General features: G+C 68.0%; 207 protein-coding genes, 7 tRNA genes and 2 pseudogenes. 105 read left to right on the top strand and 111 right to left on the bottom strand.

All coding sequences use genetic code 11. The features are described 5' to 3' along the window. The first annotated feature begins 737 nt into the window (after nucleotides 1–737). Nucleotides 738–2,459 carry a Cdc6/Cdc18 family protein gene (locus ACNTAO_RS08615; RefSeq protein WP_435161577.1) on the top strand — a complete coding sequence of 574 codons (1,722 nt, stop codon included), beginning with the start codon at nucleotides 738–740 and terminating at the stop codon, nucleotides 2,457–2,459. Nucleotides 2,460–2,500: 41 nt separating this feature from the next. Here ACNTAO_RS08615 and ACNTAO_RS08610 read toward each other — a convergent pair whose 3' ends face one another. The 9 genes from ACNTAO_RS08610 to ACNTAO_RS08570 form a co-directional block, all read right to left on the bottom strand. Further along, a complete protein-coding gene (locus ACNTAO_RS08610) occupies nucleotides 2,501–3,616 on the bottom strand; it encodes a S24/S26 family peptidase (RefSeq protein WP_435161576.1) in 1,116 nt (371 codons plus the stop codon). Between the two features lie 54 nt (nucleotides 3,617–3,670). Continuing rightward, nucleotides 3,671–3,961, bottom strand: a complete 291-nt coding sequence (locus tag ACNTAO_RS08605; RefSeq protein WP_435161575.1) for a DUF5808 domain-containing protein — start codon at nucleotides 3,959–3,961, stop codon at nucleotides 3,671–3,673. An 86-nt stretch (nucleotides 3,962–4,047) separates the two neighbouring features. Beyond that, on the bottom strand, nucleotides 4,048–5,898 hold the full coding sequence (locus ACNTAO_RS08600) for a bifunctional N(6)-L-threonylcarbamoyladenine synthase/serine/threonine protein kinase (RefSeq protein WP_435161574.1): 1,851 nt from the start codon (nucleotides 5,896–5,898) through the stop codon (nucleotides 4,048–4,050). A gap of 10 nt (nucleotides 5,899–5,908) precedes the next feature. Beyond that, complete coding sequence (locus tag ACNTAO_RS08595) at nucleotides 5,909–6,196, bottom strand: 30S ribosomal protein S24e (protein WP_435161573.1); 288 nt, start codon at nucleotides 6,194–6,196, stop codon at nucleotides 5,909–5,911. A gap of 123 nt (nucleotides 6,197–6,319) precedes the next feature. Beyond that, entirely contained in the window at nucleotides 6,320–6,991 is a 672-nt protein-coding gene (locus ACNTAO_RS08590) for a GTP-dependent dephospho-CoA kinase family protein (protein WP_435161572.1), read from the bottom strand. Between the two features lie 51 nt (nucleotides 6,992–7,042). Beyond that, entirely contained in the window at nucleotides 7,043–7,240 is a 198-nt protein-coding gene (spt4, locus tag ACNTAO_RS08585; RefSeq protein WP_435161571.1) for a transcription elongation factor subunit Spt4, read from the bottom strand. Further along, complete coding sequence (locus tag ACNTAO_RS08580) at nucleotides 7,240–7,821, bottom strand: DNA-directed RNA polymerase (RefSeq protein WP_435161570.1); 582 nt, start codon at nucleotides 7,819–7,821, stop codon at nucleotides 7,240–7,242. Before ACNTAO_RS08580 ends, spt4 begins: the two co-directional genes overlap by 1 nt. 98 nt (nucleotides 7,822–7,919) lie before the next feature. Continuing rightward, nucleotides 7,920–8,267: a type II toxin-antitoxin system VapC family toxin gene (locus ACNTAO_RS08575; RefSeq protein ID WP_435161601.1), complete on the bottom strand. Its 348-nt coding sequence runs from the start codon at nucleotides 8,265–8,267 to the stop codon at nucleotides 7,920–7,922. A 97-nt stretch (nucleotides 8,268–8,364) separates the two neighbouring features. Continuing rightward, nucleotides 8,365–9,609, bottom strand: a complete 1,245-nt coding sequence (locus ACNTAO_RS08570; RefSeq protein WP_435161569.1) for a translation initiation factor IF-2 subunit gamma — start codon at nucleotides 9,607–9,609, stop codon at nucleotides 8,365–8,367. Between the two features lie 143 nt (nucleotides 9,610–9,752). Here ACNTAO_RS08570 and ACNTAO_RS08565 point away from each other — a divergent pair, with 143 nt between their 5' ends. The 7 genes from ACNTAO_RS08565 to ACNTAO_RS08535 all read left to right on the top strand — a co-directional run bounded on the left by ACNTAO_RS08565 (nucleotide 9,753) and on the right by ACNTAO_RS08535 (nucleotide 16,495). Beyond that, nucleotides 9,753–10,217, top strand: coding sequence for a DUF5810 domain-containing protein (locus tag ACNTAO_RS08565; protein WP_435161568.1), 465 nt, complete (start codon nucleotides 9,753–9,755; stop codon nucleotides 10,215–10,217). 67 nt (nucleotides 10,218–10,284) lie between these two features. Then, nucleotides 10,285–10,725 carry a DUF5809 family protein gene (locus ACNTAO_RS08560; RefSeq protein WP_435161567.1) on the top strand — a complete coding sequence of 147 codons (441 nt, stop codon included), beginning with the start codon at nucleotides 10,285–10,287 and terminating at the stop codon, nucleotides 10,723–10,725. Between the two features lie 65 nt (nucleotides 10,726–10,790). Next, nucleotides 10,791–11,894, top strand: a complete 1,104-nt coding sequence (locus tag ACNTAO_RS08555; RefSeq protein ID WP_435161566.1) for a DoxX family protein — start codon at nucleotides 10,791–10,793, stop codon at nucleotides 11,892–11,894. Nucleotides 11,895–11,981: 87 nt separating this feature from the next. Beyond that, entirely contained in the window at nucleotides 11,982–13,271 is a 1,290-nt protein-coding gene (locus ACNTAO_RS08550; RefSeq protein ID WP_435161565.1) for a phosphoglucose isomerase-related protein, read from the top strand. A 138-nt stretch (nucleotides 13,272–13,409) separates the two neighbouring features. Continuing rightward, entirely contained in the window at nucleotides 13,410–14,984 is a 1,575-nt protein-coding gene (locus ACNTAO_RS08545) for a methyl-accepting chemotaxis protein (protein ID WP_435161564.1), read from the top strand. Next, nucleotides 14,981–15,706 carry a bacteriorhodopsin gene (locus ACNTAO_RS08540; protein WP_435161563.1) on the top strand — a complete coding sequence of 242 codons (726 nt, stop codon included), beginning with the start codon at nucleotides 14,981–14,983 and terminating at the stop codon, nucleotides 15,704–15,706. Before ACNTAO_RS08545 ends, ACNTAO_RS08540 begins: the two co-directional genes overlap by 4 nt. Before the next feature lie 60 nt (nucleotides 15,707–15,766). Further along, nucleotides 15,767–16,495: a CPBP family intramembrane glutamic endopeptidase gene (locus tag ACNTAO_RS08535; protein ID WP_435161562.1), complete on the top strand. Its 729-nt coding sequence runs from the start codon at nucleotides 15,767–15,769 to the stop codon at nucleotides 16,493–16,495. Between the two features lie 20 nt (nucleotides 16,496–16,515). On the opposite strand, the gene ACNTAO_RS08530 is transcribed toward ACNTAO_RS08535, so the two are convergent. Next, complete coding sequence (locus ACNTAO_RS08530; RefSeq protein ID WP_435161561.1) at nucleotides 16,516–17,847, bottom strand: DNA double-strand break repair nuclease NurA; 1,332 nt, start codon at nucleotides 17,845–17,847, stop codon at nucleotides 16,516–16,518. Between the two features lie 133 nt (nucleotides 17,848–17,980). On the opposite strand from ACNTAO_RS08530, the gene ACNTAO_RS08525 reads away from it, so the two are divergent. After that, nucleotides 17,981–19,945, top strand: a complete 1,965-nt coding sequence (locus ACNTAO_RS08525) for a methyl-accepting chemotaxis protein (protein WP_435161559.1) — start codon at nucleotides 17,981–17,983, stop codon at nucleotides 19,943–19,945. Nucleotides 19,946–20,012: 67 nt separating this feature from the next. On the opposite strand, the gene ACNTAO_RS08520 is transcribed toward ACNTAO_RS08525, so the two are convergent. From ACNTAO_RS08520 to ACNTAO_RS08510, 3 genes are all read right to left on the bottom strand, one after another. After that, complete coding sequence (locus ACNTAO_RS08520) at nucleotides 20,013–20,396, bottom strand: DUF7993 family protein (RefSeq protein WP_435161558.1); 384 nt, start codon at nucleotides 20,394–20,396, stop codon at nucleotides 20,013–20,015. Further along, nucleotides 20,396–20,848 (bottom strand): DUF2240 family protein, encoded by a 453-nt coding sequence (locus tag ACNTAO_RS08515; RefSeq protein ID WP_435161557.1) that lies wholly within the window; start codon nucleotides 20,846–20,848, stop codon nucleotides 20,396–20,398. The genes ACNTAO_RS08520 and ACNTAO_RS08515 overlap by 1 nt, the downstream gene beginning before the upstream one ends. An 86-nt stretch (nucleotides 20,849–20,934) precedes the next feature. Next, nucleotides 20,935–21,633 carry a TOBE domain-containing protein gene (locus tag ACNTAO_RS08510; RefSeq protein WP_435161556.1) on the bottom strand — a complete coding sequence of 233 codons (699 nt, stop codon included), beginning with the start codon at nucleotides 21,631–21,633 and terminating at the stop codon, nucleotides 20,935–20,937. Between the two features lie 105 nt (nucleotides 21,634–21,738). Here ACNTAO_RS08510 and ACNTAO_RS08505 point away from each other — a divergent pair, with 105 nt between their 5' ends. Further along, nucleotides 21,739–22,113: a helix-turn-helix domain-containing protein gene (locus ACNTAO_RS08505; RefSeq protein ID WP_435161555.1), complete on the top strand. Its 375-nt coding sequence runs from the start codon at nucleotides 21,739–21,741 to the stop codon at nucleotides 22,111–22,113. Between the two features lie 363 nt (nucleotides 22,114–22,476). On the opposite strand, the gene ACNTAO_RS08500 is transcribed toward ACNTAO_RS08505, so the two are convergent. Beyond that, entirely contained in the window at nucleotides 22,477–23,067 is a 591-nt protein-coding gene (locus ACNTAO_RS08500) for an IMP cyclohydrolase (RefSeq protein WP_435161554.1), read from the bottom strand. 192 nt (nucleotides 23,068–23,259) lie between these two features. Between ACNTAO_RS08500 and ACNTAO_RS08495 the strand changes: the two genes are divergently transcribed. Further along, nucleotides 23,260–23,332 (top strand) — tRNA-Gln (locus ACNTAO_RS08495). Nucleotides 23,333–23,445: 113 nt separating this feature from the next. Here ACNTAO_RS08495 and cgi121 read toward each other — a convergent pair. From cgi121 to ACNTAO_RS08480, 3 genes are read right to left on the bottom strand one after another with little or no spacing between them, the layout of a single operon-like run. Then, nucleotides 23,446–24,021, bottom strand: coding sequence for a KEOPS complex subunit Cgi121 (gene cgi121 / locus ACNTAO_RS08490; protein ID WP_435161553.1), 576 nt, complete (start codon nucleotides 24,019–24,021; stop codon nucleotides 23,446–23,448). Next, the gene (locus tag ACNTAO_RS08485) at nucleotides 24,018–26,462 is read right to left on the bottom strand and encodes an ATP-dependent DNA helicase (RefSeq protein WP_435161552.1); all 2,445 of its coding nucleotides are present in this window, start codon (nucleotides 26,460–26,462) and stop codon (nucleotides 24,018–24,020) included. The genes cgi121 and ACNTAO_RS08485 overlap by 4 nt, the downstream gene beginning before the upstream one ends. 53 nt (nucleotides 26,463–26,515) lie before the next feature. Further along, nucleotides 26,516–26,770 (bottom strand): DUF7967 family protein, encoded by a 255-nt coding sequence (locus ACNTAO_RS08480; RefSeq protein WP_435161551.1) that lies wholly within the window; start codon nucleotides 26,768–26,770, stop codon nucleotides 26,516–26,518. Nucleotides 26,771–26,874: 104 nt separating this feature from the next. Here ACNTAO_RS08480 and ACNTAO_RS08475 point away from each other — a divergent pair, with 104 nt between their 5' ends. Further along, the gene (locus ACNTAO_RS08475; protein ID WP_435161550.1) at nucleotides 26,875–27,117 is read left to right on the top strand and encodes a ferredoxin; all 243 of its coding nucleotides are present in this window, start codon (nucleotides 26,875–26,877) and stop codon (nucleotides 27,115–27,117) included. 18 nt (nucleotides 27,118–27,135) lie between these two features. Here ACNTAO_RS08475 and hemB read toward each other — a convergent pair whose 3' ends face one another. The 3 genes from hemB to ACNTAO_RS08460 form a co-directional block, all read right to left on the bottom strand. Further along, nucleotides 27,136–28,116 (bottom strand): porphobilinogen synthase, encoded by a 981-nt coding sequence (gene hemB, locus ACNTAO_RS08470; protein WP_435161549.1) that lies wholly within the window; start codon nucleotides 28,114–28,116, stop codon nucleotides 27,136–27,138. 67 nt (nucleotides 28,117–28,183) lie between these two features. Then, complete coding sequence (locus ACNTAO_RS08465) at nucleotides 28,184–28,348, bottom strand: DUF6757 family protein (RefSeq protein WP_435161548.1); 165 nt, start codon at nucleotides 28,346–28,348, stop codon at nucleotides 28,184–28,186. 93 nt (nucleotides 28,349–28,441) lie between these two features. After that, on the bottom strand, nucleotides 28,442–29,275 hold the full coding sequence (locus ACNTAO_RS08460; protein WP_435161547.1) for a PHP domain-containing protein: 834 nt from the start codon (nucleotides 29,273–29,275) through the stop codon (nucleotides 28,442–28,444). A 186-nt stretch (nucleotides 29,276–29,461) separates the two neighbouring features. Between ACNTAO_RS08460 and ACNTAO_RS08455 the strand changes: the two genes are divergently transcribed. Continuing rightward, the gene (locus ACNTAO_RS08455) at nucleotides 29,462–29,743 is read left to right on the top strand and encodes a DUF5789 family protein (RefSeq protein ID WP_435161546.1); all 282 of its coding nucleotides are present in this window, start codon (nucleotides 29,462–29,464) and stop codon (nucleotides 29,741–29,743) included. 65 nt (nucleotides 29,744–29,808) lie between these two features. Here the strand turns inward: ACNTAO_RS08455 and ACNTAO_RS08450 are convergent, their stop codons facing one another. After that, on the bottom strand, nucleotides 29,809–30,855 hold the full coding sequence (locus ACNTAO_RS08450) for a DUF5784 family protein (protein WP_435161545.1): 1,047 nt from the start codon (nucleotides 30,853–30,855) through the stop codon (nucleotides 29,809–29,811). Between the two features lie 147 nt (nucleotides 30,856–31,002). Here ACNTAO_RS08450 and ACNTAO_RS08445 point away from each other — a divergent pair, with 147 nt between their 5' ends. Beyond that, a complete protein-coding gene (locus ACNTAO_RS08445) occupies nucleotides 31,003–31,170 on the top strand; it encodes a DUF5786 family protein (protein WP_435161600.1) in 168 nt (55 codons plus the stop codon). A gap of 27 nt (nucleotides 31,171–31,197) precedes the next feature. Here ACNTAO_RS08445 and ACNTAO_RS08440 read toward each other — a convergent pair whose 3' ends face one another. Both ACNTAO_RS08440 and ACNTAO_RS08435 read right to left on the bottom strand, forming a co-directional pair. Further along, complete coding sequence (locus ACNTAO_RS08440) at nucleotides 31,198–31,872, bottom strand: DUF7530 family protein (RefSeq protein WP_435161544.1); 675 nt, start codon at nucleotides 31,870–31,872, stop codon at nucleotides 31,198–31,200. Next, nucleotides 31,869–32,927, bottom strand: a complete 1,059-nt coding sequence (locus tag ACNTAO_RS08435; protein ID WP_435161599.1) for an NAD(P)H-binding protein — start codon at nucleotides 32,925–32,927, stop codon at nucleotides 31,869–31,871. Before ACNTAO_RS08435 ends, ACNTAO_RS08440 begins: the two co-directional genes overlap by 4 nt. A 113-nt stretch (nucleotides 32,928–33,040) precedes the next feature. Here ACNTAO_RS08435 and ACNTAO_RS08430 point away from each other — a divergent pair, with 113 nt between their 5' ends. The 4 genes from ACNTAO_RS08430 (at nucleotide 33,041) to ACNTAO_RS08415 (ending at nucleotide 35,841) form a co-directional block, all read left to right on the top strand. Next, on the top strand, nucleotides 33,041–33,958 hold the full coding sequence (locus tag ACNTAO_RS08430) for an MBL fold metallo-hydrolase (RefSeq protein ID WP_435161543.1): 918 nt from the start codon (nucleotides 33,041–33,043) through the stop codon (nucleotides 33,956–33,958). An 86-nt stretch (nucleotides 33,959–34,044) separates the two neighbouring features. Continuing rightward, complete coding sequence (gene pspAB / locus ACNTAO_RS08425; protein ID WP_435161542.1) at nucleotides 34,045–34,650, top strand: PspA-associated protein PspAB; 606 nt, start codon at nucleotides 34,045–34,047, stop codon at nucleotides 34,648–34,650. A 3-nt stretch (nucleotides 34,651–34,653) separates the two neighbouring features. Continuing rightward, nucleotides 34,654–35,187 (top strand): hypothetical protein, encoded by a 534-nt coding sequence (locus ACNTAO_RS08420; RefSeq protein ID WP_435161541.1) that lies wholly within the window; start codon nucleotides 34,654–34,656, stop codon nucleotides 35,185–35,187. Nucleotides 35,188–35,211: 24 nt separating this feature from the next. After that, the gene (locus ACNTAO_RS08415; RefSeq protein ID WP_435161540.1) at nucleotides 35,212–35,841 is read left to right on the top strand and encodes an IMPACT family protein; all 630 of its coding nucleotides are present in this window, start codon (nucleotides 35,212–35,214) and stop codon (nucleotides 35,839–35,841) included. A gap of 568 nt (nucleotides 35,842–36,409) precedes the next feature. Here ACNTAO_RS08415 and thrC read toward each other — a convergent pair. From thrC to ACNTAO_RS08395, 4 genes are all read right to left on the bottom strand, one after another. Next, nucleotides 36,410–37,693, bottom strand: coding sequence for a threonine synthase (gene thrC / locus ACNTAO_RS08410; protein WP_435161539.1), 1,284 nt, complete (start codon nucleotides 37,691–37,693; stop codon nucleotides 36,410–36,412). A 166-nt stretch (nucleotides 37,694–37,859) separates the two neighbouring features. Continuing rightward, entirely contained in the window at nucleotides 37,860–38,075 is a 216-nt protein-coding gene (locus ACNTAO_RS08405; RefSeq protein WP_435161538.1) for a DUF7569 family protein, read from the bottom strand. A 91-nt stretch (nucleotides 38,076–38,166) separates the two neighbouring features. Continuing rightward, entirely contained in the window at nucleotides 38,167–38,844 is a 678-nt protein-coding gene (gene upp, locus ACNTAO_RS08400; protein ID WP_435161537.1) for a uracil phosphoribosyltransferase, read from the bottom strand. A 127-nt stretch (nucleotides 38,845–38,971) separates the two neighbouring features. Continuing rightward, on the bottom strand, nucleotides 38,972–39,187 hold the full coding sequence (locus ACNTAO_RS08395; protein WP_435161536.1) for a DUF8107 family protein: 216 nt from the start codon (nucleotides 39,185–39,187) through the stop codon (nucleotides 38,972–38,974). Nucleotides 39,188–39,247: 60 nt separating this feature from the next. On the opposite strand from ACNTAO_RS08395, the gene ACNTAO_RS08390 reads away from it, so the two are divergent. Next, nucleotides 39,248–39,574 carry a hypothetical protein gene (locus ACNTAO_RS08390; protein ID WP_435161535.1) on the top strand — a complete coding sequence of 109 codons (327 nt, stop codon included), beginning with the start codon at nucleotides 39,248–39,250 and terminating at the stop codon, nucleotides 39,572–39,574. A gap of 591 nt (nucleotides 39,575–40,165) precedes the next feature. Then, the gene (hisA, locus tag ACNTAO_RS08385) at nucleotides 40,166–40,906 is read left to right on the top strand and encodes a 1-(5-phosphoribosyl)-5-[(5-phosphoribosylamino)methylideneamino]imidazole-4-carboxamide isomerase (RefSeq protein ID WP_435161534.1); all 741 of its coding nucleotides are present in this window, start codon (nucleotides 40,166–40,168) and stop codon (nucleotides 40,904–40,906) included. Between the two features lie 52 nt (nucleotides 40,907–40,958). On the opposite strand, the gene ACNTAO_RS08380 is transcribed toward hisA, so the two are convergent. Together ACNTAO_RS08380 and ACNTAO_RS08375 are read right to left on the bottom strand one after the other, a co-directional pair. Beyond that, the gene (locus tag ACNTAO_RS08380) at nucleotides 40,959–41,705 is read right to left on the bottom strand and encodes a universal stress protein (protein ID WP_435161533.1); all 747 of its coding nucleotides are present in this window, start codon (nucleotides 41,703–41,705) and stop codon (nucleotides 40,959–40,961) included. Next, nucleotides 41,702–43,150 (bottom strand): APC family permease, encoded by a 1,449-nt coding sequence (locus ACNTAO_RS08375; RefSeq protein WP_435161532.1) that lies wholly within the window; start codon nucleotides 43,148–43,150, stop codon nucleotides 41,702–41,704. Before ACNTAO_RS08375 ends, ACNTAO_RS08380 begins: the two co-directional genes overlap by 4 nt. 85 nt (nucleotides 43,151–43,235) lie before the next feature. On the opposite strand from ACNTAO_RS08375, the gene hisB reads away from it, so the two are divergent. The 3 genes and pseudogenes from hisB to ACNTAO_RS08360 all read left to right on the top strand — a co-directional run bounded on the left by hisB (nucleotide 43,236) and on the right by ACNTAO_RS08360 (nucleotide 46,713). Next, the gene (gene hisB, locus ACNTAO_RS08370; protein ID WP_435161531.1) at nucleotides 43,236–43,832 is read left to right on the top strand and encodes an imidazoleglycerol-phosphate dehydratase HisB; all 597 of its coding nucleotides are present in this window, start codon (nucleotides 43,236–43,238) and stop codon (nucleotides 43,830–43,832) included. Nucleotides 43,833–43,952: 120 nt separating this feature from the next. Then, nucleotides 43,953–44,841 (top strand): annotated as a pseudogene (locus ACNTAO_RS08365) (YkgJ family cysteine cluster protein). An 81-nt stretch (nucleotides 44,842–44,922) separates the two neighbouring features. Next, the gene (locus ACNTAO_RS08360) at nucleotides 44,923–46,713 is read left to right on the top strand and encodes an L-aspartate oxidase (protein WP_435161530.1); all 1,791 of its coding nucleotides are present in this window, start codon (nucleotides 44,923–44,925) and stop codon (nucleotides 46,711–46,713) included. A 30-nt stretch (nucleotides 46,714–46,743) separates the two neighbouring features. Here the strand turns inward: ACNTAO_RS08360 and ACNTAO_RS08355 are convergent, their stop codons facing one another. The 4 genes from ACNTAO_RS08355 to serB are packed head-to-tail and all read right to left on the bottom strand — an operon-like array spanning nucleotide 46,744 to nucleotide 49,733. After that, nucleotides 46,744–47,010 (bottom strand): DUF7861 family protein, encoded by a 267-nt coding sequence (locus ACNTAO_RS08355; protein ID WP_435161529.1) that lies wholly within the window; start codon nucleotides 47,008–47,010, stop codon nucleotides 46,744–46,746. Between the two features lie 41 nt (nucleotides 47,011–47,051). Beyond that, nucleotides 47,052–48,176 (bottom strand): Brp/Blh family beta-carotene 15,15'-dioxygenase, encoded by a 1,125-nt coding sequence (locus ACNTAO_RS08350; protein WP_435161528.1) that lies wholly within the window; start codon nucleotides 48,174–48,176, stop codon nucleotides 47,052–47,054. After that, entirely contained in the window at nucleotides 48,169–49,026 is an 858-nt protein-coding gene (locus tag ACNTAO_RS08345) for a lycopene cyclase domain-containing protein (RefSeq protein ID WP_435161527.1), read from the bottom strand. The genes ACNTAO_RS08350 and ACNTAO_RS08345 overlap by 8 nt, the downstream gene beginning before the upstream one ends. A gap of 59 nt (nucleotides 49,027–49,085) precedes the next feature. Continuing rightward, a complete protein-coding gene (serB, locus tag ACNTAO_RS08340) occupies nucleotides 49,086–49,733 on the bottom strand; it encodes a phosphoserine phosphatase SerB (protein ID WP_435161526.1) in 648 nt (215 codons plus the stop codon). A gap of 86 nt (nucleotides 49,734–49,819) precedes the next feature. On the opposite strand from serB, the gene ACNTAO_RS08335 reads away from it, so the two are divergent. Beyond that, nucleotides 49,820–50,395 carry a 2'-5' RNA ligase family protein gene (locus tag ACNTAO_RS08335; protein WP_435161525.1) on the top strand — a complete coding sequence of 192 codons (576 nt, stop codon included), beginning with the start codon at nucleotides 49,820–49,822 and terminating at the stop codon, nucleotides 50,393–50,395. A 36-nt stretch (nucleotides 50,396–50,431) separates the two neighbouring features. Here ACNTAO_RS08335 and ACNTAO_RS08330 read toward each other — a convergent pair whose 3' ends face one another. From ACNTAO_RS08330 to ACNTAO_RS08320, 3 genes are read right to left on the bottom strand one after another with little or no spacing between them, the layout of a single operon-like run. Beyond that, complete coding sequence (locus ACNTAO_RS08330) at nucleotides 50,432–50,617, bottom strand: hypothetical protein (RefSeq protein WP_435161524.1); 186 nt, start codon at nucleotides 50,615–50,617, stop codon at nucleotides 50,432–50,434. Nucleotides 50,618–50,620: 3 nt separating this feature from the next. After that, the gene (locus tag ACNTAO_RS08325) at nucleotides 50,621–52,015 is read right to left on the bottom strand and encodes a cytochrome P450 (RefSeq protein WP_435161523.1); all 1,395 of its coding nucleotides are present in this window, start codon (nucleotides 52,013–52,015) and stop codon (nucleotides 50,621–50,623) included. 50 nt (nucleotides 52,016–52,065) lie between these two features. Continuing rightward, nucleotides 52,066–53,742 (bottom strand): methyl-accepting chemotaxis protein, encoded by a 1,677-nt coding sequence (locus ACNTAO_RS08320; RefSeq protein WP_435161522.1) that lies wholly within the window; start codon nucleotides 53,740–53,742, stop codon nucleotides 52,066–52,068. Nucleotides 53,743–53,888: 146 nt separating this feature from the next. On the opposite strand from ACNTAO_RS08320, the gene ACNTAO_RS08315 reads away from it, so the two are divergent. Next, entirely contained in the window at nucleotides 53,889–55,673 is a 1,785-nt protein-coding gene (locus tag ACNTAO_RS08315) for an excinuclease ABC subunit C (RefSeq protein ID WP_435161521.1), read from the top strand. 124 nt (nucleotides 55,674–55,797) lie between these two features. Here ACNTAO_RS08315 and ahbB read toward each other — a convergent pair whose 3' ends face one another. Then, entirely contained in the window at nucleotides 55,798–56,862 is a 1,065-nt protein-coding gene (gene ahbB / locus ACNTAO_RS08310; RefSeq protein ID WP_435161520.1) for a siroheme decarboxylase subunit beta, read from the bottom strand. A gap of 885 nt (nucleotides 56,863–57,747) precedes the next feature. Here ahbB and ACNTAO_RS08305 point away from each other — a divergent pair. Continuing rightward, on the top strand, nucleotides 57,748–57,987 hold the full coding sequence (locus tag ACNTAO_RS08305) for a hypothetical protein (RefSeq protein WP_435161519.1): 240 nt from the start codon (nucleotides 57,748–57,750) through the stop codon (nucleotides 57,985–57,987). 36 nt (nucleotides 57,988–58,023) lie between these two features. Here ACNTAO_RS08305 and ACNTAO_RS08300 read toward each other — a convergent pair whose 3' ends face one another. After that, the gene (locus ACNTAO_RS08300; RefSeq protein WP_435161518.1) at nucleotides 58,024–59,301 is read right to left on the bottom strand and encodes a CobW family GTP-binding protein; all 1,278 of its coding nucleotides are present in this window, start codon (nucleotides 59,299–59,301) and stop codon (nucleotides 58,024–58,026) included. A gap of 131 nt (nucleotides 59,302–59,432) precedes the next feature. Between ACNTAO_RS08300 and ACNTAO_RS08295 the strand changes: the two genes are divergently transcribed. The 4 genes from ACNTAO_RS08295 (at nucleotide 59,433) to ACNTAO_RS08280 (ending at nucleotide 63,070) form a co-directional block, all read left to right on the top strand. Then, nucleotides 59,433–59,633 carry a hypothetical protein gene (locus tag ACNTAO_RS08295; protein WP_435161517.1) on the top strand — a complete coding sequence of 67 codons (201 nt, stop codon included), beginning with the start codon at nucleotides 59,433–59,435 and terminating at the stop codon, nucleotides 59,631–59,633. 90 nt (nucleotides 59,634–59,723) lie between these two features. Next, nucleotides 59,724–60,020 carry a DUF7990 family protein gene (locus ACNTAO_RS08290; RefSeq protein ID WP_435161516.1) on the top strand — a complete coding sequence of 99 codons (297 nt, stop codon included), beginning with the start codon at nucleotides 59,724–59,726 and terminating at the stop codon, nucleotides 60,018–60,020. Then, complete coding sequence (locus tag ACNTAO_RS08285; RefSeq protein ID WP_435161515.1) at nucleotides 60,020–60,991, top strand: ArsA family ATPase; 972 nt, start codon at nucleotides 60,020–60,022, stop codon at nucleotides 60,989–60,991. The genes ACNTAO_RS08290 and ACNTAO_RS08285 overlap by 1 nt, the downstream gene beginning before the upstream one ends. A 234-nt stretch (nucleotides 60,992–61,225) precedes the next feature. Beyond that, complete coding sequence (locus tag ACNTAO_RS08280; protein WP_435161514.1) at nucleotides 61,226–63,070, top strand: carbon starvation CstA family protein; 1,845 nt, start codon at nucleotides 61,226–61,228, stop codon at nucleotides 63,068–63,070. A gap of 99 nt (nucleotides 63,071–63,169) precedes the next feature. Here ACNTAO_RS08280 and ACNTAO_RS08275 read toward each other — a convergent pair whose 3' ends face one another. Further along, nucleotides 63,170–63,826 carry a DUF8052 family protein gene (locus ACNTAO_RS08275; protein WP_435161513.1) on the bottom strand — a complete coding sequence of 219 codons (657 nt, stop codon included), beginning with the start codon at nucleotides 63,824–63,826 and terminating at the stop codon, nucleotides 63,170–63,172. Then, on the bottom strand, nucleotides 63,819–64,220 hold the full coding sequence (locus tag ACNTAO_RS08270) for a cupin domain-containing protein (RefSeq protein WP_435161512.1): 402 nt from the start codon (nucleotides 64,218–64,220) through the stop codon (nucleotides 63,819–63,821). Before ACNTAO_RS08270 ends, ACNTAO_RS08275 begins: the two co-directional genes overlap by 8 nt. A gap of 102 nt (nucleotides 64,221–64,322) precedes the next feature. Between ACNTAO_RS08270 and ACNTAO_RS08265 the strand changes: the two genes are divergently transcribed. The 9 genes from ACNTAO_RS08265 to ACNTAO_RS08225 all read left to right on the top strand — a co-directional run bounded on the left by ACNTAO_RS08265 (nucleotide 64,323) and on the right by ACNTAO_RS08225 (nucleotide 73,975). Next, complete coding sequence (locus ACNTAO_RS08265; RefSeq protein WP_435161511.1) at nucleotides 64,323–64,538, top strand: DUF8007 family protein; 216 nt, start codon at nucleotides 64,323–64,325, stop codon at nucleotides 64,536–64,538. Between the two features lie 61 nt (nucleotides 64,539–64,599). Next, nucleotides 64,600–65,286, top strand: a complete 687-nt coding sequence (locus tag ACNTAO_RS08260; RefSeq protein ID WP_435161510.1) for a DUF5828 family protein — start codon at nucleotides 64,600–64,602, stop codon at nucleotides 65,284–65,286. Nucleotides 65,287–65,389: 103 nt separating this feature from the next. Continuing rightward, nucleotides 65,390–67,153: a DUF7408 domain-containing protein gene (locus ACNTAO_RS08255; RefSeq protein ID WP_435161509.1), complete on the top strand. Its 1,764-nt coding sequence runs from the start codon at nucleotides 65,390–65,392 to the stop codon at nucleotides 67,151–67,153. Then, nucleotides 67,150–69,558, top strand: a complete 2,409-nt coding sequence (locus ACNTAO_RS08250) for a VWA domain-containing protein (protein WP_435161508.1) — start codon at nucleotides 67,150–67,152, stop codon at nucleotides 69,556–69,558. Before ACNTAO_RS08255 ends, ACNTAO_RS08250 begins: the two co-directional genes overlap by 4 nt. 17 nt (nucleotides 69,559–69,575) lie before the next feature. Beyond that, a complete protein-coding gene (locus ACNTAO_RS08245) occupies nucleotides 69,576–70,133 on the top strand; it encodes a hypothetical protein (RefSeq protein WP_435161507.1) in 558 nt (185 codons plus the stop codon). A gap of 20 nt (nucleotides 70,134–70,153) precedes the next feature. Beyond that, nucleotides 70,154–71,095 (top strand): DUF7502 family protein, encoded by a 942-nt coding sequence (locus tag ACNTAO_RS08240; RefSeq protein WP_435161506.1) that lies wholly within the window; start codon nucleotides 70,154–70,156, stop codon nucleotides 71,093–71,095. Nucleotides 71,096–71,122: 27 nt separating this feature from the next. Further along, nucleotides 71,123–72,079: an AAA family ATPase gene (locus ACNTAO_RS08235; protein WP_435161505.1), complete on the top strand. Its 957-nt coding sequence runs from the start codon at nucleotides 71,123–71,125 to the stop codon at nucleotides 72,077–72,079. A gap of 3 nt (nucleotides 72,080–72,082) precedes the next feature. Next, a complete protein-coding gene (locus ACNTAO_RS08230) occupies nucleotides 72,083–72,934 on the top strand; it encodes a DUF58 domain-containing protein (RefSeq protein WP_435161504.1) in 852 nt (283 codons plus the stop codon). 54 nt (nucleotides 72,935–72,988) lie between these two features. After that, nucleotides 72,989–73,975 (top strand): NOG1 family protein, encoded by a 987-nt coding sequence (locus ACNTAO_RS08225; RefSeq protein WP_435161503.1) that lies wholly within the window; start codon nucleotides 72,989–72,991, stop codon nucleotides 73,973–73,975. A gap of 20 nt (nucleotides 73,976–73,995) precedes the next feature. Here the strand turns inward: ACNTAO_RS08225 and ACNTAO_RS08220 are convergent, their stop codons facing one another. Beyond that, nucleotides 73,996–75,882 (bottom strand): formate/nitrite transporter family protein, encoded by a 1,887-nt coding sequence (locus ACNTAO_RS08220; protein WP_435161502.1) that lies wholly within the window; start codon nucleotides 75,880–75,882, stop codon nucleotides 73,996–73,998. Continuing rightward, nucleotides 75,879–77,291 carry a TIGR00341 family protein gene (locus ACNTAO_RS08215; protein ID WP_435161501.1) on the bottom strand — a complete coding sequence of 471 codons (1,413 nt, stop codon included), beginning with the start codon at nucleotides 77,289–77,291 and terminating at the stop codon, nucleotides 75,879–75,881. The genes ACNTAO_RS08220 and ACNTAO_RS08215 overlap by 4 nt, the downstream gene beginning before the upstream one ends. A 125-nt stretch (nucleotides 77,292–77,416) precedes the next feature. Here ACNTAO_RS08215 and ACNTAO_RS08210 point away from each other — a divergent pair, with 125 nt between their 5' ends. Both ACNTAO_RS08210 and ACNTAO_RS08205 read left to right on the top strand, forming a co-directional pair. Next, a complete protein-coding gene (locus ACNTAO_RS08210; RefSeq protein ID WP_435161500.1) occupies nucleotides 77,417–77,668 on the top strand; it encodes a DUF8006 family protein in 252 nt (83 codons plus the stop codon). 132 nt (nucleotides 77,669–77,800) lie between these two features. After that, nucleotides 77,801–78,682 (top strand): homoserine kinase, encoded by an 882-nt coding sequence (locus ACNTAO_RS08205; RefSeq protein WP_435161499.1) that lies wholly within the window; start codon nucleotides 77,801–77,803, stop codon nucleotides 78,680–78,682. An 18-nt stretch (nucleotides 78,683–78,700) separates the two neighbouring features. Here ACNTAO_RS08205 and ACNTAO_RS08200 read toward each other — a convergent pair whose 3' ends face one another. The 3 genes from ACNTAO_RS08200 to ACNTAO_RS08190 form a co-directional block, all read right to left on the bottom strand. After that, complete coding sequence (locus tag ACNTAO_RS08200) at nucleotides 78,701–79,321, bottom strand: histidine phosphatase family protein (RefSeq protein ID WP_435161498.1); 621 nt, start codon at nucleotides 79,319–79,321, stop codon at nucleotides 78,701–78,703. A gap of 22 nt (nucleotides 79,322–79,343) precedes the next feature. Further along, complete coding sequence (pdxS, locus tag ACNTAO_RS08195; RefSeq protein ID WP_435161497.1) at nucleotides 79,344–80,252, bottom strand: pyridoxal 5'-phosphate synthase lyase subunit PdxS; 909 nt, start codon at nucleotides 80,250–80,252, stop codon at nucleotides 79,344–79,346. 156 nt (nucleotides 80,253–80,408) lie between these two features. Then, nucleotides 80,409–80,954 (bottom strand): J domain-containing protein, encoded by a 546-nt coding sequence (locus ACNTAO_RS08190; RefSeq protein WP_435161496.1) that lies wholly within the window; start codon nucleotides 80,952–80,954, stop codon nucleotides 80,409–80,411. Between the two features lie 169 nt (nucleotides 80,955–81,123). On the opposite strand from ACNTAO_RS08190, the gene mutS (ACNTAO_RS08185) reads away from it, so the two are divergent. The 3 genes from mutS (ACNTAO_RS08185) to ACNTAO_RS08175 are packed head-to-tail and all read left to right on the top strand — an operon-like array spanning nucleotide 81,124 to nucleotide 87,462. Beyond that, nucleotides 81,124–84,018: a DNA mismatch repair protein MutS gene (gene mutS / locus ACNTAO_RS08185; protein ID WP_435161495.1), complete on the top strand. Its 2,895-nt coding sequence runs from the start codon at nucleotides 81,124–81,126 to the stop codon at nucleotides 84,016–84,018. Then, nucleotides 84,008–85,798, top strand: coding sequence for a DNA mismatch repair endonuclease MutL (mutL, locus tag ACNTAO_RS08180; protein WP_435161494.1), 1,791 nt, complete (start codon nucleotides 84,008–84,010; stop codon nucleotides 85,796–85,798). Before mutS (ACNTAO_RS08185) ends, mutL begins: the two co-directional genes overlap by 11 nt. Before the next feature lie 59 nt (nucleotides 85,799–85,857). After that, on the top strand, nucleotides 85,858–87,462 hold the full coding sequence (locus tag ACNTAO_RS08175; RefSeq protein ID WP_435161493.1) for a DNA-directed DNA polymerase II small subunit: 1,605 nt from the start codon (nucleotides 85,858–85,860) through the stop codon (nucleotides 87,460–87,462). A gap of 769 nt (nucleotides 87,463–88,231) precedes the next feature. Here ACNTAO_RS08175 and ACNTAO_RS08170 read toward each other — a convergent pair. The 5 genes from ACNTAO_RS08170 to ACNTAO_RS08150 form a co-directional block, all read right to left on the bottom strand. Next, nucleotides 88,232–88,489, bottom strand: a complete 258-nt coding sequence (locus ACNTAO_RS08170; protein WP_435161492.1) for a DUF7561 family protein — start codon at nucleotides 88,487–88,489, stop codon at nucleotides 88,232–88,234. Between the two features lie 23 nt (nucleotides 88,490–88,512). Further along, nucleotides 88,513–89,712 carry an ABC transporter ATP-binding protein gene (locus ACNTAO_RS08165; RefSeq protein ID WP_435161598.1) on the bottom strand — a complete coding sequence of 400 codons (1,200 nt, stop codon included), beginning with the start codon at nucleotides 89,710–89,712 and terminating at the stop codon, nucleotides 88,513–88,515. A 118-nt stretch (nucleotides 89,713–89,830) separates the two neighbouring features. After that, the gene (locus ACNTAO_RS08160; protein ID WP_435161491.1) at nucleotides 89,831–91,618 is read right to left on the bottom strand and encodes an ABC transporter permease; all 1,788 of its coding nucleotides are present in this window, start codon (nucleotides 91,616–91,618) and stop codon (nucleotides 89,831–89,833) included. 10 nt (nucleotides 91,619–91,628) lie between these two features. Next, nucleotides 91,629–92,870: a thiamine ABC transporter substrate-binding protein gene (locus tag ACNTAO_RS08155; RefSeq protein WP_435161490.1), complete on the bottom strand. Its 1,242-nt coding sequence runs from the start codon at nucleotides 92,868–92,870 to the stop codon at nucleotides 91,629–91,631. A 648-nt stretch (nucleotides 92,871–93,518) separates the two neighbouring features. Next, nucleotides 93,519–93,800, bottom strand: coding sequence for a hypothetical protein (locus ACNTAO_RS08150; RefSeq protein WP_435161489.1), 282 nt, complete (start codon nucleotides 93,798–93,800; stop codon nucleotides 93,519–93,521). Nucleotides 93,801–94,102: 302 nt separating this feature from the next. Between ACNTAO_RS08150 and ACNTAO_RS08145 the strand changes: the two genes are divergently transcribed. Next, entirely contained in the window at nucleotides 94,103–95,215 is a 1,113-nt protein-coding gene (locus ACNTAO_RS08145) for a pyridoxal-phosphate-dependent aminotransferase family protein (RefSeq protein ID WP_435161488.1), read from the top strand. A gap of 49 nt (nucleotides 95,216–95,264) precedes the next feature. Here the strand turns inward: ACNTAO_RS08145 and ACNTAO_RS08140 are convergent, their stop codons facing one another. From ACNTAO_RS08140 to ACNTAO_RS08130, 3 genes are all read right to left on the bottom strand, one after another. Then, entirely contained in the window at nucleotides 95,265–95,966 is a 702-nt protein-coding gene (locus tag ACNTAO_RS08140; RefSeq protein WP_435161487.1) for a TMEM165/GDT1 family protein, read from the bottom strand. Between the two features lie 107 nt (nucleotides 95,967–96,073). Then, nucleotides 96,074–96,373: a DUF424 domain-containing protein gene (locus ACNTAO_RS08135; RefSeq protein ID WP_435161486.1), complete on the bottom strand. Its 300-nt coding sequence runs from the start codon at nucleotides 96,371–96,373 to the stop codon at nucleotides 96,074–96,076. Continuing rightward, a complete protein-coding gene (locus ACNTAO_RS08130; protein ID WP_435161485.1) occupies nucleotides 96,373–97,209 on the bottom strand; it encodes a tetratricopeptide repeat protein in 837 nt (278 codons plus the stop codon). The genes ACNTAO_RS08135 and ACNTAO_RS08130 overlap by 1 nt, the downstream gene beginning before the upstream one ends. A gap of 118 nt (nucleotides 97,210–97,327) precedes the next feature. On the opposite strand from ACNTAO_RS08130, the gene ACNTAO_RS08125 reads away from it, so the two are divergent. From ACNTAO_RS08125 to ACNTAO_RS08110, 4 genes are all read left to right on the top strand, one after another. Beyond that, on the top strand, nucleotides 97,328–98,341 hold the full coding sequence (locus ACNTAO_RS08125; protein WP_435161484.1) for a S49 family peptidase: 1,014 nt from the start codon (nucleotides 97,328–97,330) through the stop codon (nucleotides 98,339–98,341). Continuing rightward, nucleotides 98,338–99,426 carry a DUF4350 domain-containing protein gene (locus ACNTAO_RS08120; protein ID WP_435161483.1) on the top strand — a complete coding sequence of 363 codons (1,089 nt, stop codon included), beginning with the start codon at nucleotides 98,338–98,340 and terminating at the stop codon, nucleotides 99,424–99,426. The genes ACNTAO_RS08125 and ACNTAO_RS08120 overlap by 4 nt, the downstream gene beginning before the upstream one ends. Nucleotides 99,427–99,613: 187 nt before the next feature. Beyond that, entirely contained in the window at nucleotides 99,614–101,218 is a 1,605-nt protein-coding gene (gene serA / locus ACNTAO_RS08115; RefSeq protein ID WP_435161482.1) for a phosphoglycerate dehydrogenase, read from the top strand. A gap of 559 nt (nucleotides 101,219–101,777) precedes the next feature. Then, nucleotides 101,778–102,572, top strand: a complete 795-nt coding sequence (locus ACNTAO_RS08110) for an MBL fold metallo-hydrolase (RefSeq protein ID WP_435161481.1) — start codon at nucleotides 101,778–101,780, stop codon at nucleotides 102,570–102,572. A gap of 585 nt (nucleotides 102,573–103,157) precedes the next feature. On the opposite strand, the gene ACNTAO_RS08105 is transcribed toward ACNTAO_RS08110, so the two are convergent. Continuing rightward, on the bottom strand, nucleotides 103,158–103,316 hold the full coding sequence (locus ACNTAO_RS08105) for a DUF7317 family protein (RefSeq protein WP_435161480.1): 159 nt from the start codon (nucleotides 103,314–103,316) through the stop codon (nucleotides 103,158–103,160). 218 nt (nucleotides 103,317–103,534) lie between these two features. On the opposite strand from ACNTAO_RS08105, the gene ACNTAO_RS08100 reads away from it, so the two are divergent. Then, complete coding sequence (locus ACNTAO_RS08100; protein ID WP_435161479.1) at nucleotides 103,535–104,617, top strand: anthranilate phosphoribosyltransferase; 1,083 nt, start codon at nucleotides 103,535–103,537, stop codon at nucleotides 104,615–104,617. A 65-nt stretch (nucleotides 104,618–104,682) separates the two neighbouring features. On the opposite strand, the gene ACNTAO_RS08095 is transcribed toward ACNTAO_RS08100, so the two are convergent. The 3 genes from ACNTAO_RS08095 to ACNTAO_RS08085 form a co-directional block, all read right to left on the bottom strand. Continuing rightward, on the bottom strand, nucleotides 104,683–105,516 hold the full coding sequence (locus ACNTAO_RS08095; RefSeq protein ID WP_435161478.1) for an NAD+ synthase: 834 nt from the start codon (nucleotides 105,514–105,516) through the stop codon (nucleotides 104,683–104,685). Nucleotides 105,517–105,632: 116 nt separating this feature from the next. Further along, complete coding sequence (locus ACNTAO_RS08090) at nucleotides 105,633–106,274, bottom strand: NUDIX hydrolase (protein ID WP_435161477.1); 642 nt, start codon at nucleotides 106,272–106,274, stop codon at nucleotides 105,633–105,635. Further along, complete coding sequence (locus tag ACNTAO_RS08085; protein ID WP_435161476.1) at nucleotides 106,271–106,660, bottom strand: hypothetical protein; 390 nt, start codon at nucleotides 106,658–106,660, stop codon at nucleotides 106,271–106,273. Before ACNTAO_RS08085 ends, ACNTAO_RS08090 begins: the two co-directional genes overlap by 4 nt. Before the next feature lie 77 nt (nucleotides 106,661–106,737). Here ACNTAO_RS08085 and ACNTAO_RS08080 point away from each other — a divergent pair, with 77 nt between their 5' ends. The 3 genes from ACNTAO_RS08080 (at nucleotide 106,738) to ACNTAO_RS08070 (ending at nucleotide 108,738) form a co-directional block, all read left to right on the top strand. After that, on the top strand, nucleotides 106,738–107,691 hold the full coding sequence (locus ACNTAO_RS08080; protein WP_435161475.1) for a DUF5787 family protein: 954 nt from the start codon (nucleotides 106,738–106,740) through the stop codon (nucleotides 107,689–107,691). A 71-nt stretch (nucleotides 107,692–107,762) separates the two neighbouring features. Further along, entirely contained in the window at nucleotides 107,763–108,167 is a 405-nt protein-coding gene (locus tag ACNTAO_RS08075) for a CBS domain-containing protein (RefSeq protein ID WP_435161474.1), read from the top strand. Between the two features lie 196 nt (nucleotides 108,168–108,363). Beyond that, nucleotides 108,364–108,738, top strand: a complete 375-nt coding sequence (locus ACNTAO_RS08070; protein WP_435161473.1) for a tautomerase family protein — start codon at nucleotides 108,364–108,366, stop codon at nucleotides 108,736–108,738. Nucleotides 108,739–108,772: 34 nt separating this feature from the next. Here the strand turns inward: ACNTAO_RS08070 and ACNTAO_RS08065 are convergent, their stop codons facing one another. Beyond that, on the bottom strand, nucleotides 108,773–109,246 hold the full coding sequence (locus ACNTAO_RS08065; RefSeq protein ID WP_435161472.1) for a deoxyuridine 5'-triphosphate nucleotidohydrolase: 474 nt from the start codon (nucleotides 109,244–109,246) through the stop codon (nucleotides 108,773–108,775). A gap of 119 nt (nucleotides 109,247–109,365) precedes the next feature. Between ACNTAO_RS08065 and ACNTAO_RS08060 the strand changes: the two genes are divergently transcribed. Further along, entirely contained in the window at nucleotides 109,366–111,345 is a 1,980-nt protein-coding gene (locus ACNTAO_RS08060; protein WP_435161471.1) for an aconitate hydratase, read from the top strand. Between the two features lie 137 nt (nucleotides 111,346–111,482). Here ACNTAO_RS08060 and ACNTAO_RS08055 read toward each other — a convergent pair whose 3' ends face one another. The 8 genes from ACNTAO_RS08055 to ACNTAO_RS08020 form a co-directional block, all read right to left on the bottom strand. Next, nucleotides 111,483–112,124 (bottom strand): 30S ribosomal protein S7, encoded by a 642-nt coding sequence (locus ACNTAO_RS08055; protein WP_435161470.1) that lies wholly within the window; start codon nucleotides 112,122–112,124, stop codon nucleotides 111,483–111,485. Continuing rightward, entirely contained in the window at nucleotides 112,121–112,549 is a 429-nt protein-coding gene (locus ACNTAO_RS08050) for a 30S ribosomal protein S12 (protein WP_156587671.1), read from the bottom strand. Before ACNTAO_RS08050 ends, ACNTAO_RS08055 begins: the two co-directional genes overlap by 4 nt. Before the next feature lie 169 nt (nucleotides 112,550–112,718). Then, nucleotides 112,719–113,138, bottom strand: a complete 420-nt coding sequence (locus ACNTAO_RS08045; protein ID WP_435161469.1) for a NusA-like transcription termination signal-binding factor — start codon at nucleotides 113,136–113,138, stop codon at nucleotides 112,719–112,721. After that, nucleotides 113,138–115,822, bottom strand: a complete 2,685-nt coding sequence (locus ACNTAO_RS08040) for a DNA-directed RNA polymerase subunit A'' (RefSeq protein ID WP_435161468.1) — start codon at nucleotides 115,820–115,822, stop codon at nucleotides 113,138–113,140. The genes ACNTAO_RS08045 and ACNTAO_RS08040 overlap by 1 nt, the downstream gene beginning before the upstream one ends. After that, on the bottom strand, nucleotides 115,815–118,748 hold the full coding sequence (locus tag ACNTAO_RS08035; protein WP_435161467.1) for a DNA-directed RNA polymerase subunit A': 2,934 nt from the start codon (nucleotides 118,746–118,748) through the stop codon (nucleotides 115,815–115,817). The genes ACNTAO_RS08040 and ACNTAO_RS08035 overlap by 8 nt, the downstream gene beginning before the upstream one ends. Beyond that, nucleotides 118,749–120,578: a DNA-directed RNA polymerase subunit B gene (rpoB, locus tag ACNTAO_RS08030; RefSeq protein ID WP_435161466.1), complete on the bottom strand. Its 1,830-nt coding sequence runs from the start codon at nucleotides 120,576–120,578 to the stop codon at nucleotides 118,749–118,751. Between the two features lies 1 nt (nucleotide 120,579). After that, nucleotides 120,580–122,145, bottom strand: coding sequence for a DNA-directed RNA polymerase subunit B'' (locus ACNTAO_RS08025; RefSeq protein ID WP_435161465.1), 1,566 nt, complete (start codon nucleotides 122,143–122,145; stop codon nucleotides 120,580–120,582). Beyond that, nucleotides 122,142–122,372, bottom strand: a complete 231-nt coding sequence (locus ACNTAO_RS08020) for a DNA-directed RNA polymerase subunit H (protein WP_435161464.1) — start codon at nucleotides 122,370–122,372, stop codon at nucleotides 122,142–122,144. The genes ACNTAO_RS08025 and ACNTAO_RS08020 overlap by 4 nt, the downstream gene beginning before the upstream one ends. Nucleotides 122,373–122,594: 222 nt before the next feature. Between ACNTAO_RS08020 and ACNTAO_RS08015 the strand changes: the two genes are divergently transcribed. Further along, a tRNA-Asp gene (locus ACNTAO_RS08015) sits at nucleotides 122,595–122,667 on the top strand. A gap of 27 nt (nucleotides 122,668–122,694) precedes the next feature. Further along, nucleotides 122,695–122,767: transfer RNA gene (locus ACNTAO_RS08010), tRNA-Asp, on the top strand. Nucleotides 122,768–123,094: 327 nt separating this feature from the next. Here ACNTAO_RS08010 and ACNTAO_RS08005 read toward each other — a convergent pair. The 3 genes from ACNTAO_RS08005 to ACNTAO_RS07995 all read right to left on the bottom strand — a co-directional run bounded on the left by ACNTAO_RS08005 (nucleotide 123,095) and on the right by ACNTAO_RS07995 (nucleotide 126,194). Further along, nucleotides 123,095–124,099, bottom strand: a complete 1,005-nt coding sequence (locus ACNTAO_RS08005; RefSeq protein ID WP_435161463.1) for a histone deacetylase family protein — start codon at nucleotides 124,097–124,099, stop codon at nucleotides 123,095–123,097. Next, nucleotides 124,100–124,531: a histone gene (locus ACNTAO_RS08000; protein WP_435161462.1), complete on the bottom strand. Its 432-nt coding sequence runs from the start codon at nucleotides 124,529–124,531 to the stop codon at nucleotides 124,100–124,102. 193 nt (nucleotides 124,532–124,724) lie between these two features. Continuing rightward, nucleotides 124,725–126,194, bottom strand: coding sequence for a single-stranded DNA binding protein (locus ACNTAO_RS07995; RefSeq protein ID WP_435161461.1), 1,470 nt, complete (start codon nucleotides 126,192–126,194; stop codon nucleotides 124,725–124,727). Between the two features lie 270 nt (nucleotides 126,195–126,464). Between ACNTAO_RS07995 and ACNTAO_RS07990 the strand changes: the two genes are divergently transcribed. The 6 genes from ACNTAO_RS07990 (at nucleotide 126,465) to ACNTAO_RS07965 (ending at nucleotide 129,163) form a co-directional block, all read left to right on the top strand. After that, nucleotides 126,465–126,537 (top strand) — tRNA-Arg (locus ACNTAO_RS07990). Between the two features lie 157 nt (nucleotides 126,538–126,694). Then, a complete protein-coding gene (locus ACNTAO_RS07985) occupies nucleotides 126,695–126,907 on the top strand; it encodes a hypothetical protein (protein WP_435161460.1) in 213 nt (70 codons plus the stop codon). Beyond that, nucleotides 126,904–127,116, top strand: a complete 213-nt coding sequence (locus ACNTAO_RS07980) for a hypothetical protein (protein WP_435161459.1) — start codon at nucleotides 126,904–126,906, stop codon at nucleotides 127,114–127,116. Before ACNTAO_RS07985 ends, ACNTAO_RS07980 begins: the two co-directional genes overlap by 4 nt. A 548-nt stretch (nucleotides 127,117–127,664) precedes the next feature. Then, entirely contained in the window at nucleotides 127,665–128,111 is a 447-nt protein-coding gene (locus ACNTAO_RS07975; RefSeq protein ID WP_435161458.1) for a DUF7344 domain-containing protein, read from the top strand. Then, on the top strand, nucleotides 128,095–128,448 hold the full coding sequence (locus ACNTAO_RS07970) for a HalOD1 output domain-containing protein (RefSeq protein ID WP_435161457.1): 354 nt from the start codon (nucleotides 128,095–128,097) through the stop codon (nucleotides 128,446–128,448). Before ACNTAO_RS07975 ends, ACNTAO_RS07970 begins: the two co-directional genes overlap by 17 nt. Nucleotides 128,449–128,521: 73 nt before the next feature. Further along, on the top strand, nucleotides 128,522–129,163 hold the full coding sequence (locus ACNTAO_RS07965; protein ID WP_435161456.1) for a DUF309 domain-containing protein: 642 nt from the start codon (nucleotides 128,522–128,524) through the stop codon (nucleotides 129,161–129,163). Nucleotides 129,164–129,190: 27 nt separating this feature from the next. Here ACNTAO_RS07965 and azf read toward each other — a convergent pair whose 3' ends face one another. From azf to ACNTAO_RS07940, 5 genes are all read right to left on the bottom strand, one after another. Continuing rightward, the gene (gene azf, locus ACNTAO_RS07960) at nucleotides 129,191–130,021 is read right to left on the bottom strand and encodes an NAD-dependent glucose-6-phosphate dehydrogenase Azf (RefSeq protein ID WP_435161455.1); all 831 of its coding nucleotides are present in this window, start codon (nucleotides 130,019–130,021) and stop codon (nucleotides 129,191–129,193) included. A 120-nt stretch (nucleotides 130,022–130,141) separates the two neighbouring features. Further along, a complete protein-coding gene (locus tag ACNTAO_RS07955; RefSeq protein ID WP_435161454.1) occupies nucleotides 130,142–130,495 on the bottom strand; it encodes a cell division protein SepF in 354 nt (117 codons plus the stop codon). A 76-nt stretch (nucleotides 130,496–130,571) separates the two neighbouring features. Next, on the bottom strand, nucleotides 130,572–133,433 hold the full coding sequence (gene mutS / locus ACNTAO_RS07950; RefSeq protein WP_435161453.1) for a DNA mismatch repair protein MutS: 2,862 nt from the start codon (nucleotides 133,431–133,433) through the stop codon (nucleotides 130,572–130,574). Nucleotides 133,434–133,512: 79 nt separating this feature from the next. Continuing rightward, the gene (thiD, locus tag ACNTAO_RS07945; protein ID WP_435161452.1) at nucleotides 133,513–134,484 is read right to left on the bottom strand and encodes a bifunctional hydroxymethylpyrimidine kinase/phosphomethylpyrimidine kinase; all 972 of its coding nucleotides are present in this window, start codon (nucleotides 134,482–134,484) and stop codon (nucleotides 133,513–133,515) included. Nucleotides 134,485–134,532: 48 nt separating this feature from the next. Continuing rightward, nucleotides 134,533–134,835 carry a DUF7091 family protein gene (locus tag ACNTAO_RS07940; protein WP_435161451.1) on the bottom strand — a complete coding sequence of 101 codons (303 nt, stop codon included), beginning with the start codon at nucleotides 134,833–134,835 and terminating at the stop codon, nucleotides 134,533–134,535. Nucleotides 134,836–135,067: 232 nt separating this feature from the next. On the opposite strand from ACNTAO_RS07940, the gene ACNTAO_RS07935 reads away from it, so the two are divergent. The 14 genes from ACNTAO_RS07935 to ACNTAO_RS07870 all read left to right on the top strand — a co-directional run bounded on the left by ACNTAO_RS07935 (nucleotide 135,068) and on the right by ACNTAO_RS07870 (nucleotide 147,863). After that, on the top strand, nucleotides 135,068–135,994 hold the full coding sequence (locus ACNTAO_RS07935) for a replication factor A (protein WP_435161450.1): 927 nt from the start codon (nucleotides 135,068–135,070) through the stop codon (nucleotides 135,992–135,994). 1 nt (nucleotide 135,995) lies between these two features. Then, nucleotides 135,996–136,625, top strand: a complete 630-nt coding sequence (locus ACNTAO_RS07930) for an RPA family protein (RefSeq protein WP_435161449.1) — start codon at nucleotides 135,996–135,998, stop codon at nucleotides 136,623–136,625. Nucleotides 136,626–136,756: 131 nt separating this feature from the next. Next, nucleotides 136,757–137,218, top strand: coding sequence for a DUF8146 domain-containing protein (locus ACNTAO_RS07925; RefSeq protein WP_435161448.1), 462 nt, complete (start codon nucleotides 136,757–136,759; stop codon nucleotides 137,216–137,218). A 105-nt stretch (nucleotides 137,219–137,323) separates the two neighbouring features. Beyond that, nucleotides 137,324–139,432: a transketolase C-terminal domain-containing protein gene (locus tag ACNTAO_RS07920; RefSeq protein WP_435161447.1), complete on the top strand. Its 2,109-nt coding sequence runs from the start codon at nucleotides 137,324–137,326 to the stop codon at nucleotides 139,430–139,432. Beyond that, entirely contained in the window at nucleotides 139,429–141,036 is a 1,608-nt protein-coding gene (locus ACNTAO_RS07915; RefSeq protein WP_435161446.1) for a 2-oxo acid dehydrogenase subunit E2, read from the top strand. The genes ACNTAO_RS07920 and ACNTAO_RS07915 overlap by 4 nt, the downstream gene beginning before the upstream one ends. Further along, on the top strand, nucleotides 141,033–142,463 hold the full coding sequence (gene lpdA / locus ACNTAO_RS07910; RefSeq protein WP_435161445.1) for a dihydrolipoyl dehydrogenase: 1,431 nt from the start codon (nucleotides 141,033–141,035) through the stop codon (nucleotides 142,461–142,463). Before ACNTAO_RS07915 ends, lpdA begins: the two co-directional genes overlap by 4 nt. A 221-nt stretch (nucleotides 142,464–142,684) precedes the next feature. Further along, a complete protein-coding gene (gene tnpA / locus ACNTAO_RS07905) occupies nucleotides 142,685–143,074 on the top strand; it encodes an IS200/IS605 family transposase (RefSeq protein ID WP_435161444.1) in 390 nt (129 codons plus the stop codon). A 2-nt stretch (nucleotides 143,075–143,076) separates the two neighbouring features. Beyond that, complete coding sequence (locus tag ACNTAO_RS07900; protein WP_435161443.1) at nucleotides 143,077–144,249, top strand: RNA-guided endonuclease TnpB family protein; 1,173 nt, start codon at nucleotides 143,077–143,079, stop codon at nucleotides 144,247–144,249. 198 nt (nucleotides 144,250–144,447) lie between these two features. Then, on the top strand, nucleotides 144,448–144,771 hold the full coding sequence (locus tag ACNTAO_RS07895) for a DUF5783 family protein (protein WP_435161442.1): 324 nt from the start codon (nucleotides 144,448–144,450) through the stop codon (nucleotides 144,769–144,771). A 52-nt stretch (nucleotides 144,772–144,823) separates the two neighbouring features. Continuing rightward, a complete protein-coding gene (locus ACNTAO_RS07890) occupies nucleotides 144,824–145,186 on the top strand; it encodes a NifU family protein (protein WP_435161441.1) in 363 nt (120 codons plus the stop codon). 620 nt (nucleotides 145,187–145,806) lie between these two features. Next, entirely contained in the window at nucleotides 145,807–146,190 is a 384-nt protein-coding gene (locus ACNTAO_RS07885) for an ArsR/SmtB family transcription factor (protein WP_435161440.1), read from the top strand. Then, nucleotides 146,187–146,465 carry a DUF7521 family protein gene (locus ACNTAO_RS07880; RefSeq protein WP_435161439.1) on the top strand — a complete coding sequence of 93 codons (279 nt, stop codon included), beginning with the start codon at nucleotides 146,187–146,189 and terminating at the stop codon, nucleotides 146,463–146,465. The genes ACNTAO_RS07885 and ACNTAO_RS07880 overlap by 4 nt, the downstream gene beginning before the upstream one ends. A 54-nt stretch (nucleotides 146,466–146,519) precedes the next feature. After that, nucleotides 146,520–147,224, top strand: a complete 705-nt coding sequence (locus ACNTAO_RS07875; RefSeq protein ID WP_435161438.1) for a helix-turn-helix domain-containing protein — start codon at nucleotides 146,520–146,522, stop codon at nucleotides 147,222–147,224. Between the two features lie 72 nt (nucleotides 147,225–147,296). Then, a complete protein-coding gene (locus ACNTAO_RS07870) occupies nucleotides 147,297–147,863 on the top strand; it encodes a DUF1684 domain-containing protein (protein WP_435161437.1) in 567 nt (188 codons plus the stop codon). Between the two features lie 9 nt (nucleotides 147,864–147,872). On the opposite strand, the gene ACNTAO_RS07865 is transcribed toward ACNTAO_RS07870, so the two are convergent. The 10 genes from ACNTAO_RS07865 to ACNTAO_RS07820 form a co-directional block, all read right to left on the bottom strand. Beyond that, the gene (locus tag ACNTAO_RS07865) at nucleotides 147,873–148,751 is read right to left on the bottom strand and encodes an HpcH/HpaI aldolase family protein (RefSeq protein WP_435161436.1); all 879 of its coding nucleotides are present in this window, start codon (nucleotides 148,749–148,751) and stop codon (nucleotides 147,873–147,875) included. A 98-nt stretch (nucleotides 148,752–148,849) separates the two neighbouring features. Further along, entirely contained in the window at nucleotides 148,850–149,116 is a 267-nt protein-coding gene (locus ACNTAO_RS07860) for an elongation factor 1-beta (RefSeq protein ID WP_435161435.1), read from the bottom strand. A 1-nt stretch (nucleotide 149,117) separates the two neighbouring features. Further along, the gene (locus ACNTAO_RS07855) at nucleotides 149,118–149,297 is read right to left on the bottom strand and encodes an HVO_2753 family zinc finger protein (RefSeq protein WP_435161434.1); all 180 of its coding nucleotides are present in this window, start codon (nucleotides 149,295–149,297) and stop codon (nucleotides 149,118–149,120) included. A gap of 91 nt (nucleotides 149,298–149,388) precedes the next feature. Continuing rightward, entirely contained in the window at nucleotides 149,389–150,621 is a 1,233-nt protein-coding gene (locus ACNTAO_RS07850) for a tripartite tricarboxylate transporter permease (RefSeq protein ID WP_435161433.1), read from the bottom strand. Between the two features lie 169 nt (nucleotides 150,622–150,790). Next, nucleotides 150,791–150,985, bottom strand: coding sequence for a 30S ribosomal protein S17e (locus ACNTAO_RS07845; RefSeq protein ID WP_435161432.1), 195 nt, complete (start codon nucleotides 150,983–150,985; stop codon nucleotides 150,791–150,793). Between the two features lie 65 nt (nucleotides 150,986–151,050). Beyond that, a complete protein-coding gene (locus ACNTAO_RS07840; RefSeq protein WP_435161431.1) occupies nucleotides 151,051–151,749 on the bottom strand; it encodes a DUF447 domain-containing protein in 699 nt (232 codons plus the stop codon). Beyond that, the gene (locus tag ACNTAO_RS07835) at nucleotides 151,746–152,783 is read right to left on the bottom strand and encodes a triphosphoribosyl-dephospho-CoA synthase (protein ID WP_435161430.1); all 1,038 of its coding nucleotides are present in this window, start codon (nucleotides 152,781–152,783) and stop codon (nucleotides 151,746–151,748) included. The genes ACNTAO_RS07840 and ACNTAO_RS07835 overlap by 4 nt, the downstream gene beginning before the upstream one ends. Beyond that, nucleotides 152,780–153,625: a beta/alpha barrel domain-containing protein gene (locus ACNTAO_RS07830; RefSeq protein WP_435161429.1), complete on the bottom strand. Its 846-nt coding sequence runs from the start codon at nucleotides 153,623–153,625 to the stop codon at nucleotides 152,780–152,782. Before ACNTAO_RS07830 ends, ACNTAO_RS07835 begins: the two co-directional genes overlap by 4 nt. Beyond that, nucleotides 153,622–154,617 (bottom strand): 2-phospho-L-lactate transferase, encoded by a 996-nt coding sequence (gene cofD / locus ACNTAO_RS07825; protein WP_435161428.1) that lies wholly within the window; start codon nucleotides 154,615–154,617, stop codon nucleotides 153,622–153,624. Before cofD ends, ACNTAO_RS07830 begins: the two co-directional genes overlap by 4 nt. A 57-nt stretch (nucleotides 154,618–154,674) precedes the next feature. Continuing rightward, nucleotides 154,675–155,595 carry an isoaspartyl peptidase/L-asparaginase gene (locus ACNTAO_RS07820; protein WP_435161427.1) on the bottom strand — a complete coding sequence of 307 codons (921 nt, stop codon included), beginning with the start codon at nucleotides 155,593–155,595 and terminating at the stop codon, nucleotides 154,675–154,677. A 270-nt stretch (nucleotides 155,596–155,865) separates the two neighbouring features. Between ACNTAO_RS07820 and icd the strand changes: the two genes are divergently transcribed. Further along, complete coding sequence (gene icd, locus ACNTAO_RS07815) at nucleotides 155,866–157,128, top strand: isocitrate dehydrogenase (NADP(+)) (protein WP_435161426.1); 1,263 nt, start codon at nucleotides 155,866–155,868, stop codon at nucleotides 157,126–157,128. A 108-nt stretch (nucleotides 157,129–157,236) separates the two neighbouring features. After that, entirely contained in the window at nucleotides 157,237–158,508 is a 1,272-nt protein-coding gene (locus ACNTAO_RS07810; RefSeq protein WP_435161425.1) for an amidohydrolase, read from the top strand. Between the two features lie 54 nt (nucleotides 158,509–158,562). On the opposite strand, the gene lrp is transcribed toward ACNTAO_RS07810, so the two are convergent. Further along, entirely contained in the window at nucleotides 158,563–159,021 is a 459-nt protein-coding gene (gene lrp / locus ACNTAO_RS07805; protein WP_435161424.1) for an HTH-type transcriptional regulator Lrp, read from the bottom strand. A 126-nt stretch (nucleotides 159,022–159,147) separates the two neighbouring features. Here lrp and glnA point away from each other — a divergent pair, with 126 nt between their 5' ends. Next, complete coding sequence (gene glnA, locus ACNTAO_RS07800) at nucleotides 159,148–160,515, top strand: type I glutamate--ammonia ligase (RefSeq protein ID WP_435161423.1); 1,368 nt, start codon at nucleotides 159,148–159,150, stop codon at nucleotides 160,513–160,515. Between the two features lie 751 nt (nucleotides 160,516–161,266). Here the strand turns inward: glnA and ACNTAO_RS07795 are convergent. The 8 genes from ACNTAO_RS07795 to ACNTAO_RS07760 all read right to left on the bottom strand — a co-directional run bounded on the left by ACNTAO_RS07795 (nucleotide 161,267) and on the right by ACNTAO_RS07760 (nucleotide 166,200). Next, nucleotides 161,267–161,340, bottom strand: a tRNA-Lys gene (locus ACNTAO_RS07795). A gap of 61 nt (nucleotides 161,341–161,401) precedes the next feature. Then, on the bottom strand, nucleotides 161,402–162,067 hold the full coding sequence (locus ACNTAO_RS07790) for a DUF7119 family protein (RefSeq protein WP_435161422.1): 666 nt from the start codon (nucleotides 162,065–162,067) through the stop codon (nucleotides 161,402–161,404). Nucleotides 162,068–162,225: 158 nt separating this feature from the next. Then, nucleotides 162,226–162,603 (bottom strand): DUF7126 family protein, encoded by a 378-nt coding sequence (locus ACNTAO_RS07785; RefSeq protein WP_435161421.1) that lies wholly within the window; start codon nucleotides 162,601–162,603, stop codon nucleotides 162,226–162,228. Nucleotides 162,604–162,625: 22 nt separating this feature from the next. Beyond that, on the bottom strand, nucleotides 162,626–163,543 hold the full coding sequence (gene guaA / locus ACNTAO_RS07780; RefSeq protein WP_435161420.1) for a glutamine-hydrolyzing GMP synthase: 918 nt from the start codon (nucleotides 163,541–163,543) through the stop codon (nucleotides 162,626–162,628). Next, nucleotides 163,544–165,199: a CTP synthase gene (pyrG, locus tag ACNTAO_RS07775; RefSeq protein WP_435161419.1), complete on the bottom strand. Its 1,656-nt coding sequence runs from the start codon at nucleotides 165,197–165,199 to the stop codon at nucleotides 163,544–163,546. Nucleotides 165,200–165,354: 155 nt separating this feature from the next. Beyond that, nucleotides 165,355–165,528 (bottom strand): DUF8106 domain-containing protein, encoded by a 174-nt coding sequence (locus ACNTAO_RS07770; RefSeq protein WP_435161418.1) that lies wholly within the window; start codon nucleotides 165,526–165,528, stop codon nucleotides 165,355–165,357. Nucleotides 165,529–165,722: 194 nt separating this feature from the next. Next, nucleotides 165,723–165,806, bottom strand: a tRNA-Leu gene (locus ACNTAO_RS07765). A 64-nt stretch (nucleotides 165,807–165,870) separates the two neighbouring features. Beyond that, the gene (locus ACNTAO_RS07760) at nucleotides 165,871–166,200 is read right to left on the bottom strand and encodes a hypothetical protein (RefSeq protein WP_435161417.1); all 330 of its coding nucleotides are present in this window, start codon (nucleotides 166,198–166,200) and stop codon (nucleotides 165,871–165,873) included. Between the two features lie 124 nt (nucleotides 166,201–166,324). Between ACNTAO_RS07760 and ACNTAO_RS07755 the strand changes: the two genes are divergently transcribed. Beyond that, nucleotides 166,325–166,816 carry a DUF309 domain-containing protein gene (locus ACNTAO_RS07755; RefSeq protein ID WP_435161416.1) on the top strand — a complete coding sequence of 164 codons (492 nt, stop codon included), beginning with the start codon at nucleotides 166,325–166,327 and terminating at the stop codon, nucleotides 166,814–166,816. Nucleotides 166,817–166,840: 24 nt separating this feature from the next. Here the strand turns inward: ACNTAO_RS07755 and pepF are convergent, their stop codons facing one another. Continuing rightward, nucleotides 166,841–168,640, bottom strand: coding sequence for an oligoendopeptidase F (gene pepF, locus ACNTAO_RS07750; protein ID WP_435161415.1), 1,800 nt, complete (start codon nucleotides 168,638–168,640; stop codon nucleotides 166,841–166,843). 24 nt (nucleotides 168,641–168,664) lie between these two features. After that, a complete protein-coding gene (gene rimI, locus ACNTAO_RS07745; RefSeq protein WP_435161414.1) occupies nucleotides 168,665–169,153 on the bottom strand; it encodes a ribosomal protein S18-alanine N-acetyltransferase in 489 nt (162 codons plus the stop codon). 163 nt (nucleotides 169,154–169,316) lie between these two features. Here rimI and ACNTAO_RS07740 point away from each other — a divergent pair, with 163 nt between their 5' ends. Both ACNTAO_RS07740 and ACNTAO_RS07735 read left to right on the top strand, forming a co-directional pair. Next, on the top strand, nucleotides 169,317–169,940 hold the full coding sequence (locus ACNTAO_RS07740) for a TetR/AcrR family transcriptional regulator (RefSeq protein ID WP_435161413.1): 624 nt from the start codon (nucleotides 169,317–169,319) through the stop codon (nucleotides 169,938–169,940). Between the two features lie 53 nt (nucleotides 169,941–169,993). Continuing rightward, a tRNA-Arg gene (locus tag ACNTAO_RS07735) sits at nucleotides 169,994–170,066 on the top strand. A 587-nt stretch (nucleotides 170,067–170,653) separates the two neighbouring features. Here the strand turns inward: ACNTAO_RS07735 and ACNTAO_RS07730 are convergent. The 4 genes from ACNTAO_RS07730 to ACNTAO_RS07715 form a co-directional block, all read right to left on the bottom strand. Then, nucleotides 170,654–172,045 (bottom strand): ATP-binding protein, encoded by a 1,392-nt coding sequence (locus ACNTAO_RS07730; protein WP_435161412.1) that lies wholly within the window; start codon nucleotides 172,043–172,045, stop codon nucleotides 170,654–170,656. A gap of 687 nt (nucleotides 172,046–172,732) precedes the next feature. Beyond that, nucleotides 172,733–174,091, bottom strand: coding sequence for a protein-tyrosine phosphatase family protein (locus ACNTAO_RS07725; RefSeq protein WP_435161411.1), 1,359 nt, complete (start codon nucleotides 174,089–174,091; stop codon nucleotides 172,733–172,735). Beyond that, nucleotides 174,088–176,703 carry an AAA family ATPase gene (locus ACNTAO_RS07720; RefSeq protein ID WP_435161410.1) on the bottom strand — a complete coding sequence of 872 codons (2,616 nt, stop codon included), beginning with the start codon at nucleotides 176,701–176,703 and terminating at the stop codon, nucleotides 174,088–174,090. The genes ACNTAO_RS07725 and ACNTAO_RS07720 overlap by 4 nt, the downstream gene beginning before the upstream one ends. Nucleotides 176,704–177,582: 879 nt before the next feature. Beyond that, nucleotides 177,583–177,852 (bottom strand): hypothetical protein, encoded by a 270-nt coding sequence (locus tag ACNTAO_RS07715; RefSeq protein WP_435161409.1) that lies wholly within the window; start codon nucleotides 177,850–177,852, stop codon nucleotides 177,583–177,585. 490 nt (nucleotides 177,853–178,342) lie between these two features. Between ACNTAO_RS07715 and ACNTAO_RS07710 the strand changes: the two genes are divergently transcribed. After that, nucleotides 178,343–178,492, top strand: coding sequence for a DUF7557 family protein (locus tag ACNTAO_RS07710; RefSeq protein ID WP_435161408.1), 150 nt, complete (start codon nucleotides 178,343–178,345; stop codon nucleotides 178,490–178,492). Here ACNTAO_RS07710 and ACNTAO_RS07705 read toward each other — a convergent pair. After that, nucleotides 178,480–178,935: an arsenate-mycothiol transferase ArsC gene (locus ACNTAO_RS07705; protein WP_435161407.1), complete on the bottom strand. Its 456-nt coding sequence runs from the start codon at nucleotides 178,933–178,935 to the stop codon at nucleotides 178,480–178,482. The genes ACNTAO_RS07710 and ACNTAO_RS07705 overlap by 13 nt on opposite strands. A 187-nt stretch (nucleotides 178,936–179,122) precedes the next feature. On the opposite strand from ACNTAO_RS07705, the gene ACNTAO_RS07700 reads away from it, so the two are divergent. After that, complete coding sequence (locus tag ACNTAO_RS07700) at nucleotides 179,123–179,620, top strand: Lrp/AsnC family transcriptional regulator (protein ID WP_435161406.1); 498 nt, start codon at nucleotides 179,123–179,125, stop codon at nucleotides 179,618–179,620. Between the two features lie 10 nt (nucleotides 179,621–179,630). On the opposite strand, the gene ACNTAO_RS07695 is transcribed toward ACNTAO_RS07700, so the two are convergent. Then, on the bottom strand, nucleotides 179,631–180,647 hold the full coding sequence (locus tag ACNTAO_RS07695; protein ID WP_435161405.1) for an amidohydrolase family protein: 1,017 nt from the start codon (nucleotides 180,645–180,647) through the stop codon (nucleotides 179,631–179,633). A 257-nt stretch (nucleotides 180,648–180,904) separates the two neighbouring features. On the opposite strand from ACNTAO_RS07695, the gene ACNTAO_RS07690 reads away from it, so the two are divergent. From ACNTAO_RS07690 to polC, 4 genes are read left to right on the top strand one after another with little or no spacing between them, the layout of a single operon-like run. Next, nucleotides 180,905–182,389, top strand: coding sequence for a proton-conducting transporter transmembrane domain-containing protein (locus ACNTAO_RS07690; RefSeq protein ID WP_435161404.1), 1,485 nt, complete (start codon nucleotides 180,905–180,907; stop codon nucleotides 182,387–182,389). Then, the gene (locus tag ACNTAO_RS07685; protein ID WP_435161403.1) at nucleotides 182,379–184,964 is read left to right on the top strand and encodes a DUF2309 domain-containing protein; all 2,586 of its coding nucleotides are present in this window, start codon (nucleotides 182,379–182,381) and stop codon (nucleotides 184,962–184,964) included. The genes ACNTAO_RS07690 and ACNTAO_RS07685 overlap by 11 nt, the downstream gene beginning before the upstream one ends. Before the next feature lie 33 nt (nucleotides 184,965–184,997). Then, entirely contained in the window at nucleotides 184,998–185,417 is a 420-nt protein-coding gene (locus tag ACNTAO_RS07680; RefSeq protein WP_435161402.1) for a PPC domain-containing DNA-binding protein, read from the top strand. A 40-nt stretch (nucleotides 185,418–185,457) separates the two neighbouring features. Next, entirely contained in the window at nucleotides 185,458–191,172 is a 5,715-nt protein-coding gene (gene polC, locus ACNTAO_RS07675; protein WP_435161401.1) for a DNA polymerase II large subunit, read from the top strand. A 374-nt stretch (nucleotides 191,173–191,546) separates the two neighbouring features. On the opposite strand, the gene ACNTAO_RS07670 is transcribed toward polC, so the two are convergent. Beyond that, nucleotides 191,547–192,188, bottom strand: coding sequence for a bifunctional 4-hydroxy-2-oxoglutarate aldolase/2-dehydro-3-deoxy-phosphogluconate aldolase (locus ACNTAO_RS07670; RefSeq protein ID WP_435161400.1), 642 nt, complete (start codon nucleotides 192,186–192,188; stop codon nucleotides 191,547–191,549). Nucleotides 192,189–192,361: 173 nt separating this feature from the next. Between ACNTAO_RS07670 and ACNTAO_RS07665 the strand changes: the two genes are divergently transcribed. The 5 genes from ACNTAO_RS07665 (at nucleotide 192,362) to rpsJ (ending at nucleotide 198,112) form a co-directional block, all read left to right on the top strand. Further along, entirely contained in the window at nucleotides 192,362–194,551 is a 2,190-nt protein-coding gene (locus tag ACNTAO_RS07665; protein WP_435161399.1) for an elongation factor EF-2, read from the top strand. Nucleotides 194,552–194,748: 197 nt separating this feature from the next. Further along, nucleotides 194,749–195,339, top strand: a complete 591-nt coding sequence (locus ACNTAO_RS07660; RefSeq protein WP_435161398.1) for an amino acid-binding protein — start codon at nucleotides 194,749–194,751, stop codon at nucleotides 195,337–195,339. Beyond that, on the top strand, nucleotides 195,336–196,316 hold the full coding sequence (locus ACNTAO_RS07655) for a homoserine dehydrogenase (protein WP_435161397.1): 981 nt from the start codon (nucleotides 195,336–195,338) through the stop codon (nucleotides 196,314–196,316). The genes ACNTAO_RS07660 and ACNTAO_RS07655 overlap by 4 nt, the downstream gene beginning before the upstream one ends. Nucleotides 196,317–196,534: 218 nt before the next feature. Next, on the top strand, nucleotides 196,535–197,800 hold the full coding sequence (gene tuf, locus ACNTAO_RS07650) for a translation elongation factor EF-1 subunit alpha (RefSeq protein WP_435161396.1): 1,266 nt from the start codon (nucleotides 196,535–196,537) through the stop codon (nucleotides 197,798–197,800). 3 nt (nucleotides 197,801–197,803) lie between these two features. After that, a complete protein-coding gene (gene rpsJ, locus ACNTAO_RS07645) occupies nucleotides 197,804–198,112 on the top strand; it encodes a 30S ribosomal protein S10 (RefSeq protein ID WP_004048854.1) in 309 nt (102 codons plus the stop codon). Between the two features lie 40 nt (nucleotides 198,113–198,152). On the opposite strand, the gene ACNTAO_RS07640 is transcribed toward rpsJ, so the two are convergent. Further along, a complete protein-coding gene (locus tag ACNTAO_RS07640; protein WP_435161395.1) occupies nucleotides 198,153–198,707 on the bottom strand; it encodes a rhomboid family intramembrane serine protease in 555 nt (184 codons plus the stop codon). Nucleotides 198,708–198,825: 118 nt separating this feature from the next. Here ACNTAO_RS07640 and ACNTAO_RS07635 point away from each other — a divergent pair, with 118 nt between their 5' ends. The 4 genes from ACNTAO_RS07635 to ACNTAO_RS07620 are packed head-to-tail and all read left to right on the top strand — an operon-like array spanning nucleotide 198,826 to nucleotide 204,593. Further along, nucleotides 198,826–199,962, top strand: coding sequence for a lysylphosphatidylglycerol synthase transmembrane domain-containing protein (locus tag ACNTAO_RS07635; protein ID WP_435161394.1), 1,137 nt, complete (start codon nucleotides 198,826–198,828; stop codon nucleotides 199,960–199,962). A 24-nt stretch (nucleotides 199,963–199,986) separates the two neighbouring features. Then, complete coding sequence (locus ACNTAO_RS07630; RefSeq protein WP_435161393.1) at nucleotides 199,987–201,219, top strand: alpha-1 4-glucan-protein synthase; 1,233 nt, start codon at nucleotides 199,987–199,989, stop codon at nucleotides 201,217–201,219. A 38-nt stretch (nucleotides 201,220–201,257) separates the two neighbouring features. Further along, on the top strand, nucleotides 201,258–202,388 hold the full coding sequence (locus tag ACNTAO_RS07625; RefSeq protein WP_435161392.1) for an extracellular solute-binding protein: 1,131 nt from the start codon (nucleotides 201,258–201,260) through the stop codon (nucleotides 202,386–202,388). A 21-nt stretch (nucleotides 202,389–202,409) separates the two neighbouring features. Next, nucleotides 202,410–204,593, top strand: a complete 2,184-nt coding sequence (locus ACNTAO_RS07620) for an ArnT family glycosyltransferase (RefSeq protein ID WP_435161391.1) — start codon at nucleotides 202,410–202,412, stop codon at nucleotides 204,591–204,593. Nucleotides 204,594–204,623: 30 nt separating this feature from the next. On the opposite strand, the gene ACNTAO_RS07615 is transcribed toward ACNTAO_RS07620, so the two are convergent. From ACNTAO_RS07615 to ACNTAO_RS07605, 3 genes are read right to left on the bottom strand one after another with little or no spacing between them, the layout of a single operon-like run. After that, entirely contained in the window at nucleotides 204,624–205,445 is an 822-nt protein-coding gene (locus ACNTAO_RS07615; RefSeq protein WP_496923240.1) for a dolichyl-phosphate hexose transferase, read from the bottom strand. Between the two features lie 54 nt (nucleotides 205,446–205,499). Then, the gene (locus ACNTAO_RS07610) at nucleotides 205,500–207,137 is read right to left on the bottom strand and encodes a GMC family oxidoreductase (protein WP_435161390.1); all 1,638 of its coding nucleotides are present in this window, start codon (nucleotides 207,135–207,137) and stop codon (nucleotides 205,500–205,502) included. Further along, nucleotides 207,134–207,658: a gluconate 2-dehydrogenase subunit 3 family protein gene (locus tag ACNTAO_RS07605; protein WP_435161389.1), complete on the bottom strand. Its 525-nt coding sequence runs from the start codon at nucleotides 207,656–207,658 to the stop codon at nucleotides 207,134–207,136. The genes ACNTAO_RS07610 and ACNTAO_RS07605 overlap by 4 nt, the downstream gene beginning before the upstream one ends. Nucleotides 207,659–207,766: 108 nt before the next feature. On the opposite strand from ACNTAO_RS07605, the gene ACNTAO_RS07600 reads away from it, so the two are divergent. The 4 genes from ACNTAO_RS07600 to ACNTAO_RS07585 all read left to right on the top strand — a co-directional run bounded on the left by ACNTAO_RS07600 (nucleotide 207,767) and on the right by ACNTAO_RS07585 (nucleotide 213,417). Further along, complete coding sequence (locus ACNTAO_RS07600) at nucleotides 207,767–209,377, top strand: ABC transporter permease (protein WP_435161388.1); 1,611 nt, start codon at nucleotides 207,767–207,769, stop codon at nucleotides 209,375–209,377. A 70-nt stretch (nucleotides 209,378–209,447) separates the two neighbouring features. Then, nucleotides 209,448–210,380: an NAD-dependent epimerase/dehydratase family protein gene (locus tag ACNTAO_RS07595; protein WP_435161387.1), complete on the top strand. Its 933-nt coding sequence runs from the start codon at nucleotides 209,448–209,450 to the stop codon at nucleotides 210,378–210,380. A gap of 254 nt (nucleotides 210,381–210,634) precedes the next feature. Next, entirely contained in the window at nucleotides 210,635–212,416 is a 1,782-nt protein-coding gene (gene argS / locus ACNTAO_RS07590; RefSeq protein ID WP_435161386.1) for an arginine--tRNA ligase, read from the top strand. Between the two features lie 230 nt (nucleotides 212,417–212,646). Beyond that, nucleotides 212,647–213,417 carry a topoisomerase DNA-binding C4 zinc finger domain-containing protein gene (locus ACNTAO_RS07585; RefSeq protein ID WP_435161385.1) on the top strand — a complete coding sequence of 257 codons (771 nt, stop codon included), beginning with the start codon at nucleotides 212,647–212,649 and terminating at the stop codon, nucleotides 213,415–213,417. 9 nt (nucleotides 213,418–213,426) lie between these two features. Here ACNTAO_RS07585 and ACNTAO_RS07580 read toward each other — a convergent pair whose 3' ends face one another. Both ACNTAO_RS07580 and ACNTAO_RS07575 read right to left on the bottom strand, forming a co-directional pair. Further along, on the bottom strand, nucleotides 213,427–214,413 hold the full coding sequence (locus ACNTAO_RS07580; RefSeq protein WP_435161384.1) for a tyrosine--tRNA ligase: 987 nt from the start codon (nucleotides 214,411–214,413) through the stop codon (nucleotides 213,427–213,429). A 54-nt stretch (nucleotides 214,414–214,467) separates the two neighbouring features. After that, a complete protein-coding gene (locus ACNTAO_RS07575) occupies nucleotides 214,468–216,513 on the bottom strand; it encodes a DUF460 domain-containing protein (protein WP_435161383.1) in 2,046 nt (681 codons plus the stop codon). 117 nt (nucleotides 216,514–216,630) lie between these two features. On the opposite strand from ACNTAO_RS07575, the gene rio1 reads away from it, so the two are divergent. The 3 genes from rio1 to thsA all read left to right on the top strand — a co-directional run bounded on the left by rio1 (nucleotide 216,631) and on the right by thsA (nucleotide 220,036). Beyond that, a complete protein-coding gene (rio1, locus tag ACNTAO_RS07570; protein ID WP_435161382.1) occupies nucleotides 216,631–217,596 on the top strand; it encodes a serine/threonine-protein kinase Rio1 in 966 nt (321 codons plus the stop codon). Nucleotides 217,597–217,621: 25 nt separating this feature from the next. Continuing rightward, nucleotides 217,622–218,164, top strand: a complete 543-nt coding sequence (locus ACNTAO_RS07565) for a KH domain-containing protein (RefSeq protein ID WP_435161381.1) — start codon at nucleotides 217,622–217,624, stop codon at nucleotides 218,162–218,164. A gap of 219 nt (nucleotides 218,165–218,383) precedes the next feature. Next, nucleotides 218,384–220,036 (top strand): thermosome subunit alpha, encoded by a 1,653-nt coding sequence (thsA, locus tag ACNTAO_RS07560; protein ID WP_435161596.1) that lies wholly within the window; start codon nucleotides 218,384–218,386, stop codon nucleotides 220,034–220,036. 172 nt (nucleotides 220,037–220,208) lie between these two features. Here the strand turns inward: thsA and ACNTAO_RS07555 are convergent, their stop codons facing one another. From ACNTAO_RS07555 to ACNTAO_RS07545, 3 genes and pseudogenes are all read right to left on the bottom strand, one after another. Next, the gene (locus ACNTAO_RS07555; protein ID WP_435161380.1) at nucleotides 220,209–221,162 is read right to left on the bottom strand and encodes a phosphatase PAP2 family protein; all 954 of its coding nucleotides are present in this window, start codon (nucleotides 221,160–221,162) and stop codon (nucleotides 220,209–220,211) included. 5 nt (nucleotides 221,163–221,167) lie between these two features. Then, a pseudogene (locus tag ACNTAO_RS07550) lies at nucleotides 221,168–221,641 on the bottom strand (YihY/virulence factor BrkB family protein); the annotation flags it as partial. Between the two features lie 111 nt (nucleotides 221,642–221,752). Continuing rightward, entirely contained in the window at nucleotides 221,753–222,883 is a 1,131-nt protein-coding gene (locus ACNTAO_RS07545) for a tRNA (guanine(26)-N(2))-dimethyltransferase (protein WP_435161379.1), read from the bottom strand. Nucleotides 222,884–222,993: 110 nt separating this feature from the next. Between ACNTAO_RS07545 and ACNTAO_RS07540 the strand changes: the two genes are divergently transcribed. Then, complete coding sequence (locus tag ACNTAO_RS07540) at nucleotides 222,994–224,673, top strand: histidine kinase N-terminal 7TM domain-containing protein (protein ID WP_435161378.1); 1,680 nt, start codon at nucleotides 222,994–222,996, stop codon at nucleotides 224,671–224,673. Nucleotides 224,674–224,796: the final 123 nt, after the last annotated feature.

Genomic DNA, 224,796 nt, shown 5'->3' with positions numbered 1-224,796 from the left:
CTGTTACACAGTGTATTATATAAAGATGCCGCTTTAATATACGCCCGTCTACCCTCCCCCCACCCCTTCACTCGTTCCACTCGAAACGAAGGGGTGGGGGGGAGGGAGGTACCGGCAGCCATGCGTCCACCTCCTGCCGCCACGAGTCAGCCGTGACAAGCCGACGACAGCCAATCAATGACAGCCAGTTGACGATAGGCAGTCGACGGTAGCCAGTCGACGACGAGCAGTCGGCACCGCAGCAACGGTAAGCAGGGATCGTCGCTCGAGGTGGGGACGCGTCGAGTCACGTCCGTCGGGTCGAGTCAGCCGTATCGCCTCACCACCTCGTCGCCACCGCTGTCCTTCGTCGACACCGAACTCCGTCTTTCACACTGCCGTCAAGACATCGTCGCGTGTACCATGGGCGAGCATCGTCGCGTGTGCGATGGACGAGCCAGAGTAGAGTGAGTACCTGAAATAACCGGTCGCCGAACGGCATACGAGAGAGCAACGCTTTTGTATCCCGTGTTCATCTGGTTCGACTGCATCAACTGGACGTGACACACGTGACGCGTCCATCCACGGCGGTGGTTTCGCCGACGCTCGCCGCTAACGTACGAAGGCGACGGCGCGTTCCACCTGAAACAGGGGGGTTCGGCACGTCGATTCCCCCGGTGGGTCCGTCGATTTACCGGTACCCGGCACCGGTCACACGACGCCGGCTGGGGACGACACGGCAGCAGGAGTGGTCGACAATGGACGAAGGGGAACACGCACCGAACGGGACCGATCCGGGAGACGCCGACGAGTCACCAGTTCTCGACACGGACCCGGTGGCTCCCGGTGCGGACGACCAAATACCACGAGACGACGCTGTGGACGCCTCGGACTCGAACGCCTCAGACTCGAACGCCTCGGACTCGAACGCGTCGACCGACCCGACGGGGGTCGATTCGACTGGAACCGAGGGTTCGGCCACCGAACCGACCGACACGGCCGTCACCACCGACTCCGAGGACGGGGTCGAGGCACGGAGCCGCGACCGATCGTCGCCTGGCGTCGACTTCGACGGCGTCGTCCTCGACGACGAAGACAACCAGGGGCTGTTCGACGATCTCCTCGCCGGTGAGCCGATATTCGAGAACAAGGAGGTACTCCGTCCGTCGTACACCCCACACGAGCTCCCGCACCGGACCGACCAGATCAATCGCATGGCGACGATCTTGGTGTCCGCGCTCCGCGGTGAGACCCCGTCGAACATCCTTATATACGGAAAGACGGGCACCGGTAAGACCGCCTCTGCGAAGTTCGTCTCTCAGGAGCTCGAATCGACGTCGAAGAAGTACGACGTTCCCTGTGAGGTCGAGTACATCAACTGCGAGGTCACCGACACGCAGTACCGGGTACTCGCGCAGCTCGCGAACACGTTCATCGAAAAGAACCAGGCCGTCATCGACCGACGACTCGACCGACTGCGCGAGCTGGCCTCGAGCGCCTCCGACGACCCCACCGCTCTCGAATCAACGCGGTTCGCGAGCCCAGAAGAGCTCACGGCCACCATCAAGCAGCTCGAAGCCGACGCCGAAGAGATGGAGCCGGTCCCGATGACCGGGTGGCCGACCGACCGCGTCTACACGACGTTCTTCGATGCGGTCGACTACCACGAGCGGGTGGTCGTGATCATGCTCGACGAGATAGACAAGCTCGTCGAAAAGAGCGGCGACGACACCCTCTATAACCTCTCACGGATGAACTCGGAGCTCGACAACTCCCGGATCTCTATCATGGGAATCTCGAACGACCTGAAGTTCACCGACTTTCTGGACCCTCGAGTCAAATCAAGCCTCGGCGAAGAAGAGATCGTCTTTCCACCGTACGACGCGAACCAACTTCGCGACATCCTCCAACACCGTGCCGACATCTCGTTCAAGACCGACGCGCTCACCGACGACGTCATTCCGCTCTGTGCGGCGTTCGCCGCGCAAGAACACGGCGACGCCCGGCGCGCACTCGACCTCCTCCGGACCGCCGGGGAACTCGCAGAGCGTTCCCAAGCGGAGGTCGTCGCCGAATCACACGTTCGACAGGCACAGGACAAGATCGAACTCGACCGCGTCGTCGAGGTCGTCCGCACGCTCCCGACACAGAGTAAGATCGTCCTCTTTGCGGTGATCCTCCTGGAGAAAAACGGCGTTCACAACATCAACACCGGCGAGGTGTTCAACATCTACAAACGGCTCTGTGAGGAGATCGACGCCGACGTGCTCACCCAGCGACGCGTGACGGACCTGATCAGCGAACTCGACATGCTCGGGATCGTCAACGCGGTCGTCGTCTCGAAGGGGCGGTACGGCCGCACCAAAGAGATGGGACTGTCGGTGCCGATAGAAGAGACGGAAGCGGTGCTCCTCTCCGACTCTAGACTCGGCGACATCGAGAACGCCCAGCCGTTCGTGCAGGCTCGATTCGACAACTGAGCCGGACAGCCGCCGGCGCCGGACGGTGCTCGATGCGGCAGTCACCCGACGCTCGATGCGAGACTCACGGCCGACCCGTCAGCGATGGCTCGCGCACTCCGGTTTGCGACTGGCCTCGACGTCGGCGTTCGCGTCGCGAGGTCGACGGACGCGTTCTCCCACCACGTCGAGCCCGCCGGTCCGAACGAACGCGTCGTCTCGACCGTCGCACGCGTTCTGACCCTCGCTGGCGTATCGGTCGAATCGGCACCCGGTGTCCGAAGGCTACTCCCGACCACCGCGTCGAGCGCCTCCCTCGGCTCGACCTTCCCGGTCGTTACCAGCCGGACGTACCCGAGGTAGGGGACGCGCGCCCGGGCGACGCCCGTCACCCACTCGGTGGCCACGGGTTCGGCGAGACCGCTCGCCTGGTCGTAGGCCCCGTTGTTATCGCCTAGCGTGATGAATCCGCTCCGTGGTGCCGGACAGTTTCGTAGCTCGTCGCAGTCGTCTGCGGTGTGGTACCGGTCGTCAGCTCTCTCGTACCAGTTCTCGCCCGCCTCGACGTGGAACATCGCACGGTGGATGATCGGTGACCCGGCGCGGCCGGGTGGCTGGTATATCACCACCGACCCGTGTTCGCCGAAGCTCCGATACTCGACCGCCTCACCCTCGGCTGCGGTGACGACGCCGACGTCGTTGGTCGCCGCGTCCGGCGACAGCCGCCCGGGCTCGGTAACGAACACGAGGTCACCGACCTGCATGTTCGGCTCCATGCTGCCGGACTCGACGGCGACCATCGGTGGCCACACACCACTCACCGCGAACAACAACGCACCGATCGTGAGCACGATGACGAGACTCGACACCACCTCACGGGCCCACATGTACGGCCCTGCCATGTCGTGTCGAAGTCTGTAGAGCGCCCCCCGCGCGTTCTCTTCACGTGCCTCGTCTGGAGCCGTGGTACCCGCTCGCCGAAGCGCCGCCCGTACCTCCGCTGGCGTCTCGGCTTCCGACGTGAGTTCTCCGTCCGCCTCGGTGTCACCCGCGTCACTGCCCTGGTCGGCATCTGCGTCCCAGTCGTCGGCGTCCCGGTCGTCGGCGTCCCGGTCGTCGGCCGTCACATCTGCGCGGCTCTCGCTCTCGCTTGGCGACGGCCGATCGTCGGGGTCCATCGTGCCGACGTTGGCGACTTCCGCAAATAAGCGTCCGGGTGTGCTGCCGCCGACTCAGTCGTCGACGACGACCTCGACGGGGCCGTCGTCGTCCGCTTCGGCCGTCTCGTCTGACGTGTTGAACACGCCACCGTCTGCCTGTTGGGCGTACAGGCCGGCGGCCACGGCGACGACCACCCACGAGCGCCAGTTGGCGAGGTTCAGCGTGTAACCAATACCGAACGGCTTCTGGACTAACATTCCCTCGTCTGGCTGCCAGTACGCCGAGAGCAACCGGCCGAGACTCGGCCGCTCAAAGTTGTACGGGATGCCGAGCACCTCTCCGGACGACGGTTTTTCTTCCATACTCGATAGTTGTGCGCCGGGGCTAATAAATCGTGTCGACGGACCGACGACAGGTCGTCTCGTCTCCGTCACGCCCACGACACCGGTCAGCGGTATCGTCCTCGACTGCGAACCGACTCGAGCCGGTCGAGGACGCCCTCGTCTCCGGTCTCGACGTATCCGGCCTCGAACGCCGATACGAGCGGGTCTGGGTCGGACACGGTCCCCTCCAGTGACCCCTCGAAGACGTGGAGGTCCATCGCGTGGTCTTCGACGTGGCCGCTGTAGTACCCGAGCCCGAAGTCGATGAGAAACGGGTCGCGTGTAGCGATCTCGTCGTGAGCGTCGTCGCTACTCACTCGACCGTCGCGCTCGCGTGCCCGGTCGACCCTGACGTTCCGCGTCGTCGGGTCGCCGTGGACGATTCCCGCGTCGTGAAGCCGGCCGAGGTACCGACCCACCGCCTCGACGTGTGCTCGCGCGCCGGCCGAACGGTCTCCGTCGAGCGCGACCGCGAGGTCTCGGCTCCCCACGTACTGAAACGTGATCGTCGACTCGGGCACGTCGACGTCGTACACCAGCGGAGTCGCGACGCCGAGCCGCCGCGCTTCACTCGTCAGCCGCGCCTCAATCACCGTTCGGTCCCGGCGGAGCGTCTGATCGAGCGACGGGTGCCGATACGACTTCGTGACCCGCTGTTTCACTACGAGCGGACCGTCGACGAAGTCGTCGACGAGGCGTCCGGTCACGCCGTCGTTTCCGCCGGCCACGGCCGTCTCGTCTCCGTCCACGCCGGCACCGTCAGCCGGTGCCTCTGTGATCCGCACCACCGCCTCGGCCCCTCGGTAGGCCGTCCCCCAACTCGCCGCGTCCCGATCGGTCGTCGTCGACGCGTCCCGACCACCCGTCGCCCCCTCGTCGACCCGCGTCACCGACGACTCGTCGCCGCGCCACGTCACCGGCACTTGGTCTGGTCGGAAGTTCGGGTCGACCGTCGAATCTGCGATCGGAAGCGTGTCCCCGGCGCGGTACATCTTCGCGCCGAGCACCGCGATCATCCCCGCGTTGTCCCGAAGAAACCGCGGATCCGGAGCGTGCCAGGCCACACCGCGTGCGGCACACATCTCGGCCACCATCTCGCGCAGCCTCGCGTTCTGTCCGACGCCTCCGCCGATCACTAACTCGTCGGCACCGGTCAACGAGAGCGCCCGCTCCGTCACCTCGGTGAGCATCGCGAAGACGTGCTCTTGGAGCGCGAAACAGATCGACTCGACCGGCTCACCGTCGTCGTACGCGTCGTTCGCGGCCGAACTGATCCCCGAAAACGAGAAGTCCATCCCCTTGACGACGTACGGCAACTCGTACAGGGTGGTCGCCGACAGTCCTCCAGCCGCGTCGACCGCCTCCAGTGCGGCCCGTTCGACCTTTGGGCCACCCGGGTGCTGCCACCCGACGTGTCGGGTGAACTTATCAATCGCGTTCCCGACTCCCGCGTCCATCGTCTCGCCCAACACTCGATAGCGCCCGTCGTGGTAGCCGAGCAGGTGGGCGTTCGCGCCGGAGGCGTTCAGACACACCGGGTTCTCGAAGCCCGACTCGTGCCGCCCGATCTCGAGGTGTGCGACCATGTGGTTGACACCGACGAGCGGTACGTCCAACCGACCGGCGAGCGCCCGGGCAGCCGTGGCGACCGTCCGGAGACACGGACCCAAGCCGGGACCGCGCGAGAACGCGACCGCGTCGATCGCGGTCGAACCGTCCGCCGCCTCGGCGACGTCGAGGACGTCACCGACGACCGTCGGAATCGCCTCGGCCATGTGCTCTGCGGCCTCGCGCGGGTGAATGCCGCCGCTCTCTGGAACGTACGGGTCAGACTCGATACGAACGGTGTCGGTTTCGGTATCGTAGAGCGCGGCGCTCGCACACCACGCGGTCCCTTCGATACCGAGAATACGCATTCGATCCGGCTTACTCGTCGTCGCCGATCTTGTTCCGTTCTAGCATGTACTCCTGTTCGACGTCCTTCGCGTGTGTCGGCGACTCGTACACCTTCGCGTAGCCCACGGTCTTTCGCATGCCGAACTTGGTGTTCAGCTCGTGTACGACGACCTCTTCTGAGCCCTTGTCGAGCTTCGCGGCGAGCGAGTCGCGGACGGAGAGCCGAGACGGGGTCGCCTCGTCGTGGACCGTCTCGAATCTGATGTCCGTGCGGTGCAACATGGGATTCTCCTCTTCGGAGATGATGTCGACGTCCATGGTTCAGTTACGTGTACTACCTCTCGAACGCTGTAAAAGCATTTCGAAGCGGGTACCACGCGCTGCACCCGTCGATTTCGTCGACGCACACCCCTTCGCTTCGAGTGGAGATCTACCGGTGAATCACTCGTCGGTCGATGCGTTCTCGTCGGTCGATGCGTGCTCGTCGGTCGCTCCGCCCTCCGCTACCGCAGTGACTCCGAGTATCGACTCGGCGGCGGCCGCGTCTCCCTCGAGTCGTCCGAAGAGCTCTTTGGCCGCCCGACGGTTCTCCGGCGTCACGGCGACCCTGACGATCCCCGCTCCCGGCTGTCCGTAGACGACTGTCGCGCCGGTTCGAGCCGTGAGGATCGCCGGCAGCGTCGCGAGGTCCTCCTCGCCGTCGACGCGAATCGTCACCGGCTCGTCGTCGTCGAGCGCCTCGGTGAGCGCCGTGAGGAGTGCGCCGGTGAGTGCCCCTGGCGGATTCGCGGCCTCGATCACCCGCTCGTCGCCTGCGTCGACGACCGCCTTGACCGTCGACCGGACCGGAGTTCGCTCCGTGTAGCCGTCGACGACGGCGACGTCCGGTCGGTGTCCGGCCGCCGACAGGTGGTACGTCACGACGTCTCCAACCGCGACGAGCGGGGCGTCCGGCGCATCGTATCGATCTCGCGTTCGCGCTGCGGCCGCGGCCACCGCGTCCGGGTCGGTCGTCACCGGTCCCATCGGCGTCTTGAACGCGTCTCGTGCGTCTGCCGGCAGGCTCACGACCACATCGGCTCCGTCGGCTGGTTGCTCGGTGTCGTCGTCCATCGGGATATCGCGTTCGGGTGTCGGTCGAAGTGTCGTCCGGCTGTTTCCGTCTCAGCGAACCTTCAGCGCGTACGATCCGGGCTTCGAGACGTTCATTTCCTCGGCGATCTGGCTTTCTTCGGGGTCCGCGATGACGACGTAGCCGGCCCAGTCTTCGGTCAGCGCAGAGGAGCCGCAGTGGTCACACGTTTGTGCGTCCGGGTCGTTGACGTAGTGACACTCACGACACGCGAGCCGGTCGCCGGCCATCAGTCACCCTCCCCGGCCGTGCCGGCTTCGGCCCGACGGCGGCGGTCGCTCTCGAGCCACTCGTGTTTGCCGAGTCCGGGCTGTTTCGCGGTGAGCCCGATCTTCGAGTCGCGTGGGTTGCGTTCGTCGACGCTCTTCGTGACGATACGCACCCGAACGGCGTCTTCGACGCCGAGACTCTTGTCCGAGTCCGACGACGCGAGCTGCTGGTTCGCCCCGTCGAAGGTGAGGTACTCGTCTGTGATCTGTGAGACGTGTAACAGCCCGTCGACGGGTCCGATCCCGACGAACGCGCCGAACTCGACCGTCTCGACGACGGTCCCGTCGACGACCTCCTGCATGTCCGGGTCGAAGGTGAGCGCGTCGAACTCGGCCTCGTAGTAGACGCCCGGACGGTTGTGAAGCACCGCCCCCTCGCCGATGTCGTGGACCTCGATGACGCTCACGACGCTGCCGACGTCTTCGTCCATTCGTCCTTCCAGCTTGTCCTGTAGCAGGGCTTTCACCCGCTCGTCGGTGACGTCCGCCAGGTGCTCCGGCGGGACCTCGACCGTGTCCTTGAGTCGTACTCGCTTGTACATGTGCGTGGGTTTGTGTCTGTGTCGCGTTCTGTGTTCGTCCCGTCCTCGGTTCCTCGCCGCCCGCAGTCGGGTGGCTCCGACCGTTCCGGCCGGCGTCGCTACGGGTCCGTTACGGTGAGCGTCTCGCGCCCCCGTAAACAGAGTACCGGTGTGTCCGCGTCGAGCACCCGCCGAACCAGTTCCCTGTCGGCCGTCGCGACGTAGTCGACGTCGCCGGCCGCCGCCAGCTCGACGAGCGCGTCGTCGGCGTACGTTCCGCCGGTGTCGAGTCGTCGAGCCCGTGCCGCCAGGTCTCTCCCGACGCTCGCCGCGGTCGCCGCCGCACCGCTTCCCCCCTCGAGCCGGTCGAGCTCTCGCAGGACCGACGACGGGACGACCGGGTCGACGGCCCCGAGGACCCGATCGAGCTCCTCGAAGGGGCGAAGGTTCGCCTCGACCGGCGCCATGAGGACGCTCGTGTCGAGGGCCACCGTCGGACGCTCGGAACGGCCGGCCGAGTCGTCGGGAGTCACGTCGGTTCGCTCGGACGCCGGCTCGGACACGTCAGGAGAGCGTCCCGACGCCGATCAGTCGCCATCGCGCGCCGACTCGCCGGTTGATGGCTATCTGAGCGCCTGACTCGGCACACACCGGCCGCTTGAGCCGCACCTCGCACTCGTCGTCTCGCGCGCTCGTCACGGCTCCGATGGTCGTCGCGGTGCCGACGGTCAACATCAGCGGCTCGCCGGTCGATATCTCCTCGATGTCGCTCTCGCCGCTCTCGTCGTCTTCGTTCCCGACGACGCGCTCTAAGAGATCTACCTCCATCTCGAACTCGTGTCGGGTCGGCGGGAGCGTGCCGGGGTCGCCGGCGACCTGACCGGCGAGCGCGTCGCCTTTGGTCAGACTCGGATCGAGCCCCGTTCCGACGCCGAGGAGCCCGCCAGGTCGGGCGGACTCGACCTGTTCGGAGCCCGCCTGCAGCGACCGAACCGACGTCTCGAGCGGCTGCCACTCGGTCTGTCCCTCGGACTCGACTTCGCGCCCGGGGCGGATCTCGAGGCCGTCGCCCACGGACAGCTCGCCTCGGACGAGCGAGCCGCCGACGACGCCGCCGTTGAGCTCTGCGGCGGTCGCGCCCGGACGGTTGATGTCGAACGACCGAGCCGCGAACATTCGAGCGTCGTCGGACGGATCGCGGTCGGGCGTCGGGATCTCCGCCTCGATGGCCTCGATGAGGAGGTCGAGGTTGACCCCCTGGCCGGCCGAGACGGGAACTATCGGTGCACCCGCTGCGACCGTCCCCTCGACGAACGACTGTATCTGTTCGTAGTTGTCGACGGCGCGGTCGCGGTCGACGAGGTCGACCTTGTTCTGTGCGATGACGATGTTCTCGATTCCGATGAGATCGAGCGCCATCAGGTGCTCTTCGGTCTGTGCCTGGGGGACGTCTTCGGTCGCGCTCACGACGAGTACCGCGCCGTCCATGATCGACGCGCCAGAGAGCATCGTCGCCATCAGCGTCTCGTGGCCGGGAGCATCGACGAACGAGACGGTTCGGAGCGGCTCGCTCTCCGTGCCGTCGGGGCACGTCTCGTCGGTCGTGTAACACGCGGGCGCGTCGACGTCCGGACAGCGGCGGAACGTCGCGTCCGCGTACCCGAGCCGAATCGAGATCCCGCGTTTCATTTCCTCGCTGTGCTGGTCGGTCCACGAGCCGGACAACGCCTGGACGAGCGTCGTCTTCCCGTGGTCGACGTGACCGACGAGACCGATGTTCACCTCCGGTTGTGTGTTGGCTTGGGTCACTGTGGTTCCTCCTAACGGAGCAGTCTTACCCGAAATTTCGCCCCGTGCGACTGATAAAGTTGCTGTTACGGCGGCGACACCCGAGCGCGGACGGCCGCGGCTCCGACGCGTCTTTGTCCGTCCGCGCCGAACCCGCGTTCGTCATGGGATACGCGTGTCCGGTGTGTTCGATTCCACAGCGTGACGGTGAACACCTCGCACATCACCTCGCGTTCACCGCGATGATACACGCCGACGACCACGAGGCGTGGCTCGACGAGCACGCTCCCGGCTGGGGAGGTCGGACCCCCGAGGCGCTCGCCGAGGCGGTCGTCGACCACGCCGAGCCGGCCGAGTACCACGAGGTGTTCGAAGACACGGTCGATCGAGGCCGACCGGCCGTCGACGCCGGGACGGAGCATGCGGACCACGCCCACGACGATCCACGCGCTCACCGTGGGCGTCGCGGTGCCGGTATGGATGTGCCCGATCCGGAAACGGCGGCTGTCCTCGACGAGGCACGCGAGCTGACCCGGCAGATGCGCGCCGACGACGCGAGCGACGTCGAGAAGACGCCCGATACCGACGACCGCGGGGACACGACAGACGCCGTGCACGACGAGCCGTAGCGAGCGGGCAGCAGGCAGACCCCGGCTCGAACCGAACGCCCTTGTCGCTCGGCCGACTGCGACCGGTATGGAGACGAGAGGCGTGTTCGCCCCGGAGACCGCACACGCGGCCGCGACGCGATACGAACAGCTCGGTCCGACCGCCAGGGTCGTGGTCCGCGAGACGGCGAAGGCGATGTCGTTCGACGCCGACGAGTACGACGAGCGGGTCACCGGCGCGGTCGTCGAAACCGCCCGGGACGCGACGTTCGCAGAGCTGCTCGTCGTCCACCTCGCCGACCGCGACGCGTTCGACGCGTGGCTCGCCGACAGCGAGTTCGGTGACGCCGACGTCGTCCGACTCGGGTCCGCCAACGTCGACCGCGTCGCCTGGCACCCCGTCCCGTTCGCCGACACCGTGATCGCGACGACGTACCAGGACCGACCGACCGCGGCCGCGAGCACCCTCCGGCGAGCCGCGTTCGGCCGGGTGTACCGCGACGCGCTTGCCGAGGCCGACGCGAATTGAGCCGCGGTGCGGTCGGCAGTTGCACGTGACGGCAGTGTTAGGTACGTGGAGCGACTCGTACTCCTATGCGCGGCCGACGCACACTCGGCGGCTGGTTCGCAGCGATCGTGGTGGCCCTCGCGGTCGCGACACGGTCGGCGACTGCCCACGTTGACTACGTCACCGAAGACGCCGGTGAGCCACAGAACGCCATCGCGTTCCTCACCGAGGTGCTCTCGGTGCCGTTCAACGCCGCCCTCTTCGTCGGGGGCGGACTCGCCGTCACCGCGGGTGTCGCCGGGTACCTTTGGGTTCGCCCGACGATCCGGGACGTCGTCGTCCTCAGAGAGAAGCTCGCCGGCTACGGCGACCTCATCCCGTGGATGCTCCGGCTCGCTATCGGGCTCCCGCTCGTCGGTGCCGGCTTCCAGGGGTACCTGTTCGCACCGACGCTCACGTTCGACCCGGCGACGAATCCCGCGCTCCGAGTGTTGTTCATCGGTCTCGGCTTCTTCACGCTCTTCGGGCTCGCGACGCGCATCGTCTCGACGGTCGGGATCGCCGCGTTCGCGTGGGTCCTCCTCACGGTCGACCCCGGCGTCGTCATCGCGATGGAGTACGTGCCGGTCTTTCTCGCGTTGGTCGTCCTCGGCGGGGGCCGACCGAGCGCGGACGACATGCTGCTCGCGGTCGCGAGCACGCGAGACACGTACTACGGCCGCATCGACCCCGTGCACCACCTGAAGGCGTTCCTCGACGAGACGCTCGCGCCGTTCCGGCGCTACGTTCCTGTCGTCCTCCGCGTCGGGATGGGCGTCACGTTCGTCTACCTCGGGCTGATCGAGAAGCTCGCCGACCCCGGGCGTGGTCTGCTCGTCGTCGAAAAGTACGACCTGACCGCGGTCGTCCCGGTCGACCCCGGCCTCTGGGTCGTCGGGGCCGGCGTGACGGAGATCGCCGTCGGTCTGGCGCTGGTCGCGGGCTTTTTCACCCGCGGGGCGGCCGCGGTCTCGTTCGTCCTCTTCACCACGACGTTGTTCGGCCTGCCAGACGACCCGGTGTTGGCACACGTCGCGCTGTTCGGCATCGCCTCGGCGGTGTTCACCCTGGGTGCCGGTCCGCTCTCGTTCGACCGCTGGTTCGGTCGCCCCGCGCTCGACGCCGACGAACAGGCCATCCCGGCCGACTGATTGGCGTCGAGCCAGCACCGTCGGTTCGGGTCCGCCCCCGCCGCGACACCACCGCACGTTTAGTCCCTGCCGGCCGGAGTGGCTGGCATGGACGTCGACATCGGCAACGCGCTCGGCACCCAGCCGGGACTCACCGAAGCGACCCTCGACCGCCTCGACGATCGCGTCGCGGCCGTCCACGAGACCATCACGGCCGGCATGGCCGACGAGGCGTTCGGGTACGCCTCGTTGTGCCTGCCGGAGACCGCCGACCCGGACGCGATTCGAACCGCGGTCGACCGATTCGACGACCCGTCGGCCGTCCTCACGGTCGGCATCGGCGGCAGTGCGCTCGGGGCGGCGACGCTGGCAGACGCGCTCGATAGCGACGTCGAGGCACACTTCCTCGACAACGTGGACCCCGCACACGTCGAGGCGGTGGCCGGTGAGCTTCCCCTCGCCGAGACGGTCGTCGTCGTCGTCTCGCGGTCCGGGACCACCGCGGAGACGCTCGCGAACTTCCTCGTCGTCCGCGAGCGGATGGACGCTTCCGGCGTCGACTGGACCGACCAAACGCTCGTCATAACGGGCACGGACGGGAATCTCCGCCGGCTCGCCGAGACACACGGCCTCCCCGCACTCGACGTCCCGACCGGCGTTCCGGGTCGGTTCTCCGTCCTCTCGTCGGTTGGACTCGCCGTCGCGGCGATCCAGGGTCACGACGTCGAGGCGGTGCTTGCGGGCGGTCGCGACGGGATGGACGCGCTCGCCGGCTCGCTTCGTGAGTCCCCGGCGTACGCCTACGGTGCGACGACGTACGCGCTCGCGGCCCGCGGCGCACGGACGAACGCCGTGATGCCGTACGCGGAGTCGCTGGAGACGTTCGCCGAGTGGTTCGCCCAGCTGTGGGCCGAGAGCCTCGGAAAGGACGGACTCGGGCAGACCCCGGCGCGCGCGCTCGGCGCGACGGACCAGCACTCGCAGCTCCAGCTGTACCGTGCCGGCCCGCCGGACAAACTCGTCACGCTCGTCCGGCCGACCGAGCGCGCCGTCGTCCCGATCCCAGAGACGGAGCTCGACGGACTCTCGTACCTCGGCGGCTCCTCGCTCGGCGCGCTCCTCGACGCGGAGTTCGAGGCGACGGAGGCGAGCCTCGCCGCCGCAGCCGTGCCGAACGTCCGGGTCGAGATCGACCGCGTCGACGAGCGCGCACTCGGCGAGCTGTTGTTCGGCATGGAGGCTGCCTGTGTCCTCTACGGCGAACTCGCGGGCGTCTCGACGTTCACCCAGCCGGCCGTCGAGTGGGGGAAGCGAGCGGCGCGTGGCCTGCTCGGCGGCGGCGACTTCCCCGAAGCCGAGGCGGTCGCAGACAAGCGGGAGTTCCGGGTCGAATCGTAGCACTCGTCGCCCGGAGCCGCCCGTGAGCGCGGCGGCGCAGGCGTCTGACCGCGACCGACGCGGCTCGATGAGGCCGCAGCTATCTCGATTGATACTTAGACCCATACTGGTATATGATAGCGTGTAGCTCGACTCGGTATGTTCGACAGCGTCCGTACCCAGTACCGTGTCAAGATCGCCATCGGCTACGCCGCGACGTGGGGGCTCGTCGCGACCGTCGGGCTCGTGACTGGTGAGGCCGTCGCGACGGTTCTCGCGGCGGCCGTCGGCCTCCTCGCGCTCGGCTCGATCACGGGGACCGCGACGGCCGCGTCGGTACGACAGCTCGCGCAGGCGAGCGACGCCGTCGCCGACGGCGAACTCGACGAGCCCGTCCGGTCACCACGGGTCGACGAGATCGGCCGACTCTACGGCTCGATAGACGAGATGCGCCGGTCGCTCGCCGACCGTATCGAGACGGTCTCGACGCTCTCCGACGAGTATCGAGCGACCGCGGCGGACTACGAGGCGGTCGCCGCCGAACACGAGGAGACCGCGACGGCGTACCGACAGATCGCCGAGTCGTACAGCGACGTGATGAACAGCGCCGCGGCCGGTGACCTCACGGTCCGGGTCGACGTCAACGAGGAGTACGAGGCGATGGCCACCATCGGTCGCGCGTTCAACGAGACCGTCACCAGACTCGAAGCCGCGCTCGCCGAGGTGGCCGGGTTCGCCGGCGACGTCACCGACGGCCGTGACGCGATGCACGACTCGGTGACGTCGATCGCCGCTGAGACCGCACGCGTCGACACACTCGCGGCGGAGACGACGGCGGCCGCACGGGAGCAGCGCGAACGGGTCGAGACCGCAATCGCCGAGATGGACGACCTCGCGGCGACCGCAGAGGAGGTGGCCGCGACGACCGAAGACATCGCGAGCCGGGCGGAGACGACCGCCGAGATGGGGACGCACGCACACGAGGCGGCCGAGTCCGTGGCGTCGATGATGGACGACGCACACGACGACATGACCGAGGCGGTCGCGACGATCGACGTGCTCACAGAGCGGACCGAGGCCGTCACGGAGGTGGTCGACATCATTCGCGAGATCTCCCGACAGACGAACCTCCTCGCGCTCAACGCGAGCATCGAGGCTGCGAACGCCACCGACGGCGCCGGCTCAGACGGCTTCGCGGTCGTCGCAGACGAGGTCAAATCACTCGCCGAAGAGACCCGCGAACAGGCGGACGTCATCGAACACCTGATCGAGAAACTGAACCGAGAGACCGAAGACGCCGCCGCCGCGGTCCGCGAGACGAGCGAGACCGTCGACGCGAGCACAGACACGATCGCCGAGACGGCCGCCCAACTCGACGCGATCGCCGACCACACGGAGGCCGTCGAAGCCAGCGTCACGGAGATCAGTCGTGCTACCGACGACCAGGCGCAGTCGACGGAACGCGTCTCTGCGACGCTGAACGCCGTCGGCGACACCAGCACACAAACCGTCGAGACGACCACCGACGTCCGTGCGGCCGTCGACACCCAGCAGACGGCGGTCGGCGGCCTGGAAAGCGACATCGAACGGTTCGGTGAGCGGGCTACGGGCCTCGCCGAGTCGCTCGACCGATTCGCGATCGCCGCCGACGGTCGACGCTCACACCAGGGGCCCGAGGCGGTGACCGCCGTCGGCGGTGAACCCGGGCGCACCGACGGGGGTGCGTCCCGATGACACCGACGACGGCCGCGTACGCGATCGGTACCGTCGGTATGCTGGTCGGAGTCGGCATCGTCTTCCGACTGCGTGCTGTCACCGACGCCTCTTCGAGGGCCGGTGCGTTCGGCTATCTGTTCGTCATCCCCGGCGCTGCGGCGGTCATGTACGCGCTAATGGCCGCAGACGTCGCCACTATCGTCGTCGACGGCGTGCGCGTTCCCGCGCTGCGGTACGTCGACTGGCTCCTCACGACCCCCGTGCTCGTCGGCTACGTCGCGTACACCGCGGGTGCGTCGCGACGAACCACGCTCGCCGTCGTCGTCGTCGACGTGCTGATGATCGGCTTCGGCGTCGCGGCCGTCCTCACCGGCGGACTCGTCCGACTCGGGGCGTTCGCCGTCTCGTCTGCGTGTTATCTCGGCCTTCTCTGGGTCCTGTACGGTCGGCTCTCAGTCGTCGCGGCCACGGTCTCGCCCGAGCGACGACGGTTGTACGAGCTCCTCCGTAACCACGTCGGACTCCTGTGGCTGGTGTACCCGGTGATGTGGGCCGCCGGTCCGCTCGGCGTCGGACTCGTCTCGATGCTCTCGCTCTCGATCATGATCACCTACGTGGACGTGGTCGCGAAGGTCCCCTACGTCTACTTCGTGTACCAACACCGCCACGCGTTCGCCGCGAACGCGGCCGACACACACGGGACGGCCACGGACTCCGTGGCGTCCACGCCTGCGGACTGAGCCGGTGACGCACCGCCCGACTCCGGAGCGCCTAACATCCCGTGGCGCCTACGACCGTCGATGTCCGACGACGCTCCCGGATCGGCACCTCGGCTCGCTCGCCTCCTGAGCGCGATCGTCGCCGTCCTTTTGGCGCTTTTCGCTGCGAGCGCGGTGACCGCTCCGCTCGTCGCACTCGCGGTTCGTGCCGGTCTCGTTGCTCCCGACACCACCGCCTGGCAGCTGCTCCGGACCGTGGTGCAGTTCGCGAGCTTTCTCGCGGCCGCGCTCGGCTACCTCGCGCTCACCGACCAGTGGGACCTCCTCCGGTACTCGCGTCCCACGCTCCGCGAGGGCAGCGTCGTCGTCGTCGCCGCCGCGGGACTGTTGACGCTCCAGTACGGGTCGTTGTTCGTGCTCTCTCGTGTGGGGCTCACGACGGGGCAGAACCAGGCGGTCGTCCCCGCCGGTGACCCCGTCACCTACTACCTCGCGATGGTCCTCGTCTCGTTTCTGGTCGTCGGTCCCGTTGAAGAGGTGTTGTTCCGCGGCGTCGTGCAGGGCGGTCTCCGGCGGGCGTTCGCCGCGGCTCCCTCGATCCTCGTCGCCGGCGGGCTGTTCGGCGTGATCCACCTCGTCGGGGTACAGGGAACTGGCGCGGAACGGTGGGCCTACGTCGCGATCGCCGCCGGCCTCGGCTGTGTCCTCGGCTACCTCTACGAGCGCACGGAGAACCTACTCGTCCCCGGACTTGCACACGGCGCGTACAACGCGACCATCTACGCGTTGTTGCTCGCCGACGCGCTCTGAGCCCGACTCCAGGACCCGCGTCAGTAGTCGGCTTTGCCCCACCGTCGATCGTCGTAGGTCGCCTGCTGATCGCTGTCGAACCGTTCTTCGAACTTCCGACGCAGCGCTGCCTTCTCCGTGGCGCTGATTCGCGCGAGTGCGTCCGCCTTCTTGACGGCCGCCGGCGGCCCTCGGGTCGTCGCCACCTCGGCGAGGACCTGCCGGGTCAGCCGGTCCCGGGTCGCCTCCTCGCGGGTGAACGCGTACGGCGCCTCGAGTTTGTACGTCACGTCGGTCCGGGGATCGTAGAGGATCATGAACGTCGGCTCGTACAGTATCGGGTCGAGCTCGCGGTCGATCCCGAGCGCGTCTCCGCGCTCGGCCATCGTTCCGTCCGGTCCGCCGCGACTGTGGAACCAGGTGGTGAACGTGAGCTCGTCGTCGATCCGGTCACCGCTCGCGGACCGTCCGGACTCGTCTCTTCGGTTCCCCGACCCGCTTCCTCCGCTCGCTCGGCTGCCCGCGCCGTCTGCCGACCCATCTCCTGCATCGCGACGCTCCAGGAGCCGCGTGAACAGCGCGGTGTCGTCCGGCCACGGCGACTCCACGCCCTTCCGGCCGAGCGCGCGGACGATGGTTCGACTCGTCGGGTTCTTCACGAAGCCGGCGAGGGGAACGTCCCGCTCGACGAACCGCTCGACCAGCCGGACGTACGTCTCTGCGACCGCCCGTGGCTTCGCCTCCCGGGCGAGCTCGCCGAGCGCTGGATCCCGGTCCTCCCAGGTGAACAGCTCTTTCGGGTACACGGGCCCGTCGAGCAGGAGCAGCTCGTCGACCCAGTCGGCGTGGTCGAGCGCGTGCGTCCCCTCGGCGAGGTACAGCGCCAGCGCGTGGACGACCCCTTCTGCGTACCGGTTGACCCGCGGCGCGTGGAGCACCCGCTGGCGAGTGTGGCCGTCGTCGCGCCGGCGCCACTCGTCGTCGAAGCTGGCGGTCGAGTCGCCGGCGTGGACCGTCGCGACGATGGTCCGGTCGCGGTGAAGCCCGAGGTCGGTCGGCGTCGCGGCCATCGCGGCGTGTGCCACGTCGACGACGAGCCCGTTCTTGAACGTCGTCGGATTGATCGTCCCCGAGTCGAGCCCGTGAACCGTCTCGAACGGCCGCTCGGCGAGCGCGACGTCGTCGATCGACGCTCGTCGACGCTCGTGCGGGCCGACGGGCTCGATCACTACGCGTCCGTCGCGGCGGAGCGACGGCAGCCACTCCTCCCAGATCCGCTCGGCGAGTCCCTCGTGGTCCGTCGTGTCCACGTCGCCGGCGATCCCGTACGCGAGCCGCGCGATGTTCTCGACGTGGATCGGATCGAGCGTCACGACCGGGTCGTGGGCCGGGAGCAATATATACCGGTCGCCCCTCGACGCACCCGTCGCCGGTCGCTCGACACACCAGTATCAGCACCGATACTTGGAGCCGAACGTTCTTGTGTCGTGTGTCTGGACGACACCCATGGTCGAGTCAGCCACCGAACCGCCCACGAACGACGCCGGCCCGTCGGCGACGTCACGCTCGCCCGCCGGTCTCGGCGAGACGCTCCGCGAGATCGTCCAGTACATCCCCGACGGGACGTCGATGCCCCGCGAGATGTGGCGTCGCCGCCACCGAAACATCCTGTTCCTCGTCGTCGCACAGACCCCGTTCCTGCTCGGACTCGGGCTCTACGAGGGTACAGAGTCCGTGCTTACCGGTGCGGCGATCCCCGCTACGCCTCGCTGGATGCTCGCCGGCTTCCTCGCGTTGATCCTCACGACCGCGGCGCTGGCCACCCGCTCGTGGTTCCCCCGGCGGGTGCGGACCGTGATCGCCGCGTTCAGTGCGATGACGGTATCGATGGCGCTGGTGAAGCTCTCTGGCGGCTACATCGAGGCGCACTTTCACTTCTTCGTCTTCGTCGCCGTGCTCGCGCTCTACGAGGACTGGCTGCCGTTCGCCGTCGGCATGGGGTACGTCGCGGTCGGCCACGGCCTGTTCAGTCTGATCGACTCGAGTCTCGTGTACAACCACCCGGCGGCGATCGCCAATCCGATCGTCTGGGGCGGCATCCACGCGACGTTCATCACTGGACTCGCGCTCGCGTTGACGGTCAACTGGTACTCGATAGAGAAGTCGCGTGAGGAGGTCGACCGCCAGCTCGACCGCGTCTCCGAACAGCGCGCCGAACGCGAGGCGGTCGAGGAGGCGAGAGCCGAGCTCGAAGCCGAGAAGGCCGACGTGGAGGCGCGACGCGAAGAGGTCGAGCGCCTCAACCACCACCTCGAAGCGACCGCCGAGGCGTACCGCACACAGATGCGAGCGGCCGCAGACGGCGACCTCACCGTCAGACTCGACGCCGAAAGCGAGAGCGAGGCGATGACACAGATCGCCGCCGCGTTCAACGAGATGATGGCCGACATCGAGTCCGCGATGGGAGAGATACAGACGTTCGCTCACGAGGTGGCCGACGCCGCAGAACAGACGACCACGAGCGTCGACACGGTGTCGTCGTTGAGCGACGACCTCGGCGGCTCGGTCGACGCGATCGCCGAGGGGGCCGACGAACAACGCGAGATGCTCGAACGCGTCTCGGGCGAGATGAACACCCTCTCGGCGGCCATCGAGGAGGTCGCCTCCTCGACGGAGACCGTCGCCGACGCCGCAGAGCAGACGGCGACGATCGCCGACACGGGCGAATCCACCGCCCGCGACGCGATAGCCCGCGTCCGCGAGTCGCAGTCGGCCATCGAATCGAGCGCCGAAAAGGTGAAACAGCTCGACGACCAGATGGAGGCGATCGGTGAGATCGTCGACCTCATCGCCGACATCGCCGGACAGACGAACCTCCTCGCGCTCAACGCGACCATCGAGGCGGCCAGGGCCGAGGGTCGCACGGGTAGCGGCGCGAGCAGCGGGTTCGCCGTCGTCGCCGACGAGGTGAAGGGGCTCGCCGAGGAGACGGCCGACGCCGCCGACGAGATCGAAGCGATGATAGACGGCGTCCAGTCGCAAACCGAAGACACCGTCGCCGAGGTTCGGACCGCCTCCGAACACATGGACGCGGGCTCCTCGGCGCTCGAAGACGCCGTCGACGCCTTCTCGCAGGTGGCCGAGAACGCGGCCGAGACCGACGCCGGCGTCCGGGAGATCAGCGACGCGACCGACGACCAGGCGGCGAGCACCGAGGAGACGGTCGCGATGGCCGAAGAGGCGTCCACGATCAGCCGCACGACCGCTTCCACGGCTGCGGACGCCTCCACTGCGGCGACGGAACAACAGACCGCGACCGACGAGGCGGCCACGCAGGCCAGCACGCTCACCGAACACGCCGAGCGCCTCCAACGACTCATCCGTGCCTTCGAGGTGAGCGACGGCTCGACAGCGTCGGGGACTGCCGGCCCGTCTGCGCCTGCGCTCGGCGACGGCGGCCGACCGAACTGAGCGAGCGACAGCCACACACGGGCCGTCCGTCGCATCCACTCGCTCTCGAGCGGCCGCGCGCCCCGCCTCAATCGGTCGAGTCCGCGTTCACGGCCGCTCGGAGCGCCGGCAACACCCGCTTCACTGCGGCGCCGTCCTCGAGAAACACCAGCGTTCGTGGCGACGCACCGCCGGCGGGTCGCACCCGGAGGCCCGCCTCGTCCGCGGCTGTGGCGACCGCGTCGATGGCGGTGCGGAACTCGAGTCTGACACGGTCCGGCTGGACGTACGCGTCGGCGACCGGCTCGTCTCCCCGGACGATCCGGTAGGCCAGTGCGCCGTCGAGGGTCGGCTCCACGTCGGCGTCGGCGTCGGTCACGGCGAGCGTCTCGAGCCGCCCCCGATCGCCGGTCACCTCGGAGGCGAGCAGTTGTGCGATTCGGACGCCGTCGCGCAGTCGATCGACGACCATCACGCCTCCGGCCCGAGCGTCTCGCGCACGGCCTCCGCGAGGTGATCGACGCGCGCGTCGCGTCGCTTCGCGTAGAGCACGGCCGCCGCCTCGATGGTGACCGCGAGCGCCTGCTGTCGCTCGTTTATCGCTGCGACGGCGGTTTGTTTGTCCACGCCCGTCGCGACCGCGGCCTCGAGTGCGGTCTCGAACGCCGACTGCTCGCGCAGCACGTCCTCGTCCGGCTCGAACCCCTCCGGAATCACCACCGCGTCGGGGTCGAACTGCGCGACGAGGTCGCCGTCGGTCTCGACGACGAGACCGCGACCGGCCGCCACGTCGACGAGTCGCTTCGCCTGGTCCGGGGAGAACCACTCGCGCTCGAGCGACAGCGCGACGACGAACGCTCCCTCACCGAGCCGGTCCGTCGCGTGCCAGTTGAACGGGGCCGCGACGGTGGCCTCGAGACTCATGTCCCATCCGGCTCGGCGATCGGTGTAAACGTACCGAAGCGAGCCGGGCGACGCGCGGGGCACACGCCTCCGCTCGCCGGCAGCGGTCAACCGACCGCGTTCGCGACGAGCCGCGTCGCGGTCGCCTTCCACGAGAGCCACACGTCGGCGTCGACTTCCAGGGCCAGTCGACGGGCGCTCTCGTCGGTAACGAGCGCGCGTATCGTCGCGCCGTCGACGGCGACCCGGACCGTGTGGACGGTCTCGCCGCGGTCGATCCCGGCGACTCGACCACGGCGACGGTTGCGCGCGCTCGTTTCGTCGGGCGTGTCGCCGTCTACCGGCCGCACCGTCACCGCGTCCGCGCCGATCCGAACCTGCACTCGGTCGTCGACGGCGAGCCCGTCGTGGCGTCCCCACACCGTCCCGACGCCGGTGTCGACCGCGGCGAGCTCGCCGTCGACGGTCCCGACGACGCCGTCGACCACGGTCTCGGGGACGCCGGCCGTGGCGGCGACCGCGGCCGACAGTCGGTCGTAGCGGCCGAGCAGCGTCCGGCCCGTTTCGGTCAGCCTACTGCCCCCGCCACCGCGTCCACCCCGCTGCCGTTCGACGAGCTCGCTGAACCCTTCTTCGAGCCGCTCGATCCGGCGGAGCGCCCGCGCTCGAGAGCGCCCGAGCGTCTCGGCGGCCCGTGCGACCGAGCCCGTCTCTTCGATCGCTTCGAGCAGCGCGGCGTCGTCGGACCCGAACTCGACCTCGCCCGCGACGAGCGTGGCACGGCCCCGTCCGGTGGGTTCACTCATCGCCCGCAGGTTCACGCGACGCGGGCATAGTTCCTCTGACCGCTCGGCCATCGCCTCGACGCGATGGCTCGAAACGGTTAATGACGCGACTCCCGACCTCTCTACATGACCGACCCGACCATCGAAGACCTCGTGGGTGACGTCTCCCCGTCGTTCGGGCACGTCCTCTCGTGTGTGTTCGGGGTCCAAGACCACGAGAGCCGGACGTACCTCACGCTCACAGCGCACCCGGACAGCACCGTCGCCGAACTCGCCGACGTGCTCGACCGCGACCGTTCGAACGTGAACCGGTCGCTCTCGACGCTTCGAGAGAAGGGACTCGCCGAGCGCCGTCGACGCCTCCTCGACGACGGCGGCTACGTCTACCAGTACACCGCGATACCGATCCCCGAGGCGAAGACCCGGCTCCACGACGCGCTCGACGAGTGGGTCGCCGGCGTCCACGACGCCATCGAGGCGTTCGACCCGGCCGACCGGTGAGCAGGCTCGTTCCGACGCGCGTGTGTCAGTGATTGTGTATCCAACACGGCTTCGTGACACCCGGACACCACTTGGGTCACACCCTCCCCAGCCGATTCTATATGTTCGTGGAAGTGGCTGTGTGAACAAGACGCCGCCGCAACCTCCGGACACCAGTTACAGCCACACCCTCCCCAGCCGATTCTATATGTTCGTGGAAGTGGCTGTGTGAACAAGACGCCGCCGCAACCTCCGGACACCAGTTGGGCCACACCCTCCCCAGCCGATTCGCTCGTCGCCCACGGGCGACTCGCTCATCCCTCGCACGCGCTCGCAAGCCCGCCTCCGGCGTGCTCGCGAGGCGCGCGCCACCCTACGCGTATGTCAGTTGTCGTTATCGACCGCGAGCGAGACGCCGTCGCTGTCGACGGTTGCGCCTGCCGCACAGACGGGGTGCTCGAAGTCGGCTCCGAGCACCTCGCTCGCGGCGGCCGCCGCGTCGCTCGCGGCCAGGTCGTACCGCGCCGGCGCGTCGGCCTCGTACGTCGCGACCATGGTCGGCTCGTCGACCGCCTCAACGAGCAGGGCGTCGCGTCTGACGGTCCCGATAGTCGCGGTTTCGGCGCGGACGACGCCGGCCACGCGCGGGGTGTCGTAGTCGTCCTTCTCGAAGTCGAGCGCCAGCAACGGGGTCGCGAGCGCGTCTCGATCCGGGTATCCCCGCTCGATCTTCTCTGCGATCGGGTCCACGTGTGAGCCGTTGCCGAGGACCGTGACCGGCTCGCCGGTTGGCGACGAGACGGCGCGAACGCAGTTGTACGAGACGTACGGATTGTCGGTCGTCGGCGCGTCCGGCGTCGGTTCGACGGTCAGGGTCTCGTCGCGCTCGTCGACCCGTCGGTTCGGAAACGACCGAGACGAGACTCGATACGCGCCGATGCCCGGCCCGACGACGACGAACCGTCCGATGTACATACACGTCCCTGGTCATCGAACCGGCTAAAACACGTCGATCGATCCACGACTGAGTCGACTCTCGCCGCCGACCCCAGGGCGGTGACGGTCCGGCGTCTCTCTGTGGGGCCTCCGTTCGTGTGTCACGGCTTCACGCAGGGCGCGGCGACGCGCAACGCTTACAAACTCGCGCGGTGTATCTGATGTGTAGGCAGTCCATTGGGGTAGCGGCCAATCCTGAAGCCTTCTGGGGGCTTCGACCCTGGTTCGAATCCAGGATGGACTACTCTCTCGTGGTCGTTCGGTGACCTGCCGGTCAATCCGAAGAACCACGCTCCATTTCTGGTGGAAGCGTTCATAGCCGCCATCTGGCGGTTTCCATCCGAAATAAGGGGGTGATCACTTCTCGACGTCGAGCAACGCCACCCGCTCACGGACGAGCGCCGGCAGGTCGCCCGCGGCCGCTTCAAGCTCGTCGTCTGTGACCTCGTAGTACGACCGCACGGCCGCCTCGTCGAAGGTCCCGAGCACGTGCGACGACTCACAGCGTCGTTCGACCGCCGCCACGGCCGCTTCGAGGGACGCTCCCGGCCGGTCCGCTCCAGGCACGTCACCGAAGTCGGCGACGACGAACCCCACCCGCCGCTCCCCTGGTTCGACGCCGAGTTCGAGCGCCCGATCGATCTGTCGCCGACCGGCCGCGTACAACAGCACCTCCACCGCCGGGTCGCGTGCGACCGCCTCACCGCGTGCGATCGCCCGCGCGGCCAGTCGTGTCGCGAGTCGGAGGTGGTCACCGTCGACGACTCGGTCGGCGTCGACCGCCTGCACGACTGCGCCGGTCTCCGACCCGATCGCCTCGAGTTCGGCGAGGAACGCGTCGAGGTCCTCGATTACGACCCGGCCTTCGGCGATCCGCGTCTCAGGCGCGACCCACCCGTCTGGCGCGCCGACCGCCGGGACCTCCCGGGTCACCCGAAATCACCCAAGCTGGCCTGTCCGTCGCCGTCACCGTCGCCGCTCCCGGCGGTCGCCGCCGCGGCCGCGGTGTGGTCGGCGTCGACGTCGTCCATCGACGGGTCCTCTCGCCCGGCGTGTTCGAGCACCCGTTCTGCGGTTCGCACACGGCCGCGAAGCGCCCCGAGCACCACGCTCTTGTCGGCCTCTCGGAGGTCGGCTCGCGTCTCGATTCCCGCCTCGAAGAGCCGCCTGGCACGCTTCCGCCCGACGGTGCGGACGCCGGCGAGATCGAGCAACTGCTCGCGGACGCCGTACTCGACCCGCTTGCGGGCGCGTCGAACCGCGAGCACGGCATCGCCGTCTATGGCGTCGACGTCGGCGGCGAGCGTCTCGGCGGCGCGCAACAACCACTCGGCGGTCTCGACTTTTCCACGGATGTCGCCCGGACCGACGCCGTACCGCTCGGCGATCCGGTCTTCGTCCACCTCTTCGGCCCAGTCTTCGAGCAATCGCCCCGTCTTGAGCGCCGCGAGCCAGTCTTCGAACCGAACGTCCTCGTACTCCGAGGGTGTCGACCCGATCAGTTCGGCCTCACGCTCGTAACACACCTCGGTGTACCGCTCGCGGTCACCCGACTTGAGGTACAGCTCGTAGGCGTCCGGCGTCCGGCTCACGAGGTGATACAGCCCGAGCGCAGAGATACCGACGGCTGGGACGCGTTCGCCGACCGCCGCGCCATCGCCGCCCGTCTCGCCGTCGTCGCTCGCGTCGTCGACCCGGCTGTACGTTCCGAAGCCGGGCGCCTCGTCCGCTGCCGGCGTGCCGGATCGTTCGTACGCGCCCGAGTCGCCGCCGTCGTCGCTCGCACAGGCCTCTCGGAGTCCGTCGAGGAGCGTCGCGGCACTCATCGGGTCGACGTAGAGCCGAGAGACGGTGTGACCGATCCCCGTCGCGGCGAGCGTCTCGGTCCCGTTCGAGCGGTCGCGTTCGAGGAAGTCGTTCGCCTCGAGGTACTCGAGTACGGCGTCAGTCACCGACGTAAGCCGCCGCTCGTCGTCGGTCTGGGTGGCGTAGAGGGTGTTGTCGAGGAACTCGAGGAGTCCCCGTCGCGTGGAGGCGAACCCGGAGGCGACGGTCGCGAGCACGTGCGTCCGGAGCGCGGGCTCGGCGGCGAGCTTCGACCGCACGGGCTCTGGCTCTGCCCAGACGTACCGCTCGAACAGCTCCTGTTTCGTGTCGGCGTCGTTCGCGAGTAACACCGCCTCGCCGTACGGATCGAGCCCTGGCCGACCGGCGCGTCCGCACATCTGGTGGACCTCGAGCACGTCGAGCGGCTTCATCCCGCCGAACTCGCCGTCGTACCGTCGCCAGTCGCGGACCACCACCCGACGTGCCGGGGTGTTGACGCCGGCGGCGAGCGTCGGCGTCGCCGAGACGGCCTTGATCAGCCGGTCGCGAAACGCGTCCTCGATCGCTGCCCGGTTCGGCGCAGAGAGCCCCGCGTGGTGGAACGCCGCCCCTCGCTCGACGACGTCGGCGAGGTCGCTCGCGGTGTCGGCGTCGGAGGCCTCCCGGACCGTCTCGGCCAGCTCGCGAAGCCGGTCGCGCTCGTCGGCCGTCAGCCGCTCGCGGGTCACCTCGGCCAGCGTCCGGGCGGCCGACTCGGCGTTTCGACGCGAGTTGACGAACACGAGCGAGGAGCCGCCGCGTCCGTCCGCTTCGGTGTCGAGCGCGTCCGCGACGAGTCGCGCGGTCGCGTCCTCGCCGCGGTCGACGCACACCTCCTGTGTACTTCCGTCGTCGAAGTCGATCGCGTTGCCGTAGTGAACGCCCGTGCGGAGCGCTATTGGGCGCCAGTCAGACTCGACGAGCGCCGCGTCGAGCCAGTCGGCGATGGTCGCTGCGTTGCCGACGGTCGCCGACAACGCGACCGTCTGTAGGGTCGGATTCACGCGACGGAGCTTCGCGAGGGTGACCTCGAGCGTCGGTCCACGGTTCCCGTCGTCGACGAGGTGGACCTCGTCGCTCACCACACAGGACAGATCGTCGATCCACGCCGCCCCGTTGCGTATCAGCGAATCGACCTTCTCGCTCGTGGCGACGACGATGTCGCGGCTCGCGAGCCACTCGCCGTCGGAGCTGTAGTTTCCCGTCGACACGCCGACGGTGACGCCGTGATCCTCCCAGCGTTCGAACTCGGCCTTCTTCTCGCTGGCGAGCGCACGAAGCGGCACGATGTACAGCGCCATGCCGCCGCGTTCGACCGCCGACAGCATCGCGAGCTCGGCGATGAGGGTCTTCCCGGAGGCGGTCGGCACCGCGGCGACGAGACTCTCACCGTCGAGGACGCCGGCCTCGACGGCCGCCGCCTGTGGCGGATAGAGCGTCTCGACGCCCTCGGCTTCGAGCGCCTCGCCGACGCCCGGCGGCAGTCCAGAGAGCGCGGTCGGTTCCATTACTACATTGTTCGCCCCCGATCGGATTTAAATCGTCGGACGGCTCTTCCCCGTCAGACCGTCTCGGCTGCGTCGTGCTCGGCGGCCATCCGCGTGGCCTCCGTCGCGAACCGCTCGACCGACTCCTCGGGCGTCTCACCGAGTGCGCTCGCCTCGACGTCTCGCCCGGCCGTGACGCCGTCGCCCATCATCAGCCGTCGTTCGGACACCTCCGTGGTGTGAACGCGTTCGCCGTCCGGGGTCGCGTACGTCAGCCGCACCAGTCCCTTCGAGTCGAACTGTCTGTCGACGAGCCAGACCTCCGTCATCGTCGATTGGTGGGGCCTCCATCACATAAAACAGAACGGGTCGATGGCTCGCCACGAGACGTGTCACCCGCCACGGCTTTGTACGTCGTCGCTGAACGACGAGTATGTACGTCGAGTTCGACCGCGACACGTGTATCGGGATGTACCAGTGCGTCGCCGAGTGGGACGCCTTCGAGAAGAACCTGAACGACGGCAAAGCCGACCTCGTCGACGGCGAGGAGTCGGAGCCGGACGTCTTCGTCGTCGACGTCCCCGAGGGCGACGAGCTCGACGCGGAGTTCGCGGCCCGTGCCTGTCCCGTCGACGCGATCGCGTTGTACGACGACGACGGCGAGCAGGTAGTATAACCGAGCAGAGAACCGCCGCTAGAGCCGCTCGGCGAGGTCTTCGGCGAAGTACGTCACGACGAGGTCGGCACCCGCCCGTTTCAGGGCCAGCAGCGACTCGTGGGCGGTCGCTTCGAGGTCGAGCCACCCCTTCTCCGCGGCCGCGTGGAGCATCGCGTACTCGCCGGAGACGTTGTAGGCGGCGACGGGCCGGTCGAACTCACGCCGGACGTCCGCGAGCACGTCCAGGTACGGCAAGCCGGGTTTTACGAGCAGTACGTCGGCTCCCTCCTTGACGTCCAGTCTGGCCTCGCGCAGTGCTTCCCGGCGGTTCGCCGGGTCCATCTGGTAGTGTCGCCGGTCGCCGAACGCGGGGGCACCGTCGGCGGCGTCACGAAACGGCCCGTAGAAGCTCGACTCGTACTTCACTGCGTAGCTCAGTATCCCGACGTCTCGGTGGCCCGCGTCGTCGAGCGCCTCGCGGATCGCGGCGACCTGTCCGTCCGCCATCGCCGAGGGAGCGACCATCGACGCCCCCGCGTCGGCCTGCGAGACGGCCGTCTTCGCCAGCAGTTCGAGCGTCTCGTCGTTGCGCACGGTGAGCGTCGGGTCCGCCTCGGCGTCCGGCTCGAGCACGCCACAGTGGCCGTGGTCGGTGTACTCACACAGACAGACGTCACCGATCACGGACGCGTCGGTCTCGGCCGTTACGCGCCGGATCGCCCGCTGGACGACGCCGTCGTCGGCGTACGCCCGGCTTCCCCTGGCATCCTTCGACGCGGGCACGCCGAACACCATCACCGCCTCGACGCCCGTCTCACAAACCGCCTCGACGCGGGCGGCCGCCTCGTCGACTGGGACGCGCTCGTGTCCCGGCATCGACTCGATGGGGACTCGTTCGTCGGTCGTCGCGTCGACGAAGACGGGCGCGACGAGGTCGGACGCAGACAGCGACGACTCACTGACGAGTGAGCGAACCGCGTCGGTTCGAAGCCGCCGCGGCCGGTCGGTCGGAAACATACCCGTCGTTCGCTCCCGACGGGCTTTTAAGATTCGTTCGACGCAGCCGGCCGTGGCGCGCCGCCGGCTACTCGCGTGACTCGACGTCGAGTCGGTCGCGCAGCGCCGCCAGTCCGTCGTCGTCGGCCAGCGCCTCCACCTGTTCGCGGAAGTGCTCCTCACAGAGGCCGACGACGACCCCGTCGTGCTCGGTCTCGTAGGCCGCCTCGCGGTCGCAGTAGTGACACTGCATACCGTTATGTGGGCCGCACCGAACAATAACCCTGTTCCTCGCGACGCAATTCACCGGACGTCGGGTCGGCGACTCCCGTCCGCTCGCCCGCCGTCACCGCGGCTCGGGGAGTCGCTCGCGGATCGGCTCGAAGGCGGAGTCGGTCAGCCCTGCGGCACCGAGGGTCTGTCCGTGAGCGTCGCTTCCACCGGTCGCCAACAGCGAGGCCGACTCCACGACGCGGTCGACCCGGCTGGTATCGACCGGTCGACCGTACGGATACCAGCGCTCGACCGCGTCGAGGTCGCGCGCGACCGACAGCGCCGCGTCGACGTCGTCGTATCGGAACGGATGGGCGAGCCCGACGACCGCACACGCCTCTCGGAGGAGCTCGACGCCCGCCTCGAGGCCGGTCACCGACCGCGGGACGTAACACGGGCACCCGTCACCGATCAGGTCGGTGAACGCCGCCTCGTAGTCGTATGGGGCGCTGGACTCGGCTATCGCCCGGGCAATGTGCGGTCGACCGATCCCGGATTCGACCTCGACGTCGAGATCGACTCCCAATCGGTCTTCGACGCGGTCGACGATCGCTGCGCCGCGCTCCCGGCGGTCAGCCTGCAGCCGCGCTATCTCGGCGTCGAGCCGTGGGGTGTGTTCGACGGCGTACCCGAGTAGATCAAGCCGTTCTGGCCCTGCGTCGACACGGAGTTCGATCCCGCGGACGAGCCGCACCCCGTCTCTGTTCACGACCGGTGCGTCGATACCAGGATGAATTCGGTCGTGGTCGGTGACTGCGACCCACGTGAGGCCCGCCTCTCGCGCCGCTTCCGGCACCGCCTCAATCGAGAGCGTGCCGTCGGAAATCGTCGTATGCGTGTGCAGGTCGGCGACGATCGACTCGCCTGTCGCCGGTGTCGCGTCAGTCGGTGACCGTGCGGTGGGCATCGGACACGAGTAGGTGTTCGAGTAGCTAATGCGCTCGGGTGATGGGGTGACGGCCAGATCTCCTGCCCTCGGTTCGTGGTCAGTACTAGCACACTCCGTGGTGTATTAGGCCATATTACGACATCTACTCGGACTAAGGTTATACATGAACAATCATTAAGTACCCCCGGCACATCCTCATAGTTGATGCGCTTGAATGGCGTCGACGATCGGATCGAGCGGCACCAGTTCCCGACGACCTCGGAAGAACTCATCGCGGCACACGGCAACGCGACCGTAGAACTCGCCGACGGGTCCGAGCGGATCGGGGACGTGCTCGAGCGGTTCGGCGATCAGACGTTCGACGCACCCGAGGAGGTCTTCGATACGCTCCGTGCCGGCGTCTGTCACCGAGGCGTCGGCCGGCGGTTCTACTCGGACCGCGACCCGACCACCGGTCAGGGGGGTCCAGACCCAGTCTCGTTCTGAGACGAACGCCGAATTCGTATCGCACTTTTCGAACCACCCACCCGATACTCTTCGTAGCGTCCCGCTCACCCCCACTGGAGAGCGTCGCCGAACGCGAGCGGCACCGATCCTTTCTGGTACGCCTCTATCGGGCCGTTCGGCCGCGCCCGAAGCACGACGGCCGGCCGATGCCCGACGTTCGGCTTCGCGGCTTGGACCGCCGCCCAGTCGGCTGCCGGGAACGACGAGCAGTCGACGAACAGCGTCGCCCCGCCACCGTGTGCCGAGAGCTGTCCGCTCGTTTTCGTCTCGACCGTGTCGCGAACGGCAGCGACGGGGCCGGTCGCCGACCGCGTCGACACCGGCTGTGGTCGCGTCACCTCGACGAGCCAGGCCTCGCCCGTCGCGGGATCGGCCGCCCGGTAGTCGAGCGAGTGTCCGGTGGTCACCGCGGCCTCGGGCGTTATCGCGTACTCCGCGTCCGTGAGCAGCTTCGCCGCGGTGAACTCTCCGATCGTCGCGCGCATCCGGACGAGGTCCATCGACGTCGACGTGCCGAGCTTCCCCGCCATCGTCTCGCGGTGCTCGTCGAGGATACCCGGGCGTAACAGCCGCTCGACGTATCCCGTCCCCTCCTCGCGGGTCGCGTCCGGAAAGCCGGCGGCGTGGTCCCGGAAGAACGCCCGGGTCGTCGCCGCGCCGTCTTTCGAACAGAACACCGGGAGGAAGAACCACGAAACGTGTGGGTAGTCGGCGAGCCACGGCTCGTCGTCGTGTAGGCCGGCCAACAGCTCCCGCTGTGCCCACCGCGAGACCGGGTACGGCACGGCATCGAAGCCGTACTTGTCCGTCCGCCAGAGCGCGCTCGGCGTCTCCGTATTCCCGAGCCAGTAGCCGACGGGTCCACCGCCCGCGCCCTCTGGCGGGCGGGGGTCCTCGTCGCTCCAGCAGAACAGCGCCCACGAGCCGTCGCCCATGTCGAACCGGCGGGCCTCGAAGCCGGGCGGTGACGCGTACCACGGGTCGCCGGCGGCAGCACCGAGGTTTTGATCGAGCGGCCGCTCGATCTGCGTTCGGACCCGGTTCTCGTCCCACCGGCCGGGCGAACGCCTGAATCGCAGCGGTTGTGCCACACAGATCGTACCCGCTACCGGGGTTAATCGCTTCCGGTGGACCGGTTCGTGGACAGGCACTGACCCTGCTCTCTCTGCAGACGTGCTGGTGCCGGGGTGCCGATAAGTATATGTGTAGTACTATCTAAGTGAACGTGTACCATGTCAATGGGTGCCTACGACGAAGCAGAACACGAGCGTCGTGAACAGAAGACGAGTGTCGTCGACGCCGACTTCGACGCCGAGCGGTCGGAGTACTCCGGGTCGCTCACGTACGACTCGGGCGACTCCGCGGAGGCACTCCTCGACAAGTTCCAGGAGATGCAGAGCCGGTAGCGGGCGGCCCGCCCCGGCACCCGTGCGCTACGGGCGCGTCAGTAGTATCGCCGCCGAACACACGACCGCGACCGCGAGCACGTGCCCGACGACCGCACCGAGCAGGATCGGCTCGTCGAGCAAGAACGGCACCAACGCGAGTTGTACCACCGAAAACCCGATGTTCTCGGCGTCGAGCCGTCGTGCGCTCGCGGCCTCGTCCGTCGGGAGATCGAGGTGGACGGCCCGCCAAAGCGCGACGACCGCACTCCACCACGACGTGCCGATCCGGTAGGTGAGATCCCAGAGGATGAGCAACGTCAGGTACACCACCGGTATCGGCGGATTGGCGCCGAACAGCTGTGTCAACAACGTCCCCTCAACGGCGATCAGGTAGGTCAAGAGCGCGATGAACGCGAGCACACCCAACACGATCTCGATGCTCGTTCCGAACAGGAGCCGCTTGTGTGACGGCGGCGTCGACAACAGCCGGTTTTTGGCGCCAAGACGGTGCATCTCCACGCTGCCGACCGCTGCGACGGCCACTGCCGCGGTTCCGGCCAGCACCGCGTTCCACAGGCCGTAATACCACCCAAACACGAGCACCCCGACCTCGAAGAGGACGAACTGGATCGCGACCGCGATCGACCGCGGAACGCTCAAGCCAGGTATCCCACCGACGAGACTCTCGTACACCCACGTCTCGCCGTAGCTCCGGCTCACGCCGACCGCCCCTCGGCCGACGCGCCCTCGGACGCGGTTGTCTCGTTGGTCTGCCCCCCATCGCCTGCGACGTCCGCGGACACACCCCCGCCGTCCGTCTCGTTCCCGCCGTCCCCACCCCCGCTGCTCTCGTTGCTCCCGCTGCCCGCGCCGCTCGCGTTCGCCTCGTCGATGGCCCTGGCGACCGCGAGGTCGAATGGCGTCTCGTCGACGGGAACGAGGTCACGAATTCGCTCGTCCTCGACGACGACCGTGTTTCGAAGCCCTTCGACCAGCGACCGCGCGAGGTACGGGTCGACGTCGGTGACGAGCCGCAGCCACCGCGCCGAGAGCCCGGGGCTCAACACCGGGACGCGGACGATCCGCAGTCCGTGGCCGAACTGTTGGCGGGTCCGCCGGAGTATCTCGGCGTAGGTGAACACCTCTGGTCCACCGATCTCGTAGGTGTCGCCGGCCGTCTCGGGTACGTCGAGCACCCCTGCGAGGTACGCCACCACGTCGTCGATCGCGATGGGCTGACACAGGGTGTCGACCCACTTCGGCGTCACCATCACCGGCAGCCGGCTCGCGAGCCCGCGGATCACCTCGAAGCTCGCACTCCCCTCGCCGATGACGATCGCAGCGCGCAGCGTCGTGAGCGCGTACGATCCCTCGCCGAGCAGCCGTTCGACCTCGCGTCGCGATCGGAGGTGCTCCGAGAGCTCCTCGCGGTCCTCGCCGAGCCCCCCGAGGTACACGACCCGCTCGACGCCCGCCTCCGACGCTGCTGTGGCGAAGTTGCGTGCACAGTTTCGGTCGCGCTCTTCGTAGCCGGGACCGCCCTCTATCGAGTGGACGAGGTAGTACGCCGCGTCGACGACCGAGCCGTCGATTCGAAACGCCGGCGGTAGGGTCTCGGGCTCCAGCAGGTCGCCCTCGACGACGTGGACACCTGCCGGTGGTCGATAGCTCTCGGCGTCGCGCACGAGCGCGACGACCTCGTGACCTCGGTCGAGTAGCGCCGGGACGAGCCGGCTCCCGACGAATCCTGTCGCGCCAGTGACGAGCACGCGCATGATCGCCGTGACGGCCGGAAGGACCATAAGCTCCCGCCCGGTTCGTGTCGCCCGGCTCCCACCCGACAGCACGCGACCGGACGGTACAAGCGGCCCGGTCTCGTGCGTCCGGTATGAACGCCGGCGAGTTCGAACCCGTCCGCGACGTTCCCGACCTCTACGTCCACGACACGGGGATGTTCGACACCGACGAGCACGGATCCGTGTACGTGTACGACACCGAGCGGCCGGCCGTGATCGACACCGGCACCGGTGTGAACCGGGCGGCGCTCTTCGACACCCTCGATGCGATCGGTATCGGTCCCACCGATCTCGCGTGGATCCTTCCGACACACGCCCACCTCGACCACGCCGGCGGTGCCGGGTACCTCGCCGAGCGGTACCCGAACGCAACGGTCCGCATTCCCGACCGCGGCGTCCGACACCTCGTCGACCCTGCGGCTCTCGTCGCCGGGACGAAAGCCGCCGTGCGCGACCAGTGGCGTCACTACGCCGACCCGCGTCCCGTGCCTGACGATCGCATTGCGGGGCTCTCTGACGGCGACCGTGTCGACCTCGGCGACCGCGAGCTCGTCGTCCACGAGGCGCCCGGCCACGCCCCCCATCACGCGGTCTTCCACGACCCCGACGCGGGTGTCGTCTTCACCGCCGACGCCGCCGGCATCTACGTCCCCGCGATCGACTCCGTCCGACAGACAACGCCGCCGCCGCAGTTCGACCTCGATCAGTGTCTCCGCGACATCGAACAGATCGCTGCGTTGGACCCCGCGCTGTTGTGTTTCGCGCACTTCGGTCCCCGGACGTACGACCCGTCGATACTCGGGGCGGCAAAGCGCGCGTACGTCGAGTGGGTCGAAGCCGTTCGCTCGGCACGGGAGACGCTTCCCTCCGACGAGGCCGTCGTCGAGCACTTCGAGGCCGCGAGTGCCGACCACGACTTCTGGAACGCGGAGCGACGCCGGGCCGACGCAAGTCTCAACGCTCGCGGTGTGTTGCAGTTCCTCGACGACAGGGCCGACGAAGCCGAGTGAGCGGCGAGCACGGAGACGGCAGCCGTCGTCTCGGGCGTGCCACGTGGAAACGCCCTAATCCCCGCGGCGCGTAGCGACTACAACAGATGGGCATCTTCGATACGATCCGGTCGGTCCTCGGAACCAGCGCCGAGACCGACGCGACCCGCGAGGCCGACCCCGAGGACCTCTTCGGGATGTCGACGGCGTACGTGACGATGGAGGCCGACCTCGGCTACGACCACGCCAACGAGGCGGCGCTCTGTTTTTCCGACGTCGACAGCACCCGCTTCGACGACGCCGTCTCAACCGTCGAGGAGATCCTCGAAGCGGGCGAACTCGAAACGGGGACCGGGTTCCACCGGCACGCCGACGAGCACGGCTACCACTGGTTCGTCTTGGAGGACGACGATCCCGAAGACCTCGTGACGAGCGTCCACTTTGCGGCCGACCAGTTCATCGAGGCCGGGTTCGGCTCACGGCTCCTCGCGGCGGTCTTCGGCTTCGTCGACGCGGACGGCCCCGCCTACTGGGTCTACTCGTTCCGACGGGGGGCGTACTACCCGTTCGCTCCGCGGGGAACGAACGACCGCGATCAGCGCACCGAGTTCTCACTGCAGTCCGTCCTCGACGGCGAGCTCGCGGTCGAATCCGACGAGTCGTACTGGTACCCGCTGTGGCCGGATGCTCCCGGGCGGCATCCCTGGGAGTGATCGATGAGCGACGACCACTCGGCCGTCGGGAACGACCCACAGGCGAACGATAGCCCGTTGGCGCCGCGAGACACGCTCGGGAAACGCGTACTCCGCATTACGGCTGTGCAGGCGGCGGTGGTGAGCGCAGCCGCTCACCTGCTCTGGGCGTGGCCGCGGCTGGCGGCACCGGCGGACGCCCGACCCTACGTGTTCGTCCTCGCGGCCGTCGTCACCGTCCTCGTCGCGGCCGCGACGCTCCGGGCCGACGAGTACCGGCGACTCTACGCGCTCGGGGCGGGTACCCTCCTCGGGCTCCTCGCTGGGTACGGGGTGTGGCACGGCGCCGACACGGCCACTGCCCTTGCGGCCGAACCCCTCGCTATCGTCGCCGTCGCGGCCGAACTCGTCGGGACGGCCGCGTTCGCCGCCCTCTATCGGTCGGCACCCCCGACCGCCGTCGCCGCCGCGCGCGGCACCGACCGCGAGTCGAGCGGCGCCGTCGACGCAGATCACGCCGTCGAGTCGGATGCCGACCCACCGACCGACATCGACTAGCCGTCTCGCCTCGACGTGGTGTCCGTGAGCGACACCTACCGTACGGTCGCGACCCGCGCGTCGACGGCGTTCGAGGTTCGCGGCTCCCGGTTCCTCGGTCACGTCGACCGGGCCGACGACGTCGCCGAGGCAGAGGCGTTCATTGATGCCGTCGCGACCCAGTTTCCGGACGCGACGCACGTCGTTCCCGCGTACCGAGTGCCGGCGACCGACACCTCCCCACAGTCGCCGACGTCGACCACGTTTCTCCGGGAGTACGCCGACGACGACGGGGAGCCGAGCGGGTCGGCGGGGAAGCCGGCGCTCAACGTCCTCCAACAGCGCGCGGTCGAGCGGGTCGTCTGTGCGGTGGTGCGGTACTACGGTGGGACGAACCTCGGCGTCGGGGGGCTCGCGCGGGCGTACGGCCGCGCCGTCGCTGACGCGCTCGATGCCGCCGAAATCGTCGACGAACGCCCCCACCGCACCCTCGTCGTGCGAACCGACTACGACGACTCGGGGACGGTCCGTGGCATCATCGAATCTGCGGACGTCTCGTTCGAGGCCACGTACGACGCGCGGGTTCGCTTCGACCTGCGGGTGCCGGTTTCGGCGGTCGACGCGCTCGTCGAACGACTCAACGACGCGACGAGCGGCCGCGTAGCGATCGAGTGATCGCCTTCCGACACCCCCGTACGGTGGCGCGCGCCTCGTGAGCGCGCCGAAGGCGGGCTCGCGAGCGCGTGCGAGGGATGAGCGAGGTGGCGTAGCCACCGAGCGAATCGGCTGGGGAGGGTGTGGCGAAGTGGTGTCCGGGTGTCGTACGGTCGTCTCGGTCACACGATCACCACACACGTACGAGAGCGAATCGGCTGGGGAGAGTGTGGATAACTGGTGTCCGGGTGTCGTACGGTCGTCTCGGCCACACGACCACCGTAGACGTACGAGAGCGAATCGGCCCGGGAGGGCGTGGATACACGCCCATGCCCGGCGGTCGAAGGTCGTCTCGGCCACGCTGTGCTCGTCGCACGCGCAGTAGGGAGAGTGTGGCCACCGCGGTGCCCGGGTGTCGCGACCCGTCTCAGTCACCGACCCGGTCACCCACGCACGGCATCGATCAAAGAGGACACGGTCTACCTCTCTGTGAGGAGCGAATCTAGCCGCTTACGACCGTGAGGACGGCACGTGTCGTTCGGGTGTCACACGGTCAGAGCCACGGCCGTCGTCCGCACTCGTCGACCACTCACTCGCTGATCTGCTCGTGGATCGCGTCGGCGTCGTTCGGGACCGGTTCGGGGTCGCCGCCGGCCTTGTAGGCGGCCTCCGGGTCTTTCAGCAGGTGGCCGGTCGTGAGACACACGACGAGTTCGTCGTCGTCGACGCGACCCTGCCGGCGGAGCTTCTTCAGTCCGGCGAGGCTCGCAGCCGAGGCGGGCTCGACGCCCACGCCCTCGGTCGCGAGGTGCGCCTGTGCGGCCGTTATCTCGTTGTCGCTCACGGCGACCGCGGTGCCGCCGGTGTTGTGCACGCCGGGGAGCGCCTTCGGCGCGTTGACCGGGTTGCCGATCCGGATCGCGGTCGCACGCGTCTCGACGTGCTCCCATCGACTGATCTCGTCGTTGCCCTCGGTCACCGCCTCGACCATCGGAGCGGCACCCTCGGCCTGGACGCCGGTGAGCTTCGGCACGTCCGCGACGTCGAGCGCGCCCGACTGGACGAGCTCGCGGAACCCCTTGTAGATCGCAGAGGTGTTCCCCGCGTTGCCGACCGGGAGGACGATCCGGTCCGGGAACCGACCGTAGTCGGCGTAACACTGCTCTAAGATCTCGAAGCCGATGGTCTTCTGCCCCTCCAGTCGGAACGGGTTGAGCGAGTTGAGGAGGTACACCGCGCCGCGAGCGGCGAGCTCCTGGACGATGTCGAGACAGTCGTCGAAGTTGCCGTCGACCTCGAGGATGCGCGCGCCGTGGAGGCTCGCCTGGGCTATCTTGCCGGCGGCGACTTTTCCCTGCGGAAGGAGCACGAGCGTGGGCATCCCCGCGCGGCCACCGTAGGTCGCGAGCGCCGCGCTGGTGTTGCCGGTGGACGCACACGCCAGCGCGCCGACGTCGAGCTCCTGGGCGACGCGAACCCCGACGGTCATCCCGCGGTCTTTGAACGACCCGGAGGGGTTCATCCCCTCGTGTTTGATCCGGAGCCCCTCGACGCCGACGATGTCTTCGATGCGCGGCACGCGGTGTAACGGCGTGTCGCCCTCTGGGAGGGTCACCCCGAGGTCGAACGGCAGCGCCTCTCTGTAGCGCCACACGCCGCGGTCGGGACCGTCCGTCGAGGCGCCGGTACCGAAGTCGTCGAACGTCGGCAGCTCGGCGTACCGCACCTCGAGTAGGCCGTCACAGTGGTCACAGGTGTACCGAACGTCCTCGAACGGGGCGAACGTCTCGCCGCACTCGATGCATGCGAGCCACGTCCCGTCGTCCGCACAGGCGGGGACGACGTCGGGCGCGGCGTCCATGGCGAGGCTCATTGTGGAGTAGTGTGCACTGGCGCGTCTTAAGCCGGCCGGTGGCGTCCCGCGTTGCCGGGTGCCGAGAACGCGCCGTGCGCGATAGCGTCGCGTCTACCGTGGCCCCCGCCGACGCGGTCGCACCCGCCGTGGACCCGACCGACGCGGCCACCGCGTCGGTCTCACGTCAGTCGACGATGATCTCCGAGTCGGTCGTCTCGCGGTCCGTCTTCGCGCCCATCTCGGCCTGGTATCGCTGGATCCACGTCGCGAAGCACTCCGGACAGAGCCGCTGTGTGTCGATGTTCGCGCGGTCGACACTGAGTCGGACGGTCCTGGCGAGCGCGTCGGTCGTGGGCGCTCCACACCCGTCACAGGGGTCGGTCGTCGGCGCGTCGCTCATACGGGTTGCTCGCGGCGCGGGCTCTTAAATACCTGCGGCGGCCGTCTGCGCCGGTCTCCGCGCGACCGCCAACGTCGTCCAGAACGCGCACTCACGTCGTCCGGAACGCGCGGTCACCGGCGTCGCCGAGCCCGGGCACGATGTAGCCGTCGTCGTCGAGGTAGTCGTCGATGGCGACGGTGAGGAGGTCGGCATCGGGGAACGCGTCGCCGACGCGCACGAGTCCGTCGGGCGCCGAGACCGCAGCGAGCACGAACAGGTCCTCGAACTCGGTCGCCTCGGCGAGGATGTGTTCGAGCACGGCACACATCGTCGAGCCGGTCGCGAGCATCGGGTCGGCGACGATCACCGTGTCCGTCTCGCGGATCGCCGGCAGTTTCACGTAGTCGATCGTGATCGGGAACTCGCCGTCGGCGTCCATGCCGGCCGCCTCGTCGCGGCCGGCCGAGATGACCCCTTGTTTCGCCCGGGGAAACGCCTTCAACAGTCCCTCGACGAACGGCGTCGCCGCTCGGAGGACGTTGATGATCACGACGTCGTCGACGCCTTTCACCCGTTCGCCGGTCGTCTCCGCGAGCGGCGTCTCGACCGGGACGTACTCCGTCTCCATCGCGCCGTCGATGATCTCGTAGCCACAGACGCGTCCGAGTTTCACCAGGCCCTTCCGGAAGGCGACCTGTTCGGTCTCGACGTCGCGAAGCCGCGAGAGGGTGTCTTTCGCCAGTGCGTGCGTGATGAGGTACGCGTTGTCCCGGTCTTCGATGGTCATCGTCGATGGGTCGACGCGACGGTCATAAAATCTTGTCACCGACTGCCGCCCCGCGGCGCGACCGAGACCGGCCGATAGCGCCCCTCCCGCCGAGCGGGAGCCCTCATGCCGGTCGAGCGGCTCCACCTCACCGCACCACGAGGAGGTACGTGGTGACGAAGACGACGAGGGTCGCGGCGGCGATGGTTCCCCGGCTCGCGGTCAGCACCTCGAGCCGGTCGAGTCCCCACACCACGGTCCACCCGAACAACAGCGAGAGGACGGCGTTCATCGCGAGTACCACGCGGGGGTCGCCGGACGACTCCTCGAGCCCCTCGGCGAGTCCCTTCGGCTCGTCGGCCATACGCACTATCCGCGTGCTCCGGCACTTAGCTCTTTGTGCGAGGACACCCAAGACTCGTCCGTGCGCTCGTCCCTCCAGTTTCACAACCGTCGCGGCGAGCCGATCGATCCCGTGCCGTTCGGGGTGAGCGTCGGCCTCGGCTTCATGCTCGCGTTCTCGATCGGTCCCATCTACGGCCAGGCGTACGGCATCTCGGCCGGTGCCTCGCTCGCCTGGTCGGCCGGCGCGTTCCTCGTCGTGACCCTCGTCGCGTACGTCCAGCTCGTCCACCACGCTCCGGCGCTCGACGCCGGCCCGCTCCCGCCGGGGCCGCGCTTCGAACGGCTGCTCTACGCCGCCCTCGGGTTCGGTGCCGTCCTCGTCGGGATCACGCTCCCACTCGTGTAACACGATATCCGGCAGTACGCGCCCCGTGACCTACGGGGGCAGCCGAGACGACGATCCGGTGGCGCGCGCCTCGCGGGCCGCGGAGCGTGCCCGCGAGCGCGTGCGAGGGATGAGCGAGGTGGCGAAGCCACCGAGCGAATCGGCTGGGGAGGGTGTGGCCTCATTGGTGTCCGGGTGTCGCAGCGGTGTCGTGTCGATCACGAACCCACCAACTGCGTACCAGAGCGAATCGGTTGGGGAGGGCGTGGATACAAGCCATGCCCGGCGGTCGCGGGTCGTCTCGGTCACTCACCCACGACCACAGACGCAGCGGGGAGGGTGTGGCCGACTCGGTGTCTGCGTGACGCGTGCTCCCTCTGTATCACGTGTGATCGACACGGCCGAACGGTACCCGGACATCACCTTCAGCCACGTCCTCCCCAGCCGACTCACTCGTCGCCACGGGCGACTCGTTCGTCCCTCGCACGCGCTCGCGAGGCCGCCGCCGGCGACCTCGCGAGGCGCGCGCCACGGTAGGTCGGTACGCGCCTGTCGTCGGATGGGGTGTCTCGAACCGACCGGTTTAATCGCCCGCCGCGCCACGGCTGCGGTATGACTGCTTTCTCCCGCTTCGAGGTGATTCCCGCGGTCGACGTCCAGGACGGTGCGGTCGTCCAACTCGTCGGTGGCGAACGGGGCACCGGAACCGTCTACGGCGACCCGGTCGAGGCGGCCGCCGACTGGGTCGAGGCGGGCGCCGAGACGCTCCACCTCGTCGACCTCGACGGCGCCTTCGAGGGCGAGCGCGCAAACGCCGACGCCATCGAGGCGGTCGTCGCGGCGACCGACGAAGCCGTCGACGTGCAACTCGGCGGCGGTATCCGCACGGCCGCAGACGCCCAGGGTCTCCTCGACGCCGGCGTCGACCGCGTCATCCTCGGGACCGCGGCCGTCGAGAACCCGGCGGTCGTCGCCGAGATAACCGACACCCACCCCGGCAGCGTCGTGGTGAGCCTCGACGCGAAAGACGGCGAGGTGGTCGTCGCGGGCTGGACCGAATCGACCGGACTCGACCCGGCCACGGCCGCCGAACGCTACGCGTCGCTCGGTGCGGGAGCGATCCTCTTCACCAACGTCGACGTCGAAGGGCAACTCGACGGGGTCGACACCGACGCGGTCGACGCCGTGGCCTCGGCGGTCGACGTCCCCGTGATCGCCTCCGGCGGGGTCGCCACGGTCGACGACGTGCTCGCGCTCCGGCGGGCCGGTGCCGCGGCCGTCGTCGTCGGCACCGCCCTCTACGAGGACCGGTTCACCCTCCGCGAAGCGCAGGCGGCGGTCGACGCTGCCTGACTGTCTCCCCGACGGCTCTTCGCCCGTCTCTCTCCCCGACGTCGCACACCCCTCACGTCTCGGGGCGCGGCCGCTGCACGACGAGCACCGGCCCCTCGAACCGCTCGGCGACGCGGTCTGCGGGCATCCCGAACACCACCGTCGCCACCGACGGATTGGTCTCGCCCATCACCACGACGTCGTGGTCGGCCGCCTGCCGGGCGATCGCCGCCACCGGCTCGTTCGTCTGCTCGATGACCGTCTCGATCGTGCTCGCTTTCATCCCTCGCTCGCGGAGCGCCCACTCGGTCTCGGTCACCACTCCTCGCGCGTCGGCCGCCGGCTCGTCCGCGTCTCGCCCGTGGTACACCGTGACGTCGACCCCTCGGTCGGCGAACAGGCCGGCGACGAGCGCGGCGTTCTGCTCGAGCCCGACGAGCCCTCGGACGGCGAGGAGGACGTCGTCGACGCGCTCGACGTGGTTCGCCACGAGGACCGCGAGACAGTCGTGTTCGTAGACGATACGGTCGATCGTCGTCGCCGCCTCGTGGGTGAACACCAGCCGCGTCTCGACGGTCGCGCCGACGTCGGCCAGCGTCGCTGCGAGCTCGCGGAGCGTCGTCTTCGCGGACTCGCCGAACTGCTCGCGCGCCTGTTCTGTGGCGGTCTGTTCGGGCACCTCGTAGTACCCGGCCACCACGACCCGGGCGTTCGCGAGGAGCGCCGCGGTCCCGCCTGGCAGCGACGCCTCGCCGTGGACGGCGACCGGGACGAGGACCGTCGGCTTCGGGTGCGTCGACGGTTCGCCGGCCTCGTTCACGTGCGCTCCCCCTCCAGGTCGACGTCGGTGGCGTACGCGCGGTACCAGCCGTACGCGGCGGCCATCACGCCGCCGCCGACGGCGATCGACATGGGCTGCATGAACCCGACGAGCCCAAAGCTGGCGAGCGCGCCGCCGCCGGCGACGACGACGCCGGCCGGACACCGGAACGACGGATCGTACCACCCCGGGCGCTCGCGGCGGAACCGAATCAGCGCGACGCAGGTGAGCCCGTACGTCACGAGGTGGAGGACGGAGGCGACCTCGGCGAGCAACCCCACCCGTCCGGTCGCGGTGAGCGCGACGATCGGAACGCCGGCGAGCCCGAGCGCGACGTGCGGGGTCCCGTACCGGCGGTTGATTCGAGCGGCTGTCTCGGGGACGAGTCCGTCGCGACTCACGGCGTACACCATTCGGGAGGCGCTTAGGATCGAGGCGTTGGCGCTTGAGACCGTCGCGAGCAGCCCGGCGGCAACGATCCCGACCGCCCCAGGCAGCCCGACGAACGCCCGGGCGACTTCCACCATCGCGGTCTCACCGAACGCGCCGAGCCGGGCGCTCCCGAACGCACTGGTCGAGACGAAGATCGCGACCACGTAGAGGCCGCCGACGGTCAAGACCGACCCGACCATCGCGAGCGGGAGGGTCCGCCCGGGCGACTCGACGTCGCCGGCGACCGTCGCGATCTGTGCGAACCCGAGGTACGAGGTGAAGACGAACGCGGCCGTCTGCACCACCGCCAGCGCGCCGCCCGGCGGGAAGAACCGCTCCGGTGCCGTCTCGGTGCCGAACACGCCGAGCGCGTCGAGGCTCCCGTAGCTCAAAAACAGCGCCAAGATACCCACGAGCAGGACCACGATCGCGTTCTGTAGCGTCGCCGTGTTCTCGGTCCCGAAGAGACTGAGCGCCGTGAGTGCGACTCCGAACGCGACACCCAACGGGACCGCCGGCCGCACCGAGAGCGAGACGCCGAGCTCGACAAGCACTTGTCCGGCGTAGCTGCCGAGCCCCACGAGATAGAACGCGGACGCGAACACGAGCCCGAGCCACAGCCCGAGTCCCACTACCGCGCCGACGCCCGTGCCGAGCGCCCGCGAGACGTAGACGTACCCGCCGCCGCTGTGTGGCATCGCGGTCGCGAGCTCCGCGGTCGGCAGCGCGACGAGCAACGCGACGCCGGCACCGATGGCGAACGAGAGCGACGCCGCGGGACCGGCCCGCGCGGCGGCGAGTCCGGGGAACACGAAGATGCCCGCACCGACCATCGTCCCGACACCGATGGCGAGCGCCCCGCCGAGGCCGATCGTCCGCTCGAGCTCTCCCTCGCCGGTGTCGGCGTCGACAGCCGCCGCCGTGACCAGCGGGTCGACGTCGTGCTCGGCGTCGGTCGGCACTCCCCTCGCGTCGAGCGGTCGCGTGGAGTCCGGCGACTCGGGCGGGTCCATCCGCCTCGACGTGACGACAGACGAACACATATAGCCACCGGCGGGAGCCCACAACGGCCTTAACGCCGCCCGCCGACGGTCGGGTATGAGCGACCACGACCGGCGCGCGGCCGTCTCGCGGGAGACGTCGGAGACGACGATCGAGCTCACGCTCGTGATCGACGGCGACGGCGACAGCGAGGTCGACACCGGAGTCGGCTTCTTCGACCACATGCTGCGGTCCTTCGCGAAGCACGGCCTCTTCGATCTCACCGTTCGCTGTGACGGCGACACCCACGTCGATGACCACCACACGGTGGAAGACGTCGCCATCTGTCTCGGTGAGGCGTTCGCCGAGGCGCTCGGCGACAAGCGCGGCATCCGGCGATACGCCGACCGACGCGTCCCGCTCGACGAGGCGGTCGCGAGCGTCGTCGTCGACGTCGCCGGCCGGCCGTACTACGCCTTCGAGGGCACGTTCTCACAGGAGTCGGTCGGCGAGTTCACCAGCGTGATGGCCGACCACTTCGCGCTGTCGCTCGCGTCGAACGCCGGACTCACCCTCCACGCGGCGGTCGAGCGCGGCGACAACGCCCACCACGAGGTCGAGGCGCTGTTCAAGGCGCTCGCGCGGGCGCTCGACGACGCGACCCGGCTCGACGACCGCCGCAGCGACACGCCGAGCACGAAGGGCGCGCTCTAGGCCAGCCACGAGACGCCCCACAGCCGAAGCGGACGTCTCACATCGACGAAGCGGACGCCTCACATCGACAAATCGTGACATGAATTTATCACGATTGCGCGGCACGTGTTACCCGATCGCATGAACCTCCGCTGTGCGGGGTGTGCCGGGTGTTGTGTCGACTGGCGGCCCCTCGATCCGACGGCCGCCGGCACCGACCGCACCGGCGACCGCCACCCGCTCGACGACGACTACGACCTGGTGCCGCTCAGTCGCGACGAGGTCGCCACGTTCCTCGCCGACGGGCTCGGTGACGTCCTCCGGCCGCGGCTGTTCACCCCGGCCCCAGCCGACGACCGCGTCGCGATCGATGGATTCGACCTCGCCGCCGTCGACGACCGGCCGGTGTTCGCGGTCGGACTCCGCACCCCCCCCGAAGCCAGTCGCACCGGTCGGCACCGACGCGATTCGATGGCTCGACGCCTGCGTCTTTCTCGACCCGACGACCCTCCAGTGTCGGATCCACGACACCGACCGCTACCCGCGCGCCTGTGGAACCTATCCGGCTCACTCGCTCGAACTCGACGCCGAGACCGAGTGCGAACGCGTCGAGGCAGCCGACGGCGGTGACCGGTTGCTCGACGACACGCCGCCCGCCGATACCCCGCCGCTCCCGTTCGGCCCGCACGCGGCCGGCGCGACCGTCTTCGCGTACCCCGACCCCGAGGACCTCGACGGCGTCGTCGACCGTCTCCGGGCCGGCACCGAGACGGCCGCCGACCGCGCCCGGTTCGTCGGCGCGGCCGTCGGCTCGCGTCCCGGATCGCTCGCGGTCGACCGTGACCGGGCCGCCGCCGCGCGAGAGACGGCTCGGACGACCGACTCCTGGGCCGGCCGGGCGATCCACGCGTGGCGCGATCGAGCCGGTGTGGACGGCGAGCCGGTCACCGCTGACCGCGTTGACCGCGACGCGCTGGCTCGTCGGCTCGAAGACGACGCGGGGGCACCCGGAACGCCCGGGTGGGACTGAGACGATACTCATCTCTCGGAGCGCCGCGCACGCGTACGCGCGAGCGCGAGGCTTAACCGTCCGCGGTGTCACCGATAACATATGCCCGAATCAGCGGCCGAAGCCGCGGGCGAGTCGATAGAATACGAGCGCACGGACGTCTCCGTGCTCGTCGTCGGTGCCGGTGCAGCCGGCGCCAGAGCCGCCATCGAGCTCACCGAGCGCGGCGTCGACGACGTGCTCGTGTTGGGCAAGCGTGGCCACGGCGACGCACACACCACGTGGGCACGCGGCGGGATCAACGGCGCACTCGGCACGCACGACCCCGAAGACTCTCCCGCGATCCACGCGGCCGACACGCTCAACGAGGGCCACCTGATCAACGACCCGGCGCTGGTCGAGACGGTGACCGAGCAGATGCCGGCGCGGCTCCGCGAGCTCGACGAGTGGGGGATGGACTACTCGCGGACCGACGATGGCGCCATCGACCAGCGCTACTTCGGCGCGCAGTCGTTCCGGCGCACCGCCTTTGCGGGCGACCACACCGGCGAGTCGCTTCTCGACACCCTCGTCGACCGCGCCCAGTCGCTGTCGATCCCGTACCGCGAGAACGTGATGATCACGAAGCTCGTCGCCGACGGCGACGCGGTGTACGGCGCGGTCGGCTTCGACATGGACACCGGCACGTTCCAGCTGTTCAACGCCGGCACCGTCGTGCTCGCTGCCGGCGGTCACGCGGCAATCTACAACCGACACACCTCGCGCGACGACGAGAACAACGGCGACGGCGCGGCGCTGGCGTACGACGCGGGAGCGACCCTGATGGACATGGGGTTCATCCAGTTCCACCCGACCGGCATGGCCGTCGACGAGACCGACCCCGAGTGGGAGCCGTGGAGCGGTCGGCTCGTGACCGAGGCGGTCCGTGGCGAGGGCGGTCGGCTCTTCAACACCGAGGGCGAGCGCTTCATGCGTCGGTACTCGCCCGACCAGATGGAGCTCGACGCCCGCGACGTGGTCGCGCGGTCGATAGCCGAGGAAGTCGCCGCGGGCCGCGGCACCGAACACGGCGGCGTCTACCTCGACATCTCACACCGCGACGCCGACTTCATCCGCGAACGGCTCCCCCGCATGTACGAGCGCTTCCAGGAGCTCGGCGTCGACATGGCTCGGGAACCCGTCGAGGTCGCACCGACCTCCCACTACGGAATGGGTGGCGTCGCGGTCGACGAGACCGGTGAGACCGACGTCGACGGGCTCTTTGCGATCGGCGAGACGATGGCGGGCGTCCACGGCGCGAACCGCCTCGGTGGCAACTCGCTCGCCGAGACGGTCGCGTTCGGCGTCGTCGCCGGCGAGACCGTCGCCGACCGCGTCGACGGCCCGGGAGCGATCCCGGCCGACCTGCTCGACACCCTCGTCGACCCGCACCTCGACGACCTCGCGTCGACGGCGAACCGCGACGGCGACGAAGACGTCGAGGCCGCCCTCGCCGCGCTCCGTGACACGATGTGGGAACACGCGGGCATCCTCCGCGACGAAGAGTCGCTCCGTGCCGGTCTCGACGCACTCGAGGAGCTCCGCGAACGTGCCAGCGACCTCGACGTCGGGCCCGTCACGAGCGAGTCGTTCGAGTTCGCCGTCGACCTCGGCTTCTCGCTCACCGCCGCGGAGGCGGTCCTGCGCGGGGCGCTCGAACGCGAGGAGTCGCGCGGTGCACACTACCGCACCGACTACCCCGAGACGGACGAGGCGTGGCGGCGCAACGTCACGATCGAGCGCGCCGACATCGGCGGGATGGCGCTCTCGACGGAGCCGGTCGACGAGCCGAGCGCGGCCGTCCAGGCGGCCCTCGACGAGGGCCACGAGCTCGACTACCACCAGCTCGAGTAGCGGTCTCACCGGCCGAGAGCGCCCCGCGCCCTACGCGCCGCGCACGCGGTACCACACCCGCTCGCCGACCGGCGACTCGTCGGCGTCGAGGTCCAGCCGCCGCACGAAGAGGTCGCGGACCGCGAGCGTGACGACGAGGTCGACGAGCTCGTCCGACCCCGGCGCCGTCCTGGTCGACGTCGGTCGCACCGTCACCACCGCGTGACCGTCCCGTTCTTCGATCGCTTCGATCCGGCCGACCGTCCAGCGGTCGACGTGGTGGCTCGGTTCTCGTGCGTGTATCCGGTCGTGGGGCACGGCCGATCCTCGTCGCCCGCAGGGACAACTCTGTGGGTTGGTCACCGCACCCACTGCCACACGCGCTGTCGTCCGTCGAGCCACGCCACCACCGCGACGTGCGGGAGCGTCATCGCCGCGATGGCGACGAGTGAGACGCCGAGGACGTCACCCGGTGCGGCGACGCCCGACGGCACCGCGAGGGCGACGCCGCCGACCACGAGGAACCCACCGAGCGTGAGCGGCGCGGCGTCGCGAGCGAACCGTCGCAGCGCACCCCGGACGTCGCCGTCGGCCAGCGCCGCCGTGGCGGCTCCGTCGACGAGCGCCAGCCGACCGACGTGTCGCAGCGCGTGCCACGCCGCGAAGTACACGCCGACCGCGAACACCGGCGCGGCGAGCAGGAACCACGCCCACAGCGTCGCCGTCTCGCCGACGTCTCGCAGCCATCCTCGCCGGCTCGCGCCAGCACGGACCTGCCGGTAGCCGAGGCCGATCGACACGAGCGTCGCACCCGCCATCGACGCACCGACCGCGATCCGGGTCGCCGGCACGAAGAGGGGGTCGACGGCGGCGGCCGCGTCGGCGACGAACAGCCCGATGACCCACTCGGTCACCACTCGGTACTCGCTCGGGTGCGCGAGAAGCGGCACGCCCATCGGGAGACCGCCGCGGACGACGAGCGTCAGCACCCGCGTCGCAGGCGTCTGCAGGTGCTCGACGCCGGCGACGACGAGCGCGGCGACGTCGCCTTGCCCCCAGTGGAGCCAGGTGAGCGCGATGAACCCCACGAACGCCACGACCGGGGCGGTAAAGAACGCGACGACGACCCCACCACCGAGTACCGCGTAGACGACCGAGACGACCGCGATCGACCGCCGAAGCGACGCGTCGCTCGCCCGAAGCGGCACGAGGTGGTCGACCGCGCCGTGTGCCATGCCGACGACGAGCGTCCCGAGTGCGAACGTCGCGACGCCGACCTCGACGGGAAACGAGGGGGTGAGCGCGCCGATCGGGAGCAACGCGGCGAGTGCGATCGCTGGGTACCGGGCGAACCACCGGTCCGCGACGGCGAGTGCGGTCTCCTCGCGGGTCGACGCGCCACCACGACGACGGCTCGCGATCGGGTCGCTCGCGCTGGGGCGATCGACCGCTCCCCCGGGTGACCGGGCCGGCGACTCAGTCATCGGTCGGGTCGAACTCGTCGCTGTCGGCGTCTCGATCCACTCCGGCCGCAGCCGACTCGTTCGGTCCCGAGCGGTCGGCCGCACCGGCCGGGGTCGTACCGACCGACGACAGCGCGGTCCGCCGGTCGTTCCAGTCGAGGACCCACTCGAACAACACGAGTCCATTCACGGTCATCAGGTTTGCGGAGGTGAAAAAGAGCATCTCCTCGACCGGGAGCCCGAGGACGGCGACTCCGGTGGTGAGCTCACTCGAGAGGTACCAGGTTCCCATGCCGATCGCGATCCGGTCGACGATCCAGAAGTAGACGGCCGGCACGAACGTCACTGTCAGCCACACGCGGGGCGTCCGCGCGAGGTAGCCGCCACCGACGCCCCACTGGAGGGCGAGCACGGGCCCCACCCAGGCGAGCAGTCCGCCGAAGTAGAGGTACGACGGGTCGCTGAAGACGAGCCACAGACCGACCGGCACCATCGCGATTCCGACGGCGACCCCGGCGATACGCGGCCCCCAGTCGAAGTCGCCGGGGCGAAACGCCGGGTCGAAATCGAAGATGTACAGCGCGAACGCGGCGATGATCGTCTGGATGGCGAAAAAGAGGTACTCACCGAGCGGGATCGACAGCGCCCGCACGAACACCGCGCCGTCGGCGTACCCCCACGCCCCGCGGCGGATCATGTAACTGATCCACGGCGTGGTGTACGCGTACGCGATGGCGACGAGGATCGCGATGCCGAGCGTCGCCCGGCGTCTACGGGCCCGGTCGTACCGCGGTGCGAGGTACCAGAGGAGCACGAGCAGCGGGAGGGTGAACACCACGTGAAACTGGAGGTACGTCAGGGTCGGAATCATCCCCGCCTCCGCACGATGACGACCATATCCCCTGGTTTGCTCCGACCCTGATTAAGCGTTTAGGACTTCGTCGAGAGCACGCCGTGTGCCTCGAACACCCGCTCGAGCCGGTACATCGAGGCGACGACCGCGTCACAGACGGGCCTGACCGCCGGCTTCGGGAGGAACCCGACGGCGAGTCCAGCCACCTCCAGCATCGGCAGGTCGTTCGCGCCGTCACCGACGGCGACCGTCGACGCGAGCGGCGCGTCGAGTTCGGCGGCCAGGCCCTCCAGTGCGTCGTCTTTCGTCCCCTCGATGAGCGGCCCCTCGGCGTCGCCGGTGAGTGCCCCGTTCGTGACCGGGAGCCGGTTCGCGACTATCGTGTCCGCTTCGACACCCTCGCGCGCGAGCGCGGCCTCGACGCCGCGTTCGAACCCGCCGGTGAGCACGGCGACGTGGTGGCCGGCCTCGCGAAGCCGTGCGATCAGCGCTCCCGCGCCGGGCCGGAGTCGAACCGCGTCGAACGCGTCCGTCACCAGGTCGTCGTCGAGCCCGCCGAGCAGCTCGGCACGCTGATAGAGGCTCTCGGCGTAGCTGAGCTCGTCGTTCATCGCCCGCTCCGTGATCTCGGCCACCTCGTCGGCGACGCCCGCCCGCTCGGCGAGCAGAACCGTCATCTCCGAGTCAGAGAGCGTTCCGTCGAAGTCGAACGCGATGAGGCGCATGCCGGAGCATCGACCCCGAGCGGTTTGTACCCGTCTACTCGCCGCGACGCCGACGGAGCTTTTGCTGACTCACCCGAGCGTCCGCCGTGTTCAGCCTCAACGTTCCGTTGCCCCCGACCGTCGATGGGATCGGCAACCAGCTCGCCGATAGCTCGGCGTCGCTCGGCCGGCTCCGAACGCGACACACGCTCGTGTGCAAGCGATTTGCCGACGGCGACGTCCCCGATCCGGCCGAGCTCCCCGACGTGGCCGACGCCGCCTCGATCGATACACCGTCTCCACCCAGAGAGGCCGCCCTCGAGCGACTGTGTGCGACCCTCCGCGCGCACCTCGCGTCGACCGACCCGTTCGACCTCGCACTCACCGGCGTCGACGCGTTCGAGACGCCCGCGTCTGGTGCCGGATCGGTCGTCTACCTCGTCGTCGAGAGCCCGCCGCTCGTCCGACTCCACCGCCGGCTTTGCGCCGCATTCGGTGCTGCTGACGGCGTCGAAGGCGACGCGTACGTCCCGCACGTGACGCTCGCTCGCGGCACCGACCCACCGGCGGTGCGCGACGCACTCGATACCGACCTCGAGGCAACTCCGGTTCGCTGGCGTGCGGACGCGCTCACCGTCTACGACGCGCAGTTTCGCGAGGTCGCGGCGACGCTCGCGCTGTGACCAGCTCTCGCGACCGTCTCCGCCTCGAGTCGTCCACTACTCGTCGGCGTCGACCGCGTGGTGTGGACCGACGGGCCCGTGCGTCGGACACACGCCGACGATCGGGGTCGCGTTGAGACAACACGCCCGCCGTCCGCTCGCCACCAGCCCGCGCACGAGCCGGGCTCCACAGCGCCGACAGCACGCACCGTCGGCGTCTCCTCGCGCTCTTTTCGACCCCATCGTTCACCGCTCGGCGACGCGCATCGGTACCGGGTGGTCGGGGTGCATCGTCAGCGACCCTCGCAGCGAGAGCTCCGGCCCCTCGTACTCGAGTGCGTACGACGAACAGACGCACGCGAGGATGAGCTTCGCTTCGAGCAGCGAGAACGCCTTGCCGATGCAGTGACGCGGTCCCCCACCGAACGGGAAGTACGCGAACCGCGGGCGCTCGCTGCGGCGCTTCGGCGTCCACCGCTCGGGATCGAACGTCTCCGGGTCGTCGTACCACCGCGGCGACCGGTGGACGACCCACTGTGAGAGCATCAGCGCGGACCCCTCCGGGATGCGGTAGCCGTCGACGCGCACGTCGAGTTTCGGCTCCCGGAACATCGTGTACACGGGCGGGTACAGCCGCATCGACTCGGTGAGGACCCGCTCCGTGTACGCCATCTCGCGCACGTCGCTCGCGTCCGGCGGCCCGTCGGCCGTCGCAGCCGCGGCCTCCGCCTCCACGCGCTCGCGAACCTCGGGGTGGTTCGAGAGCAGGTAGAACGTGTACGTGAGCGCGAGTGCGGTGGTGTCGTGTCCGGCGAGCAGCATCGTCACCAGCTCGTCGCGCAGGTTTTCGTCCGTCTGCTCGCCGCGGTCGCGAGCACGCAAGAGGACCGACAGGAGGTCCATCGGTACGTCGGCGTCTGGGTCGCCCGCCGGGCCGCGCACCGAGACGCCGGCTTCGCCCGCCGGATCGACAGACGGGTCGCGTTCGGTTCCCCGCCGCCGGTCGACGATTCCGTCGATCACCGCCTCGAGCGTCTCGATGCTCTCCGTGAACGCCCGGTTTTCTCGGGTGGGCACCCAGTTCGGGATCAGGTAGCGACGCGGGTCCGGTTCGAAGCGGGCCCCGAGCGGTTCGAGGTGTTCCTGAACGGTCTTTACCTCCTCGTCGGTGACGTCGGTGCCGAACATCGCCGAGACGATGATCCGCACGGTGAGCCGCGCCACCTCGAGCTGGACGTCGACGACATCGCCCGGCTCCCAGCCGTCGAGCTGCGCCGTCGTGTGGTCCACCATCGTCCCCGCCAGCGCCCCGATCCGCTGGGTGTGAAACGAGGGGTTCGCCAGGCTTCGCTGCCGTCGCCAGGTGTCACCCTCGCTCAACAACAATCCGTCGCCGAGCAGCGTGGTGATGGCGTCGTCGCCGAAGTTCGGCTTTCGATACCGAGCCGCGTCACCGACGAGCACGCGCTCGATGTCGTCGGGGTTCGTGAGCATGTACGTCTCGCGGGGCCCGAGGTCGAATCGCACCACGTCGCCGTAGCTGTCGGCACACGCGCGCATGAACGAAAACGGGTCGTCGGCGAACTGCCGACCGTTGCCGAAGAGCGGGTCCCCGATGGGCCCAGGCGGCGTCACAGACATACGACAACTGGGTACCGAACGAGGTTAAACGTTCGGCGACGGCCGTCGGCTCAGCCCTTCGGTCCGTCCGTCGCGCCCCCGTCGAGACGCTCGACGCGGGTCACGAGTTCGTCGACCGCGGCGGTCTGTCTCTGGGTGGCGTCGACGATCCGCGTCGTCGCCGTCTCGGTGCGATCGGATCGGTCCCGCACCCGCTCGAGCGACGCGGTGAGCTGCTCGACGGTCGCGGCCTGGTCGTCCGTCGCCCGCGCGACCTCGCCGACCCCGACCGCCGCTTCGTCGACCGCGTCGGCGATCTCGGTCAGTGCGTCGAGGACGGTCTCGATCTCCGTCTCTGCGTCGCGAATGCGGTCGTGTGACCGCTCGACGGCGCCGCTGGTCTCTGCGGACTGCGCCCGTAGCTGGTCGAGGCTCGCGGTGATCTCTTCGGTGTACCCGCGGGTCTCGTCGGCGAGCTTTTTCACCTCCTCGGCGACGACCGCGAAGCCGTCGCCGCCTTCGCCGGCGCGAGCCGCCTCGATGTTCGCGTTCAGCGCGAGCAGGTTCGTTTGCTCGGCCACCTCCGAGATGACCGCGATCACCTCCTCGATGTCCGTCATGCGATCCGAGAGCGCTCCGACGCTCTCGACGAGTTCGTCACCGATCCGTACGACGTCTTCGGTCGCGGCTCGTGCGTCCTCGCTGGCGTCGAGTCCCGCGCTGGCCGCGTCGCTCGCGGCTTCGGCTGCGGCATCGACCTGGTCGGCCGTGGCAGCGACCTCTTCCATCCCGGCCGAGAACGACTGCATCTCTGTAACGCTCTCGTCGAGCAGTTCGTCCTGTGCGGCGACGTTTTCGGCGATCTCGTCGACGGCTCCGCTCGCCTCCTCGGTGGTCTCGTCCATCCGTCGCACCTGCTCGTGGACGCTCTCGACGAGCGTCTGTAGCCCGTCGGCCATCTCGTTGACGGCGTCGACGACACCGACTAACTCGTCGTCGAGACGCGTGCTCTCCGGTGGTTCGGCGGCACGAGCGTTGAGATCTCCGTCGCCGATGGCCACCGCAGTATCCCGGACCGCGGCCACCAGCTGCGCCGTCGTGTCGCGTTCTTCGACGGTCTTGGTTCGGTCGATCACGACCTCCGTGACACCGGCGAGTGCTCCGTCCGCGTACAGTGGCGTGGCGGTGAACTCGATGTGTTTCGTCTGGCCGCGGCTGTCGACCATCGTGCTGGCGTCCCCGTAGCGCGTCCGGGCGGTGTCGCGACGTGTGACGTCGTAGACCTCGTCCGCGCGATCGGGCTCTTCGAGCACCTTGTCGGCGAGCGTGTCGGCCCGCCGGCCGTCGGGATAGAACAACTCCGAGGCGTGTGCGTGCCCGATCGCGTCTTCGGCGTCGGTACCGGTGAGTTCGGCGAGTGACTCGTTCCACGCGACGACGGTTCCGTCGAGCCCGAGGACGAACGCCGGGACGCCGAGTGCATCGAACGTCGACGCCGCCTCTAAGCCGCCGGACCCGTCGCCGGTGGTGGGGCCGTCGCCGTCGGACCCGTCGCCGTCGGACCCGTCGCCGGTGGTGGGGCCGTCACCGCGGAGAGGATCGTCGCCGTCGTCGCTCGTCGACTCGCGGCCGACGTTCGCCTTCTCGCCGCCGGTCGGCGTTCCAGCGGTGACCCCGCCGTCTGTGACCGACCGCCCGTGTTCGTCTCGTGTGAGCACCCGCTTCACTCGGTCCCAGTACCCCGTCATCTGTCTCTGTGTGACATGCGGTGCCACATAAATCGATCCACCACACAATCAACGGTGATAATCGCTCCCGGCGGCGTGCAAGCCGACACGCGGCGGCCACCGTCTCCCCGTAGCGTTCAAACACGTCGGGTGGTTACCCTGGATCGATGGACGCCGACGCGGTGCGCGTGCGCGCGACCGACCTCCCGACGGAGCCTGGCGTGTACCAGTTTCGAACCGGGGAGACGACGCTGTACGTCGGCAAGGCCGTCGACCTCCGCGACCGTGTCCGGTCGTACGCCGACCCGCGGTCGGGACGCATCCGAGGCATGGTCAAGCGCGCCTCGCGGATCGAGTTCGCCGTCACGGACACCGAGACGCAGGCACTCCTGCTCGAGGCGAACCTGATCAAGCGACTCCAACCGCGGTACAACGTTCGGCTGAAAGACGACAAGTCGTATCCACTCGTCGCGTTCACCGACCACCCGGTCCCGCGGATCGAAGTGACGCGTGACCCCGACGCCGGCGCCGTCGCGTACGGCCCGTTCACCGACAAGGGCCGCGTCGAGACGGTGGTGAAGGCGATTCGCGACGAGTACGGCCTGCGCGGCTGTTCGGACCACACGTACGCAGATCGCGACCGTCCGTGTCTCGACTACGAGATGGGCATCTGTACGGCGCCGTGCACCGGCGAGATCGACCCGGAGGCGTACGCCGAGGACGTGACGGCCGCCAGACGGTTCTTCGACGGCGAGACGGGCGTCCTCGCCGATCCACTCCGGCGCCGCATGGAGGCCGCCGCGGAGCGTGCCGAGTTCGAACGCGCCGCGAACCTGCGCGACCGGATCCAGGCTGTCGAGGCGTTTCACGGCGACGGCGGCGAGGCCGTGAGCAGCCGCTCCGACGACCGAACCGTCGACGTGCTCGCCGCGGCCGTCGAAGGCGACGTGGCCCGCGTGGCACGGCTCCACAGCGAGCGGGGCCAACTCGTCGACCGCAGCCGACATCGACTTGACGCGCCCACGGTCGGGGCGGCTCGCGACGACGGAAAGACGTCACTCGCCGACCCCGACGACGCGGCGAGCACGCCCGCCGCGGTGCTCTCGGCGTTTCTCACCCAGTACTACGCCGAACGGGCGTTTCCGGACGCGGTGTTGTTAGCGGAGCGCCCGGCCGATCCAGACGTCGTCGACTGGCTCGAAGCCGAGGGCGTCGCGGTTCGAGTTCCAGGCGCTGGCCGCGAGGCGAAACTCGTCGAGCTCGCGCTCAAGAACGCCCGAAAGCGAGACCGACGAGACGACCCGGTCGGGGCGCTCGGCGACCGGCTCGACCTCGACCGCCCGGCGCGGGTCGAGGGGTTCGACGTGAGCCACGCCTCCGGTACCGCGGTCGTCGGGTCGAACGTCTGCTTCGTCGACGGGAGCGCCGAGACTGGTGCGTACCGTCGGAAGAAACTCACCGAGCGCAACGACGACTACGCGAACATGCGCGAGCTGGTTCGGTGGCGGGCGGCGCGCGCCACCGAGGGGCGCGACGACAGACCGGATCCCGATCTGCTGTTGATCGACGGCGGCGACGGCCAGCTCGGCGCGGCGCGTGACGCCCTCGTGGCCGCAGGCTGGGACGTGCCGGTCGTCGCCCTCGCGAAGGCCGAGGAGCTCGTCGTCACCCCAGACGGGCCACGCCGGTGGCCCGACGACGACCCGGCGTTACACCTGCTCCAGCGGGTTCGCGACGAGGCGCACCGATTCGCGGTCCAGTACCACCAGCGGGTTCGCGACGAGGTGAAGACGGTGCTCGACGACGTTCCTGGCGTCGGGCCGGCGACCCGGACGCGGCTGCTCCGTCGGTTCGGCTCCGTCGAGAACGTCCGGCGGGCCTCCATCGACGACCTCTGTGACGTCGACGGCGTCGGCGAGACGACGGCCGAGCGGCTCCACAGCCGCTTGTAGTGGCGAACAGGCGGCACCCACCTCCCGAGACGACTGCCGCACTCCCGTCTCCCGTCTCGGGTCACGCGTCAGCGCACGACGACGGTGGCCGCGGCATCGCACATACGTTGTCGCTTCGCGGTGGTCAGTCGGCTCGTCCGTCGGCGACGAGCGAGTCGTACTGCGCCCCGGTCTGTTTCAGGGTCTCCGTCGAGTAGAGTCGCTCGTGGTCGAACGGCAGGTGGTCGGCGGCGAGCTCGTCGATCTTCGCGTCGACGGCGTCGGCCTCGCGGCCGTGGATCATCGTGAAGAGATTGTACGGCCACGACTGGTCGGGTCGGCGGGGACGGTGATAACACAGCGTGACGTACGGGAGGCTGCCGACGGCCTCCCCGCGGGCGTCGAGCTCCTCGTCGGGGACGTCCCAGACGACCATACAGTTGTTCGTGAATCCGGTGACGATGTGGTTGACGACACAGCCGATCCGTTTGATACAGCCGTCGTTCCGGAGTCGTTCGACGGCGGCGAGGACGTCGTCGACGTCGGCGTCGATCTCGGCGGCCACGTCGCTGTACGGCGTCGCCGACAACGGAAAGCCGTCCTGGATGGCGACCAGGAGGTCGGCCTCGATCGGAGTGAGGTCGCCGCGGGCGTCTTCGGCGATCCGCGTCGCCGAGACTGGCGTCTCCTCGAGCGACTCGCGGGCGAACCGGTCGGCGTTCACGACCGGGAATTCGAGGTCGATGTAGTAGTCCGTGCGCATCGGGAGGTTCAACACCGTACACCCGGTCTCCGACTCGATCTCCGCGAGGATCGCATCGCGTCGCTGCCTCGACCCGGCGGTGACGACGAACCACTGGTTCCACTCGTGGTCCCGGCGGTAGTTGTGGTTCACCTGCCGATAGCCGTTGATCACTTCCGCGACCGCGTCGAACCGGTCTTCGGGTGCTTTCACCGCTGCGAGCGTCGACGAGCCGATGACGGGCGGATTGAGCACCGCGCCGAACCGACGAAACACGCCAGCCTCGCGTAGCGTCTCGACCCGAGCGAGCATCGCGTCGGCGTCGAGGTCAGTCCCCGTCTGTGCGCCGATGTCGTCGGCGAGGCGCTCGAACGGTCGCCGTTCGACGGGAAAGTCGCTCTGGTACTCGTCGATGAGTACCGCGTCGACCGCGTCGATCTGTGCCCGCCAGTCGGCGTCAAGACTCATGTGTCGACACCAGGTGACGGGCGTACGTACCGGTTTCGCTGCCGACGACCGCACGGCCGAGCCACACCCAGCCACCACCGGTCCGACAGTCTTGTCCGCTCTTCGACCCGTCTTCGACCCGTCCTGGACCCATCTCCGACCAGTTCCACTCCGGACCGTAGACGGACCCAGCGTCGGTCGACTCACGCGGCGCTCTCGCTCTCAACTCGCCACACATCTTCTGCGGTGGCGCGCGCCTCGCGGGCCGCGAAGCGTGCCCGCGAGCGCGTGCGAGGGATGAGCGAGTCGCCGCAGGCGACGAGCGAATCGGCTGGGGAGGGTGTGGCGGTAACTGGTGCCCGGGTGTCGTGCGGTCGTATTCACACACGCTCTACCGACCTATACGAGCGAATCGGCTGGGGAGGGTGTGGCGGTAACTGGTGCCCGGGTGTCGTGCGGTCGTATTCACGCACGCTCTACCGACCTATACGAGCGAATCGGCCCGGGAGGAGGTGGCGGTAAGTCGTGTCCGGGTGTCGCAGATCATCTCGGTCACACAGTCATCAGCAACGTATCGAATCGGCCCGGGAGGGTGTGGCGGTAACTGGTGTCCGGCTGTCGCAGATCATCTCGGTCATGCGATCATCACCAACGTACAGAATCGGCCCGGGAGGGGGTGGCGGTAACTGGTGCCCGGGTGTCGGGCGGTCGTGTTTGTACCGCCGCCACCACGGACGTATCGAATCGGTCCGAGAGCGCGTGACCGAGTGGCGTCAGACTGCCGTGGAGTCGTCTCAGTCGCCCTGACACTACCGGACACGTGCCCGTCGCTCGCTGCCCCGGCGGGTGTGTGTGGCCGCCACACAGCGGCAATACGTTGACAACGATAGCACGACACACACGCACATGGGATTCATCGAGACGATCGCGGACACGCTCAAGGCCTCGACACAGCGAGCCCCAGAGACGGCCGGTGACGACGGCTCGACGGGTGCCTACTGGTGTGACGGGTGCAGCGAACGGATACGCGACGTGGCAGTCGACGACCGCGGACTCGACGTCGACGACGAGGGGACGCCACGGTGTCCCTCGTGTGGCGAGCCGATGCGCTTCGAGCGGACGGCCGGCAGCGGCTGTGCCTGTTGAGGCCGCAGAGCCGGACGCCTCCACCGTGTGAGACGATCACGGCTCGCGGAGTACGACCTCGTCGCCGGGGGTCGTTGGGAATTCCTCGACGCCGGACAACTCGTCTTCGGCTCGCACGCGCTCCCACTCCTCGTCGGTGACGAGTGCCGCGTCGAGCCGGTCGACGATCGAGTCCGTCTCGAGGTCGGTCCCGATGACGACGTAGGCCGTCTCGCGGTCGCCGTGTTCGTCGTGCCACGACAGGTCGGGACGATTCGACCGGAGCATGTCCCGCTCGACCGACGGCCGGCTCGCGATCCACGGCCCTTGTGCGGTCACCCGAACCGAGCGACCCGCCTGGCCGACCTGTTGGCGCTGGTCGCTGCCCGCGACCCAGAGTGTGCCCTTCGACCGAACGACGTCGGCCGGCAGCGACCGAAGCGCCTCGGCGAGGCGGTCGGGCTGAAACGGACGACGACGGCGGTAGGTGAACGACGAGACGCCGTACACCTCGTCCGGGTGACGGTGCGCGTGGTTCGCTTCGCCGTGTGCGTGGTTCGCTTCGCCGTGTGCGTGGTCCGCTTCGCCGTGTGCGTGGTCCGCTTCGCCGTGCCCGCCGTGACCTGCGTCCGCGAGCGCGCGTTTCCACCCCGGGAGCGTCGCGAGTTCGCTCGCGTCGAACGCGTCGATCCCGACGAGCCGGTCGGGGTCGACCGCGGAGAACGACGTCGGAATCGTCGTCGCGTCGGGCTGGAGCGCGGCGACGAGGTCGGCCGCGCGGTCGAGCTCCGCGTCGCTACACAGGTCACGTTTGTTCAACAGGACGACGTTCGACACCTCGACCTGCTCGACGAGAAGGTCAGAGAGCGGTCGGCCGTCCGCGTCGGTACCCTGACGCGTCGGCACGTCGTCGTCGCCGAAGGCGTCGAGGAACCGACGGGTGTCGAGGACGGTCACGAGCGCGTCGACGCGGTACTGGGCTGCGACCCGCGACTCGGTCGTGAACAGCCTGGCGACCGGGGCCGGCTCGGAGATGCCGGACGACTCCACGACGAGTGCGTCGAACGACCGGTCGCGCGCGAGTCGAACGACGGCCGTCTCCAGGTCGTCTTGGAGCTCACAACAGATACAGCCGTTCGAGAGCTCCGTGACCCCGGCGACGTCGACCTCGGAGCCCTCCGCGATCAGCTCCGCGTCGACGTTCACGTCACCCATGTCGTTGACGAGCACCGCGATGTCGCGGTCGCCGGCGGCACCGAGGAGGTGGTTCAACAGGGTGGTCTTCCCCGCCCCGAGACTGCCCGAGAGCACCGTCACCGGGATCCGATCGCTCATGTGCGGGCCGTCGACGCCGAGCCTCTTGAACGCCCCGACGCCGGCGACACGAACACACAGCGACGCGGACGATGGGAGCGACGCGGTCGAAAGCCGATACGTTGATACCGCGGCCACGCCGATGGGCGGCCATGTTCGGACTCGTCTCCGTCGTCGGGATCGTCGGGCTGGTGGCGACGGCCGCGATGGTCGCCGCGATGTTGTACCTCGTCTGGCTCTCGATGGGCGACGGGACCCACGCGCCCAGCCCGGACACCGACGAGACGCCGGAGCTGGACGACGACGCCGCAGAAGACCGCGACCCGGAGCTGACCGACGGCAACACCGCGTGAAACGCGGCCCACCGGACGGCGACCACACGACCGAGCGCCGGCGGGGACGACCACAACAGCTTTAGGGTGATCCGGCGGTCATCGTCGACCATGACACTCGCAGCCCGAATCGAAACGTTCCGGTCGGTGCTCGAAGAGTGGCTCCGCGGGCTGTACCACGGGATGATCACGCACCCGGCCTACGAGAAGATCGAAAAAGAGGCCGAAGACGCAGAAGACGCGTTCATGCTGGCGTGTTTCCCGGACGCGTTCGGCATCCCGTCGCCCGTCTCGTACTACACCGCCGAGCTGTTGCCGTACCTCGAAAACGAGTTTGAGGCGTGGGAGCGCCGGCTGTGGGACCGCGAATCGCTCGTCGAACGCAAGGGCCAACAGTACCACTTCTGATGGAACCGTTCGTCTTCTTCGGCGGCAAAGGCGGGGTGGGCAAGACCACCGTATCGTGTGCGTACGGATACAAGTGTGCGAGCGCTGGGCTCTCGACGCTCGTCGTCTCGACGGACCCGGCCCACTCGGTCTCGGACGTCTTCGACCAGTCGTTCGGCGACGAGCCGGCGTCCGTCGCGGGCGTCGACGGGCTCGACGCGATGGAGATCGACCCCGACGACGAGGTCCAGCGACACCTCGATTCGATCCGTGAGGGGCTCTCAGAGCAGGTGTCGGCGGCGATGGTGAACGAGATCAATCGCCAGCTCGAGATGTCACATGGGACGCCGGGCGCGTACGAGGCCGCGCTGTTCGACGCCTTCGTCGGAGTGATGCGCGAGGAGAGCGAGCCGTACGACCGGGTCGTCTTCGACACCGCGCCGACGGGGTCGACGCTCCGACTGCTCGGGCTGCCGGAGTTCCTCGGCGACTGGATCGACCGGCTGTTGTACAAACGCCGGCAGTCGATCGACCTCTTCGAGAAGGCGGCCGTCGGCGACATGGAGCCCCGGCGCGTGATGGACGGGGACCCGGTGGTGGCCCGGCTGCAAGAACGAAAGGCGTTCTTCGAGTACGCCGGTGAGACCCTGCGGAACGACGCCGCGTTCTTTCTCGTGTTGAACCCGGATCAGCTGTCGGTGAACGAGACGGGTCGCGCGATCGAGGCGTTTCACGAGCGCGACCTCGCCGTCCGTGGGCTCGTCGCGAACAAGCTCACCCCGTCGCCGGACGACGACGAGGACGGCCGCGGCGCCCGGTACCTCCGCGAGCGCGTCGAGACCGAGCGCGACCGTCTCGAACAGGTCGAATCGACGTTTACCCCGCCGCTCGTTGCGACCATCGAGTCTCGAACGCGCGAGGTCCGCGGAGACCTCCTCGCAGAGGTCGCCGCCGCACTCGACGTCGACCCGGCACCTGCTGTTGAACACTGAGCGCTCGGCGGCGACGGTCACGACCCGAACGGGCGGGGAGAGGGTGCCCCGTCGTGCGCGCGAGAGCCGACTGGTACCGACGCCACAGAAAATTTCACACGACAGCTATTGAATCAACAATTCGAAGAGCAAAAACAACGATCGCGTCGGTCACCGGCGGGCGTCTGCGGCAGATCTCTCACGGATGATGGTAATATTTAACAGTCTCTTCGAGAATTTGTTCCACGAGAGCCTATGACGAGCATCATTTGGATCGTGGCCGCCGTGCTGGCAACGTTCTCCGTGGGGTACGTGGGGTACTCGCGGTACCTCTCGCGGTTCGTCGACCTCGACGACGACCGCGAGACGCCGGCACACAAGTACGAAGACGGTCAAGAGTACGTTCCGGCGAAGAAACCGGTGTTACTGGGGCATCACTTCTCGAGCATCGCGGGCGGCGCGCCCATCGTCGGTCCGATAACGGCCGGCGCCATCTGGGGATGGGTTCCGGCGCTGTTGTGGGTCGCCATCGGCAACCCGCTCATGGGGGCCGTCCACGACTTCATCTCGCTGTCGAGTTCGATCCGCCACGAGGGGCGGTCGATCGGGTACATCGTGGGCCAGTACGTCGGCGAACGCGGGAAGAACCTCCTGCTGTGGTTCGCGTTCCTCACGATCATCCTCGTCGTCGCGGTGTTCGCGCTCGTCGTCGGGATCGTGTTCAACGCGTACCCGCAGGTGACGACCGCGAGCTTCGTGTACGTCCTCTTGGCGCTCGGGTTCGGGGTGTACCTCTACCAGCTCAACGGGCCGTTCATCCCCGGCACCGTCCTCTTCGTCGCCGGCGTCTTCGCCGGCGTCTGGTTGGGCATCCAGTACCCGTTCGCGATCTTCGAGCTGGCCGGCGACGCCAGCCACCCCGCGGGCACGTTCGTGCTGTTCGAGAGCACCGGCTCCGGGTTCCCGGGCGCCGGCGCGCTCGGCGGGAACACCGCAGCGTGGGTGCCGGTGATCATGGTGTACGGCGCGATCGCCAGCGCCCTACCGGTGTGGGTGCTGCTCCAGCCGCGTGATTACCTCTCGTCGTTCCTGCTGTACACGGGCGTTGGCGGGGGCGTCCTCGCTATCGTCGCCGGTACGCTGCTCGGAACCGCCTCCCAGCCGCTCGTTATCGACTCGTCGATCGGGGTGTTCAACGGCTTCTGGGGCGTCGAGTCGGTCGGCCTCTTCCCGTTGTTCCCGCTGCTTTTCATCACCATCGCCTGCGGGACGATAAGCGGCTTCCACTCGCTCGTCTCCTCGGGGACGACCGCGAAACAGCTGAACAAAGAGAGCGACGCCCGGCTCATCGGCTACGGCGGGATGCTCGGTGAGGGACTTCTCGCCGCGCTCGCGCTGTCGACGCTCGCGGTCGCCGGAGTGACACAGGGCGGGGGGATCGGACGCGCGCTGCCGAACTTCGCGGAGGGCGGCGGTATCATCCTCACGAGCTTCGGCGTCCCGGTCGCCGTCGGGTCGGTGTTCATGGCGCTCGTGCTCGTGAGCTTCCTGCTCACCTCCACCGACACGGCCGTCCGCCTCGGCCGCTACATGATGGAGGAGATCGTCGGTGCGCCGAGCGGCTCGACGGTGACGGGCGTCTCCGGTGGCATCGGCGACATCGCGCGTGGCCGCTACACCAACCCGCTCATCCAGGTCGGGGTCGCGTACGCGCTCGTCCTCTCCGGACAGTGGGCCACGTTGTGGGGCCTCTTCGGCGGGGCGAACCAGCTGCTCGCCGCGCTCGCGCTGCTCACCGCGACCGTCTGGCTCGCCAACTGGGACGAGTCCAAACAGCTCGTCTCCACCGGCCTGCCGATGGCGATCATGGTGACGATCACGGTGCTCGGGCTGGCGTGGATCGCGCTGTACAACAACCTCTACCAGAACCTGCTGCAGGGCGGTGCCGAGACGGTGAGCGCACAGATCTCCTCGGCCACGCAGCTGGTGTTGGGACTGGTGTTGATCGGTCTCGCGCTGTCGCTCGTCCGGCTCGGGCTCGGTAACCTCCGGTCGGTCCGCGGCAGCGACGCGCCGGCCGCAGAACCGAGCGACGACTGACCGCGCGGACGCGGCGGGTCTTTTTTTGCCGCGTCTTCGGTCGGGAGGCCCGTGACGCGCGTCGACGTCCTATGCGTCACCACCGCCGTTTGGGGCGGCTCACCGCCAGAAGCGCTTGGCGAGCCGCGAGAAGAAGCCCTCCTCGGGTGGTTCGACCGGCTCCCACAGCCGGAACGCATCCGTCACCGTTGCGGCCTCGCTGTCGACGATGCGCTCTGTGTCGGGCGCGACGACGATCAGGTTCACCTCGTAGTGGCCGTAGTAGCCGAACGCGAGCAGCGTTCGGTCGCGGAAGCCGTCGACGAAGTCGGCGACCGCCGCCGGAATCGTCTCGGCGACGACGACGAAGGTAACGTCGGTGCCGTAGTGTTCTTCGTCGCCTTCGACGCGCTCGTCGGCGATCGCGTGTCCGAGCGCGACGAGCCGCTCGAGCTCAGCGACGGTCGGGCGGTCGACGCGGCGGGCGAAGAGGTACTCGTTGGTCTCGTGGTCGGCGTAGCTCAACGCCGGGTGGAGGAACTGTTTCTGGCTTCGCATCCGCATCTCCGCGGCGAGCGCGAACCGTTCGCCGTCGACGACGACGTCACGATCGAGGTCGTAGCTGTACAACAGCCGGTCGGAGACGCGGTCGAGGTACTCGTCGTCGTAGTCCGGGACCGCCTCGCGAATCTCCGCGGGAAGCTCCTCCGGCGGGCGTCGCGGCGCGGTGCCCGGCTTCGCCGGCGGCTCCTCCTCGCCCGCGTTCGTCTCACGCATCGTCGGGACCGGCGTCGGTCGCCCCCGGCTCGTAGACGACGGCGTCGCCCGCGACGGGTGGCGCGCCGATCGCCAACAGCTCGACCGCCGCGTCGGCCGTCTCGGGGTTGTGCGCGCGCTGGGGACTCCCCGGATCGACGACGAACAACTCGTCGGCTTCGACGGCGTACTGCTCGTCTGGGGTCTCGACGACGAGCGTCCCCGAGAGCACATAAAACGCCTCCCGTTGGGTCTCGTGGTAGTGGTACGCGAGCGGGACCTGCTCGCCCGGCGCGGCGCGAAATCGGTTGAGCGCCAACTCGTCGAGTCCCGCCGGGGCCGCCAGCTTCCGACACGTGGACGGCCGGTCCGGCTCCGGCTCGACGGCCGTCGTGTCGACGACTCGGTATCCCATGTGGGCCGAACACACACGAGCGATAAAAACGCGTCGAGAGCCGCGATGGCCCCCGTCGGTACCGTTTTGTAGCTGGCCGTCGAATGTATGTATCGAACGAACATGAGCGACACCGACGGACGAACGGAGGCGTGTGGCCGGTGTGCGATGTCGACCGTCGTCGACGCCGTCGACGGCGAGGAGGACCGCGACCCGTTCGGCGACGCGCGGATCGAAGTCGACGAGGCGGCGATTCGGCGCGTGTCGCCGGCGGGTATCCTCGCCGACGCGAAGCGCTGGCTGAACGACGCGGTCCGCCGGCTCACCTACGGGCGGTGAGCCAGACGACCCGCCCGACGAGGAAACTTATACGCCTCCGTGCCGTGACAGTCGATAGCCAATGGACGAGAGCATCTCCGGGTTCAAACAACGCGGGGACTGGGGCGACGTCGTCGAACACGGCGAGCGGATCACGCTCGCGCTCCGCGAGGCCGGCGTGGACGGCGACGCCTTCCACGACTTCGACGACTGGCGCCCGAAGACCCACGAGCGCATCGACGAGGACGTCTCCGAGAAGACCGCCGCACAGGCGTCCGTCGGCGAGGGCGAAGGCGAGAAGGCGGGCAAGACGCCGGGTGAGGACCTCCAGACGGCTGGCGAGAAGCTCAGCGAGTCCTACGAGCGCGTCGAGGCCGACGACACCGAGGGGGCCGTAGAGCGCTGGGGCGAGTCGATCACGCACGTCGCCCGGGCGGCCGACTCCGCGAGCCGAAAGGCGATCCGGAAGGTCGAAGATACGGTGTACCGGAAGGTGATGACCCAGGTCGCGCCGTACTACTTCGACAACGAGCTCGTGAGCGCCAACGTCACCCAGGTCAACCGGAGCGAGCCGGGCGAGCAGTTCGTCTTCGAGGTGAACGTCAACGACGACGAGTTGAAATCGCGCGTGAGCGACATCCTCTCGGCGTACGAGAACGAGATAGACCGCTGGCACGTCGAGACGGAGAAACGGACCGAAGACGTCGCCGCCGCCGAGGGCGTCGAGCCGCCGGAAGACGAGGGTGGCCCGAAGTCGACGATGACCTGAGTCCGGGTCGACCACGACGGACGCGAGTCGCCCTCGACGCCGGTTCGTTCGCTCCGTGGGGAGGATCAGACACATGTGGCTCTGTCCCCTGCGTCCGGCCACGATGGCACTCCTCCAGGCCGGCGGGCCGTTCGCGACGCCGCTCGGACTGCTCGGTCTCGCGGCGCTCGTTCCGCTCGTCGCGCTGTACCTCGTCCGCCCAGATCCCCGACGGTACGCCCTCCCGACGGTCGAGTTTCTCACGGAACGCGACGGCGACAGCCGCCGGCAGCGCCTCCGCGACCGGGTGCACGTCCCACCGGTGTTGGTGTTACAGGCGCTCGTCCTGGTCGCGATCTCGCTGGCGCTCGCCGGCCCACAGGTTCCGCTTCCCGGCGCTGCCGCCGGCGAGACGGTCGTCGTCCTCGACAACAGCGCGAGCATGGCGACGACGGACGACGGCGAGACGCGGTTCGCACGCGCCGTCGACGTCGCCGGAGAGGCGGCCGGGGACCGTCCGACGCTCGTCACTTCGGCACCCGACCCGACGGTCCGGACCGCCGCTGCAAGCGCGGCGGCGGTGTCGGTCGTCGAGACGGACGGTGACCTCCGGCGTGCAGTTCGCGTCGCCGCCGACGCCGGCGAGGATCCCCGTCGGATCGTCGTCGTCAGCGACTTCGTCGACACCACCGACTGGGAGGCGGCCATCGAGAGCGTCCGGGCGAGCGGCACCGAGGTGGTCGTCCGCCGGGTCGGTGGCGGCGGCGAGGACAACGTCGGCATCGTGGACCTGTCGGTGACCGCGACGGAGGCGACGGCGGTCCTCACGAACGGCGGCGAGACGACACAGACCCGCACCGTCTCGATCGGCGAGGCGTCCGAGACGGTCTCGCTGGCACCCGGTGACGTGGTCCGCGTGACGCTTCCCGTTCCGGCGGGCGGAGGAGCGATCCGGCTCGCTCCGCGCGACTCGTTTCCCACGGACGACGTCGCCTACGTCGCCGTCCCGTCCGACCGCACGATCGACACGCTGCTGGTAACGAACGACCGCCCTCGATTCTTGACGGCCGCCCTCGAGGTGATGGACGACGTCCGTCTCGACGTCGCCGAGCCCCCGATTGCCGACGCCTCGGGCTACGACGTCGTCGTCTTCAGCGGCGTCGACCCCGACCGCGTGCTCGACGGAACGGTCGAAGACGTCCGCGACGAGGTTGACGCCGGCGGCGGCGTCGTCGTCCACGCGCACGACGACCTCACGGCCGTCGGATACGGAGCGATGGTCCCCGTCGACGTCGACGGCGTCGGCGGACAGACCGACGTCCGAACCGTCGACGCCCACCCCGTCGTCGACGGGATTGGGTTCGTTCCCGCAGAGACGCACCTCTCGGGTGAACTCCGTCGTGGCGAGGCGCTCGCCGTCGCCGACGACGGCAGCCCGATGATCGCGGTCGACGACGTCGGAGACGGGCGGGCGGTGTACTACGGCTACGTGGCGTCGACGTTCGGCTACGACTATCAGTACCCGATCTTCTGGCGGCAGGCGATCACCTACGCCGCCGGCCGGCCGTCAGTCGAGGACCTGAACCGGCCGACGGGGGCGGTGATCGACCTCGAGGAGCCACGGACGGTCGAGACGCCGCGTGGCACCGTCGAGACGGCACGGCTCAGACCGACGCAGACGGGACTGTACACGACGCGAACGGCACGATACGGGATCAGCCTCCGGTCGCCGACGGAGTCCGCCGTCGTCTCGGAGCCGGTCGCCGTCGCGACGGGGTCGACCGGGACCGAGTCGGCCCCGCGGTCGATCGCACCGGTGGTGTCGCTCGCGGCGCTCCTCGTCGGTCTGCTCGAGCTCGGCTACCGCAAACGGCGAGGTGAGCTGTGAGCGGCCGCTTTGCTCGCGCCGCGAGTGCCGGCGTTACGGCGGTACCCTCGGCCGTCGGGGTCGAGACGGTGACGTCGGCGGGCGGGCTCGTCGGACCGGTCGGGGTCGAACGGGCGGCGGTGTTCGCCGTCCTCCCGATCGCACTCGCCGCCATCGTCGTGTTGTTCCGCTGGAACGTCGGACCGGCCGCCCCGACGGGCCGAACGCGCCGGCTGATGCTGGCTGCTCGCGTGCTCGTGGCGGTGCTCCTCGTCACGGCGGCCGCCGGTCCGTACGTCGTCGAAACGGGCCAGTCTGCGGGCGACCCGGCGGTGCGGCTGCTCGTCGACGACTCGGCGAGCATGGACGTGTACGACGCGGATCCGGCGTCGATCGCCGACGGGATAGCGGCCGAAGGCGTCCCGGTCAGCCGAACGACGATCGCGACGAACGAGTCATCGCCGATCGGTGACGAGGTGCTCCGCGGCGTCCGCGCGAACACCCACGTCGTGTTGCTGTCCGACGGCCGCGTGACCGAGGGGCGAAGCCTCGAGTCGGCGGTGGACGTCGCCGTCGAGCGAAACGCGACGATCAGCGCGCTCCGGCTCGAGCCGACGCGAACCGAACGGCTCGTCGACGTCGACGCACCGGAGACGACGACCGCTGGCGCGACCGAGTCGCTGCTCGTGTCTGTCGGCGGCGTCGGTGCGACCGACGCGACCCTCACCGTGACCGTCGACGGAGAGCCGATCCACGAGCAGCTCGTGACGGAGCCGACGAGCGTCGCGGTCGACCACACGTTCACCCGGCCGGGTGCACACCGGGTCGAAGCCAGGATCGACGCCGGCGGCGACACCGGCTTCGAGCGAAACGACGTGGCACGCCGCGTCGTCAGCGTCGTCGACCCGCCGAAGGTGTTGTACGTCTCACGCGTCGACTATCCGATGGCGACGTATCTCGACGAGCTCTACGACGTCACCCGGGCCACGGCCGTGCCGAACCGCGACCGACTCGAGGCGTACCACGCCGTCGTGATCCAGAACCTCGCCGCCGACGACCTCGGTGACGTCGGGGCGCTGCAGTCGTACGTGGCCGACGGCAACGGCGTCGTCGTCGCCGGCGGCCCCAACGCGTACGGCCGCGGCGGCTACGCCACCTCGTCCGTCGGTACGCTCCTGCCGGTTCGGTTCGACGAGCGGCGCGGCGGCGACGACGTGGTCCTCGTGGTCGACGTCTCCGGCAGCGCAGCGGAGTCGATGCCCCGAATTCGCGGGCTCTCACTCGACGTGCTCGAACAGCTGGGTTCGGACGGGCGTCTCGGCATCGTCGCCTTCGCCGACAGCGCACAGGTCGTCTCCCCGTTTCGATCGCTCGAGCGCGACCGTCCGGCACTCCGCGAGACGATCCGACGACTCCAGGCCGGCGGCGGAACCGACGTCGCGAGAGGGCTGCGCGCCGCAGGCGACATGCTCGACGACGGTGGCGAGGTGATCCTGATAAGCGACGGCGACGACGACGCCGACGCGCCGCTCGTTGCCGCCGAGGAACTCGCTGCCGAGGACGTGCGGGTGACCGGCGTCGGTGTGGGCACGTCGCGTGACGACGACCGCATGGCCGCGATCGCGGACACCACCGGTGGGACGTACCTCCGCCCCGGCGAGACGGACCGCCTCCGGCTGCTCTTCGACAGCGAGGCGACGCCGACGGAGGCGGACTCGCTCGTCGTCGTCGATCGGACCCACTTCGTCACCGACGGCGTCGACACCGAGGCGAATCCGACCGCGGTCAACGACGTCGACCCACGCACGGGTGCCCGACTGTTGGTCACGACCAGCCGGGGTGACCCGGCGGTTACCGCCTGGCGCTTCGGACTCGGACGCGTCGTCTCGGTGACCACCTACGGCGACGACGGCCGTCTCGAAGGACTCCTCCGCCCGCCGGACGCCGAGCTCACGACCCGGTCGGTGAACTGGGCCGTCGGCGACCCACGACGAAAGCGAACGAACGCGACCGAGGTCGCAGACACCTCCCGCGGCGAGGCGACGACGGTCGTCCACCGGGGGCCGACGCGCCCCACGGCGCCGTCCGTGCGATTCGTCCAGACTGGCGTCGACCGCTTCGAGGCGACGCTCACCCCGACGCGCGTCGGGTACGACTCGGTGCTCGGCAGCGCGTTCGCCGTCGACTACGCCGCGGAGTACGGGGCGGTCGGGCGGGCACCGGCGCTGGACGCGGCGGTCGACCGAACCGGTGGGCGGACGTTCGACCCGCAGGCGAGCGACGCGATAGCGGCGTTCACGCGCGCGACGACGGCCCCCGAGCGTCCCACCCGACGGCCGATCGCCTGGGTGTTCTTGGTGGCTGCACTCCTCGTGTACCTCGGTGAGGTCGCCGGGCGGCGACTGGAAGAGGTATATGCCGCTTGAGACACAACGGACCAGCGATGAGCTACATCGGCGAGCACGCGAACACGACGGTCCTGATCGCGCTCGTGGTCACGGCTAGCGGGCTCGTCGGGACGAGCGCGGTGTACCAGGTCGCGGGCGCGGAGCTCCAGTCGACGAACGCCGAACTGGAGGCCGAAAACGAGGCGCTCCGGGCGGAGCTCGAGGCGACCGAGGCGACCCTCGAACGCCGCGAGGCGCAGCTCGAAGCGACCGAGACGCGCATCGAGACGCGAGAGGCGGACCTCGAACAGCTCCTCGCGACCCTCAACGAGACCGAAGCGGAGCTGCGGCGGACCGAGACGGAGCTGCGACGGACCGAGACGGCGCTACGGCAGACCGAAGACGACCTCGATCGGACCGAGGCTGCGCTGGCCGACGCGGAGGCGGAACGCGAGCAGCTCGAAGCCGAGGCCGCCGACCTGCGAGAGAGTGTCGACGCGCTCGAAGCCGACAGAGACCGGCTCGAACGCGAGGTACGACAGCGCGACGAGACCATCGCACAGCTACGAGAGCGCATCGACGAGCTCGAACGACGGCTCGATTCCACGTCGTAACTGTAACACACGCGTAACCCATGGACGACAGTGTGCGATCTGAGACGACTCCGGCGCTTCGGGCGGACCTGCTCGCGGCGGTCTCGGAGATCCGGCGGGAGGCAGCGAAGGCGGCGGCCGTCCACGCCGCGCTCGACGCGATGGCCGTGTTCGTCGCCCTCCGCCTGGCGACACAGCTGCTGTCGGTGGGCGACGGCGCAGCGCCACTCGCGGTCGTCCCGACGCCCGAGGCGGTCGCCGGTCCGCTCCGGGCCGTCGGAGTCGCGCTTCCCGACCCGATCGGCATCTCGGCCGGATCGCTCGTCGTCACGGCGACGGCCGTCTCGTGGCTCGTCGTCGACGCCGCGCTTCGGTACGAGCGCCTCGGCGTCGAGCGGTTCGAGGCGCACAACCCGGCCGTCGCGGAGGCGCTCCGGACGGCCAGAGACGCCGCCGAACGCGACGTCGAGACGCCGGTCGCGAGGGCGCTGTACCGCACCGTGTTGCGACGCCTCACGGAGACGTCCAGCCGGGCGTTCGTCGATCGGCGTCAGCTGGTCGGTGTCACCGTCGTACTCGTGTGTTGTAGCGCCGGGCTCGTCGGGGTCGCGGGAGCCGGGGTCGCCCCACTCGACGGCGGCGGAGACGCCGAGGCGATCGCCGGCACAGGCGGTGCCGGTGCTGGTGTGTCCGGCACCGGCGCGGGCGGTCCCGGCGCGGGCGGCGCAGCCGGCACGAACGGCGGTGCAGACCTCCTCGGTACGGAGGGGGCCGTCGAGCGCGGCTCGGAGAATCGATCGCTCCGGCTGGCGGGCGACGGCGACCCCAGCGGCGATGGCACGTACGGCGGGGGATCCGTCGCCGCCGGGTCGGCGGACGTTGACCCCTCACGCGCCGCATTCTCCGACGAGGAGCGTCCGGAGGCGGCCGACCTCGTGCGAGCGTACACCGAGCGGATCCGTTCGGAGGACCCCGATGAGTGACCAGCCGACGACCACCGGAGACGACCGATGAGTGACCGACCAGACACCGACGCGTTCGACGTCGAGACGGCAAGTGCGGCCGTCGAGCGGGTCGAATCCGAAATCGGCGAGCGGATCGTCGGCCAGGAGACGGTCGTGAGACAGCTGCTGGTGTGTCTGCTGACCGGAGGGAACGCGCTCGTAGAGGGGATTCCGGGACTCGGGAAGACGCTCTTGATCCGGACGCTCGCGGAGGCGATCGACCTCTCGTTCGCCCGGATCCAGAACACCCCGGACCTGATGCCCTCGGACATCACCGGGACGGAGGTGCTCCGTGAGTCCGGCGACGACCGCGTCTTCGTCTTCGAGGAGGGGCCGGTGTTCGCGAACGTGGTGTTGGCCGACGAAATAAACCGCGCGACGCCGAAGACCCAGGCGGCGCTGTTAGAGGCGATGGCAGAAGGACAGGTCACGGCCGGCGGGGAGACCCGTGCGCTGCCGGAGCCGTTCTTCGTGCTCGCGACACAGAATCCGATCGACCAGGAGGGAACGTATCCGCTCCCGGAGGCCCAACGGGATCGCTTCGAGATGAAGATCACGATCACGCCGCCGTCGTTCGACGAGGAGCTGGCGATCGTCGACCGATACACGGGGACGATCGACCCCGCACCGCCGGTCGAGACGGTACTGACCGGCGACGAGCTGCGGGCGATCCAGGCGCTCGTCAGACAGGTACCGATCGCCGACGACATCAGAGAGCGGGCGGTCAGACTCGTCGCCGACACGAGGACGGCCGACCGGCTCGAGTACGGCGCCAGCCCACGCGCCAGCATGGCGCTCGTCGTCGGCGCGAAGGCACACGCGCTCGTGGACGGACGACCGTACGTCGGCGAGGCCGACCTCGAGGCGATCGCTCGACCGGCGTTGCGTCACCGGGTGGTCGTCGACCTGCGGGCCCAACGCGATGGCGTCACGCCAGACGCCGTGATCGAGGACCTGCTCTGAGCCGTGTCGATCGATCCCGACTTCCTGGCCGTGTTGGACCGCTTCGACTCCACTATCGACCGCCGGAGCGCGGCACGCAGCCGCGGCGAGCAGCGATCGGCGGCGATCGGCGAGGGGCTCGTGTTCAGCGACCACCGGCGATACGTCCCCGGCGACGACACCCGCCGCATCGACTGGACGGTGTACGCCCGCAGCAACGAACTGTACGTCCGGCAGTTCGAGACCGAGCGGAGCCTCACGGCACACGTGCTCCTCGACCGCAGCGCGTCGATGGCGTTCGCCGACCGGGCGGCGTTCGAGTTCGCCGCCAAGATCGGCCTCGGCTACGCGTATCTGTTCGCGGCCGAACACAACGAGTTTCGGCTCTCCGTCTTCGGTGAGGCCGCGACGCGCGTCGACGACGCCGCCGGCACCGGGGCGGTGGTGTCGGCACTCGACCGGCTCGACGAGGTCGAACCGCGCGGGCAGGCCGACCCCGAGGCGGCGCTGTCGGCGTACGCCGAGACGATCACCTCCCGGTCGGTCGTGGTGCTCGCGAGCGACTGTCTCGTCGATCCGGACGCCTTCGAGGCGGCCCTGCGGGCGGTGTCCGACCACCACGTCGTCGTCGTGCACGTCGTCGTCCCCGACGTCTTGTCACCACCGGTGAGCGGAGAGACGATCTTCGAGGGCCTCGAGTCGCCGACGAGCCTCCGAACCCACTTCGGTCCGCGCGAGGCGAGCCGGTACCGGGAGCGCGTCGAGGCCCACTGGAATGCCATCGAGTCGGCGGCCGTCGCCCGGGGCGGCGACTACGTTCGGGTTCGCACCGACGAGCCGTTTTACGACGCCTTCGAACGAGCGTGGGTCGGCTGAGACGCGGGTGCGAGAACGGACGCGCTTATACGTCTCGGCGGGGTATTCGGCGGCATGATATTCGAAGGGCTCCCGACGACCCCCCGCTCTGCGGAGCTCGTCGACAAGGCGTTCTCGCGGGCCTCGCGGGCCGGCCGCGCCAAACACGGCCACGACGCCCAAGAGTCGATGCTGCGGACGGCCGGAAACGTGCTCTCGGACAACCTCGAGAACGTGGTCGTGTCGTGGCCCGACTTCGGCTTCGACGTCGACCCGTTCTACTACGAGCTCGCGGACGCCATCGTCGACGTCGACCGGCTTCGACAGGCGCTCTCACAGGTGATGTGGGCGAGCCGGCAGGTCGAGTCGCTCCGCGACGAGTACACCACGAAGGTCCGGAACGCGAACCTCGAGACGGCGAGAAAACACCGCAAGCAGGCGTTCGCGCGGATGGCCGACGTGATGGAACAAATCGAAGCCGACCTCCGCTACGTCGGCGACGCACGCGACGAGCTGCGCGATCTCCCGGACGTCCGGCCCGACGAACCCGCGATCGTCGTCGCCGGCTACCCGAACGTGGGGAAGTCGTCGTTCGTCAACCGCGTCACGCGGGCGTCGAACGAGATCGCCGAGTACCCGTTCACGACCCGCGGCGTCGCGCTCGGACACGTCGAGCGGGACCACCTTCGGTACCAGATCGTCGACACGCCGGGACTGCTCGACCGGCCGGACGCCGAGCGCAACGACATCGAGCGACAGGCCGTGAGCGCGCTGACCCACCTCGCCGACGTCGTCCTCGTCGTGGTCGATCCCTCCGGCGACTGCGGCTACCCGCTCGACGTCCAGCTCGAACTCCGCGAAGAGGTGCGTGACCGCTTCGACGCATCGACGCCGGTCATCACCGTCGCGAACAAACACGACCGGTTCGACGCGGTCGACGCCGACGTCGACGCCACGATGAGCGTCACCGAAGACGAGCACGTCGACGCGGTCCTCGAGTTGGCCGTCGACGCGGCGGCGTACGAGCCGCCGCTGCCGACGCGGGACGGCGACGGGCGCTGAGGAACCGTCGACCCACCGGCTCACTCGGCGTCGATCGGATCGGTCTCCGTCGGCTCGACGCGGTTCGCGCCGCCAACCGCCCGCTGGCCCCGCCCGAAGAGCCGTGCTCGAAGCGTGCGGTGGTGCGGGCGCTCCGCGAGCAGCACCGAGCAGTCGACCGTGCTCGCCACGTCGAGGTGTAACGACTCGGCGACGAGCCGCGAGAGCAACCCCTTCTCCGTCGCGCCGATGATGATGAGCGTGCTGTCGGTCGCCGCTCGCTCGATGGCGGTCTCGATGTCGCCGCTCTCGTCGACCGTCCGCGTCGCGGCCTCGAGGCCGTGTGCGTCCGCCCACTCGGCGAGGAACTGCTCGCCGGCGGCTCGCTCCGTCGCGTCGTCGACGACGTGGAGCAGCCTGACCGCCGATCCGGCGGTCCGGGCGAGACTTCGCGCGACGTCAGCGGCGAGCGCGGAGTCCGGGCCGCCGGCCGTCGGCACGAGGATCTCGGCGGTGTCGAGGTCGCGGTCGTTCAACACGAGGAAATCACACGGGAGCTGATTCGTGATCTCCGCTATCGGCCGCTCGGCGCGCGCCGCGCTCCACAGGTGGTCGTCGCCCCAGCCCATCACCACGGTCTCCGGTCGCGTTCGGCGGGCCATCGCGAACACCTCCTCGAACGAGAAGCGCGAGACGACTGTGCTGGTGTCGACGCGCACGCCGTAGCTCTCTGCGGTGTCGCGGAGCGCGGTGAGCTGCCGCTCGGAAGAGTCCTCGATCCGTTCGTTGGCCCGCGTGTCGTCGGCAACCCGGGTCGGCGTCTGCACCACGTGGACGATGTGGACGAGACCGTCCTCGTGGCCGCTCGCGAGGGCGCTCGCGAGCTCGACGATCGACTCGTCGGTCCGTGGGTTCGCCACGGGGACCATCACCCGGTAGCCATCGTCGGCGAACAGCGCCGCCTCCGCGGTGTCGAGGATCGGCACGTACGACCGACCGAACGCCCGGCCGAACGTCCACTCCGGTATCGAGAGCCGTCGGGTCATCCCCTCGAAGCGCGCCTCTTCGAGTCGCTCCTCGCTCGTCTGGAAGTAGTTCACCAGCGTCACGAGCACGACGCCGCCGAGCGTGTTTCCGAGTAACACGGGGAGGACGAACCCGGTGACGCCGGTGACGAGCGAGAGGTCGCCCGTGTAGAGCCCGAGACGGGCCGCAAAGAGGAGGTACACCACCTCGGTGAACGAGACGACGACGTGATAGAGGTTGCCGAGCGGGATCGCGAGGAACGCGAGGTAGACCACGAGCAGTCGGGTGACGGAGTCGGTCGACGCGAAGCCGACCCAGACGACGCCGGCGACGATGAGTCCGGCCATCGCGGCCTTGAAAAACAACGGCCAGAACCCGACCGAGAGGCCCTTACTCGACACCGTGATCGCCGCGTCGACGGCGTCACCCGAGAAGACGCCGCCGTACGAGAGGACGAGCGCGCCGACGACGCCGCCGGCGAAGTTGCCCGCGAGCACGATGCTCCAGTGACGCAGGAGCGTCGGGAGACTCGCGAGCCGTTCGAGCGTCAGCGCCACCGGCGGCAGGGTGTTCTCGGTGTACAACTGGTAGCCGCCGAGGATGATGTAGACGAACCCGAGCGGGTACAACAGCACGCTCAAAAGCGGGTGGCCGTCCGTCGCGGCGGTCAACGAGACGTACAACAGGAACGTGATCGTGATGGCGAGCCCGGCGGCGACGCCGCTGAAAAAGAGCTCCCGGCTGCCCGAGGTGACCTCTTCGTCGGCGGCGGCGACGATCCGCTGAAACACCTCGTCCGATGAGAACCGGTCTCTGACCGCCTCGCCGACGGCCGGCGCGCCGCTCTTCGATCGCTCGACTACCTCCCCAGAGTCGTCGTCGCGGCCTGCTGCGGTGGTCACTGCGTGCAGACGGGGGTGGACGACACAAAGAGGTTGCTCTTCGTGTGACTGACCCGCGTGCTGCCGGCGGGCGTCGAGTGCGCACCGCGAGGCACGGTCGACACGCGGACCGACGCGTGCGCGCGGTCGACCGTCACGAGCCGCACCTCGACGGTCGGATCCGCGCCGGTGACCGCCGCGATGCGGTCGGCGAGGACGTCGGCGAGGCCGTCGATCGAGGCCGCCTCCCCGGCACCGACGGTCACGACGACCCGCTCGGTCTCAAGCGGCGGGAGCGTCCCGGTGCGCTCGACGCGAAGGTCGACGAGGGTCGCGTCGCCCTCGAGCGTCGACAGCTCCGCGGCGACGACGTCGCGGATCTCGGCCTCCGTCGTCGTCGCGGTGTACGAGTCGTAGGTGACGCCGCCGAGGAAGACGCTCAACAACGCGATGGCGACCACGAGGACGGCGACGCGCTTGAGAAGCGCCGAGCGCGCCCGGTCCTCGCGGAACCACTGCTCGGGGCGGTACCCCTCGTACCAGAGGACGACGAGTGCGGCGAGGTTGATCGAAAGCAGATTGACGGCCACGATGACGCCCGCACCGATCACGAGTCGTGGGACGTCGAAGGCGATCCCGACGCCGACGGCCGCCGCGGGCGGGATGAGCGCCACGGCGATCATCACCCCGACGAGCGAGGCGGAAACCCCTCGCATGAGCGAGACGATCCCGGCGACCCCGGCACCGATCGCCACCGCGAGCACGAGGACGTTCGGTGCGAGCCGTTCCGACACCTCGGCGAGCTCGAGCGGGTCGAGCCCGGGCGGCACGAGCCCGACAGACCGGAGCGTGACGGCGAACACCGTCGCCGCGGCGACGGCGACGAGGACCCCGCCGAGCTGCATCCACACGCCGCGTCGAAACAGCGTCTCGTCGTCGACGACGGTGCCGATCGCCGCGGACATCGCGGGCCCGATGAGCGGGGCGATCACCATCGACCCGACGACGGTGGCCGCCGAGTCGAGGAGGAGTCCGGCGGTCGCGATCACCGCCGACAGCACCGTCATCAGGACGAACGTCTGAGTGCCCGAGACCAGCTCCTCGGCTTTCGTCTGGAGCTCCTGTCGGGAGATGCGGTCTTCCTCGCGTTCGGCCGCCTCGGCGTACTCGGCTTCGAGCTCGTCGAACCGATCCGAGACGACCGTCTCGGCGGCGACGACGACCGTGACGGTTCGCTCGTCGATGCCGACCGCTCGAAGCCGCTCAAGGACCGGTTCGACGGCCGCCTGCGGCAGCGGAAACGTCGCCACGGCCGCGACCTCACGGTTTCCCGTCTCGTCGGTGACGACGTAGTCGATCCCTTCGTCGTCGAGCGCGCGGATGACCGCGTCCCGCCTGCCGGTCGGAATCGTGACCTGAACGAGTCGCACGGGTACGCCTCTCGTGGAGCCGGCATATAGCTCGGGGACGCGGCGTCGGCCGGCACGGACGAGGCGCTCGGTGGGTCGAGCGAAGCGGAACGTTAATGAGTAAATCGGACGGACCTCTCGGTGAGATGCTCTCGCCGCTGGTCATCGACACGTTCCTGCTCGACTACCACCTCGGGCACGTCCTGTTGCTCACGTTCGTCCTCTCGCTGCTCGGCACGCTCCCGCTGAAGTCGCGGAAGGTGATTGCCGCGGTGATCGTCACCTTCGGCGTGATATTCACGGTCTCGCCGTTCTCGACGATGCCGGCGACGTACATCCTCTTCGGTATCGGACTCGTGGTCGTCGGCCCGTTGTTGTGGACCACCGCCGACTCGTGAGCTGACCGCACGCCGCGGCGCTCGAGCGCCCCGTCGTCCCCGTCCCACCACGACCCCACGGCCGGTTGAGAAACGACCCGACTGCCGGCGGCGATCCCGCTCCTTTTTCACGCCCGGGAGTCACGCCTCCGCATGGTTACGGTACGGGCACCCGCCACCAGCGCCAACCTCGGGAGCGGCTTCGACGTCTTCGGGGCGGCGCTCTCGCGACCCGCCGACGTCGTCACCGTCGAGCGGGCCGACCGGACGACGATCGAGGTGACGGGGGTCGGCGCCCAGTACATCCCGGAGGACCCCGACGGCAACACCGTCGGGGCTGTCGTCGAGGCGCTCGACGCTCCGGCGCACATCCACATCGACAAGGGCGTCAGGCCGGCCTCTGGGCTCGGGTCGTCGGCCGCCAGCGCCGCCGCGGCCGCCGTCGCGCTCAACCGACTCTACGACCGCGGGCACTCGAGGGAGGCGCTCGTGCCGATCGCCGCCGAGGGCGAGGCCGTCGTCTCGGGCGTCGCCCACGCCGACAACGTCGCGCCCGCCTTACTCGGCGGCTTCACCGTCACGACCGCCGACGGCACCCACAGCGTCGACGCGTCGATTCCGCTCGTCGTGTGCCTGCCGGACGTCGCGGTGTCGACCCGAGACGCCCGGCGCGTCGTCCCCGAGACCGCGTCGATGGACGCCCTCGTCGCGACCGTCGGCAACGCGGCCACGCTCGCGGTCGGCATGTGTCGGTCCGACCCGGACCTCGTCGGGACGGGGATGGCCGACCCGGTGGTGACGCCCGAGCGCGCGGCGCTCATCACCGGCTACGAGGCGGTCCACGACGCCGCGCTCGCGGCCGGCGCGACCGGCGTCACGGTGAGCGGCGCCGGGCCGGCCGTCGTCGCCGCCTGCTACCCCGGAACCCGTCAGGCGATCGCGGCCGCGATGCTCGACGCCTTCGGCGATGCCGGCGTCGACGCCCGCGCCTACCAGACGGCGATCGGGCAGGGAGCGACCGTCGTCGACGAGTGAGACGCGCTCGTCGAGGCCTCAGACGTCCAGATGGGTGACGTCACCGGTGTCGACGAGCCGCCATCGGTCGCCCACCGACTCGAGCGTCGTGACCCCACACAGCGGCGTCTCGACGTCGTCCGCGTCGCCGGTGAGTCCGTGCACGACGCCGCCGACGGTCGCGCCGTGGCCGACGAGCAGCACGGTCCCCGCTTCGCCCGCGACGAGTCGGCGAGCGGTCTCGCCGATCCGGTCCATCGCCGTCGCGTGCGTCTCGGGAAACGCCGGCTCGACGAGCGGATCGTGATCGAGAACGATGTCGTCGAAACGAGCCGCGAGCGCTGCCGGCGATCGAACGTCCGGGTCGTCGTCGAACCAGGCCGGGTTGCGGTGTTCGCCGAGTCCGGGCTCGAGACGAAACTCGGTGCCGAGCTCGTCTGTGATCTCCGCGGCCGTCTCGACGGCCCGTAAGAACGGCGAGGCGTACACCGCATCGACGTCGCGCGTCATCGATGCGAACCGACGCCCGACCCGCCAGGCGGCCCAGCGGCCGAGTTCGGTCAGCGGGGGGTCGTGGACGCGGTCGGCGACAACCGACCACGATTCGTCGACGGTGTCTCGGCGCTGACCGTGGCGAACGATCCAGACGGTTTCGGTCACGAAAACGGTGTCGTCGACCGACTCAGACGCCGCGGCCCTGCAGCATCTCCGCTTCTTCCATGTCGGCGTTCGACTGGCCCTTCATCCCCTTGCCGCTGCCGCTCGCGATGCGGGCGAGCGCCTCGGGGTCGTCCCAGTTGTTGACGGCCTCGACGATGGAGGTCCCCATCGCCTCGGGGTCTTCGGCGCCGAAGACGCCGGAGCCCACGAAGATGCCGTCACAGCCGTGATACATCATGAGGGCGGCGTCGGCGGGCGTCGCGATGCCCCCGGCCGCGAAGTTGACCACCGGAAGCCGGCCGGCCTCGGCGGTCTCGTGTGCGAGGTCGCGTGGGGCGCCGTGTTCGCGGGCCCACTTCTCGCGCTCCTCGTGGTTGAGGCCGGTGAGCGTCCGGATCTGGTGTTTGATCGTGCGCTGGTGTTTGACCGCCTGGTTGACGTCGCCGGTGCCGGCTTCGCCCTTCGTGCGGATCATCGCCGCGCCCTCGTGGATCCGACGGAGCGCCTCGGGGAGGTTCCGCGCACCACAGACGAACGGCGACGTGAAGTCGCGCTTGTCGGTGTGGTACTCGTCGTCGGCGGGCGTGAGCACCTCGCTCTCGTCGATCATATCGATGCCGAGCGCCTCTAAGATCTCGGCTTCCTTGCGGTGGCCGATGCGCGACTTCCCCATGACGGGGATGGAGACCTCCTCGATGATCCCCGGAACGCGCTCGGGATCGGGCATCCGAGCGACACCGCCGCGCTTGCGGATGTCCGCGGGGACGTGTTCGAGCACCATCACGGCGACCGCGCCGGCATCCTCGGCGATGCGGGCCTGCTCGCGGTTGACGACGTCCATGATGACCCCGCCTTTTTGCATGCGTGCGAAGCCGCGCTTGACGAGCTCGGTTCCCCGCTTCAGCTCCTCCAGATCCGTTTCCTCTGGCATGAATATTGGTACGGGCCCGTTCCACTTAACAGGTCGTTTTCCGGGGGGTACGACGGCGATCGACGCGGTTTGCGGGCGGTCGCGGTCGGGTGGGTGTGGCAGGTGTCCACCCGTCGACAGCGAGACCTGGGCCGCGGTCGCTCTCGGAGCCGTCGATCAGTCAGAGAGGCGGTCGTACGCCTGGTTCAGCCGCTTGAACGCCTCCTCGTCGCCGGTCTCTGCGTCGGGGTGGAGTCGCTTGGCGCGGTCGCGGTACGCGGCGCGAACGGCGTCGGCGTCGGCGGTCGGGTCGAGGTCGAGCGTGGCGTACGCCTCGCGTTCGGACATCCCGGTCGTCCGCGGAGCACGGTCGCGTGGGTCGCCAGCACCGGCCCATCGGCGTCCGGTCTGACCGCCCGCGGTCGCCCCCTGCGCCCTGGACCCGGCTGTGCCAGCGGTTCGGTAGGCGTCGCGGCGGTTCTCTGCGGCTCGTGCGCGCTGGCGGGCGCGTTCCCGCTCGGTCGGCCCCAGCCGGTCGGCCTCGCGGCGGATCTGTGCCTGGAGCCGACCGCTGGCGTGGTACCACAACAGGTAGGCCGCGGTACCGATCGGCACGGCGACCGCGAGGAGGATCGGATTCACGACGACGCCGGCGACGACGAGCAGGGCCGTGAGCCCCGCGAACGTCGCGGCCATCCCGACGATGATCGTGCGATTCGACACGGTCGTAGTGGGTCGTCCACGACTGTAAGCGTCTCGGGTGTCGACGGCATGACGGCGTCCCGAAAGCGGACGACACCGGTGCGCGTGAACGCGCCGACCACCCGAGTGTCGACGGGGTCACACTCCGGAGCCCGTGTCGTTTATGTCTGCGGCCGCCCCGGGTGCGTGTATGTCACCGGCGGATCGAGCCGCGGTCACGGGGATGCCGCCCGGGATCGCCACGGCGAGAGCGTCGCTCACGCCGATGCTCTCACAGTACGCCGACCTGTGTGCCGCCCACGAGGACGCGCTCGTGTTGTTCCAGGTCGGCGACTTCTACGAGGCGTTCTGTGAGGCGGCCGAGACGGTCGCCCGCGTCTGCGAGGTGACGCTCACCGAGCGCTCCGACTCGACCGGGGAGTACCCGATGGCGGGGATCCCGATCGACGCCGCCGCGTCGTACCTCGAGTCGCTGCTTGAGGCCGACTACCGGGTCGCGCTCGCCGAACAGGTCGAAGACGCCGCGGCGACGAGCGGCCTCGTCGACCGCGCGGTGACCGAGGTGCTCACGCCTGGAACCGCCGTCGACGACGAGCTGGTCGAGTCGGGCACGACGACGTACGTCGGCGCGGTCGCGCGCGAGAGCGTCGCCGACACCGGCGGCGATGTCGACGACGACCGGGCCGCCCCGACGCTCGGACTGGCGGTCGTCGACGTCACCACCGGCGAGTGTCTCGTCACCGACGGCGACCCCGGGACGGTGACCGAGGAGGTCGCCCGACTCGCCCCCGCCGAGCTGATCGTCGGCCCCGGGCTCGACCCGGCGTCGAGCCCGAACGATGCACGTTCGGACGCACCTGGGTCGACCGACGGAAGCCCGCACGGCGGCGATCCGACCGACGCCAACTCGACCGTCGACGACTTCGATCCCCGCGTCGGCGACCCCGATCGAGCGGTCCACCGACACGACCCCGATGTCTTCGGACGAGATGCGGCCGTCGAGCGGCTCGCGCCCTACGACGGGGCTCTCGACCGACGACTCGAGACCGACGCGGCGCTCCGGGCGGCGGGTGCCGTGTTGGCTTACGCCGAGTACGCCCAGGGCGACGACGGTCCGCTCGAGTACGTCTCGCGGGTCCGGCGGTACGAGCCGGACGCGCGCCTCCGGCTCGACGCGGCGGCCCAGCGCAGCCTCGAACTGTTCGAGAACCGCGGGATCGGCGCGAGCGACACGGTGTTCGAGACGCTCGACGAGACGAGCTGTGCGCTCGGACGGCGGTGTCTCGAGCGGTGGCTCAGACGGCCGCTCGTCGACGCCGACGCGATCCGGTCGCGACACGACGCGGTCGACGCGCTCGTCGACCGCCCACTCGTGCGCACGGCGGTCGCCGACGCGCTCTCGACCGCCTACGACCTCGAGCGCCTCGTCGCGCGGGTCTCCCGCGGGCGCGCCGACGCCAGAGACCTCCGGTCGCTCCACGCCACGCTGGCTGTCGTCCCGGACCTGCGGGCGGCGCTGGCCGAGCCACCTGACGCCGACGGTCCGGAAGACGCTGGTGACGCGTCGACGGACGCGGACGACTCCGCGTCGTCGGCGACCGTCGGCCCGCGAACCGCGCACCTCCGGGACCTTCGCGAGCGGCTCGACGAACTCGCCGACGTCCGCGACCTGATCGCCGAGGCGGTCGTCGCCGACCCCCCACAGGAGGTGACAGACGGTGGGGTGATCCGCGACGGATTCGACGCGGACCTCGACGAGCTCCGGGCGACGGCACGGGCCGGCCGCGAGTGGATCGCCGATCTTGAGGCCCGCGAGCGCGAGCGAACCGGCATCGACTCGCTGTCGGTCGGCCACACCGAGGTGCACGGCTACTACATCGAGGTGACCGACGCGAACCGCGACCGGGTGCCGGACGACTATCGACGCCGACAGACGCTCAAGAACAGCGAGCGCTACGTCACGCCCGGGCTGCAAGAGCGTGAGGAGTCGATCCTCGGCGCGACCGCCCGTGCCGACGCCCGCGAGTACGAGCTGTTCGTCGACGTTCGCGAGCGCGTGGCCGCCGAGACCGAGCGCATCCAGGCACTGGCTCAGGCGCTCGCCGAACTCGACGCGCTGACGTCACTCGCGACGGTCGCCGTCGAGGCCGACTACGCTCGTCCGGAGCTGCGCGCAGACTCCAACGCGGGCATCGAGATCGACGGCGGGCGACACCCGGTCGTCGAGCGGACGACCGCGGAGTTCGTCCCGAACGACGCCGCGCTGTCGCGCGGGGCGGTCGCGGTTATCACGGGCCCGAACATGAGCGGGAAGTCGACGTACATGCGACAGGTCGCGCTCACGGTCGTGCTCGCGCAGGTCGGATCGTTCGTCCCGGCGCAGGCGGCACGGCTGCCGGTCGTACGCGGCGTGTTCACGCGGGTTGGCGCCTCTGACGACATCGCCGGCGGAGAGTCGACGTTCATGCGCGAGATGCGCGAGCTCACCGAGATCCTCCACGACGCCGGGCCGGACTCGCTGGTCTTACTCGACGAGGTCGGACGCGGCACCGCGACGACGGACGGGCGGGCCATCGCGCAGGCGGCCGTGGAGTTCATTCACGACGAGCTCGGTGCGACCACGTTGTTTGCGACCCACTATCACGACCTCACCGCGCTGGCGGAGACACACGAGCGTGTCACCACGCTCCACTTCACTGCGACCCGCGAGGACGGCGACGTGACGTTCCTCCACCGGGTCGTCCCGGGGGCGGCCTCCTCGTCGTACGGCGTCGAGGTCGCCGAGCTCGCCGGCGTGCCGCGCTCGGTCGTCGAGCGCTCGCGCGAGCTGGTGGAGACGAGCGACGTGGGCGATGCGAGCGACGTCGGCGATACGAGCGACATTGGCGATGCGAGCGACATTGGCGATGCGAGCGACGTCGACGATAGCGGGGGCACACCAGGTGGACTCAGTGAGGCGGCCGCCACGGGAGTGCCGGTCGAGGTGGTGGCGACGCTCCGTGACCTCGACCTCGCGCGCACGACGCCGATAGCGGCGTTGAACACCCTCCACGAGCTCAAACGGCGGGTCGACGATGCCGAGTGAGCCACCCGGGGGCGACCGCAGCGTCGGCGGGGAGGCACACGAGCGTGAGGCGTCACCACCGGGACGCGTCCGACGACTCGAACAGGCCACCGTCGACCGAATCGCCGCGGGTGAGGTGATACCCAGGCCGGCCCGGGTCGTCGCCGAACTCGTCGACAACGCGCTCGATGCGGGCGCATCACGGATCACGGTCGCGGTCGACGGCGACGGAACCGACCGAATCCGCGTCGCCGACGACGGTCGAGGGCTGTCCCGTGCAGACGCGCGGCTCGCGGTGGAGCGTCACGCGACGAGCAAGCTCGCACCGGACGGTGACCCCGTCGGCGTCGACTCGTTCGGATTTCGCGGGGAGGCGTTGGCCGCGATCGCGGACGCGGGGACGCTCGAACTCACGACGGCCGATGGCGATGGCGTCGGCACCCGCATCGTGGTTGGGTCGGGAGACGAGGCGGACCCGAGCGTGAGCGACGCGGGTCGGGGACGCGGGACGACCGTGGTCGTGCGAGACCTGTTCGCGAATCGGCCGGCCCGTCGTGCGTCGCTGGCAGGGACGCGCGCCGAGTTCGGTCGGATCACGGCGCGGGTGAGCGACTACGCACTCGCGAATCCGACGGTCGCGTTCACGCTCGAACACGACGGGTCGCGGACGCTCTCGACGCCCGGAACCGACCGAACGGCCGCACTCCTCGGCGTGTACGACCGCGAGACGGCGAGTCAGTCGACGACGATCGACGCGCGGGTCGACACGCGACCGCACGACGATCGGTCGAATCATCGGCGGTCACGCGATGTCCGCGAGACGAACGGCGACGGCCCGCCGAGCGTGCGGGTCGCCGGCGTCCTCGCGTATCCGGCCGTCACCCGGGCGTCGAACGACCACGTCCGGATCGCGGTGAACGGCCGGCCGGTCCGTGACGCTCGGCTCGCGGGCGCGGTTCGCGCCGGATACGGGCGGTTGCTTCCGGACGACCGCGAGCCGGTCGCCGCGGTGACCGTCTGTGTGCCGCCGACGCGGGTCGACCCGAACGTCCACCCGGCCAAACGCGAGGTCGGGTTACGAGACGCGCCGGCGGTGGCCGAAGCCGTCGAGTCGGTCGTCGCCGACGCGCTCACCGGAGCGGACCTCAGGCGCCGCGCCGACGTCGCCACCGACCTCGACACCGCCCTCGAGCCGGTCGGCGAGCCAGACGGCACGTCGTCGGGAGCGTTCGCCGACGCGCGGCCCATCGGAACGTTCGCTGACCTGTACGCCCTCGTCGAGGCGGGTGACGAGCTCCTCGTCCTCGATACGCACGCCGCTCACGAGCGGGTGAACTACGAGCGGCTCGCGCGCGCGTTCGATGACGAGGCCGTCCAGACCGCCACGCTCGACCCGCCGGCGACCGTCTCGTTGTCCGCCGACGAGGCGGCCGCCGCGGCGACACACGAGACGACGCTCTCGCGGCTCGGCTTCGAGACGACGTCGTTCGGCGGCGGCACGCGCCGCGTCTCGACGGTGCCGGCCCCGTTTGGCCGGGCGGCGGCCCCCGAGTCGATGCGAGACGTCTTGGGCGCCCTCACCGACGGGAGGTCGCCGCGTGACGCCCGCGAGGCGCTGCTGGCCGACCTCGCGTGTCACCCGTCGCTGAAGCGGGGCGACGCGATCGACCGTGACGACGTCGACGCGCTTCTCGACCGTCTGGACGAGTGTGAGCGGCCGTACGCGTGCCCACACGGTCGCCCGACGGTGGTGTCGATGCCCGCGGCGTCGCTCGCGGACGCCTTCGATCGGGAGTGGTGAGCGACCGCACCCCACCTGCTCCGGAACGGTTTTGAGTCGCTCGCGCGTTCGATGTGGTCGTGCCGCTGGAGTCGAACACGCGCGTCGTGAGCGAACTCGCCAGCCGTGGGTACAACGCCGAACGCGAGGCCGTGACACTTCTCGCTGGCGCAGACGACCCCGCGTCGGCGATCGAAGGGGTGGTCGAGCGCGCTGCCGACGACGCGCTTCGGATCACGACCGAAGACGTTCGGGCAGTGCTCACCGCGGAGCCCGTCCGAGACGCCGGCGTTGAAACGGGTGAACGGACCGAATCTCCACTCGAAACGGAGGGGTCGGGGGGCGCGTCTGTGCCGGCGATTGGCCGCGACGCCTCTGGGGCGACCGGCGGCGACGACCGGCGTGGGCGCGACGACCAGCGTGAGCGCGACGACCAGCGTGAGCGCGACGATGTGGCTCACCGCGACCGCGACCCGTCGCGTCGGGAGCTCTCGGTCGGCAACGACATGACCGGTCAGAGCACGGGGACGGGTGAGTACGCCGACTTCGTGCGGACGTTCCGGGACCGGTACGAACGGCTCTCGACGATGCTTCGGGGGCGGGTGAACCACCGCCCGGCGGAGGCAATCGCGTCGATGGCCGGCGGCAGCGACGCCGCGATGATCGGGTTGGTAAACGACGTCCGGTCGACGCGGTCGGGCCACTGGTTGGTCGAACTCGAAGACAGCACGGGGACGTTCCCCGCGTTGGTGATGAAAGACAAGGGACTCGCCGACGTGGTCGACGAGATCCTCTTAGACGAGTGTCTCGCCGTCCAGGGGACGCTCGCCGACGACGCCGGGATCCTCTTTGCGGACGCGATCCACTTTCCGGACGTTCCACGGACGCGCACTGGCGGCCGAGCCGACAGGCACGTCCAGGCGGCGCTGATCTCGGACGTCCACGTCGGGAGCCAGGAGTTCATGGCCGACGCGTGGAGCCGCTTCACCGACTGGCTGCACACCCCGGAGGCCGCACCGGTCGAGTACCTCCTCGTCGCCGGCGACATGGTCGAGGGCGTCGGCGTGTACCCGAACCAAGACGAGGAGCTCGATGTCGTCGACATCTACGAGCAGTACGAGCTGTTCGCAGAGTATCTCAAGGAGGTGCCGGGTGACACCGAGATCGTGATGATCCCAGGCAACCACGACGCCGTGCGCCTCGCCGAGCCACAGCCCGGCTTCGACGAGGAGATCCGGTCGATCATGGACGTCCACGACGCGCAGATCGTCTCGAACCCGGCGACCGTCACCGTCGAAGGCGTCGAGGTGTTGATGTACCACGGCGTCTCTTTAGACGAGGTGATAGCCGAGCTCCCCGAACAGAAGGCGAGCTACGACGAGCCCCACCGCGCGATGTACCAGCTCCTAAAAAAACGGCACGTCGCGCCGCAGTTCGGCGGGCACACGCGGGTCGCGCCGGAGTCGCGCGACTACCTCGTGATCGACTCCGTACCAGACGTGTTTCACACCGGCCACGTACACAAGCTCGGCTGGGGGAAGTACCACGGCGTGTTGGCGGTCAACTCGGGGTGCTGGCAGGCGCAGACCGACTTCCAGCGCTCGGTGAACATCTCGCCTGATGCGGGATACGCCCCAATTCTAGACCTCGACACGTTGGAGATGACCGTGCGAAAGTTCAGCTGAGTCGACCGAGCGGTTATATACGATGCCGCGGCCACCACCGCCGTGCGCTGAGAGCCGACCGCGGCGAACACGGCGGGAGTGCGACGCACCGCCGCGGTAGTGAGCGGTCCGCGTCGCCTGTTCGCCACCACCGGTTGCAGAGACCCGAGCGACGAAGGCCGCCTCCCGGATCGTTCACTCGCACACGCCGGTAGCACGTGCGTGAGTGCGGCTCAGCGACACCCGGATAGCACGTATCGTCACCGCCTCCCGGGGCGACTCCGTGCGTGGCTGGTCGTAGCCGTGCGATCGAGACGACCGCGCAACCGCCGGACACCGAGTCGTCACGCCCTCCGGGCCGATTCGCTCGTATACGGCGATCGTGGTCGTGTGAGCGAGACGACCGCGCGACTTCCGGACGCTCCGTTCAGCCCCACACCCTCCCGGGCCGATTCGCTCGCATACGTCGTTGGTGGCTGTGTGACCGAGACGATCCGCGACACCCGGACACCGTTTGGGCCACCCCCTCCCCAGCCGATTCGCTCGGTGGCTCCGCCACCTCGCTCATCCCTCGCGCGCGCTCGTGAGGCCGCCTGCGGCGACCTCGCGAGGCGCGCGCCACCGGCGTCGGGGCGAGTCGACGCCGTCGGTCGTGGTTCGATGCTAGCTCGTCACATAGATGCAAGGAGGAAGCCCACGAGTTTACTCGTGGGAGGAATCTGACACGCTGCGGCTCGCTGGCGCGTCTCTGGGTGAGCAGTGTACGTCGGGAGCGCTGTGCCGGGACCCGTCAGCGCCAGTGCCAGAACGCGGCGTTCGTCGACTCGACGGGGTCGGTCTGCTCTCGGAGAGCATCGACGTCCGCTGCGGTCGGCTCCGTATCCTCGGGCAGCGACTCGAGACACTCGAAACAAAGGAAGAACTCCGAGCCGTCGACGAGCTCGAGCGTCATCCCCTGTGTCGACTCGAACGCGAAGTTCCACAGGTCACCGATACCGCCCGCAATTCGGACGGATCGCTCACACACGTCACACGACTCTGTGGCCATGCAGCCACGTCGGTCCGACCGGATTAAGACGTGTCGGCTCCCCTGTCGGTAGCCGTGTGCTCGACGACGTGCGCATCGCGTGGGTCGAACCCGACGGTGACCGCCCCCGAAAGCGGCTCCTCGGCCGAGAGCACCAACTGCTGACCGCTCCAGGTGAGGTGCACGCGGGTTGTCTCGCCGAGGAACTCCGCGCCCTCGACGTCGGCTCGAAGCCGGTTCCGTGCCCGGTCGACCTGCAGGTGCTGTGGACGGACACAAAAGACGACCCGATCGCCAGCACGCGGCGTGCTCGACCACCCAGTGCCGTGGGCGTCGGTGGCCGTCGCCGCCCCCTCGTCGTCCGCGCGCTCGGGTGAGCCTCCGCCGACCCCGATCGCGAGTGTCGTGTCGTGGACCGCCACCGGCACGACCCGCCGCTCGTCGCCATCGTCGTTCACCGTTTCGCCCCCCTCGGACTCGGCCGCCGAGACGGTGCCTCTCGCCGCGACGACGCCTTCGAACACGTTGTTGTCGCCGACGAACTCGGCGACGAACCGCGAGGCCGGTCGTCGGTATACCGTCCGTGGCGGGGCGACCTGCACGACCGACCCGTCGCGCATGACCGCGACCCGGTCGGAGACGGAGAGCGCCTCCTCCTGGTCGTGGGTGACGTACACCGTCGTGATTCCGAGCGAGCGCTGAATCGAGCGCACCTGGAGCCGGAGCCGCTCCCGGAGCCGCGCGTCGAGCGCGCTCATCGGCTCGTCGAGCAACAAGACGTTCGGTCCCGGCGCGAGCGCGCGAGCGATCGCCACTCGCTGTCGCTGTCCCCCGGAGAGACTGTCTGGGTCGCGCCCGCTCGTTCCCGGTAAGTCGACGAGCTCCAGCAGCGCGTCGATCCGCTCCTCGCGGCTCACCCCACCGGGCGGGGCCGAGAACCGAAGCCCATACCCGACGTTCTCGCCCACAGTCAGGTGCGGAAACAGCGCGTAGTTCTGAAACACGACGCCGACGTCGCGCGCCTCCGGAGGCACCCCGGAGACGTCGCTTCCGCCGAACCGTACCCGGCCGTCGGTAGGCGCCTCGAAGCCGGCGACGAGTCGCAGCATCGTCGTCTTCCCACAGCCGGAGGGTCCGACGACGGTGAAGAACTCGCCCTCGCGGACCGCGAGGTCGACGCTGTCGACCGCGGCTGTCTCGCCGTAGCGCTTCGTGACCCCGTCGAACTCGACGGCGGTCGGCACGTTCGGGCCAGGGCGGCCGAACTCCCCGTCAGTCGTCGCGTCACCCGAGGCCTCGGGTGAGTACGGGGCTCCGTCGCGGTCGTCGTGCGCCTCGCGGTCGTCTCGCGCGCCCGACCCGTCAGTAGTCACGGACCTCACCCCCGAGTCGCTCTATCACGAGGAAGCTGACGCCGGTCACGACCAGGAGGACGACGCCCATCGCGGTCGCGGGTCCGAGCCGCCGGCCGATGAATCGTTCGATCGCGACCGGCATCGTGTAGGCGTCTGCCCCCGTCGCGAGCACGACCGTCGCGGTGAACTCGCCCATCGAGATAGCGACCGCGAACGCCGCGCCTGCGACCACGCCCGGCCACACGAGCGGGAGCTCGATATCGAAGAGAGCGCGCGCTCGCGATGCCCCGAGCGCCCGCGCCGACTCGACCAGCGACGCGTCGAGCGACGCCAACCCGGGCGCCACCGTTCGCACCACGAACGGGTAGCCGGCTACCGCGTGGGCGGCGACGATCGCCGCCGACCCGGCGACGGCGATCCGCCACCCGGCCACCTCGACCCCAAAGACGAGTCCGCGGAGGAGGCCGAGTCCGACTACGATCCCCGACACGGCGAACGGTGCCATCGCGACCGCGCCGACGAGCGACCGTCCCCGAGACGCGCGGGTCGTGATCACGGCGACGACGACGCCCATCGGAAGCGCGACCAGCGCAGACGCCCCAGCGAACAACACCGAGTTCCGAACCGCAGGCCAGGGCCGCACCTGGAACGCCGCCCCCGTCTGTTGGCGCGTCAGCAAGAACCGGTAGTGGTCGAGCGTGAGTGACCCGTCGGCGGTCGTGACACTCGCCAGTAACATCGAGACGATCGGCGCGAGAAAGACGACCGCGACGATCCCCGCGTAGGTGACGATCCCCGCCCGCTCGGCCAGCGCTCGCGGCGTCCAGGCGGTCGGCCACAGCGGCTTTCGTGGCAGTGGGCGGACGCGGCGAGCGGACACCGCTGTCGCCGCCTCGTATCGGAGGTACGCGAACAACACGCCGAGTGCGATCGCGAGCTCGACGAGCGCGAGCGCGGCGGCCTCCGCGTACTGAAGATCGCGTGCGAGCCGGTAGACGAACACCTCGACGGTCGCCAGCTCGAACCCGCCGAGCGCCAACACGATCGGGAAGGTGCCGAACGTGAAGACGAACGTGAGTGCGGCGCTCGTCAACACTGCCGGGTAGAGCTGCGGGGCGACGACGTCGAGGAACGCCCGTAGCGGCCCGGCACCGAGACTTCGGGCGGTCTCGACCGCACTCGCGTCGACCGACTCCCAGGCCGCGGTCGTCACTCGTGCGACGAGCGGCGCGTTGTAGAAGGCGTGGGCGATCAGGATCGCCTCGAGCGTGAACATGAGCTCGACCCGCGGCACACCGACCGCGGTGAGGACCGCGTTCAGCGTGCCGTTCCGGCCGAAGGTGGCGACGAATCCCACCGCGACCATGATCGACGGGAGCACGAACGGCAGGATCGTCACGGAACGGAGCGTCCGCCGACCGGGAAACTCGAAGCGCGCGAGGACGTACGCGGCCGGGAGCCCGAGCGCAACGCTGAGGATCGTCGAGAGCACGGCCTGGTAGGCGGTGAAGCCGACGATCCCGAGCCGTCGGTCCGGTGCGGCCAACGCGCGGGCGACCGCGACCGGTCCCTCACCGGTGAACAGCCGGGCGACCTCGCCGAGGTAGAACGGGTCACGGAGGAGGTCGGCGAAGACGGTGAGGGTGAGGCGGCCGTCGACGACGACCGCCTCAACGAGGACCGTCCCCACCGGGTAGTAGAAGACCACGACGAGCACCGCGACGGTCGCGGCCGTGAGCGCGGCGAGTGCTCGTCGCTTCACGCGGTCGCGAAGCCGATGCGGGGTGTCGCTCACGGCGACCCGCTCAGTTGCCGGCGACCTGCCGCTCCCAGTCGGTTATCCACCCGTCCAGGCTCCCTTGGAGATCGTCGTATCCGAACGTGACCGGGGTGGCCGGCTCCTTCGCGAGCGACGCGTACTCGTCGGGCAGCGCTGCGGTCGTCGTCGCCGGAAACGCGACGTTCCGTTTCGCGATCTCGCCTTGGACGGCGGGCTCGAGCAGGAACGACATGAACTCGCGGGCGAGCGCGGGCTCGTCGGCGTCGGCGAACACCGCCATTCCCTCTGGCGTCGCGTACGCCTCGTCGTTCAAAAACCGGATCTGATGTCGCTCGAGCTCTTCGCCCGCGTCGGCGGCGAACACCTGGTCGGTCGAGTACGAGACCACCATGGGTGCCTCGCCGTTCGACCACGCGGTGTACGCGTCCTCCCACGACCCCAGCACCCGCACGTCGTTCGCCTGGAGGTCGGCCCAGTAGTCGAGGTAGTCGTAGTCGGGGTCGCCGTCTGCGCCCTCGACCGTCTCGTCGCCACCGCCGCCGTACCCACCCTCGTCTCCACCGTCGCCGAACCGATGGATCGTGTGGAGGAGAAACGACCGGCCGGTCGACGAGCTGCCCGGGTTTTGCGCGATGAGGGCCCCACGATGGTCGTCGTCGAGCAGTCCCTCGAACGTTTCTGGAGCGGTCATCTCGGTGCCGTCGTAGACGAGCGTTACATACCCTCTATCAAACGGTATGGCCCGACCATACGGATCAAGGTCTGGCCCCTCACGAAGTGCTTCTGTCCCATCGACCGCGCCGGCTTCGGCAAAGAGATCGGCGTCGAGTTCGCTGTCGGCCCGTACGAGGTCCTCCGTGGTGAGCCCCACGTAGAGGTCGGCGTCGATCGACGCGCCGGAGGCGGCGCGTTCGAGGTAGTAGTTCAACTCGGTGTCGGGAGTCACCCACTCGACCGTCGCGTCGACGCGCGACTCGAAGGTGTCTTTCAGCCACGCGCCCGGGCTCACCGACGGCGCGTCGACGAACGCGCCGTAGGTAGCGACCGTCAGCGTGGGCGGTTCGTCGGCGTCACTCGCGTCCTCGTCGGCGGTCGCGTTCGCCTCGCTCGCGTCGTCGCTCGCGTTCGACTCGTCGCCTTCGCCGTCCGCGCCTTCGTCGACCCGCTCCGCACTACACCCGGCGAGCCCGGCGAGTCCGGTCGTCCCAGAGAGTGCGAGAAACCGCCGTCTGCTGTGTCGGCTCGCGGTCGTCGTGGCGTCGTCCATCACCGAGTTGTTGTACCGGGTAGTTACATAAGCGATCCGTGTCTTCTCGGAACCGACCCGGTGCCGAGGGCACGAAGTCGTCCTCGACCCCCTACGAAGCCGTCCACCACGTCCGCTCGATACGCCGTGCGTGTGCCAGCCTCATGCCGGTGGCGCGCGCCTCGCGGGGCCGCCGGAGGCGGGCTCGCGAGCGCGTGCGAGGGATGAGCGAGGGAGCGAAGCGACCGAGCGAATCGGCTGGGGAGGGTGTGGCGGTAACTGGTGTCCGGGTGTCGCGCGGTCGTATTCACGCACGCTCTACCGACCTATACGAGCGAATCGGCTGGGGAGGGTGTGGCGGTAACTGGTGTCCGGGTGTTGCGCGGTCGTCTCGGTCGCAGCCTCACGAACGCCGTATCCGAGCGAATCGGCTGGGGAGGGTGTGGCGGTAACTGGTGTCCGGGTGTTGCGCGGTCGTCTCGGTCGCAGCCTCACGAATACCGTATCCGAGCGAATCGGCCCGAGAGGGCGTGGCTGAAACCTGTGTCTGGGTGTCGCACGGTCGTCTCGATCACACGGCCGCTCACGCGTACGAGAGCCAACCGTCCGGGAGGGCGTGACCGAAACGCGTGTCCCCGTGTCGTGTGGCCGTGGATGTCACGGCGTTCACTACCGATATCGGCGGCGACGACCGAACGCTGTGCCGTCGACCGGCGCGTGCTGCCACGCCGCGAGCGCCGAAGCGAGTCGGTCGGTGAGCGGCCGCCGGACGGCGACGATGGCCGCCCCCGCGAGTGCTGAGACGGCGACGGTCGGGTACGCGAGTGCTGTGAGCGCGAGGACGACGACCGAGAACGACGCGAGCAGCGTCGCGAGCGAACTCGCGACCGAGGGCGGTGCAGGTAGCGGAGCGAGCGAGCGCGTCGGCTGTGTAGCGGTGAAACGTCGCATACACCAACGGAGCGTGCGGGCAGACATAAGCTTTCATATTTCGTATATGTTGGGAGACGAGATAGCACACCTCACGCGTTGAATCGCGCTGTATCTGCTGATATGAGCGTGTAACGAGTACCATGATAGCGCGTGTACATTATATCAGTTCGTGGTGAGATATGCTCTCGAACAGCGGCGGCACGAGAGGACGCGGCGTGGCTGCTCCACGCTCACGACAGCGACACGCCACCCGCACGACGCGAGCGCATCAAAAGGACCATACGGGTTCCCGACCCGGTGTACGACATCGGGTGACGCCAGTGACGAAGAAACGCGAATACCGAGACGACTACACCGACAAGACGCTGTACCTCCCGGGGCCGACCGAGGTGCGATCGGACGTCATCGACGAGATGGCACAGCCGATGTTCGGTCACCGGATGGACCGCATGACGGACCTGTACACGACCGTCGTCGAGGACACGAAGGAGTTCCTCGGCACCGACAACGACGTGATCGTACTCACCGCCTCCGGAACGGAGTTCTGGGAGGCGACGACGCTCAACCTCGTCGACGACGGCGGGGTGTTGTGTCCGACGAGCGGTGCCTTCAGCGAGCGACAGGCGAACGTCGCCGAGCGGCTCGGCAAAGCCGTCGACCGCATCGAGTACCCGTGGGGTGAGGCGGTCAAGCCCGAAGACGTACGCGAGGCGCTCGAGGCCACAGACGGCGGGTACGACGCGGTCACGGTCGTGATGAACGAGACCTCGACCGGGGTCCGCAATCCGATCGAGGAGATCGGCGACGTCGTCGCGGAGTACCCGGACACGTACTTCGTCGTCGACGCCATCTCCGCGCTCGGCGGCGACTACGTCGACATCGAGGCACACAACATCGACGCCATCTTCACCTCGGTCCAGAAGGCGTTCGCGATGCCGCCCGGACTCGCCGTGTGTGTCGTCAGCGACGCGGCCTACGAGCGCGAAGCCGAGGTGGAGACCTCCTCGTGGTACGGCGGTTTCCGGCGCTGTCTCGACTACTACGACCGGAAGGGCCAGACCCACTCGACGCCCGCGATTCCGTTGTTGTTGGCGTACCGCAAGCAAATGAAACACATGCTCGAAGAGACCCACGCGGCCCGCGACGAACGCCACCGCGAGATGGCCGAGTACACCCGCGAGTGGGCCCACGAGCACTTCGACACCTTCGCCGAGGAGGGGTACGAGTCACGCACCGTGACGTGTATTGAGAACACGCAGGGCATCGACGTGGCCGAGACGATAGCGACCGTCTCCGCGGAGTACGACATGGTCTTTTCGAACGGCTACGGCGACATCGGCGAGCAGACGTTCCGGATCGGCCACATGGGCGAGCACACCGTCGAGAGCGTCCGGGCGCTCACCGACGCGATAGAAGACGTCGCCGGACTCTGAGTCGGCGGCCGTCACGAGCGTGAGAACACGGCAGCGGGCGGTGTGTCGCTCACGCCAGCCCGAGTACCGCGTCGGTACCGGTCTCCCACAGCGAGACGCCGGTTACGACGCCGAGACCGAAGTCGAACGCGAAGAAGGCGAACAGCGCTGCGCCCGCAAAGTGTGCTTTCCGCATGTCGAGTCGGTGTGCAAAGCGGTGAAAGATGTACGCGTTCGCCGCGCTCACCGGGACGATCGCGAGCATCTCGCCGGCCCAGATGGCCGTCGGAAACGCGCCGTACTGGGTGGCGAGCGAGATCGTGATCAGCTGCGTCTTGTCGCCGAACTCACCGAACGCCATCATCGCGAATATCGGGAGGAAGCCGCCGAACTTGTTCGGGACGTGCCACCCTACGAGCGGCACGCGCACGTCGAGGTCACCGCCGTCGGTCTCCCGTGCGTCCGCCCGCGTCGGATTCTCCGCGTCGGGGGCGGGCGCGCTCGTGACCAGCAGGTACGCGAAGAGGAGAAACAGCGCGGCCGTCAACGCGTCGAGGTAGATCCCCGGGAGGACACGGGTGAGCGCACGGCCGAACACGATCTCGAGGGCCGTCCAGCCGGCAAAGGCAGCCGCAGCCGCGCTCACCACGACGACCGGGCGGTACCGCGCCGAGAGCCCGGCGATCAGCAGCTGTACCTTCTCGCCCGGGAGCACCGCGAGCTGGGCGCCGGCAGCGATGAACAGGACGGTCAGCCACGTTGGTTCGGTCATCGCGAGTGAGACCCGGTCGGCTGGGTCGAACGGTACGACGGCGAGACAGACATACTCACGAAGAAATTAGACGGGTCTAAACAAAAGTGTTTGTGTATCGAACTCCGTCACAGCCAGAGCAGCTGGGCATGTCGCGTGCCATCGAACTCTAACACTGCACCCTCGTCGACGATGCCGGCGTCTATCGCGACGTCGACCGCCTCGGTGCCGACGATGTTGCCAACCTGTGCACGGTGGAGCGCGTCGACGACGGCCGCTGGGTCCGCTTCGGTCGCTTCAGGTCCGCCGTAAAACGACTCGTCGACGGTGATCTGGGCGGTACCGTTCTCGTACGTCTCGCCGAGACAGTCGGCGTCACACACCGAGACGAGCGTTCCCTCCGGCGTCTCGCGCTCACGGAGGAGCATTAGAACCCCTCCGGTCCCTCACCCTGGAGCTCGCGTGCTGGCTCACGGTCACGCCGCTCGGGGGCGCGCCGCTCGGGAGCGCGCCCGTCTGCGCCCTGTTCGTCCACCAGCTCCGCTTCGGCCTCGCGGCGGAGCTCCTCGGCGCGGTCGGCCACCGTCTCGGCCTGCTCGTGCTCGCCCGCCTCCTCCAGCGCACGGGCCTTCTCTTCGAGCACGTCGGCCTCGCGGTAGCCGAGCCGGATCGCGTTGTCGAAACACGAGACGGCGTCCTCGGCCAGCCCACGTTCGACGAGGAGGAACCCACGGTTGTACCACGCCTGCGCGAACCGGGGGTCGATCTCTACGGCGCGTTCGGCGTGCTCGAGCGCCTGTTCGCTCCGCCCCGACTCCCAGAGCGCGTACGCGAGGTTGGTTTCAGCAGTGGCAGCGTGCTCGGAGTCGTCGTCGACGTGGAGCGCCTCGCGATAGGCGCCGATCGCCTCGTCGTACTCCTCTAGTTCGGCGTGGGCAGCCCCCTTATTGACCCACGCCTCCTGGGCGTCGAGTGACTCCTCGTCGGCGAATCGAGCGGCTCGTTCGAACGTCTCCGTCGCCTCCTCGAAGCGGTTGATTTGCATATACGAGAGCCCGACGTCGACCAGCCGCTCGACGTCCACGGCGTCCTGCTCGACGTTACGGCGGTCGAGCAGGTCCGTGAGCACGTGTGCGTCGACGGGGTCGACGGTCGTCGGGTCGGCGTCTACCGCCTCCGGGTCGAGCGTGAACTCCTCGTAGTCGACGTCGACCCCCTGGCCGGTCGAGAACTTGTGACGGTCTGCGTCCCGCTCGTCGGTCATACCCTGTCACTGGCGGTCACAGAGGGTAAGGGTTACGTCGGCCGGCTCGGGCCGTGTCGCACGACGCGGGACGCGCCCCCGGCATTTATACTCGCGACGCCGCTGGGTCGATGCGCGAATGGCAACCGACGAGCGCTCTACAGCAGTGACGCCACGGCGACAGCTCGCGGCCGTCGTGGTGGCCGCCGCCCTCCTCGGGGTCGTCGTCGCACCGAGCGTCTACGGCGCCGCCAGCGACACCGGCGACACCGTCGCCGTCGTCGAGATCGAGGGGCCGGTCACCGCCGGGCTCGCCGACGACGTCGAGTCGGAGCTCGCCGAGGTACGCGCCAACGACTCCGTCGGCGCGGTGGTGTTGAAACTCGACACGCCCGGCGGCGCACCGGCGGCGTCCGAACGGATGTACAAGGCGGTCCAACGAACCAGCCGAGCGATGCCGGTGATAGCGAGCGTGCAGGCGACGAGTGCGTCGGGCGGCTACTACGCGATGGCCCCCGCAGACGACATCTACGTCCTCCCGACGTCGGTCGTCGGCAGCGTCGGGCTGAACGCTCCGGCGCCCGCGCCGCGGGCACCCGTCGCCGGGCCGAGCGGCCCCGACAAGGTCGGGACCAACGAGATCGAAGGGTGGGCGCGTCAACAGACGCTCGCAGACACGTTCGTGAACGCGATGATGGCCGAACGCGGCGAGGAGTTCGAACTCTCCCGCGCGGAGGTCGCCGAAGCCGACGTCTACCTCGGCACGGAGGCCGTCGAGAACGGGTACGCCGACGAGATCGGGTCGCTCACCGAGGCGGTCCACGAGGCCGCCACCCGGGCCGAACTCGGCGACTACCGGGTCGACACGCGCGAGACCGGCCCGGACGGTCGGTTCCCGATACTGGTCCGAACCGACGCGCAGGTCGTCGCCGTCTACGCGACCGACCCGGGTTACGGCGAGGTCGAGCCGATGGGGCTCGCGTACGTCCACCTCGGTTCGGTACCGCACGTGGACACGGTCGCACAGGTCGCGGGAAGCGACATTCCGACGACGGAGACGGGAGCGAGCACTGCCGACACGGCGGCGTCTAGCGCCGAGGCGGTGGCGGATCCGAACGCCCTTGGCTCGCCCCACGGAGGTGAGCGCGCGTGAACCGACTGCCTGCACTCGCGGTCGCGTTCGTCGTGACGTTCGCGACCGTCGTCTCTGGAGCGGCGGTCGTCGGATTCGTCGACGGCGACGGGGCCGCTCCCGCACCGGAGATAGCGAACGCTCACTACACCAACGCGGACCTGGTGAACGACCGGACCCCCGGCGAGGCGACCATCGAGATGTCGAGCGATGCGCCGACCCAAACCGTCGTCTTCGACCCGGGTGTCGAGCCGTCGACCGACCAGCCGGCCGGCCCGCTCGCGCTGCTCGGCTTCGGCGGCCCAGAGGTCACGGCTCGGAACGTCCGGCCGCTGGCGAACGTGCTCCTCGAGAACGGCCACGAGGTTCGGGTGTACACGCCCGACTCGTCGCGGCCGACTCCGACCGCCGGGCCGTCGACCGGCGACGAGTCGTCGCCGCTCGGCGAGGAGCTCGCGAACGCAGACGCGTTCGTCACCTTCCGTAGCGACTACTCGGCGGCCGCCCTCGACGACATCGAGTCGTTCCGCGAGTCGGGGGGACACCTGATCGTCGCGACGGAGCCCAGCGCCGGCTTCGACGCGCCCGGCGCGGCCGCACTCGACGGTCGACTCGGCACCACCTCGGGTCCGGGATACGTGTACAACATGGTCGAGAACGACCTGAACTACCAGCGCGTGTACGCCGAGCCGACCGGGGACGCGTCGTTGACCGAGGGCGTCGACCGCGCGATGTTCGAGACGGTGACCCCCGTCGACACGGCGGCCACCGACGGCGACGTGCTCCGGCCGATCGAGGGGAGCCAGCTGTCGACGACGCGGGCGGCAACGGACGCGCCCGTGCTCGCCCGCGACGACGGCGTCGTCGTGGTCGGCGACAGCGACGTCTTCGTGCCGGAGAACACCCAGCGCGTCGACAACGACGCGCTGATCGGCAACCTCGCCGACTTCCTCGTGGAGAACGATCGGGAGGGTTCGCGCGCGGTGACACCGCAGGCTGGCGCACCGACGCCGACCGCGCCGGTACCGGGCGAGACGAACGCGACCCAGGGACCGTCGAACGAGTCCACCCCGAGCCCGGAGCCACGGAACGCGACGAGCGCCTGAGTGTGCCCGCCAGAAGACGACGAGCGGTGTCGACATCGCCCCGACATCAGTGGACGAACAGACAGTTTTGATCGGTCATCGCGGCGGTGCGTACCGCAGAATGCGGAGCGAATCCGACGACTGCACGCGGGTGGCAAAACGCTGCGATGAAGAAAGCGTTAACCTCGCGCCGCCGGTCGATACTGGCATGAAGGTACTCGTCACGGATCCGATAGCCGACGCGGGCCTCGACCGGCTCGCGGACGCCGGGCACACGGTCGAGACGGACTACGAGGTCGAGGGGGACGCACTGCTGGAGGCGGTCGCCGACGCCAACGCGCTCATCGTTCGGTCTGGCACCGAGGTGACCGAGGCGGTGTTCGAGGCGGCGTCGGACCTCGTCATCGTCGGGCGGGCCGGCATCGGCGTCGACAACATCGACATCGAGGCCGCGACCGACCACGGCGTGATCGTCGCCAACGCCCCCGAAGGGAACGTCCGGGCGGCCGCAGAGCACACGGTCGCGATGACGTTCGCGGTCGCGCGGTCGATCCCACAGGCGCACGCTCGACTAAAGGACGGCGAGTGGGCGAAAGGAGCGTTCCTCGGCACCGAGCTCAACAACAAGACGCTCGGCATCGTCGGGCTCGGTCGCGTCGGCCAGGAGGTCGCAAAGCGGCTCGACTCGCTCGGGATGGACCTCGTCGTCTACGACCCCTACATCTCTCCGGAGCGCGCAGAGCAGTTCGGTGCCGAGTTGGTTGACGACCTCCACGAGGCACTCGCCCGCGCCGACGTGGCGACGGTCCACACGCCGCTGTTGCCCGAGACGGAAGGAATGATCGGTGCCGACGAGCTCGCACAGCTCGAGGGGGGGTACCTGATCAACTGCGCGCGCGGTGGGATCGTTGACGAGGAGGCGCTCGCGGCCGCCGTCGACGACGGCGTCGTGGCCGGTGCCGCGCTCGACTCGTTCGCCACGGAGCCTTTGCCGGCCGACTCGCCGCTTCTCGACGTCGAGGACGTCGTCGTCACGCCACACCTCGGCGCGTCGACGGAGGCGGCCCAGGAGAACGTCGCCGTCGACACCGCCGAGGCGGTGCGCTCGGCGTTCGCAGAAGAGCCGGTGCTCACCGCGCTCAACGCGCCCTCGGTCGACGAGACCGCGTTCCCACGGATCGAGCCGTACATCGACGTCGCCGAGACCGCCGGTCGGGTGGCTGCACAGCTGCTCGACGGACGGATCACGAGCGTGGAGGCGACCTACGAGGGCGACATCGCCGCCGAGGACGTCGAACTTGTCACCGCCTCGGCGCTCAAAGGCGTCTTCGAGCCCCTCGAGTGGCAGGTGAACGCGGTGAACGCGCCGCGGCTCGCCGACGAGCGCGGCATCGAGGTGACCGAGTCGAAGACGCGACAGACAGAAGACTTCCAGAGTCTGGTGCGGGTGACCGTCCACAACGGTGAGGAGTCGCTCGCGGTCGAGGGGACGTTGTTCGCGGGCGACGACCCGCGCATCGTCCGCATCGACGGCTTCCGGGTCGACGCCGTCCCGTACGGCCACACGCTCGTCGCGCGCAACACCGACGAGCCGGGTGTGATCGGCTTCATCGGGACCGTGCTGGGCGAACACGACGTCAACATCGCCGGGATGTTCAACGCCCGCGAGACGCAGGGCGGCGAGGCGCTCACCGTGTACAACCTCGACCAGGCCGTCCCCGAGGCGGCCGTCGAGACGCTGCTTGATGACGCCCGCATCGTCGAGGTGACCGAGATCACCCTCGACGACGCGGGCGTGCGGGACGCGGCCTGACGCCGACGACCACACGACGGCCGGACGCTCGTTTCAGCCGCGCCCTTGGGCGCCGATTCCGTGTGTATGTGTGCGTGGCTCTGTGACGAATACGACCGCGCGACCGCCGGACACCAGTTACCGCCACATCCTCCCGGGCCGATTCGCTCGCATACGTCGTTGGTGGGTGTGTGACCGAGACGCCCGCGCGACCGCCGGACGCCAATTACCGCCACACCCTCCCCAGCCGATTCGCTCGGTCGCTTCGCTCCCTCGCTCATCCCTCGCACGCGCTCGCGAGCACGCTTCGCGGCTCGCGAGGCGCGCGCCACCGTGCAGTCGGGACGGATCGGGTCGGTTGCGCCGGACGGTCGATCTCGAGGCGAAACGGATCACTGAGGCGTCCGTACCACACGGGAGTGCTCCGTTCGTCCCCTCGGGGGCGGTCGATCGGTGCCGCCGAACGTTCGACCGGTCGGTGTGCGCCTCCTCGCGTGACCCCCTCGTTTCGGGTGGGGCCGCCTGCTGGCGGTTCGAGGTGGCCCGAACGGGTTACCCGGCGCTGTCCCGTTGCCAGCCGATGGTCGACGCCACGGTCCACGTCATCGATCGAGGCGAACTGCGGTGTGATGAGAACTCGTTGCCCGAGGGACACACCCGGGCAACACACGGCGAACAGCGCCCCGAACTCGAGCACGGGGCCCTCCCGGTTCACGCGTTCGTCATCGAGCACCCGGCGGCGACGATACTCCGGGACCCGGGGATCCACCACGCGGCCGCGGCGGGTCACTGGCCGGACGACCTCTGTGAGGCGTTCTATCCGTCCGCGTCCGCGGACCATCGGCTCGACGACGACCTCGCGGCTGCCGGCTTCGAGACCGACGACGTCGACGCGGTGGTCCAGAGCCACCTCCACGTCGACCACGCCGGCGGGTTGGCGTGGTTCGAGGGGACCAGAACGCCGGTGTACGTCCACGAGCGAGAGCTCGAGTTCGCGTACTACGACGCGGTCGCCGGTGCCGGCGACGGTGGGTACCTCCGAGGGGACTTCGACCGCGACCTGAACTGGGTTCCGCTCACCCGTGACCGTGAGACCCACTTCACCGACTTCGCGTTCGTCCACCTGCCGGGACACACGCCCGGTACGATCGGTGGGATGTTCCACCTCGAGGCGGAGACGCTACTTTTCACCAGCGACCAGGCCGCGCTCCCGGCGAACGACGAGGCGGGCATCCCGCCGGGTGGCGACTTCTTGTGGGGAGAGACCGAGTGGCGGGCGAGCCGCCGCCGTCTCCGTGAGCTCGACCGGCGGCACGACGCGACCGTGGTGTTCGGTCACGACTGTGGCGGACTCACCGGAACGCGGTCGCCGTGACGGAATCGAGACCTCCTGACCCACCACCAACGGCTGTCGCGCCCCAACGCGGTCGACCAGAGCACCGGTCTCGCGGTGGCGCGCGCCTCGCGAGGTCGCCGAAGGCGGGCTCGCGAGCGCGTGCGAGGGATGAGCGAGGGAGCGCAGCGACCGAGCGAATCGGCTGGGGAGGGTGTGGCGGTAACTGGTGTCCGGCGGTCGCGCGGGCGTCTCGGTCATACGTCCATCACACACGCACGAGAGCGAATCGGCTGGGGAGGGTGTGGCGGTAACTGGTGTCCGGCGGTCGCGCGGGCGTCTCGGTCATACGTCCACCACACACGTACGAGAGCGAATCGGCTGGGGAGGGTGTGGCGGTAATTGGCGTCCGGCGGTCGCACTGTCGTCTCGTTTACGCATTCACCGACAACGTACAGAATCGCCCCGGGAGGGCGTGGCCAAACAGCGCCCGGGTGTCACGTGGTCGCATCGCTTGCGCCGTCACCGCTATACACGCACTGGGGAGGGTGTGGCGAGACGTCACGGCCACCAGGCTGCCGGGTATCCAGAGACCCGACCCGAGCGGAGGGTCTCGAATGCGACGCCTCAGTCGTCGGCGGCCCGCGTCGCGGCGGCCGGCGCGAACGCCTCGGCACTCGCCTCGAGCTGTGCCACAGAACAGCCGCCGATCGTCGCCGCCTGTTCGAGCGTCAGTGTGCGGGAGCGATACAGCGTCAACGCGGTCGCCACGGATGTGGACGTCATTGGGTTCGTCTATCAGTTAGATAGGCGTTCATATAATAGTATCGGAAATATCTGTGCGTTATCGTCACTTTTTGGACGCTACTCACCCGATCGTCGTACTCAAGTCGCATTCGCTACCGAGGTGTCAGAATACGTGCGGAGCGATCACACGCCACACCCGTTCCCGGCGGACGGGACTCGAGCGGGAGGCTTTTCGTTCGAGGAGCCGAACGGACGGTATGGCGCAAGCGACGCAGGAGTTCGGCGACTGGCCGCTGAAGCGGCTGATGACCGAGGTGTGCGGTTCCGGGCACAAGTCCGCGGACGACCTCACGCGCGCGCAGGCGACGGAGGCGTTCGAACGAATCCTCGCCGGGGAGCCGGACCCAACGACGCTCGGGGCGTTCTGGCTCTCGAACCGCTGGAAGCGCAACACGCCCGAAGAGCTCGGCGCGTACGTCGACGTGATGTGCGACCGCGTCGAGTACGCCGAACCCGACGTCGACCCCGTCGACTGCGGGGCGAACTACGACGGCAAGGGCCGAACTGCCATCCTCGGCGTCGCCGCCGGTGCGGTGGCGGCCGCCGCGGGCACTCCGGTCGTCGTCCACTCAGGCGACCGCGTTCCGACCCAGAAACAGGACGCGTACAAACACGTCCTCGACGAACTCGGGGTCGCGACGGAGGTGACGCCGCGTGACTCGGCCGCGATGGTCGACGAGACCGGCTTCGGCTTCTACTACCAGCCCGCGTTCAACCCCGAGGTCGACGCGCTCTTCGACCGCCGCGATCAGATGGGCGTCCGGACGTTCATCAACACCATCGAGACACTGGCGAACCCCGCCGGGGCGTCCGTCCACCTCGGCTCGTTCTACCACCTCGCGTTCGCGAAGAAGGTGGTCGACACGTTCACCGAGAGCACGTTCCACGACCTCGACCGCGTGCTGATGTTCCAGGGAATGGAGGGGTACGACGACGTCCGACCCGGCTACACGAAGGTCGCCGAGTGGACCGCCGGCGCGGGCGGGAGCGACGCCGCGACCTTCGACGACTTCGACATCGAGACCGCCGCCTACGGGATGGACCTCGAAGAAGACGACCTCGCGGTCGGCGACGTCGCCGGCGACTCTGCTGCGATCACGGAGGCGGTCCTCGCTGGCGAGCGAGACGGACCGTTCGCCGACGCGGTCGCGCTCAACGCGGCCCTCCGCATCTACGCTCGCGAAGACGTCGATTCGATCGACGACGGCATTGAGGCCGCCCGTGCGGCCATCGACGACGGCTCGGCACACGACGTGATCGAGTCGCTCCGGAGCTTCTAGACGCGCTCTGGTGCTCCTAGACGCGCTCTGGTGCTCCTAGACGCGCTCCGGACCGCCGAGTTCGTTCACCGGGACGGTGCCGGCGGCATCGCCCGCTTGTGTTTGCTCGCCTCGTACAGCTCGACGACGTGGTCGACGGCCGCCGCGGGGACGTCGAGTTCGCGGACCGTCGCCGACCGCGAGAGCCCGCCGTCGACGTGGAGCGCGAGGATCGCATCGACCGTGTCGTAGTCGAGTCCGAGCTCGTCAGCGTCGGTCTGTCCCTCCCACATCCCCGCGGTGGGTTCTTGCATCACAAGATCGCGTGGGACGCCCACGTGTGCTGCCAGCTGGCGAACCTGCTGTTTGTAGAGGTTTCCGATCGGGTTGCAGTCGACCGCCTGGTCGCCGTACTTGGTGTAGTAGCCGGTCATCGCCTCCGCGCGGTTGCCGGTGCCGAGCACGACCCGATTCTCCGCGTTGGCGACGAAGTAGTTACACACCGCACGCGTCCGGACGTACACGTTCCCGCGGGCCATCCGATCCGATGCGGGACCGGGCAGCGCGTCGAAGAACGCCTCGGCTATCGGCTGGATCTCGACGACGTCGTACTCGACGTCGAGGTCGGCTGCGACCCGCTCTGCGTCGCTCATCACGGCCGGGTCGTTCACCGCAGTCGGCATCGTCATCGCGTGGAGACCGTCCGCGCCAAGCGCCTCGACGGCGAGGTAGGCGGTCAGCGTCGAGTCGATGCCGCCGGAGAGTCCCAAGACGGCCCCGTCGGCGCCGGCGTCGTCGACGACGTCGGCGATGAACGACACGATTCGCTCGCGAGTCCGCTCGAGTTCCGCCTCGGAGAGGCGAAGGTCGAGCGGCGGGTCCTCCGAGAGCAGTACCGACTCGTCGACGTGTTGGCTCATACCAGTACGTGGTGCTCGAGCGACTAATACCTCCCCGTTCGCCCGCCGAAGTAGACGATCGTCTGATTGTACTCCGTCAAGCGATCGAACGATCAGCGTAAAGCCGGTTCACCCCGTTATAATACGCCTTCGTGAGCGGCCAGCAACAGCCCCTCGAGCGTGGCGTCGTTCGTCGGTGGGTCGCGGGCGATCGCGAGCGCCTCCTCGACCGGCACGGTCCGCGGCACGAGGAACTCGTTGCTGTCGTGGTCGACGTCGACCGGCTCCAAGCCGGTCGCGAAGACGTAGCCGCGCCGGTGGCGCAACACCCCGGTCGAACACCACACCTCCTGCAGTAGCGTCGTCGAGGTGGGGTCGAACCCGGTCTCTTCGGCGAGCTCGCGCGCGCCCGCGACGGTGTACGACTCGCCGGCCTCGACGATCCCCGCCGGAAGCTCGAGTTGGGTGTTCCGCACGGTCGGCCGGTACTGTTCGACGAACAGCACCTGTCCGTCTGCGACGGCGATCACGACCGTCGCCGGCGGGAGCTCCGCCCAGTAGTACCGCTTTGTCGACCCGTCCGGCTGGACGACCAGGTCGTACCCGCCGACGTACCAGCCGGCGTCGTACTCGACGACGACCTCCTCGACCGGCCACTCGGGTTCACCCGGCAGTGAGTGCTTTCTCCCGTCGTCGAACGCGGACAGCGACTGCAGGGCCGCGGCCCGCTGCGTCTCCGACCGCGCGTCGTCCGACTGGCCGCCCGCCTCGTCGGTCACGCGGCACCTCGGTCGATCGCGACCAGGTACGTCTCGCCGTCTCGCTCGATCCGCACGCCGTCGCCGACGGTGGCGTTCGGCCCGCGCGCGGCGAGCGCGTCGACCTCGTCGAACGGACTGTGCGTGAACGACTCCTTCAGCCCGAACGGCCCGCGCTGGTAGGACATCGATCGACCCTCGTCGCTCGCGAACGCCCCGGTGAGGTAGGGGTATCGACGCTCGGAGAGGCCGGTCGCGTTCACCGCCGGCCCGTCGCGCTCGGCCGGCTCGACGGTGAGGTGGTACGGCTCGCCGCTGCCGAGGTAACTCGGGAGCGCGCCCAACGCGAGCAGCGCGAGGGTGACCACGCCGATGGCGACCAGTAGGTTCCGGGTGACCGGGCGCATGCGCCCACTTCGCCGCCGTGCCGAATACCCGTTTCGACCGCCGACGGACTTTAGCGTCGGCCGCCCCTCGCAGTCGCATGGAGTACCGGTTCGAGCTCGCCCTCTGTGCGGCCCTCGAATCGCCAGACCGTGTCGTCGCCCGTCAGCTCGGCTCGGGCGTCACCCGCCCGGGGGCGCGAATCGTCGACGTCTGTGTGTTACGACCGGGCCCCGACTTCGACGCCCGCGCGGCGATCAGTCCCGACCGGATCCCGGCGACCGCGATCGAGGCCGCGGTCGGCCCCGGTGAGGCGGTCCCCGTCGCCGAGGCGTTCGATTGCTCGCCGGAGCGCGCGACCGACGTCGTCGACGCGGCCGTCGACGCCGGCTACCTCGAACGCGAGCGGCGACACGGCCGCGACGTCGTCCGAGCGACCGCCCGATACCCCACCGACTGGATCGGATCGCTCACCGCGATCGAGAACAAGCCCGACCTCGGGCAGCCGGGCGACCTCGCGGCACAGCTCCGCTACGACGTCGCGCTCGGCCTGTTCGATACGGTCGTGCTCGCGACCGCCTCGTACGTCACGCGCGCCCACCTCAACCGGATCCCCGATCCGGTCGGCGTCTGGCGATTCGACGCGGAGACCGGCGATCGCGACGTCGTTCGGGAGGCGACGCCGCTCTCGCCCGCCGAGCCGGGCGTCGAGATACGCGAGGAACGGGCGCTTCGAACCGACGTCTCGCTCGTCGCTCCTGCCGCGAAGACGCGGAAGCGCCGCCGGATCGGCGAGCGCGCCTACGGCAAGGGGTGGCGCCCGTCGCCGCCGGCGTGTACACACGCACAGACGACCACAGACGGCCGCCCGTACTGTGGACACTTCGACCGGGTCGTCGACCCGAGCCGCGAGTGCGGCGGCGACTGTCCGGCCTTCGCGTCCGCGTCGCCGCCGCCGCTCGACCGCGATCGGCTCCGCGCGTCGCACTCTGCGTGGGTCGCCGACGCCGACGCAGGGCCGCGCCGGCAGGCCGGACTCTCGCAGTTCGAGTGATATCTTCGTCCGCCCGCTCGGTACTCGCTCCCATGCGAACGCTTATACAGCGACGAGTGGGAGTGGCCCGTATGCACGACATCGACGACATCTTCGTGGCGCGGCTGATGAGCACCGACCTCCACACGGTGACACCGGACACGCTCGTCGAGGCGGCCGCCGCGACGCTGCTCGACAACGAGATCAGTTCCGTGCTCGTCGTCGAGAGCGACCGGCTGCTCGGCATCCTCACGAGCACGGACTTCGTCGAGATCGTCGCGCGCAGCCAGCCGAAAGCCGAGACGACCGTCGAACGCTACATGACGACCGACCCGGTCACGGCGACCGCCCAGGACCCGGTCTCGGCGGTCGCCGCCACGATGATCGAACGCGGCATCCACCACGTGCCGGTCGTCGACGACGGCCTCCCGATCGGTATCATCACCACCTCGGATCTCGCCGCGTACGTCTCCGGCACCGAGCCGCTCTCTCCGTGAGCCGGCACCGTTAAGTGGATCTACCATCTTCGTCTACTCGACGCTTCGCTTGGAGGGCCGAAGCGTCAGCGGGGACCTACTGAACGGCCCGGCGTGCCACCTTTTCCCGGCACGCCGGGCCGTTCGTTTCCACGACGACGACCGACTGGTCCATACACACCGATACAGCCAACTCTCTGACCGACGAGCGTTCCGTATGCCGCTGTTACAGCTTTCGACGACGTGTTCGCTTACCCCCACCGCGCGCGAGTCGACCACCGCGTTCCTCATCGACGCGTACGCGACGACGATGGAGACGAGCCCGGACCACGTCGCGGTCTCGATAGCCGAACTCCCGCCGTCGGCGATGGCCATCGGCCGGGGCGTCGACGGCCCGCTCGTGTTCCTCGACGCGGAGATTCGGGGTGGTCGCCCGTTCGAGACCAAGCGTGCGTTCGCCGTCGACGTGATGGAACACGCCGTCTCGGAGTTAGACGTCCCCCGACCGAACGCCAAGGTTGTGTTCACCGAACACCCGGGCGAGCACATGATGGGACTCGACCGCGTCGGCGACGCGTGGCGCGCCGAGTGATCGGCTCCTCACCCGTTCCCGACGTCGCGAGCCGCTAGCGGTTCTCGCCCTGGTACGTCCCGTCGTAGGTCCCCTCGTGGTCCGCGTGTGCCAACACGAGCTGGGCGAGCCGTGCGTCCGCCTCGATATCGATCGGATGTCCCACCTCGAGGCGCCCCTCGCCGACGCCCTCGTAGCCCGCGTCCCACACCGCGGTGTCGAGGGTACAGCCGTTCCGGAGCAGCGTCGACCGCGGCAGGACGAATCCGACGTGGCCGGACGGAATCCGGACGGGCTCGCCGTACCGGACCACGTACGTCCCGGCCTCGAGTCGATACCAGCCGTCGTCTGGCTCCACCGCGGACCGGCCGCCGACGCGCTTCTCGTCGCGGCCGATCCGTCCCCGACCAGTCTGTGTGAACACCGCTCCGACGGTGAGGTCGACCCCGTTGGGCTGCGTCTGTGCCGGCTCGAGCGACGCGCCGGCCGCTTCGAGCGCCGCCGCCACGACCGCGCCTGATTCGAACATACCGGTTCGTCCCATAGGGCGTGTAAAGCCGTGTCGCTCCGCCGACCCTGGTCGTACACGGTCGATCCGCAGGGACACTCGCGGGTTTTATATTGACGGGAGAGTCATTTCGGATCGATATGGGAAAGACGATTACGGAGCAGATACTCGACGACCACCTCGTCGAAGGCGAGCTGACGCCTGGCGAGGAGATCGGCATCGACATCGACCAGGTCCTCACACAGGACACCACCGGGACGATGGTGTGGCTGCAGTTCGAGGCGCTCGAGCTGGACGAGGTCCAGACCGAACTCGCCGCACAGTACTGTGACCACCAGACGTACCAGTTCGACTTCAAGAACACGGACGACCACCGCTTCCTCCGGTCGGCGGCCGGCACCTACGGTGCGTACTTCTCTCGGCCGGGTAACGGCATCTGTCACCAGGTCCACAAGGAGAACTTCGCGGCGCCCGGCAAGACGCTGCTCGGCTCCGACTCACACACGCCGACGCCCGGCGGACTCGGACAGCTCGCGATCGGTGCCGGCGGCCTCGACATCGCGGTCGCGATGGGCGGTGGCGCCTACTACGTCGAGATGCCCGACGTAGTCAACGTCCACCTCACCGGTGAGCTCCCCGAGTGGGCCACTGCGAAAGACGTCATCCTCCACCTGCTCGGTGAGCTGACGGTGAAAGGCGGCGTCGGAAAGGTGCTCGAGTACACCGGCCCCGGTGCTGACTCGCTCACGATCCCCGAGCGGACGACGATCACCAACATGGGAACCGAGCTCGGTGCCACGTCCTCGATCTTCGGCACCGACGAGAAGACGCGCGACTGGCTCGCCCGCCAGGACCGCGAAGACGAGTACGTCGAGCTCACCCCCGACGACGACGCCGCGTACGCCGACACCATCGAGGTTGACCTCTCGTCGATCGAGCCCCTCGTCGCCGCCCCGTCGATGCCCGACAACGTCGCGCCCGTCAGCGAGTTCGAAGGCGAAGACGTCTCACAGGTCATCATCGGGTCGTGTACCAACGGCGCCTACGAGGACGTGCTCCCGTCCGCGAAGATGCTGGAGGGCCGTGAGGTCGCCAAACAGACCGAGATGATCGTCGCGCCCGGCTCGAAGCAGGCCTCCGAGATGCTTGCCAGAGAAGGGTGGACCGCAGAGATGATGGCCGCGGGCGTCAACTTCTCCGAGGCGACGTGTGGTGCCTGTATCGGCATCGGTCACGTTCCCGCCTCCGATTCGGTCTCGCTTCGAACGTTCAACCGAAACTTCGAGGGCCGCTCTGGCATCGAAGACGACTCCGTCTTCCTTTGCTCGCCGGAGGTCGCCACCGCGGCCGCCATCACCGGTGAGATCGTCGACCCCCGTGACCTCGCCGACGAGCTCGGCGATCTTGAGGCGCCCGGCCTCGAGATGGGCTCGAGTTACGGCGCCGGGATGGGCCAGGCAGACTCCGACATCATCGCGCCGACCGAATCGATCGACGACGGCCTCGTGAAGGGGCCGAACATCGGTGACGTCCCGCTCAAAGACGGCCTCGCGAACGAGATCGGCGGCGAGGCGCTGTTGAAGATGGAAGACAACATCACCACCGACCACATCATCCCGGCGACGGCCGACATCCTCAAGTTCCGCTCGAACATCGAGAAGCTCTCGGAGTTCACCCTCTCGCGGGTCGACGACACCTTCGCCGAGCGCTCGCTCGAGGCGGACGGGGGCGTCCTCGTCGCCGGCGAAAACTACGGACAAGGGTCCTCACGTGAACACGCCGCGCTCTGTCCGATGTTCTTGGGCATCGAAGCCGTCTTCGCACAGAGCTTCGCACGGATCCACAAGGCGAACCTCTTCAACTTCGGTATCGTCCCGCTCGAGATCGACGCGGAGACGTACGACCGACTCGACCAGGGCGACGACGTCGAGATCGTCGACGACGTCGCGGCCGCCGTCCGCTCCGGTGCCGAGACGTTCACCGCGCGCGTGAACGACGAGTGGGAGTTCACCGCCGACCTCGACGCCTCCGACCGCGAGCGCGACATCCTCGCGTCCGGCGGCAAGCTCTCGTGGGTCAAACAACAGCACGGCTCCGGTGCGGCGCCCGCCGACGACTGAGCGCTGTACACCACATTCCGCGATTCTTTTTCGCTCTGCCCCGCGAGCCACCGCGCCTTCTCGCGACCTGATCGCCCCGCCTCACGCCCGGTCGCATCGCTAGCCGGCGTGATAAATACGCGCTGCGTCGACCGACCTCAGCGAGCCGCGGCCGCGACGCGCTCGCGCTCTTCTTTCTGTGAGATGGCGTACGTCTGTGCGTCGCCGTCGGCGGCACCGACGAGCTGTGTCGCCAGCGCCTCGGCCGCCGGCGTGCTGGATTTGTACGTCGCGCTCGCGACGCCGTCGGAGATGAACAACAGCGCCTGGTCGACTCGCCGCTGGGGGGCGACGTCGACCGCTTTCGGCACCGAGATGCCACCGTACTTCAGTCGCACCGTCTCCTCACGCGGCGCGGCGTTCTCGATCGCGGTCACGAGCACCTGAACCGGGTTCTCTTCGGTCCGGTCGTGGATGATGTCGAACGCGTCACGGACGATCCGGGTCGCCCGCTGTTTCTTCCCGGTGTTCTCGTCGGTCTGCATCAGTCGGTTGATGAGCCGCTCGACCACCGAGATCTCGCTCTTTTTGAACTGCTTCGAGGCGTGCCGGCCCATCGTGTGTGCGATTGGCGTCACCGTCATGTACCGCTTCGTCGACGGGTCGGCGTACGCGACGTCGGTGACGTCCCAGACGCCGAACAACGCGGCGTTCTCCGAGGCCGACTCGCTGTCGGCCGGCGCGTCGGGCTCCGGCTCGTCGGCAGCGACCGCCTCGGCGTCGGCTTCGTCGCCGCTCATCGGACGGGCTTCTCCGCGTTTCCGCGCACCAGTTCGATCATCGAGACGCCGTTCACCTTCTCGACTTTGTAGTTGACACCCGAGAGGTCGCCCATCGCGCGGCCCTTCGCGCCGCCGATCCCCGCGATCGTGACCTCGTCGTGCTCGTCGATAAAGGAGATCGCGCCGTCGCCGGGACAGAACGCCGTCACCTGCTTGCCGTTTTTGATCAGCTGGACCCGAACGCACTTTCGGATCGCCGAGTTCGGCTGCTTCGCTTCGATACCGACCTTCTCGAGGACGATACCGCGTGCCTGTGGGGCACCCTCCAGCGGGTCGGACTTCGTTTTGAGCCCGCGCTCTCTCCGAGCGTACTCGGAGTCGGACCAGCGGCGCTTTTGCCGGTCCTGTTTGAGCTTCCGGGCGGCATACTTGCCGTTTGCCATCGTACGTGTACTTCCAAGCGAAGCTACTTAAGCGTCGTCTTTCGCCGACGTGAAACGCCAGGAGAGCGCTCGAGCGGTCCCTCTCGTCGGATCTGTGCACGTTTCTCGACCCAACGACGGCCGCACGTGACCGCTCTGCCGACGAACGGACACGAGCGGCCGCCGTCGCTCACGTCAGCTGCACGTCGTCGACGTCGTAGTGTCGCTTCGCGAGCGTGCGGGCGGTCTCGATGTTCTGTCCGTCTGCGCCGATGGCGACACCGCGGTCCGCCGGTACCACCTCGACGTATGCCACGCGGTCGTCCTGCTCTGAGATCGTCACCGCGGCGACCGCTGCCGGCGCGAGCGCACTCGCGACGAACGCCTCCGGCGTGTCTGCGTCTTCGACCAGCTCCACGGACCGACCTAACCGCCGTTCGGCCTCGGTGACCGTCGCTCCGCCCTGTCCGATGGCCGCCGCCATCTCGCCGGCCGGGATCAGAAACACCAGCCGGTCGCCCTCCACGAGGCAGTCTCGCGGTGCCACGCCGGTTAGCTCGTCGAACCGAGCCATGTAGCGCCGCGCCTCGTCGGAGAGCTCGACGTACATCAGTCGTCGCTCACGACGCGCGACCCCATCCGGAGGTCGACGTCGCCGGTACCGATCGAGATCGGTTTCCCGGCGATCACGTTCTCGATGACGCCGTCGAGGTCGTCGTGTTCGCCGTGGACCGCCGCATCGAGTAAGTGGTTCACCGTCACCTCGAAGGCGGCCCGCGCCAGCACCGAGTCTTTCGACCCGGAGATGCCGTGGCGACCGATCGACTCGATCTCGCCGTTGTTGGTCATGATGTCGGCGACGAGCATCAGGTGTCTGACGTTCACGTCGTCGAGCCCCTGCTCTTCGAGCGTGTTCTTCGTCTCGTCGATGATCGTCTCGCGAGCGGCCTCGACGCCGAGGTTCTTGTAGATCTCGTGGATGTTGTTACACGTCGTCCGCGAGGCGTCGACGCCGTCGATCTCCAAGACGTCACCGAACGCCGACCCCTCGGTGTAGAGCACGAACTCCTCACCAGACTCCAGCTGCTCTTTGCGAATGACGACGCGCTCGACCTCCTCGATCCCTTTGAACACGATCTCCCGAAGTCGCTCGACGAGCTGTAACAGCTCCCGGTAGCTCGGCTCGCTCGGTCCGAACTCGATCACCGTCCCCGTCTGTCGGGCGTCGACCCCGAGGGCGTCTTCGATCGTCTCGGCGACGATCTCCGCGACCGCCGTCGGGTCCGAGTACGTCGGCCACCGCTCTAAGAGGGTGTCGTCGTTGAGGTCGATCCGAACCAGCATGTCCGCCACGTTCGTGGAGACGTCACCCAGCGCGAGGATCCGCGTCGCCTCGATCGACCAGACGACCTCGTGTGCCCGCTCGCGGTCGGTCGCGTACTCGCCGTCGAGGTGGACCGTCATCATCGGTGTGTCCGGCGTCTTTCGGGCGTCCACGAGTTCGATGAGCCGCGGGAGTCCTTGCGTAACGTCAATTTCTGCAACCCCAGCGTAGTGGAACGTGTTCATCGTGTTGTGCGTCACGACTCCTTCAGCGGTGGTGAACGTCTCGAGTCCGGCGACAGAGAAGTCGTACACGTACTCGTCGTCCCGCGCTATCGTCTCGACCGAGGCAATTCGATCCCAGACGACGTCGCCGTCGACGGCCCGCTCTAGCTCGCTCCGGGCGGTCGACTCGACATCCGCGTCTGCCGCCGTCTCGAGGATCCGCCGTAGTCGCCGCCGGCCGATCCGCTGTCGATTCGATGCGGCGTTCACCTGCCTGCTCGGTATTCCTGCGTCGGCGGCGACCGACCGAAGCGCGTCGCCAAAGTTCGGCACTTGGTCCGTCGCGTCCGGCCCACCCGGTTCGATGTCCGCGACGAGCGACTCAAGCTCCTCGTTTCGTTCCCCGACCATTCCCACCTCGTCTGTGAATCGGCGCACGTGTTTTTTCGGAATCCGCAGTGTGCGGGACGTGTCCTGCGTCCCAAGCGTCGCGTACACGCCGACTCGCGCAAGTAACAAGGCGATCCCCGCGGTGAGTTCGGCGCTCGTCGAACTAGATCGAACCGCGTCGCTTGCGACGTTTCCGTCGCCGCTGAAGTACCCACGGAGTAATCCACGGACGAACGTCTCCGAAGCACCGTACGCGAATCCTGGAACGACCTTCTCTCCGTCTGCCGTGCAGGCCGCGCGAACGAAGTCTGCCAACACCGTTCCGTTCAGCCGGATATCGTATCCGACAGCGAAGCCGCTGTGGTTTTCGTACTCGTTCACGGTAAAGTCGAACCGCTCGGCGAACGCTCGAACCTTCGACTGGAACGTCGGATCGACGTTCGAGACGGAAACGTAGTGGTCGGTCACAGAGCCCTCTGCGAGCCACGCGCCGACGAAGAACCCTGTCTCCTCGTCTAGTGGGAACCGTTCTGGCAGTCCGACGGTTCCACCAACGGGGTACACTGCATCCTGGTTGATGTCTCCGGATTCGAGCGCCGCTCGTTTGTTCCGGAGCTGCGCCTCGCTCACCGTCGGTACCGTCGTACCCCCGTCGGTCAGCGTCGAGGTGTACCAGTACTCCGCCGCCGGGAGGTACCGCCGAACGTCGACGGTCGCCGTCCCGGTAGCGTCGAACTCCTTTATCACTGGGAGCCAGTCACCAGCCGAGAGGTCGCTCCCACGCACCGGTACGACGTCGTTGTCGCGCCGCGTGACGAACGAGTGTGCCTTGGTCGCGCGAATTGTTCGACCGGACTCGAGTTCGAAGCGAAGCAACTCGTCCGGTGTCTCGTGCCGAGAGACTTCTTCGACTGACTTCCATCGCACCTGTTCGTCCTCGCCGAGACTCAGCGTCTCGAGGCCCCTCGGTGCACGCGCGACCTCGTGGTCGTCGACCGTTCGTGACTCGCGTGTCTCGACGATCTCATCGACGAGCGATCCAATCGCCACGGTGTCGGTCTCACCGTCCCGCCGGATGACGACGCGCTCGTCCGCCGGGACACTCATCTGCGTTCCGGGTTCACCGATCGATTGTGCAGAAACGGTGCCCACCGGCTCGAGCGGGTCGACCCGCGTCTCGCGGTACCGGTTCTCCACGCCGGTGACGATGTCGGTCGCTTGTTCGACCGTGATGTCGCCGTACGCTTCGGCTTTCGACTCCAGTGTGTCGTACACCTGCGTCTTCAGCCGATTCGGCAGCTCACTCGACTCGACGACGGCTTCGACGTCGTCCGTGACGTGGTCGTGCTCAGTCATCGGACTCCACCCCCAGCTCGTCCGCCGCGTCCGGTCTGGAGGCGGTGTGCTCCGAGAGGTTCGTCGGCGGGGCGCGCTCGCCCAAGAACCGCTCTCGCTCCGCTTCGGAGTCGAACTCGGACTCCAACACGCGGTCTGCGATCCCGTCGACGTCGATGCCGTCGCCCTCGCCCGAGCCGACCTTGATCGGTGAGGTGCCGTCCTCGCCGAACTCGAACTGGACGATGCGCCCGGAGGTATCCCGGACGGTACCGTCGTACTGGGCTTCGAGCTCCGAGAGCGCGTTGATGAGCCGCCGCTGGAGGTAGCCGGACTTGGAGGTCCGAACTGCCGTGTCGACGAGCCCCTCGCGGCCGCCCATCGCGTGGAAGAAGAACTCCTCGGGCGTGAGCCCGGCGCGGTAGGAGTTCTCGACGAAGCCGTGTGCCTCGGCCGAGAGGTCGTGCTCGCGGTAGTGGGCGAGCGTCCGGTCCTCGTACCCGCGGTTGATCCGCTCGCCGCGAACCGCCTGCTGACCGACGGAACCGGCCATCTGGGTCAGGTTGAGCATCGACCCACGCGCACCCGAGCGGGCCATCACGACCGCCGGGTTGTCGTCGCCGAAGTGCTGATCGGCGATCTCGCCGGCAGAGTCACGCGCCTTGCCGAGCGTCTGCATGATCTTCATCTCCAGCGTCTCGTCGACGCCTCGACCCGGCAGCGACTCCAGCTCGCCGGCCTCGTACGTCTCGATCAGGTCTTGCACGCGCTCGTACGCGCTGTTTATCGCCTCGTCGACCTGCTCTTCGGCCGCCGGCGGGATCGACTCGTCGTCGATCCCGATCGAGAAGCCGAAGTGCATGATCGCCCGCATCGCGAGCGAGGCGATCTCGTTGATGAAGACGCGAGCGCGCGTCTCGCCGTACTCCTTGGTGAGCGTGTCGACGACCTCGCCGCCGAACGCACCCACCGCGTCCTCGTCTATCGTTCCCTCGACGAGTTGGCCGCGCTCGATGACGACGTCGTCGCCGGTCGACGAGCGGAACTGCAACGAGAGGTCCTCTGGCAACAGCTCCGAGAACAGCGTCTGGCCGGTCCAGTACGCCGCACCGTCGTCGTCGACGCCGTCGGGATCCGGCAGCTCGTCGACGCGCGTCGCCCGCAGCAGGTCGAGCGCCTGTGCCTCCGAGAACTCGGGATTCGTGTGCGTGAGCAGGTACGTCCCCGAGATGTGGTCTTGGATCGCACCGATGATGTTGCCGCCGAACCGCGGGGAGAGGATCTGTTCTTGGACGCGCATGAGGACGCGCGCCTCCGCGCGCGCCTCCTCGTTCTGGAGCGCGTGCATGTTCATCTCGTCGCCGTCGAAGTCGGCGTTGTACGGCGGACAGACCACGGTGTTGAGCCGGAACGTCTTGTACGGCATCACCACCACCTCGTGGGCCATGATCGACATCCGGTGTAACGACGGCTGTCGGTTGAAGATCACGACGTCGCCGTCGACGAGGTGGCGATTCACCTCCCAGCCCGCTTCGACCTTCTCGGCGAGCTCCGCACAGTTCTTCTCGGTCACCTTCAGTCGCCGACCATCGGGTCGGCGCACGTAGTTCGCCCCGGGGTGTGCTTCGGGACCGTTCCGCACGTACTGTCGAGCCTCCTCGACGTTTCGCTCGGTGACGTTGAGCGTCTGGGTCATCTCTTTCGCGACGCGGTCTGGCACGCCGACCTCGTTCAACGAGAGCGTCGGGTCGGGCGAGATGACGGTTCGCGCCGAGAAGTTCACACGCTTTCCGGAGAGCGAGCCGCGGAAGCGACCTTCCTTGCCCTTGAGCCGCTGTGAGAGCGTCTTCAGCGGGCGGCCGGATCGATGTCGCGCCGGCGGCGTGCCGCTGATCTCGTTGTCGACGAACGTCGTCACGTGGTACTGTAACAGCTCCCAGAGGTCCTCGATGATGAGCTGTGGCGCACCCGCCTCGCGGTTCTCCATGAACCGTTGGTTGATGCGGATGATGTCGACGAGCTTGTGGGTGAGGTCGTCCTCGGAGCGCTGACCGTTGTCCAGGGTGATCGACGGCCGCGTCGTCACCGGCGGGACGGGCAACACCGTCAGGATCATCCACTCCGGTCGGGAGTCGTCGGCGTCAATCCCGAGCACGCCGAGGTCCTCGTCCGGGATGTCCTCGAACCAGTCGCGAACGTCCGAGGGCATCAGCTTGTTTATGTCCTCTTCGGTGAGGTCGACGTCGAGCGCCGACTCGATGGCTCGCCGGTCCTCCTTGCGCGGACGGAACTCGCCGGCCATGATCTCGTTGACCCGCTCGAGAGCGATGTCGGTCTCGTCGGCCAGCTCCCGCGGGGAGGTACCCGGGTCGTCGGCCTCCTCGTCCGGCTGCATCGCGGCCGCGATCCGCTCTGAGTAGTCGCCAGCGAGGACGTCTTGTACCTCGTAGTAGGTGGTCGGCTTCTCGTGTTTGATGTCCGCCTGCGGCTCGCCGCAGTACGGACACGTCGAGGCCTTTCGCGCCTGCCTGACGGCGGCTTTCAACACGTCGTGGGGGTCCTCGCCGAGCTCTTCGGCGCGGACGAGTCGCTCCGAGAACTCCTCGCGCTCCATCTCGGTGAGCGCGAGCTTGCCGCACTCGCGACACGTCGCCCGCAACAGCCGGCGGATGAGCTTCGTGAACCCGACGTGGATCACGGGCGCGGCCAGCTCGATGTGGCCGAAGTGGCCGTTACACGAGCCGGAGTGCGACCCGCAGGTCCGACACTCCAACCCGGGGTCGATGACCCCGAGACGGGGGTCCATGAGCCCCATGTCTATCGGATAGCCGTCGTCGTCGTACGTGTCGGCCGTGATTACTTTGGTCGCGGACATGTCCCGGTACGTCTCCGGGTCCATCAGTCCGAAGTCGATGCCGCCGAGCACCTTCGGTGTTTGTAGTGACATTTAAATTGCGTCCTCCAACTCGAGTTTTGGTCGGATGCCCAAGGCGATCATCTCGTCCAACAGCAGCTTGAACGCGTAGCTCACCTCGAGCTCGTGGATGTCGTCTTCGTCGCCGGTGACCGGGTCGTACACGCGGCGCTGTTCTCTGTCTTCGACCGCGACGAGTCCCGTCTCCGCGGAGACGTACACCTGTTCTGCGTCCGAGGACTCGAGCAGCCGCTCGTTGAGCACCATCGAGGCGCCGTGGCCGATGATCGTGTCGCGCTCCATCTCGCCGACCCGGAGTCCGCCCTCGCGGGCGCGCCCCTCCGTCGGCTGTCTGGTGAGCACCTGCACCGGTCCCCGTGACCGGGCGTGGAGCTTGTTCGACACCATGTGGTAGAGCTTGTGGTAGAAGATCGTGCCGACGAAGATCTCCGCGTCGATCTTCTCGCCGGTGACGCCCGAGTACATCACCTCCTTGCCGGAGGACTTGAACCCGTGTTCTTCGAGACCACTGCGGAGTTCGTCCTCGTCTTCGCCTTGGAATGGGGTGCCGTCGACCCGCGATCCGCGTAGGGAACCGACCTTTCCGCCCAGCATCTCGAGGACGTGGCCGACGGTCATCCGCGAGGGCAGCGCGTGGGGATTCATCACGAGGTCGGGCACCACTCCCTCCTCGGTGAACGGCATGTCCTCTTGTGGCGCGAGGTGGCCGACGACGCCCTTCTGTCCGTGCCGTGAGGCGAACTTGTCGCCGAGTTCGGGGATCCGCTGGTCGCGGACCTTCACCTTCGAGAGCTTCGAGCCGTCTTCGCCCTCCATCAGCGTGACCGTGTCGACGACCCCGGACTCACCGGAGCGCATCGTCACGCTCGTCTCGCGGCGCTTCTGCGGGGAGAGCCCACCCATGTCGTCCGGCTCCTCCAAGAATCGTGGCGGGCTCGTCTTCCCGAGCAACACCGACGACTCGTCGACGACGGTTTCGGGGTTGACGAGACCGTCCTCGTCGAGGTGGGTGTACGCGTCCTCACCGCGGGCCCCGCGGACGTCCTGGTCGGGAATCTCGAAGCGGTCCTCCTGGCCGCCAGGGTAGCGTCGTTCTTCGCCCTCGTACGTCCGGAAGAAGTGCGATCGCGTGAGCGCGCGGTCGACGGAGCCTTGGTTCATCACCAGCGCGTCCTCGATGTTGAACCCCTCGTAGCTCATCACGGCGACGACGAAGTTCTGTGCGGCCGGGCGCTCGTCGAAGCTGATCTGGTCGGACGTCTGCGTCTTCACCATCGCCAGCTGTGGGTAGTGTAACAGATGCTGGCGGGTATCCGGCCGGATCCGGTAGTTCGCCGACGGAAGCCCGAGCGACTGTTTCATCATCCCCGCACCCATCGTGATGCGCGGGCTCGCGTTGTGCTCCGGGTACGGGATCATCCCCGCGCCGATCCCGAAGACGAGCTGCGGGTCGATCTCGAGGTGTGTGTGATCCGCGCTCACGTCCTCCTCGTCGACGGCGACGAGGATGTCTTCCTCCTCTTCGGCGTCGATGAACTCGATGTACCCGCGCTCGACGAGGTCCTCGAACTCGACGTCGCCGCGCGCTACCGCGTCTATCTCCTCGTCGCCGAGGAGCGGCTCACCGTTCTCGACGACGATGAGCGGCCGGCGGGCCCGCCCCGCGTCGGCGTTGACGATGACCTCGCGGGTCCGCTCTTTCACCGAGACGTTCACCATCTCGCTCACGTCGCCGCGCCGCCGGGCCTCGCGTATCTGGTCGGCCAGCGCGTTCGGGTCGGGGTGTGTCCCTACCAGACTCCCGTTGACGTACACCTTCGCTTCGCGTTCTGCGTGTGCCATGTTAGTCGTCCGCCGTCTGTCGTTCGACGCCCTCGATGCCGGGGATCCCCTCGACACCCATCGACGCCAGCTCTCGTTTCAGCCCCTGTTCGTCCTCCACCGTCTGTGACAGCTCCATCGCCTGCGCGAAGTTCTTCACCAACCCACAGTTCGGCCCTTCCGGCGTCTCGGAGGGACAGATGCGACCCCACTGAGTCGCGTGGAGGTCGCGCGCCTCGAAGTGCGGCTGGGACCGACTCAGCGGCGACCGCAGCCGCCGGAGGTGTGAGAGCACCCCCATGTAATCCGTCCGGTCGACGAGCTGTGAGACGCCCGACCGACCGCCCACCCAGTTGCCGGTCGCGATCGGGTGTTCGAGCCGCTCTGTCAGCACGTCGGAACGGACCACCGTGTTGACCGTGAGCTGACGATTCCGCATGTTCGCCCGCTCGAGCTGGTACTTCACGTCGCGTGCCAGCTTGTTCAGCGCGGTCCGGAACAGATCACGCATCAGGTCGCCGGAGACCTTCAGCCGCTTGTTCGCGTAGTGGTCTTTGTCGTCCGCCTCACGCCGGTCCAACGCGAGCTCGAAGCACGCCTCGGCCATCCGGCAGAGGTAGTACGCCTTGTTGATCCGGACGTCCTCCTCGTCGACGCCCTCCTCGTGGAGGTGCGGGAGCAGGTACCGGTCGATGACGTAGTTCGCGCGCTTGAGCTGGTAGTTCTTCCCCTGTCCGGAGGCGACACGCTCACCGAGCGTCTCGATGGCCTCCTCCGTGGTCTGGACCGACGCCTCCTCTAAGTTCTCCAGCATGAACTTCACGATCTCGGGGTCGTCCGAGACGCGGTGGACAATCTCCTCGTCGGACTCGAGCCCGAGCGCGCGGACGAGCGTCACGAAGTCGATAGAGCCCGAGACCGACGGGAACGACACCTCGAGGAGCCCCTCGCGGTTCCGCTCACACAACACGAGTGCTCGGTACCCGCGGCGCTGGGAGAACGTCTTTGCGACCTGGATCTCGTCGCCGTACTTCGAGTCGTACTCCGCGAGGATCTTGTTCGGCGCGAGGTCCTCGCTCGTCATCAACACCCGCTCTGACCCGTTGACGATGAAGTACCCGCCGGGGTCGACCGGATCCTCGCCGATGTCGATGAGCTCCTCGTCGGTGAACTCGGCCATGTTGCAGTTGGTCGAGCCGACCATGACCGGCATCCGGCCCACCTTCGTCTCGGTGCTGTCGACGACCGTCTCGGGCTCTTCTTCGCCGCCACGGACGATGGACATCTCCATGAACACCGGCGCGGAGTAGGTGATGTTCCGGAGCCGTGCCTCCTGTGGGTACAACAGCTCCTCTGAGCCGTCGGCCTCGCGGACGCGCGGGGTGACCATCCGCACGTCTCCGAGTTCGACGTACACGGGCTCTTGGCCCTCTTTGTCGCCGATGTCGGTCTCGATGGTCGCCTTCTCGTCGACGACCTCCTGCATGCCCCGGCGCAGGAAGTTGTTGAACGATCGGAAGTGGTGTTCGGCGAGCCGTTCGTCCGAGAAGTACTCTCTCGATACCACGCGTCGGTCTTGCCGGTTCATGAGAGGACCAATCGATACACGACCGCCTGGTCGGTCGTTCGCGAGTCGCGAATGATCTTCACCACGTCTCCGACCTCAGCGTCGTCGGGAGTCGCGGGATCGGTGCGTTTGATCTTCGGCAGATCCGTCTTTCTGACGTCGTACTCGTCCAGTATCGCCTGGATCTCGTCGGGGTCGTCGATCAGGACGTGTTCTGGGACGAGTTCGTGTTGACTTACGTCTACCATGGGTGGTGGGGAGAAGCTATCACGAGATACTACAGACTGTTATTAGCCGCACTCAAATAAGGCTTTTCAACCCCGCTGTGCGTCGCTCTCCGCGACGGGCATCCAATAGGTGATCAGTCCACACGTATCAATAAAAGCGTGCCGGCCCGTGCGATCGCCCCCCATCCCCACCGCCGATGGCAAGTCTTAACTGCCAGACACGGGTACCACCGACTGCGACGCGCCCGGATGGTGTAGTGGCCCATCATACGACCCTGTCACGGTCGTGACGCGGGTTCAAATCCCGCTCCGGGCGTCCCCACGCTCGGGGCCGTCGTTGTCTGCCCGGATGGTGTAGTGGCCCATCATACGACCCTGTCACGGTCGTGACGCGGGTTCAAATCCCGCTCCGGGCGTCCTATGTCTCGTTTGAGAGCGTGACGGTTCGGTGAGCGATGTCTTCGCGACGTGTGTCGTGGCTGTGTGACCGAGACGACGTCGCGACCTCCGGACGCTACGTACCGACACGCTCTCCGGGATCGATTCGCTCGCATACAGCGTTCGTGAGGCTACGGACAAGGTGACCGCACAACAGCCGGACACGAGTTTCAGCCACACCCTCCCCAGCCGATTCGCTCGGTGGCTTCGCCACCTCGCTCATCCCTCGCACGCGCTCGCGAGCCCGCCTCCGGCGGCCTGCGAGGCGCGCGCCACCGCGAGACGAGGTGGGCGACCGTCCGAGACTACAGGCCTACCGCCGAGCGGAGCGTCTCGACGCTCGCCTCGGTCGTCTCGTCGACCGACTCGTCGGGTTCGACCGGGGCGCGACCGTCGTACGTCTCGTGGACCATCGACACCCCATCGGCGAGCGTATCGAGACCGTACCCTCCCTCAAGGACGTACGCGACGGCGGCACCGACCTCGTCGGCGACCGTCCGAAGCTGGTCGGCCATGAGCGCGTATCCCTCCGAGGAGACGCGCATCCGCGATATCGGGTCGTGACGGTGCGCGTCGAACCCAGCCGAGACGACGAGGAGGTCGGGGTCGAACCGCCGGAGGACGGGGGCGATCGCCTCTTCGATCGCGTACTGGTAGTCGGCGTCGCCTGCGCCCGCTGCGAGCGCGAGGTTGACCGTCGTGCCGTCGCCCGCACCCGTCCCCGTCTCGCTCACCGCCCCGGTCGCAGGGTAGAGTCCGTCCTCGTGAACCGACGCGTACAGGACGTCGTCGCGGTCGTAGAAGATGTCTTGTGTGCCGTTTCCGTGGTGGACGTCCCAGTCGAAGATCGCCACCCGACTCGCAGCCCCCGTATCGAGCACGCGCTGTGCGGCGACCGCGGCGTTGTTGAAAAAACAGAACCCCATCGCGTCGTCGACGACCGCGTGATGGCCCGGCGGCCGCCCGAGCGCGAACGGCGTCTGGCGGCCGTCTTTCCCGTCGAGGGCGGCCTCAGCGGCCCACGCCGCCAGTCCGGCGGAGGCGAGTGCGGCGTCCCACGTCTCCTCGCCGGCGACGGTATCCGGGTCCCAACTGCCGCCGCCGTCGGCACAGAACGTTTCGAACTCGTCCACGTAGTCGGCGTCGTGGACGGCCGTCACCGCTTCGCGGCTCGCCGGCGACGCGTCGGTGTACTCGACGCCGTGTCGCTTCGCGAGCCCGCGGCGGATGGCCCGCAGCCGGTCCGGGTTCTCCGGGTGACGGTCGCCCGTGTCGTGTGCGAGACACGCCTCGCTGTAGCCGAAGCGCATCTATCCGAACAGTCCGAAGTACGTCTCGATGTCCTCGGCCTGTACCGTCCGCCGGTCGGCGTGTCGCGCGAGTCTCGCTGCCGCGGCCGCGACGTTGTCCGCGTAGTCTTCGAGGATGTCCGCCAGCGCGATCCGTGCGTCGACGCCGACCCGGTACTGCTCGTCGATCCGCAGCCGCGCGATCCGGTCGACGGGGGCGACCGGCAGCGACAGCTCCTCGCGCGGTATCACCTGCTCGACGCCGAAGTCGCCCGCCATCAGCGTCTTGCGCCCGTCCTCGGTCGCACACTCGGCGGCGTCGATCGCCAGCTCCGCGCCGTGCGTCTGGATCCGCCGTGCGAGCTCTTCGGCCGCGTCGGCGCTGACGCGAAGCTCGCCGGCGTTCCGCCGGATGATCTGATCGACCGGCGCGAACGGCAACTCGACACTCATACACACAGACGTGTCCGTCCAGGGTATAACGCTTTCCGTTACCGGCGTCTCCGTGCTTGAACGACCGCCTCGCCGGCCGTGCGTGCGTCGTCTCCTCGACGCAAGCGGACCCCACACGGCCGGTCCCGGAGGCCGGTCGGGGTGTGCTCCGTGGCCACGCCGAGCCGTCTCCCCCGGGTCGGTGCGTCGGCGGTTAGAACACGTCCGCGGCGTGGATCGTCCCGTCCCGCTCGGGCCCGCGGACGGTGACCTCCTCGCCGAGTCGAAGCGACGCGTCGGTCTCGACCCGCCGCGTCTGCTGGCCGTCGTCCAACACGATCGGGTCACCGGTCTGGACGACCGTCCCAGTGAACTCTGTCTCGTCGTCGGTCGTCGTCCCGTCGTCTGTCGTCGACTCGTCCTCGTCCGTCGCCGTGGCCGTCGTCGATGCTCCGCCGGTCGAAGTCGAGGCGGCGGTCGTCTCGCCGCCGTCGGCAAACTCGCCCAGTCCGCTGTCTGCTGTGTTCGCTCCTGTCGTGCCCGTGTCCGCGCCCGCCTCTGATGCGCTCGCTCTCGCGTCGGCGTCCTCGAGGACAGTCACCGTCGACCGCCAGTTCGCGGACGCCTCGAGGTCGTCTTGCCAGCCGTCGCCTATCTCCGCGTCGGTGACGACGACGTGGTCGGCCAAGTCGATGTCCGCATCGGCTTTGTCTCCCCACAGCGCGACCCGGATCTCACCCGTCTCGTCTTTCAGCCGCACGTTTCTGACCTGGCCCTCGCTGCCGTCGTCGCGGTCGAACGTCCGCACCGGGTCGGTCTCGATGACGCCGCCGTCGATGTCGACCGTCTGTCCGATCGCTAGCTCCCCGATCGGGGTCGTCTCTGGCACGTACTCGACGTCCTCGTCGACGGTCTCGATGGTCCCGCGATCACCGACGTGGAGTTCGAGGTCGCCGTCGCGGTCGCGGACGTAGCCGTCGCCGACCTCGACGACCTCGCCGGCGTCGAACGCCGTCACGAGGTCGGCCTTCTCGTCCCACAGCGTCACCCGCACGCGGCCGGTCTCGTCGCCGAGTGTGAGGTTCGCGACCCGCCCCTCAGAGCCGTCGTCGCGGTCGAACGTTCTGACCGAGTCGGTGTCGAGCACCTGCCCGACGAGGTCGACGTCGGACGCACCGAGCGAGAGGTCCTCGACGCGATAGGTGTCGAGCACCTGTACGTCGACCTCGGCGTCGTCGTCGGGTTCGACCTTGTCGGCGCTCACCTCTAGCCCACTGTACCCCTCTTTCGGCCGGCCCATGACCCGCAGCACCTGCCCGACCTCGAGCTGTTCGTCCGCCGCGGTCGCCATCTCGTCCCACAGCGCCACCCGAACCGAGCCAGACGCGTCCGCGACGTCGACGTTACAGACGCGGCCCTCACCGTCCTCGCCGTCCCGCTCGAAGGTTCGGACGTCGCCGATGGCCGTGACCTTCCCGAGGAACTTCACCTCGTTCATGCCGGGCTCGATGTCCGCGATGGTGTCCGCCTCCTCGTCGCGGAGCTCGTGAGCGATGAGCATCGCCGCGGTCTCGTCGTCTGCGAGGCCGCCCATCTGCTCGACTTTGTCCTCGACTGCGGCCGCGAACTCCTCGAACTCGACGTCGGTCTCGAGGTCTTCGTAGACGTCCTCTATGGCTCCCATACGCGTACCTCGTCGGTAGTCGACTCGACGAATAAGCGTTGTCCTTGCGCCGATCTCGCGGTCGCATCCGGCGGATACATCCTGGGGCGCTCCCGGCTGCTGTGTCTCGGCATACGTCGAGTGGTGCCGGATTCGTACATAAAACGTCGCCCCACTCGCGTCGACGGTTCCGGCGGGCTGCTCGTCGACCCGTCTCTCGCGTGCGAGATCTGCCCATGGAACGCGTCGGACCGTAACCGTCTTATGTGACTCCCCGATAGGTGTAGCTGAGTCCTGGTAGGGTAGTGGACTATCCTCTTGGCTTGCGGAGCCAGGGACCGGAGTTCAAATCTCCGTCAGGACGTTACGGGCGTACGCCCGTCTTGCAGTTTTCGGCTGTGACATCCTCCCCGCGCTGAAGCGTGAGGCTTTCTCCTCGGCTCTCCGTAAAGGGGTACTACCGTCGAATGATCTCGAATGTCTGCAAAACCTATATGTGTCTTAAGATAAGTAACATTTCTATGTACGATTCTTCTCTCGACACCGTTCAACAGCTTGTGAATGGTGCCATAGAAGCAGAAGACGACGCTGAGATCAATTTCAGGCTTCGCACAGCTAGCCAACTAGTGGACGCGGTTGAACATCACGAAGAGGACTTATCTGAGACGCTTGAGAACGCCGATCTCGATGATGAACTAGAAGATACACTGTCCGAAATGGGATACATTCAATGACGACAGATACGCTCAAAACCATCGAAGCGTTGTTAGAAGGGGTTCAAGAAGACGTAGAGAACCCAGACGCCAGATACAAACTCAGGACCGCAAGGCAACTGCTCAACGTTTTGGAACAGCGGGATGTGGATCTGACCATAGCACTCAACGAAGCCGTCTCCGATGATGAGCTGCGTGAGCGACTCCGCGAGTTAGGCTACCTGGATTGAGCGATCTACGGGTCAGTCAGCAAGGTGCAAGCAGAGTTCTGTGACACCCCCCACAGAGACTAGGACGTACCATCCCCACAGCCTGTCTCGCGGTTGTACTGGCCTGAGGCCTCAGGAAGAACGTACGCAGGCCGCCTGACCGGGTTCTTTTTCGGCTCCGACCGGCGCTGTCGCCGTTGTAACCTGTTGCCACCGCCAGGGAGGGAGGATCTATATAGTCTCGATACATCTAATCGGTCGTTACGACGCGAAAACGACCTGGAAACCGCAAGAAGGCCCCGGTATGGCCCCTACCGTGTCGAACGCGGAGCAAAGCGACGCGCGGCTTGCGGAGCCAGGGACCGGCGTTCAAATCTCCGTCAGGACGTTTTCGGACACCGTGAACGGCGAGCCGCGAGCGGTGCTCACGACCCCGTCGCTCTCAACGTGTGTACCATCACACCGTCTCCGATCGCTTCGAGTCCGTCGGCGAATCTGCGCGCCGAGGGCCTCGGCACACCGGACATATAAGACAAACACTTATCATATCGATGCGCACATATTCGTGTATGACTGGAGACTGGGACGACGGCGAGGTGACGGCCGCTGCGGGGGAACTCCCCGATCAGGCCGCCCTCTCTCCTGCCGTCATCGAGCTGGATCACATATACGAGGTGCTCTCGCACCCCCGTCGTCGATACCTCTGTTACGCGCTTCTTGAAGACGCCGTGTGGTCGCTCCACGACCTCGCCGAGGCCGTCGCTGCGTGGGAGCACACGGACGGCCCAGAAACGCCCACCGACCAGCGACACAGGGCGGTGTACGTCTCGCTCTATCACGCGCACGTTCCCAAACTCGTCGAAGAGGGCGTCCTGTTGTTCGACGAGTCGACCGAGACGGTTGCACCCGGAGAGAACGCCACCCAGGTGTTGCTCGCACTGCGCGGGATCAGCACTGGCCTCGACCTCCGCGAGGGTGCAGGACCCTCGAGTGAGACGGATGCGGCGCGGGAGTGATGAGGACCCACCGGACGACCCCGACGACCCCGACCCAGCTCGGTCACCGGTCGCCCAGCGCCACTACGACTCGACGGAGCCGGTCGAACTCACCGCTGCCATCGTCTTCACCGTCGCCGACGCGATGGGCGTCGACCCTCGCGCCGTTTCCACCCAGCCACTGTACGAGTGCGTAGACGTCGAGGCCGTCGAGACCGCGCTCTTCAGCACCGAGCCGGTGTCGTCTCGGTGTGAGCCAGACGCGATCGAGTTCGGGTACACGGCCTTCCGGATCCGCGTCCGACGCGACGGGTGGATACTCGTGTTCGAGCCGGCGGACGAATCGTCGCCGGAGTGAGTGCCTCGCTGGGTCGTGGGCTCTCTCCTCGTTTCTCTGTAGCTTTTTATCCGGCTCACCGCTACGGCGATACATGCACGACGCGTCCGACGGTCCCCCAGCGGTGAATCCCGCGCTCTGCGCCGGCGTCGCGCTGTTCAACGAGGGGTATCACCTCGCGGCGCACGAGCCGTGGGAGGCTGCCTGGCTACCGCTCGAGACGGGCGACGACGAACGACTCCTCCACGGGCTGATCGCGGCGACCGCGGCGACGCACCACGCCACGGACCGCAACTGGTCTGGGGCAGCCGGCTGTGCGGCCAACGCGGTCGACTACCTCACCGCCGTCTCTCCCGGCCACCGCGACGTCTCCCTCGAGCCGGTCGTCGAGTGGTGCCATCGGCTCCGAGTCGACCCCGAGACGATAGAGCGCGTCGGCCCGCCACGAATCCGCGTCGACGAGGCGGCTACCGGGTTCACCGATCTCGACGTCCACGCAGCGCTTCTCGCGGCGCCGGGACTCGCGTCGACGGTCGACACCGGCGACGCGGCCACGCTCGAGACGGCTGCGACGCTCGCGATCGAGGAGCGAGGCACCGGTCGCACACAGGTCATCGACCTCGTCTTCTCGTATCTCACACACCCCGAACGACGCCCACAGATCGCCGCCCGGATCGACGACCACGTCGGGCGGGCGAACCGAAAGCGTCGAGACGTCGACGGCCTCTTCGAGTGAGCCGCCGAGCGGCCGCCGACGCGCGCCTCACGGCTCGTCGACTGGCGGGTCGGTCTCGGGTGCCGAGTGGTCCGTCCCGTCGACGGGGTCGCCTGCGAAGGTGTACTCGGCCGAGTTGTCCCGGGGGTCGTAGCCGAGCACCTCGCGTGCGCGGTCGATCGAGTAGTACTTCCGGTCGTTGTTGGAGATGCCGTACACGATCTCGAAGTCGTAGTCGGCCTGCAGCGTGCGGTCGAAGAGGTGTGCACAGTCTCGGTGTGAGAGCCACATCGCTTGCCCACGCTCGTACTCCCGCGGCGGGTGGCTCTTCGTGAGGTTCCCGATTCGCACACAGACAACCGACAGTCCGGACTCGTCGTGGTAGTACCGCCCGAGGAACTCGCCGGTCGCCTTCGAGACGCCGTAGAGGTTGCCCGGCCGAGGCAACTCCTCGCCCGTGAGCCGGTACTCGTCGTCCGTGCGGTACAGCGCTGGCGTCCGGTCGTCGGTCTCGTACCCGCCGACCGCGTGGTTCGACGAGGCGAACGCGAAGCGCTCGACGCCGGCGTCGGCCGCGGCGGCCATCACGACCTGCGTCCCGTCGATGTTGTTCCGCAACACCGAGTCCCACGGGGCGGTCTTGCGCGGATCGCCGGCGAGGTGGACGACCGCTCCGACGTCGGCCATTGCGGCTCGAACGGCCCCCTCGTCGGTGATGTCTGCGACGTACTGATCGGCATCGGCGACGTGGCTCGGCACCTTCGCCGCGGGGATCGGCTCTCGATCGAGCAGCCGCCACTCGTACTTCTCGCCGATGCCGTCGAGGATCGCCTGGCCGACCCGCCCGCCCGCACCCGTGAGTAGGACCGGCTCGTCCATTCGTCTTATGCTCACCCGGTGAGCGGCATATATGATGCGGTTCTGCGGCCGCTCGACGGTGGCGTCCGCGACCGTGCTCGGACGACTCGTGGGGCCGACATCTCGACGAATGCGTGTCAGCTACGAGAGCTTCTCGCGCGACACCCGCACACCGGTCGGGGTCACCACGATCTGGTCGTCGCCCTTCTGGACGATGTCGCCGTCGACCTCTTCGACGACCTGCCGAAGCTCGTCGACGATCCGCTCTATCGTTCGGTCCGACGTCGAGTGGCGGGTGATGTCTGCGATCACGAAGTCGCCGTCGTAGATCGCGTCTTTGATCGGAATGACGTCGCTCTGGTCTGCGATCTCGGCGATGTGGACCTCCATGCTCGACTCGGCGCTCACGGCGGCGAACTCGTCGACGTCGAGTTCGACGTAGTCCTCGACGGAGCGCTGTCCGCCCCCGCCGAGGATCTTGCTCATGATACCCATAGCGGAGTAACGACCACCTCGGACATTAGTTCTTGCGTCAGACGCGCTCGTCGCCTGCCGGCTCGCGTTCCCGCGGTCACCGCTCCTGTGGGGGCTCCGCAGTCTCGGTCACCCGGTCTTGCCACGCGTCCACGAGCGAGACCAGCTCCACCGGCGGCGTCTCCGCGAGGTCGAGGTCGGTGAGTTCCTCGAGGACGGCTCGTGCGGCCGGACCGACCACGTCGCTGCCCGTCGGCGAGTCGTCGCCGTCTGCTGGCGAGCCGTCGCCGTCTGCTGGCGAGCCGTCGCCGTCTGCTGGCGAGTCGTCGCCGTCGTCAGCATCGTCGCCGGTTCGCGCCTCCTCGGTCGTGCCGTTCGTCGCGTCGCCGTCACCGGCGCCCGAGCCGTCGCCACCCGCGTCGAACGCGCCGGTCGAGAGGTCGAAGACGGCCTGCGTCGTCTCGCCGTCAGCCGTGCCGCCCCGGGCCTCGATCGCCTTCTCTTCGCGAAGCCGGTCGAGCACGCGATCAGCGCGGTCGACGACCGGTGCCGGGACGCCGGCGAGGTCTGCGACGTGCACCCCGTACGACCGATTCGTCGGGCCGTCACGGACCGTTCGCAAGAACGTGACGTCGCCGTCGCGTTCGTCGACCGCGACGTGGACGTTCGCCACCCGCGACAGGTGATCAGAGAGCGTCGTCAGCTCGTGATAGTGGGTCGCAAACAGCGTCCGCGCGCGCACCTCGTTGTGGAGGTACTCCGTCGCCGCCCACGCGATGGCGATCCCGTCGTAGGTGGCGGTGCCGCGGCCGACCTCGTCCAGTATCACGAGCGAGTCCGCCGTCGCCGAGTGGAGGATGTTCGACAGCTCCTGCATCTCCACCATGAACGTCGACCGTCCCTGTGCGAGCTCGTCGAGCGCGCCGACCCGGGTGTAGATCCCGTCGACGAGCCCGACGTGCGCCTCACGTGCCGGCACGAACGACCCGGCCTGTGCGAGCAGCTGGATCAGCGCCGCCTGCCGCATGTACGTCGACTTCCCGCTCATGTTCGGCCCCGTGACGATCAGGAACCCGCGGTCGGCGTCGAGGCGCAGGTCGTTCGGCACGAAGTCGGTCGTCTGCTCGACGACCGGATGCCGCCCGGCGGTGATCGCGAGTTCGCGCGTGTCAGTGAGCGTCGGCCGGGTCCAGTCTTCGCTCGCGGCGTGCGTCGCGAGCGAGCTCAGCGCGTCCAGCGTGGCCAGCGCTCTTCCGACGTCTTGGACCAAGGCTGCGGACTCGGCGACCCGCTCGCGAAGCGCCTCGAACAGCTCGTACTCCAGTTCGGCGCGCGCTTCCTCCACCCGAAGCACCTCGCGCTCGTGTTCGACCAGCTCGTCGGTGACGAACCGCTTCGAGTTCTTCAGGGTCTTGATCTCCCGGTAGTGTGCCGGTACCTCGTCGGCGACCGACTTGCCCACCTGGATGTAGTAGCCGTCCGTCTTGTTTCGGTCGACGGTGACGTGGCTGAGGCCGTGTGCCCGCTTTTCACGCTCGGCGAGCGTGTCGATCCACTCGCGGGCGGCCTCGTGTCGCTCGATCAGCTCGTCGAGCTCGGGGTCGTATCCGCGACACAACAGCCCGCCCTCGGTCTTCGTCTTCGGCGGGTCGTCTGCGAGCGCGTCCTCGAGATCCTCGCGAAGCGCCCGAGCGCCGTCACGGTCCGGCTGAGCGAGCACGTCGGCCACCGGCGTCGACGAGAGCGAGGTCTCCTCGACGGCGTCGACGAGCTCCGGCAGCAGGCCGAGCGTGTCTCGGATCGACACGAGCGCCCGTGCCCCGGCGCTTCCGCTCGTGGTCCGCGCGGCGAGGCGCTCGAGGTCGTACGCGTCCTCGAGGAGCGTGGTGATCCGGTCGCGCTCGAGCGTCGCGCCGGCGAGCGCGTCGACCGCGTCCAATCGTCGCTCGAGGGCTTCGCGGTCGCGCTTTGGCCGGGTGAGCCACTCCCGGAGCAGCCGGCCACCGGCGGCGGTGACCGTGTGGTCGATCGCCTCGAGCAGTGATCCCGTCGTCTCGCCCCGCATCGTCTCGGTCAGCTCGAGGTTACGCTGTGTCGTGGCGTCGAGCTCGACGTGGTCGGCTGCGGCGTACCTGGTCAGCCGCGTCATCGACGCCAGCACGCCGGCGCCCGTCTCGTCGACGTACGCGAGCGCGGCCCCGGCTGCGCGTGTCGCGGGCGCTGAGTCGAGTCCGACGCTGTCTGCGATCGACGCGCCGAACTGGTCGCGAACCGCGTGTGCGGCCCGTCCCGACGCGAACGCCTCCGCGTCGAAGACCGAGAGCGTTCCCGTGAGGTCCTCGCGCACCGCCTCGAGGAACGCGTCGTCGTTGCGCAGCGTCGGCCCCGGAACGACCTCGGCCGGGTCGAACCGGTACAGCTCCGCGCGGAGGTCCGCCCACCCGTCGAGTTCGGTGACGAGGAACCGACCGGTGGTGACGTCCGCGAACGCGACGCCGACCGGGTGTGCGCCCTCGCTACTCACCGCCTCACCACTCGCCGCCTCACCACTCGCTGCCTCACCTCCGGCGCGGCCGTCGTCGTCCCCGCCGGCGACGACGGTCGCCAAGTATCGTGCGTCGTCGTCGCTCGTTTCGAGGAGCGTCCCCGGCGTGACGACCCGGACGATCTCGCGGGCGTGGCCGCCGTCGTCGGTCTCGTACTGGTCGGCGACGGCGACGCGGTAGCCTCGCTCGACGAGCGCCCGCAGGTACGGCGTCAGCTCGGTCAGCGGCACCCCCGCCATCGGGTACGAGGACCCGTGTGACGACTTCTGTGAGACCGTCAGGTCGAGCTCATCGGCGACGAGCTCGGCGTCGTCCGCGAAGAACTCGTAGAAGTCACCACACTGCATCGCGAGGACGTCTGCGTCCGTCTCTGCTTTGAGCTCGAGGAACTCCTCGACGATCCCCGTTGGCATACTCGTACCCCCGGCGGGGGCCGGTAAAACCCTGCGGGTGTAGCGCCGTGGCCGTCGCGTGACCCGACCGCGTCGTCCGTCACGCCGCGTCGTCCGTCACGCTGCGGTCGTTCGACCGGCCGCCGTCGAGGACGGACCCGTTCACCGCTCCCGGTCCGGAGCCGACGTCGTACCCGCGACGGATCGCCTCGTGCATCTCACTCACCGCCTCGACCGTCGCCGACGCCAGCGGCTCGCCGCGCGCTAGTCGGGCGGCGATCGCACTGGAGAGCGTGCAACCGGACCCGTGGGTCGCGTCGGTTGCGATCCGCGGGTTCTCGATCCGACGCACGGTCGGCTCGCCTCCGGCCTCGTCACCGATCACGAGCGTGTCGACGACGGTACTCACCGCTCGTCCGTCGGCTTCGGGGGCCGCATCGTCGCCTCCATCGAGGTGTCCGCCCTTCACGAGCGCGGCGTCGGCCCCCCACTCGACGAGTCGCCGACCCGCCGCGGCGGCGTCGGTCGGCGTCTCGACCGCTCGGTCGACGAGCACCTCTGCCTCGTCGACGTTCGGGGTGACGAGCGTCGCGCGGGCGACGAGGTCCTCGTAGGCCGCCTCCGCTGCGGGCGTCAACAGTCGATCGCCGGTCGCAGCGACCATCACGGGATCGACGACGACCGGACCGTCGTACGCCGTGAGGACGGCCGTCACCGTCTCGACGATCTCGCTCGTGGCGAGCATCCCCGTCTTGGCCGCCGCCGGCCCGAGGTCGTCGACGACGGCCTCGACCTGCGTGGCGACGTGGTCGGCAGGCAGCGGGTGGACGTCGTGGACGCCACGGGTATTCTGTGCGGTCGTGGCCGTCACCGCGGTCGTGCCGAAGACGCCGTGTGCCGCCATCGTCCGCAGGTCTGCCTGGATCCCGGCCCCTCCGCCGCTGTCGCTGCCGGCGATCGTCAGCGCGACCGGCGGCGACTCGCGTGCGGGCGGGCCAGTCGTGGCGTCGTCGTTCGTGGTGGCACCGGCTTGCCGTTCACCGCTCGCTCCGGAGGCGTCGGGCGCTGGCATGCCCCGTAGTATTCACCGATTGTACTAGTCGGTGGCGGTCACGTCTGGTCACCACGTCTCGACGCGCCCCGCCCGAACGTCTGCGGCACACCCCTCACAGTCGGCGTGGGCGGCCTCGAAACACGCCGGCCGCCCCGCCTCGTCGACCTCGACGGTCCGTCGCTCCGCGTACCGTCGACAGACGATTCGGGCGCGTCCCGCCTCGTCAGTCGGTAGGTCGTACCGTTCGGCGGCCTCGTTCGCGTCCGTGGTGTCCGTTCGTCCCTCCTCGTAAGCCCGTTTCGCCGCCTCGAACTGCCGGCCGGCCTTCCGGAGCTGCCCGCGGATCACCCGCTCGAGCCGGTCGTCCATACGAGTCATTCGGCCGCTCCGGTGAAATGCTCGTCGCTGGCTTACACAGAGCCCGCCGCTGTGATCGGCGTTTCGACACGTTCCACTCGAAACGCCGCCCGCGCTCGACTGCCGCGCGGCTGCCGTCCGTCTGACGATCTGCCACTTTCACCCCGGTCACCGGCGTTTTAATACGATGAGGAACCAACCGTCGTACGCCTCCCACAGAAACACGACCGGAGGCGAGACACCCATGAGCGAACTGCGACAGGAAGCGGAAGCGATGGCGGAACAGTTCTCGGACCACCTCGAGGTGGACCCCGCGGAGATCGAGTCTCGACTCGAGAACCTCGTCGACGAGTACCGCGTCCCGCTTGAGGAGGCGCGCCGAAGCGTCACCAACAGCTACCTCGACGACGCCGGGCTCGACCGCGACGAGCTCGCCCCGGGCGGTGCCACCCGCGTTCAGGTGGCCGACATCGACGAAGACGAACAGTGGGTCGACCTGCGGGTGACGCTCGTCGACCTCTGGGAGCCTCGCAGCGACTCGATCGCCCAGGTCGGGCTCCTCGGCGACGAGTCGGGCACGATCAAGTTCGTCGCGTTCGAGACGTCGGACCTTCCGGTGCTCTCGGAGGGCCAGTCGTACGCGCTCTCGAACGTCGTCACCGACGAGTACGAGGGCCGATACTCGGTCAAACTCAACCGGACCACACAGATCACGGAGCTCGACGAGTCGATCGAGGTCGGCGACGACGCCGACACGGTCGAAGGCGCACTCGTCGACATCCAGTCCGGCTCCGGGCTGATCAAGCGCTGTCCGGAGGACGACTGCACCCGCGTCCTCCAGAACGGCCGGTGTTCTGAACACGGCCAGGTCGACGGCGAGTTCGACCTTCGAATCAAAGGCGTCCTCGACGACGGCGAGACCGTCACTGAGGTCATCTTCGACCGCGAGGCCACGGAGCGACTCACTGGAATGACCCTCGAGGAGGCGAAGGACCTCGCGATGGACGCGCTCGACACGACCGTCGTCGCAGAGGAGATGGCCGACGACGTCCTCGGTCGGTACTACCGCGTCACCGGGCCGACCTTCGGCCGATACGTGCTGGTCGACGAGTTCGAGGAGCCCGGGCCGGTCGACGTCGAGAGTGCGCTCATCGAAGCGAGGTCGATCTGAAATGAGTGGATCGGCCCCGACTCGTGAGGTCGCGCGCCGCGTCTTCGCGAGCGAGTTCAACGACGCCGGCTACACGTTCAAGGAGTCGGACGACGAGCGCGCCCCAGTGTACCTGTTGTTGCCGACCGGCGCGTCGGCGAACCGCGTCTTCTTCGTCGGCACGCTCACCGAGCGCGACGATGTCGGCGAAGACAGCGAGTACTGGCGGGGACGCATCGTCGACCCGACGGGGACGTTCTTCGTGTACGCCGGCCAGTACCAGCCCGAAGCCGCCTCCGCGCTCCGCGCGCTCGACCCGCCCGCCTACGTCGCAGTTGTGGGCAAGCCCCGGACGTACGAGACCGACGACGGCGAGGTCCGCGTGTCGGTCAGACCCGAGTCGATCACGACGGTCGACGCGGCCGTCCGCGACCGCTGGGTCGCCGAGACGGCCCGGCGCACGATCGACCGCGTCGCCGCGTTCGACGACGACGGCAACGAGTACGCGCGGATGGCCGACGAGCAGTACGCGCTCGATCCGGCGACGTACAAGCGCGCGTCGCTGTCCGCGCTCGAGGACCTCGACGAGACCGACGAGCTCGCTGTCGGCGGTACCGACACGACAGACGCCCCCGACCCCGCCGCCGACTGAGGAAGCCGCCCGAACGCGGGCTCTCAGGCACGCGAGGTCGGCCACGCGGTCTCCGATCGGTGACGGTGGCTGCCGACTCGCGATCCCCGTCTGACGAACGTTAAAGTACTCGAGAGTGCTACGTGACGACAATGGGCAACAAGAACAAGACGATCTCCTTCCGCGTCAACGAGGACGCCTTCGAGGCGCTGCGGGAGATCGCCGAGGACCGCGACATCTCGCTGTCGGCCGTGTTCCGCGACTACGTCGACGACCTCGTTGCCCACGACGGCCAGGTCAGCGTCGTTCCAGACTCGGAGCTCGACGGCGACGACGACCCGGCTCCGTTCCCACCGCGCGTCGAGGTCCCGAAGAGTTTCGTCCGTGAACACGAACGACTCGAGCTCGAGGCCGACCACCTCCGCGAGCAGCTCGAAGAACACAAACGCTACGTCGCGTACCTCGAATCGCAGCTCGAAGCGCGGTCCGAAGACGTCGTGCTGCTCGACGACCTCGACGACCGGGATGTCGACGAGGCGGGCGGTCGCTCGTTCGATCCCGACGACGGCGACCGCTCGCTCGATCCCGACGAGCCCTCGTTTCGGCTCGGGTGAACCGTCGCCGGCCGTCGGGTCCACGGCCCGCATTGGTCCCGTGTCTCGCAGAAACGATATTACCCGGGCCACAAAATCCACGCCCATGATGGAGTGGTCCCGACGGTGAGCGCGTTCGATCGATTTCCCGACGACCCGGTTCGCATCCTCGATGCGGACGGGTCCGTCGTCGGTGACTCCGCCGACCGTTCCCCCGACGCGCTCGTCGGGCTCGCCCGCTCGCTGCGACTCGCCGCGCACGCGGACAGACGAGCCTCGAGCCTCCGCGACCAGGGTCGGCTGCGCTCGTACCGGCCGGTCGCCGGCTTCACCGCGACGCAGGTCGCCTCGGCGGCCGCCCTTGACCCACGAGACACACGCTGGGCGTCCCGCCCGACGCACGCGGCAGCCCTCGTTCACCGGGAGTCGCTGATCGAGACGATCCGGTCGCGGCTCGACCCGACGAGCGGTGCGACCGGCGCGCACGTCGAGTCGGTCGCTCCCCCGCACGCTGCGGCGGCGCGTGCGACCGGTGCGGCCTGGGGCGGCGCACACCGGGGCGACGACGCGGTCGCGTTGTGTTACGTCGACGGCGACGCGACCCGCAGCGGGTCGTTTCACGAGGCATGCGAGCTCGCGAGTGCGCTCGACGCACCGGTCGTGTTCGTCTGCGTCCCGACGGACCGACGCCACGCTACTCGGTCGCACGCGGCACCCGCCGCCCACCGCACTCCGCCGTCGCGGCCGGCTCGCCAGGCGGCGGCGTTCGGCCTCGAGACGATCCGCGTCGACGGCTCGGACCCGCTCGCCGTGTCCGCCGTCACGACGGCTGCCGTCGAGCACGCGCGCGGGCAGCCGGCAGATCGTCTAAACGCGGTCGTGATCGAGGCCGTCGGCTGCCGGGCGGCGGACCCGGCGACCGCGCCGTCGTCGCGACTGGAACGATACCTCCGGTCCGCCGGCGTCCTCGACGCCGAGGACCTCGACGCGATCGAAGCGGATGCGCGTATCCGCGTGGCCGAGGCGGTCGACGAGGCGATCGCGCGTGCCGACTCGCCGGCTGGAACGCCCTCGACACGGCGTACGGCCGATGCGACCGGCGAGTCGGCACGCGCGATGGCTGCTCCGGCGGACACGACTACCGACGATACCAGCGCTGCACACGCGCGCTCGCTCACCCCACGGCAGGCGATCCACGCCGAGCTCCGCACGGCGCTCCGGGCGACCGACGACCACGTGTTGTTCGGCAGCACGGTCGACGCGTCGGACCGAACTGGCCGTGAGATCGACGCGCTGGCGTCGGCCGTCGGCCGTGACCGCGTGTTGTCGCTCCCAGTCGGTACGGCGACACTCGTCGACTGCGCCGTCGGCGCGGCCACCGCGGGAGTTCGCCCGGTCGTCGCGGCCGTCGGTCCGCCGTCGACGGTTGCGACAGCGATCGACCGCGTCACCCCCATCCGCGGGTCCGCCGACGCCGCACCTCAGCCGGTGACGATCCGCGTCTCCGCGCGCTCGGCCCGGCTGCGTGACGCGTCCGCCGTCCGCTCGAGTCTCGTCCGGGCGGGTTCGGCTCCGGCGGGCGAGGTGAGCGATACAGGCGAGACGGCCGGTGGTGCGAACGCGACGGTCGACACGGACTCGGGGCCGGTAGTCGTCGCACCGTCGACCGCGGCGGACGCCGCCGACCTGTTCGCTGCGGCGCTTTACGATCCGCGGCCGGCGGTCGTGTTCGATCCACCGGCCGCAGCCCACGCGCGAACGATGGTCCCGCGGGATCGAGCGTCCGTCGCGCTCGAGGGAGGGGCAGCAGCGGTCGTGCGCCGTGGCGACGACGTGACGGTGTTCACTGCCGGGGCGGTGACGAGCGCGGCGCTTCGAGCGGCTGAGGGGCTGGCCGAGTCGGGGACCGACTGTACGGTCGTCGACCTCCGCACGCTCGCGCCGCTCGATCGCGAGACGATACGCGAGACGTTCCGCAGCACCGGCCGCGCCGTTGTCGTCCAGCCGTCCTCGCTCGCCGACGGACTCGCGTCGGAGATCACGGCGCTCCTCCAAGCGGAGTCGTTGTTGTATCAAGAAGCCCCGGTCGTCGACTGTACGCCGACCGGCGACGAGCCGCTCTCAGACGGGGCGTTCTCCGGCGACGAGCCGCCGTCGGCCGACGAGTCGGCACGGACCCAGTTGGTGAGAGACATCGAGAGAGGTATCAAGGAGGCTGTAGAGTTCAGCCCATGACGGAAACACTCCGCTTTTCGGACGCCGGCGACGCGTCGGAGGGCGAGCTGGTCTCGTGGCTGGTCGAACCGGGCGACCACGTCGCGGCAGGCGACCTCGTCGCCGAGGTCGAGACCGACAAGTCGCTTGTCGAGGTGACCGCGTCGGTCGACAGCGTCGTCGAATCGCTCTCGATCGAGGAGGGAAGCGTCGTCGCCGTCGGGGACGCGCTCGCGACCGTCGACCCAGACGCCGACGCGGACTCGTCGTCTGAGGCGGACGCGTCGTCTGAGTCGGACGCGTCGCCTGAGACGGACGCAGCGGCGGCGGACCCAGTGGACGAGGGCGGTCCCGACGAGGCAGCGGTCCCGTCGGGGCGCGTCTTCGCACCGCCCTCGGTTCGCCGCCTCGCCCGCGAACGCGACGTCGACCTCACGGCCGTCGAGGGCACCGGACCGTCCGGCCGGATCACCGCTGGAGACGTCACGGACCACGTGGCAGACCGCGACGCGGGATCTGACACCACGGCCGACGAGTCCTCGAGTCCGAAGCCCCTCGATCTCGGCTCCGACGACCGGCAGTCGGCGGTTCGTGGCCAAGAGGCGTCCGCAGGGGTAACTGACGCGGAGGCCGACGAATCGTCGGGTCCGACGCCGCTCGACATCGGATCTGATGACCGATCGTCGGCCGTTCAGAGCCGTACGGCGCCTTCGCGCTCGACCACGCTCGCGACGCCCGCGACGCGTCGACTCGCGGACGAGCTCGACGTCGACCTCGACCGCGTGCCGACCGACGAGACGCGAGACGGCGAGGCGGTCGTCGACGAGGACCGCCTCCGCGCGTACGCAGCCGAGCTAGCGGCCGAAGAGGGCGGTGCCGACGCCGTGACGACCGGCGCCGGCGTCGAGACGGGCGCAGTCGAGACGGCCTCGACGGACACCGCCGTGCCGCCGTCGACCTCACCGACCGCCGGAACGGCGACCACTGGGACGGCGACCGTCGTCTACGACACGGCCACGGTCGACGCGGTGCTCGCGGCTCGGGACCGACTCGCGTCGCGGGCGGCAGACGGCGATCGGCCCAGTTTGCTGGCCTTCGTCGCCAAGGCGGTCGCGGTCGGCCTCGAACGGTATCCCGCGCTCGGCGTCGAGGGTGCCGAAGCCGAGGGCTCGGCCGAGCCAGGGCCTATTCACGTCGGTGTGACGACTGCCGACGGACTGGCGACAACGCTCGTCGAGAACGCCGCCGACCGGGGCGTCTTCGAGCTGACGGCGGCGACGACCGTCGACGGCGACGCCGCCGAAGACGGCGGTCCCGCCGGGTCCGACGGTGCGTCCTCGGCCGGCCCTGCGTTCACGCTCACCGCTCCCGGCGCGCTCGGTCGCGATCACGTCGCACCGGCAGTCACCGACTCGGCGCCCGTTACGCTCGCGCTTGGCGCCGTCGAGAAGCGACCGACGGTGCGTGAAGCGTCCGACGGAACCGCAGACGTGGTCGCCGCGTCGACGATACCGCTCTCGCTCGCGGTCGACCCGTCGGTCGCCGACGGCGCGGCCGCGGCGGCGTTTCTCGAGACGGTGATCGAACGGCTTGAAGAACCCCTGTTGTTTTTGACCCACCAATGACGGACACTGACGACACGATCGACACGGAGGTACTGGTGATCGGTGCGGGCCCGGGCGGCTACGTCGCGGCCATCCGTGCCGCACAGCTCGGGCTCGATACGACACTCGTTGAGCGCGACGCGTACGGCGGCGCCTGTCTCAACCGCGGGTGTATCCCGTCGAAGGCGCTCATCACGGCGAGCGGTCTCGCACACGAGGCGAGAACCGCCGAAGCGATGGGCATTCACGCCGACCCGGCCGTCGACCTCGCGCGGATGGTCGAGTGGAAAGACGGAATCGTCGACCGGCTCACCGGAGGCGTCGAGAAGCTGTGTACGGCCAACGGCGTCGACCTCGTCTCGGGGACCGCGTCGTTCCTCGACGCACACACCGTCCGGGTCGACCGCGACGACGAAAACGACGGCGACGCCACGTCCATCGGGTTCGAGCACGCGATCGTCGCCACCGGGTCTCGACCGATCGAGATCCCCGGGTTCGCCTTCGACGACGACCACGTGTGGGACTCGAAGGCGGCGCTCGCCGCCGAGTCGATCCCGGACCGGCTCGTTGTCGTCGGTGGCGGATACATCGGCATGGAGCTCGCGACCGTCTACGCGAAGCTCGGCACCACGGTCACCGTCGTCGAGATGCTCGAGGACATCCTCGGTCCGTACCAAGACGACGTCAAACGCATCGTCAGACGGCGCGCGGAGGACCTCGGCATCGAGTTCCACTTCGGCGAGGGTGCAAGCGGCTGGTCGGAGTCCGGTGACGGCGGCTACCTCGTCCACACGGAGACCGACGACGGCGAAGAGTCGGCGTATCCGGCCGACCGCGTGCTCGTCGCCGTGGGACGCGCGCCGGTGACCGATGGCCTCGCCCTCGAGAACGCCGGCATCGAGCCGACCGACCGCGGCTTCCTCGACACCGACGACCGCACCCGAACCGCGGTCGACCACGTACACGCCGTCGGTGACGTCGCGGGCGATCCGATGCTCGCACACGCGGCCTCACAGGAGGGCGTCGTCGCCGCGGAGGTCGTCGCCGGTGAGCCCGCCGCGCTCGACGCGCAGGCGATCCCCGCCGCCGTCTTTACCGACCCCGAGATCGGAACCGTCGGGATGACGGCGGCCGACGCCGACGAGGCCGGGTTCGACCCAGTCATCGGGGAGATGTCGTTCGACGCCTCCGGCCGCGCGATGACGACCGGCCACACCGACGGCTTCGTGCGGATCGTCGCCGACGCCGACACCGAGTTCGTCCTCGGCGCACAGATCGTCGGGCCGGAGGCCTCTGAACTGATCGCAGAGCCGGCCCTCGCAGTTGAGCTCGGCGCGACGCTCGAAGACCTCGCGTCCACGGTTCACACGCACCCGACGCTCGCCGAGGCCGTGATGGAGGCCGCAGAGAACGCCCGTGGGCAGGCGATACACACGCTGAATCGGTGAGTGCGACGGCCCCTCCAGGGGCCGCCGTCGGCGCTCGTCTCGTCTGCGGACCTCCCGCTCGTTCCGGTGTTCCCCTTCCTCGCTTACACGAAATCGAGGAGAAAGCCCACGACTTCAGTCGTGGGATGAATCCGACAACCCCTCCACAACCCATCCTCAATAGCCGACCGAGGGTTGATGGAGTCGTAACACCTAATATAGATTGCTGTCTATCTAACAATATGCCACGGGGGTACAGTCGAGAACGAACGTCGGTTCACAACCTCCACTACCACTTCGTGTGGTGCCCGAAGTACCGCAAACCGGTGCTGACCGACGAGGTCGCCAACCGCCTCGAACAACGTATCGGGGAGAAAGCCGACGAACTCGCCCTCGACATTCTCCGACTGGCAATCCAGCCCGACCACGTACACCTGTTCATCACGGGCAACCCGAAACTCGCACCGAACAAAATCATCCAACAACTCAAGGGCTACACCTCACGGAACCTCCGCGACGAGTTCGACTTCGGCCTCCCCTCACTGTGGACGCGCTCGTACTTCGTCTCCTCGGCAGGCGAAGTGTCGAGTCAGACCATCGAGAAGTATATCCAAGCACAGACCGGACGATAACGGTGCAGCGAGAAGTCACCACCACTGTACGGGTCAAACTCCACTCGCTCACCGAGCGGAAAGCCCGACTCGTCAAACGCGAGTACGGCGCGTTCCAAGACGCTGTTCACGGTGACGACAACACGAACCTCTACTCTGCCACCAAACAACAGGCGAGCAAAGTCCGGTCAAACAAGAATCCACGAGCAGACACCGAACAGCCAGTCGTCCTCCGCAACGACTGCATCACCATTGAACACGACGAGGACACGGTTCTCTCGTCGTGGTGGTTCAAACTCCCCGTCTACAACCCCGAGAAAGAACGCGGGGACAGCATCTGGGTGCCTGTCCACGTCCCTGAGAAGGACACGCACCTACTCACCGACGAGTGTATCAGCGACTCGGAACTCGTCCACCGGAACGGCGAGTGGTACGTTCACCTCGCCTGCAGACGGTCTGTGGCCGTCGCAGACGAGTACGACGACGTTCTCGCCATCGATATGGGTGCGAAATGGATAGCGGTCAGCACATTCCTCTCCGACCGCGACACCCAGTTCCACGGCGCGGAAGTCCGCCGTGTCCGCGAACACTACAAGCAACTCCGCAAAGCCATCGGGAAGGCGAAGGTGCATTCAGGAGCGCAGGTCATCGAACGACTCGGTGACAAGGAATCCAGAACGGTCGAACACGAGCTACACCAAGTGGCAAACGACCTCGTCGCTCGCGCGCGAGAACGCAACGCAGTCATGGTCTTCGGTGACCTGACAGGGTTGCGCTTCGACAACGACAACGGTCGGTACGTGAACGACAAGACGCACAAGATGCCGTATGCGAAGATGGCGAACATCCTCACGTATAAGGCCCACCTCGACGGGCGCGAATGTGGCCCAGTAAGAGAGTACGATACGTCTCGGACGTGCTGGCGGTGTGGGTCACAGAACACGAGTCGTGAGGTACAGGGGCGTGTTGAGTGTCACGACTGTGGACTGAACGACAACGGCGACAAGAATGGTGCGACAAACATCGGCAAACGAGCCGTCGGTAAGAACATTCAGAGTCCGCTATCGACGGTGGGGGCTGTTGTGGCTCAGCCCGAAACGCAGGTCGTACTCAAGAGACCTACCGGTGAGATGGAACCTGCGAACTCCCCAGACGACGTGAGCCTAACCCTCAGTGAGGGAAGCCCACGACTTTAGTCGTGGGAGAAGTCACTCCACGTTGTGCTCGTTCACCGTAGTGAGATCTGACCGAGGTAGACGAGTCCACATTTTATATCGTCACATGGGGTTTACTTGCTCGTCGTTCTCCCGCTCCGTCCTCCTCGACGGCCAGGGCGGATCTGTGTCGTCCGGTCCGACCGACTGGCTTTTTTCGCTCGTTTTCGTATTGGGGGTATGACCGAGTTCGACCCCGAGAAGTTCGAAGACAAGTACGCGAACTACTTCACGGAGCTCCAGCGCGCGTACAAGAACGCGTTCTCACACATGAACGACCGACACGACTCCGAGCTGATCCACGGGATTGACCAGATGGTCCTCAACGAGTCGGAGCCGATGTACGAAGACGGGGCGTTCCGCGTCGAATTGCCGCCGAATCCGCGCGAGCGGCTCCAGGGTGTCGTCGTCGACGACGAGACGTTTGAGGAGACGCTCGCGGAGTACGTAGAGCGCATCGAAACGGAGCTGTACCGCACGCTTGATGCCGACCGACCGGCGTAGGATCGTCGGAACGAACCAAACACATAAGCCCAGCGCACTCGTTCCGCGACACATGAGCACTGAGACGAGCGACCCCGATAACGACCTTCGCGAGCGTATCACGAACTTCCTGCGCCGGAACTTCCCGCAGATCCAGATGCACGGCGGCAGCGCAGCCATCAGCCACCTCGACCGCGAGACAGGTGAGGTGCACGTCCAACTCGGTGGTGCCTGTTCGGGCTGTGGCATCTCACCGATGACGATCCAGGCGATCAAGTCTCGGATGGTCAAAGAGATCCCCGAGATCGAGACCGTCCACGCCGACACCGGTGCGGGTGCCGGCGCAGACGGCGACCTCGGCGGCACCGGCGGGATGTCGCCGTCGTTCCCCGGCGAGACCACCGACGACGACGAAGGCCCGCAGGCGCCGTTCTGAATACGACCGTTTTTCGACCCGCTCGACCCGCCTAGCGACGCGTCTCGTGGACGTGCAGATCGGGGTCTCGGGCGGCTCGTAAATCGTATGTTGCGATATCAATACGCCGTCTGTGTCGATTCTCGCGTGGCGTCGACGACGTCCCGAGACGGTCCGGGCCGTCCTCCTCTGGCCGATCCGGTACGCGTGTGGTGATCGTGTGACCGAGACGACTGTGTGGCTTCCGGACACAATTTGTAGCCACACCCTCCTGGGCCGATTCTATACGTCGTTGGTGATCGCGTGACCGAGACGACCGCGCGACACCCGGGCACCAATCGGGCCACGCCCTTCCGGGCCGATTCGCTCTCGTACGTGCGTGGTGATCGTGTGACTGAGACGCCTCTGCGACAGCCGGGCACCAGTTACAGCCACACCCTCCCCAGCCGATTCGCTCGGTCGCTTCGCTCCCTCACTCATCCCTCGCACGCGCTCGCGAGTCCGCCTTCGGCGACCTCGCGAGGCGCGCGCCACCGCTGTGGTTGACGGGTTCGCGTGTCGATTCGGCGGTCGGCTCGTCGTGTCCACAGTGGCGAGGCGATGTTCGATGGTTTAAGCCTCCCCGAGTGAGAGGTGGCCGTATGGTGCGGGATCCGTCGCGCGAGAGTGAGCCACCCGCCGTCGACGACGTGCTCGACGCGCTCGCCGACGAGGCCGCACGGCGCATTCTCTCTGCGCTCTCGGAGCCGAAGACCGCGAGCCAGCTCTCCGAGGAGTGTGACGTCCCGCTGTCGACGACGTACCGAAAGCTTGAGAAGCTCACCGACGCCTCCCTGTTGGACGAATCGACGGAGATCCGCCGCGACGGCCAGCACACGACACAGTACGACGTCGCCTTCGAGGCGGTCTCCGTCTCGATCGACGAAGAGCGGGGCCGCGAACTCGTCGTCGAACTCGACCGCCCCGAACGCACGCGCGACGAACGACTGGCCGACCTCTGGTCTGAGCTTCGTGAGGAAACATGACTGCACACATCGACCTGACCATCATCGCCGCAAAGACCGCCATCCTCCTCCTGGGGGGCTCGATAACCTACTACGCGCTTCGGGCGTTCGGCCGCACCGGCGACCCGTCGCTGCGCGCACTCGCCATCGGCTTCGGCGTCGTCACCGTCGGTGCCGCCGTCGGTGGCGTCTCTCACCAGATCATCGGTGCCGACCTCGCCGTGGGGATCGCCATCGACAGTCTGTTGACGGCCGTCGGCTTCGCCGTTATCGTCTACTCGTTGTACGTCGAGTGACCCCCGAGCCGTCGAGCGGTAGTCTTTTGCGCGCCTCGCTCGTCTCGCCGACGCATGAGCGAGGCCGCACGCGAGGAGCTCGCCCGTCGCATCGCCGGCGAAATCGCGCTCAGCGACGATCCGGGAGCGACCCTCCGTAAGTGGCGGACCGATTTCGACGTCTCACAGACCGAGCTGGCCGACCAACTCGACGTCTCGTCGTCGGTCGTCTCCGACTACGAGAGCGGCCGCCGTGAGAGCCCGGGGATCGGCGTGGTCCGCCGCACCGTCGAGGGGCTCCTCGACATCGACGAGCGGCGCGGAGGCGGCCGGCTCCGACAGTACGCCCGCGTCCTCTCGGCCGGCTTCGAGAGCGACATCGTCCACGACCTTCGGGAGTACGCGGCCGCCGTCCCGCTCGAGGCGTTCTACGAGGCGATGGGCGCGACGGAGGTCGTTCGTGGCGACCGCGACCGGGTGAACGGCCACACCGTCATCGACTCCATCCAGGCCATCACCCGCCTCTCGAGCGAGGAGTTCTACCGGCTCTACGGACAGTCGACGAACCGCGCGCTCGTGTTCACCCGAGTCACCCGCGGAGAGTCACCGCTCGTCGCGATGCGCGTCGTCAGCCCGACGCCCAACGCGGTCGTCCTCCACGGGATCGACGAGGACGACCTCTGGGACCACGCCGACGACCTCGCCCGGGTCGACGGCTTCTCGCTCGCGACCTCGACCCGCGCCCTCGACGACTGTTTGGCAGACCTGCGCGCGCTCTAGCCCGGCAATACGCCTCCTCACGCGAGGGCTCCCAACCGAGGAGCTGAAGCCGCTGGCGTCCTGCCGTCCGGTATGTCAGACCCGACCGCCGAAGCCGACGCCTCGTACGCCGAGCAGCTCCGTGCGAACCGCGAGGAGAAAGACGCCTTCTTCGCCGACCACCCGCAGTCGCCGATCCATCCCGACCACCGCGACGCGTTCGACGGACTCGCGTACTTCACACCCGATCCGAGGTACCGCGTCGACGCCACCGTGACCGTCCACGACGACCCCGAGCCCGTCGAGATGGAGACGACCGCGAGTAACCCGGTTCGGTACCTGCGGATCGTCACGTTCGCGTTCACCCTCGACGGCGACTCCTACGCGCTCGCCGGCTACCGTCAGGCAGACGAGACGGGGGCGATCTTCGTCCCCTTCCGTGACAAGACCACCGGCCAGCAGACGTACCACCACGGACGGTACATGGAGTTGGAGCCGGACGAGCCGCTCGACGACGGCGACGAGGTCGTCGTCGACTTCAACCTCGCGTACAACCCGTTTTGCGCCTATAGCGAGACGTTCTCGTGTCCGCTCCCGCCCGAAGAGAACTGGCTCGAGACGGTGATCCCGGCCGGCGAGCAGACGCCGGACCTCGAGTGACCACTCCGGCTACTGGTCATTCCGATACCGCGCTATCGCCCGGTCGGCACCCGCCGCGAGAAAACCGATGTCGGTGCCGACGATCACGAAGTCGTAGCCCGCGTCGGTCCAGTGATCGATCAGCGCCTCGCTCGTCGCCAGCGTTCCTACCGGGACTCCGGCGTCGTTCGCGGCTGCGATCGTCTCGTCGACCGCCCTCTCGACCACGGGGTCGTCGTACGCACCGAACCGACCGTGTGACGCCGAGAGGTCGGCCGGCCCGACGAACAGCGCGTCGATACCGGGTACGCTCGCTATCTCGCCGGCCGACGCCACCGCGGTCGGCGTCTCGATCTGTGCTATCACCGCGATCTCCTCGGTCGCCGTTCGCACGTACTCGCCGAGCCGACGACCGTACGCCGACGCCCGGCTGCCAGCGACGCCTCGCTGCCCGCGAATGCCGTCCGCGTCGACGCGGTCGGCCGCGGCCGAGCGGTCGACGTCGCCGGGAGCTCCGTCCGCGTCTGCGCCGTCTCTCGCGTCGTCGCCGTGGCCACTCGCTTCGTCCACCTGCGGCGGGTACCGACACGCCTCGACGAGCGCTCGGGCCGCCGCCGGCGTGTCGATCTGCGGTGCCATGATCGCCGCCGGCCCGGCATCGAGGACGCGTTTCACGCGTGCCGGCTCGACGTCGGCGACGCGCACCAGCGCCTCGGTGTCGCCCGGGGCTGCCTCGACCGCACGGAGCATGTCAGTGATCGACTCGGCCGTCGCCGCGGAGTGTTCCGTATCGAGCGTGAGGAAGTCGAAGTCGGCGGTCGCCATCGCCTCGGCGACGTCCGGCGACGGTAGTGCACACCAGCCACCGATCGGCCGCTCGCCGTCGCGAAGTTTGCGTTTGAGCGCCATGCGTTCCGTTCTGTGACCGGACACAAAAGGATCGGTTCGGCGGCGGTCGGTAGGGGGTACTCCGCCGACACACGGGAACAGGCGCCGAGAGCGGCCGTCTACAGGCGGCCGACGCTCTCGACGGCGACCGACTCGACGTCTTCAACGGCCGTGAACGCCTCTTCGACGGCCTCGGTCCCGCCGGCGTCGTCGGGGACGATGACGGTCGGTAACAACGCGACGAGCCCGAAGGCAACGTCGTCTCGCTCGAAGCCGCGGATACGCGCCCCCTGCGGCAGGGCCGCTTCGAGGTCGCCTTCGAGTCCATCGAGGTCGACGTCTGGGCCGTTCGGCATCACTTTGATCTTCGCGGCGACGTCGCCCATCTCAGGGCCCCCGGAAGCCGCACTGCCGGCACTCGTAGAGGTTGCTCTGTTTCCGGCACTTCGCACACCGGTAGATCGTCGTCCCACAGTCCGGGCAGGCGAACTGCGCCGCGTTCATCCCGGACACCTGGATGCCACAGGAGATACACTGCGGTGTCTGCTGGCGTTCGGTATCGCTCATACCTCAGTGCACCGGCGCGTGACGTTTAACCGTTGTTCTTTGCCGTTGTGCGAGTGGACGACGCGCACGACGTCGCCGTCTACGGCATCGTTCACAACAGTAGCGGTCCGATGAGCACCCCCATCAAGTGTACTCGGCGGGCCCCGAGCCGCGGCGGCACGAGCCCGAGGAGGGCCGCGACGACGAACACTCCGACGCCGACCGCTCCCGCGAACGCGTACGAGACGACGACGAGCAGGCACAACACGCCGACGGAGAGCGTCGTGTAGTCTGCGGTGCCGACCACCCGAAGGTAGCGGTCACCGACGAGCAAGACGAGCGTGAACCCACAGATCGCGGCGGTTGCGACCGCAGTGAGGAGGATCGGGAGTGCGAGCGGGACCGCGGCCTCTTCGAGCGCGACCGTCACTCCCGTCCGTGGGGTTCCGAGTGCGACGAGCGCGAACAGCGCAAAGACGGTCGTGGCCGTGTTCGCACCGCTCGTCGCGACCACGAACCCGCGGTCGGCCTCTCGACGCGGCACGAGCGGGAGTGCTGCGACCGCCGCGATCGCGGCCGAAACGCCTGGGATGTATCCGACGACTGCACCGGCGAGCGACCCGGCGGTCGCGCTGACGCCGAGGTCACGCCGCCCCATGGTGAGCCTGGCGTCGGACTGCGGCGGTACGCCTTCTCCACCGAGGGCGTCGACGAGCACCGGCGCGCCGAACAACCCGGAAAAGAGCGGGGCCAGCATCCCGCCGGTGTCGAGTGGTGCCGCCGGGTCGACGTCGAGGGTCGCGACCCCGAGTGCGGCACTCGCGAGGAACGAACAGAAGCCGCCGACCGCAGACCGCCTCGAGGACTCGGTGAGGACGAGTCCGGCGACGATGCCGCCGAGGATGAGCGGGAGGTTCGCCCGGACGTGTGGATACGCACGAACCATCAGCCAGGTGATCGGGACGGCGAGCGGCACCGCGAGCGCGACCGCGAGCCCGGACCCGACCGCGGAGAGCCGGAGCGCCTCACGACCCCGTCCGGCGACCACGAGCCGGTGGCCCGGGAGCGCGGCGACCGCCGTCGCGGCGTCCGGGACGCCGAGTGCGAGCGCCGGCACGATGTCGAGGAAGGAGTGCACGACGCCGGCACCGACGATCGCGACCCCGATCAACAACGGGTCGGCGTGGAGTCCGGGCGCGACCCCCGCGAGCAGGAGCGCGAAGTTGTTGGCGTGGATGCCCGGTATCAGTCCACTCACCGTGCCGAGCGCGACGCCGCCGAAGAGGAACGCGAGCGCGGCCGCGGTGAACCCCGGGTCGACGACCGGCCGCACGAGCGCGTCCATCCCGACGAGGTGGTTCCGGTATGTGATATAAACTGATCGCGACCGACCGCGACTAGTCGTGGGTCACGCCAGAGGGTCGCGTCGCTCTCGGCGCGACGGTCATGTCGCCTTCCGTCCGGTGGTCGCGTCGCTCCCGCTGTGGTGTATCCTGGAGAACTCGACTCGCCGATTAGGCCGACGCCGCCGACTGGGACTTCTTCTGGGTGATGTAGCCGGCGATGCGGTTGCGGACGCCCTTCGACTCCACCGTGGTCAGCGTCTCGACGCTCTCTTTGTTCGTCTCGAACTCCGTGTTGAACGACTCCGGGTACTGTTCTAAGAGGATCGTCGCGAGCTGTTTGATGTACTTGGGCTTGATGGCCATATCGACACGTACCCTCGGCCCGAACTAAAAGGGTTCGTTCCGGCGTGAGCGGCCGTCTGGGTGGCTCACGGCGTGTCGTTCGCGTCGTCGGGGCTCGCGTCGTCCGAGCCGGTGTCGTCCCCGCGACCGCGCCAGCCGGTAGCCTCGTCGATCCGGGCGAACGCCTCGCGTTCTGCTGGCCCACCACATCGGTCGACGACGTCGGCGGCGTACCGGAGTCGATCGAGGAGGGCGGCCGTCTCGGCCGACGGCACGTCGAGCCGCGAGGCGGCCACCGCGGCGTCGACCACTGCGCCGAACCCGCGGTTGATCGTCGGGACCCGTTCCATGCGGACTGCGCTCTCGCCCGGATCCAGCGCCCAGGTGCGGACGGTCGTCCCGCCCATCGCCTCGCGGTCGACCTCGCTCGCCGTCACCTCCACCCAGGCGTCGGCGCTCGGCAGCAGCCGATCGTCCGCCTCGTAGACGGTGAGTGCGGCGTCGACGAACGCCCGCGGGTCAACCGTGAACTGGACGACGCCGCCCCCGCGCTCGGAGAAGTTCCGACAGGTTCGCGTCCGGCCGTACGTCCGCGCGGTGACCGGTCCCTCGGCCGTGTCCGACTCCTCAGCCGCGCTCGACTCCTCGGCCGTGCCCGGCTCCGCTTCCATCTTCGGCGCGTGGAGCCCGAGCGCAGCGAAGTTCCACCGGCCGTTCGGCCCCAGCGTGGCCACGATCGACTCCGTGACGCCGCGAAGCTCGACCGGCCACGCGGCCGAGTTCACGCGTCTCCTCCCGACGCTCCGCCGCCGATCGGGACGCCGCGACGGAGCGCGACGTACAGCGCCGCGCAGGTGAGGTCGGCCGTCGTCCCCGGGTTGATCCCCTCGTCGACGAACGCCGTCGCCAGCGCCGCCGTCTCGGCTCGGTCGACGCCGTGGACCGCCGCTGCAGTCGGCGGCGTGTCGCCTCGACGACTAGTGACGCCGTCGGTCGATCCTCGCTCACGGCCGGGTTCGACTACCGCTCGTGCCCGCGCGGTGGTCTCCCGGGCGACTGCCGGGCCGTGTGCCGTCGCGACGAGCGTGTCTGGCTCGGTCGCGAGCAACCCGAGGAACGCCCGCGCAGCCCGGTCGGTGATCGGCCCCGCGTCGGTCGCGATCCACTCGGCGGCCCGAAAGGTCCGGGGAAAGCCCTCGACCCACTCTTGGGCGTTCCGGTCGGGAATCCTCTCGCTGCTGGCGTCGTGGTCGACACCCGTGTGGTCGACGGCTGTGCGGGCCTCCCGTTCCGCCGACAGCGCTAGCACGTCCCGCAGCGAGTACCCACGCTCACGAAGCGCCGGTTCCGCCGCGCTCCCTCGGCGCACGTCGAGTGCGGCCGCGTCCGGTGGCGGGTCCGCGACCGCGACGTCGACGTGCTCGAACGCCCGGTAGAACGCGACCGCGTCGTCGACCGTCGTCGCCGCGGTCACCCGGTCCGTGCCACTCGGTGAGAGATCCTCCGCGGCTGTCGCCCGAAGCAGTGGCACGAGCACCAACAGACACCCGAACTGCGTGTTCGTTTCGGCGCGGTCGGCCATGCCGGCGACCGCACGCTCGAACGCGTGGCCGACAGATCCGCCGTTGGCGGCCCGCGTGAGTCCCGTTCGGGCCCCGACGGCACCCGCTAGGAAGGATTCGAAGTGGAGGTCGGCGAGGTCGCGCTGGCGGTCGACGTTGCCGGGTTTCGGCGTCCCCGCGACCTCCGTGAGCAGCGCGAGGACGGCGTCGTCGACCGCGGCGTGCGGCCCACTACGACCCGCCGACGGGGGGATCACGGCACCTCCGATCGGTCGGGGCGGTCGCAATGGTCGACGCGACGCTCCTCGAGCCGACCGGCTCGCCAGTCGGCCACGGCGGCCGCGACCCGCGAGAGGACGACCGGGTCGGTGCTCGGCCGGCCGACGCTCACCGCGTCGGCCCCGTAGCGGGCGTACTCGGCCACCGGTTGTCGACCCCTGACGCCGTTGTTCGCGACGACGCCGAGCCCCTCGGCGTCGATCGTCGCGACGACGGGCTCGCTGTCCATCGCGTCGACGTGGAGCCAGTCCGCTCCCGCGTCGGCGACCCGGTTCGCGACGGCCGCGAGGTCGACGCCAGGGACCGCCGCGCGCACCTTCACGCTCGTCGTCACGCCGGTGTCTGCTGCGGCGGCGACGAGCGACGCGAGTCGCGCCGGCTCCGTGAGCAACGTCTCCCCGCAGCCGGCCGCACGGAGCTCCGGCTGCCGGCAGTGTGCATTGATCTCACACACGGCGTCGTGTCGCGCACAGACGGCGGCCGCCTCGCGAATCCGCGCCGGCGTCGTGCTTCGGACGTTGACGCCCGGGCGAAGCGGGGCGTCGGCGACCGCCCGCAGCTGGTCGTCGACCCACGCGATCGGGTCCTCGGGGAGGAACTCGTCGCGTCCCCGCGCGACGAGGTCAGCGGCCGCGGTACGCGTCGCCGCGTCGAGTGCGATCCCACCCAGTAGCGCGCCGTCGACGAACGGGGCAGCGGCGCGCGCCCAGGTGGCGTCTGCCTGCCCGCTGAGACTCGCCGCGAGGAGGGACGGCTCAGCGGTCGGCCCGTCGGCCGTCGACCCCGACCGGGCGGTGTCGACCCCGCACCCGTCGCTCACGCTGCCACCTCCAGTGCGCGTTCACACGCCCGTGAAACCCGCGCTGCGTCGGCCGGCCCGTCGATCGTGATGTCTGTGCGCTCGACCGGGCGGTCCAGACGCGTCGGGTCGTCGTCGTCGAGCACGAACGCGTCTGCGAACGGGTACGCCTCGGCGACTCCCGCCGTCGAGGGGTCGAGTCCGACCCCGCCCATGAGCTCGGCGGCAGGACCGGAGTACACTCGGTCGCCGACGAACGGCGACACCGCGACGACGGGCGTCGCCGCCAGCGCCGCCTCGACTCCCGGCACCGCGAGCATCGGTCCGATACTCGTCACGGGGTTCGACGGTCCGACCACGACTCGGTCTGTGAGCGCCTCACGAACTGCGTCCGTCGGCGTCGCCGTCTCGGCGCCTCGGAACTCGACGTCGGCGACACTCGGATCCCCTCGTCTGTCGACCCAGTACTCCTGAAAGTGGAGACACGCGCCCTCCGTCGTGTGAATCAGCGTGGCGACCGGGTCGTCCGACATCGGGAGGAGGTCGACCGTGAGGTCGAACGCGTCGGCGAGTCGGCGGGTGACGGCCGTGAGCGAGTGTCCCTCGTCGAGGAGGCCGGTCCGGGTGAGGTGGACCGCACGGTCGCGGTCGCCGATCTCCATGAACTCGGCGACCCCGGAGAACCGCCGCCACCGGGCGATGCGCCTCCCGGTCGTCTGCGCGTCGTCGTCGAGGTACCGTGGCCCCAGCTCGAGGTCGGCGGCGGCCGCGAGCCGACCGAGTTCGTCGTGTGTCTCCGTCGTGTCGCCGGCGATTCCCCAAAACCGGTCGCGGTCGAGGACGTCGCCGCCGGCGAACAGCACGGTGTCGACGTCCGGACACACGAGATGGCCGCCGAGTTCGACGTCGTCGCCCGTGTTCGCGACGACCGTCGTCTCGGCCGGGTCCCAGACCTGCGCGGCCCCCTCGAGCAGCTTCGGCGTCCCCGTCCCCCCGGCGAGAAACGTAACCATACGCGGCCAACGCGACGGTCGAATTTGTATCCTCGGCCCGACCGCGCCGTCCGTGGCTCACTCTCGAGCGGCGACGCTCGTCTGCATCGCTTCGCTCGTGAATGCGCTCCCGACACCGGCGTCCGTACAGACGATGATCCCGGCGCTCGAGCCGGTCACGTCGTCGAACCGTGCCATCGCCGTCTCGGCCGCAGTCTGTGCGTCGTGGCCGTCTTCGAGGGCGTCTACCGCCAGCCGCGAGAGCGTGACCCGAACGATGTCTTCGCCGGCCCCGGTCGCGCTCGCGCCGCCCGCCTCGGTACAAAAGAAGCCCGACCCGACCTGCGGAACGTCCCCGACGCGTCCCGCGAGCGCGAACGAACGCCCGCCGGTCGAGGTGGCGGCCGCGACGGTCTCGTCGGTCGCCCCGACGGCACCGACGGTGTCGTGGTCCGGCGCGCCGGACGCTTCGGCGTCAGCGTCGCTGGGCCGGTCCGTGCCGTCCGCGCGGTCCGTGCCAGCTCCGAACCGCGTCCGGAGCCACTTGAGGTGCGTCGACGGTGCCCCGTCCGGCGGCGACTCGGCTGCGTACCGCTCGCGGGTCGCGTCGGTCAGGAGGTCGACCGCCGTTTCGACGCCGACGGCGTCGGCGAACGCGACGGCGTGGTCGCCCGCGAGGAGCACGTGTGGCGTCTCTTCGAGGACCGCCCGCGCGACGCTCACCGCGTGCTCGACGCCGCGCATCGCACAGACGGCGCCGACCGACCGGTCGGCCGTCATCACTCCAGCGTCGGTTCGGACGACCCCGTCCGACTGGACGGCGCCGCCGGTCCCCGCGTTGAACCGCGGGCTCGACTCCAACGTGCGGACCGCCGACTCGACCGCGTCGAGCGGCGTCGTCGCCGCCGCCCCGGTCTCGGCCGCCTCGTCGAGCACCGCCTGTCGAGCGCCCGGCTCGTCTGGCGTGCCGCCGGCTCCGCCGTGGACGATGATGCGCATGGACGCTTCTCCGCAGGCGACGGCATAAGCCTCCGGATACCGGCGGGGACGGCGACGTCGACACAGACGGGTACCGGGGCGTTCGTCGCTCGTTTTACCGACGGCCACGGAGACGTGGACAGCAGGACACCGGAACCCACGCCGTTTGAGTGACCGAATCAGTCGTCGTCATCGCTGCTGTGTGGCCGTCTACGGCCGCTTCGTGGCCGCCTGTGGGGCCGCTTGGAAAACGGCAGGCACTTTACGCCGGTGTGAGAAGCGCCACCCGCTATGAATTACGAGAAGGTCTCGGTTCCCGAAGACGGGGAGCCGATCGCGCTCGCCGACGAGGAAACGGGCGAACTCGACGTGCCCACGAACCCGATCATCCCGATCATCCACGGCGACGGGATCGGAACGGACGTGGGCCCGGCTGCCCAGCAGGTACTCGACGCCGCTGCCGAGGCGACCGGCCGCTCGATCGCGTGGATGCGCGTGTACGCCGGCGAGAGCGCCCGCAAGATGTACGACGAGAACCTCCCCGACGACACCGTCTCGGCGATCCGCGAGCACCGCGTCGCGATCAAGGGCCCGCTCACGACGCCCGTCGGCGCCGGGTTCCGCTCGCTGAACGTCGCGCTCCGGCAGACGCTCGACATGTACGCGAACGTTCGGCCCACCTACCACCTCGACGGCGTCCCGTCGCCCGTGACGACGCCCGAGGCGATGGACATGATCACCTTCCGGGAGAACACCGAGGACGTCTACGCGGGCGTCGAGTGGGAGGCCGGCACCGAGGGAGCAGAACAGGTACGCACGTTCCTCGAAGACGACATGGCGATCGCCGACGTCATCCACGACGGTCCCGTCGGGATCGGCATCAAGCCCATCTCGGAGTTCGGCTCGAAGCGGCTCATCCGCGAGGCGATCGACTACGCGCTCGCGAACGACCGCGACACGGTCACGCTCGTCCACAAGGGGAACATCATGAAGTTCACCGAGGGTGCCTTCCGCGACTGGGGCTACGAGCTCGTCGACGAGGAGTACGGCGACGACGTGATCACCGAAGCCGAGCTGTGGGACGACCACGACGGCGACCAGCCCGAGGGCACCCTCGTAGTGAACGACCGCATCGCCGACAACATGCTCCAGCAGCTGCTCACCCGCACCGACGAGTACGAGGTCATCGCGACGATGAACCTCAACGGCGACTACATGTCCGACGCCGCCGGTGCACAGATCGGCGGCCTCGGCATCGCTCCCGGCGCGAACTTCGGGCACGGCCGGTGTCTCGCCGAGCCGGTCCACGGCTCCGCCCCGAAGTACGCCGGCGAGGACAAGGTGAACCCGACCGCGATGATCCTCTCGGGCCGCGAGATGCTCGACTACCTCGGCTGGTCGGACGCCGCCGACCTCGTCCGCGACGCCGTCGAGACGACCATCTCATCGGGGCGGGTCACCTACGACCTCCACCGCCAGATCGACGGCGGCGAGAAGCTCGCGACCAGCGAGTTCGCCGACGCCGTCGTCGAGAACATCGAATCGCTCGCCTGAGCGAGCCTTCGAGTGCGAAGCACGCGGAGCTGTTTGCGAACGACGAGCCGCTGTCGGTCTCGTCGACACGCCCTCAACGCTTTTGTCCGTCACGTCAGTGTCTCGGTCATGGACCGACTATCGACGTTCGAGGGGTGCACGCTCACCGAGATCCGACGGGACCTACACCGACACGCAGAAGCCGGCTGGAAGGAGTTCCGGACGTCGGCGTTGCTCGCCGAGTCGCTGTCGTCGCTCGGCTACGACGTTCACCTCGGCCCGGACACCGTCGCCCCCGACGCCCGGATGGGGGTCCCGCCGGCCGACGAGGTCGCGACCGCGCGCGAGCGGGCACGCGAGGAGGGCGCTCCCGAGACGTACCTCGAACAGATGGGCGACGTCACGGGCGTCATCGCGACGAAGACCACCGGCGACGGGCCGACGATCGGGCTCCGAACCGACATCGACGCGCTGGCGCGCCAGGAGGCGATGGACGACGACCACCGGCCGGCGGCCGAGGGCTTCGCGAGCGTCCATCCGGGCGAGATGCACGCGTGTGGCCACGACGCCCACGCGGCGATCGGACTCGGGATCGCCCGGGCGTTCGCCGACACCCCGTTCGACGGGACGCTGAAGCTCTTCTTTCAGGCCGCCGAGGAGGGGGGTCGCGGCGGCAAGCCGATGGCCGAGTCGGGACATCTCGACGACGTCGACCACCTGCTCGCCGTTCACGTGGGGCTCGACGAACCCACGGGCACCGTCGTCTCGAGTTACGACGCGCCGCTGTCGAACGCGAAACTCGACGTCACGTTCGAGGGGGCACCGGCACACGCCGGTGGCGCACCGAACGAGGGGCGGAACGCGCTGCAGGCGGCGACCGCGGCAATCGGGAACCTGTACGGGATTGCGCGTCACGGAGACGGCACGACGCGGATAAACGTGGGGCGGGTCGCCGCCGACAACGCCCAGAACGTCGTCTGTGAGGAGGCGACCATGCGCGTCGAGGTGCGGGGTGAGACCCACGCACTCAACGAGTACATGCTGGAGCGCACAGCGCAGGTGCTCGAGGGCGCCGCGACGATGCACGACGTCTCCGTCGAGACGAGCCTGTACGGGAGGACCACCACGTTCCAGAACGACTCCGCGGTCGTCGACGTCGTCGAGTCGGCCGCAGAGACGGTCGACGCGGTTGCGTCGGTCGTGACGACGGAGTTCGGCGGCTCCGAAGACGCCTCGTACCTAATCCGTCGGGTGCAAGAGCGCGGCGGGACGGCGACGTACCTGGGCGTCGGTGCGAGCAACCCCGACGGACACCACACCGCGTACTTCGACGTCGACGAGGCGGCCATCGACGTCGCGGTGGAGGTGATCGAAGCGACGATCGCCCGGCTCGCGGGCTGAGCGCAGCCGTTATCGATCGACCGCCGAGCGGTCGGAGAGACGACGTCGCCCGCGTCACTCCTCGACGTCGAGGTCGAACTGAGCGTGTTCTGAGACGGTGTTGAGCACGACGCTCGTGTTCGACTCGCGGATGTCTTCGTCGGTGAGGATCGCCTTTATCTGGTCGTTCATGCCGTCTGTGTCGGTGAACTTGCCGACCGCGATCACGTCGTAGTCGCCGGTCACCTCGTAGACGCTCACCATCTGTTTCTCCTCGCGGAGCTTCTCGGTGATGTCGGGTAGCGCACTGCCCTCGACTTTGAGCTGGAGGATCGCCGTCACGTCGAAGCCGAGCTTGTCGTAGTCGACGATCGGACTGTAGCCGCGGATCACGCCTTCTTCTTCGAGATCGCGTAGGTGATTCGAGACCGTCGTCACGGAGACGTCGAGTTCGTCACCGAGGCTCCGAAGGCTCGCACGACCGTTTCCGAGAAGGGAGTTCACGAGTTTCGCATCGAGGTTTTCGTACGTCATTAGGTTCTACCACGCTATGGGGGGATTATAATTTTACGAATGTCCACTCTCACTCCGACGGTGGCGGTTCATGCGCCAAGCGACAAGGCCTTTATACTGGCAGATAATCACGTAATCGTCTAAAAGATGACCGACGACAACGCGAAACCAGACGGCGGCCTCACGGCCGAAGAACAGGCGGTAGTCGACGAAATCGACGAGAACAACATCGACTTCTTACGGCTGCAGTTCACCGACATTCTCGGCGTCGTCAAGAACGTCTCCGTGCCGGCCGACCAGGCCGAAAAGGCGTTCACCGAGGGCATCTACTTCGACGGGTCGTCGATCAACGGCTTCGTCCGCATCCAGGAGTCGGACATGCGACTCAAGCCGGATCCGGAGACGTTTGCGATCCTCCCGTGGCGCAGCGACGGCGAGAGTGGCGCCGCCCGCCTCATCTGTGACGTCATCAACACCTCTACGGGCGAGCCGTTCGAAGGCGACCCGCGCTACGTGCTGAAACAGGCCCTCGAGAAGGCGGACGAGCACGGCTACGAGGTCAACATGGCCCCCGAGCCGGAGTTCTTCCTGTTCGAGACGGACGAAGACGGCTACGCGACCACCGAGTTCGCGGACCACGGTGGCTACTTCGACCTCGCCCCGAAGGACCTCCAGAGCGACGTCCGTCGGGAGATCATCTACACGCTAGAGGAGATGGGCTTCGACATCGAGGCCAGCCACCACGAGGTGGCGGAGGGACAGTACGAGATCAACTTCGAGTACGACGACGCACTGACCACGGCCGACAACGTCGCCACCTTCCGGTTCGTCGTTCGCGCGGTCGCCGCCCAACACGATCTGCACGCGACGTTCATGCCGAAGCCGGTGCCGAAGATCAACGGCTCCGGGATGCACACCCACATGTCGCTGTTCGAAGACGGCGAGAACGCGTTCCACGGCGACGGCGACTTCGACCTCAGCGAGACGGCCCTCTCGTACCTCGCCGGTGTCCTCGACCACGCACAGGCGATCACGGCCGTGACCAACCCCACCGTGAACAGCTACAAGCGGCTCGTACCGGGCTACGAGGCCCCGGTGTACGTCGCCTGGTCGGACCGCAACCGCTCGGCGCTCATTCGCAAGCCGGCCGCGCGCGTCCCCGCGGCGACCCGTATCGAGGCTCGCTTCCCCGACCCGTCGTGTAACCCGTACCTCGGGTTCGCCTCGCTCATCAACGCCGGGCTCGACGGGATCGAGCGCGACCTCGACGCCCCGGACCCGATCCGCGAGAACATCTACGACTTCGACGACGAGCAGATAGCGGAGTACGGCATCGAGACGCTGCCGAAGAACCTCGGCGACGCCGTCGAGGCTCTCGAAGCAGACGAGGTCGTGTTGGACGGTCTCGGCGAACACGTCGCCGAGAAGTTTATCGAGGCGAAGAACCAGGAGTTCACCGAGTACCTCGTCGACGTCTCCGAGTGGGAGCTCGACCGGTACCTCGAGACGTTCTAGCCGGCACCACGCACCGTCTTTTTTGCGTCGTGCACCGACCACCAGCCGTCGGCCACGAAGGCGTCCGAGCGGAAATCGCAGCCCGTCTCACGAGCTGTACGCACACCCGCGGTGGCGTATACCTCCCGACTGCGGTGGCGTGTATCTCCCGACTGCGGTGGCGCGCGCCTCGCGGGCCGCGAAGCGTGCCCGCGAGCGCGTGCGAGGGATGAGCGAGGGAGCGCAGCGACCGAGCGAATCGGCTGGGGAGGGTGTGGCGGTAATTGGCGCCCGGTGGTCGCGTAGTCGTCTCTGTTGGCCCGTTCACACGAGCGTATGCGAGCGAATCGGCCCGGGAGGGCGTGGCGAAGTGGTGCCCGGGCGTCGGGCGGTCGTATTCCTCACAGAGCTATTGGATACGTACAGCATCGGCTCAGGAGAACGTAGCCGATCTGTGTCCGGATGTCGTGCGGCCGCGTTCGTCACGGAGCCACCGCGGTACCCGTATCGTATCGTATCGTATCATATCGTATCGACCCAGCAGGGCTGGCCGAAAACCGTGCCCGACCGTCACGGCGTCCCGTCCGTCACCGAAACGACGACGCCGTACGAGAGTCGACACGGGTGGCGCTGTCTGACTCACATCTGTGTGACGGACGCGCCACGAAACGTACGGGCCGGGAGGGATTCGAACCACGGTCGCTCCGCGGTGCTCCGCTCTCTGATTCGAATCCCACTGGCGGGCCCGCTGCTCCCGTCGGTCGCAGAAACACGGGCCGGGAGGGATTCGAACCCCCGACCGTCCGGTTAAAAGCCGGACGCTCTCCCTAACTGAGCTACCGGCCCGCAATGTGCAGTTGGGTCAGACGACGGATAAACGTTTAGAATGTCTGGTCGGCGTGGCGGGCTACTGGTCGTCGCCCCGGAAGCCGTCGTCGAGTGCCGCCGCGACGATCACACCGGGGGCGACGTTCTCCATCGACGCCCGTCGTCGAAGTTCGAGGTACGTCTCGACCGGCAGATCCAGCGTTACCTCGCCGAGCGTCACCCCGGCGTCGGCGAGGGCGGTCTCGATGTCGGTGCCGTCGTTGACCGACGAGGCGACGGCGCGTACCTCTCGCACGGTCAGGCCGCCGTCCATCGCCGCCCACGCCAACAAGTACCGGTCACGACCGCCGAGTCGGGCGACGTGTTTGGCCGCGCTCGGCGCGATCTGACCGCGCGCGACCTGTCGACGAATCTCCGGTGGCAGGTCGTGGACCCGCGCCCACTTGCGGACGAACGAGACCGAGACGCCGTCACCGGCACGGTCCACGGCGTCCGTGTACGAGCCGACGCCACGAACGAGCGCCGCACACGCGGCCGCCCCCCGGAGCATCAACACTTGATCTTCGTCACCCACGTCGCCGGCCGCAAAGCGCCGGACGGTCTCGGCGGCCGTCTCCACGCTGTCGGGATCGGCCGGATCGAACTCGACGGCGGACCCGGCCCGCTCACCGGTAACTGCCGGGTCCGACCGGACCACCGGCTCGCCGACCGGAGACCGCCGGTCGGCGCGTGACTCCTCGTCCATACGTCGTGTTCGCGCCCGCGCACATAAGCGGTCGGCACGACGACGCCAGTGCACGACCGTCGTCACCACACCGAAGCCAGCGTCACCACACCGGCGGGACCCACCACGGGCTACGCCCTGTCGGCGTCCACGGACTACGCCTCGTCGGCGTCCACGGACTACGCCTCGTCGGCGTCCACGCGATCGCCCCCGACGTCGCCGGCGACGATCTCCTCGGCGACGACCCTTGGGCCGACGAGCGCCGGGTCGACGGCCAGGTCCGCGACGGCCGCGACGAACGACGGCAGCGAGGCGTTCGCGTACGTCACCACCGTGACCGCGGGGTTCAGCTCCTTCGCGACCGGGATCCCGGTCGCCTCGTCGACGTCGGTCAACACGAGGCACGCCGTCTCGTCGACGCCGGCGGCCTCGAGCGTCGTCGTCGACACCACAGCTTCGATCCGCGACACCGTCGCGCCGAGTGCCGACAGCTCCTCGCCGACACCGTGTTCGTCCGGGCCCGCGACGATCACGACGGGCGACTCGGTCACCGCCATGGGTCGTGGTGTGTCTCCGTCATCACTCGTATTCGATCGTCGCCGGCGGCTTGTGTGTGACGTCGTAGAGCACCCGGGCGACGTTTTCGTTCTCGCCGGTGATCCGGCTTTGGATCCGCTGGAGGGTGTTCCAGTCGATCTCCTGTGCGCGAGCCGTCATCCCGTCGCGGCTCTCGACAGAGCGCACCGCGACCACCCAGCCGTGGACCCGGTTGTCGCCTTTCACCCCGGTCGCCTTCCCGATCACGGCGGCGAACGCCTGCCAGGGCTCGTACGCCTCGAGTTCGTCTTCGACGACGTGACACGCCTCGCGGGCGACGGCCGCCTTCTCCGGTGTCACCTCGCCGACGACGCGCACCGCGAGCCCGGGTCCGGGAAACGGCATCCGCTCTGCGATGACCGCCTCGAGGTCGAGCGCGCGCGCCACCTCGCGCACCTCGTCTTTGTACAGGTCACGAACCGGCTCGACGATCCCGTCGAAGTCGACGACCTCGGGCAGCCCACCCACGTTGTGGTGAGATTTGATGTTGCCCTCCGACTCGATGCGGTCGGGATAGATCGTCCCCTGGACGAGGTAGTCGGCGTCGACCTCGCGGGCGACCGTCTCGAACTCGTCGATGAACCCCTCACCGATGGCGTGTCGCTTCGCCTCGGGGTCGGTGACGCCCGCCAACCGGTCGAAGAACCGGTCGGCGGCGTCGACGACGCGGAGCGACTCCATGAACGAGAACGTCTCTCGAACCTGGTCGGTCTCGCCTTTTCGCATCAGTCCCGTATCGACGTACACCGGCGTGAGCTGGTCGCCGACCGCCTCGTACGCCAGGGTGGCGGCGACCGAGGAGTCGACCCCACCAGAGAGTGCGATCACCGCCTCCGCGTCGCCGATCTCCTCGCGAATCCCCGCGACCGCCTCGTCGATGAACGCGTCCGTCTCGACCATCTACAACCTCACGTCCGCGTTCTGTGCCGTTGTGTCCGTCGATCCGAGCGCCGCCTCGACGAGAGCGACGAACGGGGGGCTCGCTCGGTCCGGTCGCGACCGGAACTCGGGGTGCGCCTGCGTGCCGAAGAAGAACGGGTGGTCCTCGCGCTCGAGGATCTCCATTCGGTTGTCCGCACGCCCCGAGAAGACGAGCCCGTCGGCCGACAGCGCGTCGATGTACTCGGGATTCACCTCGTAACGGTGGCGGTGTCGCTCCGTACACGACTCGGCACCGTACACCGCGGCCGCGAGCGTCCCCGGTTCGATCGCGGTCTCGTGTGCGCCGAGTCGCATCGTTCCGCCCATCGCCTCGGTCTCGTACTGCTCGGGGAGCAGGTCGATGACCGGGTGTGGCGTCTCGGGGTCGAGCTCGGCCGAGTGCGCGCGCGCCAGTCCGAGCACGTTGCGCGCGTGTTCGACGACCGCGAGCTGGAAGCCCAGACAGAGCCCGAGAAACGGGACGTCGTTCTCGCGGGCGTATCGCACCGCTTCGACTTTGCCGTCGGTCCCCCGCGAGCCGAAGCCGCCGGGGACGACGACCGCGTCGGCAGACCGAAGCCGCTCCTCGTGGTGGTCGCGGGTCTCGTCTGCGTCGACCCAGAGGACCTCGACTTCGGTCTGCGTCTGGATGCCGGCGTGTTTCAACGCCTCGTGGATCGACATGTACGCGTCCTCTAAGGCGTACTTGCCGACGAGTGCCACCTCGACCTCTTGGTCACGGTCGCGGGTGACGAGGTCGCGCCACGCCGTCGATCGCTCCGCGCTGGGTACGGCCTCGTCGGTCAGCTCGAACCGCCCCATCACGTACTCGTCGAGCCCCTCCGATTCGACCACCAGCGGCACGTGGTAGATGTCCTCGACGTCCGGATTCGAGAAGACGGCGTCCGTCGGAACGTCACAAAACAGGGCAATCTTCTCTTTGGTCTCGGGCTTGAGTTCGGTCTCACACCGCCCGACGAGGATGTCGGGTTGGAGGCCGATCGAGCGGAGCTCCTTTACTGAGTGCTGAGTCGGCTTCGTCTTTTGTTCGCCGTTCTTCGAGTACGGCACGAGCGTGACGTGCGCGAAGAGGATGTCCTCGTCGTCCTCCTCGTGTGCGAACTGACGGAGCGCCTCGAGGAACGGCATCGACTCGATGTCGCCGACCGTGCCGCCAATCTCCACGATGCAGACGTCGCTGCCGTCTGCTGCCTCACGAATGCGGCGTTTGATGTCGTCGGTGACGTGCGGGATGATCTGGACGGTCTTGCCGAGGTAGTCGCCAGCGCGCTCGCGTTCGATGACGTGTTGATAGGTCTTGCCGGTGGTGACGTTGTGGTCGAACGTCATGTCGGTTCCGAGGAACCGCTCGTAGTTGCCGAGGTCCAAGTCGACCTCGCCGCCGTCTTTCAACACGTACACCTCGCCGTGTTCGTACGGGTTCATCGTCCCGGCGTCGACGTTGAGGTACGGGTCGACTTTCACTGCGGTGACGTCGAACCCCGCGTTCGCGAGCAGTCGGCCGGTGCTCGCGGCGGTGATTCCCTTCCCTAGTCCGGACATGACCCCACCGGTGACGAAAATGAACTTCCGACCCAGCGAGGGATCGTACCCCGTGTCGGGATCCGTTGGCATATCGACCGTGTGTGAGGGGCGGGCAAAACCGTTTCGGAGGGGTGACTCAGACGCCGAGAAAAATGATCGTTCGTTACGTTTCGAGTGGTCGGACGCGGCGACCGCGGGCCTCGTGTGAACCGGGCGGTGACGATGGTCGGTCGCCTCGTTCGTCGCTACTGTCGGGTGCCGAGCGCCGTCTCACAGACCGGACAGATCCGTGTCGGTCGACCCGCGTCTTCGTCGAGGATCCAGTCGCCGTGGAGACCGCTCTCGTGGCCGCACTCCGGGCAGAAGAGCACCGTCTTCGGCCGCGGTACCGCACCGATGGAGGGATGGTGAATTGACACTGTGTACATACGAATAGTGGTTCTGCAAGCATAATGCTGTTGGCGCCGATCGATCGGGCACTTTTTCACGACGGCACGGCCCTCCACGATCGTCGGTTTGAGGCGTGGCTGTTGGCGTGTGAGAGCAGCAGTGTGTTGCGAGGGAAGAGCGCTCCGAGAGCGTCTTCTGCATTTGCGCGTTGTGGACGCGCTCATGCGAGGGGAGGGATTTGAACCCACGGACCTCTACAGGAGCGGATCTTGAGTCCGCCGCCGTTTCCGGGCTTGGCTACCCTCGCACGCAGACCGCGATACTCACCCGGAGGGATTCAATCCACCGGTTTCGCTTCGGTCGTCGGTCGCTCACGCCGACGCGTCGACCGTCTCGTCGTCGGCTGTGTCCTCGACGACCGCTTCGTCGGCCCGCCCCGCGACGGTCTCCATCGCGTACCCGGCGATCCCCGCCGCGGCCGTCCCGATACCGATCGCGCGCAGCTGCCGGCGGTACTCGGGTGTGGCCTCGAGATCGCCCGCGTTCTCGAAGTTCTTCGACAGCATCGTCTTTATGAGTCGAACCGACAGCGACGGCGCGAGCGCGGTGAGCAGCCCCTGCCCGACCACGAGCAGCGACCCGAGCTTGCGCTTTTCGCCGTCGTCCATCCTCGCACACGGCGTCTCGATCGAATCGAACATGCGCTATGATACGTCGGTCGCCGGTATGAAAATTGCGTGTGTTCTACGTCTTCGGGTATCGAACCGCGGCGTATCGTGGACGGGCCGGCGAAACCGTTAGCACGTCGCGAGCGAGACGGACCGTATGGACGAGCACACCCGCGATCCCGACGTCGCGCCCCCGACGGCCGGTGCCCCGACCGGGTGGTGCCCCGGCCGGGTGGCCTCCAACGGGTGGGAACACGGGACGCTCCGGCGGGCGGTGGTCCACGGCGTTCGGCTGTACAACGACGGCGCGTACCACGAGTCACACGACTGTTTCGAAGACGAGTGGTACAACTACGGCCGCGGCTCGACCGAGAGCGCCTTCCTCCACGGGATGGTCCAGGTTGCCGCCGGCGCGTACAAACACGTCGACTTTCTCGACGACGACGGTATGCGGTCGCTGTTCACCACGGCGTTACAGTACCTCCGCGGGGTTCCAGCCGACTACTACGGTGTCGACGTCACCGACGTTCGTCACGTCCTCGCGCTCGCACTCAAGGACGCCTCCCGACTCGACGGCTGGCGGATCACCCTCGACGACCGCCGTCCCACCGCCGGCGACGACAGCTACGCGTACGCCGCACACCGGTGAGACCGGCCAGCGGCAGGCATCTGCCTACGCGAGGTCGAGTAGCGTTGCGATCTCCTCGAGGTACGTCTCGTAGGTGCCCACCGCCGACTCGATCGGCTCGGGGCTCGCCATGTTGATGCCGGCGCGCTCGACGACCGCGAGCGGGTAGTCGGCACCGCCCGCAGCCAGCATCTCGCGATAGTCGGCGGCGGCCGGCTCTCCTTCGGTAAGGATCCGGTCGACGATCGCCGCCGCCGCGGAGATCCCGGTCGCGTACTGGTAGACGTAGAAATTGTAGTAAAAATGTGGGATACGCTGCCACTCGCGCTCGACCCCCCCGCCCAGCTCGGCTGGCTCGTAGTACGTGCCCTTCAGCTCGGCGTACATCTCGTCGAGTGCGTCTGGGGGCAACGCCCCGCCGTCTTCGACGCGCTCGTGGATCTGTTGTTCGAACGTCGCGAACATCGTCTGGCGGAACAACGTCGACCGGAACCGCTCGAGGTACTCGTCGAGCACGTGGGTCCGGAGCGTCTCGTCGTCGACCGTCTCGAGCAGGTGGTGGGTGAGCAGCGTCTCGTTCACCGTCGAGGCGATCTCCGCGACGAAGATCTCGTAGCTCGCGTCGTGCCACGGCTGGGCGTCCGCGGCCAGCTCCGAGTGCATCGAGTGACCGAGCTCGTGGGCCAGGGTGTACATCGAGGCCACGTCGTCCTGGTAGTTCATCATGATGAACGGCTGGGTGTCGTAGGTGCCCGACGAGAACGCCCCCGAACGCTTTCCGCGGTTCTCGTACACGTCGACCCACCGGGAGTCGAGTCCCGCCGCCATCCGCGACTGGTACGCCTCGCCCAGCGGCTCGACCGCGTCTACCACCCACTCGACCGCCTGCTCGTAGGAGACGTCCGGGCCCTGGTCGCCGGTCAGCGACATGTAGAGGTCGTGGCTCCGGAGCGTGTCGACGTCGAGCGCGGCCCGTTTCAGCTCCGCGTGCCGGTGGAGGACGTCGAGGTTGTCGTCGACGGTCTCGACGAGGGTGTCGTACACGGCCACCGGGACGTTCGGTCCGTCGAGTGCGGCCGCTCGGGCGCTCTCGTAGTCGCGGATCTCCGCGCTCGCGACGTGTTCGCGAACCGCCTTCTCGAGGGCGGTTCCGACCGTGTTCCGCACGCCAGCCCACTCGTCGTAAAACGTCTCGTGCACCCGCTCGCGGAACGCGCGGTCCGGGTTCGTCTGGAGCTTGGTGAAGTTCGCCTGGGTGATCTCGACGTCGTCGCCTTCGGGGCCTTCGACGACACCGTAACTCATGTCGGCGTTCGTCAGCATTGAGTAGATGTCACTGGGCGCGCTCGTGACCTCCGAGAGGTCTGCGAGGACCTCCTCGACGGCGGCCGACCGCGTGTGCGGTTTCGTCCGCAACACGTCGTCGAGGTAGTGGTCGTACTCGGTGAGTCCGGGGGCGTCCGATTTGAACGCCGCGACCTGTGACTCGGTCAGCGACTGCAGTGCCGGCCGTAGGTACGAGATGGCGCTCGAGGCCGTCGACTGGAGCGACGACGCCTTCGCCGACATCGCCTGATACGTCTGATTGCGGGTGTCCTCGGCGCTGCGGAGCCGCGCGTACACGGCGACCTGTGAAAGGTCCCGGAACACCGCTTCACGAAGCTCGAGCAGTTCGAGCAGCGTCTCGGCGTCGTCGGTCACGCGTCCCTCGTACGCCCGCAGCTCGTCGATCCGCTCTTCGACGTCGGCGTAGGCCGCCTCCCACGCCTCGTCGTCGGCGTAGACGCTCTGGAGGTCCCACTTATTTGCCTCGTCGATCTCGGACCGCTCGGGAACCGAACTCATACGTATCCCTGGACGCCGCGAACACTAAGCCTTGTCAACCGCCGAATCGCTCGCCCACGTCCCGAGGTCGACGGCGAGCACGAGCGCGTCCTCGCCGTCGCGGTAGTACCGACGCGCCCGCCTGATCGGCTCGAAGCCCTCGGAGGCGTACAACGACCGTGCGACCGCGTTGCCCTCGCGAACTTCGAGTTTCGCGACCGCGGCCCCGTGTGCACACAGTCGGGTGAGGCCGGCACGCAGGAGTCGTCGCCCGAGCCCACGACCCCGGGCGTCCGGCCGCACGGCGAGGTCCTTGATGTGGCCGATGTCGCGGCCGGCATTCGGGGTGACGTCGGCGACGACGTAGCCGCAGACCGCCTCGCCGCGCTCGGCGACGAGAAACGCCGGCGCATCGAGCAGCCGCTCGAAGGCGTCGTACGGCCAGGGGTCGTCGAAGCACGCCCGCTCGATGCGCACCACCGCGAGGAGGTCGGCACGCTCGACCGGCCGAATCGTGGCCACGTCGGATGTCACGCCGATCGTTCGGCTGCCGCATGAATAAACGCGACGGGGCGGTAGTCGTGCCGCTCGGTGGCGTTCGCGGCGCCCGAGAACGAAACACGTTTTTATTCGTGGGTCACACAGCGTGCACGATGAGCGTCGCGCGAGCAGCCACGACCGCCGGTGTGTCGCCGTCATGAGCCGGTTCTCACCGGGCGACAGAGAGCGAATCCGATCGGACCTCGTCGTCGAGGGGCGCGAGCTGTTCGCGCGCTTCGGCTTCGAACGGACGCGGGTGAAAGACGTCACCGACGCGGTTGGGATCGGCACGAGCACCTTCTACCAGTTCTTCGACTCGAAGGCGGCGCTGTACGCCGCGGTGCTCAGAGCCGAACGCGAAGAGCTCGAGACCCGCGTCGACGCGGCCGTCTCCGACGCCGACTCCCCGCGCGACGAAGTCGCGACCATGCTCCGGACGATGTTCACCGAGGTCCGGTCGAACCCACTCGCCTCGCGGCTGATCGTCGACGGCGAACTCCACCTCCTCACCGACCAGCTCTCCGAGTCGGAGCGACAGTCGATCGGCTCCGAGGCCCACGAGACCGACCTCCCGTACGCCGAGCGGTGGGCCGCGATGGACGCGTTCCGATACGACGACCCCGACCTCATCAGCGGGTTGGTTCGGTCGCTCGTGTTCGTCACCCGCGCGAACGACTCGCCCATCGACGCACTCCACGTCTCTGCGTACGAGGACGTCGAATCTCGGCTCATCGAGACGCTCGTCGATGGGCTCTTCGAGCCGGACGCGGAGGGGGGGTGACCGGTTGCCCCCGTTCAGAAGCGTTAAACAGCCGCCACCAGTACTGCCGCCGAGGGCGCGTAGCTCAGCGGACAGAGCACTTGGTTCCGGACCAAGATGCCGCGGGTTCAAATCCCGTCGCGCCCGTTCCTTCGCTTCGCTCAGTCACGGGCGCGACTGACCCACGCTCGCTACGCTCGCGTGGATCCCGTCGCGCCCTGTGTTGCTTCATGCCGATGCACATCCATAGACAACTATTTTCTCACAACAGCGCTATTCGTCTTCGAGAGCGTCGTAGACGTCCCGATTCGAACTGCGGTCGTCCGCTGCGACCCGTCGAGCCAGCTCCCGCCGGATGTCCGCCATCACGTCGTCAAGCGGTGATGTCGTTTCCGCTCCCTCTTCGGTGGCCTTGTGTGTGCGAACGCGTCGAACGTCGGTAATCGTTCGGGTCTACCGAATCACCTGTCAGCTCCGGTGAACTACCCACCCTACTCAGCGGCTACCATCGCTTCCTTGAGGGTGTCGTCAGAAGCGGAGCTTCTGACTGCTAATCAGCACCTTCGGTTCTGGTGATGAGGCTTCCTGCTTCCACGACGTTGTCAGACTGCGTCTGACAGCCTGTCGAGGTTCCCTCGACAAACGCGCTTTGCAGACACAGGCGTATCCACAGGGAGCGCAGTCTCTACAGGCGTTCCTTCGAACAGTCACGCGAGTAGCTCACGCGGCGTCGGCTACTCCCGGAGCGCGTCGACGATGTCCTTGAGTTCGAAGAGTCGAACATTCCCGCGCTCGGCAACAGTATCACGGATGCTCTCGGTGAAGCCGGCGCGTGAGAACAGCGCGTACTCGATGTGCCGGGACCCACCACTTGGCGGCGTCCACCGGAGCTCTTCGACGTGCGACTCCAGTGACCGGAGCGCGTCGTGGCCGGTACGTGACGAGCGGTACTTGCACTCGCCGACGACGAGCGCCTCCGCGTCAGTAAGACCGACGACATCGATCTCGTGGTCCTGATACCACCACTGTCCGACGTCGACGAGCGGGGTCTCGTCGTATAGCGTCCACAGGCTCCGACAACAGAGGGCCTCGAACGCCGGCGCGATAAAGTCGGCCATCTCCGGTTCGACCAGCCGCTCGTACGCGTTCTCACCGAACTGGTCGTACCGATCCGTGCTTCCGTACAGGAACCGGAACCAGAACCGGAAGAATGGGTCTCGGAGCCGGTACTGGCTGCGTTTGGAGCGTTCGGGCTTCTCAGTGACGGGAACGTGTCGTTCGATGAGGCGTAGTCGCGAGAGCCGGTCGAGGTACATCGACAGCTGGTTGTACTCGATTCCAGTCGTGCCGGCGATCTCGTTGCGGCTGGTCGCTCCGCCGGCGATCGCTTCGAGGATCGAAAAGTACCGGGTCGGCTCCGTCAGCTCCATCCTGAGAACATACTCCGGCTCGGTTCGAAGTGAGCCATGACGGCTGAGGACCAACTGCTGGACGTTGTCGCCGAGTGAGCGGTAATCGTCCAGTTCCTCAAGGTAGTACGGAACGCCGCCGAACACGCTCCACGCACGCACGATATCGTCTGCTGACGCCTCGTCCGAGAGAAACGCCGAGACGTACTCGAACGGGAGCTGGCGGATGTCGAGTTTCATCGAGGTCCGTCCGTACAGGGGGCTGTCACCGAGGAGCGTCGCCTCCTCCATCATGCTGATCGACGATCCCACGAGGACGAACGTGGTACTCGAGGAGTCGAACTCGTGGTCGAACAGTGCCTGTAGTACGGACGGGAGACTCTCGTCCTGCTCGATCAGATACGGAAACTCGTCGAGGACGACGGTCGCGTCACGCTTGCCGAGGTACGTGAGCAACGGTTCCCAGTCGAGGCGGATATCCTCGATACCCGGGAACGAGTCGCTCGCCGCCTCGACAAACTGCTCGATCTGGAGCTCGGCGGTCTTTTGCCGTGCTTGATAGAAGATCGCGTCTTCGATGCCTTCGAGCGCCTTCTTCACGAGCCGCGTTTTTCCGAGCCGCCGCCGACCGTACACGACGCCGAGCTCGGCACGGTCCGATTCGAAGAGATCGTGTAGACGGGCGAGTTCCTCCGACCGATTCACGAAGGCAGTCATGACGGTTAGTCGTGCAGCCGAAAGTAAAAATATTCTGAATAATCAAATACCAGAATATCATATTCTCATATATCGTCGAGGAACGTTCGCCGCTGCTCTATGCGCTCACGCTGACTCCGCCTATCGTAATCGTTCGTGTGCCGACTTTCCTTGGGATCGCGACGGAATACACATGCACACCCCCGCGTCCGACATGTCTTCGTGTCCTGCAGACGGGGGTGCGTCCAGCAACCATCACGATACTCGACTGCAACCCTCGTTTCACGATACCGACCCACGACCGCAGCACCACCGCCAGGTCCGGGCGGGCGATCATCGGTATCGACTCTTGATCACAATCGAGGACGGACGAGCGAAGAAGGCCGCCGACGACGTCTCGGCCGACATCGTCGCACGAGGCATGAAGACGGGGAGAGACCCTCCGTCATACCCTCCTCCCACTGTGTCCAGTGTCTTTTGTGAGGATCTCCAGCGATAGTGTCGCCCGTGAGCCGATCGCTGATTCGACCCGTGAGACACGGACCGTTGGTTGTACTTGACCACCGAGGACACTGGACACAGTGGGGTGAGAGAGCGTTTGCTGTGCACCTGCGTATCACAAGATAAGCCGGGAGGACGCATCTGCCGATGAGCTCGTGTCGCTGTATGCGACTCGCGACCCCACATGTGGGTAGTGACACCCCCCGCTCACTCTAGCATACTTGCAAGAACCTGTTTGAGATCTTCATCCAGATTACGCGCCTGAATGATCGTAATCGGCTCGTCAGCCTGTGCTGACACTGTGGGAGTCGCTCGATCGAGATCCTGGACGATCAAGAGCCCATTCCACCCACTGCCGAAGTACGCAGTCGTGTCTTCGGTATCGGTTCCAAAGACGTACTCCTCATTCACGCGCAGAAATGCGAGATACTCCAGTGTTTCTTTGATGCCGGTTCGGATCGTCTCTTCTCTGGTGCTGTGTTTGACCTCGGCGATGAGATACTCGTATTGTAGTGGTTCCTCCGTTTTGACCTCTAAGACGATGACGTCAGGACGACCGGTGTGATTCTGGAACTCTTTATCGAAGTAGTTGCTCGCAACCGAGTGGGCGGTCTTCTGTACCTGTTCTGCCCGTGTCAGGGTGCGCTCATCGGGAGCTGCTTCTGTGTGAAATGAGAGGCCACGGTCGCTCGCAGATGTATCATGGTACACGACAACCTCTTGCTCGCCGTCGATACGCGCGACTTCCTGCCGACCGCTTTTGATCGTCTGGAAGAAGGGTTGCGTATTCTGGAGCGTCTCGAGCGTAGAAATAACTCGAAACAGTACGTACAGTTCGAACAATCTCGCTTGGTCATCAGGCGTAATCGCGGTTTCGTTGAGGAGGTCGCGTAGTTCGTTAGGATGACCGTTATGGAGCCGCTGGCGGGTGCGTAGTAGCGCAGCAGCATCTCGGTAGATCTCTTGTCGTGCGTGCTCTGCTGTGGTGAGCATACGCTCTGTAGGCTCGTATGACTCAGGGTCACGAATACGACGCACGTGGACATTACGGTCAACTACGCGTTGTACCTCGTCGATGAGCTCTCGATTCTGCTGCCAGCTATTTGTGACCCATTCGTAGTTGCCTTTGAGGTACTCTGCAGCATCTCGCAGGGTCGTATAAATAACCGCGAGCAGTTTCTTCAACACCAGATTCTCAGGAATGTCGTAGTCTTCAGACCGGTTTTCAGTGACGAACAACGACCGATCTCGTGGATTCGTCGCATAGCGAGTCTTTACTGTCGACCCCCAGTTGATGTGCCCATCTATCCCCCCTCGCTGCGTCTTGGCGACTGTCTTCGTCTCAGTCCGAATACTCCGCAGGCGCTTTGACAACGACTCCACAAACTCGACGACCTCCGGTTTGAGAATGAAGTGCAGATCAAGCAATAGTTCATACTCTTCGAATCGCTCATCTAAGGCGTCGAACTTCAGTGAGTCTGCAAGCTCTCGCTGTGGAAAGCCGCCATTCATCACATACGCGAGAATGTCCTCGGTCAGCCCCTCAATGAGCTCTTCACGGTTCATGACTCAGTCTCAGTGTCGATCCTGACTTGAAGCATGTCGCTCGCAGCAGTTCTGAGCGTGTCGGTGTCGGTTGCGTTGACCGCTGCGATGTGTGTGATGATTTGCTTGCGTTCTGGGACGCCCTCGAGCTGCGGAAAAATATAACTGATAACGGCCTCAGTGACGCATTCTGACAGGTCGTCTGCTGCGGTCCTGTGACGGTTCGTGACGTACGCGAGCATGTCGCGGGCGATCGCAGGACCGATCGACCGATCGTCAACAGCTTGATTCGTCTGTTTCCAAACGAGTCCGATCGCGTCGCGTTCTTCATCGCTCGGGTCAAGCCCGTCCCAAACGTCGATGTAGGCATCCATTTTTATTGACAGCTCGTTATGTGCGGCGTCGCCGTCATCGGTGGCAAATTCGGGAGCGGGGATGGGGATGAACGCGAAACGCCGCATGAAAGCGTAGCTCATCTCGTACAGCGAGGTCTTATCATACGTATTCATCGTGGCGAAGATCCGCCATGAGTCGGGAACGACGTACTGGTGTGCAGCGGGTGGGCCGTCAAGCTCTTCGGTTGTGAGGAGTTCGATTTCGCGATTGTTTCGTGTGAACGGGAGCTGGACAGATTGTCCGGAGAGCAGCGTGAACAATTGGCCGAAGGCTTTGTCGATATCGGCGCGATTCAATTCGTCGATGATGACAGGCTCGTTCGATTGAATGCCAGTCTGGGTATTTTTTAGCCGATTGAGAATAATGCCAGGCGTAAATACAAGATCAGCGTCTGGCTTGTTGCCACTGGTTTCGGCTGGCATGTACCCGCCAACAGTGTCGAATGTGGACCAATCAGCGGTCGCTGTAGTGAGTTCAGATCCAGAGTACAAGTGTGGGTACGCATCGGTCAGATACGTGGCAACGCGTTCTGCGATCTCTGTCTTCCCAGTACCAGGCGGACCAGTTAGAATGATGTGGTCGCCAGCGAGGAGAGCGGCTTCAATTTGTTCGATGATCGTCTTCCCAATATTATCTGGAAAGTACAACGTCTCAAGTAGCTCTTCGGCCGGGAGTGACCCGGTAAACGGTTTCTCGTGGTTGATCGGCGGGAGTTCTGTGAGGTTCGGTGCTAACGCTGAAATGATAATGCGTGGGCGATCAAGGTCTTGTGTTCCATCATCATGCCGGAAGGTGAGGAACACGCCCTGCGTAGGAAAGCCCTTGCCTGTTGCGCTGTGACAGAGCTGTTGAACACGGTCGATCGGTATGCCGTGTCTAGTCAACGCAGTAAGCTCATCATTTAGCTCAGCGTGGCTTATTGCTCGCACATTAGTAGCTAGATTAAGTGACTCCAGATCACTCGTCACGAACAGTTGGTCGAATTCGATAGCGTTTGAGAACGTCTTTTCGGTGTCGTGTGCCTCTTCGAGCCATGGCTGCGTCTTCTGATACGTGGATCCAAATACGCCGGCACCAAACACAACACCGGGTTGCTCATCAAGCGCTGTGTTTGTCGGGGATTGCTGGGAGTGGAGGATAGCAACATCGCCAGGAACAACGTTTTCTAATTGGTCGCTGTGGCTGTCCTCCACGAGAAGTGAACGGTACTCTAATACTGCGTGCCAGTAATCCGGAGGGGCAGTGAATTTGTGTACTGTAGCTTCGCTATGAGTATCAAGATATGTGAGGATTGGGTGGTCGACATCTGGCTCAATCTGGTAACCTGTTCCCTTTCTTAGTAGGTATTTGCCGGCAGCTTCACTGAGATTATATAGGTACTGCTGGTTGATCCCGGCCGCGTTCACGGGATAATATTGTTCGAGGCGATATTCCCAAAGCTTTTGAAATATACCTGCGAATGTAAGCGATTCCGGAAATTCTGTGAATTCGGTTTCGACGCGGTAGTGGTCTTGCTCGTTGTCTTCACCGTCGCTGGTGATGATTCGAGCTGGTTCAGTGACTTTGTGGTACCCAACGACTGCACCGTTATTGTAACTGAACACTTTGTCACCAACGTCGAGTTTTGGCAAATCGTACTGGAATAAGTCATCAGTCGGCGAGCGAAGGTACTCTTCTTCAATCTCCTCTTTGCCCTGGTTCACCCAATAGTATGGTGCTGTTTCTGTAGTAGATTCTAGGACTGGCGTAGATTCTTGTGATGGTGCGAGTATCGTTTCAAGATCGTCATCATACGTTTCGTTTGTTAAGTATTCAAAAATAATATTCCAGTCATCTGCATAGTCTTGGAATGGAGAGCCATACTCTCCGAAGCTGTTGCTTGATATCTTGAGATCACCGCTTTGATTTGTTTCTGTTTCGAGGAGAGTCTGCGGTAAGAAAATAAAATGGTCTTGATTGAGTTCAAATTCGTCTCGATCTTTGATATCTAGTTGGACTGCAAACGTCACGCCGTCCGGACTGTCATCCATACGGTCCACTTCTTGATCAAATCGTTGCCAGATTGAGTCGTTGTTCCGATTGGTTTCAACAGACAAACGTACTTTTCCAACTGCTGGCGGTGATGTTTCTGTTTCGATATGAAAAATATTAGTGGGAGTAATAGAAGTTGACAACCCTATCGCATCGGCGATTGTCTCAAAATATGAGAGCCAGTCTCTGACTGCTTGTGAAGGCATTATAACGAATTAGCACTGACATATTTATAAAACCAGCCGCAAGAACAATCCATACTCTAAATAAAATTTACTTATCTGAATAGTACTAGAGACACCGGATACAGGGGGGGAGGGGGGTGCGTCCAGCAAATGAACCTCAAGAGACTACACTCCAAGCACACAGCTTACAACAGGTGGTCAAAGCCCCTTGGAAGCAGGTCTATGGATCGTAATGTCTCAGGGACCAAAGACACGACCTCCGCTCGGTATGAGAGAACGAAGAGAGGGACTTCATGAGATGGTTGACACAGAACATCAACCTGCTCGCCGATGCGTTCCGGAGCGTCCTCGGATGATTAAATGAAACTGGAGCGAGCTCTTTCGCGATCAGACCTCGTGTCGTGGGTATCCGGCATTTGATAAGTCGGGTTTGAGTTCGATGTCGTCGTTGAGACGAATGAATGGGTACGAGAGATGTGTAGCGAGTCGCTTTCCGACTCTAAACACAATTACGGTCAGTTTTTGCTCGAGATGGTCGAGGCGTACTCACAGAGGCATCTGAATTGGTACAAACGTAACCCCCGATCCTCAGACCTATCTGATCTCCAATGCCAACATAGTAGATGTCAGATTTGTAGGTTTCTTATCAGTGAGCTGTTGACCCCCAAGACGACCTGTGTGAGTGGGGAGCAGATGTGACAGACACATTCTTGGCAGAGTTCGAATCATGGTCTTTCCGCTTCTCGCATCCAACTGATCGCTGACTCTACCCATGTGATGAACTCACTTCGTAGGTGTGTTCCATTCGAAGGGACTTGTCGGACGCACCCCCCTCCCCCAGGTTCTATTTTGCGTACGTGTTTTGTTTTTGCCAGCCGTCGTCGACCCACCCCAACCCCTTCACGTCGGGAGCGCGGTGAACAGCGCGACGATGGCGACGACGAGGACCGCCCCGAGAACGGTCACAATATCGAACACAACCGTGACGCCGAGCCCAGCGATCACCCGACGCCTCAGCCACGGGTCGGTCGCGGACAGCCGGTCTTCAATGAGCCCGGCAGCCACGAGTCTCGTCTTTCCCAGCCGTCGCCGCCCGCACACGACGGCAAGATCCGCGTTCTCCGAGTCGAAAAGGCTGTGAAGTTTATCTACCTCCTCCGACCGGTTCACGAAGCCCGTCGTAGCGATTGTCTGACACATGACGTATTCGTACTTATCTCATACGTAGTAGCACCCCTGGAGGAACAACCGGCAGTCAAACACTCCGGGGTATCGGTGGCGGCGGACACGACCACGCGACGGCTGGGCGTCACGTACTGCTACTTTCTCCCGAGTCGATGCTGTGCGCGTCTGGTGACGACTGTGAAGCGTACGACCCGCGACGTCCGGACACGGTTTGCAGCCACTCCCTCCCCAGCCGACTCACTCGTCGCCTGCGGGCGACTCGTTCGTCCCTCGCACGCGCTCGCGAGCACGCCTACGGCGCGCTCACGAGGCGCGCGCCACTTCGGTGGGTCGGTCGCGTCGCTGCATCACCGCATCGCCGTATCGCCGCCCACGAGTCACTCACCAGTGCGGGGCTCCGTACGTATCGAACGATGAGAACGGCTGTCATGATATTTGTGTGTGGGGCTCGAAGACGGGGTGCCGGCTTCCAATCATGACCTACACGCTCGAGATCAGCGACGAGCTCGCGTCACGGCTCGACGACCATCGCGAAGAAGACGAATCACGCGAAGCGTTCATCGAAGAACTCGTCTCGATGTACGAGACCGAGGGTGCGTTCTTGCAGGAAGGCTACTCGGAGTGAGCCGCGGTCGTCGCGGTCGCCTCGTCGAAGAGCGCCTCGACGCGGGCCGCGATCTCGTCGCGGATCTCTCGCACCCGTTCTGGATCCTTCCCGTCGGGGTCTTCGAGGTCCCAGTCGCGCACCTCGGTGTCGGGGCCGACCGTGCCGACGTCGAGCGTCGAACAGCCCATCGTCGCGACGTAGTCCGCAGACTGGAGTTCCGCCTCGGTGATCGCTCGAGGGGTCCGGTCGGCGATGTCGACGCCGGCGTCGGCCATCGCGTTGACGACCGGTTCGTGTACGTGGTCCGCCGGGTGGGTTCCGCCGGTCAGGATCTCCACCTCGGCGTCGAGGCCGCGTCGGTCCCGCTCTCGTTCGGCGAAGGCGGCCGACATCTGGGATCGTCCGGCGTTCTGGACGCAGACGAAGGCGAGCCGCGTCGGATCGGTGTCGTGGTTTGTCATGGTTGTCGTGTGGGGCAGGGCCGGCGCGTCGCGACCGCTCGGTGTCGCGCCCGAACCGCCGTCGTCGGTTACGGCCGGCCGTCAGTAAACCGTTGCTAGAGAGCACTCCGGACCCCTATTGAGCGGTGTGAACGTCGTCGGCCCCGCCGGTCGAACAGTGAAGTACGGGCGGTGCCGACGTACGCGCATGAGCGACCGGACCATCGACGACGTCGACGCGGCGATCCTCTACGCGCTCCAGGAGGACGCACGGAACACCGCCTCCGGTGACATCGCGGCGCGAACGGGCATCTCCGACAGCACGGTTCGCAAGCGAATCGGCCGGCTCGAAGCCGACGGCGTGATCAAAGGGTACGGCGTCGACGTCGACTATCAGCGGTCGGGCTACCCGCTCCGCATGCTGTTGTACTGCACCGCGCCGATCCCCGAGCGCGGCGAACACGTGGACGACATCCTGGCGATCGACGGCGTCGTCTCGGTTCAAGAGCTGGTCACCGGCGAGCAGAACCTCCTGGTGACGGCCGTCGGCGAGTCGGACGACGACATCACGCCGGTCGCACAGGCGTTACTCGACATGGGACTCACCGTCGCCGACGAGGTGCTCGTCCGGAGCCACGAGACGACGCCGTTCGGCGGCTTCGACCCGGAGACACACGCGACGGACGGGTCGTCGAGCGAGCGGTAGGACCCGTCGATCACACCAGCACGTTTGTCACGTCGAGGGCGGTCGCGCGGCGGACGACCGCGCGGATCGGGTCTGCCGTCCCGACGAGGTTGTCCGAGTCGCCGTCGACCACGGTGAGTGCGGCGGGTCGTCCGGCTTCGACGACGCCGCAGTCGAGTCCGGCCACCTCGGCGCCGGCGGTCGTCGCCATCCGGAGGACCTCGCGTTCGGTCACGTCGTGGTGTTTCGCCGTGTACGCCATCTCCTGGAGCATCGACGGTGGGTTCAACATGACGTTGTCCGTCCCGAGTGCGACGGTTGTGTGGTCGAGAAGCTCGCGTATCGGTGGCGTCCCGACGTCGAGCACCGTGTTCGCCCGTGGACAGACGGCGACGGGGATCGACCGGTCTCGGACTCGCTCGAGGTGGTCGGCCTCGGCGTGGACCATGTGTACGAGCAACTCGGGGTCGTACGCGAGCGCGGGGTCGATGTCGCTCGCGTCCGGCTCGCCGGCGTGGATCGCGAAGGGGACGTCGGCGGTTCGGGCCGCGGCGCGTTGCTCGGTGAAGTCGTCGTCGTTCGCGCCGCTCGCGCCGAAGCCGTCGGCGACCTCGAGCACGGCTGGGTCGTCGCTGCCAAAGATGAACGGGTCGACCTCGAGCGGGGCCGCCGCCTCTCGCAGCGCGCGTGCCCCCTCGACGCCCGACTCGCGGAAGTCGAGACACGTCACGGTGCCGGTCCGGCGCACGAACTGCAGGGTACGGCGCATCGCGGTCACGAGTTCGTCGTGGCTCGCGGCCGCCAGCCGCCGGTGTTTGCGGCTGTCTGGCGGGGCGACCGCCGCTTCGAGACCGAGACCGACCGCGGCCTCCTTGGCGACGGAGTCGCCCAGGTGCGTGTGCGCGTTGACGAACGCCGGCAGGATGATGTCGGTCGAGTCGGTCTCGCCCTCCTCGACGGCCGCGATCCGTCCGTCCTCGACGACGACGCGGCCGGTGATCGGGTCGAACGAGCGCCCGGCGAGCACCGTTCCCTCCAGTACGGTCATACTGGCTATCCGGATCGGACCCCGATAGGACTTTTCATCGGGTACCTGCGCGATCGTGCGCCCGGTACCGACGTGGTCGTCGACGCCCGCATCGTAGTGAGACCATCACGGTCGTTTACTCGGATTATCGAACAATTTGGTCGTATGAACAGACTTAATACACAATCTGTTCGTTAAATAGCACAGACACGACCGAACTGGCACTCGGCGCGCGCCGCGTCGCGTCCACGCCAGCTCGGTCGGGAACCGATCACACGATGCGTGGAGATACTCAGGCAACGACGATTGGACCGCTTCCGACTCACTCGAGCGCTCGGTCACGGCGTGCGGCCGTGTCGACACGACTCGTGTGGCTCCTGTGGGTCGCGTCTCTCGGCGTACTGGCGGCCGCCGCCGCCGGTGTCACCTCCCTAGACGGGCTCGGCGTGCGCGTCGACGGGCTGACGGCCGTGATGTGGACCGCCGTCACCTTCTTCAGCGGCATCGTCCACAGCTACTCGCGGCGGTACGTGGCCGGTGACGCACACGTCGACCGGTTCTTCGGACTGGTGTTCGGATTCACGGTCGCGGTGATGGTGCTCGTGGCGGCCGACGCGTTCGCTCTCTTCGTGCTCGCGTGGCTCGCGATGGGCGCCGCGATGGCGGGACTCATCGGCCACGCGGACGGCTGGCCGCAGGCCCGGGCGGCCGCCCGGCTCGCGGCCCGGTACTTCGCCGCGAGCGGCGTGCTCGTCGCTACCGCGCTCGCGACCCTCTGGTGGCACACCGGCGTCACGCGCGTCTCGGCAGTCTCCGGGGAGCTCGCGGCGGCGACGCCGACGGTCGTCCTCGCGGCCGGCGCGCTGTTGGTGCTCGCCGCGATGGTCCAGTCCGCACTGATTCCGTTTCACACCTGGCTGCTCTCGTCGATGACGGCACCGACGCCCGCCTCGGCGCTGATGCACGCCGGGTTCGTCAACGCGGGCGGCGTCCTCCTCGTTCGCTTCGCGCCGGTGGTCTCGGCCGACGCCGGCCTCATGTTCGTCGTCGTCGCCGTCGGCGCGGCGAGCGCGATCCTCGGAAAGCTGTTGAAGACGGTCCAGACCGACGTCAAGCGGGCGCTCGGCTGCTCGACGGTAGGACAGATGGGGTTCATGATCGTTCAGGCCGGGCTGGGCTTTTTTGCCGCCGCCGTGGCGCACCTCGTCCTCCACGGGTTCTACAAGGCGTACCAGTTCCTCTCGTCGGGTGACCGCGTCGAACACACGTCGCCGACGGCGGACACCGAGCAGGCCTCGACCGGGGTGCTCGACGGCGTCGTCGTCGCCGGTACCGCGGTCGCCGGTGGCGCCGTATTCGCGGTGCTCACCGGGAAAGGGACGGGCGTCGACACGGGACTCCTGTTGACGCTTTTGGTGGTGGTGACGGTCCTCCACGCGGCCCGCGAGACGGTCGCGCGGGCCGCCCTCCCGCCGCGGCTCCGGTACGGGGCGGTTCCGGCCGTCGCGGTACCGGCCATCGCCGTGTACGCGCTCGTGTACCGAGCGTTCTCCGCGCTCTTGGGGGGCCTTCCAGCGGTCGGTGAGCCGGCCGCACTCGGCGTCGGCCACGTCGTCGTGGCGCTCGCGTTCCTCGCGGCGTACGTCGCCGTCGAGACCGGCGCTCACCGGCGAAGCACTCGGCTGTACGTCGCGTTGGTGAACGCGACACAGCCGCCGACGAACACACAGCTCACCACGACGGAGGAGTACGATGCCTCCTGAGACGACCCTGCGCGAGCGCGTCGAGGACGCGGCCGAGGCGGTCGGGGCCGTCTGGCCGCTCCACTCGTTCGTGACGGCGAACCCGCTTGCGGGCTACGAGGACCGGCCGTTCCACGAGGCCGTCGAGACGGCCGCCGAGACGCTCGGCGGCGACGGGTACCCGAGTGTCGACACGTTTCGTCGTGCACTCGAAACCGACCGGATCGACTCGGACGTGTTGTCCGCGCGGTTGGTCGACCACGGCTACGCGCCCGACCCCGAGGCGTCGCTCGACCGCCTCGCTGAGGCTCGGTCGGACGCCGAGCCGAGGGGAGTGGCCGGCGAGTCTGACGGCTCGGCGGTCGCGTCGAGCGACCCGTCGCCGATGGACCGCGTCGACGCGGTCGCGAGCAAGTGGCTGGCGGCGTTCCTCGAGCAGGGCACGGCGGCGTGGTCGATGCCGAACCGCGACCGCGGCTTCTACGAGGCGTTTCGTGCGGTCGCCCGGTACGACGCCGACGTGCCCGACGGCGACGCGATCGCGGCGCTGCCTGCGGACCCGGCCGACGCGATCCGTGCGCTGCTCGCCGACCACCCACCCGACCGGTGGGCCGCTGGCTTCGAACGACACCTCGCCTCGCTGCCCGGGTGGACCGGACTGATCAAGCGTCGGGCGGCCGACGGCGGCGACTGGCAGTCCGCGTACCCGATCACGCTTACGGGGTACCTCGCCGCACGGCTCGCACTCGCGGCTCAGTTCGGCGCGCCACTCGTGCCGGACGACCCGCCCGCGACTGCCGGTGCCGACACCGAATCGACCACCAGCGACGACGCACCCGATATCGATCCCGACGCCATCGCGGACGACGCCGATTCGAGCGTCGAGTCCGACGTCCCGCTCGCCGAGGTGTGGCTTCGCGCGTGGGAGGCGACCTACCGCGAATCGCTCGTCGACGCGCTCTCAGATGCGAGCGCGTCGCTCGACGCGTCGGCGACCGACGTCGAGGCGTCCGACGTCGAGGCGTCCGACGAGGGGCGCCCGGCCGCACAGCTCGTGTTCTGCATCGACACCCGCTCTGAGATCATCCGTCGGCACATCGAGTCGACCGGGGCGTACGAGACCCACGGCTACGCCGGGTTCTTCGGGGTCCCGATGCGGTACGACGGCCACGACTCCGCGGTGACCGTCGACGCCTGTCCTCCGATCGTCGACGCGTGTCACCACGTCGCCGAGCGACCCGCAGCGGCGGCCGACGCCGAGCCCACGGCTCACGACCGGTGGCACGACGCGGTCGAGGCGGCCGAGTCGATCGTCGAGAGCCTCGAGTCGAACGCCGCGGCCGCGTTCAGCTACGTCGAGAGCACAGGGGTCGGCTACGGCGTGGCGCTCGCGGCTCGGACGCTGCTGCCGGCGCGGGTGTACGACCTCGCGAGCGCGGTCGACGAGCGCGTCCCGGACGTCCACGCGTTCTGCACGCCGACGTTCGACGCGGAGTCCGACGCCGTCGCCGACGGCGGATCCGACGCGCTCCCCGCCGGACTCACGCTCGAAGAACGCGTCGAGTACGCGGCCGCGGCGTTCGAGCTGATGGGGTGGGACGACTTCGCTCGCCTCGTCGTCTTCGCGGGCCACGCCAGCCACACGACGAACAACCCGTTCGGATCGAGTCTCGACTGTGGGGCGTGTGCCGGGAACCCCGGCGGCCCCAGCGCTCGCGTGCTCGCGGCCATCTGTAACGACGACGCCGTCAGAGCTCGGCTGCACGACCGCGGCATCGACGTCCCGGCCGACACCGTGTTCGTCGCGGGCGAGCACGACACGACGACAGACACCGTCGAGCTGTACGCCGACGACGTCCCCGAGACCCACGCCGACGACCTCGCCGCGCTCCGGGCGGACCTCGAGACCGCGCGGGCCGGCGCGACCGCGGAGCGGGCCGCCGACCTCGGTGTCGAGACCGATGCGGGCGTCCGCGAGACCGAGCGTCGTGCGGCCGACTGGGCAGAGACCCGGCCGGAGTGGGGACTCGCCGGCAACGCCGCGTTCGTGGTCGGTCCGCGCGGCCTCACCGACGACCTCGACCTCGACGGACGGTCGTTCCTCCACTCGTACGACTGGCGGGCCGACCCCGACGGCGACGCACTTGAGGCGATCGTCAGTGGTCCCATGGTCGTCACGCAGTGGATCAACGCACAGTACTACTTCGCGACCGTGGACAACGCGGTCTTCGGCAGCGGCTCGAAGGTCACACAAAACCCGGTCGGCAACGTCGGCGTCTACCAGGGCAACGGCGGCGACCTCATGGGTGGCCTCCCGCTGCAGTCGCTCGAGGCGACCGACGGCGAGCCGTATCACCAGCCCATTCGGCTCTCGGCGGTCGTGCACGCGCCGGTCGACCGCGTCGAGGCGGTGTGTGCGTCCGTCGAGACGGTCCGGACGCTGCTCGACAACGGGTGGCTCTCGTTGACCGTCGTCGACCCGACCCGCGAGCACCGTGCGTTCCGCTACGCCGGGACGGGCGAGTGGGTCGCGGTCGACGGCCGGTCACCGGTCGAGTTGGATCCGCCGGTCGAGCCGGCGACCGCCGGCGAGTGAACCTTTTTGTTCGGTGACGAGCCATGGAGGTGCATGCAGTATCGCGAAGTCGACGCGACGGCCGAGTACGTCGCGCGGTTCGAGACGGGCACCGACTGGCGCGAGGAGATAGAGACGCTCGCGCGTGCGGAAGCCGTTGAGGCGGGCTGGTTCACCGCACTCGGGGCGGTACAGGACGCCGAGGTGTGGTTCTACGATCAAGAGGCGACCGAGTACCGGTCGGTGACGTTCGACGAGCCGCTGGAGGTTGCCGCCTGCGTCGGCAACGTCTCGATGCTCGACGACGACGTCTTCGCACACACCCACGCGGTGTTGTCGCGGCCGAGCGGGCAGGCGGTCGCCGGGCACCTCGACGCGGCGACCGTGTGGGCCGGCGAGTGCCACCTCCGCGCGTTCGCCGAGCCGCTCGAGCGCACACACGACCCGGTCACGGACCTCGACCTGTGGCTGTGAGCGCCTCCACAGTACCGACCGTAGCCGGCACCTGGATCCGATGAGACCGGCCGACGAGCGGTACTTTGCTCGGCTCGAAGAGCGTCTCGACGAGGCGTTCGACGTGGCCGAGACGGCGAAGGCGCAGGGACACGACCCCGTGCCGCAGATCGAGATCCCGGTCGCCCGCGACATGGCCGACCGCGTCGAGAACATTCTCGGGATCGACGGGGTCGCGGCCCGCGTCCGCGAACTCGACGGGCAGATGTCGCGCGAGGAGGCGGCACTGGAGCTCGTGTGTGACTTCGTCGACGGCACCGTCGGTGACTACGACTCCCGTGCGGGGAAGATCGAGGGAGCGGTCAGGACGGCCGTCGCGCTGCTCACCGAGGGCGTCGTCGCGGCACCGATCGAGGGGATCGACCGCGTCGAGTTGCTGACGAACGACGACGGGACGGAGTTCGTCAACGTCTACTACGCCGGTCCGATCCGGTCGGCCGGCGGGACCGCACAGGCACTCTCGGTGCTCGTCGCAGACTACGCCCGGGCGCTCCTCGGGATCGACGAGTACCACGCACGAACCGAGGAGGTCGAGCGCTACGCCGAGGAGATCGCGCTCTACGACCGCGAGACCGGACTGCAGTACACGCCGAAGGACGCGGAGTCGAAGTTCATCGCCGAGCACATCCCCGTCATGCTCGACGGGGAGGCGACCGGCGACGAGGAGGTCTCCGGCTTCCGTGATCTTGAGCGGGTCGACACCAACTCGGCGCGCGGCGGGATGTGTCTCGTCGCAGCCGAGGGGATCGCGCTCAAGGCCCCGAAGATCCAGCGGTACACCCGCGAGTTAGACGAGGTGGACTGGCCGTGGCTCCAAGACCTGATCGACGGGACGATCGGGACGTCGGCAGCTGGCGCGGGCGATGAGACCGACAGTGGTGACGGGACGGGCGACGGTGGTGGAAGCGGCTCCACCGACGACGACGGTGGTGGAGGAGACGCAATCGACGGCGACGCAATCGGCGGCGACGCAATCGACCGCGACACGATCGACGGCAACGAGACCGACCGCGGCGAGCCGGAGGCCGTCGAGCCCGCGGGCCCGCCGCGTCCGGAGCCAGCGAGCAAGTTCCTCCGGGATCTGATCGCCGGGCGGCCGGTGTTCACGCACCCGTCGGAGCCGGGAGGGTTCCGGCTTCGGTACGGCCGAGCGCGCAACCACGGGTTCGCGACCGGGGGCGTCCACCCGGCGACGATGCACGTCGTCGACGACTTCCTCGCGACCGGCACACAGATCAAGACGGAGCGACCGGGCAAGGCTCACGGGGTCGTCCCGGTCGACTCGATAGACGGCCCCACCGTCCGGCTCGCGACCGGTGAGGTGCGACAGATCGACGACCCCGAGACGGCACTCGAGCTGCGCAACGGGATCGAAGCGATCCTCGACCTCGGCGAGTACCTCGTGAACTACGGCGAGTTCGTCGAGAACAACCACCCGCTCGTCCCCGCCTCGTACGTCTACGAGTGGTGGGTGCAGGAGTTTGAGGCAGCCGGTGCCGACGTCCAGGCGCTCGCAGACGACCCTGCGGTCGACCTCGAGCACCCGGAGCCGGCGCTCGCGCTCGAGTGGGCGACGTCGTACGACTGTCCGCTCCACCCCGAGTACACCTACCTCTGGCACGACGTCTCCGTCGACGCGTTCGTGTCGCTCGCCGAGGCCGTCGCCGATGGCGCGGTCGTCGAGGGCGTGCTGGCGGTCGAACACACCCCGGAGACGGCGCGAACGCTAGAGCGGCTGCTCGTCGAGCACACCGCCACCGCGGACGCGCTCCGGATCCCGACGTGGCGGCCACTCGTGCAGTCGCTCGGACTCGACGACGGACTCCGGAAGCCGTGGGACCGTGACGACCTCCCCCACGAGGCTCGCACGTGGGACGACGGCGAGAACGCAATACGGGCGGTCGACGCGGTCGCGCCGTTCACGGTTCGCGAGCGAGCGCCGGTTCGGATCGGCAACCGGATGGGCCGCCCGGAGAAATCGGAGAGCCGCGACCTCTCGCCGGCGGTCCACACGCTGTTTCCGATCGGGGAGGCGGGCGGCCCCCAGCGAGACGTGACCGCGGCCGCCCGCACGATGGACGACGAGGGGCGTCGCGGTCACCTCGAGCTCGAGGTGGCCGACCGTGTGTGTCCCGACTGTGACGGACACACCCACCGGACGAGGTGTCCCGACTGCGACGTCCACACCGAGCCACACTACGAGTGTGGCGACTGCGGTACGGTCTGTGAGCCGGACGAGGCCGGTCGCGTCGTCTGCCCGCGGTGTGAGTGGGAGGTGACCGCAGCGACCCACCAGACGGTCGACGTGGGCGACGCCTACCACTCGGCACTGGAGACGGTCGGCGAGCGCGAGACCGCCTTCGAGATCCTGAAAGGCGTGAAGGGACTCACCTCGACGAACAAGACTCCGGAGCCGATCGAGAAGGGAGTTCTGCGGGCGAAAAACGGCGTCACCGCGTTCAAGGACGGAACGGTTCGGTACGACATGACGGACCTCCCGGTCACCGCGGTTCGCCCCGCCGAGCTCGACGTCACGGCCGACCACTTCCGCGAGCTCGGCTACGAGACGGACGTCGACGGCGAGCCGCTCCGTCACGACGACCAGCTCGTTGAGCTCCGCGTCCAGGACGTCGTACTCTCAGAGGGTGCCGCGGAGCATCTACTGCGGACGGCCGACTTTGTCGACGACCTCCTCGAACAGTTCTACGGGCTCAACCGGTTCTACGAGGTGGCCGAGCGCGACGACCTCGTCGGCGAACTCGTCTTTGGGATGGCACCGCACACGAGCGCGGCGACCGTGGGCCGGGTGGTCGGGTTCACCTCCGCGGCGGTCGGGTACGCGCACCCGTACTTTCACGCCGCCAAACGGCGGAACTGCTTTCACCCACAGACCGAGATCGAGTACCGAGACGACGCGGGGTGGCACCGCGAGCCGATCGAGACGTTCGTTGAGGACCGGCTGGACGACCCGCGGACAGACGACTTCGGCGCGCTCGTGGAAGAACTCGACGGCGAGGTTGTGGTGCCGTCGGTCGACGAGCGCGGAGACCGGTCGGTACAGCCCGTGACGGCCGTCTCGAAACACCCGAGTCAGGACCATCTCGTCCGGATCGAGACGCGCCGTGGGCGTTCGATTCGGGTGACGCCAGACCACACGATGCTGCGAGTCGTCGACGGGGACGTCGAGCGGGTGGCCGCGACCGAACTGACGGTCGGTGATACCGTTCCATCGAGTCCGTCACAGCCGGACGCATCGACGAACGCTGCCGCCAGCACAGCGGCAGACGGAGGTATCGAGACCGACGACGTTGCGTCGGTTTCGGTCCTCGAAAGCGACGTCGAGTACACGTACAATCTCACCGTCGCCGAGACGCACACGCTCGCGGCGAACGATCTGTTGGTCGCACAGTGTGACGGCGACGAGGACTGCGTGATGCTGCTCATGGACGGTCTTCTCAACTTCTCGAAAGAGTTCCTTCCCGACCAGCGCGGTGGAAGCGTTTCGGAGGACTCCCGACTTGTTGCCCGCGACCCGCAAGGACGAATTCGATATCTCTCGTTCGATGAGTTCTGGGACGAACTCGAATCGCCTATCGAAGTAGACGGGAAATTTAGGAAACGGACCTGCGTGCACGAGGGATGGCAGACGTACACGTTCGACGAGGATCACGAGTCGAGCCTCCAGCCAATCGAGAAGGCGATTCGATACCGTGCTGACGACGACGAGACCCTTCTCAGGGTACAAACGCAGTTCGGCCGCTCGCTTGATATCACGCCGAACCATAGTCTGTTCCGATACGATGACGGTATCGAGGAGGTGGCGGGGGATGATCTCGACCCCGGCGATCTCATCGTTGCGCCGCAGCAGCTTGATGTCGAGCAACAGGCCGAAACCGTCGTCGATGTCGCCGAATGCGTCGACGATCCGTACGTGTTTATCGACGAATCGGTCGAATCGTATCTCCGTGCGGTGTGGGACGAATCTTCGTGGGGGAGTGACGCACGAGCTGCCTTCGATGGTGGACTCTCCTACCGCCTCGCAAAAAAGAAAATCGCCCTCCGAACCCTCCGCGACATTGAGGGGGTATCGCGAAACTGGCGTTCCGAGATGAATCCACAGATCGGTCGAAAGGGCTCTTCAAAGGGAATATCACGTCATATTCCGATGAACGACGATTTTTCGTGGCTCCTTGGCCTGTTCGCCGCTGAGGGCTCGACTTCATCCGTTCGACCGACGATCACCAACGCCGACGAGGAGATCGTTCGGCAGGCCGAGCGCGTCATCAAAGACACCCTCGGTGTCGAGCCGTCGATACGGTGGTCGAACAAGGCGTACGAAATCGGGTTCCCGGCCGTGTTCGAGGACGTTCTGTTCGAATTAGGATTCCGTGACGAGGAATCATACGACTCGAGTGAGAAGATGGTCCCTGAACCGATTCGGCGCGGCGACCGATCGACGGCCCGATCGTTCCTTCGTGGATTCCTCGCCGGAGACGGGAGTGAAACGAGCGACGACAACCACACACGAATCGCGTTCCACACGACGAGTACGGATCTCAAAGACGGGATCGTGTTCCTGCTACATCGACTTGGTATCGTCGCTACCGTCTCGACACGTGATCGGGAACCGCCTCGACAACGGATCTACACCGTCACCGTCTCTGGCGGTACCTCGGATAATCCGCTTCGACGCGTTCTCGACGGCGAGGAGCCGTACCAGCCGAAGAGCCTCACGGTGGGTGTCCCCGAGGAACTCCTCGAAATCCGGCGGATGGACATTCCGGACATCACCAAGATCATTCCAAAATACCTGAAGCGGCGTGAAAACATCAGTCTCGAAAAGCTCGAATCGATCGTCGAGACGCTCGATGAACGCGAACTCCCCGCCGCCGCGCGTGAGAACCTCGACGCGATCCGTCCGCTTGTAGCCGGTGACCTCGCGTACCTCCGCGTCACTGATATCGATTCTGTCGACTACGACGGTCATCTCTATGACTTACAAGTCGGGGGAGAACCGGTCTTTACGGCAAATTGGCTGTACGCTCACAACTCGATGGACGCACCCCTCGTCATGTCCTCGCGGATCGACCCCTCGGAGATCGACGACGAGGCACACAACGTGGACATCGTGCGGCGGTACCCGCTCGCCTTTTACGAGGCGACGCGCGAGATGGCCGACCCGGAGACGGTCGAGGAGCTGATTCAACTCGGCGAGGACACGCTCGGGACCGACGACGAGTACTGCGGCTTCGACCACACGCACGACACGACGGACATCGCGATGGGGCCGGACTTGTCGGCGTACAAGACGCTCGGCGACATGATGGAGAAGATGGACGCACAGCTGGAGCTGGCCCGGAAGCTCCGCGCGGTCGACGAGACGGACGTGGCCGAACGGGTCATCGAGTACCACTTTCTCCCGGACATCATCGGCAACCTCCGGGCGTTCTCGCGGCAGGAGACGCGGTGTCTCGACTGCGGCGAGAAGTATCGTCGGATGCCGCTGACCGGCGAGTGTCGCGAGTGTGGTGGGCGAGTGAACTTGACGGTTCATCAGGGCTCCGTGAGCAAGTACGTCGACACGGCGATCGAGGTGGCCGAGCGGTTCGACTGTCGCCCGTACACGAAACAACGGCTCTACGTGCTCGAGAACGCGTTGGAGTCGGTGTTCGAAGACGACACGAACAAGCAGTCGGGGATTGCTGATTTCATGTGATACCACGTGCTCGTGTGTCGACCACGGACTGTGTGGGCAGGTCAGTTTCGTGTGTGGGAGTGCTTGTGTGACCGAGACGACACTGTGATTCCCGGGAACCACTTTGCCACGCCCTCCCCAGCCGATTCTGTACGCGTGTGAGAGTAGTCGTGCAGAGGAGGCGACTTTGCGACAGCCGGGCGCACTTTGGGCCACACCCTCCCCAGCCGATTCGCTCGTCGCCTGCGGCGACTCGCTCATCCCTCGCACGCGCTCGCGAGCACGCTTCGCGGCCCGCGAGGCGCGCGCCACCGTGGACTGGATGGGTTAGTTCGAATAGTGGACCGGCTCGAATACTAGACTAGCACAATTAGATTCGCCTGCGACTCGTCGGCTCAGCCCTCACTGCGAGCATCTTCTACGACTCGCGTGAACTCCCGGGCGGTCTCGGTGATGACCTCGTAGTCGCCGCGAGCGGCCGCCTCGTAGTCGACGAGTGCGCCCCCAGCACCGACCGCGAACGCGCCGGCCTCGACGTACTCTCCGGCGTTGGTAGGGCCCACGCCACCGGTCGGCATCAACGGGATTTGGCCGAGGGGGCCCTTCATCGCCGCGAGGTGGTCTGGTCCGACCGTCTTCGCGGGGAACACCTTCACGAAGTCGGCACCCGCCTCGTAGCCGCGGATCGCTTCGGTCGGCGTCATGACGCCGGGCGCACACACGACGCCGTATCGGTTACACGTCTCGATGACGTCTTCGTGAAGACTCGGCGAGACGACGAAGGCGGCACCGGCGGCGATCGTCGATCGGGCGGTCTCGGCGTCCAGCACCGTGCCCGTGCCGACGACGAGGTCGTCGAACGTGTCGGTGAGCGTGCCGATCAGGTCGGTGACGGCCGGCGTGTCGGCCGTGATCTCGACGACGTCGACGCCACCCGCCTGGAGCGCCTCGGCGATCCCGACGAGCTGGTCGGCGTCGACGCCGCGCAAGACGGCGACGACCCCGCCGTCGGCGATTCGCGAGAGCGTCTCGTTCATGTCTCGGCTGTCGCCGAGCGGTCACTTAAACCCGGGTGTCCGTCGTGGGCGTGTCGACGGCTCCGTATGGGACGGTTCCACAGGGGATCCCGCCGGATCGGCGGGCGTACGCCGTCTCACGGCCGAGACGAAACACTACCCTTTTGACCCTGCTGTCGGTACAAACCGGTATAATGGGCCGACGCAAAAAGATCGTACAAGAGTGTGAGCGGCTGATGGACAACCCGGAGTACATCCGGAACATCGCCATCGCCGCCCACGTCGATCACGGCAAGACGACCCTCTCGGACAACCTGCTCGCCGGCGCGGGGATGATCTCACAGGACACCGCGGGCGAGCAGCTCGCGATGGATACCAAAGAAGACGAACAAGAGCGCGGTATCACCATCGACGCGGCAAACGTGTCGATGACACACGAGTACGAGGAGACGAACCACCTCATCAACCTCATCGACACGCCCGGTCACGTCGACTTCGGCGGAGACGTCACCCGTGCGATGCGAGCGGTCGACGGGGCGCTCGTGGTCGTCGACGCCGTCGAGGGCGCGATGCCCCAGACCGAGACGGTGCTCCGACAGGCGCTCCGTGAGGGCGTGAAGCCGACGCTGTTCATCAACAAGGTCGACCGACTCATCTCCGAGCTCCAAGAGGGCCCCCAGGAGATGCAAGAACGGCTCCTCGCCGTCATCGCCGACGTCAACGAGCTCATCCGCGGGATGGCCGAGAACATGGACGACATTCCGAACGACTGGAGCGTCTCCGTCGAGGACGGCACCGTCGGATTCGGCTCCGCGCTGTACAAGTGGGGCGTCTCGCTCCCCTCGATGCAGCGCACCGGGATGGACTTCGGCGACATCATCGACCTCGAGCAGGCCGACAAGCGCGACGAGCTCCACGAGCGGACCCCGCTCTCGGACGTCGTGCTCGACATGGTGTGTGAACACTTCCCCAACCCGATCGATGCCCAGCCCCGCCGGGTGCCGCGTATCTGGCGCGGGGACGCGGACTCCGAGCTCGCAGAGGGGATGCAGCTGGTCGACGAGGACGGCGACGTCGTCTTCATGGTGACCGACATCTCGATGGATCCACACGCCGGCGAGATCGCTACCGGCCGCGTCTTCTCGGGAACGCTCGAGAAGGGCCAGGAACTGTACGTCTCCGGCACCGCGGGCACGAACCGGATCCAGAGCGTCGGGCTGTTCATGGGGTCCGAACGGGAGGAGGTCGAGCGCGTGCCGGCCGGGAACATCGCCTCCGTCACGGGCTTGCGCGACGCCATCGCCGGCTCGACGGTGTCGTCGATCGAGATGACGCCGTTCGAGTCGATAGAGCACATCTCCGAGCCGGTCATCACGAAGTCCGTCGAGGCCCAGAACATGGACGACCTGCCGAAGCTCATCGAGACGCTCCAGCAGGTCGCCAAAGAGGACCCGACGATCCAGATCGAGATCAACGAGGACACCGGCGAGCACCTCATCAGCGGCCAGGGTGAGCTCCACCTCGAGGTCATCACCCAGCGAATCCGCGACAACCAGGGCATTCCGGTCATCACCGGCGAACCGATCGTGGTCTACCGCGAGCAGCCGCAGGAGGCCTCCCGCGAGGTTGAGGGCGTCTCGCCGAACCGCCACAACAAGTTCTACCTCACAGTCGAGCCGATGGGTCAAGAGATCGTCGACGCCATCCAGCTCGGTGAGGTCTCGATGGACATGCCCGAACTCGAGCGCCGCGAGGCGCTCCAGGACGCCGGCATGGACAAAGACACCTCACAGAACGTCGAGGACATCCACCGGACGAACGTCCTCATCGACGACACGAAGGGTATCCAGCACCTCAACGAGACGATGGAGCTCGTTCTGGAAGGGCTCCAAGAGGCGCTCGACGACGGGCCGCTGGCCGCCGAGCCGGTCCAGGGCTCGTTGTTCCGACTCCACGACGCGAAGCTGCACGAGGACACGATCCACCGCGGTCCGGCACAGGTCATCCCTGCGGTCCGCGACGCGGTCCACCGGTCGCTCATCGACGGCGAGGTCCGTCTGCTTGAGCCGATCCAGGACGTCCGCATCGACGTGCCGTCCGAGCACATGGGCGCCGCCTCCGGTGAGATCCAGGGCCGCCGCGGCCGCGTCGACGACATGTACCAGGAGGGAGACCTCATGGTCGTCGAGGGGATCGCCCCGGTCGAAGAGATGATCGGGTTCTCCTCGGACATCCGCTCGGCGACCGAAGGGCGCGCCTCCTGGAACACGGAGAACGCCGGCTTCCGCGTGCTCGTCGACAACCTCCAGCGCGAGCAGATCATGGAGATCCGCGAGCGGAAGGGGATGAAGCTCGAACTGCCGTCGTCGGTCGACTACATCTGAGACGGCGGGCGTCGTCCACGTCGACCCACTCCACTTTGCGGGCCCATCGCCGAAGGCTTATATCCGCCCCGGCGACTCCGTACGCGTATGCAGACGGGCACGACTCCCGCTCGGCGCATCGGCACGGAACTACCCAGTCGCTCCGTGTCTGCCACACCGACGCGCTCGGCGGTCACCGCCGGCGCCGAGGTGATCGCGTGAGCGACCGTCGCGACGGCGCCCCTGCGGAGCCGACCGACGACGCCGACCCTGCGGTCGACGGCGGCCACGAGCCGGGGTCGTCGACGCACACGGTTCGACTCGAACTCGACGACGAGCCGGGCCAGCTCCTCGCGGCGCTCCAGCCGATCGCGTCGAACGGCGGCAACCTGCTCTCGATCTATCACGAGCGGGGGAACAAGACGCCGCGCGGGCGGATCCCCGTGGAGGTCGACTTCGAGGCGACGCCCGACCACTTCGAGGCCATCGTCGACGCGTTCCACGACGAGGGCGTCACCGTGATCCAGGCGGGAACCGAGCGATACGCAGAAGAACTCACGCTGTTGTTGTACGGACACCTCATCGACACCGACCTCTCGGACACGCTCTCGCGGATCGAGGCGTCGGCGTCGACGTCGGTGGCCGACGTGTCGCTCGCGGCACCGCGGGGGACCGAAGACGCCTCGAGTGCACGGCTTCGACTCGAGGCACGCGCGGGCGAGACGGCAACGGCGCTCGACGCGGTTCGAGACATCGCCGCCGAGAAGGGGCTCCGTGTCGTCGCGCCGCTCGTGGGGGTGGAGGCGTGAGACTCGCCGTCGTCGGGGCGGGTGCGGTGGGTCGGTCGGTCGTCGAGTTGGCGGGCGAGCACGGTCACGACGTCGTCGCCGTCGCCGACTCCTCGAGCGGTGTCGTCGCGGACGGAGCCGACTCGGGTGGGGTCGACGCCGAGGCGGTCGTGACGCGGAAGGCGGAGGCGGACATCGTCGGCGACGACGACCCGGCAGACGTGCTCGCGGCCGACTACGACGTCCTCGTCGAGGCGACGCCGACGACGCTCGGCGACGCAGAGCCGGGGTTCTCACACGTGCGGACCGCACTGGAGCGGGACCGACACGTCGTGTCGGCGAACAAAGGGCCGGTCGCCGAGCGGTACGGTGACCTCCAGGCGCTCGTCGCCGACAGCGCCGGAGACCTCCGGTTCGAGGCGACCGTCGGCGGGGCGATCCCGGCGGTGTCGACCGTCGAGGACATCGAGCCGAGCCACGTCACGGCCGTTCGCGGGGTGCTCAACGGGACTGCGAACTTCATCCTCACCCGGATGGCGGCCGAGGGGCTCGACTACGACCACGTGCTCGCGGAGGCCCAAGACCTCGGCGTCGCGGAGGCGGATCCCTCCTTCGATGTTGAGGGAACTGATGCCGCACTGAAGTGTGTGATCCTCGCGAACGTGCTCTCGTTCGGCGGGGCCGACGATCCGGCCGACGCCCGAGAGTTTACGCTCGCGGACGCGTCGGTCGAGGGCATTCGTGACGTGCCGGGCTCTGCGCTCCGGCTCGCGGCCGAGGACGGCCGGACCGTCCGGCTCATCGGCGAGGCGACCGGCGAGACGGTACGGGTCGCCCCCCGGCTCGTCCCCGAAAACGGGACGCTCGCCGTCTCGGGCACACAGAACATCGTGCAGATCGAGACCACCCACGCGGGACGGCTCAACATCTCCGGGCGCGGTGCCGGCGGCCCGGAGACGGCGAGTGCGATCCTCGGTGACGTCGGCCGTCTCGGGTGAGACGGCCTCGCTCGGGCGGGCACGCGGCTCCGGAGTGTCGTCGTCGCGAGGGGTGTCCACGGCCGGCGTGGTGTCCGAGTCCGTGCACCGTGCTCTCGTGGACCGACGTGACGGATATCACGGGACGGCGGCGCCATCGCCTGTACGGCGTATCGAAACCGTTTTAGTGGAATCTACCGAAAACGTACTCACAGAGCGCCTTAGCGCGTGATTACCCCATGAGTGACAAACCGCACCAGAATCTGGCCATCATCGGCCACGTCGACCACGGCAAGAGCACGCTCGTGGGTCGACTCCTCTTCGAGACGGGGAGCGTCCCCGAGCACGTAATCGAGCAGCACCGCGAGGAAGCAGAAGAAAAGGGCAAAGGCGGCTTCGAGTTCGCCTACGTGATGGACAACCTCGCCGAAGAGCGCGAGCGTGGTGTCACGATCGACATCGCCCACCAGGAGTTCGACACGGACAACTACTACTTCACCATCGTCGACTGCCCGGGCCACCGTGACTTCGTGAAGAACATGATCACGGGCGCCTCCCAGGCGGACAACGCGGTGCTCGTCGTCGCCGCAGACGACGGCGTCGCCCCACAGACCCGCGAGCACGTCTTCCTGGCACGTACCCTCGGCATCAACGAGCTCATCATCGGCGTCAACAAGATGGACCTCGTCGACTACGAGGAGTCCGCCTACGACGACGTCGTCGAGGAGGTCAAAGGCCTCCTCAACCAGGTTCGGTTCGCGACCGACGACACCACGTTCGTGCCGATCTCGGCGTTCGAAGGCGACAACATCGCCGAGGAGTCCGAGAACACCTCGTGGTACGACGGGCCGACCCTGCTCGACTCGCTCAACGACCTGCCGGAGTCCGAGCCGCCGACGGACGCGCCGCTCCGCCTCCCGATCCAGGACGTCTACACCATCTCCGGTATCGGCACCGTCCCCGTCGGACGCGTCGAGACGGGGATGCTCCGGACCGGCGACAACGTCTCGTTCCAGCCCTCCGACGTGGGCGGCGAGGTGAAGACGGTCGAGATGCACCACGAGGAGGTCCCAGAGGCGGGCCCCGGCGACAACGTCGGGTTCAACGTCCGTGGTCTCGGCAAGGACGACATCCGCCGCGGCGACGTCTGTGGCCCGGCTGACGACCCGCCGAGCGTCGCAGAGACGTTCCAGGCGCAGATCGTCGTCATGCAGCACCCCAGCGTGATCACCGCCGGGTACACCCCGGTGTTCCACGCGCACACGGCCCAGGTCGCGTGTACGATCGAGTCGATCGACCAGAAGATCGACCCGGCCTCCGGTGAGGTCGCCGAGGAGAACCCGGACTTCATCAAGTCCGGCGACGCCGCGGTCGTCACTGTTCGCCCGCAGAAGCCGCTCAGTATCGAGCCGTCGGGCGACATTCCGGAGCTCGGCAGCTTCGCCATCCGCGACATGGGTCAGACCATCGCGGCCGGGAAAGTGCTCTCCGTCGACGAGCGATAATCGATGCAGCAGGCACGCGTCCGCCTCGCCGGTACCAGCCCCGAGGACCTCGACGACATCTGCGACGATGTCCGCGAGATCGCGGACTCGACGGGGGTCGCCCTGTCTGGTCCGATCCCGCTACCGACGAAGACGCTCGAGATCCCGTCGCGTAAGTCTCCGGACGGTGAGGGGACGGCGACGTGGGAGCACTGGGAGATGCGCGTTCACAAGCGGCTGATCGACATCGACGCAGACGAGCGCGCGCTCCGGCAGCTCATGCGCGTCCAGGTGCCGAACGACGTCAGCATCGAGATCGTTCTCGAAGACTAAGCGCTGAGGCGCACTCGCGCCACGCTCTCGTTTTCGTCCGTCACCGTACGTCGAGCACCCGCGCTCGCCCCGCGAGCAGCCCGCACGTCGCACCCGTCGCGTGTGCGACGAGCGCCACGCCGGGCGCTGCGGTGAGGAGGGTCCCGAGCACGGCGACGCCGACGAAGAGTCCCAACTGCGTCCGTGGTGAGAGCCGGCCCACAGCCGTGTCGGCGACCTTGTTGCCGGTCAGCACGTACCCACCGAGTGCGAACACCGCGCCGCTCAGGCCGAGCACCGCTGCCCCGGGGCCGACCAGGCCACTCGCGACCACCTGTCCGACGCCGGCGAGCCCGCCGGTCGCGACGACGAAGGCGTGGAACCGGAGACGGGTCGTTCGTCGCTCCACGAGGGGACCGACGAGTCCGAGCGCGAGCGCGTTTGCGAGCAGGTGGCCGACGGAGGCGTGTGCGTACACGCTCGTGACGAGCGTCCACGGGGCGGCGTCGAACGGCGCCGACAGCGCGAAGCGACGGCCGAGACCGACGGCGCCGGCTGCCGCCTGTGCGAGCCCGACCAGACAGGCGAGCCCGAGCGTCTCGAGTGTGGCGCGCATGCCCGTACGGACGTGACTCGATCACTTATCAGCACCGCGTGAGACGGTGTGTCGCCCGGATCGGTGGGCCGGTCGCGACCGCCACGCTTATATTATTTAGGTCGGCCTAAACTAACGTATGGCCCGCGAAGCAGAGCCGGACGGAGAGGCGTCGGCGATGAGCGGCCGGGCGCGTCTCCGTATGGTGGTCACCGACGGTCGGCTCGCCGCCGTCGGGACGCTCGTGCTCCTCGCCGGCGGGGCCGTCGTGGCGGTACGGACGCTCGACGTCGGGCGGGCAGTCGACGCGGTCGTCCGCGCCGACCGGTGGCTGCTCGCGGCCGCGGTCGGTCTCTACGCGGCGTCGTGGCCGCTTCGCGGCCGCCGGTTCGGTGACGTGCTCGCCGCGATGGGCGAGCGACACGGGTGGCGGTTTCTCACCGCGCTCGTCTTCGTGAGCCAGACCGCGAACCTCGCGGTCCCTGCCCGGGCCGGAGACGGCCTCCGCGCGTACCTCCTCAAGCGCCAGCGTGCGGTCGAGTACGCGACCGGCGGCGCGGCGCTGGCCGTCGAGCGGGTGTTCGACGTGCTCGCGCTCGCGGTCCTCGGCGGTGCCGGGCTCGCGGTGCTCGTCGCTGGCGGCCGGTCGTCGGAGGTGGTCGGCGCCCGCAGCACGCTCGTGGCTGCGGGCGGGCTCGGTGTCGGGGTCGTACTCCTGGCAGGGGTGACGACGTCGCTCGCCCGGGCGGACCGCCGCTACGCACCGGCGGTCCGGGCGTGGGTCGCCCGACTGGGACTCGCTTCGACTACTGGCGTCTCACGGCTCGTTGAGGGCGCACTCCGGTTCGGGACGGGGGTCCGCGACGTCGCGTCACGTCCCCGGCAGATCGCGCTCGTCGGCGGTTCGAGCCTCGCGATCTGGGCGCTCGACGTCGCGACCGCGGTGGTCGTCCTCGCCGCGCTCGCCGAGGCGACCGGCGGCAGCCTCACGCCAGGTGCGCTCGCCGCCGTCGGCACGCTCGCGGTCAGTGCCGGGAACCTCGCGAAGGTGGTGCCGCTCTCACAGGGCGGCGTCGGACTCTACGAGGCGGCGTTCGCAGGGATCGTCGCGGCCGCGACGCCCGTTCCGCTCACGGTTGCGGTCGCCGCCGCGGTCGTGGATCACGCCCTGAAGAACGCCGTCACGCTCGTCGGCGGCGGGATCGCCGCGGCGGGGCTCGACGTCTCGCTCTCCTCGCCGCGCGAGGAGTCGGCGGACCGACCGTCAAAGTTTTAGGCCAGCCTAAAAAATAACGGAGCGATGGTCACCTCACCCGCCAACCCGACCGACGGGGACATCTGCGTGATCGTGCCGACGATCCGCGAGTACGACTGCGTCCGCGCGTACGTCGAGAACGCCCGTGCTCACGACTTCGACGTCTCTCGGCTCCACTTCGTGCTCGTGACCGAAGACTTCTGTGAGACCGAGGCGATGGCCGACATGCTGGCGGACCTCAACGTCGCCGGCGAGGTGTTCGATGGGACCCGCCGGGAGGCGTGGTACGACCACCACGGCGTCGCAGCGCACGGCGAGTTGGTCCCAGCCGCCAGCCACGCCGAGACCAGCTTCGGGCTGTTGTACATGTGGGCCGACCCGACGTTCGAGTACGGCGTGTTCATCGACGACGACACGCTGCCACACGAGGACGCCGACTACTTCGGTCGGCACCTACAAAACCTCGCGTTCGCCGGCGACGTCGAACGCGTTCGCTCCGACACCCAGTGGGTGAACGTGCTCTACCAGCGCGCCGACGAACACGGCCTCTACCCGCGCGGATACCCCTACGCGGCGATGGACGAGACGGTCGAAACTGACACCGCCACACTCGATGGCGGGAGTGTCGTCGCCTCACAGGGGTTGTGGACGAACGTCCCCGACCTCGACGCCGTTCGGATCCTGATGGACGGCGACCTCGAGGGACAGGCGCAGACCCGAACAACGGCGGCCGACTTCGAGCGCGACTTCGTCGCTGCACCCGGCCACTACCTCACGGTGTGTTCGATGAACCTCGCGTTCCGCCGCGAGGTCGTTCCGGCGTTCTACCAGCTGCCGATGGACGACAACGAGTGGGAGGTGGGTCGGTTCGACGACATCTGGAGCGGGGTGTTCTTGAAGCGTGCCTGTGACGTGCTCGGGACCCAGATCTACTCGGGAGGCCCGCTCTGTGAACACAACAAGGCCCCGCGGTCGACGTTCGACGACCTCCACAACGAGGTCGCCGGTCTCGAGCTGAACGAACACCTCTGGGAGCTCGTCGACGACGTGGAGCCCACAGACGTCGACGCCGATCTCACGGACTGCGCCGAACCGGGCGACCGTCCGGACGCCGCCGACTACGCCGCCGTCTACGCGGCGATGGCCGACCGGCTCGCCGACGGCACGTTCGAGTCGTACCGAAACGGGGCGTTCTTGACCTACGTCGGCGAACACATGCGCGAGTGGCTCGACTGTCTCGACGCGATTCGCCGGACGCCGGCGGTCGCGGACGACTGAACCGACACGACTAAGTTATTTTAGGCTAGCCTAAAAACATGACTCATCACGACACAGACGGACGCGACGTTGCTCGACGACGGTTCCTGGCGGCCACGGGGGCGCTCGGCGTCGCCGGACTCGCCGGGTGTGCCGGCGAGAGCGAGGACGCAGACGAGACGACGACCTCGTCGATCGGCCAGATCGGCTCGGGCCGGGCCGGCCGCGACGCCCCCGGCGGCACGTCGATCGCGGAGATGCCCGACCTCGCCGGAGAGCTCACGGTGTACTCCGGTCGCGGAGAGTTCCTCGTCGGCGAACTCGTCGAGTACATCGACGAGCAGTACGACGACTTTTCGTTGACGGTTCGGTACGCCGGCTCGACCGACCTGGTCAATCAGATCGTCAACGAGGGCGACGGATCGCCCGCGGACGTGTTCTACTCGGTCAACGCCGGCGCGCTCGGCGCGCTCGCCGATGCCGGGCGTACGCGGTCGCTCCCGACGTCGCTCACCGACCTGGTTCGCGGCGAGTTTCACACCGACCAGTGGATCGGTACCTCCGGTCGCGCCCGGACGGTTCCGTACAACACCGAGACCCTCGACGAGAGCGACGTTCCGGCGGACGTGATGGCGTTCCCGACCGAGTTCGACGGCGACCTCGGCTGGGCGCCGTCGTACGGCTCCTGTCAGGCGTTCGTCACCGCCATGCGGCTCATCGAGGGCGAAGACGCCACCCGCGAGTGGGTCGAGTCGGTCGTCGACGGCGGGATCACGGCGTACGCGGACGAGTTCGCGGCGTGTCAGGCGGTCGCCGACGGCGAGATCGACGCGGCGTTCGCGAACCACTACTACATCCAGCGCGTCCTCGACGGCTCGCCCGACGCCTCGATCGCGGCCGCGTTCACCCGCGGTGACGCCGGTGCGATGTTCAACGTCGCCGGCGCTGCCGTCGTCGACACCGCGGCCGACGCGACGCTCGCGGAGAACTTCGTGCGTCACCTGCTCTCGGCCGAGGCGCAAGACTACTTCGCGCGGACCACCTTCGAGTACCCGCTCATCCCGGACGTCGAGCCGATCGGCGACCTCCCCACCATCGACGAGCTCGACGTTCCCGACGTCGACCTCGCCGCGCTCTCGGACCTCGAGCCCACGATCGACCTCATGCGTGACGCCGGCGCCGAGGTGTAGCTGCGGCCACGACGCCCCGCCGTGTCATCCCCGCTCGACGTTCGTCGGATCAGCCGGGTCGTGAGCCGGGGGCGTGCGCGACTCGCCGCGACCGATCGGATCACCCTCGGGGCCGCGGTCGTCTCACTGCTCACCGCGACGACCACCTTCGTCGTCGCGTCTGTGGTCTTTACACACCACTCCGTCAACCACGACGAGGCGGTGTACCTCACGCAGGCCGCGATGCTGCTCTCGGGACGCCTGGAGCTCGTCGCTGGCGGGCTCGCCGAGGCGTTCCGCCCGTGGTTCTTCGTGCAGGACGGCGGCCGGCTCTACCCGAAGTACACCCCGGTGCCGGCGGCGATGTACGCGATCTCGATGGCGCTCGTCGGGGAGCCGCGCGTCACCCTCGCCGTCGTGGCGGGCGCCAGCGCTGCGCTCGTCTACGCGCTCGGTGGACTCACCTTCGACCGGCGAGTCGGCCTGGTGGCGGCGATCCTGTTCGCGGCCTCGCCGCTCGCGCTCGTGACGGGCGCGACGTTTCTCCCGTACGCGCCGACGACGGCCCTGAACCTCACCTTCGCGGTCGCGTACCTCCGCGGCGTCCGCGACGGGTCACGCCGGATGGCCGGGATCGCTGGCGTCGCGATCGGGCTCGCCTTCTTTGCGCGCCCGTACACCGCGGTGTTGTTTGCGGCCCCGTTCATCCTCCACGCGCTCGTTCGAGTCGGCTCGGCGCTTCGCGAACGCGGGATCCGTCCCCTCCCGGGCCCCGTCCGTCGGCACGGCCTCACGGCGCTCTTCGGTATGCTTTTGGTCGGTATTACGCTCGCGTACAACTTCCGGTTGACCGGGTCCCCGCTGACGTTTCCCTACCAGGCGTTCGCGCCGATGGACGGTCCGGGCTTCGGCGAGCGGCAGATCCTCGGACACCGCGAGACGTACACGCCGGCGCTCGCGCTTCGCTCGAACGCGTACGGCGTCTGGTTTCTGCTCACCCGCTGGGTCGCCGCCGGGCCGTTCGGGACCCTCCTCGCGGTCGTCGGTGGTGGGCTGGCGGTTCGCCGGTGGGTCGGCGGTGGACGGCCCGCCGGTGATACCGCGCGAATCGGCGGTCTCTTACTCGCCGGTGTCGCCGGATCGGTCGTCGTCGGCAACCTGTTCTTCTGGGGCACGCACAACCTCCTCGCGACGCTCTCGGACCCGACCGACGGTCTCGTCGCCTCGCTCGGGCCGTTCTACCACTTCGACCTGCTCGTGCCGATCGCCGTCTTCGGCGGGGTCGCCGTCGTCGCCGGCTGGGAGACGCGCGACGCGGCCCGGCATCGACTCGGCGCGGTCGTCTCACCGCGGCGTGCTCGCGCCATCGTCTCGGTGGGGCTCGCGGCCGCGGTGCTTGTCGGGGTCGTCGCCGGAGCCGCGGTCGTCTCGACCCCTCTCGAGCGCAACGCGGCCCAGACGGCGAAGTACGAGGCGGCCTACGAGCCGTTCGCGTCGACCGACCTCTCGGACGCGCTCGTGTTCTTGCCGACCCCGTACGGCCCCTGGCAGCACCACCCCTTTCAGTCGCTGCGTAACGAGCCCGACCTCGCAGGCGAGGTGGTGTACGCGCTCGACCGGGGTCCGACGGGCGACTTCGCCGTGCTCGAGGCGTACCCGAACCGGACCGCGTATCGGTACACCTACCGCGGGGAGTGGGTCCCCGACCCGACCCGCCACGTCGAGCCGGCGCTGGAGCCGCTCGCGGTCCACACGGGCGACCGACTCGAAGCGACCACGACCGTCGGCGTTCCTGCCCGCGTCGATCGCGCTCGGGTTCGGCTCGAAACCACCGACGGCGACGAGTCGACACGGTACACCGTGTCGTCGCCGAACGAGACGGTCACGGTCGACTGGGTGCTCGACGGCGACACGGCCCGACTGAGCGACGACCCGACCACGACGGGGGTGAACGACGCACCGCTCGGGGTCGTCCCGCTCGAGGAGACGGACCGTCTCGTGGTGACGGTGACGCTCGTCCAGCCGGACGGCTCGACGCTAACGTACAGACAAGAGGCGACGGTCCGCACCGACGGCGACCGCGTCTCGGTCGTCTGGCCGCCGGAGCGATCGGTGTGTCGGCTCGTCACCGACTGCGGGACCGAGGGAACGTACCTCCCAGACGACCCGGATGCGCACCCGCCGTGGGTCGTCTTCGAGACGCGGGTCACCGCTGCGGACAGCTGAGCTGGGGACGCACGCGAGTCGTTCGACCGCTCAACGGAATCGTTCTTCGAGACAGACCCGCAGGATCGACGTCGCGATCGCGGCCCCGCCTTCGATCGGGTCGAGTTTCGTCTCGCCGAGCCGCTCGGCGTACTCGATCGGCCGCTCGCGGACGTCGTAGCCGCGCATCAGCGGCCGGATGAGCAGCTCAGCGGAGAGGCCGGTGTTCTCGGTCCACTCGATCGACTCGACCACCTCGCGGCGGTACGCGCGCATCCCGGTGGTGGTGTCGTGGACGCGCTCGCCCATCAGCAGCGACGCGACCGCGGCAAACGCGTGGTTCCCGAGCCGGTTGAACGCCGGCATCGTCTCCGCGCCGTAGTAGAGCCGGTCACCGCTGACGACGTCGGCGCCCGCGTTGACCGCCTCGAGGAACGCGGGCAGCGCCTCCATCGGGTACGTGTCGTCGCAGTCGGTAGTGACGACCACCGGCCGGTCGGGCGCGAGGATCGCCTCGCGGACGGCGACGCCGTACCCCTGCGGCTCCTGTTCGATCACGCGTGCGCCGTGTTCGCGGGCTATCTCTGGGGTTCGGTCCGACGACCCGTCGACGCAGACCACCTCGGCGCGCCCGTCGGTGACCGCGTCGACGTCCGCGAGGACGGTCGCGATCGCCGCCTCCTCGTTGTACGTGCCCATCACGACGCTCACGTCGTCGAACGTGTAGTCGCCGTCGTCGGTCGACGTCTCGGGTGTCGTGGTTACGCTCCTCGCGTCGGTGTCGGTCGCGTCGGTATCACTGCCCGCGTCTGTCGTTGTCGCGTCCGTGATCGACGAGTCCGCCGTGCCGTCCGTGGCAGGTGCATCACTCATGCCGCGGGAGTTGTGCCGCACCCACTTGAGCGTTTAGGTCGGCCTAAAACAGTGTCAGTACGCCGACTCGACGTGGTCGGCGACGCGAAGCGCGAGCGCGGCGATCGTCAGCGTGGGATTCATCGCGCCGCCGGTTGGGAAGACGCTGCTCGAGGCGATCCAGCAGTTGTCGAGGTCGTGGGTGCGACAGTCGGCGTCGACGACACCCGCCCTGGGATCGGCGCTCATCCGTGTCGTTCCCATGTGGTGATACGCGGGGCCGGTCGCGTCGGGGCCGGCGACCCACTCGATCTCAGCGCCGAGCTCCTCGAGGATCGCGCGTTGTATCTCGTTCGCCCGCGCTATCGTCCGCAGCGCCCGGTCGCCGACCCGCCAGTGGACGTCCGGAACCGGGTTCCCGCGGTCGTCGGTCCGCTCCGGGTGGAGCCGAATGCGACTTTCTTCCTGCGGGAGCTGTTCGACGAGCCCGCCGACGGCGACGTGGCCGCCGTACGCCGTCTGGAGTCGCTCGAGTAAGGCGTCTCCCCAGTCGTCGCCCGTCAGCGCCATGCCGACCGGCGTGGGACCGGCGTAGTTGAAGAACTCCAGTTTGAACGGGGCGTACTGCTCGTCGGCCTCGTCGTAGAACTGGTCACACCCGCTCGTGTAGAAGCCGACGTGGTGTTGTCTCGTCGGCTCCTCGAGTACCCCGCCAACGCCCGCAAAGAGGTGGTCGGTGAAGAACGCGCCCACGTGCCCGCTGCTGTTCGCGAGGCCGTCCGGGTACGCCTCGGAAGCAGACAACAACAACAGCCTCGGCGTCTCGACCCCACCGCCGGCGAGGACGAAGGCGTCGGCCGCCTGCCGGTGGGTCTCGCCGTCCGGCGTCGTGTACACCGCGGCGGTGACGCGGTCGGACTCGTGGGCGAGTCGCTCGACCGGTGCCCGGCCGATCACCGTCGCTCCTGCCGCTTCGGCCCGCTCGACGTGGACGGTCGCGTCGTACTTCGCCCCGCTTGGACACACCGGCTGACACGTCCCGTAGCCGACACAGGGCGAGCGATCCCCGTACGGCTCGGAGTTGCGCGCGTTCGGCACCGAGTGCATGTCGAGTCCGAGCGACGCACACGCCTCCGCGAACAGCGAGTCGCTGTAGGAGGGCTCGAACGCCGGCATGGGGTGTGGGTCTGCTCGCGGCGGTGCGTACGGGTTGTCCGACGCGCCGGCGACGCCGAGTTCCCGCTCTGCCTCCCGATAGTACGGCTGGAGGTCGGCGTACGCGATCGGCCAGTCCGGGCCGACGCCCCGGGTCGTCCCCGAGGCGAAGTCGTCCTCGTGGAGCCGCATCACCATCCCCTGCCAGTGGAGCGTGGAGCCGCCGACTCCTTTCACCCGCGCGTGGTTCAGCGGGTAGAAGCGCTCGCCGGAGTTCGTGTGAGCGTCTCGGTCGCCACCGACGTCCCACACGTCCGGTCGGTCGAACGCCGGGCGGAGTGCGCGCTCCTGCCGGTCGACCCGGCTCGCCGAGTCGAACCGTGGGCCCGCCTCCAACACCACCACCTCGTGGTCGTCGGCGAGCCGATCGGCGACGAGTGCGCCGGCCGGCCCCGCCCCCACCACACAGACGTCGGCTCCGGAGACGGGTGTGCGGTCGCGGCCGGTGCCGCCTGTCGCGTCCGCCTGCGTCGTCCGCGTCGACCCCGTGCGGCTCACTGCGGCCCTCGCGCGTAGCTCGTGATCCCGCCCGGGTGCCCACGAGGGTTCTCGAGGCCGACCAGTTCGCTCCCGGTCGGTGAGGCGTACAGCGCGAGCAGGAGGTCGTTCACCACGTAGTACCGCACGCGTTCGGCGGTCGTGCCGTCGGGGTCCTCCTCGGCGGTGTCGGCGCCGACCTCGCGGAGGAGCGAGTCGCGGTCCGCGGCCGGAAGCGCCGCGACCGAGTCCCCGTACCACGCCTCGGCCAGCTTCTCGAGCTCGGCGACCGTCTGCCGCAGCGCGAGGGCGTGGTGGCCGCCGTCGAGTCGACCGTCGAGATAGCGCTCGAGGAATGTGTCGATTCCCGAGAGCTCGTCGGGGTACACGACCGTCGCAACCGCCCGCATCGTGGTCCGAACCGTCTCGTCGTCGGCGTTCCCCGCGGCGTGGTCGATCGCCCGCTCTCCGGCGAGGACCGCGGCGCCGGTCGCCCCGACGGCCGCCAGCGCGGCCACGGCGTCGCGTCTCGTCAGCTCCATGCAGCGGTTTAGGCTCGCCTAAATACTTGTACCCATCGGAGTCGGCGGGGTGCGGATCGGAACGCCTAATCCCCGACCCGCCCTCACCTCTCGGTAGACCCGTCGACCATGGGAACGAGAGATCAGATCGCCGCGCGTCTCTTCGGCGACGAACGACCGCCGCCGGGGTTGACGCTGCTCTCCGCGGCGATTGCGGCGACGCTCGCCATTCCGGTCGTCTGGCTCGTGTTCGAGGCGCTCACCGTCGAGCCGACTCGGGCCCGAGAGCTATTGTTCAGCCGAGGGACCGTCGAGGTCGTGATCAACAGCCTGCTGTTGATGACCGGCGTCACCGGGGGGTCGATCCTGCTTGGCGTCCCGCTGGCGTACCTCACCGTCCGCACCGACCTCCCCTTCCGACGATTCTTTGCGATCGCGGTCTCGCTCCCGCTCGTCATCCCCAGCTACGTCGGAGCGTTCGCGTTCGTCTCCGCGTTCGGCCCTCGCGGCGAATTCCACGACGTCCTCGCCCCGCTCGGCATCGAGCGGCTCCCGGACGTGTACGGGCTTCCCGGGGCGGTGTTCGTGATCACGTTGTACACCTACCCGTACGTCTTTTTGACCACCCGGGCAGCGTTGCGGTCGTTCGATACGACCCTCATCGAGGCGGCTCGCACGCTCAACCACGGCCGGATCGCCGCCTTCCGCCGGGTGACGCTCCCGGTGATCCGACCGGCCGTCGCCGCCGGCGCCCTCCTCACCGCGCTGTACGCGGTCTCAGACTTCGGCACCCCGGCGATCATGCGGCTGCCCGTCTTCACCCGACAGATCTACGTCGAGTACAACGCGTTCGGCCGCGACTACGCCGCGCTGCTCTCGTTACAGCTGCTCGCGGTGGTGTTGCTCGTGCTCGCGTTGGAGTGGCTCGTCCGCGCCGACCGAACCACCGCCGGTGACGACGCCGGCCAGACCGACGAGCGCATTCGACTCGGTCGCTGGCGCTGGGTGGCGACGCTCGTGCCGGCGACCGTCGTCGGCTTCGCGCTCGCCGTCCCGCTGTGGATCCTCTCTCTGTGGCTGGTTCGCGCGGAGGCCGGCCGTCGCCCCTCGATGGCGTTCGAGTGGGTCCAGGTGCTCAACTCGGTGTCCGTCGCGGCCGCGGCCGCCGTCGTCGCCGCGCTCGCTGCGATCCCAATCGCCTACTTCGCTGCGACCTCCGACTCGCCGCTCTCGACGTTGTTCGAGCGTGCGACGTACGTCGGGTTCGCGGTGCCCGGTATCGTATTGGCGCTGGCACTCGTCTCGTTCGGCACCGGATACCTCCCCTGGATCTACCAGACGCTCCCGCTTTTGGTGTTCGCGTACGTCGTTCGATTCCTCCCGCAGGCGGTCGGCTCCTCGCGGGCGTCGATCCTCGGGGTCGACCCGCGGCTCGTCGAGGCGAGTCGCGCGCTCGGTGAGTCGTCACTCGGCTCGTTCCGGCGGGTGACGTTCCCGCTCACCCGCTCCGGGATCGTCGCCGGTGCCGCCCTCGTCTTCTTGACGACGATGAAAGAGCTCCCCGTCACGCTCGTCCTCCGGCCGTCCGGCTTCGAGACGATCGTCACACAGATCTGGCGCGCTCAGGCGACCGCGCTCTACCAGTACGCGGTCGTCCCGACGTTGTTGTTGCTCGTCATCTCCGGACTCTCGATGGTCGTCATTCTCGCCGGCGAGAGCGCCGAGGGCGGCGGGCTGTGAGCCACCCGTCGTCGACGCACCGCACGGAGCGTTTCCACACGTACTTACGGCCCACCCGCGAGAGACGCGTATGCTCGACGACGCACACGTGCTCGTCACTGGAGGTGCCGGGCTCGTCGGGAGCCACCTGACCGCTCGCCTGCTCGCCGACGGGGCGACCGTCCGGGTCGCAGACGACTGCTCGACGGGCGACCCCGCCCGCGTCCCAGACGATGCGACGTTCCACGAGGTCGACGTGCGCGACCCCGCGGCCGTCGCCGCGGTCCTCACCGAGGAGGTCGACGTGGTGTTTCACCTCGCGGCGTACACCGACACGAACTACGAGCACGACCGCGAGCTGTTCGAGGCGAACACGGCGATGACACACACTATTCTCGAACGAGCCCGCGCGGTCGACGTCGACGGCGTCGCGTTCACCTCCTCGTCGACGGTGTACGGCGAGGCGCCGCGGCCGACGCCCGAAGACCACGCGCCACTGGAGCCGATCTCGATCTACGGCTCCTCGAAGCTCGCCGACGAGGCGCTCTGCTCGACGTACGCACACTCGTACGGGGTCCAGTCGTGGGTGTTCCGCTTCGCGAACATCGTCGGGCCGGGCCAGCGCGGGAACGTGATCCCCGACTTCATCGAGAAGCTCGCGGCCGACCCGACCGAACTCGAGATCCTCGGCGACGGCCACCAGGAGAAGTCGTACATGCACGTCACCGACTGCGTCGACGCGATGTGTCACGTGGTCGAGCACGCCACCGACCCGCTCAACGTGTACAACCTCGGCACCCGCACGACCACCTCGGTCACCGACATCGCCGACATCGTGAGCGAGGAAGTTGGTGTCGACCCGGCGTACACGTACACCGGCGGCGACCGCGGCTGGACCGGTGACGTCCCGAGGATGCGCCTCTCGATCGAGAAGCTCGCGGCGCTCGGCTGGGAGCCGTCGACAGAGAGCGACGCGGCGGTCCGCCGGTCGGCACGCCAGTTGGTCGAAGAGATCGTCGGATAGAGACGGCCGTTGCCGCCGCTGGTCTGTGACTTGGCAGCGGCGAACGAGTGGTGCCCTGTAGTCGCTTGGAGAGGAACACCCACCACCAATGCAAAATGGGTGTGCGTGCGGCTACGCGACGATGTTTGTGGACCACACAGCGGAAGCCACTACGTTCAGTTCAGTTCAACACGGAGATGGCAGGCGACGGCCGTCACCCCACGACCACGCGGCGGTTCGGAAGGGCCTTTTAGCCCGCCCGCAGAATCCCCCGTATGTTCAGACAGTTCCGGTCGGAGGTCGCCACGGCGCTCGAAACGGCGCTCGAGGCGCTCGATCTCCCGACCGACGACCTCGGCATCGAACGCCCCCCGGACGACATGGACGCGACGCTCGCCTCGAGCGTCGCCTTCCGGCTCGCGGGGACCATCGGTGAGGCGCCCCCGGCCGTCGCCGAGCGGGTGGCGGACGCGATAGACGTCGGGGCACACGCGTACCTCGTCGGCGTCGACACCGCGGGGCCGTACGTCAACTTCCACGCCGGTGAGCGCTACCTCACCGACACGCTTGCGGCCGCCGCCGGCGACGCGGCGTACGGGTCGCTGCCGGACCGCGACACGAGCGTCGTCGTCGAACACACGAGCGCGAACCCGACTGGGCCAGTCCACGTCGGCCGTGCGCGCAACCCAATCGTCGGCGACGCGGTCGCGAACGTCCTCGTGTACGCCGGCTACGACGTCGACCGCCACTACTACGTGAACGACGCGGGCCGACAGATGGCCGTGTTCACCTGGGCGTACGAAACCTTCGACGAGGCGGACCTCGAAGCGGAGCCGGCCCGCGACCGGATCGAGTACGACCTCGTCCGGTACTACCGGCGGGGCAACGCGTACCTCGAAGACGCCGACGCGGCGGCCGTCGAGGAGGCCGAAGCCGAGATCGCAGCCATCCTCCAGGGGCTCGAAGCGGGCGACGAGGCGACCTACGAGCGGGTCGGCACGGTCGTCGACGCCGTTCTCGGGGGGATGAAAGACTGTCTCGCGCGCCTTCCGGCCGAGTTCGACGCGTTCGTCAAGGAGACGCAGTTCATGCGCGACGGCTCGACCGACGAGGTCGCGGCCCGGCTCAAGACGACGGACCACGCGGTGTACGACGCAGACGCTTGGCAGCTCGAGCTCGACGCGTTCGGCATCGAGAAGAACCTGGTCTTTCTCCGCGCCGACGACACGAGCCTGTACACCACCCGCGATTTGGCACACCACGAGTGGAAGTTCGCGAACTACGACCGCGCCGTCACGGTGCTCGGCGAAGACCACAAGCTCCAAGCAGACCAGCTTGAGGCGGCCCTTGAGCTGCTCGGCACCGACACCGACCAACTCGGTCACGTCATTTACTCGTACGTGAACCTCCCCGAGGGGAAGATGTCGACGCGGCGCGGCACCGGCGTCATGCTCGACGACCTGCTCGACGAGGCGATAGACCGGGCCCGCGAGGCCGTCGAATCGCGGCTCGACGACCGGATACGCGACGACGACCTCACCGACGCGGACGTCGAACGCATCGCTCACCAGGTGGGGATCGGGGCGGTGCGCTACGACATCGTCTCGAAACAGCCCGCGAAGGCGATCACCTTCGAGTGGGAGGAGGCGCTCGACTTCGAGGCGCAGTCGGCGCCGTTTGTCCAGTACGTCCACGCGCGGTGTTGTGGCATTCTCGAGGAGGCCGCCGCGGCCGGTGTCGCCGTCCCCGAGCCCGGTGCGTCGGTCGACGTCGATGCGAGCGTCCTCGAGACGGCGGCCGCGCGAGACCTCCTCCGGGCGGTCGCCCGCTTCCCCGCGGTGATCGAGGCCGCGGCCGACGACCTCGCACCCCACACCGTCGCGACGTTCACCCGCGAGTTCGCCGACGCGTACAACGCGTTCTACCGGGAGTGTCCGGTCGTCACCGCCGAGACCGACGCGCTCCGTGACGCGCGGCTGGCGGTCGTCGCGGCCGCCAAACACACGATGGCGAACGCGCTCGACGTACTGGGCATCGAGGCACCCGAGTCGATGTAGTGGGTGCGGGGAGAACACGGTGTGGTCGCGGGTCAAAGGGCACCTGTAGACCCTCGTCGCCGCACACTTGACGACGCAACTCCCATGCCGTGCACCTGACCGCCTCCCACGACCGACGTCGGTGGCTCTCTCCTCGTTCATCCGTACAGCCGCCACCACACGACACACCTGGTCCCGCGCCAGCCCGATCGACCCGACTCGTTATACCAGATGCCGCGGCCAGGAGGCCCATGCCAGCACGCCTCCGTGTCCTCGCCGGCGACTGTACGGTGACAGAGCGCGGTGATCGGACCCACACTCATCGCGGCCACGTGGTCGTCATCGTCAAACCCGACAACACCACGCTTGTCCACGACGCAGACGGCTACCAGCCCGTCGCGTGGCTCACCCGCCCGGATACAGTCGTCGTCGAGTCGGACGACGACGGCTTCACCGTCACCGCTCGAGACGGCTCCCGTCGGCTCCGCGTCGTCGCCGAGGCCGCGACGGCCACCCGTGACCTGCCGGTCACCGAAGCCGGGCTCCCCGTCGGCACCTGTCCAGCCGACGGCGGTCCGCTCGTCCGCTCGCGTGGTGACGTGGTGTGCCTCGACTGTGAGCGCCGGTGGGGACTTCCGGCCGGTGCGAGCGTCACCGACGCGACGTGTGACGACTGTGGTCTCCCGAAGATCCGCGTCGAGCGAGGCGAACCCTTCCACCTGTGTCTCGACCCGGGGTGTGACCCGCTCGAGGATGCGGTCCGAGACCGATTCGATCGGGTGTGGGGGTGTCCAGACTGCGAGGGACGGCTGACCGTTCAGTCGGCACCTGGACGGGTGTTCCTCGGCTGTGAGCGGTACCCGGCGTGTGAGACGACGCTCTCGATTCCCGCCGGCGTCGCCGCCGACGAGTGCGTCTGCGGGCTTCCCGTCTTCGAGACGGCGACCGGCAGACGGTGTCTCGACCCGACGTGTCCTCTCGACGGTTGCTCGGCTGCTACGGCGGACTCGACACCCGAGTGAGATCGCGTGTCACTCGACGAGCTGGTCGCGCCCGGGAGCGACGAGTCGATCGAGGTACTCGGCGAGCGCACCCTTCGCGTCGGCCGGGTGGAGCTCGCCGGACTCGAGGTCCGTCTCCAGGGGCTCGTACGCCTCGTACTCGAGGTCGCCGCCGTACTCTGCGGGTCGCTCGACGACGACGGTCTCGAACCGCGGGAACACGTGGTACTCGAACACCTGGAGGACGGGGTTCTCCCGTTCGATGCCGTCGTCGGTCGGCTCGGGGTCCGCGGTGGGCGGACAGTACGCGCTGTTCACCTTCTCGGCGATGGCGTCGCGGTCGTCCTCCATCGAGATGGTGACGCCGGCACTCGAGGACATCTTTCCCTCACCCGTCGTGAGATCGGCGATGAGTGGGGTGTGGAGGCTCGTCGGCGGCTCACGGTCGATGCTGGGGAGCACGTCGCGGGCGAGCATGTGCACCTTCCGTTGTTCTACCCCGCCGACCGCGAGGTCGACGCCGAGGTACGGGATGTCGAGCGCCTGCATGAGCGGGTACACCGCCTGTGAGACGTGGACGGAGTCACCCGATTTGATCTCCGACATGGCGCGTTCTGCGCGCGCGAGCGTCGTCTCGAGTTCGAGCGCGTGGAGGTCGAGCGTGTAGTCCTCGTCGAGCTGGAAGTCGGAGCCGAGCACGAACTGGGTGTTCGACTCGTCGAGCCCGTACGCGATGAACTGGTCGCGCATCCGCTCTGCGGTGCTCCGGATGGACGCGAACGATCCCTTGTCGTTCAGGTACGCGTGTACGTCCGCCAAGAGCACGGTGACCTCGAAGCCGGCCGCCTGGAGGTCGATCAGCTTGTTCGCGGTGAGCATGTGTCCGATGTGGAGGACGCCCGATGGCTCGTACCCGACGTACGCTCGCTTGCCGTCCGGGTCGGCGGCCAGCGTCTCGATCTCCGCGTCCGTGACCACCTCGGCCGTGTTCCGGGTGATCCGCTCGTAGGCGTCCATGCGTACGGTAGCACGGCCGCTCGGCATATGACTTCTGGAAGCCCGCCGTCAGCCTCACTCCTCGCTCTCAGGGAGCGTCGTTCCCGCCCGATGTTCGGAGATGATGCGGTCGAGTCGAGCCGCTTTCGCTTCGCGGCGACGCTGTTCGGCACGCGACTCCCACTCGGCGACGGCCGCCTCGACGTCGGCTTCGGCGGCGACCGCCAGCTCGTCCACCTCGCGGACCGACACCGCGTCCGCGGGAACGACCGGCACGTCGTGGTCGAAGAGTACCTGGTCTGCGACCTCGGAGAGGTTCCCGTCGCGGATCACCGCCCGCGGCTCCGTGCTCGCCAGCCGCTCTGCGGTCCGCCGGCCCGCCCCAGAGGCGTCTCGCAGGTAGACGACGTCGCCTGCGACGAGTCCGTAGGCGTCGGCGGCGGCGTCGATGGCGTCGAGCGTGAACTGTTCGACCACTTTCACGCTGACGAGTCCCTCGTCGTCGGCCACGTCGGTGAAGTTCGAGTGGTCCAACTTCCACAGCTCTTTGAGCGTCTCGAGCTTTCGCTCTAACTCGTCGACCCGCTCGCGCGCCTCGTCGCGTTCGCGGGCGATCCGATCGGACTCGCGCTCGACTCGGGAGACGATTCGCCGCGTGCGAGCTTCGATCCGCTCCTCGCGTTTGGCCGCCTCGAGCTCGTCTTCGAGCTCGTCGATCCGCTCGTCGCGCGCTTCAACCTTCGACTCGAGTCGGTCGGTGTACGACTCCAACCGGTCGACGCGGTCGCGGAGTCGGCGGATCGTCTCTTCTTCTGGGCTCCGCTCCGGCGCGGTCGGGTCGCCCGCATCGTCGTTTCCGTCCTCGTCTTCGGCGTCGCCGTCGTCACGCAGCTCCGCGACGACCGTCTCGACCGACTTCTCGCCCGCGACGACGCCGGCGATCACGGCCTCTCTATCGATCCGCGGCGGCGTCTTCTCGCTTATCCGCTCGAACTGGTCGACGTGGGCGTCGTACGCATAGAGTGCGGCCGCCAGCGCGTCCCGTTCGTGGTCGTTCTCGTAGCCCACCTCGCGGGTGCGATGGAGCTTCTCGTCGACCGGGAGGTCCGTCGTCGGGTGCCAGCCGGCGGCGTCGAAGGACCGACGGAACTTCTCGACGGTCTCCGGCATCGGCTCGACGTCGGCCGCGACGATGATCGGGCGTCCCTGCTCGATGATCCACTCGGTTACCGCCGCGGTGTCGGCCGTCCGCGAGGAGTACCGCGCGTGAACCGTGCCGTCGAGGCCGACGACGGCGGCGGCCGTGGTCGTTCCCGGGTCGATCCCGACGATGACGCGATCTCGCCGCTCGACGAGCGGGTCGTACTCGATGCCGTCGCGGCGCTCTCGTTCGATCTCGACGCGTACGTCGCCGGCCCGGGAGGTGGAGACCGGGATGTCTTCAGGACGGGCCTGGACGGTGAAGACGGCGTTCGCGAAGCCGCCGTACTTCTCGGTCACCGCTCGCTCGTACGAGAGGTTCGTCTCGTCTAGTTTCGACTGGACCTGTCGCGTTCGCTTTCGGACGTTGCCGTGGATCCGCCGGGTGTAGCGGTCCTGACTCCACCCGCCCTTTCCGGTCGACCGCCCGCGTGCGACCTTCACCCGCGTCTCGTCGGTGAACGCCGTCACCGCGTGGCCGACGTTCGCGGCGGCGAGCCGTGCGGCCGCCTCCGCCTCCTGCATCGGCTGTTTGCCGTACGGTATCCCGTGTCGAGACGCCACCCGTGAGAGCGGCTCCGGCCGCTCGGCGCCCGTCACCTGCACCAGTCGCGTCCCGTCGGGAAGCGACCGCAACAGCCCCACGAGCGCGTTCTTGTCGGGCGCCAGCTCGTAGGCGTTGTCGGTCGCGACGTACAGCGGCTCGCGGTCGTCGATCAGCCGCCGGAGCTTCCGGAGCGAGACGACGTCACGGGTGACGCGTGCGAGCGGGCCGTCGACGTCTGGTGCGTCCGGGTCGTCGTCGTCGACCGGATCGAGCACCACGAGCGCGTATGAGGGGGAGTCGCCGCGAACGTCGCCGCTTTGTACGTCGACGCCGAACACCGGCCGGTCGCGGGCGCGGATGGTTCGGGATGTCACAGCACCCGATACGCCGGTCGGCCGTATATACTCCACGCCGCGATGGAGCCGATCGTCGAGCCGGTCCGTCGTGTCGACCCGCCCGCTTATGCCTCGTGGCGGCGTACGGTTAGTCGAATGAGTGAGGAGTTCGTCCTGCTCGAGCCCGACGATCAGCCCGGCGACGAGTGGGAGTCGCTCGACGTCTCCGACACCGAGGCCGACCGCATCGCCAGGCGGCAGGACCGCGAGTTCAGCGAGTTCCGCACCCGGGTGAAAGACACGGAGCAGTTCAAACTCCAGGCGTCGGTGTTCGACGACGCGACCCTCGCAGCCGTGTACAAGCTGGTCCAAGACGGCTACGTCGACGCCTTCGGCGGACCGGTGTCGACCGGGAAAGAGGCGAGCGTCTTCGAGGCGCTCGGCGGCGAGGCGGGCGAGCGTCCGGCGCCGGGGTCGACGGCCGCTGCCGACGAGTACGCTCGTGAGGTGGCGGTGAAGGTGTACCGGATCAACTCCTCGAACTTCAGACAGATGCGCGACTACCTGGAGGGGGACCCACGATTCGAGGGGATCGCGAACGACAAGAAGGCGGTCGTGCTGGCGTGGACGAAAAAGGAGTTCGCGAACCTCCGGCGCGCCCGAGCGGCCGGCGTTCGCGTGCCCGAGCCGATCGCGGTCCAGCGGAACGTCCTCGTGATGGAGCTCGTCGGGCACGCCGACGACCGGGCACGCCGGCTGAACGAGGTGGACGTCGAGAACCCCGAGACCGCGTACACGGTCGTCCGCGAGTACATGCGTCGCCTCTACCGCGCCGGACTGATCCACGGCGACCTCTCCGAGTACAACATGATCGTCCACGACGGCGAACTCGCCGTCATCGACCTCGGACAGGCCGTCACGGTCCACCACCCGAACGCCGGCGAGTTCCTCGAACGCGACTGTGTGAACGTGGCGACGTTCTTTACGCGGCAGGGACTCACGATCGACCCCGAGGCCCTCGAGGCGTACGTGACGGCACCGGCGTCGGCAGACGCCGGCGAGCCCGCGACGTCGGACCACGACGCCGAGCCGGCCGACGAGGAGGCGTCGGAACACGCTTAAACGGTTCGACCGGGTACGAACCACCATGCAACACGTGACGGTTCCGCAGGACCGGATCGGCGTGGTGATCGGCGCCGGTGGCGAGACGATGCGGGAGATCGAAGCGCGGGCGGGCGTGCGACTCGACATCGACTCGGAGTCGGGCAGCGTCGCGATAGAGGAAACGGACGATCCGGTGGCCGCGCTTGTCGCCCCAGACGTCGTCAAGGCGATCGGCCGAGGGTTCAACCCAGAGACGGCCCTCTCGATTCTCGATCACGACCTCCGGACGCTAGAACTCGTCGACCTCACCGAACACACCCGAAACGACAACGACCTCCAGCGAAAGAAGGGGCGCATCATCGGTGAGAACGGTCGGACCCGGGAGCTGCTCGAAGAGCTCACCGGCGCGGACGTCGTCGTCTACGGGAGCACCGTCGGCGCCGTCGGTGGCCCAGAGGAGCTGCAGGTCGTGCGTCGGGCGGTCGGAATGCTACTCGACGGTGCACCCCACGGCGCGGTGTACTCGTACCTCGAGCGCAAGTCGAACGAACTGAACGACGACGTGAGCTTTCAGCCGCCGCAGTGACGCGACGCCGCGAGGAGCGGGCGGCCGATAGCGACGGCCGTCCGCCTCGCTCACTGGCACCGACATGTGGTATAAAAGCACCGTGATACACCGACACACGATGCCGTGGGGAGCCCCCTCGTGCGGCGGTTTCGTCCAGCGGTAACGATGGGTTTATATAGAATCACAATCAATCAATGAGTGATTATGTCCCAGCGACAGCGGATGGGTAACCAGCCGATGATCGTACTCTCCGAGGAGTCACAGCGCACCTCCGGAGAAGACGCCCAGAACATGAACATCACCGCCGGTAAGGCGGTCTCCGAGTCCGTCCGCACGACGCTCGGTCCGAAGGGCATGGACAAGATGCTCGTCGACTCGGGCGGGTCCGTCGTCGTCACGAACGACGGCGTCACCATCCTCAAAGAGATGGACATCGACCACCCGGCGGCGAACATGATCGTCGAGGTCTCCGAGACCCAAGAAGACGAGGTCGGCGACGGCACCACGAGTGCCGTCGTCGTCGCCGGCGAGCTCCTCGATCAGGCCGAAGAGCTCCTCGACCAGGACATCCACGCGACGACGCTCGCTCAGGGGTACCGCCAGGCCGCAGAGGAGGCGAAGTCGATCCTCGAAGAAGACGCCATCGAGGTCACCGAAGACGACCGCGAGACGCTCGTCGAGATCGCCGCGACGGCGATGACGGGTAAGGGCGCAGAGAACTCGAAGGACCTGCTCGCCGACCTCGTCGTCGACGCCGTCCTCGCCGTCGCCGACGAAGACAGCATCGACGTCGACAACGTCTCCGTCGAGAAGGTCGTCGGCAGCTCGATCGACCAGTCCGAACTCGTCGAGGGCGTCATCGTAGACAAAGAGCGCGTCGACGAGAACATGCCGTACGCGGTCGAAGACGCGAACGTCGCGCTGTTCGACGGCGACATCGAGGTGAAAGAGACCGAGATCGACGCCGAGGTCAACGTCACCGACCCAGACCAGCTCCAGCAGTTCCTCGACCAGGAAGAAGCACAGCTCCGTGAGATGGTCGACCATCTCGTCGACATCGGTGCGGACGTCGTCTTCGTCGGCGACGGGATCGACGACATGGCACAGCACTACCTCGCACAAGAGGGCATCCTCGCCGTCCGTCGCGCGAAGTCCGACGATCTCAAGCGGCTCGCCCGCGCGACCGGTGGCCGTGTCGTCTCGAACCTCGACGACATCGAGTCCGAGGACCTCGGCTTCGCCGGCTCCGTCGCCCAGAAGGACATCGGTGGCGACGAGCGCATCTTCGTCGAGGACGTCGAAGAGGCGAAGTCCGTGACGCTCATCCTCCGTGGCGGCACAGAACACGTCGTTGACGAGATCGAGCGTGCCATCGACGACTCACTCGGCGTCGTCCGTACGACGCTCGTCGACGGGCAGGTGCTGCCCGGCGGTGGCGCTCCGGAAGCCGAGCTCGCACTGCAGCTCCGTGACTTCGCCGACTCCGTCGGCGGCCGCGAGCAGCTCGCCGTCGAGGCGTTCGCCGACGCACTCGAGGTCATCCCGCGCACGCTCGCCGAGAACGCCGGACTCGACCCAATCGACTCGCTCGTCGACCTTCGCTCGCGACACGACGGCGGCGAGTTCGGTGCCGGTCTCGACGCCTACACGGGCGACGTAATCGACATGGAGGCCGAAGGCGTCGTCGAGCCGCTCCGCGTCAAGACGCAGGCGATCGAGTCCGCGACCGAGGCGGCCGTCATGATCCTCCGTATCGACGACGTCATCGCGGCCGGCGATCTCAAGGGCGGCGGCTCCGACGACGACGAGGGCGACGACATGCCTGCCGGCGGTGCCGGTGGCATGGGTGGCGGCATGGGCGGCATGGGTGGCATGGGCGGCGCGATGTAACCGCCGGCGGCTACTTCACCTCACTCGACGACGCCCACCACCTCGACGACCACTCCGTTGCCCGGAGCCCCAAACTCTCGTTATTCGACCGGATTAGCGGCCGCTCTGCGTCTCGGTCGGCTGCACGTCGAGTCGCGACATGCGAACGGCCACCCGTAGCGTCGCGCGGAGATCACTCGATGCGTGCGGCGACGACCGGAACCGCCACCACGCCAGCGACGGCGACCGCCGTCATGAGCGTCGTGCGAACGACGTCTCCACCGAGCACGTACGCGCCGATCCACGTTCCTCCAGTGAACAGGAGCCCCGGAACGGCGAGACGCACAGAGACGGGCGGCTCTGTGCCGGTAGCGAGCTGCCAGCCGACCGCGCCACCGACGCCGGTGCCGATCCCGATGGCCGCTTCGACGACCTTCTCCGGGTGGCCGTTCGCTACGGCGACCGCCGCCGCGGCGACGGAGACGACAGCTGCGAGAACGAACACGGGAGTCGGCGTGAGCTGACCGGCGGGAGCGGTGAGCGACAGCGTGCGAAGCCGTGAGTCGCCGGCGAGCGCGAGTCCACCGGTGAGCACCACCGCGCCGAGGAGCAGGCCGGCGGCGACGTCGACCAGATAGTGTACCTCAATGACGACTCGAGACGCGGCGACGGCGACGGCGACGGTCGTCGCCACGGCGTATCGTCGCTCGGGCGTCCACAGGGCGGTACACACGAGTGCGAGCGCTCCGTACGCGACGGCCGCGCCGGTCGCGTGACCGCTCGGAAATCCGAAGCCGGTCGACACGAGCTGCGCTCGGTACCAGCCGTCGAGCACCGAGGGTAACCACGGTGGAGGCGTCACAGTGCCGGTCGCGCCGGGTGGACGCGGGACCGCGACGGACGCCTTCCCGAGTGCGACTGCGGCGTAGCCGGCCGCCACGAGCGCGATTGCGGTCGCACCTGCTCGCCGTGGTGCCGCGGCGAGTCGGTCGTCGCCGAACCAGTAGACGCCGGCCAGCAGTGCGAAGAGGAACCAGGGATCTGCGAGGTGAGTGACCGCCGCGAAGACGACCACGACGACCGCCGGCAGGGCTTCGACGACGGCGAACTCGCCGACTCCGCGGGCGGCCGGGATGTACGCCGGCACGCTCTTTACTCCTCCCGTCGACGGCGGGCGTAGTCGACGGCTCGTCCCGGCGTCTCGAGCAGGTTCAACCCGATGCCGACGAGCACGAAGAGCGTGTAGAGTCCGAGCGTCGAGAGCCCCAACACGATCATCGCGAGGATGGCGTAGGCGCCGCGAAGGTAGACGAACGCACCGAGCGTCGTCACCGTGCCGTAGAGCAAGACGAGGTACGGCCCCCAGCCACGAGCGTGGCCGCGTCGCATCCGTGAGCGCACGTATCGTTTCAGCTCGGATTCGAGTTCCGGCCTGTCGACGGTGCGTTGCTCGACGTCAGCTTCGAACGCGTCGAACTCCGCCCGTAGCCGGCTCAGCTCCTCCTGTAACGCCGTCACGTCCGGCGCCCCCGTCGGGCGTTCCTCGTCGTCGGCGTCGCCCGCGCCGTCCGACTGACCGTTCATACCAGTGGGTCGGCCAGGACCGTGTTGTACCTGCCGGTCCGCGTTCTCTCGGGCGCAGTGCGTCCTCACGGGCGTGGTGCACGCACCGAGACGCGGACCCCGATGTAGCCGACGAAACGAGGGGGAGAAGACCCGAGTCGCCGAGAAGTCGAGCTATCGGGCCGCGTCGTCGCCGAGAACCGCCTCACGCATCTCTGGGATCGACGCGGTGGTCTTGACCGCTGTGCCGCGGTAGTGTGCACGGCTCGCCTCGTAGCCGGCGTCTCGCAGCCGGTCGACGAACTCTTCCATGCCGATGGCGGGCTCGCTCCACGCCTTGTACAGCCGGTGTTGGTCGTAGTGCGTGGGGGTGTCGAGCTCGCGTGCGACAGTCGCGAGCAACCGCCGAGCGCGTTTCGCTTCCCCCATCTCGTCGGTGACGCACGCACGGACCGCGCGAGTGAACTCGGCGTCCGCGACGGGACCGACCCAGAGCGGCCCCGCAGTGAGCACGCGGCTGCTCCCACACGTCGGACACGTGTCGACGGGAGTGGGGATCAGCCCCCGGGTCGCGTCTCGCCAGAGGCAGTCTTCACAGTGGTCCACGTATCCGAGCTCTTCGAGACAGCGGTCGGCGGCCTGCGCCCCCGACTCCAACTCGAGGTACGTGCGTGCGTAGTGACGTGAGACGTGTGAGACGACCGGACGGGCGGCGGTGTCGTACCGTGCCGCGGTCCGAACCAGCGCGGAGACGAGCGTTCGGAGCCCCATCTCGGGGTGGTAGTCGGTGTTCTGTGAGACGACTCCGTACTTTCGGATCCCGCTCTGCTGGTGTGCACCACACAGCGGTGCCGTGTCGGTCGCGGTGACACACACCACGTTGCGCGTGTTCGCGAACGCGGCGTCGACGAACGGAATCGGCGTCCCGTACGGGTCGAGGTCGACGACGTCGAAGACGGACTCGTGTAACAACGCGTTGACGTCGCGGTGGACGACGTCCCCGTCGAGGTCGTTCGTGGCGAGGTTCTCTCTTGCCAGCTCGACCGCCTCGGCGTCGACGTCCGCACACGTCACGGCGTACCCCTCGGCAGCAGCCCGCACTCCACGGACGCCGGAGGCCGCCATCGCGTCGAGGTACGTCTCCGCGCGCGGCTCGCGGTCGCGATAGGCGCGCAACACGGCGACGGTGATGTCCCGGTTCAGCTCTTGGGTCGGATTGAAAAATACCCCGCTGCCGGTCCCATCGCTCGCACCGTCACGGGCCTCGGGGACGCGCACCGTACACCCCCCCTCGTCGATCTCCATACCAAACCGTCGCCGATGCGGCACAAAAGCGCCGCGCTCTCCACTGGGACGCCGACCGGTCGCCCGAACGACAACAGTGATGCGCCTCCGGGATGTACCGGTCTTCACTTGTGACTCTCTCGGCACCGAATCTGGCAATCTCCGGCGTGTTCGGCGCCGCGGCCGTCGCGTGTTTCGTCGGGGCAGCCCGCGGGTCACCGCTCCGGCAGTCGGACGCACGAACGGGGCTTCGAGCCTTGCTCGTGACCGTCGGACTGTGGGCGTCGCTACAGTCGATCCAGATGCTCGTCACGGACCACGCGGTCGCAGAGGCGCTGTATCTTTCAGGGCTCATCGTCGGATTCGGCACCGTCTGGGCCTGGCTGTTCTTCGCGTCGGCGTACACCGGCCACTCGTTTCATCGACACCGGCCGTACCAGCTCGGCGCGCTCGCGATATACGTCGCGCTCATCCTCACGAAGCTCACGAATCCGATTCACGAGCAGTACCTCGCCTCTGGGTTCGTCGTCGAGCCGTATCCACGGCTGATCATCTACCCGCGGCCGATATACTGGATCTCGTTCGTGCTGGCGTACGGCTTCACGGCGATCGGGCTCTATCTGCTGTTTCGGACGTTCACCCGCTCGTCACAGTCTTCGTGGGCACTCTCGGCGCTCGTCGCGATAACGGCCCTCTCGGCACTCCCGAAGATCGCGATCGGTGTCGTCCCCGAGGTGATCCCCGAACTCAGCTACGAACCGATCGGCGTGGCGATCTTTGGGCTCGGTGCCCTCTACTTGGTCGAAGACTCGTTCGTCAACCTCGAAGCACCGACGAGAGAGACCCTCTTCGACGAGGCAGCCGAGGGCGTCGTGACCGTCGGTGCGGACGGTGCCATCCGCGAGTACAACGACCGCGCGGCCGAGCTCGTCCCGGCGCTCGACGGAGACGTCGAGACGCTCGCGGAGCTCACTGCAACGCTTCCTATCGACCGGCTATCCGAGACGACGCACCTCGTCGAACAGTCTGTGCCCGAGGGAACACGAACGCTGTTGGTGACACGCCGCGAGCTCGAGCTCGGTCCCCACCGCCTCGGGACGACGCTCTTCCTCCAGGACATTACCGACGCGAGGCGACGAAAGGCCGAACTCACCCGCCACGACGAGCAGCTCGAGGCGATCGCCGATGCGATCGCCCACGAGCTGCGAAACGCCGTCGGCGTGACCGAGGGGTACCTCGCGCTCGCGGCGTCCGTATCTGACGCACCCACGGAGCGAGATCCACTTGAGGTGGCCCGGCAGTCAGTCCGGCGGAGCAAAGAGGTGATCGAAGATCTCGACGTGTTGACACGGTACGCCCAATCGATCGAGACGTATCACGACGTCGATGTTCGACTAGCACTCGACCGCGCGACCGAGTCGGTCGACGCCGACCTCGACGTGCACCTCGAACGTGATGCGACCATCCGAGCGGCCGACGACCGGCTCACACATCTCTTCGTCAACGCGATCCGATTTGCCGCCTACGCGGAGGCGACGGCGCTCACGGTCCGGGTGGAGACCGACCCAGGGCGACTCGTCGTGACCGACGACGGACGCTACGCCGGTAGAGCCCACGACGACTCGTTGTTCGGGTACGATGCGGCAGAGCCCACCGCCGATGCCGGACTCAAACTGCCGAACGTGCGAAGCCTCTCTCGGGTACACGGCTGGGACGTCCACCTCGATACGACGTACGACGACGGGATTCGCTATCGGATCGTCGACGTCGACGTGATCGAGACGGCTGAGACGACGACGGCCAGTGTTTGACATCCACCCACGACTGAAGTCGTGGGATTCCTCTCGTGGGAGTCTCAGTCGGTCTGAGCTTCCCCGAGAGCGACATTCCCACTCGCTGTGGTACTCTGGGTTGTGCATTCCTCGTTGGCCGTT

Source organism: Halorubrum zhoui, from assembly GCF_051194155.1.
Lineage (GTDB): Archaea > Halobacteriota > Halobacteria > Halobacteriales > Haloferacaceae > Halorubrum.
The sequence above is the reverse complement of the archived record's forward strand: the minus strand, read 5'-3'. Positions and strand labels throughout refer to the sequence as shown.

Excerpts from the sequence above, each read along its gene's own strand:
- ACNTAO_RS08330 (WP_435161524.1), bottom strand. The coding sequence starts at position 50,617 with ATGGGGTCGAAAAGAGCGCGAGGAGACGCCGACGGTGCGTGCTGTCGG.
- ACNTAO_RS08515 (WP_435161557.1), bottom strand. The coding sequence starts at position 20,848 with ATGAGTCTCGAGGCCACCGTCGCGGCCCCGTTCAACTGGCACGCGACG.
- ACNTAO_RS07585 (WP_435161385.1), top strand. The coding sequence starts at position 212,647 with ATGCCAGCACGCCTCCGTGTCCTCGCCGGCGACTGTACGGTGACAGAG.
- ACNTAO_RS07980 (WP_435161459.1), top strand. The coding sequence starts at position 126,904 with ATGACGACAGATACGCTCAAAACCATCGAAGCGTTGTTAGAAGGGGTT.
- ACNTAO_RS07995 (WP_435161461.1), bottom strand. The coding sequence starts at position 126,194 with ATGGGAGCCATAGAGGACGTCTACGAAGACCTCGAGACCGACGTCGAG.
- ACNTAO_RS08095 (WP_435161478.1), bottom strand. The coding sequence starts at position 105,516 with ATGAGCCAACACGTCGACGAGTCGGTACTGCTCTCGGAGGACCCGCCG.
- ACNTAO_RS08000 (WP_435161462.1), bottom strand. The coding sequence starts at position 124,531 with ATGAGTGTCGAGTTGCCGTTCGCGCCGGTCGATCAGATCATCCGGCGG.
- ACNTAO_RS08285 (WP_435161515.1), top strand. The coding sequence starts at position 60,020 with ATGGAACCGTTCGTCTTCTTCGGCGGCAAAGGCGGGGTGGGCAAGACC.
- ACNTAO_RS07545 (WP_435161379.1), bottom strand. The coding sequence starts at position 222,883 with ATGGAGATCGACGAGGGGGGGTGTACGGTGCGCGTCCCCGAGGCCCGT.
- ACNTAO_RS08360 (WP_435161530.1), top strand. The coding sequence starts at position 44,923 with ATGCCCGAATCAGCGGCCGAAGCCGCGGGCGAGTCGATAGAATACGAG.
- ACNTAO_RS07640 (WP_435161395.1), bottom strand. The coding sequence starts at position 198,707 with ATGCGCGCCACACTCGAGACGCTCGGGCTCGCCTGTCTGGTCGGGCTC.
- ACNTAO_RS08520 (WP_435161558.1), bottom strand. The coding sequence starts at position 20,396 with ATGGTCGTCGATCGACTGCGCGACGGCGTCCGAATCGCACAACTGCTC.
- thiD (WP_435161452.1), bottom strand. The coding sequence starts at position 134,484 with ATGCCAGCGCCCGACGCCTCCGGAGCGAGCGGTGAACGGCAAGCCGGT.
- ACNTAO_RS08255 (WP_435161509.1), top strand. The coding sequence starts at position 65,390 with ATGGCACTCCTCCAGGCCGGCGGGCCGTTCGCGACGCCGCTCGGACTG.
- ACNTAO_RS07790 (WP_435161422.1), bottom strand. The coding sequence starts at position 162,067 with ATGGACGAGGAGTCACGCGCCGACCGGCGGTCTCCGGTCGGCGAGCCG.
- ACNTAO_RS07600 (WP_435161388.1), top strand. The coding sequence starts at position 207,767 with ATGGGAACGAGAGATCAGATCGCCGCGCGTCTCTTCGGCGACGAACGA.
- ACNTAO_RS08140 (WP_435161487.1), bottom strand. The coding sequence starts at position 95,966 with ATGACCGAACCAACGTGGCTGACCGTCCTGTTCATCGCTGCCGGCGCC.
- rio1 (WP_435161382.1), top strand. The coding sequence starts at position 216,631 with ATGAGTGAGGAGTTCGTCCTGCTCGAGCCCGACGATCAGCCCGGCGAC.
- ACNTAO_RS08555 (WP_435161566.1), top strand. The coding sequence starts at position 10,791 with ATGCGCGGCCGACGCACACTCGGCGGCTGGTTCGCAGCGATCGTGGTG.
- ACNTAO_RS08535 (WP_435161562.1), top strand. The coding sequence starts at position 15,767 with ATGTCCGACGACGCTCCCGGATCGGCACCTCGGCTCGCTCGCCTCCTG.
- ACNTAO_RS08540 (WP_435161563.1), top strand. The coding sequence starts at position 14,981 with ATGACACCGACGACGGCCGCGTACGCGATCGGTACCGTCGGTATGCTG.
- lrp (WP_435161424.1), bottom strand. The coding sequence starts at position 159,021 with ATGACGTACGAAAACCTCGATGCGAAACTCGTGAACTCCCTTCTCGGA.
- ACNTAO_RS07850 (WP_435161433.1), bottom strand. The coding sequence starts at position 150,621 with ATGGACGCGCTCGTGCGGCCGGTCGTCGACCCGGGGTTCACCGCGGCC.
- ACNTAO_RS08505 (WP_435161555.1), top strand. The coding sequence starts at position 21,739 with ATGACCGACCCGACCATCGAAGACCTCGTGGGTGACGTCTCCCCGTCG.
- guaA (WP_435161420.1), bottom strand. The coding sequence starts at position 163,543 with ATGGTCGAGACGGACGCGTTCATCGACGAGGCGGTCGCGGGGATTCGC.
- ACNTAO_RS08040 (WP_435161468.1), bottom strand. The coding sequence starts at position 115,822 with ATGACTGAGCACGACCACGTCACGGACGACGTCGAAGCCGTCGTCGAG.
- ACNTAO_RS07855 (WP_435161434.1), bottom strand. The coding sequence starts at position 149,297 with ATGAGCGATACCGAACGCCAGCAGACACCGCAGTGTATCTCCTGTGGC.
- ACNTAO_RS08150 (WP_435161489.1), bottom strand. The coding sequence starts at position 93,800 with ATGCGACGTTTCACCGCTACACAGCCGACGCGCTCGCTCGCTCCGCTA.
- mutS (WP_435161453.1), bottom strand. The coding sequence starts at position 133,433 with ATGCCAACGGGGATCGTCGAGGAGTTCCTCGAGCTCAAAGCAGAGACG.
- ACNTAO_RS07985 (WP_435161460.1), top strand. The coding sequence starts at position 126,695 with ATGTACGATTCTTCTCTCGACACCGTTCAACAGCTTGTGAATGGTGCC.
- glnA (WP_435161423.1), top strand. The coding sequence starts at position 159,148 with ATGACCGACGACAACGCGAAACCAGACGGCGGCCTCACGGCCGAAGAA.
- ACNTAO_RS08270 (WP_435161512.1), bottom strand. The coding sequence starts at position 64,220 with ATGGGATACCGAGTCGTCGACACGACGGCCGTCGAGCCGGAGCCGGAC.
- thrC (WP_435161539.1), bottom strand. The coding sequence starts at position 37,693 with ATGAGCCTCGCCATGGACGCCGCGCCCGACGTCGTCCCCGCCTGTGCG.
- ACNTAO_RS07925 (WP_435161448.1), top strand. The coding sequence starts at position 136,757 with ATGGGCAACAAGAACAAGACGATCTCCTTCCGCGTCAACGAGGACGCC.
- ACNTAO_RS07665 (WP_435161399.1), top strand. The coding sequence starts at position 192,362 with ATGGGCCGACGCAAAAAGATCGTACAAGAGTGTGAGCGGCTGATGGAC.
- lpdA (WP_435161445.1), top strand. The coding sequence starts at position 141,033 with ATGACGGACACTGACGACACGATCGACACGGAGGTACTGGTGATCGGT.
- ACNTAO_RS08275 (WP_435161513.1), bottom strand. The coding sequence starts at position 63,826 with ATGCGTGAGACGAACGCGGGCGAGGAGGAGCCGCCGGCGAAGCCGGGC.
- ACNTAO_RS08405 (WP_435161538.1), bottom strand. The coding sequence starts at position 38,075 with ATGAGCGACGCGCCGACGACCGACCCCTGTGACGGGTGTGGAGCGCCC.
- serB (WP_435161526.1), bottom strand. The coding sequence starts at position 49,733 with ATGCGCCTCATCGCGTTCGACTTCGACGGAACGCTCTCTGACTCGGAG.
- ACNTAO_RS08325 (WP_435161523.1), bottom strand. The coding sequence starts at position 52,015 with ATGTCTGTGACGCCGCCTGGGCCCATCGGGGACCCGCTCTTCGGCAAC.
- ACNTAO_RS07915 (WP_435161446.1), top strand. The coding sequence starts at position 139,429 with ATGACGGAAACACTCCGCTTTTCGGACGCCGGCGACGCGTCGGAGGGC.
- mutL (WP_435161494.1), top strand. The coding sequence starts at position 84,008 with ATGCCGAGTGAGCCACCCGGGGGCGACCGCAGCGTCGGCGGGGAGGCA.
- ACNTAO_RS07885 (WP_435161440.1), top strand. The coding sequence starts at position 145,807 with ATGGTGCGGGATCCGTCGCGCGAGAGTGAGCCACCCGCCGTCGACGAC.
- ACNTAO_RS07710 (WP_435161408.1), top strand. The coding sequence starts at position 178,343 with ATGACCTACACGCTCGAGATCAGCGACGAGCTCGCGTCACGGCTCGAC.
- ACNTAO_RS07890 (WP_435161441.1), top strand. The coding sequence starts at position 144,824 with ATGAGCACTGAGACGAGCGACCCCGATAACGACCTTCGCGAGCGTATC.
- pyrG (WP_435161419.1), bottom strand. The coding sequence starts at position 165,199 with ATGCCAACGGATCCCGACACGGGGTACGATCCCTCGCTGGGTCGGAAG.
- ACNTAO_RS07605 (WP_435161389.1), bottom strand. The coding sequence starts at position 207,658 with ATGGAGCTGACGAGACGCGACGCCGTGGCCGCGCTGGCGGCCGTCGGG.
- azf (WP_435161455.1), bottom strand. The coding sequence starts at position 130,021 with ATGGACGAGCCGGTCCTACTCACGGGTGCGGGCGGGCGGGTCGGCCAG.
- ACNTAO_RS07865 (WP_435161436.1), bottom strand. The coding sequence starts at position 148,751 with ATGGCGCTCAAACGCAAACTTCGCGACGGCGAGCGGCCGATCGGTGGC.
- ACNTAO_RS07895 (WP_435161442.1), top strand. The coding sequence starts at position 144,448 with ATGACCGAGTTCGACCCCGAGAAGTTCGAAGACAAGTACGCGAACTAC.
- ACNTAO_RS08480 (WP_435161551.1), bottom strand. The coding sequence starts at position 26,770 with ATGACGGAGGTCTGGCTCGTCGACAGACAGTTCGACTCGAAGGGACTG.
- ACNTAO_RS08260 (WP_435161510.1), top strand. The coding sequence starts at position 64,600 with ATGGACGAGAGCATCTCCGGGTTCAAACAACGCGGGGACTGGGGCGAC.
- ACNTAO_RS07845 (WP_435161432.1), bottom strand. The coding sequence starts at position 150,985 with ATGGCCATCAAGCCCAAGTACATCAAACAGCTCGCGACGATCCTCTTA.
- ACNTAO_RS07860 (WP_435161435.1), bottom strand. The coding sequence starts at position 149,116 with ATGGGCGACGTCGCCGCGAAGATCAAAGTGATGCCGAACGGCCCAGAC.
- ACNTAO_RS07940 (WP_435161451.1), bottom strand. The coding sequence starts at position 134,835 with ATGGACGACCGGCTCGAGCGGGTGATCCGCGGGCAGCTCCGGAAGGCC.
- ACNTAO_RS08235 (WP_435161505.1), top strand. The coding sequence starts at position 71,123 with ATGAGTGACCGACCAGACACCGACGCGTTCGACGTCGAGACGGCAAGT.
- ACNTAO_RS08290 (WP_435161516.1), top strand. The coding sequence starts at position 59,724 with ATGACACTCGCAGCCCGAATCGAAACGTTCCGGTCGGTGCTCGAAGAG.
- ACNTAO_RS08580 (WP_435161570.1), bottom strand. The coding sequence starts at position 7,821 with ATGTACAAGCGAGTACGACTCAAGGACACGGTCGAGGTCCCGCCGGAG.
- ACNTAO_RS08575 (WP_435161601.1), bottom strand. The coding sequence starts at position 8,267 with ATGGCGCCGGTCGAGGCGAACCTTCGCCCCTTCGAGGAGCTCGATCGG.
- ACNTAO_RS07760 (WP_435161417.1), bottom strand. The coding sequence starts at position 166,200 with ATGTTCGATTCGATCGAGACGCCGTGTGCGAGGATGGACGACGGCGAA.
- ACNTAO_RS07955 (WP_435161454.1), bottom strand. The coding sequence starts at position 130,495 with ATGGGTATCATGAGCAAGATCCTCGGCGGGGGCGGACAGCGCTCCGTC.
- ACNTAO_RS07820 (WP_435161427.1), bottom strand. The coding sequence starts at position 155,595 with ATGCGCATCATCGTCCACGGCGGAGCCGGCGGCACGCCAGACGAGCCG.
- ACNTAO_RS08550 (WP_435161565.1), top strand. The coding sequence starts at position 11,982 with ATGGACGTCGACATCGGCAACGCGCTCGGCACCCAGCCGGGACTCACC.
- ACNTAO_RS08560 (WP_435161567.1), top strand. The coding sequence starts at position 10,285 with ATGGAGACGAGAGGCGTGTTCGCCCCGGAGACCGCACACGCGGCCGCG.
- ACNTAO_RS08615 (WP_435161577.1), top strand. The coding sequence starts at position 738 with ATGGACGAAGGGGAACACGCACCGAACGGGACCGATCCGGGAGACGCC.
- ACNTAO_RS07615 (WP_496923240.1), bottom strand. The coding sequence starts at position 205,445 with ATGAGTGATGCACCTGCCACGGACGGCACGGCGGACTCGTCGATCACG.
- pepF (WP_435161415.1), bottom strand. The coding sequence starts at position 168,640 with ATGAGTTCGGTTCCCGAGCGGTCCGAGATCGACGAGGCAAATAAGTGG.
- ACNTAO_RS07625 (WP_435161392.1), top strand. The coding sequence starts at position 201,258 with ATGACTCATCACGACACAGACGGACGCGACGTTGCTCGACGACGGTTC.
- ACNTAO_RS07730 (WP_435161412.1), bottom strand. The coding sequence starts at position 172,045 with ATGACTGCCTTCGTGAATCGGTCGGAGGAACTCGCCCGTCTACACGAT.
- icd (WP_435161426.1), top strand. The coding sequence starts at position 155,866 with ATGAATTACGAGAAGGTCTCGGTTCCCGAAGACGGGGAGCCGATCGCG.
- ACNTAO_RS08280 (WP_435161514.1), top strand. The coding sequence starts at position 61,226 with ATGACGAGCATCATTTGGATCGTGGCCGCCGTGCTGGCAACGTTCTCC.
- ACNTAO_RS08545 (WP_435161564.1), top strand. The coding sequence starts at position 13,410 with ATGTTCGACAGCGTCCGTACCCAGTACCGTGTCAAGATCGCCATCGGC.
- ACNTAO_RS08070 (WP_435161473.1), top strand. The coding sequence starts at position 108,364 with ATGCCGCTGTTACAGCTTTCGACGACGTGTTCGCTTACCCCCACCGCG.
- ACNTAO_RS08590 (WP_435161572.1), bottom strand. The coding sequence starts at position 6,991 with ATGGACGACGACACCGAGCAACCAGCCGACGGAGCCGATGTGGTCGTG.
- ACNTAO_RS07690 (WP_435161404.1), top strand. The coding sequence starts at position 180,905 with ATGCGTGGAGATACTCAGGCAACGACGATTGGACCGCTTCCGACTCAC.
- cofD (WP_435161428.1), bottom strand. The coding sequence starts at position 154,617 with ATGGTTACGTTTCTCGCCGGGGGGACGGGGACGCCGAAGCTGCTCGAG.
- ACNTAO_RS08315 (WP_435161521.1), top strand. The coding sequence starts at position 53,889 with ATGGACGCCGACGCGGTGCGCGTGCGCGCGACCGACCTCCCGACGGAG.
- ACNTAO_RS08100 (WP_435161479.1), top strand. The coding sequence starts at position 103,535 with ATGGCGCAAGCGACGCAGGAGTTCGGCGACTGGCCGCTGAAGCGGCTG.
- ACNTAO_RS07785 (WP_435161421.1), bottom strand. The coding sequence starts at position 162,603 with ATGGCGGTGACCGAGTCGCCCGTCGTGATCGTCGCGGGCCCGGACGAA.
- ACNTAO_RS08075 (WP_435161474.1), top strand. The coding sequence starts at position 107,763 with ATGCACGACATCGACGACATCTTCGTGGCGCGGCTGATGAGCACCGAC.
- argS (WP_435161386.1), top strand. The coding sequence starts at position 210,635 with ATGTTCAGACAGTTCCGGTCGGAGGTCGCCACGGCGCTCGAAACGGCG.
- mutS (WP_435161495.1), top strand. The coding sequence starts at position 81,124 with ATGTCACCGGCGGATCGAGCCGCGGTCACGGGGATGCCGCCCGGGATC.
- ACNTAO_RS08050 (WP_156587671.1), bottom strand. The coding sequence starts at position 112,549 with ATGGCAAACGGCAAGTATGCCGCCCGGAAGCTCAAACAGGACCGGCAA.
- ACNTAO_RS08300 (WP_435161518.1), bottom strand. The coding sequence starts at position 59,301 with ATGAGCGATCGGATCCCGGTGACGGTGCTCTCGGGCAGTCTCGGGGCG.
- ACNTAO_RS07685 (WP_435161403.1), top strand. The coding sequence starts at position 182,379 with ATGCCTCCTGAGACGACCCTGCGCGAGCGCGTCGAGGACGCGGCCGAG.
- ACNTAO_RS08350 (WP_435161528.1), bottom strand. The coding sequence starts at position 48,176 with ATGACTGAGTCGCCGGCCCGGTCACCCGGGGGAGCGGTCGATCGCCCC.
- ACNTAO_RS08420 (WP_435161541.1), top strand. The coding sequence starts at position 34,654 with ATGAGCGACGACCACTCGGCCGTCGGGAACGACCCACAGGCGAACGAT.
- ACNTAO_RS08430 (WP_435161543.1), top strand. The coding sequence starts at position 33,041 with ATGAACGCCGGCGAGTTCGAACCCGTCCGCGACGTTCCCGACCTCTAC.
- tnpA (WP_435161444.1), top strand. The coding sequence starts at position 142,685 with ATGCCACGGGGGTACAGTCGAGAACGAACGTCGGTTCACAACCTCCAC.
- ACNTAO_RS08105 (WP_435161480.1), bottom strand. The coding sequence starts at position 103,316 with ATGACGTCCACATCCGTGGCGACCGCGTTGACGCTGTATCGCTCCCGC.
- tuf (WP_435161396.1), top strand. The coding sequence starts at position 196,535 with ATGAGTGACAAACCGCACCAGAATCTGGCCATCATCGGCCACGTCGAC.
- ACNTAO_RS08485 (WP_435161552.1), bottom strand. The coding sequence starts at position 26,462 with ATGGAACCGACCGCGCTCTCTGGACTGCCGCCGGGCGTCGGCGAGGCG.
- ACNTAO_RS08435 (WP_435161599.1), bottom strand. The coding sequence starts at position 32,927 with ATGCGCGTGCTCGTCACTGGCGCGACAGGATTCGTCGGGAGCCGGCTC.
- hisA (WP_435161534.1), top strand. The coding sequence starts at position 40,166 with ATGACTGCTTTCTCCCGCTTCGAGGTGATTCCCGCGGTCGACGTCCAG.
- ACNTAO_RS08500 (WP_435161554.1), bottom strand. The coding sequence starts at position 23,067 with ATGTACATCGGACGGTTCGTCGTCGTCGGGCCGGGCATCGGCGCGTAT.
- ACNTAO_RS08445 (WP_435161600.1), top strand. The coding sequence starts at position 31,003 with ATGGGTGCCTACGACGAAGCAGAACACGAGCGTCGTGAACAGAAGACG.
- ACNTAO_RS07565 (WP_435161381.1), top strand. The coding sequence starts at position 217,622 with ATGCAACACGTGACGGTTCCGCAGGACCGGATCGGCGTGGTGATCGGC.
- ACNTAO_RS08265 (WP_435161511.1), top strand. The coding sequence starts at position 64,323 with ATGAGCGACACCGACGGACGAACGGAGGCGTGTGGCCGGTGTGCGATG.
- ACNTAO_RS07740 (WP_435161413.1), top strand. The coding sequence starts at position 169,317 with ATGAGCCGGTTCTCACCGGGCGACAGAGAGCGAATCCGATCGGACCTC.
- ACNTAO_RS08565 (WP_435161568.1), top strand. The coding sequence starts at position 9,753 with ATGGGATACGCGTGTCCGGTGTGTTCGATTCCACAGCGTGACGGTGAA.
- ACNTAO_RS08245 (WP_435161507.1), top strand. The coding sequence starts at position 69,576 with ATGAGCTACATCGGCGAGCACGCGAACACGACGGTCCTGATCGCGCTC.
- ACNTAO_RS07695 (WP_435161405.1), bottom strand. The coding sequence starts at position 180,647 with ATGACCGTACTGGAGGGAACGGTGCTCGCCGGGCGCTCGTTCGACCCG.
- ACNTAO_RS08205 (WP_435161499.1), top strand. The coding sequence starts at position 77,801 with ATGGTTACGGTACGGGCACCCGCCACCAGCGCCAACCTCGGGAGCGGC.
- ACNTAO_RS08060 (WP_435161471.1), top strand. The coding sequence starts at position 109,366 with ATGGGAAAGACGATTACGGAGCAGATACTCGACGACCACCTCGTCGAA.
- ACNTAO_RS08045 (WP_435161469.1), bottom strand. The coding sequence starts at position 113,138 with ATGTACGTCGAGCTCTCCGACGAGGCGCGGCGCTACATGGCTCGGTTC.
- ACNTAO_RS07670 (WP_435161400.1), bottom strand. The coding sequence starts at position 192,188 with ATGAACGAGACGCTCTCGCGAATCGCCGACGGCGGGGTCGTCGCCGTC.
- ACNTAO_RS08510 (WP_435161556.1), bottom strand. The coding sequence starts at position 21,633 with ATGAGTGAACCCACCGGACGGGGCCGTGCCACGCTCGTCGCGGGCGAG.
- ACNTAO_RS08460 (WP_435161547.1), bottom strand. The coding sequence starts at position 29,275 with ATGCCCACCGCACGGTCACCGACTGACGCGACACCGGCGACAGGCGAG.
- ACNTAO_RS07720 (WP_435161410.1), bottom strand. The coding sequence starts at position 176,703 with ATGCCTTCACAAGCAGTCAGAGACTGGCTCTCATATTTTGAGACAATC.
- ahbB (WP_435161520.1), bottom strand. The coding sequence starts at position 56,862 with ATGAGTCTTGACGCCGACTGGCGGGCACAGATCGACGCGGTCGACGCG.
- ACNTAO_RS08595 (WP_435161573.1), bottom strand. The coding sequence starts at position 6,196 with ATGGACGTCGACATCATCTCCGAAGAGGAGAATCCCATGTTGCACCGC.
- ACNTAO_RS08320 (WP_435161522.1), bottom strand. The coding sequence starts at position 53,742 with ATGACGGGGTACTGGGACCGAGTGAAGCGGGTGCTCACACGAGACGAA.
- ACNTAO_RS07705 (WP_435161407.1), bottom strand. The coding sequence starts at position 178,935 with ATGACAAACCACGACACCGATCCGACGCGGCTCGCCTTCGTCTGCGTC.
- ACNTAO_RS08065 (WP_435161472.1), bottom strand. The coding sequence starts at position 109,246 with ATGTTCGAATCAGGCGCGGTCGTGGCGGCGGCGCTCGAAGCGGCCGGC.
- ACNTAO_RS08295 (WP_435161517.1), top strand. The coding sequence starts at position 59,433 with ATGTTCGGACTCGTCTCCGTCGTCGGGATCGTCGGGCTGGTGGCGACG.
- ACNTAO_RS07680 (WP_435161402.1), top strand. The coding sequence starts at position 184,998 with ATGCAGTATCGCGAAGTCGACGCGACGGCCGAGTACGTCGCGCGGTTC.
- ACNTAO_RS08305 (WP_435161519.1), top strand. The coding sequence starts at position 57,748 with ATGGGATTCATCGAGACGATCGCGGACACGCTCAAGGCCTCGACACAG.
- polC (WP_435161401.1), top strand. The coding sequence starts at position 185,458 with ATGAGACCGGCCGACGAGCGGTACTTTGCTCGGCTCGAAGAGCGTCTC.
- ACNTAO_RS08135 (WP_435161486.1), bottom strand. The coding sequence starts at position 96,373 with ATGCTCCTCCGTGAGCGCGAGACGCCGGAGGGAACGCTCGTCTCGGTG.
- pspAB (WP_435161542.1), top strand. The coding sequence starts at position 34,045 with ATGGGCATCTTCGATACGATCCGGTCGGTCCTCGGAACCAGCGCCGAG.
- ACNTAO_RS08455 (WP_435161546.1), top strand. The coding sequence starts at position 29,462 with ATGCGCTTGAATGGCGTCGACGATCGGATCGAGCGGCACCAGTTCCCG.
- ACNTAO_RS07700 (WP_435161406.1), top strand. The coding sequence starts at position 179,123 with ATGAGCGACCGGACCATCGACGACGTCGACGCGGCGATCCTCTACGCG.
- ACNTAO_RS07635 (WP_435161394.1), top strand. The coding sequence starts at position 198,826 with ATGGCCCGCGAAGCAGAGCCGGACGGAGAGGCGTCGGCGATGAGCGGC.
- ACNTAO_RS08125 (WP_435161484.1), top strand. The coding sequence starts at position 97,328 with ATGGCAACCGACGAGCGCTCTACAGCAGTGACGCCACGGCGACAGCTC.
- ACNTAO_RS08035 (WP_435161467.1), bottom strand. The coding sequence starts at position 118,748 with ATGTCACTACAAACACCGAAGGTGCTCGGCGGCATCGACTTCGGACTG.
- ACNTAO_RS08225 (WP_435161503.1), top strand. The coding sequence starts at position 72,989 with ATGATATTCGAAGGGCTCCCGACGACCCCCCGCTCTGCGGAGCTCGTC.
- ACNTAO_RS08345 (WP_435161527.1), bottom strand. The coding sequence starts at position 49,026 with ATGATTCCGACCCTGACGTACCTCCAGTTTCACGTGGTGTTCACCCTC.
- ACNTAO_RS08475 (WP_435161550.1), top strand. The coding sequence starts at position 26,875 with ATGTACGTCGAGTTCGACCGCGACACGTGTATCGGGATGTACCAGTGC.
- ACNTAO_RS07810 (WP_435161425.1), top strand. The coding sequence starts at position 157,237 with ATGGACCGACTATCGACGTTCGAGGGGTGCACGCTCACCGAGATCCGA.
- pdxS (WP_435161497.1), bottom strand. The coding sequence starts at position 80,252 with ATGCCAGAGGAAACGGATCTGGAGGAGCTGAAGCGGGGAACCGAGCTC.
- ACNTAO_RS08130 (WP_435161485.1), bottom strand. The coding sequence starts at position 97,209 with ATGACCGACGAGCGGGACGCAGACCGTCACAAGTTCTCGACCGGCCAG.
- ACNTAO_RS07595 (WP_435161387.1), top strand. The coding sequence starts at position 209,448 with ATGCTCGACGACGCACACGTGCTCGTCACTGGAGGTGCCGGGCTCGTC.
- thsA (WP_435161596.1), top strand. The coding sequence starts at position 218,384 with ATGATCGTACTCTCCGAGGAGTCACAGCGCACCTCCGGAGAAGACGCC.
- ACNTAO_RS08110 (WP_435161481.1), top strand. The coding sequence starts at position 101,778 with ATGGTCGACGCCACGGTCCACGTCATCGATCGAGGCGAACTGCGGTGT.
- rpoB (WP_435161466.1), bottom strand. The coding sequence starts at position 120,578 with ATGGCACACGCAGAACGCGAAGCGAAGGTGTACGTCAACGGGAGTCTG.
- ACNTAO_RS08465 (WP_435161548.1), bottom strand. The coding sequence starts at position 28,348 with ATGCAGTGTCACTACTGCGACCGCGAGGCGGCCTACGAGACCGAGCAC.
- ACNTAO_RS08525 (WP_435161559.1), top strand. The coding sequence starts at position 17,981 with ATGGTCGAGTCAGCCACCGAACCGCCCACGAACGACGCCGGCCCGTCG.
- ACNTAO_RS08055 (WP_435161470.1), bottom strand. The coding sequence starts at position 112,124 with ATGAGCGGCGACGAAGCCGACGCCGAGGCGGTCGCTGCCGACGAGCCG.
- hisB (WP_435161531.1), top strand. The coding sequence starts at position 43,236 with ATGAGCGACCACGACCGGCGCGCGGCCGTCTCGCGGGAGACGTCGGAG.
- ACNTAO_RS08155 (WP_435161490.1), bottom strand. The coding sequence starts at position 92,870 with ATGGACGACGCCACGACGACCGCGAGCCGACACAGCAGACGGCGGTTT.
- ACNTAO_RS08375 (WP_435161532.1), bottom strand. The coding sequence starts at position 43,150 with ATGGACCCGCCCGAGTCGCCGGACTCCACGCGACCGCTCGACGCGAGG.
- spt4 (WP_435161571.1), bottom strand. The coding sequence starts at position 7,240 with ATGGCCGGCGACCGGCTCGCGTGTCGTGAGTGTCACTACGTCAACGAC.
- ACNTAO_RS07870 (WP_435161437.1), top strand. The coding sequence starts at position 147,297 with ATGTCAGACCCGACCGCCGAAGCCGACGCCTCGTACGCCGAGCAGCTC.
- ACNTAO_RS07930 (WP_435161449.1), top strand. The coding sequence starts at position 135,996 with ATGAGTGGATCGGCCCCGACTCGTGAGGTCGCGCGCCGCGTCTTCGCG.
- serA (WP_435161482.1), top strand. The coding sequence starts at position 99,614 with ATGAAGGTACTCGTCACGGATCCGATAGCCGACGCGGGCCTCGACCGG.
- ACNTAO_RS08600 (WP_435161574.1), bottom strand. The coding sequence starts at position 5,898 with ATGCGTATTCTCGGTATCGAAGGGACCGCGTGGTGTGCGAGCGCCGCG.
- ACNTAO_RS07875 (WP_435161438.1), top strand. The coding sequence starts at position 146,520 with ATGAGCGAGGCCGCACGCGAGGAGCTCGCCCGTCGCATCGCCGGCGAA.
- ACNTAO_RS08395 (WP_435161536.1), bottom strand. The coding sequence starts at position 39,187 with ATGGCCGACGAGCCGAAGGGACTCGCCGAGGGGCTCGAGGAGTCGTCC.
- ACNTAO_RS07755 (WP_435161416.1), top strand. The coding sequence starts at position 166,325 with ATGGACGAGCACACCCGCGATCCCGACGTCGCGCCCCCGACGGCCGGT.
- ACNTAO_RS08605 (WP_435161575.1), bottom strand. The coding sequence starts at position 3,961 with ATGGAAGAAAAACCGTCGTCCGGAGAGGTGCTCGGCATCCCGTACAAC.
- ACNTAO_RS08170 (WP_435161492.1), bottom strand. The coding sequence starts at position 88,489 with ATGGCCACAGAGTCGTGTGACGTGTGTGAGCGATCCGTCCGAATTGCG.
- ACNTAO_RS07580 (WP_435161384.1), bottom strand. The coding sequence starts at position 214,413 with ATGGACGCCTACGAGCGGATCACCCGGAACACGGCCGAGGTGGTCACG.
- ACNTAO_RS08610 (WP_435161576.1), bottom strand. The coding sequence starts at position 3,616 with ATGGACCCCGACGATCGGCCGTCGCCAAGCGAGAGCGAGAGCCGCGCA.
- ACNTAO_RS08210 (WP_435161500.1), top strand. The coding sequence starts at position 77,417 with ATGCTCTCGCCGCTGGTCATCGACACGTTCCTGCTCGACTACCACCTC.
- ACNTAO_RS07935 (WP_435161450.1), top strand. The coding sequence starts at position 135,068 with ATGAGCGAACTGCGACAGGAAGCGGAAGCGATGGCGGAACAGTTCTCG.
- ACNTAO_RS07630 (WP_435161393.1), top strand. The coding sequence starts at position 199,987 with ATGGTCACCTCACCCGCCAACCCGACCGACGGGGACATCTGCGTGATC.
- ACNTAO_RS07970 (WP_435161457.1), top strand. The coding sequence starts at position 128,095 with ATGCGGCGCGGGAGTGATGAGGACCCACCGGACGACCCCGACGACCCC.
- rpsJ (WP_004048854.1), top strand. The coding sequence starts at position 197,804 with ATGCAGCAGGCACGCGTCCGCCTCGCCGGTACCAGCCCCGAGGACCTC.
- ACNTAO_RS08005 (WP_435161463.1), bottom strand. The coding sequence starts at position 124,099 with ATGCGCTTCGGCTACAGCGAGGCGTGTCTCGCACACGACACGGGCGAC.
- ACNTAO_RS08020 (WP_435161464.1), bottom strand. The coding sequence starts at position 122,372 with ATGGTAGACGTAAGTCAACACGAACTCGTCCCAGAACACGTCCTGATC.
- ACNTAO_RS08240 (WP_435161506.1), top strand. The coding sequence starts at position 70,154 with ATGGACGACAGTGTGCGATCTGAGACGACTCCGGCGCTTCGGGCGGAC.
- ACNTAO_RS07965 (WP_435161456.1), top strand. The coding sequence starts at position 128,522 with ATGCACGACGCGTCCGACGGTCCCCCAGCGGTGAATCCCGCGCTCTGC.
- ACNTAO_RS07725 (WP_435161411.1), bottom strand. The coding sequence starts at position 174,091 with ATGAACCGTGAAGAGCTCATTGAGGGGCTGACCGAGGACATTCTCGCG.
- ACNTAO_RS08080 (WP_435161475.1), top strand. The coding sequence starts at position 106,738 with ATGGAGTACCGGTTCGAGCTCGCCCTCTGTGCGGCCCTCGAATCGCCA.
- ACNTAO_RS08085 (WP_435161476.1), bottom strand. The coding sequence starts at position 106,660 with ATGCGCCCGGTCACCCGGAACCTACTGGTCGCCATCGGCGTGGTCACC.
- upp (WP_435161537.1), bottom strand. The coding sequence starts at position 38,844 with ATGACCATCGAAGACCGGGACAACGCGTACCTCATCACGCACGCACTG.
- hemB (WP_435161549.1), bottom strand. The coding sequence starts at position 28,116 with ATGTTTCCGACCGACCGGCCGCGGCGGCTTCGAACCGACGCGGTTCGC.
- ACNTAO_RS08025 (WP_435161465.1), bottom strand. The coding sequence starts at position 122,145 with ATGAACCGGCAAGACCGACGCGTGGTATCGAGAGAGTACTTCTCGGAC.
- ACNTAO_RS07975 (WP_435161458.1), top strand. The coding sequence starts at position 127,665 with ATGACTGGAGACTGGGACGACGGCGAGGTGACGGCCGCTGCGGGGGAA.
- ACNTAO_RS07880 (WP_435161439.1), top strand. The coding sequence starts at position 146,187 with ATGACTGCACACATCGACCTGACCATCATCGCCGCAAAGACCGCCATC.